At 64.1% G+C, this 223721-nt stretch carries 198 protein-coding genes and 1 pseudogene; 121 read left to right on the top strand and 78 right to left on the bottom strand.

The genetic code is table 11. From position 1 onward, the window contains the following. Positions 1–46 precede the first annotated feature (46 nt). Positions 47–3523 carry an indolepyruvate ferredoxin oxidoreductase family protein gene (locus FXB41_RS18750; RefSeq protein WP_219682784.1) on the bottom strand — a complete coding sequence of 1159 codons (3477 nt, stop codon included), beginning with the start codon at positions 3521–3523 and terminating at the stop codon, positions 47–49. Between the two features lie 758 nt (positions 3524–4281). Between FXB41_RS18750 and FXB41_RS18745 the strand changes: the two genes are divergently transcribed. Continuing rightward, positions 4282–4983, top strand: coding sequence for a cysteine hydrolase family protein (locus FXB41_RS18745; RefSeq protein ID WP_007594065.1), 702 nt, complete (start codon positions 4282–4284; stop codon positions 4981–4983). A 10-nt stretch (positions 4984–4993) separates the two neighbouring features. Beyond that, positions 4994–6649 carry a regulator gene (locus tag FXB41_RS18740; RefSeq protein ID WP_219682783.1) on the top strand — a complete coding sequence of 552 codons (1656 nt, stop codon included), beginning with the start codon at positions 4994–4996 and terminating at the stop codon, positions 6647–6649. On the opposite strand, the gene FXB41_RS18735 is transcribed toward FXB41_RS18740, so the two are convergent. The 10 genes from FXB41_RS18735 to FXB41_RS18690 all read right to left on the bottom strand — a co-directional run bounded on the left by FXB41_RS18735 (position 6650) and on the right by FXB41_RS18690 (position 15788). Beyond that, positions 6650–7474 (bottom strand): carbohydrate ABC transporter permease, encoded by an 825-nt coding sequence (locus tag FXB41_RS18735; RefSeq protein ID WP_219682782.1) that lies wholly within the window; start codon positions 7472–7474, stop codon positions 6650–6652. Continuing rightward, positions 7471–8409 (bottom strand): carbohydrate ABC transporter permease, encoded by a 939-nt coding sequence (locus FXB41_RS18730; protein ID WP_007594059.1) that lies wholly within the window; start codon positions 8407–8409, stop codon positions 7471–7473. Before FXB41_RS18730 ends, FXB41_RS18735 begins: the two co-directional genes overlap by 4 nt. Continuing rightward, positions 8406–9728: an ABC transporter substrate-binding protein gene (locus FXB41_RS18725; protein ID WP_219682781.1), complete on the bottom strand. Its 1323-nt coding sequence runs from the start codon at positions 9726–9728 to the stop codon at positions 8406–8408. Before FXB41_RS18725 ends, FXB41_RS18730 begins: the two co-directional genes overlap by 4 nt. A 78-nt stretch (positions 9729–9806) precedes the next feature. Continuing rightward, positions 9807–10586: a sulfur oxidation c-type cytochrome SoxA gene (gene soxA, locus FXB41_RS18720; protein WP_219682780.1), complete on the bottom strand. Its 780-nt coding sequence runs from the start codon at positions 10584–10586 to the stop codon at positions 9807–9809. Next, complete coding sequence (gene soxZ / locus FXB41_RS18715) at positions 10583–10900, bottom strand: thiosulfate oxidation carrier complex protein SoxZ (protein ID WP_219682779.1); 318 nt, start codon at positions 10898–10900, stop codon at positions 10583–10585. Before soxZ ends, soxA begins: the two co-directional genes overlap by 4 nt. Next, positions 10900–11367, bottom strand: coding sequence for a SoxY-related AACIE arm protein (locus FXB41_RS18710; RefSeq protein WP_219682778.1), 468 nt, complete (start codon positions 11365–11367; stop codon positions 10900–10902). The genes soxZ and FXB41_RS18710 overlap by 1 nt, the downstream gene beginning before the upstream one ends. A gap of 8 nt (positions 11368–11375) precedes the next feature. Then, on the bottom strand, positions 11376–11822 hold the full coding sequence (gene soxX, locus FXB41_RS18705) for a sulfur oxidation c-type cytochrome SoxX (RefSeq protein WP_219682777.1): 447 nt from the start codon (positions 11820–11822) through the stop codon (positions 11376–11378). Then, complete coding sequence (locus FXB41_RS18700) at positions 11815–13086, bottom strand: NAD(P)/FAD-dependent oxidoreductase (RefSeq protein WP_219682776.1); 1272 nt, start codon at positions 13084–13086, stop codon at positions 11815–11817. The genes soxX and FXB41_RS18700 overlap by 8 nt, the downstream gene beginning before the upstream one ends. A 54-nt stretch (positions 13087–13140) precedes the next feature. Further along, the gene (locus FXB41_RS18695) at positions 13141–15327 is read right to left on the bottom strand and encodes a xanthine dehydrogenase family protein molybdopterin-binding subunit (RefSeq protein ID WP_219682775.1); all 2187 of its coding nucleotides are present in this window, start codon (positions 15325–15327) and stop codon (positions 13141–13143) included. Positions 15328–15338: 11 nt separating this feature from the next. Further along, complete coding sequence (locus FXB41_RS18690) at positions 15339–15788, bottom strand: (2Fe-2S)-binding protein (RefSeq protein ID WP_219682774.1); 450 nt, start codon at positions 15786–15788, stop codon at positions 15339–15341. A gap of 259 nt (positions 15789–16047) precedes the next feature. Between FXB41_RS18690 and FXB41_RS18685 the strand changes: the two genes are divergently transcribed. Further along, complete coding sequence (locus FXB41_RS18685; RefSeq protein WP_219682773.1) at positions 16048–17667, top strand: B12-binding domain-containing radical SAM protein; 1620 nt, start codon at positions 16048–16050, stop codon at positions 17665–17667. Positions 17668–17671: 4 nt separating this feature from the next. Here FXB41_RS18685 and FXB41_RS18680 read toward each other — a convergent pair whose 3' ends face one another. Further along, positions 17672–19060 carry an MFS transporter gene (locus tag FXB41_RS18680; RefSeq protein WP_007594048.1) on the bottom strand — a complete coding sequence of 463 codons (1389 nt, stop codon included), beginning with the start codon at positions 19058–19060 and terminating at the stop codon, positions 17672–17674. Between the two features lie 169 nt (positions 19061–19229). On the opposite strand from FXB41_RS18680, the gene FXB41_RS18675 reads away from it, so the two are divergent. The 3 genes from FXB41_RS18675 (at position 19230) to FXB41_RS18665 (ending at position 22100) form a co-directional block, all read left to right on the top strand. Beyond that, positions 19230–20291, top strand: coding sequence for an isocitrate/isopropylmalate dehydrogenase family protein (locus FXB41_RS18675; protein ID WP_219682772.1), 1062 nt, complete (start codon positions 19230–19232; stop codon positions 20289–20291). Between the two features lie 366 nt (positions 20292–20657). After that, positions 20658–20936, top strand: coding sequence for a hypothetical protein (locus FXB41_RS18670; RefSeq protein ID WP_219682771.1), 279 nt, complete (start codon positions 20658–20660; stop codon positions 20934–20936). Between the two features lie 192 nt (positions 20937–21128). Continuing rightward, positions 21129–22100 (top strand): ABC transporter substrate-binding protein, encoded by a 972-nt coding sequence (locus tag FXB41_RS18665; protein WP_219682770.1) that lies wholly within the window; start codon positions 21129–21131, stop codon positions 22098–22100. Between the two features lie 40 nt (positions 22101–22140). Here FXB41_RS18665 and FXB41_RS18660 read toward each other — a convergent pair whose 3' ends face one another. After that, entirely contained in the window at positions 22141–22884 is a 744-nt protein-coding gene (locus FXB41_RS18660; protein ID WP_007594043.1) for an SDR family NAD(P)-dependent oxidoreductase, read from the bottom strand. Positions 22885–23052: 168 nt separating this feature from the next. On the opposite strand from FXB41_RS18660, the gene FXB41_RS18655 reads away from it, so the two are divergent. The 6 genes and pseudogenes from FXB41_RS18655 (at position 23053) to FXB41_RS18635 (ending at position 30436) form a co-directional block, all read left to right on the top strand. Next, complete coding sequence (locus FXB41_RS18655) at positions 23053–23823, top strand: methyltransferase domain-containing protein (RefSeq protein WP_219682769.1); 771 nt, start codon at positions 23053–23055, stop codon at positions 23821–23823. A 184-nt stretch (positions 23824–24007) separates the two neighbouring features. Next, positions 24008–25021: a DctP family TRAP transporter solute-binding subunit gene (locus FXB41_RS18650; RefSeq protein WP_219682768.1), complete on the top strand. Its 1014-nt coding sequence runs from the start codon at positions 24008–24010 to the stop codon at positions 25019–25021. Positions 25022–25088: 67 nt separating this feature from the next. After that, positions 25089–25646, top strand: a pseudogene (locus FXB41_RS41750) (TRAP transporter small permease); the annotation flags it as partial. A 210-nt stretch (positions 25647–25856) separates the two neighbouring features. Then, positions 25857–27149 (top strand): TRAP transporter large permease, encoded by a 1293-nt coding sequence (locus FXB41_RS41745; protein ID WP_311985860.1) that lies wholly within the window; start codon positions 25857–25859, stop codon positions 27147–27149. Positions 27150–27268: 119 nt separating this feature from the next. Then, positions 27269–28435, top strand: a complete 1167-nt coding sequence (locus tag FXB41_RS18640) for a GGDEF domain-containing protein (protein WP_219682766.1) — start codon at positions 27269–27271, stop codon at positions 28433–28435. A gap of 66 nt (positions 28436–28501) precedes the next feature. Beyond that, a complete protein-coding gene (locus FXB41_RS18635; protein ID WP_219682765.1) occupies positions 28502–30436 on the top strand; it encodes an alkyl/aryl-sulfatase in 1935 nt (644 codons plus the stop codon). Positions 30437–30569: 133 nt separating this feature from the next. Here the strand turns inward: FXB41_RS18635 and FXB41_RS18630 are convergent, their stop codons facing one another. Together FXB41_RS18630 and FXB41_RS18625 are read right to left on the bottom strand one after the other, a co-directional pair. Next, complete coding sequence (locus FXB41_RS18630; RefSeq protein ID WP_219682764.1) at positions 30570–31640, bottom strand: glycosyltransferase family 4 protein; 1071 nt, start codon at positions 31638–31640, stop codon at positions 30570–30572. 110 nt (positions 31641–31750) lie between these two features. Next, on the bottom strand, positions 31751–31996 hold the full coding sequence (locus tag FXB41_RS18625) for a hypothetical protein (RefSeq protein WP_219682789.1): 246 nt from the start codon (positions 31994–31996) through the stop codon (positions 31751–31753). Here FXB41_RS18625 and FXB41_RS18620 point away from each other — a divergent pair. From FXB41_RS18620 to FXB41_RS18605, 4 genes are read left to right on the top strand one after another with little or no spacing between them, the layout of a single operon-like run. After that, positions 31919–33682, top strand: a complete 1764-nt coding sequence (locus FXB41_RS18620) for an ABC transporter ATP-binding protein (RefSeq protein WP_219682763.1) — start codon at positions 31919–31921, stop codon at positions 33680–33682. The genes FXB41_RS18625 and FXB41_RS18620 overlap by 78 nt on opposite strands. A 56-nt stretch (positions 33683–33738) precedes the next feature. Beyond that, positions 33739–35943, top strand: coding sequence for an amylo-alpha-1,6-glucosidase (locus tag FXB41_RS18615; protein ID WP_219682762.1), 2205 nt, complete (start codon positions 33739–33741; stop codon positions 35941–35943). A gap of 22 nt (positions 35944–35965) precedes the next feature. After that, a complete protein-coding gene (locus tag FXB41_RS18610; protein ID WP_219682761.1) occupies positions 35966–36487 on the top strand; it encodes a PRC-barrel domain-containing protein in 522 nt (173 codons plus the stop codon). Between the two features lie 23 nt (positions 36488–36510). After that, positions 36511–37824 (top strand): MFS transporter, encoded by a 1314-nt coding sequence (locus FXB41_RS18605; protein ID WP_219682760.1) that lies wholly within the window; start codon positions 36511–36513, stop codon positions 37822–37824. A 39-nt stretch (positions 37825–37863) separates the two neighbouring features. Here FXB41_RS18605 and FXB41_RS18600 read toward each other — a convergent pair whose 3' ends face one another. The 4 genes from FXB41_RS18600 to fixL all read right to left on the bottom strand — a co-directional run bounded on the left by FXB41_RS18600 (position 37864) and on the right by fixL (position 41288). After that, positions 37864–38565, bottom strand: coding sequence for a helix-turn-helix domain-containing protein (locus tag FXB41_RS18600; RefSeq protein ID WP_219682759.1), 702 nt, complete (start codon positions 38563–38565; stop codon positions 37864–37866). Positions 38566–38668: 103 nt separating this feature from the next. Further along, positions 38669–39091, bottom strand: a complete 423-nt coding sequence (locus FXB41_RS18595; RefSeq protein ID WP_219682758.1) for a response regulator — start codon at positions 39089–39091, stop codon at positions 38669–38671. Positions 39092–39149: 58 nt separating this feature from the next. Next, positions 39150–39767 (bottom strand): response regulator FixJ, encoded by a 618-nt coding sequence (fixJ, locus tag FXB41_RS18590; protein WP_007594024.1) that lies wholly within the window; start codon positions 39765–39767, stop codon positions 39150–39152. Between the two features lie 3 nt (positions 39768–39770). Further along, complete coding sequence (gene fixL / locus FXB41_RS18585) at positions 39771–41288, bottom strand: sensor protein FixL (RefSeq protein WP_007594022.1); 1518 nt, start codon at positions 41286–41288, stop codon at positions 39771–39773. Between the two features lie 205 nt (positions 41289–41493). Between fixL and FXB41_RS18580 the strand changes: the two genes are divergently transcribed. The 10 genes from FXB41_RS18580 (at position 41494) to ccoS (ending at position 51039) form a co-directional block, all read left to right on the top strand. After that, positions 41494–42327, top strand: coding sequence for a universal stress protein (locus FXB41_RS18580; RefSeq protein WP_219682757.1), 834 nt, complete (start codon positions 41494–41496; stop codon positions 42325–42327). A gap of 38 nt (positions 42328–42365) precedes the next feature. Continuing rightward, entirely contained in the window at positions 42366–42791 is a 426-nt protein-coding gene (locus FXB41_RS18575; protein ID WP_007594019.1) for a CBS domain-containing protein, read from the top strand. A gap of 344 nt (positions 42792–43135) precedes the next feature. After that, a complete protein-coding gene (ccoN, locus tag FXB41_RS18570; protein WP_007607681.1) occupies positions 43136–44785 on the top strand; it encodes a cytochrome-c oxidase, cbb3-type subunit I in 1650 nt (549 codons plus the stop codon). A gap of 10 nt (positions 44786–44795) precedes the next feature. Further along, on the top strand, positions 44796–45530 hold the full coding sequence (gene ccoO / locus FXB41_RS18565; protein ID WP_007594017.1) for a cytochrome-c oxidase, cbb3-type subunit II: 735 nt from the start codon (positions 44796–44798) through the stop codon (positions 45528–45530). A 12-nt stretch (positions 45531–45542) separates the two neighbouring features. Further along, a complete protein-coding gene (locus tag FXB41_RS18560; protein ID WP_007594016.1) occupies positions 45543–45707 on the top strand; it encodes a CcoQ/FixQ family Cbb3-type cytochrome c oxidase assembly chaperone in 165 nt (54 codons plus the stop codon). A 6-nt stretch (positions 45708–45713) separates the two neighbouring features. Next, complete coding sequence (ccoP, locus tag FXB41_RS18555) at positions 45714–46589, top strand: cytochrome-c oxidase, cbb3-type subunit III (protein WP_007594015.1); 876 nt, start codon at positions 45714–45716, stop codon at positions 46587–46589. A gap of 111 nt (positions 46590–46700) precedes the next feature. Continuing rightward, the gene (gene ccoG / locus FXB41_RS18550) at positions 46701–48167 is read left to right on the top strand and encodes a cytochrome c oxidase accessory protein CcoG (RefSeq protein ID WP_219682756.1); all 1467 of its coding nucleotides are present in this window, start codon (positions 46701–46703) and stop codon (positions 48165–48167) included. 15 nt (positions 48168–48182) lie between these two features. Further along, complete coding sequence (locus FXB41_RS18545) at positions 48183–48668, top strand: FixH family protein (protein WP_219682755.1); 486 nt, start codon at positions 48183–48185, stop codon at positions 48666–48668. 11 nt (positions 48669–48679) lie between these two features. After that, positions 48680–50872 carry a cation-translocating P-type ATPase gene (locus FXB41_RS18540; RefSeq protein ID WP_219682754.1) on the top strand — a complete coding sequence of 731 codons (2193 nt, stop codon included), beginning with the start codon at positions 48680–48682 and terminating at the stop codon, positions 50870–50872. After that, positions 50872–51039 carry a cbb3-type cytochrome oxidase assembly protein CcoS gene (ccoS, locus tag FXB41_RS18535; RefSeq protein ID WP_007594007.1) on the top strand — a complete coding sequence of 56 codons (168 nt, stop codon included), beginning with the start codon at positions 50872–50874 and terminating at the stop codon, positions 51037–51039. Before FXB41_RS18540 ends, ccoS begins: the two co-directional genes overlap by 1 nt. Here the strand turns inward: ccoS and FXB41_RS18530 are convergent. Together FXB41_RS18530 and FXB41_RS18525 are read right to left on the bottom strand one after the other, a co-directional pair. Further along, positions 51036–52238 (bottom strand): MFS transporter, encoded by a 1203-nt coding sequence (locus tag FXB41_RS18530; protein WP_219682753.1) that lies wholly within the window; start codon positions 52236–52238, stop codon positions 51036–51038. The two genes, ccoS and FXB41_RS18530, sit on opposite strands and share 4 nt — an antisense overlap. A gap of 100 nt (positions 52239–52338) precedes the next feature. After that, positions 52339–52821, bottom strand: coding sequence for a cupin domain-containing protein (locus tag FXB41_RS18525; protein WP_007594004.1), 483 nt, complete (start codon positions 52819–52821; stop codon positions 52339–52341). A 242-nt stretch (positions 52822–53063) separates the two neighbouring features. Between FXB41_RS18525 and FXB41_RS18520 the strand changes: the two genes are divergently transcribed. Both FXB41_RS18520 and FXB41_RS18515 read left to right on the top strand, forming a co-directional pair. Continuing rightward, complete coding sequence (locus FXB41_RS18520) at positions 53064–53348, top strand: hypothetical protein (RefSeq protein WP_007594003.1); 285 nt, start codon at positions 53064–53066, stop codon at positions 53346–53348. A gap of 80 nt (positions 53349–53428) precedes the next feature. Continuing rightward, the gene (locus FXB41_RS18515; protein ID WP_219682752.1) at positions 53429–54145 is read left to right on the top strand and encodes a peroxiredoxin-like family protein; all 717 of its coding nucleotides are present in this window, start codon (positions 53429–53431) and stop codon (positions 54143–54145) included. A 24-nt stretch (positions 54146–54169) separates the two neighbouring features. Here FXB41_RS18515 and FXB41_RS18510 read toward each other — a convergent pair whose 3' ends face one another. Next, positions 54170–55057 carry a LysR family transcriptional regulator gene (locus FXB41_RS18510; protein WP_219682751.1) on the bottom strand — a complete coding sequence of 296 codons (888 nt, stop codon included), beginning with the start codon at positions 55055–55057 and terminating at the stop codon, positions 54170–54172. Between the two features lie 173 nt (positions 55058–55230). On the opposite strand from FXB41_RS18510, the gene FXB41_RS18505 reads away from it, so the two are divergent. From FXB41_RS18505 to FXB41_RS18495, 3 genes are all read left to right on the top strand, one after another. Then, positions 55231–56046 (top strand): 3-hydroxybutyrate dehydrogenase, encoded by an 816-nt coding sequence (locus tag FXB41_RS18505; protein ID WP_219682788.1) that lies wholly within the window; start codon positions 55231–55233, stop codon positions 56044–56046. Between the two features lie 69 nt (positions 56047–56115). Then, on the top strand, positions 56116–57261 hold the full coding sequence (locus tag FXB41_RS18500) for a patatin-like phospholipase family protein (protein ID WP_219682750.1): 1146 nt from the start codon (positions 56116–56118) through the stop codon (positions 57259–57261). A gap of 94 nt (positions 57262–57355) precedes the next feature. Then, positions 57356–58306, top strand: a complete 951-nt coding sequence (locus FXB41_RS18495; protein WP_219682749.1) for an oxygenase MpaB family protein — start codon at positions 57356–57358, stop codon at positions 58304–58306. Positions 58307–58435: 129 nt separating this feature from the next. On the opposite strand, the gene glgA is transcribed toward FXB41_RS18495, so the two are convergent. Continuing rightward, entirely contained in the window at positions 58436–59851 is a 1416-nt protein-coding gene (gene glgA / locus FXB41_RS18490) for a glycogen synthase GlgA (protein WP_219682748.1), read from the bottom strand. A 194-nt stretch (positions 59852–60045) separates the two neighbouring features. Between glgA and FXB41_RS18485 the strand changes: the two genes are divergently transcribed. The 3 genes from FXB41_RS18485 to FXB41_RS18475 all read left to right on the top strand — a co-directional run bounded on the left by FXB41_RS18485 (position 60046) and on the right by FXB41_RS18475 (position 63691). Then, the gene (locus tag FXB41_RS18485; RefSeq protein ID WP_219682747.1) at positions 60046–61242 is read left to right on the top strand and encodes a CaiB/BaiF CoA transferase family protein; all 1197 of its coding nucleotides are present in this window, start codon (positions 60046–60048) and stop codon (positions 61240–61242) included. A gap of 171 nt (positions 61243–61413) precedes the next feature. Then, the gene (locus FXB41_RS18480; RefSeq protein WP_007593991.1) at positions 61414–62481 is read left to right on the top strand and encodes an alcohol dehydrogenase; all 1068 of its coding nucleotides are present in this window, start codon (positions 61414–61416) and stop codon (positions 62479–62481) included. A gap of 130 nt (positions 62482–62611) precedes the next feature. Next, positions 62612–63691 carry an isocitrate/isopropylmalate dehydrogenase family protein gene (locus FXB41_RS18475; RefSeq protein WP_219682746.1) on the top strand — a complete coding sequence of 360 codons (1080 nt, stop codon included), beginning with the start codon at positions 62612–62614 and terminating at the stop codon, positions 63689–63691. Positions 63692–63719: 28 nt separating this feature from the next. Here FXB41_RS18475 and FXB41_RS18470 read toward each other — a convergent pair whose 3' ends face one another. The 5 genes from FXB41_RS18470 to FXB41_RS18450 form a co-directional block, all read right to left on the bottom strand. Then, positions 63720–64001: a hypothetical protein gene (locus FXB41_RS18470; RefSeq protein ID WP_007593987.1), complete on the bottom strand. Its 282-nt coding sequence runs from the start codon at positions 63999–64001 to the stop codon at positions 63720–63722. A 188-nt stretch (positions 64002–64189) separates the two neighbouring features. Then, positions 64190–65011 carry an enoyl-CoA hydratase gene (locus FXB41_RS18465; protein ID WP_219682745.1) on the bottom strand — a complete coding sequence of 274 codons (822 nt, stop codon included), beginning with the start codon at positions 65009–65011 and terminating at the stop codon, positions 64190–64192. A 111-nt stretch (positions 65012–65122) separates the two neighbouring features. Continuing rightward, positions 65123–66472, bottom strand: coding sequence for a L,D-transpeptidase family protein (locus FXB41_RS18460; RefSeq protein ID WP_219682744.1), 1350 nt, complete (start codon positions 66470–66472; stop codon positions 65123–65125). Positions 66473–66846: 374 nt separating this feature from the next. After that, complete coding sequence (locus tag FXB41_RS18455) at positions 66847–67218, bottom strand: helix-turn-helix domain-containing protein (protein ID WP_026233304.1); 372 nt, start codon at positions 67216–67218, stop codon at positions 66847–66849. A 29-nt stretch (positions 67219–67247) separates the two neighbouring features. Then, positions 67248–68294 (bottom strand): LysR family transcriptional regulator, encoded by a 1047-nt coding sequence (locus FXB41_RS18450; protein ID WP_219682743.1) that lies wholly within the window; start codon positions 68292–68294, stop codon positions 67248–67250. A 490-nt stretch (positions 68295–68784) separates the two neighbouring features. Here FXB41_RS18450 and FXB41_RS18445 point away from each other — a divergent pair, with 490 nt between their 5' ends. Further along, positions 68785–69051 (top strand): hypothetical protein, encoded by a 267-nt coding sequence (locus tag FXB41_RS18445; protein ID WP_007593979.1) that lies wholly within the window; start codon positions 68785–68787, stop codon positions 69049–69051. A 206-nt stretch (positions 69052–69257) separates the two neighbouring features. Continuing rightward, positions 69258–69989: a cytochrome c biogenesis CcdA family protein gene (locus FXB41_RS18440; protein WP_219682742.1), complete on the top strand. Its 732-nt coding sequence runs from the start codon at positions 69258–69260 to the stop codon at positions 69987–69989. Here FXB41_RS18440 and FXB41_RS18435 read toward each other — a convergent pair. The 3 genes from FXB41_RS18435 to FXB41_RS18425 form a co-directional block, all read right to left on the bottom strand. After that, positions 69986–71122 carry a mandelate racemase/muconate lactonizing enzyme family protein gene (locus FXB41_RS18435; protein ID WP_219682741.1) on the bottom strand — a complete coding sequence of 379 codons (1137 nt, stop codon included), beginning with the start codon at positions 71120–71122 and terminating at the stop codon, positions 69986–69988. The genes FXB41_RS18440 and FXB41_RS18435 overlap by 4 nt on opposite strands. Positions 71123–71135: 13 nt before the next feature. After that, positions 71136–72593: a sensor histidine kinase gene (locus FXB41_RS18430; RefSeq protein WP_007593972.1), complete on the bottom strand. Its 1458-nt coding sequence runs from the start codon at positions 72591–72593 to the stop codon at positions 71136–71138. A gap of 342 nt (positions 72594–72935) precedes the next feature. Beyond that, entirely contained in the window at positions 72936–73280 is a 345-nt protein-coding gene (locus FXB41_RS18425) for a DUF1236 domain-containing protein (protein WP_219682740.1), read from the bottom strand. 138 nt (positions 73281–73418) lie between these two features. Here FXB41_RS18425 and FXB41_RS18420 point away from each other — a divergent pair, with 138 nt between their 5' ends. The 4 genes from FXB41_RS18420 to FXB41_RS18405 all read left to right on the top strand — a co-directional run bounded on the left by FXB41_RS18420 (position 73419) and on the right by FXB41_RS18405 (position 76921). Then, a complete protein-coding gene (locus FXB41_RS18420; protein ID WP_219682739.1) occupies positions 73419–73652 on the top strand; it encodes a hypothetical protein in 234 nt (77 codons plus the stop codon). Positions 73653–74011: 359 nt separating this feature from the next. Continuing rightward, positions 74012–75010, top strand: a complete 999-nt coding sequence (locus FXB41_RS18415) for a TRAP transporter substrate-binding protein (protein ID WP_219682738.1) — start codon at positions 74012–74014, stop codon at positions 75008–75010. 79 nt (positions 75011–75089) lie between these two features. Further along, positions 75090–75605 (top strand): TRAP transporter small permease, encoded by a 516-nt coding sequence (locus FXB41_RS18410; protein ID WP_007593965.1) that lies wholly within the window; start codon positions 75090–75092, stop codon positions 75603–75605. Then, entirely contained in the window at positions 75602–76921 is a 1320-nt protein-coding gene (locus FXB41_RS18405; protein ID WP_007593964.1) for a TRAP transporter large permease, read from the top strand. The genes FXB41_RS18410 and FXB41_RS18405 overlap by 4 nt, the downstream gene beginning before the upstream one ends. A gap of 48 nt (positions 76922–76969) precedes the next feature. Here the strand turns inward: FXB41_RS18405 and FXB41_RS18400 are convergent, their stop codons facing one another. Continuing rightward, the gene (locus FXB41_RS18400) at positions 76970–78244 is read right to left on the bottom strand and encodes a serine hydrolase domain-containing protein (RefSeq protein ID WP_007593963.1); all 1275 of its coding nucleotides are present in this window, start codon (positions 78242–78244) and stop codon (positions 76970–76972) included. A 162-nt stretch (positions 78245–78406) separates the two neighbouring features. Between FXB41_RS18400 and FXB41_RS18395 the strand changes: the two genes are divergently transcribed. Continuing rightward, the gene (locus FXB41_RS18395) at positions 78407–79324 is read left to right on the top strand and encodes an intradiol ring-cleavage dioxygenase (RefSeq protein ID WP_007593962.1); all 918 of its coding nucleotides are present in this window, start codon (positions 78407–78409) and stop codon (positions 79322–79324) included. Between the two features lie 30 nt (positions 79325–79354). Here FXB41_RS18395 and FXB41_RS18390 read toward each other — a convergent pair whose 3' ends face one another. Further along, positions 79355–80248, bottom strand: a complete 894-nt coding sequence (locus FXB41_RS18390) for a LysR family transcriptional regulator (RefSeq protein ID WP_219682737.1) — start codon at positions 80246–80248, stop codon at positions 79355–79357. Positions 80249–80352: 104 nt separating this feature from the next. On the opposite strand from FXB41_RS18390, the gene FXB41_RS18385 reads away from it, so the two are divergent. Both FXB41_RS18385 and FXB41_RS18380 read left to right on the top strand, forming a co-directional pair. After that, positions 80353–81222 carry an SDR family oxidoreductase gene (locus FXB41_RS18385; protein ID WP_219682736.1) on the top strand — a complete coding sequence of 290 codons (870 nt, stop codon included), beginning with the start codon at positions 80353–80355 and terminating at the stop codon, positions 81220–81222. A 42-nt stretch (positions 81223–81264) separates the two neighbouring features. Next, the gene (locus FXB41_RS18380) at positions 81265–81939 is read left to right on the top strand and encodes an NAD(P)-dependent oxidoreductase (protein ID WP_219682735.1); all 675 of its coding nucleotides are present in this window, start codon (positions 81265–81267) and stop codon (positions 81937–81939) included. A 24-nt stretch (positions 81940–81963) separates the two neighbouring features. Here the strand turns inward: FXB41_RS18380 and FXB41_RS18375 are convergent, their stop codons facing one another. Beyond that, positions 81964–83700, bottom strand: coding sequence for a bifunctional protein-serine/threonine kinase/phosphatase (locus FXB41_RS18375; RefSeq protein WP_219682734.1), 1737 nt, complete (start codon positions 83698–83700; stop codon positions 81964–81966). Between the two features lie 61 nt (positions 83701–83761). Then, the gene (locus FXB41_RS18370) at positions 83762–84601 is read right to left on the bottom strand and encodes a formate/nitrite transporter family protein (RefSeq protein WP_007593957.1); all 840 of its coding nucleotides are present in this window, start codon (positions 84599–84601) and stop codon (positions 83762–83764) included. A gap of 669 nt (positions 84602–85270) precedes the next feature. On the opposite strand from FXB41_RS18370, the gene FXB41_RS18365 reads away from it, so the two are divergent. The 11 genes from FXB41_RS18365 to FXB41_RS18315 all read left to right on the top strand — a co-directional run bounded on the left by FXB41_RS18365 (position 85271) and on the right by FXB41_RS18315 (position 98859). Then, entirely contained in the window at positions 85271–86590 is a 1320-nt protein-coding gene (locus FXB41_RS18365) for a CmpA/NrtA family ABC transporter substrate-binding protein (protein WP_007593955.1), read from the top strand. Between the two features lie 60 nt (positions 86591–86650). After that, on the top strand, positions 86651–87547 hold the full coding sequence (gene ntrB, locus FXB41_RS18360; protein ID WP_219682733.1) for a nitrate ABC transporter permease: 897 nt from the start codon (positions 86651–86653) through the stop codon (positions 87545–87547). 11 nt (positions 87548–87558) lie between these two features. Then, entirely contained in the window at positions 87559–88353 is a 795-nt protein-coding gene (locus FXB41_RS18355; protein WP_007593952.1) for an ABC transporter ATP-binding protein, read from the top strand. A gap of 337 nt (positions 88354–88690) precedes the next feature. Then, positions 88691–90082 (top strand): MFS transporter, encoded by a 1392-nt coding sequence (locus FXB41_RS18350; protein ID WP_219682732.1) that lies wholly within the window; start codon positions 88691–88693, stop codon positions 90080–90082. Between the two features lie 119 nt (positions 90083–90201). Beyond that, positions 90202–90630 carry a globin family protein gene (locus FXB41_RS18345; protein WP_219682731.1) on the top strand — a complete coding sequence of 143 codons (429 nt, stop codon included), beginning with the start codon at positions 90202–90204 and terminating at the stop codon, positions 90628–90630. A 10-nt stretch (positions 90631–90640) separates the two neighbouring features. Further along, the gene (locus FXB41_RS18340) at positions 90641–91858 is read left to right on the top strand and encodes an NAD(P)/FAD-dependent oxidoreductase (RefSeq protein ID WP_219682730.1); all 1218 of its coding nucleotides are present in this window, start codon (positions 90641–90643) and stop codon (positions 91856–91858) included. Between the two features lie 15 nt (positions 91859–91873). Beyond that, on the top strand, positions 91874–94579 hold the full coding sequence (locus tag FXB41_RS18335; RefSeq protein WP_219682729.1) for a nitrate reductase: 2706 nt from the start codon (positions 91874–91876) through the stop codon (positions 94577–94579). Between the two features lie 225 nt (positions 94580–94804). Further along, positions 94805–95707 carry an SMP-30/gluconolactonase/LRE family protein gene (locus tag FXB41_RS18330; protein ID WP_219682787.1) on the top strand — a complete coding sequence of 301 codons (903 nt, stop codon included), beginning with the start codon at positions 94805–94807 and terminating at the stop codon, positions 95705–95707. Positions 95708–95752: 45 nt separating this feature from the next. Beyond that, entirely contained in the window at positions 95753–96592 is an 840-nt protein-coding gene (locus tag FXB41_RS18325) for an aldo/keto reductase (RefSeq protein WP_219682728.1), read from the top strand. 186 nt (positions 96593–96778) lie between these two features. Beyond that, entirely contained in the window at positions 96779–97720 is a 942-nt protein-coding gene (locus FXB41_RS18320; RefSeq protein WP_219682786.1) for a DMT family transporter, read from the top strand. A gap of 59 nt (positions 97721–97779) precedes the next feature. After that, entirely contained in the window at positions 97780–98859 is a 1080-nt protein-coding gene (locus FXB41_RS18315; RefSeq protein WP_007593937.1) for a zinc-binding dehydrogenase, read from the top strand. A 4-nt stretch (positions 98860–98863) separates the two neighbouring features. Here FXB41_RS18315 and FXB41_RS18310 read toward each other — a convergent pair whose 3' ends face one another. After that, on the bottom strand, positions 98864–99325 hold the full coding sequence (locus tag FXB41_RS18310; RefSeq protein ID WP_007593935.1) for an Lrp/AsnC family transcriptional regulator: 462 nt from the start codon (positions 99323–99325) through the stop codon (positions 98864–98866). Between the two features lie 132 nt (positions 99326–99457). Between FXB41_RS18310 and FXB41_RS18305 the strand changes: the two genes are divergently transcribed. Both FXB41_RS18305 and FXB41_RS18300 read left to right on the top strand, forming a co-directional pair. Further along, entirely contained in the window at positions 99458–101821 is a 2364-nt protein-coding gene (locus FXB41_RS18305; RefSeq protein WP_219682727.1) for a thiamine pyrophosphate-binding protein, read from the top strand. Between the two features lie 207 nt (positions 101822–102028). Continuing rightward, a complete protein-coding gene (locus tag FXB41_RS18300) occupies positions 102029–103459 on the top strand; it encodes an aldehyde dehydrogenase family protein (protein WP_007593931.1) in 1431 nt (476 codons plus the stop codon). Between the two features lie 153 nt (positions 103460–103612). Here the strand turns inward: FXB41_RS18300 and FXB41_RS18295 are convergent, their stop codons facing one another. Further along, positions 103613–104590, bottom strand: a complete 978-nt coding sequence (locus FXB41_RS18295; RefSeq protein WP_219682726.1) for an SMP-30/gluconolactonase/LRE family protein — start codon at positions 104588–104590, stop codon at positions 103613–103615. 89 nt (positions 104591–104679) lie between these two features. Here FXB41_RS18295 and FXB41_RS18290 point away from each other — a divergent pair, with 89 nt between their 5' ends. Continuing rightward, positions 104680–105504, top strand: coding sequence for an NAD-dependent epimerase/dehydratase family protein (locus FXB41_RS18290; protein WP_219682725.1), 825 nt, complete (start codon positions 104680–104682; stop codon positions 105502–105504). A gap of 38 nt (positions 105505–105542) precedes the next feature. Here the strand turns inward: FXB41_RS18290 and FXB41_RS18285 are convergent, their stop codons facing one another. Then, a complete protein-coding gene (locus tag FXB41_RS18285; RefSeq protein ID WP_219682724.1) occupies positions 105543–106814 on the bottom strand; it encodes an MFS transporter in 1272 nt (423 codons plus the stop codon). A gap of 302 nt (positions 106815–107116) precedes the next feature. Between FXB41_RS18285 and FXB41_RS18280 the strand changes: the two genes are divergently transcribed. Next, complete coding sequence (locus FXB41_RS18280) at positions 107117–107530, top strand: hypothetical protein (RefSeq protein WP_007593923.1); 414 nt, start codon at positions 107117–107119, stop codon at positions 107528–107530. 40 nt (positions 107531–107570) lie between these two features. Here FXB41_RS18280 and FXB41_RS18275 read toward each other — a convergent pair whose 3' ends face one another. Beyond that, a complete protein-coding gene (locus FXB41_RS18275; RefSeq protein ID WP_219682723.1) occupies positions 107571–108254 on the bottom strand; it encodes a GntR family transcriptional regulator in 684 nt (227 codons plus the stop codon). Between the two features lie 175 nt (positions 108255–108429). Here FXB41_RS18275 and FXB41_RS18270 point away from each other — a divergent pair, with 175 nt between their 5' ends. From FXB41_RS18270 to FXB41_RS18255, 4 genes are all read left to right on the top strand, one after another. Further along, on the top strand, positions 108430–110136 hold the full coding sequence (locus FXB41_RS18270) for an IlvD/Edd family dehydratase (protein ID WP_219682722.1): 1707 nt from the start codon (positions 108430–108432) through the stop codon (positions 110134–110136). Positions 110137–110198: 62 nt separating this feature from the next. After that, entirely contained in the window at positions 110199–111194 is a 996-nt protein-coding gene (locus FXB41_RS18265; RefSeq protein ID WP_219682721.1) for a TRAP transporter substrate-binding protein, read from the top strand. A gap of 168 nt (positions 111195–111362) precedes the next feature. Beyond that, positions 111363–111944, top strand: a complete 582-nt coding sequence (locus FXB41_RS18260) for a TRAP transporter small permease (protein WP_219682720.1) — start codon at positions 111363–111365, stop codon at positions 111942–111944. After that, complete coding sequence (locus FXB41_RS18255) at positions 111941–113281, top strand: TRAP transporter large permease (RefSeq protein WP_219682719.1); 1341 nt, start codon at positions 111941–111943, stop codon at positions 113279–113281. The genes FXB41_RS18260 and FXB41_RS18255 overlap by 4 nt, the downstream gene beginning before the upstream one ends. Before the next feature lie 17 nt (positions 113282–113298). Here FXB41_RS18255 and FXB41_RS18250 read toward each other — a convergent pair whose 3' ends face one another. Further along, on the bottom strand, positions 113299–114093 hold the full coding sequence (locus FXB41_RS18250) for an enoyl-CoA hydratase/isomerase family protein (RefSeq protein WP_219682718.1): 795 nt from the start codon (positions 114091–114093) through the stop codon (positions 113299–113301). Positions 114094–114316: 223 nt separating this feature from the next. Here FXB41_RS18250 and FXB41_RS18245 point away from each other — a divergent pair, with 223 nt between their 5' ends. Further along, positions 114317–115537 (top strand): NAD(P)/FAD-dependent oxidoreductase, encoded by a 1221-nt coding sequence (locus FXB41_RS18245; protein WP_219682717.1) that lies wholly within the window; start codon positions 114317–114319, stop codon positions 115535–115537. Between the two features lie 168 nt (positions 115538–115705). Here the strand turns inward: FXB41_RS18245 and FXB41_RS18240 are convergent, their stop codons facing one another. Beyond that, positions 115706–116623 (bottom strand): ribokinase, encoded by a 918-nt coding sequence (locus FXB41_RS18240; RefSeq protein WP_219682716.1) that lies wholly within the window; start codon positions 116621–116623, stop codon positions 115706–115708. Between the two features lie 18 nt (positions 116624–116641). Next, positions 116642–117535: a sugar kinase gene (locus tag FXB41_RS18235; RefSeq protein WP_007593904.1), complete on the bottom strand. Its 894-nt coding sequence runs from the start codon at positions 117533–117535 to the stop codon at positions 116642–116644. Between the two features lie 210 nt (positions 117536–117745). Between FXB41_RS18235 and FXB41_RS18230 the strand changes: the two genes are divergently transcribed. From FXB41_RS18230 to FXB41_RS18190, 9 genes are all read left to right on the top strand, one after another. Then, positions 117746–118594: a VOC family protein gene (locus FXB41_RS18230; RefSeq protein ID WP_219682715.1), complete on the top strand. Its 849-nt coding sequence runs from the start codon at positions 117746–117748 to the stop codon at positions 118592–118594. Positions 118595–118865: 271 nt separating this feature from the next. After that, the gene (locus FXB41_RS18225) at positions 118866–119525 is read left to right on the top strand and encodes a TetR/AcrR family transcriptional regulator (protein ID WP_007593902.1); all 660 of its coding nucleotides are present in this window, start codon (positions 118866–118868) and stop codon (positions 119523–119525) included. A gap of 341 nt (positions 119526–119866) precedes the next feature. Beyond that, positions 119867–120676, top strand: a complete 810-nt coding sequence (locus tag FXB41_RS18220; protein ID WP_007593901.1) for an ABC transporter permease — start codon at positions 119867–119869, stop codon at positions 120674–120676. A gap of 63 nt (positions 120677–120739) precedes the next feature. Further along, a complete protein-coding gene (locus tag FXB41_RS18215) occupies positions 120740–121732 on the top strand; it encodes an ABC transporter substrate-binding protein (protein ID WP_026233291.1) in 993 nt (330 codons plus the stop codon). 14 nt (positions 121733–121746) lie between these two features. Further along, a complete protein-coding gene (locus tag FXB41_RS18210) occupies positions 121747–122577 on the top strand; it encodes an ABC transporter ATP-binding protein (RefSeq protein WP_246648965.1) in 831 nt (276 codons plus the stop codon). 4 nt (positions 122578–122581) lie between these two features. Then, positions 122582–123979, top strand: coding sequence for an enolase-like domain-containing protein (locus FXB41_RS18205; RefSeq protein WP_219682713.1), 1398 nt, complete (start codon positions 122582–122584; stop codon positions 123977–123979). Next, positions 123976–125127, top strand: coding sequence for a Gfo/Idh/MocA family protein (locus FXB41_RS18200; protein WP_219682712.1), 1152 nt, complete (start codon positions 123976–123978; stop codon positions 125125–125127). Before FXB41_RS18205 ends, FXB41_RS18200 begins: the two co-directional genes overlap by 4 nt. Positions 125128–125262: 135 nt before the next feature. Then, positions 125263–126453 (top strand): dihydrodipicolinate synthase family protein, encoded by a 1191-nt coding sequence (locus FXB41_RS18195; RefSeq protein ID WP_219682711.1) that lies wholly within the window; start codon positions 125263–125265, stop codon positions 126451–126453. After that, positions 126453–127316, top strand: a complete 864-nt coding sequence (locus tag FXB41_RS18190; protein ID WP_219682710.1) for a sugar phosphate isomerase/epimerase family protein — start codon at positions 126453–126455, stop codon at positions 127314–127316. The genes FXB41_RS18195 and FXB41_RS18190 overlap by 1 nt, the downstream gene beginning before the upstream one ends. 1197 nt (positions 127317–128513) lie before the next feature. Here FXB41_RS18190 and FXB41_RS18185 read toward each other — a convergent pair. From FXB41_RS18185 to FXB41_RS18175, 3 genes are all read right to left on the bottom strand, one after another. Then, complete coding sequence (locus FXB41_RS18185; protein ID WP_219682709.1) at positions 128514–129983, bottom strand: Spy/CpxP family protein refolding chaperone; 1470 nt, start codon at positions 129981–129983, stop codon at positions 128514–128516. Positions 129984–130469: 486 nt separating this feature from the next. Continuing rightward, entirely contained in the window at positions 130470–131684 is a 1215-nt protein-coding gene (rocD, locus tag FXB41_RS18180) for an ornithine--oxo-acid transaminase (protein ID WP_007593888.1), read from the bottom strand. Positions 131685–131846: 162 nt separating this feature from the next. Continuing rightward, on the bottom strand, positions 131847–133067 hold the full coding sequence (locus tag FXB41_RS18175; protein ID WP_219682708.1) for a cytochrome P450: 1221 nt from the start codon (positions 133065–133067) through the stop codon (positions 131847–131849). Between the two features lie 107 nt (positions 133068–133174). Here FXB41_RS18175 and FXB41_RS18170 point away from each other — a divergent pair, with 107 nt between their 5' ends. The 9 genes from FXB41_RS18170 (at position 133175) to cnbZ (ending at position 144628) form a co-directional block, all read left to right on the top strand. Then, entirely contained in the window at positions 133175–133729 is a 555-nt protein-coding gene (locus FXB41_RS18170) for a phosphonopyruvate decarboxylase (protein WP_219682707.1), read from the top strand. Then, on the top strand, positions 133726–134316 hold the full coding sequence (locus FXB41_RS18165) for a thiamine pyrophosphate-dependent enzyme (protein ID WP_219682706.1): 591 nt from the start codon (positions 133726–133728) through the stop codon (positions 134314–134316). The genes FXB41_RS18170 and FXB41_RS18165 overlap by 4 nt, the downstream gene beginning before the upstream one ends. Positions 134317–134438: 122 nt before the next feature. Then, positions 134439–135140, top strand: coding sequence for a TetR/AcrR family transcriptional regulator (locus FXB41_RS18160; RefSeq protein ID WP_007593882.1), 702 nt, complete (start codon positions 134439–134441; stop codon positions 135138–135140). A 1-nt stretch (position 135141) separates the two neighbouring features. After that, positions 135142–136335 carry an efflux RND transporter periplasmic adaptor subunit gene (locus FXB41_RS18155; protein WP_007593881.1) on the top strand — a complete coding sequence of 398 codons (1194 nt, stop codon included), beginning with the start codon at positions 135142–135144 and terminating at the stop codon, positions 136333–136335. A gap of 76 nt (positions 136336–136411) precedes the next feature. Further along, positions 136412–139507 carry a MexW/MexI family multidrug efflux RND transporter permease subunit gene (locus FXB41_RS18150; RefSeq protein ID WP_007593878.1) on the top strand — a complete coding sequence of 1032 codons (3096 nt, stop codon included), beginning with the start codon at positions 136412–136414 and terminating at the stop codon, positions 139505–139507. Positions 139508–139641: 134 nt separating this feature from the next. Continuing rightward, positions 139642–142239 carry an ATP-binding protein gene (locus tag FXB41_RS18145; protein ID WP_219682705.1) on the top strand — a complete coding sequence of 866 codons (2598 nt, stop codon included), beginning with the start codon at positions 139642–139644 and terminating at the stop codon, positions 142237–142239. Beyond that, entirely contained in the window at positions 142236–142625 is a 390-nt protein-coding gene (locus tag FXB41_RS18140; RefSeq protein WP_219682704.1) for a response regulator, read from the top strand. Before FXB41_RS18145 ends, FXB41_RS18140 begins: the two co-directional genes overlap by 4 nt. Beyond that, the gene (locus FXB41_RS18135; RefSeq protein ID WP_007593875.1) at positions 142622–143872 is read left to right on the top strand and encodes an adenylate/guanylate cyclase domain-containing protein; all 1251 of its coding nucleotides are present in this window, start codon (positions 142622–142624) and stop codon (positions 143870–143872) included. Before FXB41_RS18140 ends, FXB41_RS18135 begins: the two co-directional genes overlap by 4 nt. 9 nt (positions 143873–143881) lie before the next feature. Next, on the top strand, positions 143882–144628 hold the full coding sequence (gene cnbZ, locus FXB41_RS18130) for a 2-amino-5-chloromuconate deaminase CnbZ (protein WP_219682703.1): 747 nt from the start codon (positions 143882–143884) through the stop codon (positions 144626–144628). 218 nt (positions 144629–144846) lie between these two features. Here the strand turns inward: cnbZ and FXB41_RS18125 are convergent, their stop codons facing one another. The 12 genes from FXB41_RS18125 to FXB41_RS18070 form a co-directional block, all read right to left on the bottom strand. Next, positions 144847–145737 (bottom strand): ABC transporter permease, encoded by an 891-nt coding sequence (locus FXB41_RS18125; protein ID WP_007593864.1) that lies wholly within the window; start codon positions 145735–145737, stop codon positions 144847–144849. A gap of 4 nt (positions 145738–145741) precedes the next feature. Then, positions 145742–146683, bottom strand: coding sequence for an ABC transporter permease (locus tag FXB41_RS18120; protein ID WP_007593862.1), 942 nt, complete (start codon positions 146681–146683; stop codon positions 145742–145744). A gap of 31 nt (positions 146684–146714) precedes the next feature. Further along, positions 146715–148238, bottom strand: a complete 1524-nt coding sequence (locus FXB41_RS18115; protein ID WP_219682702.1) for an ABC transporter substrate-binding protein — start codon at positions 148236–148238, stop codon at positions 146715–146717. Positions 148239–148261: 23 nt separating this feature from the next. Further along, positions 148262–149362, bottom strand: coding sequence for an ABC transporter ATP-binding protein (locus FXB41_RS18110; RefSeq protein WP_219682701.1), 1101 nt, complete (start codon positions 149360–149362; stop codon positions 148262–148264). Then, on the bottom strand, positions 149362–150351 hold the full coding sequence (locus tag FXB41_RS18105; protein WP_219682700.1) for an ABC transporter ATP-binding protein: 990 nt from the start codon (positions 150349–150351) through the stop codon (positions 149362–149364). Before FXB41_RS18105 ends, FXB41_RS18110 begins: the two co-directional genes overlap by 1 nt. Then, the gene (locus tag FXB41_RS18100; RefSeq protein ID WP_007593858.1) at positions 150348–151058 is read right to left on the bottom strand and encodes a DUF1028 domain-containing protein; all 711 of its coding nucleotides are present in this window, start codon (positions 151056–151058) and stop codon (positions 150348–150350) included. Before FXB41_RS18100 ends, FXB41_RS18105 begins: the two co-directional genes overlap by 4 nt. Positions 151059–151067: 9 nt before the next feature. Further along, complete coding sequence (locus FXB41_RS18095; protein ID WP_219682699.1) at positions 151068–152873, bottom strand: gamma-glutamyltransferase family protein; 1806 nt, start codon at positions 152871–152873, stop codon at positions 151068–151070. A gap of 81 nt (positions 152874–152954) precedes the next feature. After that, entirely contained in the window at positions 152955–153944 is a 990-nt protein-coding gene (locus FXB41_RS18090; RefSeq protein WP_219682698.1) for an ABC transporter ATP-binding protein, read from the bottom strand. Next, on the bottom strand, positions 153941–154927 hold the full coding sequence (locus FXB41_RS18085; RefSeq protein WP_219682697.1) for an ABC transporter ATP-binding protein: 987 nt from the start codon (positions 154925–154927) through the stop codon (positions 153941–153943). The genes FXB41_RS18090 and FXB41_RS18085 overlap by 4 nt, the downstream gene beginning before the upstream one ends. 13 nt (positions 154928–154940) lie before the next feature. Beyond that, positions 154941–155909 (bottom strand): ABC transporter permease, encoded by a 969-nt coding sequence (locus tag FXB41_RS18080; RefSeq protein ID WP_007593845.1) that lies wholly within the window; start codon positions 155907–155909, stop codon positions 154941–154943. After that, positions 155910–156890 carry an ABC transporter permease gene (locus FXB41_RS18075; RefSeq protein WP_219682696.1) on the bottom strand — a complete coding sequence of 327 codons (981 nt, stop codon included), beginning with the start codon at positions 156888–156890 and terminating at the stop codon, positions 155910–155912. It abuts the gene before it with no gap. Positions 156891–156991: 101 nt separating this feature from the next. After that, positions 156992–158593, bottom strand: a complete 1602-nt coding sequence (locus FXB41_RS18070) for an ABC transporter substrate-binding protein (RefSeq protein ID WP_219682695.1) — start codon at positions 158591–158593, stop codon at positions 156992–156994. Positions 158594–158897: 304 nt separating this feature from the next. Between FXB41_RS18070 and FXB41_RS18065 the strand changes: the two genes are divergently transcribed. The 6 genes from FXB41_RS18065 to FXB41_RS18040 all read left to right on the top strand — a co-directional run bounded on the left by FXB41_RS18065 (position 158898) and on the right by FXB41_RS18040 (position 166727). Further along, positions 158898–159155 (top strand): DUF6489 family protein, encoded by a 258-nt coding sequence (locus FXB41_RS18065; RefSeq protein ID WP_007593837.1) that lies wholly within the window; start codon positions 158898–158900, stop codon positions 159153–159155. Further along, positions 159155–159955 carry an esterase/lipase family protein gene (locus FXB41_RS18060; protein ID WP_219682694.1) on the top strand — a complete coding sequence of 267 codons (801 nt, stop codon included), beginning with the start codon at positions 159155–159157 and terminating at the stop codon, positions 159953–159955. Before FXB41_RS18065 ends, FXB41_RS18060 begins: the two co-directional genes overlap by 1 nt. A 46-nt stretch (positions 159956–160001) precedes the next feature. After that, the gene (locus FXB41_RS18055; RefSeq protein WP_219682693.1) at positions 160002–161552 is read left to right on the top strand and encodes a WS/DGAT/MGAT family O-acyltransferase; all 1551 of its coding nucleotides are present in this window, start codon (positions 160002–160004) and stop codon (positions 161550–161552) included. Positions 161553–161562: 10 nt separating this feature from the next. Beyond that, positions 161563–162558: an alpha/beta fold hydrolase gene (locus FXB41_RS18050; protein ID WP_219682692.1), complete on the top strand. Its 996-nt coding sequence runs from the start codon at positions 161563–161565 to the stop codon at positions 162556–162558. 131 nt (positions 162559–162689) lie between these two features. Further along, entirely contained in the window at positions 162690–165923 is a 3234-nt protein-coding gene (locus FXB41_RS18045) for a bifunctional cytochrome P450/NADPH--P450 reductase (protein WP_219682691.1), read from the top strand. Positions 165924–166052: 129 nt separating this feature from the next. Next, entirely contained in the window at positions 166053–166727 is a 675-nt protein-coding gene (locus FXB41_RS18040) for a spermidine synthase (RefSeq protein ID WP_219682690.1), read from the top strand. Positions 166728–166827: 100 nt separating this feature from the next. Here FXB41_RS18040 and FXB41_RS18035 read toward each other — a convergent pair whose 3' ends face one another. Together FXB41_RS18035 and FXB41_RS18030 are read right to left on the bottom strand one after the other, a co-directional pair. Beyond that, positions 166828–167292, bottom strand: a complete 465-nt coding sequence (locus FXB41_RS18035; RefSeq protein ID WP_219682689.1) for a nuclear transport factor 2 family protein — start codon at positions 167290–167292, stop codon at positions 166828–166830. A 149-nt stretch (positions 167293–167441) separates the two neighbouring features. After that, a complete protein-coding gene (locus FXB41_RS18030; protein WP_219682688.1) occupies positions 167442–168356 on the bottom strand; it encodes an alpha/beta fold hydrolase in 915 nt (304 codons plus the stop codon). 169 nt (positions 168357–168525) lie between these two features. Between FXB41_RS18030 and FXB41_RS18025 the strand changes: the two genes are divergently transcribed. The 16 genes from FXB41_RS18025 to FXB41_RS17950 all read left to right on the top strand — a co-directional run bounded on the left by FXB41_RS18025 (position 168526) and on the right by FXB41_RS17950 (position 182460). Then, entirely contained in the window at positions 168526–168909 is a 384-nt protein-coding gene (locus FXB41_RS18025) for a hypothetical protein (protein ID WP_219682687.1), read from the top strand. Beyond that, the gene (locus FXB41_RS18020) at positions 168906–169988 is read left to right on the top strand and encodes a PHA/PHB synthase family protein (RefSeq protein ID WP_219682686.1); all 1083 of its coding nucleotides are present in this window, start codon (positions 168906–168908) and stop codon (positions 169986–169988) included. Before FXB41_RS18025 ends, FXB41_RS18020 begins: the two co-directional genes overlap by 4 nt. Beyond that, a complete protein-coding gene (locus tag FXB41_RS18015) occupies positions 169985–170578 on the top strand; it encodes a GNAT family N-acetyltransferase (RefSeq protein WP_219682685.1) in 594 nt (197 codons plus the stop codon). The genes FXB41_RS18020 and FXB41_RS18015 overlap by 4 nt, the downstream gene beginning before the upstream one ends. A 203-nt stretch (positions 170579–170781) precedes the next feature. Then, positions 170782–171237, top strand: a complete 456-nt coding sequence (locus tag FXB41_RS18010; protein WP_007593819.1) for a phasin — start codon at positions 170782–170784, stop codon at positions 171235–171237. Positions 171238–171406: 169 nt separating this feature from the next. Further along, positions 171407–172693, top strand: a complete 1287-nt coding sequence (locus tag FXB41_RS18005) for a DUF445 domain-containing protein (protein ID WP_219682684.1) — start codon at positions 171407–171409, stop codon at positions 172691–172693. Positions 172694–172893: 200 nt separating this feature from the next. Continuing rightward, positions 172894–173664 (top strand): esterase/lipase family protein, encoded by a 771-nt coding sequence (locus tag FXB41_RS18000; protein WP_007593815.1) that lies wholly within the window; start codon positions 172894–172896, stop codon positions 173662–173664. A gap of 92 nt (positions 173665–173756) precedes the next feature. Next, positions 173757–174623: a phenylacetic acid degradation operon negative regulatory protein PaaX gene (paaX, locus tag FXB41_RS17995; RefSeq protein WP_219682683.1), complete on the top strand. Its 867-nt coding sequence runs from the start codon at positions 173757–173759 to the stop codon at positions 174621–174623. A gap of 76 nt (positions 174624–174699) precedes the next feature. Beyond that, a complete protein-coding gene (paaA, locus tag FXB41_RS17990; RefSeq protein WP_219682682.1) occupies positions 174700–175692 on the top strand; it encodes a 1,2-phenylacetyl-CoA epoxidase subunit PaaA in 993 nt (330 codons plus the stop codon). A 10-nt stretch (positions 175693–175702) separates the two neighbouring features. Then, positions 175703–175990 carry a 1,2-phenylacetyl-CoA epoxidase subunit PaaB gene (gene paaB / locus FXB41_RS17985; protein ID WP_008136594.1) on the top strand — a complete coding sequence of 96 codons (288 nt, stop codon included), beginning with the start codon at positions 175703–175705 and terminating at the stop codon, positions 175988–175990. Further along, a complete protein-coding gene (gene paaC, locus FXB41_RS17980) occupies positions 175990–176766 on the top strand; it encodes a 1,2-phenylacetyl-CoA epoxidase subunit PaaC (protein WP_219682681.1) in 777 nt (258 codons plus the stop codon). Before paaB ends, paaC begins: the two co-directional genes overlap by 1 nt. Next, positions 176760–177263: a 1,2-phenylacetyl-CoA epoxidase subunit PaaD gene (gene paaD, locus FXB41_RS17975; RefSeq protein WP_219682680.1), complete on the top strand. Its 504-nt coding sequence runs from the start codon at positions 176760–176762 to the stop codon at positions 177261–177263. The genes paaC and paaD overlap by 7 nt, the downstream gene beginning before the upstream one ends. Before the next feature lie 2 nt (positions 177264–177265). Further along, positions 177266–178348: a 1,2-phenylacetyl-CoA epoxidase subunit PaaE gene (paaE, locus tag FXB41_RS17970; RefSeq protein WP_219682679.1), complete on the top strand. Its 1083-nt coding sequence runs from the start codon at positions 177266–177268 to the stop codon at positions 178346–178348. Positions 178349–178403: 55 nt separating this feature from the next. Beyond that, the gene (paaI, locus tag FXB41_RS17965) at positions 178404–178853 is read left to right on the top strand and encodes a hydroxyphenylacetyl-CoA thioesterase PaaI (protein WP_219682678.1); all 450 of its coding nucleotides are present in this window, start codon (positions 178404–178406) and stop codon (positions 178851–178853) included. A gap of 28 nt (positions 178854–178881) precedes the next feature. Continuing rightward, a complete protein-coding gene (paaK, locus tag FXB41_RS17960) occupies positions 178882–180213 on the top strand; it encodes a phenylacetate--CoA ligase PaaK (RefSeq protein ID WP_219682677.1) in 1332 nt (443 codons plus the stop codon). Positions 180214–180394: 181 nt separating this feature from the next. Then, positions 180395–181399 (top strand): quinone oxidoreductase family protein, encoded by a 1005-nt coding sequence (locus FXB41_RS17955; protein WP_007593798.1) that lies wholly within the window; start codon positions 180395–180397, stop codon positions 181397–181399. 2 nt (positions 181400–181401) lie between these two features. Next, complete coding sequence (locus tag FXB41_RS17950; RefSeq protein WP_219682785.1) at positions 181402–182460, top strand: YeeE/YedE family protein; 1059 nt, start codon at positions 181402–181404, stop codon at positions 182458–182460. On the opposite strand, the gene FXB41_RS17945 is transcribed toward FXB41_RS17950, so the two are convergent. Then, on the bottom strand, positions 182439–183353 hold the full coding sequence (locus FXB41_RS17945; protein ID WP_219682676.1) for a DMT family transporter: 915 nt from the start codon (positions 183351–183353) through the stop codon (positions 182439–182441). The two genes, FXB41_RS17950 and FXB41_RS17945, sit on opposite strands and share 22 nt — an antisense overlap. A 101-nt stretch (positions 183354–183454) precedes the next feature. Here FXB41_RS17945 and pdxR point away from each other — a divergent pair, with 101 nt between their 5' ends. Further along, on the top strand, positions 183455–184885 hold the full coding sequence (gene pdxR, locus FXB41_RS17940; RefSeq protein WP_219682675.1) for a MocR-like pyridoxine biosynthesis transcription factor PdxR: 1431 nt from the start codon (positions 183455–183457) through the stop codon (positions 184883–184885). Positions 184886–184895: 10 nt separating this feature from the next. On the opposite strand, the gene FXB41_RS17935 is transcribed toward pdxR, so the two are convergent. From FXB41_RS17935 to FXB41_RS17915, 5 genes are read right to left on the bottom strand one after another with little or no spacing between them, the layout of a single operon-like run. Continuing rightward, a complete protein-coding gene (locus FXB41_RS17935; protein WP_219682674.1) occupies positions 184896–186119 on the bottom strand; it encodes a bifunctional alpha/beta hydrolase/OsmC family protein in 1224 nt (407 codons plus the stop codon). A gap of 26 nt (positions 186120–186145) precedes the next feature. Continuing rightward, positions 186146–186808, bottom strand: a complete 663-nt coding sequence (locus FXB41_RS17930) for a sulfite oxidase-like oxidoreductase (protein ID WP_219682673.1) — start codon at positions 186806–186808, stop codon at positions 186146–186148. A gap of 3 nt (positions 186809–186811) precedes the next feature. Further along, on the bottom strand, positions 186812–188134 hold the full coding sequence (locus tag FXB41_RS17925) for an MFS transporter (RefSeq protein WP_219682672.1): 1323 nt from the start codon (positions 188132–188134) through the stop codon (positions 186812–186814). A gap of 33 nt (positions 188135–188167) precedes the next feature. After that, positions 188168–189391 carry a cytochrome P450 gene (locus FXB41_RS17920; protein WP_007593782.1) on the bottom strand — a complete coding sequence of 408 codons (1224 nt, stop codon included), beginning with the start codon at positions 189389–189391 and terminating at the stop codon, positions 188168–188170. A 57-nt stretch (positions 189392–189448) separates the two neighbouring features. After that, the gene (locus FXB41_RS17915; RefSeq protein WP_219682671.1) at positions 189449–189658 is read right to left on the bottom strand and encodes a ferredoxin; all 210 of its coding nucleotides are present in this window, start codon (positions 189656–189658) and stop codon (positions 189449–189451) included. Between the two features lie 135 nt (positions 189659–189793). Here FXB41_RS17915 and FXB41_RS17910 point away from each other — a divergent pair, with 135 nt between their 5' ends. Further along, positions 189794–190441 (top strand): TetR/AcrR family transcriptional regulator, encoded by a 648-nt coding sequence (locus FXB41_RS17910; RefSeq protein WP_219682670.1) that lies wholly within the window; start codon positions 189794–189796, stop codon positions 190439–190441. Here FXB41_RS17910 and FXB41_RS17905 read toward each other — a convergent pair. The 4 genes from FXB41_RS17905 to FXB41_RS17890 all read right to left on the bottom strand — a co-directional run bounded on the left by FXB41_RS17905 (position 190438) and on the right by FXB41_RS17890 (position 194488). Continuing rightward, positions 190438–191088 (bottom strand): aspartate/glutamate racemase family protein, encoded by a 651-nt coding sequence (locus FXB41_RS17905; RefSeq protein ID WP_219682669.1) that lies wholly within the window; start codon positions 191086–191088, stop codon positions 190438–190440. The two genes, FXB41_RS17910 and FXB41_RS17905, sit on opposite strands and share 4 nt — an antisense overlap. A 148-nt stretch (positions 191089–191236) precedes the next feature. Further along, the gene (locus tag FXB41_RS17900; protein WP_007593774.1) at positions 191237–192250 is read right to left on the bottom strand and encodes an amino acid ABC transporter substrate-binding protein; all 1014 of its coding nucleotides are present in this window, start codon (positions 192248–192250) and stop codon (positions 191237–191239) included. A gap of 12 nt (positions 192251–192262) precedes the next feature. Further along, the gene (locus FXB41_RS17895; protein ID WP_219682668.1) at positions 192263–193612 is read right to left on the bottom strand and encodes an aspartate aminotransferase family protein; all 1350 of its coding nucleotides are present in this window, start codon (positions 193610–193612) and stop codon (positions 192263–192265) included. Between the two features lie 3 nt (positions 193613–193615). After that, the gene (locus FXB41_RS17890) at positions 193616–194488 is read right to left on the bottom strand and encodes a MurR/RpiR family transcriptional regulator (protein ID WP_007593762.1); all 873 of its coding nucleotides are present in this window, start codon (positions 194486–194488) and stop codon (positions 193616–193618) included. 86 nt (positions 194489–194574) lie between these two features. Here FXB41_RS17890 and FXB41_RS17885 point away from each other — a divergent pair, with 86 nt between their 5' ends. Both FXB41_RS17885 and FXB41_RS17880 read left to right on the top strand, forming a co-directional pair. Further along, complete coding sequence (locus tag FXB41_RS17885; protein ID WP_219682667.1) at positions 194575–195762, top strand: amino acid ABC transporter permease; 1188 nt, start codon at positions 194575–194577, stop codon at positions 195760–195762. 2 nt (positions 195763–195764) lie between these two features. After that, positions 195765–196871: an amino acid ABC transporter permease gene (locus FXB41_RS17880; protein WP_219682666.1), complete on the top strand. Its 1107-nt coding sequence runs from the start codon at positions 195765–195767 to the stop codon at positions 196869–196871. A 70-nt stretch (positions 196872–196941) separates the two neighbouring features. Here FXB41_RS17880 and FXB41_RS17875 read toward each other — a convergent pair whose 3' ends face one another. The 3 genes from FXB41_RS17875 to FXB41_RS17865 all read right to left on the bottom strand — a co-directional run bounded on the left by FXB41_RS17875 (position 196942) and on the right by FXB41_RS17865 (position 199396). Further along, positions 196942–198360 carry an amidase gene (locus FXB41_RS17875; protein WP_219682665.1) on the bottom strand — a complete coding sequence of 473 codons (1419 nt, stop codon included), beginning with the start codon at positions 198358–198360 and terminating at the stop codon, positions 196942–196944. 113 nt (positions 198361–198473) lie between these two features. Next, positions 198474–199250, bottom strand: a complete 777-nt coding sequence (locus tag FXB41_RS17870) for an SDR family oxidoreductase (protein ID WP_027568933.1) — start codon at positions 199248–199250, stop codon at positions 198474–198476. 5 nt (positions 199251–199255) lie between these two features. Beyond that, a complete protein-coding gene (locus FXB41_RS17865) occupies positions 199256–199396 on the bottom strand; it encodes a hypothetical protein (protein ID WP_198288235.1) in 141 nt (46 codons plus the stop codon). 11 nt (positions 199397–199407) lie between these two features. Between FXB41_RS17865 and FXB41_RS17860 the strand changes: the two genes are divergently transcribed. Continuing rightward, positions 199408–200481, top strand: coding sequence for a tartrate dehydrogenase (locus FXB41_RS17860; protein WP_219682664.1), 1074 nt, complete (start codon positions 199408–199410; stop codon positions 200479–200481). A gap of 193 nt (positions 200482–200674) precedes the next feature. Here the strand turns inward: FXB41_RS17860 and FXB41_RS17855 are convergent, their stop codons facing one another. The 4 genes from FXB41_RS17855 to FXB41_RS17840 form a co-directional block, all read right to left on the bottom strand. Then, positions 200675–201748, bottom strand: a complete 1074-nt coding sequence (locus FXB41_RS17855) for a malate/lactate/ureidoglycolate dehydrogenase (protein ID WP_219682663.1) — start codon at positions 201746–201748, stop codon at positions 200675–200677. 121 nt (positions 201749–201869) lie between these two features. Further along, the gene (locus FXB41_RS17850; RefSeq protein ID WP_219682662.1) at positions 201870–202781 is read right to left on the bottom strand and encodes an NAD(P)-dependent oxidoreductase; all 912 of its coding nucleotides are present in this window, start codon (positions 202779–202781) and stop codon (positions 201870–201872) included. Between the two features lie 12 nt (positions 202782–202793). Continuing rightward, the gene (locus FXB41_RS17845; RefSeq protein WP_219682661.1) at positions 202794–204044 is read right to left on the bottom strand and encodes a Zn-dependent hydrolase; all 1251 of its coding nucleotides are present in this window, start codon (positions 204042–204044) and stop codon (positions 202794–202796) included. 32 nt (positions 204045–204076) lie between these two features. Beyond that, the gene (locus tag FXB41_RS17840; RefSeq protein ID WP_007593745.1) at positions 204077–204994 is read right to left on the bottom strand and encodes a LysR family transcriptional regulator; all 918 of its coding nucleotides are present in this window, start codon (positions 204992–204994) and stop codon (positions 204077–204079) included. 120 nt (positions 204995–205114) lie between these two features. Here FXB41_RS17840 and FXB41_RS17835 point away from each other — a divergent pair, with 120 nt between their 5' ends. From FXB41_RS17835 to FXB41_RS17810, 6 genes are all read left to right on the top strand, one after another. After that, a complete protein-coding gene (locus tag FXB41_RS17835; protein ID WP_007593743.1) occupies positions 205115–205930 on the top strand; it encodes a putative hydro-lyase in 816 nt (271 codons plus the stop codon). 89 nt (positions 205931–206019) lie between these two features. Then, a complete protein-coding gene (locus FXB41_RS17830; protein ID WP_007593741.1) occupies positions 206020–207264 on the top strand; it encodes an ABC transporter substrate-binding protein in 1245 nt (414 codons plus the stop codon). A gap of 151 nt (positions 207265–207415) precedes the next feature. Beyond that, positions 207416–208294, top strand: a complete 879-nt coding sequence (locus FXB41_RS17825) for a branched-chain amino acid ABC transporter permease (RefSeq protein WP_007593739.1) — start codon at positions 207416–207418, stop codon at positions 208292–208294. Next, positions 208294–209277, top strand: coding sequence for a branched-chain amino acid ABC transporter permease (locus FXB41_RS17820; protein ID WP_007593738.1), 984 nt, complete (start codon positions 208294–208296; stop codon positions 209275–209277). The genes FXB41_RS17825 and FXB41_RS17820 overlap by 1 nt, the downstream gene beginning before the upstream one ends. Continuing rightward, on the top strand, positions 209274–210005 hold the full coding sequence (locus tag FXB41_RS17815; RefSeq protein WP_007593737.1) for an ABC transporter ATP-binding protein: 732 nt from the start codon (positions 209274–209276) through the stop codon (positions 210003–210005). The genes FXB41_RS17820 and FXB41_RS17815 overlap by 4 nt, the downstream gene beginning before the upstream one ends. Beyond that, on the top strand, positions 209989–210693 hold the full coding sequence (locus FXB41_RS17810) for an ABC transporter ATP-binding protein (protein ID WP_007593731.1): 705 nt from the start codon (positions 209989–209991) through the stop codon (positions 210691–210693). Before FXB41_RS17815 ends, FXB41_RS17810 begins: the two co-directional genes overlap by 17 nt. 204 nt (positions 210694–210897) lie before the next feature. Here FXB41_RS17810 and otnC read toward each other — a convergent pair whose 3' ends face one another. Continuing rightward, positions 210898–211566, bottom strand: coding sequence for a 3-oxo-tetronate 4-phosphate decarboxylase (gene otnC / locus FXB41_RS17805; RefSeq protein ID WP_219682660.1), 669 nt, complete (start codon positions 211564–211566; stop codon positions 210898–210900). A gap of 103 nt (positions 211567–211669) precedes the next feature. Between otnC and ltnD the strand changes: the two genes are divergently transcribed. From ltnD to FXB41_RS17770, 7 genes are all read left to right on the top strand, one after another. Continuing rightward, complete coding sequence (gene ltnD, locus FXB41_RS17800) at positions 211670–212587, top strand: L-threonate dehydrogenase (RefSeq protein ID WP_007593728.1); 918 nt, start codon at positions 211670–211672, stop codon at positions 212585–212587. A gap of 14 nt (positions 212588–212601) precedes the next feature. Next, positions 212602–213384 carry a 2-oxo-tetronate isomerase gene (gene otnI, locus FXB41_RS17795; RefSeq protein WP_219682659.1) on the top strand — a complete coding sequence of 261 codons (783 nt, stop codon included), beginning with the start codon at positions 212602–212604 and terminating at the stop codon, positions 213382–213384. After that, complete coding sequence (otnK, locus tag FXB41_RS17790; RefSeq protein ID WP_219682658.1) at positions 213381–214670, top strand: 3-oxo-tetronate kinase; 1290 nt, start codon at positions 213381–213383, stop codon at positions 214668–214670. The genes otnI and otnK overlap by 4 nt, the downstream gene beginning before the upstream one ends. A 169-nt stretch (positions 214671–214839) precedes the next feature. Next, the gene (locus FXB41_RS17785; protein ID WP_219682657.1) at positions 214840–216531 is read left to right on the top strand and encodes a methyl-accepting chemotaxis protein; all 1692 of its coding nucleotides are present in this window, start codon (positions 214840–214842) and stop codon (positions 216529–216531) included. A gap of 271 nt (positions 216532–216802) precedes the next feature. Continuing rightward, a complete protein-coding gene (locus FXB41_RS17780; protein WP_219682656.1) occupies positions 216803–218494 on the top strand; it encodes a methyl-accepting chemotaxis protein in 1692 nt (563 codons plus the stop codon). Positions 218495–218659: 165 nt separating this feature from the next. Continuing rightward, on the top strand, positions 218660–221839 hold the full coding sequence (locus tag FXB41_RS17775; RefSeq protein ID WP_219682655.1) for an efflux RND transporter permease subunit: 3180 nt from the start codon (positions 218660–218662) through the stop codon (positions 221837–221839). After that, positions 221826–223028 (top strand): efflux RND transporter periplasmic adaptor subunit, encoded by a 1203-nt coding sequence (locus tag FXB41_RS17770; protein WP_219682654.1) that lies wholly within the window; start codon positions 221826–221828, stop codon positions 223026–223028. The genes FXB41_RS17775 and FXB41_RS17770 overlap by 14 nt, the downstream gene beginning before the upstream one ends. 104 nt (positions 223029–223132) lie before the next feature. Here FXB41_RS17770 and FXB41_RS17765 read toward each other — a convergent pair. Further along, positions 223133–223721 (bottom strand): TLP1 C-terminal extension domain-containing protein (locus FXB41_RS17765; RefSeq protein WP_512699620.1); only part of this gene is annotated, 589 nt, incomplete at its 5' end.

Genomic DNA, 223721 nt, shown 5'->3' with positions numbered 1-223721 from the left:
AACACTTCGCGGGCGATGACGGCAGAGAATGCGGAGCGCGCATCTACTACTCCGCAGCCGCCGCAAAGCGGCTGTTCTCCAGTTCCGCTTCCAGCCGCGACTTCTCCGCCGCCGCCAGCTTGATGTTGGCTTCCTTGACATGCCCGAAGCCGCGGATCGTCTCCGGCAGCCGCGCGAGCCTCGCCAATAGCGGGATCTGCTCCGCTTTCAGCCCGGCGATCCGCTGATCGATCATGTCGAGATAATCCGCGACCAGCTTCCGCTCGGTCCGGCGCTCCTCGGTGCGGCCGAATGGATCGAACGCGCCGCCGCGGAGGAATTTCAGTTTGGCCAGCACGCGGAAGGCGTGGATCATCCAGCCGCCGAATTCCTTCTTCTGGAGATGTCCGGTGGTCTTGTCGCGCTGTGCGAAGATCGGCGGCGCCAGATAGAACTTCAGCTTGAAGTCCCCGTCGAATTTCTCCGAGACTTTCTTGGAGAAGCTGCCGTCGGTGTAGAGCCGCGCGACCTCGTACTCGTCCTTGTAGGACATCAGCTTGAACAGGTTTTTCGCGACAGCGTCGGTCAGCTCGGTGGACGCTGGGGAGGCAGCAGCTTCCGCCTTGCGCACCTTGGCAACGGCGGTGCGGTAGCGGTCCGCGTAGGCCTTGCCCTGATAGCCGGTCAAAAACTCGGCGCGCGTCGCGATGATGTCGTCGAGCGACTTCGCCGGCGTGGAGGCCCGGCTCCTGAACTGCAGAACGCTGCGCACCCGCGACATGTCGTGGGCGGCGAGACGTCCCCAGGTGAAGGCGAGCTTGTTCATCTCGATCGCGGCGCCGTTGATCTCGATGGCGCGGAGCAGCGCTTCCAGCGACAGCGGGATCGCGCCTTTCTGGAAGGCGAAGCCGAGCATGAAGGGATTGGTCGCGATCGAATCGCCCATCAGCGCGGAGGCAATACCTGTGGCGTCGATGATGTCGAGGTTGTTGTCGCCGACGGCGTCGCGCAGCACCGTCTGCATCGTGCCCATCTCGAAATCGAGATCGGGGTTTTGCACGAAGCTCGCGGTCGGCTGGAGATCGGCATTGATATACGCTTTCGTGGTTCCGCGTTCGGCGCGGCTGAGCGCCGAGGGACCTGCCGAGACGATCATGTCGCAGCCGAGGATGACGTCCGCGCCGCCGGTGGTGATCCGGACCGCGGAGATGTCTTCCGGCTTCGCGGCGATGCGCACATGGCTCATCACCGCGCCGTTCTTCTGCGACAGACCGGTGAAATCCAGCGCCGAGCAGCCGCGGCCGTCAACATGGGCGGCCATGCCGAGCAGCGCGCCGATGGTGATGACACCGGTGCCGCCGATGCCGGTGACAAGGATGTTGTAGGGGGCGTCCAGCTCACGCGCGGGTGGCAGCGGCAGGTCGACAAACAGCTGGCCTGAGTCGACTGTCGATGTCTTGATCCGCTTGAGCGTGCCGCCATGCACGGTGACAAAACTCGGACAAAAGCCCTCGACGCAGGAAAAGTCCTTGTTGCAGTTCGACTGGTCGATCTGCCGCTTGCGGCCGAACTCGGTCTCCAGCGGCTGCACCGAGACACAGTTCGAGGCTTGCGAGCAGTCGCCGCAGCCTTCGCAGACCAGCTCGTTGATGAAGGCGCGCTTGGCGGGATCCGGATACAGCCCGCGCTTGCGGCGGCGGCGCTTTTCCGCGGCGCAGGTCTGGTCGTAGACGATGACCGTAAGGCCCTTGATGTCGCGCAGCTCGCGCTGAACGGCGTCAAGCTCGCGGCGATGATGGATGGTCGCGCCTTGCGGGAAGTAATTGCCGTCAGGGTACTTGGTGGGATCGTCGGAGACGATCGCGAGGCGCTTGACGCCCTCGGCCCAGACCTGTTGAGCGATCTGGGCAACGTTGAAGCCGCCCTCGGCCGGCTGGCCGCCGGTCATCGCGACGGCGTCGTTGTAGAGGATCTTGTAGGTGATGCTGATGCCGGCGGCCGATGCCGCGCGAAGGGCAAGCAGTCCGGAATGGGTGTAGGTGCCGTCGCCGAGGTTCTGGAAGATGTGCTGCTCGGTGGTGAAGGGCGCTTGTCCGATCCAGTTCACGCCCTCGGCGCCCATATGCGAGATCAGATCGGTGCGGCGGGTCGGCATGCTCAGGGCCATGCCGTGGCAGCCGATGCCGGCCATGGCGCGGCTTCCCTCGGGCACGCGCGTCGAGGTGTTGTGCGGGCAGCCCGAGCAGAAGAATGGCGTGCGCGCCAGTTTGATTTGCTGGGAGGCCGGAACAGGAGTGTCGAAGGCCTCGAGCCGGGCGAGGCGCTGCTCAAGGACCGGGCTGTGGTGGCCGAGCTTGCGCAGCCGCGCCACCAGTGCGGCTGCAACGACGGTCGGCGTCAGTTCGCCCTCGCTCGGCAATAGCGGCGCGCCTCGCTCGTCGCGTTTTCCCGTCACGGTCGGGCGCCGGGACGCATCGATGTTGTAGAGGATGCGCATCAGCTGGTCTTCGATGAAACCGCGCTTCTCCTCGACGACCAGCACGTCCTGAAGCCCTTCGGCGAAGCGCTTGGCGCCGGTTTCCTCGAGCGGCCAGGTCAGTGCGACCTTGTAGATGCGCAGGCCCAAATCCTGCGCATCCTTGTCGGTGATGCCCAGATCGGCCAGCGCCTGCCGCAGATCGAGATAAGCCTTGCCGGTCGCGACGATGCCGAGCCGTGCCGGCCTGGAGTCGAGCACGATGCGATCGAGCTGGTTGGCACGCGCAAAGGCCTGCACCGCCGCCATCTTCGGGCCGAACAGGCGCCTCTCGGCGTCCAGCGGCGGATCGGGCCAGCGGATGTTGAGGCCGCCGGGCGGCATCTCGAAATCGTTGGGGAGCTTGATCTGGATGCGTTCGGGATCGCTGTCAATCGAGGCCGAACTCTCCACGGTCTCGCTGATCGCCTTGAAGCCGACCCAGCAGCCGGAGAAGCGCGACAGCGCAAAGCCGTAGAGGCCGAGGTCAAGATAGTCCTGCAGTGTCGCTGGGTTGATCACAGGGATCAGCGCCGCTGCGAAGACCTGCTCGCTCTGGTGCGCCAGTGTCGAGGACTGGCAGCCGTGGTCGTCGCCGGCGAGCGCGAGCACGCCGCCGTTGAGCGAGGTGCCGGCGGCATTCGCATGCTTGAGCGCGTCGACCGAGCGATCAACGCCCGGCCCCTTGCCGTACCAAATGCCGAACACGCCATCGACCTTCGCGCCGGGAAACAGGCCGACCTGCTGGCTGCCCCAGACGGCGGTCGCCGCGAGGTCCTCGTTCAAGCCGGGAACGAAGGCGATGTCGTGCTGCTGGAGGTGTGACTTCGCGCGCCACAATGCGTGGTCGTACATGCCGAGCGGGGAACCGCGATAGCCCGAGATGAAGCCGCCGGTGTTGAGGCCCTGAAGCCGGTCGCGTTCGCGCTGCAACATGGGCAGGCGGACCAGCGCCTGCGTGCCAGACAGGAAGATCCGCTTCGATTCGAGCCGGTATTTGTCGTCCAGCTCGACCTGCATCAGCGTCATTCGGAAGTCCTCGTCTCTTGTTTGGCTTTTCTTCGACTTGGGGTTTGCGCTGCGGGAGGGAGGAGCGGCTGCGCGACGCGAATTGTGACAGTCAAAGGCATGCACAGGCGAAGTCAATATCGCTGGCCGCATCCGTGGCGCTCCTGCTGGTCATGGCTTGCTTGCGGAGGACATCGTGACTGCAAGCGCGCTCGACACTGAGATCACGGAGACAGCTGAGGCTCCGATCGGGCCATGGCGCCACCCGCGCCAGATGCTCCAAGCAGAGGTATTGCGCGGTACGGCCGATATCGTTGCTGCGCCGACAGCCCTCGACGTCTTCGCGAACTCATGCAGCTGGCGACCCCATGATCCTCAAGACCTGAAGGTCGCTCTACATGACGACGCTGAAGGCCTCTTGCGCGCACCATGGGGAGGAGCATCGGGGGCTGTATGGAGCGGGTCGCTAGCGCCACCTTCGTCGTTCCGGGGCGCGCGTCGCGCGAGCCCGGATCGATTTCAGCGCGTGTTTAGCCGCCCGATGGATTCCGGGTTCGACGCTTACGCATCGCCCCGGAATAACGACGGAGAGCGCTCATCCTTTGGGCAAATGCACGCCGCAAAGCCGCCGCACAGCGAATAAGCAGACCCCGGCTTTCCTAATAACATTCTGACAGCGCAGTAAATTTTCCTGCGCCGTCGGCTTAATCGCAATTGTACACAATGGCATGGCGCTTGCAGAACTCCTGCAGAGAGAGTTCTCGCGGGGGCCTTGAGTCATGTTGAACTCAACCAAGCCGACACTGGGTGTCATCAGCGCCGAACCGGAGCCGGTCAAGCTCGACTGGCCGGCCACCGCGCTTCTCATCATCGACATGCAGCGCGACTTCATGGAGCCCGGCGGTTTCGGCGAGACGCTGGGCAACGACGTCAGCCAGCTCGCGCGTGCGGTGAAGCCGATCGGTGCCGTGCTGAAGGCCGCGCGGGATACCGGCATGCTGGTGATCCACACGCGCGAGGGCCATCTGCCCGATCTCTCCGACGCGCCGCCGGCGAAAGTCGAGCGCGGCGCGCCATCCCTTCGCATCGGCGACCCCGGTCCCATGGGACGCATTCTCATTCGCGGCGAGGCCGGCCACGACATCATCCCGGAGCTCTATCCGCTCGACAGCGAGATCGTGATCGACAAGCCCGGCAAGGGCGCATTCTACGCCACCGAGCTCACCGACGTGCTGGAGAAATACGGCATCGAAAATCTGCTGGTGTGCGGCGTCACCACCGAAGTGTGTGTCAACACCACCGTGCGCGAGGCCAACGACCGCGGCTATCGCTGCGTCGTCATCTCGGACGGCTGCGCGTCCTACTTCCCCGAATTTCACGAGATGGGCCTGAAGATGATCAAGGCCCAGGGCGGCATCTTCGGCTGGGTCGCAAGCTCAGCCGCGGTTCTGGAGGCGATGAAGATTTCCACATCAGCGTAGGGGCATCACGATGAGCACAGGCACGACAGGGACGGCCGGCACCTCCGAGTTCAAGCCGGCACTATGGACACCGGGCGACTGGAACGCGTTTTTTGGCTTCGGCACCAACATCCTCGTCAACATGCTGGTGCTCACGGGCCTGTTGCGCTTCGTGTTGAAGATGCCCGACTCACTCGTGTTCGGCCGCATCCTTCCCGCACTCGGGTTGATGATGTGCCTTTCCACCTTCTACTACGCGTTCCTCGCTTATCGCCTGGCGCAGAAGACCGGCCGCAACGACGTCTGTGCCCTACCATCAGGCGTCAGCGTGCCGCACATGTTCATCGTCACCTTCGTGATCATGCTGCCGATCACGATCAAGACCGGCGATCCGCTCAAAGGCTGGTCGGCTGGCCTGGTCTGGGTGTTCTTCCAGAGCTTCATCCTGATGATCGGCGGCTTCATCGCGCCGTTCATTCGAAAGATCACGCCGCGCGCGGCGCTGCTCGGTACGCTCGCCGGCGTCTCCGTCACCTTCATCTCGATGCGACCGGCGCTCGAAATGTACATGACGCCACAGATCGGCCTGGTCTGCTTCGCCATCATCCTGGTGAGCTGGTTCGGCGGCGTGAAATATTGGCGCGGCATTCCCGCCGGTCTCGTTGCGATCGCGGTGGGCATGGTTATCGCCTGGGGCTCGAACCTGTTCGGCCTTGGTCTCGGCGGGCTCAGCGTCAAGGGCGTCAGTGATGCCTTCGCGAATTTCGGCTTCTCGGTGCCGATCCCGGCGGTGGGCTACGTCTTCTCCGGATTCGAATTCCTTGGCGTCATCCTGGTCACTGCCATTCCGTTCGGCATCTATGATCTCGTCGAGGCCATGGACAATGTCGAGAGCGCGGAAGCCGCCGGCGACGAATATCCGACCACGCGCGTGCTCACCGCCGACGGAATCGTCAGCCTGATCGGCTGCCTGATGGGCAACCCCTTTATCAACGCCGTCTATATCGGCCATCCCGGCTGGAAGGCGATGGGCGGCCGCATCGGCTATTCGGCCGCGACCGGCATCATGGTGGTGGTGCTGGCCTGGTTCGGCATCATCTCGGTGCTGCTGGCGCTGGTCCCGGTCGTCGCGATCTCGCCGATCCTGCTCTATATCGGCATGCTCATTGGCGCGCAGGCGTTCCAGACCACGCCGATCAAGCACGCGCCCGCGATCGTGCTGGCGCTGACGCCGCATTTGGCCGCCTGGGCCAAGCTCCAGATCGACACCATGCTGGGCTCGACCATGAACGCGGCTGCGACCGTCGGCGGAATGGCCGCCGACAAGGCCGACGCGGTCAAGGCGGCCGCGATTGCAGCGCTACCGCAGCAGGGCGTGTTCTATCACGGACTCGAAGTGATGGGCGGCGGCTCCATCCTCGGCGGCCTGATCCTGGGTGCGATCGGCGTCTTCATCATCGAGCGCGACTTCGAGAAAGCCTCGGCATTCGCGCTGGTTGGTGCGGTCCTGACTTACTTCGGCTTCATGCACGGCGAAGCCGTCGGCATCGGCGGCGGATTTGGCGTCACGCCCGCGGTCGCGTTCGCCTATGCCGTGATGGCCGCCGGTCTGTTCGCGGCCAGCAGGCTCGGCGCGAGCGAGCCTTACATGCCGCACGCGGACATGCACGCGGCACCGGCGGAGTAGCTACCCGCCCTTGACGGCACCAGCGGTGAGCCCGGCGACGATCTGTCGCTGGGCGAACACCGTCAGCAGCAGCACCGGGAGGGTGACGATCAGCGCGGCGGCCGCGAGCGGCCCCCAGCTCAACTGGTCGAACGAAATCATGTTGTAGACGGCGACCGGCAGGGTGCGGGTCTCGCGTCCGGCCAGCACGATGCCGAACACAAAGTTGTTCCAGGAGAAGATCACAGCCAGGATGAAGGCAACGGCGATGCCGGGCTTGGCGATTGGCAGGGCAACGTGCCGAAAGACCTGCCAGCGCGTGGCGCCGTCGATGAGGGCTGCTTCTTCCAGCTCCATCGGCGTCGTCTCGAAATAGCCGATCATAATCCAGATCACGATCGGCACCGTGACCACGAGGTGGATGATGATCTGCGGCACCAGCGTGCCCAGCAATCCCAGCCATTGAAACATGAGAAACAGCGGGATCAGATAGGACAATCCCGGCGTGATACGGGCGATCAGGATCACGATCGCAGATTTGTGCGCGGCCATCCGCGCGATGCCGTAGCCGGCGGGAACGCCGACGAGCAGCGCAAGCAACGTCGCGCTGCCGGTCACGATCAGGCTGTTGATGAAATAGGTCAGGAAGCGGTTGGAGGCGAGCACGTCGGCATAGTTCTTCCAGGCGACATGCTCGGGGAAGAACACCGGCGGGTAGGCGGCGTTGTCGATCTCGAATTTGAGCGACAGCGACAGCATCCAGAGAAAGAACAGGATCGCCGGCGACACGATGACGAACACCGAGAACCACAGGCCGATCTTGCCGACGATTTGCCTTGGAGTCATGTGCCGCTCGCGATCTCGGTCCACAGCATGCGCTGGCGCGCGTAGAGCATCACCGCCGCAAGCAGGACGATCAGCAGGAAGAACACGACAGCAATCGCCGAGCCGTAGCCGAGGTCGTAGTAGGAGAAGGCGACGCTGTAGAGATAGATGTTGATCGTCTCCGACGCCGATCCCGGTCCGCCCTGGGTGATTGCGAAAATGATGTCGAAGCTCTTCACGGCGTCGATCATGCGGATCATGCCCGCGATGAACAGGAACGGCATGATCAGCGGCAGGGTGATGAAGCGGAACACCTGCCAGATGCTGGCGCCGTCGATCTGTGCGCTTTCATAAGGCTCGGTCGGGATCGCGGCGAGGCCGCCGAGCACGATCAGCATGACCAGCGGCGTCCATTGCCAGGTCTCGACCAGCACCAGCGAAGGAATGACGGTCGCGGGATGGAATACCCAGAGCTGCGCGGGGATTCCGACCAGTGACAGCAGATAGTTCAGCACGCCGAGCTGCGGGTGGAACATCATGGTCCAGACCAGCGCGATCGCCACCGGCGTCGCCATCATCGGCATGATGAAGACGCCGCGCAGAAAGCCGCGGCCGGGAAATTTCTGGTGAAACACCACGGCCGCAAACGTGCCGAGCACGAGCGGCAGCAGCACGGACAATATGGTGTAGACCAGTGTATGTCCGACGGCCTCGATGAAGCGGGGATCGCTCGTCAGCCGCAGATAATTGGACAACCCGACGAAGGTGGTCGAGGAGCCGACCTTCCACTCGTTCAGGCTCATCCAGATCGTGAAGACCCACGGGAAGATGATGATCGCGATCACGACGACCAGCGCCGGCACCACGAACGGCCAGTACGACGGCGGCCGCAACGCTTTCTCCGGCGCGACATCAGACTGTGCCGCGCCCGGAGTCGATTGTGTCAACGCACTCACGCCTTCTCGCTACGCTCCAGGATCGGCCGGTACTGATCGTTGGCCTTCTTCAGCTCGGCGGCAGGATCGGCGCCGGACAAGGTCGCAGTGACGGCCGCGCCGACGATGTCGCGGAATTCGGCGACCGGGATCACGACGGGCAGGCCCAGCTTGCTGATCTTGCCGGAATCGATCACCGATTGCAGCCACTCCTTGGTCTTGACGCCCTTCTGGACCTCGGCATCGCCAAGGATCGAGTTGCGGAACGGGACGCCGCCGCCGGCCTGCAGCAGCCGCGCTCCTTGCGTTTTCGAGACCACCCATTGGCAGAGCAGATAGGCGGCTTCCTTGTTCTTGCTCGCAGCGGCAACGCCGATGCCGTCGCCATAGGTCGAGGAATATTGTCCCTTGGGGCCGGCGGGCACGACGGTGTAGCCGACTTTGCCGACAACGCGCGAGGCAGCCGGATCTTCCAGCGGCGGCGCCCAGCCGACGCCGTCGATCCACATCGCGGATCGGCCTTGCGTGAACGAGGCCATCGACTCCATCCAGTTAAAGCCGGCGACGCCTGGAGGTGCCGATTTGGTCAGGAGCGTCTGATACAGCTTGGTCGCGGCAATGGCTTCCGGACCGTCGGTCAGGATGTTGCCCTTGGCGTCGAGGAATTCTCCGCCATAGTTGAGGAAGAAGTTGCTCCACATCGCCATGTTGGCGTTGCGCAAGCCGCGCCCGACAAAGCCGTAGATGCCTTCCTTGGTATCGGTGAGCTTCTCGGCCGCCGCAGCCATCTCATCGAGGGTCTTGGGAACGGCGACGCCCTTCTTCTCGAACAGCTCCTTGTTGTAATAGAGGATGAAATAATCGACCGACCACGGCAGCGACAGCATCTGGCCCTTGTCGTTCCTGGCGTATTGCAGGCCCGCGGCCGAGAAGTCGCTCTCGACGAGATCGGGGGCGGTCAGCGCCGGGTCCTTCATGAAGGGGGTCAAGTCGGCGAGCCAGCCGGCCTTCTCGAACTGCCGCTTCTGCACGTGGTAGCTGAGATGGACGACGTCGAAGCTCGGACGGCCCGAGGTGAACTCGATCACCACCTTCTGGCGCTGCTGCTGCTCGGGAATCTGCTCCGCTTCGACCTGGATGCCGGTGAGCTCGGTGAACTCCTTGACGTATTTTTGCAGGTTGTCGCCGCGGGGCCCCTTGGCGAGGATCACCTCAAGCTTGGTCCCTGCGTATTTCTTCCAGTTCACCTCGGCGCGCGCCGGCATTCCCGTCAGGCCGAGCGCTCCAGCTGCGGCCGTGCCGGTCAAGAGCGTACGACGCGAGATTTTGTGGTTGACCACTTTAGGTCCCTCCCTGTGACTCAATTTGGGCGGATACTAGCGGCCGTTCTGCGTCTGCCTAGCCCTAATCTGTGGAATTCAGGGCCGCACGGCCGGCGTCTCCATCGGCAAGCCATGCGCCCGCGACATCAGATAGAGTTCGAGCGCGACCAGCTCGGGCGCGCCGAAATCATAGGCCTGGGCGCGGACGCCCGTCATGCAACTGCGTAGCCGGCGCTCCAGCGATCCCAGCGTCTGCCATTCCAGGCGATAAAGCGGATAGCCGGTCGGCTGTCCCTGCGTGATCGGCGCGCCGGCAAGTCGCTTGTTGAAGTTGTCATCGTGGCAATTGGTGCAGGCAAGGTTGAGTTGGCCCTCGCGCTGCATGAAGAGGTCGCGGCCCTGGTCGACGAATGGCTTCAGTTGCGGATCGTCGCCGGCCGTGATCGCGACCCCGCGCGATTGATGCGCGACGAAGGCGGACAGCGCCAGCAGGTCGCGGCTCTCGTAGGGCAGCGCCGGTGCCTGCTGATGATTGCTGCGGCAGAGATTGATGCGCTGGTCGAGCGTGACGGGGCGCGCCAGCGCCTTGTCGAAGGCCGGATAGCGCGCCGCGACGCCTTTCATGCTGCCGCGTGCATCGCCATGGCAATCCGCACAGGCCTTGTCGGCGCTGCCGGTCCTCTTCGTCCACAACGCCTCACCATCGAGCACGAACAGCATCCCGGGATTTGAGGTGTCGTCATCCTGCATCGCGCGGGTGTCGGGCCCCATGAACGAATAGCCGGAGCGGCGCGCGTCCGGCAGAATCTCGCCGGCGAGCAGGGCAGGGCCGGTGGCGAGGAGCGCCGCGGCCGCTATCGCGCGCCAGAAACTCATTCGACCGTGATCGACGCCGATGCGCTGGACGAATAGCCGTTATCGCCGATCCACTCGAACTCGAACTTGCCGCTCTCCTTCGCGACCGTGAAGAACGACAGATAGGGATTGGCCGCAATCGCCGGAAAGAGATCGGCGCGAAAAATCTCGGTGCCGTTATAGCGGCACGTAAAGCTCGTGATGATGTCGCGCGGTACCAGCGCCCCATCCGCGGTGTGGCGGAAGCCGGTCTCCATGATGTGCGAGGTCAACGTGCGGATCTCGATGATTTCGCCGCGTCTGGCTTTCGTGGGAACGTTGATGAGCGCAGCCATCAATTTATCTCCTCGGTGCAGGCGGCCAGCGTCACGACGATTTCGGTCGTGACCTGCCAGAACGTGTCGTCGGAAAGGCGCGCGATCGCCACCACCTTCTGGGTGTCGGCGAGCCGGATCCGGGTCGAGATTTGGGCGCGGCCGGAGGAGGGGCCGAGATGGAAGTTGCCGATGTTCGGCTGCGGATTCTTTTCATTGAACACGTGGATGCTCTTGACGTAGTCGTCCGCCGTCATCGGGCTCGCGACGCTCACGGTCATCGGCACCGTGTTGCCGTTCTCGACCAGCGGCGGAATGTCGAGCTTCACCTTGCCGGTGCGGACCGGTGCTTCGCCGACCACGTTGCGGATCGCGGCATTGAGCATCGCCGGTGTCGCCTCGAGCGGCCGCAGCGTGACGATCGGGATCGTTCCGGCGACCGTCACGCTTCCGGCAAGAGTCAGGAATTGTCGTCGCGTGGTCGGCATGAACAGTCCTAGTCCCGAAGCGTTGCAAGAAAAGCCACGATGTCCTCGATCTCGGCGGCGGACAAGATCGGTTTGCCGGCGAAATTTCGCCCGACCCGCACGAGGTGGTCGGTGCGATAATAGGACGGCATGATGGTCTCCGGGTTGAAGCGCGCCGCATCGACCAGTCGAAGCCGCAACTGGCTCACCGTCCAGCGGTTCCCCGCACCCGAGAGGTCTGGCGCGAGATCGCCCTGGAACCGGGTTTCGGGGAAGGGACCGGAATGGCACAGGATGCAGGTCGTCGTGCGCGCCAGCACCAGCGCGCGCCCGCGCGCGGCATCGCCGGGCGCGCCGGTGAGCGATTCCGCGATGCCGTCGCTGACGATGTTGTAGGGCACAAGCTCGTCCGCGTTAGCAGCGCCGGCAACACTTGCGGCGATCAGCGCTGCGATATGGACCAATGCTCTAGCCAAAGATGTCCGCCGTGATGGTCTGAAACCAGCGCTCGGCTTCAGTCGCCTCGCGGGCGCGCAATTCGCGCGGCGCATCGACCGGGCTGGTCGCTCCGCCCTCGACCTCGGCGAAGATGTCGCCCCTGGGCTGGTAATTGCCCGCGAGTGAAAAGCCGTAGCCGGGTGCGACGATGTTGTAGCAGACGCCTGTCAGTCGCGGCGTCTCCGGTGCGCGGCCGGCAAGGAGGTTCACGATCGCGGCAGCGCAGGCCTTGCCCTGTGCGCTTGCCGCGGACGCCGATTTGGGAATGCCCCCGCCGAGGCAGGCATCGCCGACGACGTGGATATTCTGGACAAGTTTCGATTCGAAGGTCACGGGATCGATCGGGCACCAGCCGGTGGCATCCGCAGCGCCCGCGATCTCGGCGATGCGTCCCGCTCGCTGCGGCGGGACGACGTTGGCGACGTCAGGCGTGTAATTGCCGAACTCGGTGACGATGGTCTTTGTCGCGGGATCGATCGAGGTCACGCGGCCGCCTTGCGACAGCCCGATGCGTTCGATCATATCGCCGTACAGCTCTTTCCACGCCCTCTCGAACAGTCGCTGCTGGGAGAAGCTGTCCTTGGCGTCGAGGATCAAGACCTTTGAGCGTGGCTTCTTCGTTTTCAGGTAATGCGCGATCAGGCTGGCGCGCTCGTAAGGCGCCGGCGGACAGCGCGAGGGATTGGCGGGGATCGCGATGGCGACGGTGCCGCCGTCCGGCATTGCCTCCAATTGGCGACGCAGCAGCAGCGTCTGTGCGCCGGCCTTCCAGGCGTGCGGCATTTTTTCTGATGCCGCGTCGTCGTAGCCGGGCAGGGCTTCGAAATGGAAGTCGATGCCAGGAGAAAGGACGAGACGGTCATAGGGTAGCGCTACGCCATCGGCCGTCACGACGCTGCGCAGTTGCGGCTCGATTGTGGTTACGGCCTGGCTGATCACCGTGACGCCCTCGGCGGCGACCTTGTCATAGCCAAATTGCTGAGATTCGATGTCGCGCAGGCCGGCAATCACCTCGTTGCTGAAGGGGCAGGAGGTGAAGACCGCATTGGGTTCGATCAGGATGATTTGCAAGTTTGCCTGCGCGCGCTTCAGCGCGCGGGCGCACGCGGCGCCGCCAAAACCGCCGCCGACCACGACGACGCGGCCCGCCGATTGCGCGCGCAGGATCGAAGGGACGGCGAATGATGTGGCCGCGGCGGCGATGCCGAGGATGGCATCCCGCCGTGTCACCGGCGCATTCATGGGTCTTGTCCGGAAAGTGTGCCGCGGCGGCCGTTACGGCCGCCGCGGCGTGTCTCAGGCGAAGGTGATGTTCTGGTCGCGCAACGGCACCGAACGGATGCGTTTGCCCGTCGCCGCGAAGTACGCATTGAGCACCGCTGGCGCTGCGACGCCGATGGTCGGCTCGCCGACTCCGCCCCAGAACCCGCCGCTCGGCACCATCACCGATTCGACCTTCGGCATCTCGTTGATGCGCATCGAATTGTAGGTGTCGAAGTTGGTCTGCTCGATTTTGCCGTCCTTGACGGTGCAGCCGCCGTAGAACAGCGCGGAGAGGCCATAGACGAAGGAGCCCGCGATCTGCCGCTCCACCTGGGCCGGATTGACGACGTAGCCGGGATCAGTTGAAGCGACGATACGATGCACCTTGATCTTGTTGCCGTCGGTCACCGAGATTTCGGCGGCGCCGGCGACATAGCTGCCATAGCCCATGACCTGCGCGATGCCGCGATAGATGCCCTGCGGCGCCGGGGTGCTCCAGCCGATCTTCTCGGCCACGGCATTGAGCACCGCCAGATGCTTGGGGTGATTGCCCATCAGCTTGCGGCGGAATTCGAGCGGATCCTGGCCTGCGGCCTGGGCCAGCTCGTCCATGAAGCATTCCATGTAGATCGCGTTGTGATTGACGTTGACGCCGCGCCAGAAGCCCGGCGGAACGTGCGGGTTGCGCATCGCATGCTCGACCAGGAGGTTTGGCACCGAGTAACCGAACGCGGCTTCGCCGGACTGGGCGACGCCCTGGAATGCGGCCGGATCCATGCCGTTCTGCAGCGCTTCGGGGCGGAGCGAGAACAGGATCGATTGCCCGGACAGGCGGTAGTGCAGCGCGACCAGATTGTTGTCCGCATCGAACGCGCCGGTCATTTTGCACTGGGTGATCGGGTGATATCTGCCGTGCGCCATGTCCTCTTCGCGCGACCACAACAGCTTGATCGGCGTGCCCGGCATCTGCTTGGCGATCAAGACGGCCTGACGGACATAGTCGGTCTGGCCGCGCCGGCCGAAGCCGCCGCCGGGCATCACCTTGTGCACGTCGCACTTCTCCGCCGGCAGGCCCGACGCTTCCAACGTGGCGGCGAAGGCCGCCTCGCCATTCTGCGTGCCGCACCAGACCTCGCACTTGTCGGCCGTGTAAAGCGCCGTGGCGTTCATCGGCTCCATCGTGGCGTGGTTCTGGTAGGGATAGCTGTAGACGGCCTCGATCTTCTTGGCGGCACCGGCGATCGCCGCCTTGGCGTCGCCGTTCTTGTTGCCGACATAGGCCGGCTGCGCGTTGTCGAGACCCTCGGCCAACCACTTTGCAATCGATTCGCTCGAGACCTTGGCGTTGTCGCCCTCGTCCCAGACGATCGGCAGCGCCTCCAACGCGGTCTTGGCCTGCCACCAGGTATCGGCAACAACCGCGACCGCGGTGTCGCCGACCTTGACGACCTTCTTGACGCCTTTCATGTCGGTGATCTTGGCTTCGTCATAGCTCTTCAACTTGCCGCCGAACACCGGGCAGTCCTTGATCGCGGCGTTCAGCATGCCCGGCAGCTTGACGTCGATGCCGTAGACCATGGTGCCGGTGGTCTTCTCGGCGGTGTCCAGCCGCTTCACGCCCTTGCCGATCAGCTTCCAATCCTTGGGATCCTTCAGCTTGACGTCGGCCGGCGGCGTCAGCTTGGCTGCGGCCTCGGCGACCTTGCCGTAGGTCGTGGTCTTGCCGGACGGCGTGTGGGTGATGACGCTGTTGGCGGCCGTGCATTCGGACGCCGGCACGTTCCACGCCTCGGCGGCGGCCTGGATCAGCATCACGCGTGCGGTGGCGCCGCCCTTGCGGACATAGTCTTGCGAGGAGCGGATGCCGCGGCTGCCGCCGGTCGAGAAATCGCCCCAGACGCGCTTGCGGGCGACGCTCTGGCCCGGTGTCGGATATTCGGTGGAGACCTTCGACCAGTCGCATTCGAGTTCCTCGGCGACGAGCTGGGCGAGGCCGGTGAGCGAGCCCTGGCCCATTTCGGAGCGGGCGATGCGGATGACGACGGTGTCGTCGGGCCTGACCACGACCCAGGCGCCGATCTCGGGGGAGCCGTCGGCCGCGCGGACTACGGCGGGGCCGCCGAAGGGGATATCGAGGCCGATTGCGAGACCTGCGCCGACCGCGGCGGTGCCGACGACGAAGGCGCGGCGGTTCATCCTGGGAGAGACATGCTTGTTCATGTGACGGCTCCTTATGCGCTTGCGATCGTGTGGATCGCTTCGCGCACCTGCTGGAAGGTGCCGCAGCGGCAGATATTGGTGATGGCCTCGTCGATGTCGGCGTCGGTCGGCTTCGGCTTCTCGTTCAGCAGCGCCGCCACCGCCATGATCATGCCGCTCTGGCAATAGCCGCATTGCGGCACATCCTGGGCGATCCAGGCTTCCTGCACCTTGTGCAGTGCGTTGCCGGAGGCGAGCCCTTCGATGGTCGTGATCTTCTTGCCTGCGGCCTCGCCGACCGAAACGCCGCAGGAGCGGGTGGCGACGCCGTCGATGTGAACGGTGCAGGCGCCGCATTGTGCAATGCCGCAGCCATATTTCGTGCCGGTCAGGCCGGCATTCTCGCGGATCGCCCAGAGCAGGGGCGTATCCGGCTCGACGTCGAGCGTGAAGGTTTTTCCGTTGATTGTTAGGTTTGCCATCGCAGTCCCCTGATTGGCCCAATCCACCGATTGGACTCAGGGGCGCAATGTGTCCGGCAAATTGGAAACGTTCAAATCAACAGTCCGGGGGGTAGCCGCCAGAGATTTGCTCCCTGGGCGGCCCGCGGCACGGCTTGGGGCGACGTCTACCGGCTTCCGTGCGCAGACGCCCTTGGAACCGGAGCGACAGTTTGTCTCTTTTGCCGGGGTGCAAGTCGACAATGCTCTGCTACAGTGGAATCAGCCAAAAAGAGGTTCCATGAACGTACCGCAGCCTTGCAAAGTCCTGATGCTCTATCCGCTGTTCTCGGCAGAGTCCTTCTGGAGCTTTGGCGAATCCTGCAAAGTGTTGGGCGTGAAGCGCCCTGCGGCCCCTTTGGGGCTGATCACCGTTGCCGCGATGTTGCCCGAGCACTGGACGGTCCGGCTGATCGATTGCAACACGGAAGCCTTCAGCGACGAGGATCTTTCCTGGGCCGACGTCGTCTTCACGGGCGGAATGATGCCGCAGCAGGCCGACACGCTGCGCCTGATCGAAATTTGCCGTGCCGCGGGCAAGCCGGTGGTCGTCGGCGGTCCCGATCCCACCTCAAGCCCCCATATCTATGAGAGGGCCGACTTCCAGGTGCTCGGAGAGGCCGAGAGCGTTCTCCACGAATTCGTCGCGGCCTGGGACAGTGGCGCCCGCTCCGGCGTCTTCATCGCGCCAAAATTCCAGGCCGACGTCACCAAGACGCCGGTGCCGCGCTTCGACCTGCTGAAGTTCGAGGACTACCTTTATCTCGGTGTGCAGTATTCCCGCGGCTGCCCGTTCACCTGCGAGTTCTGCGACATCATCGAGCTCTATGGCCGGGTGCCGCGAACCAAGACGAATGAGCAAATGCTGAACGAGCTCGACAGGCTCTACGCCATGGGTTACCGCGGCCATCTCGACTTCGTCGACGACAACTTCATCGGCAACAAGAAGTCGCTGCGGCTGTTCCTGCCCCAGCTCGCCGAATGGCAGCGTGCTCACGGCTATCCGTTCGAGTTGTCGACTGAAGCCTCGGTCAATCTGGCCGACGATCCCGAGCTGTTGGAGCTGATGGGTCAGGCGAATTTCTTCGCCATCTTCGTCGGCATCGAAAGTCCGGATCCGGCGACGCTGGTCGCGATGCGGAAGAAGCAGAACACGCGGCGCAACATCGCCGAGAGCATCCACAAGATCTACGCCGCAGGCATGCTCGTCACCGCGGGTTTCATCGTCGGCTTCGACAATGAGAAGCTCTCGATGGCGGATGCCATGATCGACTTCATCGAAGAGGCGGCGATCCCGGTCAGCATGGTCGGCCTGCTCTATGCCTTGCCGAACACGCAGCTGACGCGCCGCCTCGAGCGCGAAGGCCGGCTGCACCCCGGCCACGATTTGGCGCCGACCATCGGCGCCGATCAGTGTACCGCCGGGATCAACTTCGATCCGGTGCGCCCGTTGCGCGACATCCTGACGGACTACAAGCGCGTGCTGGAGCACATCTACAGCCCAGAGGCCTATGCAAGGCGCGTTGATCGCCTGATGACGCTGCTCGACCGGTCCAGGCAGCGCCAAGAGCTCGCCGAGGGCGATATCCGCGCCGGGCTCGGGGCGATGGAAACGGTGCACAAGGTGGTCACAGCCCTTCCCGAGGCGCGAGGGCCGCTGTGGCAGACCTTCATGAACTGCGCCAAGCGCGACACCTCATCGGCGCGGATCGCCGTGCAGATGATCGCGGCCTATGCGCATCTCGGGCCGTTCTCGCGCAAGGTCATCGCTGCCATCGATGAGCGCCTCGCTGCGCTCGACGAGGAAACGGTCGTTCCGGTGGCGACTGTCGAGGTAACGGCGGCCCGGCATCTGGCCTGACGGACTACTTCACCGCCAGCCGCAAAAAGCTCATCACGCTGCCGAGCGCGGCGAAGCCGGCGCCAAGTGCCAATGCCACGACTGCGCCGTCGTGACCGGCCAGCGAGAAGCAGGCTGCGGCGAGCGCGGCCCCCGTCGTCTGCCCGGTCAGGCGCGCGGTGGCGACGATGCCGGAGGCGCTGCCGCTGCGATGTGGCGGCGCGCTCGACATCACCGCCTTCATGTTCGGCGCCTGGAAGAAGCCGAACCCCATGCCGCAGATCACCATCCGCCAGATGATGTCGGGGATCGCAGGATTGGCCGGCAGCATCGCCAGCAGCGCCATGCCGAGGCCGAGCATCACGAGCCCAATGCCGCCGAGCAGTCCGACCGCGTGCCGGTCGGAGAGGCGCCCCGCGATCGGCGCCATGATGCCGACCACCAGCGGCCACGGCGTCATGAAGAAGCCGGTCTCGACCTGCGAACGCCCCAGCACGTCCTCGAAATAGAACGGCAGCGAGACAAAGGCGAGGCCCTGCACCGCGAACGAGCATACCGCGGTCGCCGCCGACAGCGCGAACATCGGCCGACTGAACAGATCGATCGGCAGCATCGGCGCGGGATGGTCGGCATGGCGGCGCGTCAGGATGAAGCCGAGCACCAGGGCCGTGAGCAGTTCGATGCCCACGACCACTGGTGACAGATTGTGCGCAGCACTGCCGATGCCCGTGATGAACAACCCGAGACAGGCCGACGCCAGGATCGCGCCGAGGAAGTCAAAGCCGTGATCGGCGCGCGGCGTTTTCGGCAGCATCGCAAAGCCGATGCCGATCGCGACGAGGCCGAACGGGATGTTGACGGCGAACAGCCATGGCCACGGGCCGAGCGCGAGGATGGCGGAGGCGATCGAGGGACCGAAGGTGAAGGCGGTCGCGACCACCAGCGCGTTGTGGCCGAAGCCGCGGCCGAGCATCCGGCCGGGATAGACGAAGCGCACCAGCGCCGTGTTGACGCTCATGATGCCGCTCGCACCTAACCCTTGCAGCGTGCGCGCAACCAGCAGGCTCTCCAGCGACCAGGCCACCGCGCAGAACAGCGAGGCGATGGTGAACAGGATCAGGCCGCCGAGATAGATGCGCTGGTGCCCGACGATCTCGCCGAGTGCTCCCAACGGCAGCAGCGTCGCCACCAGCGCGATCTGGTAGACGTTGACCACCCAGACCGATTGCTCAGGGCTGACATGCAGGTCGCCGGCAATGGCGGGCAGCGCGATGTTCGCGATCGCGGTGTCGAGCGAGGCCATGGCCAGCGCGGTGAAGATCGCGGCAATGGCCCAGCGCCGCTGTGCGGGCGGAAGGCCGTCGGAAATGGTGTGGTCGGGCTTGCGCGCGGCGGCGGGTAACGTGATTGTCATTGCGTTAGCGCGTTGCTCCGGCGGCCGGCTCCAGGGGACTTGGCATGTACTACGGCGCGGCCGCCTTCCACAGGCATATGCTTGCATGCAGTGTATGCGCGAAGGCTGGGCGATGATTCCTGGCGCCGGCGTATGATCGCATGAGCTGCTGCAATGTCAGGGGAGCGCCATGCACATCGTCGTTTTGCCCGGTGACGGCATCGGGCCCGAGATCACGACCGCGACATCAGGCGTGTTGCGTGCCGCCTCCGAGCGCTTCCAGCTCAATCTGCGGCTGGAGGAGCACGCAGTTGGCCATGCGAGCCTCAAACAATTCGGTACGACGGTGCGCCCCGAGCTGCTCGACATCGTCCGTGCCGCCGACGGGCTGATCCTCGGGCCGACCGCGACTTTCGACTTCAAGGACGAGGCCCATGGCGAGATCAACCCGTCGCGGTATTTCCGCAAGAACCTCGACCTCTACGCCAATGTCCGGCCCGCACGCACCTATGCGGGGCTGTCCGGCCGGGTCGGTGATTTCGACCTTGTCGTGGTGCGCGAGAACACGGAAGGGTTTTACGCCGACCGCAACATGGAGCAGGGCAATGGCGAGATGCTGGTCACATCGGATGTCGTGATCTCGCTGCGCCGGATCACGCGCCATTGCTGCGAACGCATCGCGCATGCGGCGTGCCGGCTGGCGATGAAGCGGCGCAAGCATCTCACCATCGTGCACAAGGCCAATGTGCTCAAGCTCGGCGACGGCATGTTCCTCGACATCTGCCGCGAGGCGGCGAATGCCTATCCCGGCCTCGCCGTCGACGACATCCTCGTCGACGCCATGATGGCGCATGTTGTACGCAACCCCGACCGCTTCGACGTCATCGTCGCCACCAACATGTTCGGCGACATCCTGTCCGATCTCACCGCAGAGCTTTCCGGCAGCCTCGGCCTCGGCGGCTCGCTCAATGTCGGTCACAGCCACGCCATGGCGCAGGCCGCGCACGGTTCGGCGCCTGACATTGCAGGCCAGGACGTCGCAAATCCGGTCTCGCTGGTCCTGTCGACGGCCCTGCTGCTGGCCTGGCACGGCGAGAACAGCGGCGCGGTACGGTACGAGGAAGCCGCTCGTGCGATCGAGGTGGCGGTGGCAAAAGCGATCGGCGAAGGCAGGGCAACGCGCGATGTCGGCGGCAAGCTCGGCACCATCGCGGCGGGGGCCGCGATCGCAGAGATCTTGCAGGCGGAGTGAGGTGGTCCTGCGGGTCTTGCGTGTTTTTTTAAAGGCTCAAAACAAAAAACGCGAAAACAACCCCATGCACAGTAGAAGGCCCCTTGATTAATAAGGGATTTCCGAACCGCGCAGCGACGACATTCACCGCGGCCATGACGTTGACCTGTCGGGCAAAACACTGGCAGGATGCCAGGATTGCACCGGTCCGCAAAAGACCATGTGTGCTTCCCGTGAAGGAGCGATGCCCGCTCCTGTGCTGAAGCAGATCTACGCGGGCAGCTCCGGCATTCACCTTTTGGACCCGTTGCAGACGTTAGGCTGGATATGTTGCCTTTTCCACCGCACGTTGAGGTATCATAAATTCTGAACTGCTAGCTGGGTTGTATGGCCTGGATTGTTGCCTTCGCAGTCTTAGTGTTTGTTTACCGTCGCGCGACGCGTGCTGGCGACCGGCTTGCGGAACTGAAACCGACGGGAATGCTGCGCTCGCCGCTGTTCTACGCACAAACGGCGCTCCTTTGCGTTCTAGTGGTGCTTATGTTGGCTCCGGGTTACCTGCCACACGAGCGGTGGGCTGTTGCCGCCTATCTTGTCGTCCTGGTGATCGTGGTAGCAGCGCTCTTGTTCGTGCGGCGCGCATTGAAATGGCGCTACCCCGTTTAATGTGATCACTTCCGCTTATGGCCCTTATCGTCGCTTGGCATACGGCATCGGCAGGTCCGGAGTCTGGCTAGAGCAGAAGTCATCGCCTCCGGTGCAGACTGCCGCCTTTGACCTGACCCGGTCATCAGTGCAGCTTGGACCAACGTAGAACAATGGCTGTTCTCAGCCGGGGTGTATGAGATCGGATTGATAATGAAACGACGAGAATTCCTGACTTTGGTTGGTGTGGCGTCTGCGTTGCCTCTGGCAGCGCGAGCACAGCAAGTGAAGCGAATGCCCCGAATTGGCCTTCTCCTCCCCCCACCGCGGAATTTGGAAGTAGACTCATTCCTCAAGGGGCTCAGCGATCTCGGTTGGGTTAACGGCGCGAACATTCATGTCGAATATCGCGACGCCGGTGGCGACGACGCCAGGCTGCCGGCGCTTGCGAATGAACTTGTCGCTCTTGATATTGACGTTCTCGTCACAGCCACATTCCCCGGGATTCTTGCCGCTCATAACGCGACGGCAAAAATTCCGACCGTAATGATCGTGGGCCCCGATCTGGTGACCATAGGCCTTGCAGCCAGCATGGCTCATCCTGGCGGCAACATCACAGGGCAAACCTTTTTCCTCACAGAACTGGCTGCAAAGCGCCTGGAGATTCTCGCAGGCTTGGCTCCCTCGACCAGACGCGTGGGGGTGCTCATGCAGCGAGGAAATCCACTGAACAACGCTACAATGAGCACCATGAGGAACGCGGCGCAGGCATTGAAGATGGAGCTACTACCTATCGAGGTCGACGTTCCCGGCGATCTCGAAAGCGCGCTGTCACTCGTCGGCTCTAACCCGATGGACGGCCTCGTGATCACGGACGCAAACGCGTTTGTCACCAACACGTCCATGGTGGCCGCGATTGTGGACAAGTGCCGGGTGCCATCGGTTGCCGCACCCATTGTCGCCGCCCGGGGGGCGGCCCTGATGGGATACGGTGTGGACTTCACCGCAATGTTCCGCCACGCCGCTGTTTTCGTCGACAAGATATTGAAGGGTGCCAACCCCGCCGAGATTCCCATCGAGCAGCCGACGCAGTTCAAGACCGTCATCAACCACAAGACCGCAAAGGCACTCGGCGTGGAGATACCTCCGTCGTTGCTGGTGCGCGCGGACGACGTGATCGAATAACAGCGGCGGCCTCTTCGGCAAGCGGGCGAGCCAATTCGCTCTAGAACTGATATCTCCTCAGCCCCCCATCCACCGGGATCACCGTGCCCGTGATGTACCGCGCTACAGGGGACGCCAGAAACACCGCCAACGCCGCAAGGTCTTCCGGCTCGCCCCAATAGCCGACAGGAATCTCCTCCTCCGCGAACCGCTCGCGATAATCGGGCGCGTAGTTGCGGCGGATCTGTTCGCTCATGATGCGGCCGGGCGGGATGCAGTTGATGGTGATGCCGTGCTCGCCGATCTCGCGCGACAGGCCCTTGGCCCAGGCGTGCACGGCGGCTTTGGCGGCGAACGCGGCGTTGAGCCCTTCCGGCTCGGACTTGCCGGTGATGTTGACGATGCGGCCCCATTTGCGTTCGATCATCTGCGGCAGCAGCGCATGCGCGATGCGGCGGTAGCTGGTGAAATTCAGCGCGATCGCTTCGTCCCATTGGCTGTCGGGCGCATCGACGGGGAGGGGGCGGCTGCCGCCGGCATTGTTGATGAGGATGTCGACATGGCCGAGCTCGCTCACGGCGAAGGCCGAAATCCTCTCCGCCGCGTCCTTGGCCATCACGTCCTGCTCGAATGGCGTGATCAGACCGGAGCCGACTTCGCTCACCAGCTCGGCGAGCAGATCGGTTCGCCGTGCCACGCCGACGACGCGCACGCCTTCGGCAGCCAAACCCTTGGCGATGGCGCGGCCGATGCCGACGCTCGCTCCGGTGACGACGGCGGTTTTCGATTTGAGCCCGAGATCCATGGTGACACGCCCTCTTGTTTGCTTTTCTGCTTGTCGCTGTTGGTTTGGCTGTTCGTTTTTCTGTTCGTTTCCTGCCCTGTCCCGTCAGCCTGATTTGCCCGACCGGGACGAGCAGTGGTAACCAAGAGCCGCGTTGAAGGAAACACGAAAAAGAAAAGGCGCCGAGCGATGGTCTGGGATCCGCAGCAATATCTGAAATTCTCCGGGCACCGCCTCCGGCCCGCCGTCGACCTCTTGATGCGGATTCCGGATTCTGGCCCGCGTGCGGTTGCCGATCTCGGTGCCGGCGCCGGCAACGTCACCAGGCTGATCAAGGAGCGTTGGCCGGACGCGACGGTGACCGGTGTCGAGGGATCAGCCGAGATGGTTGCCGCCGGCCGCAAGGCGGCGCCGGACGTGGAATGGTCGCACGAGGATCTCGGCCATTGGCGCCCGACGAAGCAATATGACGTGATCTATTCCAATGCCGCGCTGCACTGGCTGGCCAATCATGCGGCACTGTTTCCGTCGATCATGGAGAAAGTGACGCCCGGCGGAATGCTCGCTGTGCAGATGCCGCGCAACTTTCTGGCGCCCTCGCATGTGCTGATTGGCGAGACGGCGCTGAACGGTCCCTGGCGGTCCAAGGTCGAGCATCTCGTCACGCCGCCGCCGGTCGAAGCGCCGGCCTATTATCACGGTCTTCTTGCTCCGATGTCGGCCAATATCGACATCTGGGAGACCGAATATCTGCAGGTGCTGGAAGGCGAGAATCCCGTGAAAGAGTGGACCAAGGGGACTTGGCTGACGCGCTATCTCGACATCTTGCAGGGCGACGAGAAGGCAGCGTTCGAAGCCGCCTATGGGATGCGGGTCGCGAAAGCCTATCCGAAGAACGCCGCGGGACAGACGCTGTTTCCCTTCCGGCGTCTGTTCATGGTCGCCCAGCGCAACGGCTGATCGTACTGCCGCAATGCGACATAAGCGCTCGCTTCCGGGAACGCAGCAGGTGCCGGGTTGCGCAAGACAGCTTGGCTGCGGCAAATTGGGCTTAGGTCTAGTTGTTCGGGTGGCGGATTGCTGTCAGTACTGAAATCGGAAAACAAAAAAGACCCGGTTTTAGAGGTTGTTGGGAGGTTCGTTCATGCGCAAGCTGCTTCTTGCGGTCGCCGCCGCAGCTGTTCTCGTGAGTCCCGTCTTGTCTCCGGTCTTGGCCCAGGCCCAGAGCCCGATCGTCATCAAATTCAGCCACGTCGTTGCCAACGACACTCCCAAGGGCAAGGGCGCCCTGAAGTTCAAGGAACTCGCGGAGAAGTACACCGACGGCAAGGTCAAGGTCGAAATCTACCCGAACTCCACGCTGTACAAGGACAAGGAGGAGATCGAGGCGCTGCAGCTCGGCTCGGTGCAGATGCTTGCCCCCTCGACCGCGAAGTTCGCCCCGCTCGGTATCAAGGAGTTCGAGGCGCTCGACCTGCCATGGTTGTTCAAGGACGATCAAACCTATTCCAACGCGATGAAGGGCACGATCGGCAAGTGGCTGTTCGATAAGCTCGAGACCAAGGGCATTACCGGGCTCGCGTATTGGGACAACGGCTTCCACATGCTCTCCGCCAACCGTGCCCTGATGAAGCCGACCGATTTCCAGGGTCTCAAATTCCGCATCTCCGGATCGAAGGTCGCCGACCAATATCTCCGGATCATGGGCTCGATCCCCCAGATCATGGCGTTTTCCGAAGTCTACCAGGCTTTGCAGACAGGCGTGGTCGACGGCTGCGAGAACACCGCCTCCAATTACCTGACGCAGAAATTCTACGAGGTGCAGAAGGACATCACCGTGTCCTATCACGCGCACCTGCAATATGCTGTGATCGTCAATTCGAAATTCTGGTCCGGCCTGCCGCCCGATATCCGCGCCCAGCTCGAGAAGGCGATGAACGAGGCGACCGACTACACCAACTCGATCGCGCGCCAGGAAAACGAGGATGCGCTGGCCGAGATCAAGAAGACGGGCAAGACCACGCTGCATTATCTGACTGACGCCGATCGCAAGGCGTGGCAGGAAGCGATGCAGCCGACCTACAAATGGGCGAAGGGGCGGGTCGGGCAGGAGGTGCTCGATCTCCTCGCCAAGGAACTCGACGTCAAGATGAACTGACGCCGGCGCGCTATAAGAACAACCATGAACGGTCGGGGGTGATCGCACTCCCGGCCGTTGCTCTTGAATGATGAGCCAAGCTGAGGGGACCAAGTTGCTGCGTGCATTGAATCGTGTGCTCGATCATCTCGAGGAATGGCTGATCGCGACGATGATCGCGGCCGCGACATTGCTCATCTTCGTTGCCGTGCTGCACCGATATGGCGCCGGGCTGTCGATCGACATCGCCAAATGGGCGGAGGCGCGCAACCTGGCCTTGCTGGCCGTCCCCGCGCGAGCCGCGTTCGTCTGGCTTGCCGCTCTCGATTTGTCCTGGGCGCAGGAACTCTGCATCTACATGTTCATCTGGATGGCGAAGTTCGGTGCGGCCTACGGGGTGCGCACCGGCATCCATGTCGGCGTCGACGTCCTGGTCAATGTCCTTCCCGGCGGATCGCGCCGCCGCGTCATCACGTTCGGCCTGATGTGCGGCGCCCTTTTCACGGCCATCGTGTGCTATTTCGGGGCCGCGTTCGTCGGCCAGATGTGGCAGACCGGCCAGCAATCCAACGACCTCGAAGCGCCGATGTGGCTGGTGTATCTCACCATCCCGCTCGGCTCCGGGCTGATGTGCTTCCGCTTCCTGCAGGTCGCCTGGTCGTTCTATCACACCGGCGAGCTGCCGCATCACGACATGGCCGGCGTCGAGGGCGTCGAAATAGACCCGGTCCATCCGGCCCCGGTCACGCGCAGTCAGGTCGTCCGCGACGAACGCAGCCCGCTCGGCTGGGTCCTGATGTTGTTGCCGGTCCTGATCGTCGCCGTGTGCTTCGCCCATTCGGCGCACGTGATCACGCTGCCGCAGGGCCTCCGTGTCGCCGTGGTTTTCGGCCTTCTGCTGTCGTTGATGCTCACGGGCATGCCGATCTCGATCGCGCTCGGTCTGACCGTGCTCAGCTTCATGTTCACGCTGACCGACGTGCGAACGGAATCGGTGGCGCTGAAGCTGTTCACCGGCATCGAGAGCTTCGAGATCATGGCGATCCCGTTCTTCATCCTTGCCGGCAACTTCCTGACCCATGGCGGCGTGGCGCGCCGGATGATCACGTTCGCGACGTCGCTGGTCGGCCATTGGTATGGCGGCCTTGCGCTCTCGGGCGTGGTCGCCTGCGCGCTGTTCGCCGCGATTTCCGGCTCGTCGCCGGCCACCGTGGTGGCGATCGGATCGGTGATCCTGCCCGCGATGGTCGCGCAGGGATTCCCGAAGAGGTTCGGGGCGGGCGTGATCACGACCTCGGGCTCATTGGGAATTCTCATTCCCCCATCGATTCCGATGGTTCTTTTCGCCGTCTCCACCAACACCTCCGTCGGCAAGCTGTTCATCGCCGGCATTGTGCCGGGAATGGTGCTCGCCATGCTGCTCGGCGCCACGACGTTCTATCGAGCCTGGCGTAACGACTATCCGAGGATGCCGAAAGCAACCCTCTACGAGCGCTTCGATGCGCTCCGCAAGTCGATCTGGGGTATCCTGCTGATCGTGATCGTGATCGGCGGCATCTACAGCGGCCTGTTCACACCGACCGAAGCTGCCGCCGTCAGCGCGGTGTACGCCTTCATCGTCGCAGTGTTCATCTACAAGGATTTGAAGCTGCGAGACGTGCCGCGGGTGCTGCTGTCATCGGCGAATCTTTCGGCGATGCTGCTCTACATCATCACCAACGCCGTCTTGTTCTCGTTCCTGATGACTTACGAGAACGTGCCGCAAGCGCTTGCGCAATGGATGATCGACCAGGGCCTCGGCTGGATCGGCTTCCTGCTCGTCGTCAATCTCCTGCTGCTATTGGCCGGCAACGTGATGGAGCCGTCCTCGATCATCCTGATCATGGCGCCGATCCTGTTTCCGGTTGCGATCAAGCTCGGCATCGATCCGATCCATTTCGGCATCCTGATGACGGTCAACATGGAAGTCGGGCTGTGCCATCCGCCGGTCGGCCTCAATCTCTACGTCGCCTCAGGCATCGCCAAGATGGGCATCACCGAGCTCACGGTTGCGGTGTGGCCATGGCTGCTGACAATGCTGGGATTCCTGGTGGTCGTGACATACTGGCCCGGTCTGTCGCTGTGGCTGCCGAGGCTGCTCGGCATGTAGCCGAGCTCAGGCGATGCATGGCTAACGCGCGGTAAATCCGCTCGTTCAAATGCCACCGCTGTGCGATGCACACATTTTTACAGATGTGCGGTAGGACCATGCGAGCGGATGAGGCTGGCATGTTGTTCAATAGAATGGAATCCGGACGGGCGTCGATTTCCGATGCCGTCTACATGGAAGTGATCACGGGCCTGCACGGCACGACGATCCCTACTATTCTCGCCGCCGTCTGCCAGGTGATGGTCGGCGCGATCACAACCTACGAGACCGGTGACGCGGTCACGGCAGCCCTTACGGTCGCCGGTGTCGTCGTGGCCATGATCCGTCTGTCCGAAATCGCTGCGTTCCGCCGTCGCCTCACGCAGCCGTCGCGGCTGGATCGGGCCGAGGCCGCGCGCTGGGAACGGCGGTACATTGCCGGCACCGTCATCACCGCCTTGGTACTGGGCGTGTTTGCCGCGCGCAGCATCGTGCTCGGCGACGCGCTCTGCTGCGTGATGGCGGTCGGCATCGGTTTCGGCTTCGGTGCCGGCGTGGTGGCGCGGCTGGCACTGCGCCCGGTCGCAGCACTGCTCGATCTGGTCGCGATCGCCGCGCCCGCCGCGATCGTGACGTTCATGCAGCCCGATCTGCGCCATGTCGGGCTCGGGCTCCTCATCCTGATGTATGTGGCCGCCAGCTTCGAGATGGTGCGGCTGAGCTTCAATGCCTCGATCAGCCAGATCACGCTCAAGCGACAGTTCGAGCGGCTCGCGCGCTCGGACTCGATGACCGGCGTCTTTAACCGCTCGGTGCTGGCGGAGGATCTGCCGCGAATGCTGGCGGACGGAAATTCCAGCATGATCGCCGTCCACGCGCTCGATCTCGACCGCTTCAAGGAGGCCAATGACCGGTTCGGCCATCCAGTCGGCGACGCGCTGCTCAAGCAGGTGGCCGGGCGGCTCAAGGCGCTTGCCGCAGCTCATGATCTCGTGGTCCGGATGGGCGGCGACGAGTTCATCCTGGTGCAGCGCGCGGCGACCGATGCGGAAGCGATGGCACGGCGGATCGTGCAATCGCTCAGCGCGCCCTATCATGTCGACGGGCAGGTGATCGGGCTCGGCGTCAGCGTCGGCGTTGCCGTCGCGCCGCAGGATGGGCGCACGGTGGAGGGGCTGTTGTCGCGCTCCGACCGGGCGATGTACCGCGCCAAGCAGGACGGCGGCGGCTACGTGCTGGCGCGGGAGCTGCGGACGGCGGACATGCGCGCCTCCGGTAAGCCGGTGGCCGCAGGTTTGGCTGCGTAAGGACTTGTTGGAACCGCAATCGAGATGCGGTTAGATGCCTCCCAAGGGACGAGCCGGGAGGGCAGTATGAGCAGCATCGACGCCAGCAACGGGCCGAAGGGCGCAACGCCATCCGTCATCGCGCAGCAAACAGCGATGCTGAACGCGCTGCCGTTCTCCGACACGCGAGATTTCGACGACGCCGCGCGCGGCTTCCTCGGCACGATCGAGAACGCGGAGATCACCAATCCGCAAGGGCGGACGGTCTGGAGCCTCGAGCCTTACGGCTTCCTGTCGACTGAAGAGGCGCCAGCCACGGTCAATCCGAGCCTGTGGCGGCAGTCGCGGCTCAACATGCAACACGGCCTGTTCGAGGTCGTGCCCGGAATCTACCAGGTGCGCGGGCTCGACATCGCCAACATGACGCTGATCGAAGGCGACAGCGGCGTCATCGTCGTCGACACCCTGACCTCGATCGAGGGCGCGCGCGCCGCGCTCGATCTCTACTACAAGCATCGCGGCCAGCGACCGGTCGCGGCCGTGATCTTCACCCACACCCACACCGACCATTGGGGCGGCGCGCGCGGCGTGCTCGAGGAGGATGCACTCGCGACCGGCCGCGTGCCGATCATCGCGCCGAACTTGTTCATGGAGCATGCCGTCTCCGAGAACATCATCGCGGGACCTGCAATGCTGCGCCGGGCGCAGTACCAGTTCGGGCCACTCCTGGCCAAGGGCGCGCGCGGGCAGGTCGATTGCGGCCTCGGCAAGTCGATGGCGGCAGGTTCGGTGGCGCTGCTGCGGCCGACCGATTTGATCATGGCGACCGGCGACCGTCGCGTGATCGACGGTGTCGAATTCGAATTCCAGATGGCGCCGAACAGCGAAGCGCCGGCGGAGATGCATTTCTTCATCCCGCGTTACAAGCTGTTGAACCTCGCCGAGAACTGCACCCACAATTTCCACAATCTGCTGCCGTTTCGCGGCGCCGACGTGCGCGACGCGCTGGCCTGGTCGAAATATCTGGGCGAGGCCTTGCAGCTCTGGGACGGCAAGGCGGAAGCGATGTGCGGCCAGCATCACTGGCCGGTGTGGGGGCACGAACGCATCGGCACGATGATCCGGCAGCAGCGCGACCTCTATAAGTTCGCGCATGACCAGACCATCCGCCTGATGAACCACGGCCTCACCGCGGCCGAGATTGCCGAAACGATCCAGCTGCCCAACAGCCTGGAGGGCGCCTGGCACGGCCGCGGCTATTACGGCCACATCCGGCATAATGTGAAGGCGATCTATCAAAAATACCTGGGCTGGTACGACGCCAATCCGGTCAATCTCGATCCGTTGCCCCCGGTTGAGTCGGGCAGGAAATATGTCGAGTACATGGGCGGCGCCGACGCCATCCTCGCGCGGGCGCGTGTCGATTTCGACAAGGGCGAATTCCGCTTCGTGGCGCAGGCGCTCGGCCATCTCGTCTTTGCCGAGCCGGACAATCAGGCTGCGCGTGCGTTGCTGGCGGATACGCTGGAGCAGCTCGGCTATGCCGCCGAAAGCGCGACCTGGCGCAATGCCTATCTGTTCGGCGCGCAGGAATTGCGCCAGGGCATGCCGAAGGTGCCGCCGCGCCCGCCGATGCCGCGCGAGACGCTGGCGGCGCTGCGTACCTCACAGCTCTGGGACGTGCTCGGCATCCGCCTCAACGGACTCAAGGCGGAAGGAAAGCACATCGTGCTGAACTGGAGCTTCTCCGACACCGGCGAGACCTTCGTGCTCAATCTGGAGAACTGCGCGCTCACCTACACAGAGGGCATGCAGGCGGACAATGCCGATGCCAGCTTCACGCTCGCGCGGTCGACGCTCGATGAGGTGATCGCAAAACTGACCAGCTTCCCGGAGGCCGTGACCGCCGGCAAGGTCAAATTCGCCGGCAACCCGATGCGCCTGGCCGAGCTGATGGGCCTGATGGACGAATTCCCGCGCATGTTCGAGATCGTCGAGCCGAGGCGGGCGGTGGTGAGGTAGCGCAGCCGTCACCGCGTTCCCACTGTCATCGTCCGGCTTGACCGGACGATCCAGTACTCCGCGGCGGGAGTTGCGTGAGCAAACTGCTGCCGCGGCGTACTGGATGCCCCGCCAGCGCGGGGCATGACAGCGGCTACTCCGCGCTGCTCACCAGCTTGATCCGCGGCGCCTGTTCCTCGCCAAGGCTCCGATAGGCCGCGAGATAATCCAGCGCCATCCGCCGCGCCGTGAAGCGCGTCTCGAATTGCTTGCGGATGACGGAGCGGTCGAGTTGCGACAGGCGACCGACGACGCCGGCTGCGCTGAGGACGTCCTCGACGACGAAGCCGGTGAGGCCCTCGTCGATGATCTCCGGCACCGAGCCGCGGTTGAAGGCGATGACCGGCGTTCCGCAGGCCATGGCTTCGATCATCACCAGGCCGAACGGCTCCGGCCAGTCGATCGGCAACAAGAGGCCGAGCGCGCCGCTCAAAAAGTCCGACTTCTCGTGATCGCTGATCTCGCCGATGAATTCCACCAGCGGATTGTTCTCGATCATCGGCCGGATCAGCTCGTCATAGTAATCCTGGTCGGCTCGATCGACTTTGGCGGCGATCCTGAGCGGAATGCCGCAATGCGTCGCGATCTTGATGGCGCGGTCGACGCCCTTTTCCGGCGCGATGCGGCCGAGCACGGCGAGGTATTCCTGTTTCGCCGGCTTCGGCGTCAGCAGGTTCTCGGGCAGGCCGTGGTGGATCGTCCTCACCCAATTGGCCTGCGGCACCGGCCGGCGCTGCGCGTTCGAGATCGAGATGACGGGGACCTTCGAGAAGGTGTTGAAGACCGGCTGATGCTCCGGCAGGTCGAGCCGGCCGTGCAGCGTGGTCAGGAACGGCGTCGGCTGCCGGTAGAACAGCGACCACGGATAATAATCGAGATGGAAGTGGAGGAAGTCGAACTCCTCGTCGTCACATTTCTGCCGCACCCGCTCCAGCATCACCATGTGCAGCGCATTGGGATCGCGCACGGAACCGTCGAGGCGGAGCGCCCGCGGCCACAGCGCATCCAGCTTTGCCGAGGTTTGCGAGTCGCCGCTGGCGAACAGCGTCACATCGTGCCCAAGGGCCACCAGCTCTTCCGTCAACCAATGCACCACCCGCTCGGTGCCGCCATACAGCTTGGGTGGAACAGCCTCCGTCAACGGAGCTACCTGCGCGATGCGCATCTCACCATCTCCTCTGTGCGATCATGATTGTAGAAAGCCCCCGCCTGTTCAGCACCGGCACGCCAAACAAGGGAACGTTCCCGCACTTGCGAAGTTCCTCCTTCCGAACGTTACTTATTCGACACGTCGGATGCCCGTCGCGATGCTGCCATCACATCTTCGCAGAACGCCCGCATCCGCATGTCGTGATGAGTGTGCCCGGGAACCGAGGCGAGGTGGTCGATGTTCAGTCGGCTAACAACAAAAGTTTGAATCATCACGACGGGGTCAATAGTCACATGGATCATCTTTCTGGGTATGCGCACCGGCCGTTTGCCTTTGTTTTGCGCTATCTTCGGCGTCGGCTCGCGTCGCATCTCGTGATCCTGACGGCTGTGGTGGCGGCCGTTGCCTGCTCCGTAGGCACGCAGTACGGCGTCAAATCCCTCGTCGACAGTCTGTCGGCGGGCGCTTCTCATGGTGGGAGCGTATGGCTGGCATTCATTTTCCTCATGACGCTGATCGCCGCCGACAATTTCCTTTGGCGGATCGCGAGCTGGACCGCCAGCTTCACCTTCGTTCGTGTCACGGGTGATTTACGCCGTGACATATTTCGTCATCTGACCGGCCATGCGCCGAGCTACTTCTCCGACCGCATGCCCGGCATGCTGACCAGCCGCATCACGGCGACGTCGAATGCGGTGTTCACGGTCGAAAACATGTTCGTCTGGAATGTGTTGCCGCCGTGCATCGCGACGGTTGCGGCCATCGCTCTGATTGGAACCGTCAGCCCTTACATGGCACTCGGCCTGATGGTGATTGCCGGCGGGATGGTGCTTGCGATGTTCCGTCTCGCTGCCGCGGGAAAGCCGCTGCATGACGACTTCGCCGACAAGGCCGCCGTCGTCGACGGCGAGATGATCGACGTCATCAGCAACATGCCGCTGGTGCGCGCCTTCTGCGGCATCGGGCACGAGCATGAGCGGTTCGACGCGACTGTGAACCGGGAGCTCACCGCCCGCGGCCGCAGCCTGCGCTATCTGGAGAAGCTGCGGCTTATCCATGCCGGCGTCACTGTCGTGCTCACGATCGCCCTGATGGCCTGGGCGATCATGCTCTGGCAGGATGGCCGGGCGACCACCGGCGACGTGGTGCTGGTCTGCACCCTCGGTCTCTCCATTCTGAACGCGACGCGCGATCTTGCGGTGGCGTTGGTCGACGTCACCCAGCACGTTGCGCGGCTGACCGAGGCGATCGCCACGCTGCTGGTGCCGCATGAATTGCGCGACCACCCCGAGGCCGAGCCGCTGGTGAAGAGCGGCGCCGCGATCGCGTTCAACAATGTCACCTTCGGCTATCCCGGCGGCGAAAAGATCTTCGAGCGCTTCAGCCTGCGCCTGCAACCCGGCCAGCGCGTCGGCCTGGTCGGCCAGTCCGGCGGCGGCAAGTCGACGCTGTTCACGCTGCTCCAGCGCTTCTACGACACCGACGAGGGCAGCATCACCGTCGACGGCCAGGACATTTCCAAGGTGACGCAGCAGAGTCTGCGCGAGGCGATCTCCGTCGTGCCGCAGGACATCTCGCTGTTCCACCGCTCGATTCGCGAGAACATCCGCTATGGCCGCCCGAACGCGACCGACGACGAGGTGCTGCGTGCCGCGATTGCGGCGCGCTGCGATTTCGTCGAAAGCCTGCCTGGCGGTCTCGACACCATGGTCGGCGACCGCGGTGTCAAGATGTCCGGCGGTCAGCGCCAGCGCATCGCGATCGCGCGCGCCTTCCTGAAGGACGCGCCGATCCTGCTGCTGGACGAGGCGACCGCCGCGCTCGACAGCGAATCCGAGGAGGCGATCCGTGAGGCGTTGTCGCGGCTGATGCGCGGCCGCACCGTCATCGCGATCGCCCACCGCCTCGCGACCCTGCGCAATTTCGATCGCGTGGTCGTGTTGAGGGGTGGTAAGATCATCGAGGACGGGTCGCCCGAGCGTCTGATGCAGGGCCACGGTCCCTATCGTGAGCTGGTCACGCAGGAAATGAGCCGGCTCGCCCAAGCCGCCGCGTAAACCAACAGTCGCGTTCGAGTCGGTTGCGTGTCGAAACAAGCGCAGGGGAGCTGCTGATGTCGGCTGAAGCCGTTACCCAATTCGTCTCCGTGACGCGGACCGTGGACCAGGTCGCGGAGCAGCCGTTCTATATTCCGATGACAGGACCGTCGGCGCGGCCGCGGCGTTCGCTCAAGCACGACGACACCTTTATCGTGCTCGACAGCCATGGCGACATCGGCGCTTCGGCTGGCGGGCCCGATGGCCTGTTCCACCACGACACGCGCTATCTTGCGAGGCTCGAGCTCGTGCTCGACGATCTCCAGCCGTTGCTGCTGGGCTCGAACCTGCGCGACGACAATTCAGCCCTGACCGTCGATCTCACCAATCCGGACATCTACCGGCAGGGCAGCCTCGTGCTGCAAAAGGACCTGCTGCACATCGTGCGCACGATCTTCCTGTGGCGCGGCACCGCCTATCAGCGCATCGGCGTGCAGAACCACGGCGACCGCCCGGCCGGCTTCGCGCTGACGCTGCTGTTCGATAACGACTTCGCCGATCTGTTCGAAGTCCGCGGCGAGCGGCGCGCGCGCCGCGGCATCGGCTCGAGCCGGCTGTTGGGACCGACCGACGTGCTGTTCGACTACCGCGGTCTTGACGATGCCGAGCGCACCACGGGCTTGCATTTCGATCCGCGCCCAACGAAACTGTCCGTGAATGCCGCGACCTGGCAGCTCGAACTCGACCCGCATGAGTCGAAATCCCTGTTCGTGGCCGTGTCCTGCAACCGGCCGGTCGCCGAGAAGCCGGCGCGCTTTTTCAGAAGCCTGCTCGCCCACCGCCGCGAGATGCGCCGATCGACGATCGGCGCCGCCAGCATCGAGACCTCCAACAACATCTTCAACGAGGTGCTGTGCCAGGCCATGGCCGACCTCAACATGCTGATGACGGAGACGCCGCAGGGCCGCTATCCCTATGCGGGGATTCCCTGGTACTCGACGACGTTCGGCCGCGACGGGCTGATCACCGCGCTACAGATGCTGTGGGTCGATCCGCGGATCGCCAAGGGCGTGCTGCGGCGGCTCGCCCATTTCCAGGCCAAGGCGGTCGATCCGCTCGCCGATGCCGCGCCGGGCAAGATCCTGCATGAGATGCGCGGCGGCGAGATGGCGGCGCTGCGGGAGGTACCGTTCGCGCAATATTACGGTAGCGTCGATTCCACGGCCTTGTTCGTCCTGCTGGCAGGAAGCTATTTCGAACGCACCGGCGACGAGAAGACATTGACCGAGCTGTGGCCGGCCATCGAAGCGGGGTTGGCCTGGATCGACGGCCCCGGTGACCCCGACAAGGACGGCTTCGTCGAATATCAGCGCGCCACGGAAAAGGGCCTCGCCAACCAGGGCTGGAAGGATTCCTACGACGCGATCTTCCATGCCGATGGCCAGCTTGCGGAAGGCAATCTCGCGCTGGCCGAAGTGCAAGGTTACGTCTTTGCCGCCAAGCGGCTCGCCGCGCGCTGCGCGCTCCGGCTCGGCAAGCCTGATCTCGCCAGGAAGCTCGAGGCCGAAGCCAAGGCGCTGGCCGAGCGTTTCGAGACCGCGTTCTGGTGCGAGGAGCTCGGCACCTATGCGCTTGCGCTCGACGGCAAGAAGCGGCCCTGCAAGGTGCGGACCTCGAACGCCGGCCAGATCCTGTTCAGCGGCATGATCCGCGAGGACCGCGCGCGCCTCGTCGCCGCCGATTTGATGCGGCCGCATTTCTTCTCGGGCTGGGGCATCCGCACCGTCGCTGTCGGCGAGGTGCGATACAACCCGATGTCCTATCATGACGGGTCGATCTGGCCGCACGACAATGCGCTGATCGCGCTCGGGCTCGCGCGCTACGGGCTCAAGCATTCGGTCGCGCATGTCTTCAAGGGACTGTTCGACGCCGCGACCTACATGGACCTGCGCCGCTTGCCCGAATTGTTCTGCGGCTTCCGGCGCGAAAAGCGGCGCGGCCCGACGCTCTATCCGGTCGCCTGCGCGCCGCAGGCCTGGGCCAGCGCAACGGCGTTCACGCTATTGGAGGCGGCGCTGGGCATGGAGTTCGACGTGGACCGCGGCGAGATCCGGCTGCGCAATCCGCATCTGCCGGCGTTTCTGCACGAGGTGATTTTGCGCGATCTGCGTCTGGGCGAGTCCAGCGTGGACCTGCGCGTCAGCCGCCATGGCGATGACGTGGCGCTGGAAGTGTTGCGCACGCGTGGCCAGATCCAGGTCTCGATCGTGCTGGCGCGCTAGCGGCGCGCCGGGAGGAGGGTGCATGCGTACCGCCGGATGGTTGGCCCTGGGCGTCGTGATCGTCTGCGGGATGACGCTCGCCGTGTCACGTGCCGCGGAGGAGTCGCCCGCACCCGCGACTGAAGCGAATGCACCGCCGACGGCGCAGCCGCCGGCGTCATCGGTCCCCGTCACGCCCAAGAATGCCGCGCCACCACCGTCGGTCACGATCATCGGCGCGAGCGATGCGCACGGTGTGCTTGGCCGTGACGTGCTCAGCGCGGCGAACGAGGACATGGGCCGCATCGTCGACGTCATCGTCGATCGGAGCGGGCACGTGCGCGCCGCCGTGATCGATTTCGGCGGCTTCCTCGGCGTCGGCAGCCGCAAGATCGTGGTGGACTGGAACGCGATGCGGTTCGGCAAGATCGTCAACAAGAAGGACAGCATCACGCTGGAATTGACCAAGGCACAGGTCGCAGCCGCGCCGGAATACAAGGAGGACACGCCGATGGTGGTGCTCGGCGCGTCCGGCAGCCTGCAGCCGCTGCAAGCTGTTCAGTGAGGCGCGGGGAGGGATGGCCGCCGGTGCTGTTGTCGAGGAAGCCGAATCATGCGGATCGCGAGGGCCGCGTTGAGCAGGACAACGTTTCCACGCCGTCGCCTGCCGGCATTCCGGCGCCGTCGCGCCAGAGTCTGCGCGGCCTCGACTGGTTCATCTTCTTCCTCGCCGACGTGCAGACCGGATTCGGGCCGTTCATCGCGGTTTATCTGACGACCCAGAAATGGACCCAGGTCGAGATCGGCCTCGTGCTGTCGATCGGCGGCATCGTTGCCTTGATCGGCCAGATGCCGGGCGGCGCCATCATCGATGCCGCGAAATCCGAGCGACTGGTCGCAGGCCTCGCCATCGCCACCATCGGCTGCTGCGCGCTCGCCTATGCGGCGATGCCGATCTTCCCCGTGGTGGTGGCTGCGGCCACCTTGCACGCCGCCGCGAGCTGCGTGCTCGGACCGGCGATCGCGGCAATCAGTCTCGGTCTGGTCGGCCCGCTCGCGATCGGCGAGCGTCTCGGCCGCAACGCGCGCTTTGCCTCGCTTGGCAACGGTGTTGCGGCCGCGGTGATGGGAACGGCCGGCTATCTGCTGTCGAGCCGCTCGGTGTTCCTGGTCACCTTCCTGCTCGCAATCCCCACCTTGATCGCCCTCTCTCGCATCCGCGAGCACGAGGTCGACATCGCACGCTGTCACGGCGAGATGCCGCGCGAGGCGGAGGATCGCGGCGACACCAATATCTGGCACTTGATCCGGCAGCGGCCGCTCATTGTCTTCGCGCTCAGCGTGCTCTTGTTGCAGCTCGCGAACGCCTCGATGATGCCGCTGATGGCAAGCGCGGTGACGGCGCGATCGAGCGAGTGGGCGACGGTGCTCGTCGCGTTTTGCATCGTCGTGCCGCAGGCGATCGTGGCGCTGCTGTCGCCGAGCGTAGGGCGCAAGGCGCAAGCATGGGGCCGCAGGCCGCTGCTGCTGATCGGATTCGCGGCGCTGACGATTCGCGGTCTGCTGTTCGCGACCGTGCGCGATCCGTATCTGCTGGTGCTGGTGCAGGTGTTCGACGGCCTCACCGCGGCGGTGTTCGCGGTGATGATCCCGCTGATCGTGGCCGACGTCGCCTTCGGCAGCGGCCATTTCAACCTCGCGCAGGGCATCGTCGGCACGGCGATGGGCATCGGCGCGTCGATGAGCACCGCGCTTGGCGGCTATGTCAGCGATAAATTCGGCAATGCCATGGCGTTCACCGGATTGTCCGGCGTCGCGGCGACGGGACTTCTGCTTATTCTGCTTGTGATGCCGGAGACGCGGCGCAAGGGCATGATCGCAGCAAAAGAAATGGCCGGCTGAACCAATTCAGCCGGCCATGAGCGGGTGGGAGAGAGGAGATCAGGCGTCGAGATTGTGCAGGCGTGCGCGGTTGCGCAACACGATCTGGCGTGCACCGGAGAAGCCGAGAATGCCTTGGGCGTGAAGCAGTGACAGCGCGCGCGAGACGGTCTCGAGCGTGAGACCGAGATAGTCGCCGATGTCGCGGCGGCACATCGGCAGCGCCATCATGCCGGCAACCGCGAGGCGGCGGTCCATTTCGAGCAGGAAGGTTGCGACGCGCTCCATCGCGGTCTTGCGGCCCAGCAGCAGCATGTGGTCTTCGGCGTGGCGAAGCTCACCGGCGGTCATGGCCCAGAGCTTGCGGGCGACCTGGACGTCGGTGGCTGCGGCCTTCTCGAGGCTCGCGCGCTTCACGAGGCGCACCGTGGTGTCGATGATAGCTTCAGCAGCAAGGCGGTGAGTGGTGCCGGATTCGAGGCCGAATACGTCGCCGGAAAGGTGGAAGGAGCCGATCTGGCGGCGGCCGTCGGAGAGGAGCTTGTAGCTGCGCACGGCGCCGGTGACGACCTGATAGACATACTCGGCCGGCTCGTCCTCGCCATAGATCTCCTCTTCCTTGCGATAGGAGAACTCGGTGGCAACGAGGCCAACATGGCCGGCAATCGCGCCGAACTGGTCGGAGACGGGATGGCCCGGGGCGATCTTGCTGCCGTTGATCTGGGTCTTGATCGCCTGGGTGTTGATCGTCTGGGTCAGCATCTGCGCCATCTCCGTTGTGATGACGCTTTGGTACGCGGTATCGGATGCCTCGAAAATTTCGCGAGATATCTTAAGGGGGGTGCCTTACGTAGAATCCCGTAGGTCAGCTATGGACCCGGTTCTGGATGGCGTGGCGAATGCGTTTGGCCAGGTTTTCGTCCAGAAGCGGCTTCAGAATTACCTCGTTCACGCCTGCGGCCGCCGCCCGGGCCGAGATATTCGGGTCGGGATAGCCGGTGATCAGGATCACCGGGGTACCGCCCTCGGAGAGGCGCAGCCGCCCGGCCAGCTCGATGCCGTTGATGTCGGGCATTTTGTAGTCGATCACGTAACAGTCTGCACCGGACGGGCTCGCCGCATTGAGCAGCGCCGTGGCATTTCGAAAGGTCCGCACGGCAAAGCCGTCGGTTTCCAACAGGAAGCGCAGGGAGCCCAGCACGGCGGCGTCGTCGTCCACCACATAGACGGTTGGTTTCGCGGGTGACGACATCGGGAGCCGCTCAGGATGGGAGCTGATCGCAATCATTCCGATCTGGTAGCACAGGGCGAGCGACCGGTTTTGACTTGCCTCAATCCTGGTGACTTCAATCGTTGAGCATTCCGGCGCGCATCGCCAGCCGGACCAGCTCCGACAGGCTGTTGGCCTGCATCTTGGTCATCACGTTGGCCCGGTAGACCTCGATGGTACGCGGGCTGATGTCGTACTCGCGGGCGATCAGCTTGTTGGAGAGGCCCGCGATCAGCCCCTCCATGACCTGGCGCTCCCTGGGGCTCAGGGAAGCGACGCGAGCGGCGAGGTCCTGGGCCACGGCCTCGTTCCTGGCCGCCGGCTCGCCCTCGCGGATCGCGGATTCGATCATGGCGACGAGGCGGTCATCTTCGAACGGCTTTTCCAGGAAATCCATGGCACCGAGTTTCATCGCCTCGACCGCGAGCGGCACGTCGCCATGGCCGGTCATGATCAGGATTGGAAACCGGCTGCGCTGCGCCTTCAGGCGCTTGAGAAGCTCGATCCCGTCGATACCGGGCATCCGCACGTCGGAGACGACGCAGCCGAAGGCGAGGCCGGGCAGGGCGTCGAGAAAACTCTGCGCGTTGTCGAACAGTGTGACGCCGAAGCCAGCTGAATCCAGCAGGAAATTCAGCGAATCCCGCATCGCCTCGTCGTCGTCAATGACGTAGATGATTCCCTTGGTCGTCATGGATCAGTTCTCGTCGGCTGCCGGCAACGTGAAGCGGAATGTCGCTCCACCCGATGCGTTGCTCTCGGCCCACATCCGGCCGCCGTGAGCCTCGATGATCGAGCGGCTGATGGACAGTCCTACGCCCATGCCGGTGTCCTTGGTGGTGAAGAAAGTCTGAAACAGGTTTGGCATGACGTCGTCCTGGAAGCCGGAGCCGGTGTCGGAGACCTCGATCTCGATCATGTCGTCGGCGGCGCGGGTGTTGGTGACGACGAGCTCGCGCCGTGGCGACTGCGCCATCGCTTCCAGCGCGTTGCGGAACAGGTTGACCAGCACCTGCTGGATTTGCACCCGGTCGGCGAGCACGAGATCGGCATTTGGATTGAGGCCGAAACGGAGCTGCACATCCTGCTCGCGCGCGCCTGCCAGCCCGAGGGCGCCGGCCTCTTCGATCAGTCTGGACAGACTCTCGACCCGTTTCTCCGATTCGCCGCGGGAGACGAAGTCGCGCAAGCGCCGGATGATCTGGCCGGCGCGCAGCGCCTGTTCGGCGGCGCGGTCCAGCGCGCTCTCGATCTTCGGCGCATTCGGATCCTGGCTTCCGGCGAGCAACCGCCGCGACCCCTTCATGTAGTTGCTGATCGCTGCCAGCGGCTGGTTCAGCTCGTGGGCGAGCGCGGACGCCATTTCGCCCATCGCGCTCAATCGCGAGACATGGACGAGCTCGGATTGCAATTCCTGGAGCCGCGTCTGGGTTTTCTGATGCTCGGTCAGATCGCGGACGAAGCCGGTAAAATAGGGCTCGCCGCCCGACTGCATCTCGCCGATCGACAGGTGCATCGGAAAGGTCGTGCCGTCGCGGCGCTTGCCGGTCACGATGCGACCGATGCCGATGATGTGTGGGTCGCTGGTGGTCCGGTAGCGCGCGATGTAGCCGTCGTGACGTGAGCTGTCGGGCTCCGGCATCAGGATGCGCACGTTCTGCCCGATCGCCTCCGACTCGACCCAGCCGAACAGGCGCTCCGCCGCCGTGCTGAAGAGCTGGATGATGCCATGGCCGTCGATGACGATCATGGCATCGGGAATCGTCTGGAGGATCGAGCGGAGGTGACTCTCGCGGGTGCGCAGGGTTTCCTCGACCTGCTTCTCCTCATCGACGTCAAGAAAGATGCCGCTGAGATGTCGAGCGGCGCCGGCGTCGTCTCGAATCAGCCCCGCGCGGGCGCGAATCCACTGCGCTCTGCCCGACGCCCCCGCGACCCTGAACGACACGTCGAAGCTGCCGCCCCGTTCGGAGACGCGCCGGATCGCGATCTCGATCCGCTCGCGGTCGTTCGGCTCCAGCCGGGACAGGAACAGCGCGTAACTCACCGATTGGCCAGATTCGATTCCGAACAGGCTTCTGGCCGTCTCCGACCACTCCAATTCCAGTGTCGTGAGATCGAGATCCCAGGTCCCGACGCCAAATCCTTCGATTCGAACGCGGAAATGTTCGCCCCGGCCGTCATCTTGCGGATGAATCACACGGGTCGGCGCCAAACGATCACTCCCATTCTGATGCGGGGAACCGCACAGCGTTACCGTCGGCAATGTACCCAAGGAGGGGCCAGAGGCAAGTTCCGATGTCTTATACCATTGGCAGATTTCCGGCCGGCGCGGTGATCCAAGGTTTTGATCTATCTCATCCTGCCAGGCAGCGGCCGGCTTACGATCGGATCAAAGCCCATTGCTTCGGAGAATCTCGATGACATACGCGACCGTGATGGTCAGCCTGGCGCTCGATCAGCCCAACGAGGCGCGGCTTCAGGTCGCGGGCGAGCTTGCCGAACGATTTGAGGCGTCGATCATCGGCCTTGCTTCGGCGCAGTTCGCCCCGCCGCTCTATTTCAGCGATGGCACTGCAGCGCAGGCACTGATCGATGAGGGAGAAGCCTCGGTCAAGCGACGCCTGGGCGAGCTCGAGGCGCAATTCCGCGCCGCGATCCGGAATCGCGGCGGACATGTGGAATGGCGCAGCGCCATGGATTTCCCGGCGCGCTTTACGTTCACTCAGGCGCGTTGCGCCGACATCGTCGTCACCGGCGGCCAGAGCCCGGCCTTCTCCGACGCCTTCGCGCTCGCGAGCCCCAAGGATCTGGTGATGCAAGCCGGCCGGCCGATCCTGGTCGTGCCTGACGGGGTCAACTGGCTCGATCTGCGCAGCGTCCTGGTCGCGTGGAAGGATACGCCGGAAGCGCGGCGGGCGCTCGCCGATGCGCTGCCGATACTACGCAAGGCCAGAGATGTCACCGTCCTCGCAATTCCCGAAGGCGACGACGACCGCCCTGCCGCGGTCGCTGGCGTAACCGACGTGACGGCGTGGCTTGCCCGCCACGGCGTGACCGCGATCGCGCGCGTTTCCGAAGCGGCCCGGAACGAAACCGTCGCCGGGCAACTGGAGAAAATTGCCGGCGATGTCGGCGCCAGTCTGATTGTCGCCGGTGCCTACGGTCATTCGCGCTTCCGCGAACTGATCCTCGGCGGCGTCACCCAATATCTGGTCACTCAATCTGCCCGCTGCGTGCTGCTGTCGCACTGACGCGGGAGCGATGCAAGACGAATCAAAGAGGACGCGCCGTGTACAGATTCCTTGAACAGACCGTCGACGGCTACATGACGCACGACGTCAGGACGGTGAGGCGCGACCTCGACCTGCTCGCGCTCAGCGAGATGTTCGAACGCGATGATTTCAATTCCTATCCCGTCGAGGACGACGGGCAGGTCGTCGGCATCGTCACCAAGTTCGACATCCTGAAGTGCTTCGCCTTCACGCCGAGCCAGATGCTGCCGCGCTACCACGACCTGATGAGCCGCAAAATCGGCGACGTCATGACGCCCGACTTCATCTATGTCAGCCCCGACACGCGGCTGACGCGCGTGCTCCAGATCATGGTCGAGCACCGCATCAGGAGCATCATCGTGCTCGACGGCGCGCAGAAGCTGGTCGGTATCGTCGCGCGCGAGGACGTCATCACGGCACTCAAGGCGACGGCGCGGGAGTGAGAATTGTCGGCTCCATAATTACGGGAGAGTCTTTTTCTTCCCTTCTCCCCTTGTGGGAGAAGGTAGCATAGGCGGCCTTCGGCCGCCGTTCTTAAGAACGCCGAAGCGAAGCTTCGGCTATGGCGCCGGATGAGGGGTTTTCTCCACCGAAAGAGTCTTCGTGCGGGACCAACCCCTCACCCAAGTGAGTGCGCGGCATGGTCCTCGCTGCCCTCTCCCACAAGGGGATAGGGCACTTTAACAACCGCCTCACATTAACAGAAATCCACATAGCTTGATTTCAATCAATTCCCCGCGAGGGCGAATGTGGTTTCTGGCCCTGTGTTCTTTCAGAGAGAATCCGCATGAGCCAGCCCTCCATCTCCAAGTCCATGACGTCAGGTGAAAGCGGCCTGGCTGTCGTGTTCGCGGTCACCGCCTTCCTCTGCGTGATTGCCTCGGCCAAGGCGCTCGATGCGCCCTTCGCCTTCCATGCCGCGCTGAGCGCGGCGGCGAGCCTGGCCGCCGTCTTCTGCATCATCAACCGTTACCTCGATCGGCCGGCGGCGCTGCCGCCTGCGGAGATCAACGGCCGGCCCAATTACAACATGGGCCCCATCAAGTTCTCCTCCGTCATGGCGATGTTCTGGGGCATTGCCGGCTTTCTCGTCGGCCTCATCATCGCCTCGCAACTGGCGTGGCCGGCGCTGAACTTCGATCTGCCCTGGACCAGCTTCGGCCGCCTGCGTCCGCTGCACACGTCCGCAGTGATCTTTGCCTTCGGCGGCAACGTCCTGATCGCGACCTCCTTCTACGTCGTCCAGAAGAGCTGCCGCGTTCGGCTTGCAGGCGATCTCGCGCCATGGTTCGTCGTCGTAGGCTACAATTTCTTCATCCTGATCGCCGGCACCGGCTATCTGCTCGGCGTCACCCAGTCGAAGGAATATGCCGAGCCGGAATGGTACGCCGATCTGTGGCTGACCATCGTCTGGGTCACCTATCTGCTGGTCTTCCTTGCCACGATCATCAAGCGCAAGGAACCGCACATCTTCGTCGCGAACTGGTTCTATCTCGCTTTCATCGTGACGATTGCGGTCTTGCATCTCGGTAACAACCCGGCTCTGCCAGTTTCGGTGTTCGGCTCGAAATCCTACATCGCCTGGGGCGGCATCCAGGACGCCATGTTCCAGTGGTGGTACGGCCACAACGCGGTCGGCTTCTTCCTGACCGCCGGCTTCCTCGCCATCATGTACTACTTCATCCCCAAGCGGGCCGAGCGGCCGATCTATTCGTACCGCCTCTCGATCATCCACTTCTGGGCGCTGATCTTCCTCTACATCTGGGCCGGCCCGCACCATCTGCATTACACGGCGTTGCCGGACTGGACCCAGACGCTCGGCATGACCTTCTCCATCATGCTGTGGATGCCGTCCTGGGGCGGCATGATCAACGGCCTGATGACGCTGTCGGGCGCCTGGGACAAGCTGCGCACCGATCCCGTGCTGCGCATGCTCGTGGTCTCCGTCGCCTTCTACGGCATGTCGACCTTCGAAGGACCGATGATGTCGATCAAGGTGGTCAACTCGCTCAGCCACTACACCGACTGGACCATCGGCCACGTGCATTCCGGCGCCCTCGGCTGGGTCGGTTTCGTCTCCTTCGGCGCGCTCTACTGCCTGGTGCCCTGGATCTGGAATCGCAAGGGCCTCTACAGCCTTAAGCTCGTCAACTGGCACTTCTGGATCGCGACGCTTGGCATCGTCCTCTACATCTCGGCGATGTGGGTGTCCGGCATCCTCCAGGGCCTGATGTGGCGCGCCTACACCTCGCTCGGCTTCCTCGAATATTCCTTCATCGAGACCGTCGAAGCGATGCATCCCTTCTACATCATCCGCGCTGCCGGCGGCGGGCTGTTCCTGATCGGCGCGTTGATCATGGCCTACAATCTCTGGATGACCGTTCGCGTCGGCGAACAGGAAGTCCAGATGCCCGTCGCTCTTCAGCCGGCGGAATGAGGAGTTTTCCATGTCGTTCTGGACACGCCACCAAATCTTCGAAAAGAACTCGATCATCCTGATCGTCGGCATCCTGCTGGTGATCGCGATCGGCGGTCTCGTCGAGATCACCCCGCTGTTCTACCTCAAGAGCACGATCGAGGCGGTCGACGGGATCAGGCCGTATACGCCGCTGGAGCTCGCCGGGCGCAACGTCTACATCCGCGAAGGCTGTTATCTCTGCCATTCGCAGATGATCCGGCCCTTGCGCGACGAGGTCGAGCGCTACGGCCATTTCTCGCTGGCCGCCGAGAGCATGTACGACCATCCGTTCCAGTGGGGCTCGAAGCGCACCGGTCCCGATCTTGCCCGCGTCGGCGCCAAATATTCCGACGACTGGCACGTCACCCATCTGACCAACCCGCGCGCAATCGTGCCGCAATCGGTGATGCCCGGCTACCCGTTCCTGAGCCAGACCGAGGTCGATCCGGACACGATCGCCGACCACATGCGCACGCTGCGGACCGTCGGCACGCCCTACACCGACGACCAGATCGCCAATGCGGGCGCCGACATGAAGGCCCAGGCCGATCCTGACAATGCCGGCTCCGACGCTTTCACCAAGCGCTACGCCAAGGCCGTGGTGCGCAACTTCGACGGCAAGGCCGGCACGCCGACCGAGATGGACGCGCTGATCGCCTATCTCCAGATGCTCGGCACGCTGGTCGACTTCAAGATCTACAACGAGAAAGCCAATCTTCGCTGAGAAGGCACAACGATGAAAGCCATCCTGACCCTCGACAATCTCGCGTCCGGTCTCGTGACCACGATCTGGACGCCGGTGTTCGTCGCGATCTTTGTCGCGATCATCGCCTACGCATTCTGGCCCCGTAACAAGGCAGCTTTCGACGAAGCGGCACACCTGCCGTTGCGGGAGGAGTAAGAGATCATGACCGATCATCATAGCGACATCGATCCCGTCTCCGGCAGGTCCACGACCGGACATGAGTGGGACGGCATCAAGGAGCTCAACACGCCGCTGCCGCGCTGGTGGGTAATCACCTTCTACCTTACCATCGTCTGGGCGGTCGGCTACTGGATCGTGTATCCGGCCTGGCCGCTGATCTCGGGCAATACCACGGGCCTGTTCGGCTACTCGACACGCGCCGACGTCGCGGTCGAGCTCGCCAACCTCGAGAAGATCCGCGGAGCCAAGATGGTTGCCTTGGGCGCGGCCTCGCTCGTCGAGATCGAGAAGGACCCGGCGCTGCTCGCGCTCGCCCGCGCCAAGGGCAAGACCGTGTTCGGCGACAATTGCGCGCCGTGTCACGGCTCAGGCGGCGCGGGTGCCAAGGGCTATCCGAACCTGAACGACGACGACTGGCTGTGGGGCGGATCGCTCGACCAGATCATGCAGACCATCCAGTTCGGCGCACGTTCCGGCCACGCCAAGACGCATGAAGGCCAGATGCTCGCATTCGGCAAGGACGGCGTGCTGAAGCCGGAGGAGATCGTCACGGCCGCCAACTATGTCCGGGCACTGTCGGGCCTTCCGACCCGCAAGGGCTATGACGCGGCCAAGGGCGAGAAGATCTTCGCGGAGAATTGCGTCGCCTGCCATGGCGACGGCGGCAAGGGCAACCCGGAGATGGGCGCCCCCAATTTGACCGACAAGATCTGGCTCTATGGTTCGGACGAGGCGACGCTGATCGAGACCATCAGCCAGGGCCGCGCGGGCGTGATGCCGGCCTGGGAAGGGCGGCTCGATCCCGCCACCATCAAGGCGATGGCAGTTTACGTCCACTCGCTGGGCGGCGGAAAATAGCCAATTGGGAACAAGCGGGGGCGAACAAAAAACGCTCCCGCTTGCGCTGGATCAACTGACGCGGCGGCGTCGGGTCTAGGTTTTATCGCACCTCCCGAAAAGCTGCAGGCGATGAACAGGACCGTGAACCCAAAAGAGCTCCCATTAGACGATGACAACGGGCCGCTCTATGTGGCCCAGAAGAAAGTCTATCCCCAGAGCATCTCCGGCACCTTCCGCCGGATCAAATGGGGCCTGATGGCGTTCTGCCTCGGCGTCTACTACTTCCTGCCGTTCGTGCGCTGGAACCGCGGCCTCGGTGCTCCGAACCAGGCGGTGCTGATCGATCTTCCCAACAGCCGCTTCTATTTCTTCTTCATCGAGCTATGGCCGCAGGAGGTCTACTACTTCACCGGCCTGCTGATCGTCGCCGCGGTGGCGCTATTCCTGATGAACTCGGTCGGCGGCCGCATCTGGTGCGGCTATCTCTGTCCGCAGACAGTGTGGACCGACCTGTTCTATGCGGTCGAGCGTCTGATCGAGGGCGACCGGCGCGAGCGGATGAAGAAGGACAAATCGTCCGACCCGATGAAGCTGGAGCGCATCTCCGAGATCGTGCTCAAGCATTCGATCTGGCTCTTGATCGGGTGGTGGACCGGCGGCGCCTGGGTGCTCTATTTTAACGACGCACCGACGCTGGTTAGGGAACTCGTCACCTTCCAGGCGCCGATGATCGCCTACATCTGGATCGGCATTCTCACCGCGACGACCTACGTGCTCGCCGGCTTCATGCGCGAGCAGGTCTGCACCTACATGTGCCCGTGGCCGCGGATCCAGGCCGCGCTCACCGACGAATGGGCGCTCAACGTGACCTATCGTTACGATCGCGGCGAGAAGCGTACGTCGGTCAAGAAGGCGGCCGAGCTGCGCGCGCTCGGCGAGCAAGTCGGCGACTGCGTCGACTGTTATCAATGCGTCGCCGTGTGTCCGACCGGCATCGACATCCGTAATGGACCGCAGCTCGAATGCATCCAGTGCGGGCTCTGCATCGACGCCTGCGACAACGTGATGACCAAGATCGGCCGGCCGAAGCGGCTGATCGGCTACGACAACGACGTCAACATCCAGCGCCGCCAGGAAGGCAAGGCGCCGGTCTACCGCATTGTCCGGGCTCGCACCGTCGCCTACAGCGCGATCATCGCGGCGGTCGGTGGCATCATGATCTATACGCTGGCGACCCGCAGCCTGCTCGACGTCAACGTGCTGCACGACCGCAACCCGGTCGCGGTCAGGCTCAGCGACGGCTCGATCCGCAACGCCTACACGGTGCGGTTGCTCAACAAGAGCGGCTACGACCGCGTCATTGCGATCGACGCGAGCGGTCCGGTTAATGCGACGATCCATGTCATCGGGATCGATTCCGTGACGCAGGACCGGCCGATGATCGTGGTTCCGCGCGACTCCACCAGCGAGCTGCGGGTGCTCGTGACTGCGCCGCTGGAGGGCAATCCGGAAAAGTCGATCCCGGTTCGCTTTCACGTCACCGATATCGGTCTCGGCGAAGTCGCCAGCGCCACCGACAATTTCGTCGCGCCCTAGGATCAGGAGTTCGCCATGGCAACCAAGCCGCTGACCGGAACCAAGGTGTTTCTGATGCTGGTCGCCTTCTTCGGCGTCGTGATCGGCGTCAACGTGACCATGATGAAGCTCGCGATCGCGACGCTGCCAGGCACGGACGTCGACAGTCCCTATGCCGCGGGCCTGACCTATGATCGCGAAATCTCGGCGGCGCAGGACCAGGCCGCGCGCAAATGGAAGGTCAATGCCCATGTCGAGCGCCGCGCCGATGGTGGCGCCGTGCTTCAGGTCGAGGCGCGCGACGCGAGCGGCCAGCCGATCGCCGGACTGAAATTCGGCGGCCGCCTGGAGCGGCCGACCGACAAGCGCGCCGATCTCGCAATCGAGCTCTCGGAGGCCGGCATCGGGCTCTATCGCGGCAATGCCGCATCGGTCGCACCGGGCCAGTGGGACCTGGTGATCGAGGGCGAGACGCGGGGAGCGCGCGTGTTCATGTCGCGCAACCGCGTGATCCTGAACTGAAGGATTTTGCCATGCACGTCTCGCGCGACTTTTCGCATTACGTCCGGACTGCGGGCGAGGGCGTCCAGCACATCGATCTCGCGGTCGAGGGCGTTCACTGCGCCGGCTGCATGGCCAAGATCGAGCGCGGGCTGTCCGCGATTCCCGACGTCACGCTGGCGCGCGTGAACCTCACCGACCGGCGCGTTGCGCTGGAATGGAAGGCGGGCACGCTCGATCCGGCACGCTTCATCGATCGCCTCGAAGAGCTCGGCTACAAGGCCTATCCTTACGAGACCGAGAGCGCGGAGGCGACCGAGGTCGCCGAATCGCGCTTCCTGCTGCGTTGCCTCGGCGTCGCCGCGTTCGCCACCATGAACGTGATGATGCTGTCGATCCCGGTGTGGTCCGGCAACGTCTCGGACATGCTGCCGGAGCAGCGCGATTTCTTCCACTGGCTGTCGGCGCTGATCGCGCTGCCGGCGGCGGCCTATGCCGGCCAGCCGTTCTTCCGCTCGGCCTGGCGCGCGCTGTCGGCCAAGACCACCAACATGGACGTGCCGATCTCGATCGGCGTGACACTGGCGCTCGGCATGTCCGTGGTTGAGACCATCAACCACGCCGAGCACGCCTATTTCGACGCGGCGATCATGCTGCTCACTTTCCTCCTGGTCGGCCGCTTTCTCGACCAGAATATGCGGCGGCGGACCCGCGCGGTCGCAGGCAATCTCGCCGCGCTCAAGGCGGAGACCGCGGCCAAGTTCGTCGGGCCTGGCGAGATATCTCAAGTGCCGGTGGCCGCGATCTATCCCGGCGACATCGTGCTGCTGCGACCCGGCGAGCGCTGCGCGGTCGACGGCACCGTGATCGAGGGCCGTTCCGAAATCGACCAGAGCCTGATTACGGGCGAGACGCTCTACGTCACGGCAGGCCAGGGCACGCCGGTCTATGCGGGATCGATGAACATCTCGGGCAGCTTGCGGGTGCGAGTCTCGGCGGCCTCCGAGGCGACGCTGCTCGCCGAGATCACGCGGCTGCTCGACAATGCGCTGCAGGCGCGCTCGCGCTACATGCGGCTCGCAGACCGCGCCTCGCGACTCTATGCGCCCGTGGTGCATGCCACCGCGCTCGTCACCATCCTCGGCTGGGTCATCGCGGGCGCCGGCTGGCATGATGCGATCGTGACCGGCGTCGCGGTGCTGATCATCACCTGTCCCTGCGCGCTCGGGCTCGCCATTCCGACGGTGCAGACGATCGCCTCGGGCGCAATGTTCAGATCGGGCGTACTGCTCAATTCGGGCGATGCCATCGAGCGTCTCGCAGAAGCCGATCACGTCATCTTCGACAAGACCGGGACGCTGACGCTGCCCGATCTCGACGTGATGAACGCCGCCGATATCCCCGCTGATGTCTTCGAGCTTGCCGGACGGCTCGCGCTGTCGAGCCATCATCCGGTCGCCGCCGCCGTCGCGCAGGCCTCCGACGCCAGATCGCCGATCGTCAGCGCGGTAGAGGAAGCCGGCCAGGGCGTGCGCGCTGTGGTCGATGGCATCGAGATTCGCCTCGGCCGTCCGTCCTTCTGCGGCGCCGAGACGCTGGTTTCCGACGTGACAAATCTCGATCCCGAAGCCTCCGTCGTGGCTTTCAGCAAGGGGAGCGAAAAATTCATCCTCTCTGTGCGCCAGGGCCTCCGTCCCGATGCGCAGGCTGTGATCGCAGCGCTGAAGGCGCGCAATATCGGCATCGAGATTCTCTCCGGCGACCGTGAACCGGCGGTGATCGCGGCGGCCCACGCGCTGGGCATTTCCGAATGGCGCGCCGGGGTGACCCCAGCCGACAAGATCGCGCGGATCGAGGTCTTGAAGCAGAGGGGCATGAAGGTCCTGATGGTCGGCGACGGCATGAACGATGCGCCGTCGCTGGCGGCAGCGCACGTCTCGATGTCGCCGATCTCGGCCGCGCATTTGAGCCAGGCGACCGCCGATCTCATCTTTCTCGGCCGGCCGCTGGCCCCGGTCGTTGCCGCCATCGACGCTTCACGCAAGGCGCTGCACTTGATGCGGCAGAATCTCTGGCTAGCGATCGGCTACAATGTCCTCGCGGTGCCGGTGGCGATCAGCGGCGTCGTGACGCCCCTGATCGCGGCTGCCGCCATGAGCGGATCGTCGATCCTGGTGATGGTGAATTCGCTGCGCGCGCGCGGCGCCTCGCGGGAGATCGCGTGATGGAAATCCTGGTCATCCTGGTGCCGCTAGCGCTGATGCTCGGTCTCGCCGGTCTCGCCGCCTTCCTCTGGTCGCTCCGGAGCGGCCAGTACGACGATCTCGACGGCGCCGCCTGGCGCGCCATCGCCGACGACGAGCCGCCGCAGGAAGCGCCGGCCAAGCGCTAGCGCTTCAAGGCGAGCGTCAGCAGGGCCGCGACCGCGAGCGCCAGGCCCACCCCGGCCACGCAGGCATGCCAGCCATACGCGTCGAACAGCCGGCCGAGGACGGCGGTGCCGATGAGCCCGCCGCAGAAATAGCAGGCGAGATAGGTGCCGCTGGCGATGCCGCGGTTTTCAGCCGCAGCCTGTCCGACGAATCCTGTCGCAGCCGCTTGCGCGGAAAAGGTGCCGATTCCGACCAGAACCATCCCGGCGAGGACCGCGCCCAGGTGTGGGGCCAGCATCAGCGGCAAGCCGATCCCGGCGGTCGCGAGCGAGCCCCAGATCGTCGGACGCGTTCCGAGGCGCGACGCCACTTTGCCGGCCAGCAACGTCGTGACCACCGAAGGCAGGAAGACGAAGTAAACGAAGCCGAGGTCCATCATGCCCAGCGACAGCGGTGGCCGAACCAGAACGAAATTGACGAATGTGAAAGTGCCGATGAATGCGAACAGGATGCAGAAGCCGATGCCGTAGGCGGCACGCAGCCGTGAATCCCGCCACTGCGCGATCGTCGCGCCAAGCGCCGACGCCTTCGGCGTCGTTGCACGCGTCGGCTGTACGCGCGCAATGGTGAAATAGACCAGTGCGGCGCCGGCCAGATTAAGGGCTGCAAGGAAATAGAAATTCCATGCCAGGCCAAGGCTATCGGCGATCGCGGCCGAGACCAGCCGGCCGACGAGATTGCTGGCGACGTTTCCCGTGATGTAGGCGGCAAAGGCGCCGCCGGAATCCATTGCGCTGCATTGCTCGCCGAGATGAGCCAATGTCAATGCGAAGGCGGATGCCATGCAGAGGCCCTGTGCCACCCGCAGGCCGGTGAAGACGGCAAGATTGGGCGCAGTCGCCAGCAGGCTCGTCGGAATCGCGAGCAGGGTCAGGCTGAGCAGGATGCCGATCCGCCTGTCGATGTGCGGGCTGAGAAAGCCGACGACGAGGCCTGCGACGGCCATGCCGAACGTGCTGGCGTTGACCGCCAAGCTCATCGCCGCTGGTGCGACACCGTAGTGACGTGTCAGCGAAGGCAGGATCGCCTGGGTCGCGAACAGGTCGACGACGGTGAGGAAGGCAGTGAGGCCGATCACGAGGGAGCGAAGCGCGAGACCTGGTGAATGCGCGTCCATCGTCATCGCGGTCGGTTTGATCGGCGCGGAAAGATCGGTCATGGCAGGCCTTCCTTGTGATGAATGTGGCGCCCGCATGCGGGGCAGCATGGGGATCCCGGGCGCCACATTCCGTCACGCGTGCGCTGGGGTCGCGCACCCGTTACATGTTGTGGTCGTGCGGGTCCTTGCGGACGTCGCCGACATAGAGGATGACCGTTTCCTTGCCGAGGTTCTTCCACCAGTGCGAGGTGCCGGACACCTCGGGGCGGATGTCGCCGGCCTTGTGCACGATCGGATCGACGCAGTTGGACGCGTGTTCGACGATCTCGCCCTGCTGCACGAAGATCAGGGCAGGGCGGTCGTCATGGCTGTGCCAGGGCACGATGCCGCCGGGCTCGATGGTCAGCTTGCGGAAGCGCAGCTCGCGGCCTTCGATATGCGCCGGCTGTTTGCCGAGGTCGATGGCGCCGAGCGTGACGTCGGTGACGCCGACCGGCTTGTAGTCGACCATCTGCTGCGCGTTCGGCTTGATCTTGTCGGCCGGGCATTCGCCGGCGGAGACTGGCTGCGCCGAGAGTGTCAATACGCCGAGGATGGCAAGGCCGGGCCAGACCGCGCGCGACAAGGTGTGATGCTTGAACATCGGGACGTCTCCTGTGTTGGCCGCAACCGCAATGGTCGCCGGCTATGTCGGGACTTTCGTCGAAAGAGTGCTCGTTCTGAAATGCTCTTTCGCTCTCGCTGCGATAGACCGGCGCTATCGGGCCCGATACGCGCTCGCTATCGAACCGATTGGGGATCGGCATTTCCGCTTTCCCAGCGATTGGCGTTCGATGGCAGGGCGCCCGATTGGCGGGCGTTCACGTCAATCCGGAGAAGCATCTCATGACGACATTGTCCAAGACCTTGATTGCCACGGCTGCGTTCGCGGTCATCGCCACATCGGCCTTCTCGGAGGCCACATGGGACTTCAAGGCCGGCATGGCCTACATGTATGGCGGACCCGGCAAGATGTCGGCGATGGCCATGGCCCCGGCGGAGAAGAACCACGAGGCCATGATGAAGAGCGCCAAGAAGGTTCCCGACAACACCGTCTTCTTCATGGACAACGGATCGCTGTATTCCACCTCGGGGCGGTTGGACCCGACCGGCAATTTCTACGTGAACTGATCGCGTGCGCATGACGGCCGCCCCTTGCGGGCGGCCGGATCGGGCACCTAATATTCGTCCCCTGAACGCTGGAGCGCAAGATGACCTCTCTCTCGCCGGCCGATGCCGAGCGGCTCAAACTCGCCTTCCAGCGCTGCCGTGACATGGATGGCACGCTGAACGAGCAGCTCCGCGCCTATGCCGACGCCAGCCGCGACGTGTTCCCGGCCTATGGCGAGGCAGTCGATCATCTGGTGACCAGGTTGAATGGAAACGGCGGCGGCGACACCGCGCCGCGTCCGGGCGAGGCGATGCCGCCGTTCATGTTGCCGGACGAAAGCGGGCGTCTCGTCGCGCTGTCCTCGCTGCTGGAGAGCGGCCCGGTCGCCGTGATGTTCTTCCGCGGCCATTGGTGCCCCTATTGCCGGCTCAATGTTCGCGCGGTGGTCCAGGCGCTTGATCGCATCGAGTCCATGGGTGCGCGAATCGTCGCGGTCATGCCGGAGACGCAGGAATATACCCAGCAGCTCAAAGCGGAAGCTGGTGCGCCATTTCCGATCCTGACCGACCTCGACAACGGCTATGCGCTGTCGCTCAATCTCGCGATCTGGCTAGGTGCCGAGATCCAGAGCCTGTTGTCCTACCAGGACATGGCGAAATTCCACGGCAATGATGGCTGGATGCTGCCGATCCCGGCCGTGTTTGTCGTTGGTCGCGACGGTCTCGTGAAAGCCCGCTTCGTCGATCCGGACTTCCGCAAGCGGATGGAGATCGATGATCTGCTTGAGGCGTTGGAAGGCGCGAGCAGGGAAGCCTAAAAGGGTCGGCAGCGAGCGTCGCCGCTAACCCGCAATCTCCCGCCAATCCGCACCGCGCAGCATGCGCATCACGGCGTTGGCCACCGCCGTACGCTGCCGGCCGGCCACCCCGTAGAGGCTGACGGTGCGACGGGCGTCCAGCCCGGCGACCGCAGCGCGCGTCAGCGTCTCCGGAACGGGCGAGGTGTGCGGCACCATGGCGATGCCGATGTCGGCCTCGACCAGCTCGATCAGGTCGCGCTCGTTCGAGATTTCGTGACCCTGTTCGACCGCGATGCCGTGCTCGCGCAGGCTCGCCGAGATACGGGCGGAATGCTCGCAAAACGTCCGGCTCAGCAGCTGCTCCGCGCGCAAATCGTCCAGTTCGATGCTGCTGCGGCCTGCGAGCCGGTGTCCGTCGCTGACCACGAGCTCGAAGCTCTCGGTGAACAGCGGCCAGACATCGAGCCGCTCCCAGGCCTCGTCGATTTCGGCGGCAATCCCGAGCTCGGCCTCGCCCTTCTTCAGCAAGTCGGCCACTTCACGACTCGAGCCGCGCAGGAAGCGGAATTCGAGCCGGTTGAACTGCCGTTTGATCTGGTTGAGATGCGGGATGAGGAGCGAAAGATCGATCGAATGCGTCAGCGCGACGCGAAGCGCGCCGATCTCGCCGCTGCGGAAAGAGGAGGCCAGCGAGCGTGCGCCGGTGGCCGCATCAAAACACTGCTTCAGCAGCGGATGCATGCGTTGGCCGAGCTCGGTCAATTGCGCTGCGGGCCGTTCGCGGCGAAACAGATCGCCGCCGAGCTCGGCCTCGAGCTGCTTGATCGCGCGCGTCAGCGAAGGCTGCGTCACGTTGCAGTCCTCGGCGGCACGCGTGAAGTTCAAGAGCTGCGCCACCGCGAGGAAATAGCGGACCTGATGCATTTCCATTGGATCGGCTCTCCAGCAAGACCAGGCGGAGGCTAGCCGATCGGGGCGGGGAATGACATCCCGGCCGCAATAGCGCCCGGGCATGGTTTCGGAAGCCAACGGGCATTTCCGTCAAACCGGGCGATGCTTCACAGTCGGCTCAACACCAGTCGTCGGAGGATTTGCCAGTGAATATGTCCGTCAAGCCGCAGACGTCCGCCGCCCGGGCGCTCGCGGGCAAGGTTGCGCTGGTCACGGGGTCAACCAGTGGCATCGGCCTCGGTATCGCGCGGGCACTTGCCGCGGCCGGCGCCGACATCGTGCTGAACGGCCTTGGTGTGGCGGCCGAGCTCGACCGGACGCGCGAGCAGATCGCGACCGAGTTCGGCGTCAAGGCAAGTTTTTCGCCGGCCGACATGACCAGGCCGAATTCGATCGCCGAGATGATCGCGGCGACGGTCGCGCAGGCCGGCCGGCTGGATATCCTGATCAACAATGCCGGCATCCAGCACGTTGCGCCGCTGGAGCAGTTTCCGGTCGAGAAATGGGACCAGATCCTCGCGATCAATCTGTCGTCGGCCTTCCACACCACGCGGCTCGCGCTGCCCGCAATGCGACAGAACGGGTTCGGGCGGATCATCAACATCGCCTCCGCGCACGGCCTGGTCGGCTCACCGTTCAAGGCGGCCTATGTCGCGGCCAAGCACGGCATCGTCGGGCTCACCAAGGTGACTGCGCTGGAGACGGCAGAAGAGGGCATCACCTGCAACGCGATCTGTCCCGGGTATGTCTATACGCCGCTGGTCGAGGCGCAGATCGACGGACAGGCCAAGGCGCACGGGATCTCGCGCGACCAGGTGATCCGCGACGTGCTGCTGGCGCAACAGCCGAACAAGCGCTTCTCGACCGTCGAGGAGCTCGGTGCGCTCAGCGTATTCCTGTCGACCGACGCGGCGGCCACGATCACCGGGATTGCGTTGCCCGTCGACGGAGGCTGGACCGCGCATTGAAGGCGGGCGCGTAACAAAACATCGCGAGGAACGAACATGGCAAGGATACGGGCTCTCAGGGAGCAGGATATGAACGGCGTAAAGCGCGATACCAGCGTGTCGAAGGATCTGCCCGGCCAGGTGGTGCTGGTGCTTCAGGGCGGCGGTGCGCTCGGGTCCTATCAGGCCGGGGTGTACCAGGCGCTGCACGAGGCCGGCATCGAGCCGGACTGGATCATCGGCACCTCGATCGGCGCCATCAATGCCTGCCTCATTGCGGGCAACGCGCCCGACCAGCGGCTGCAGCGCCTGAAGGAGTTCTGGAAACGAATGGAGCAGAATCCGGTCTGGAATCTGCGCACCGCGTTTCCCGACTTCAACGAAAAGCTCGCCTATTGGTCGACCGTGACCCACGGCATTCCCGGCTTCTTCCGTCCCAATCCATTGGCGCATGCGGGCGATTCCTATCCCCTCGGAGCCGATCACGCCGGCTTCTATTCGACGGCCCCGCTGGAGCGGACGCTGCTCGAGCTCGTCGATTTCGGCCGGATCAATCGCTGCGCGCCACGGTTGACGGTCGGCGCCGCTCACGTCCGCAGCAGCCAGATGCGCTATTTCGACAGCCGCGACGGTGAGCTGACGGTGAAGCATGTCATGGCGTCAGGCGCGCTGCCGCCGGCGTTTCCGGCCGTGCGGATCGATGGCGAGCTCTATTGGGACGGCGGTATTCTGTCGAACACGCCGACCGAGGCGGTCTTTGATGATAATCCGCGTAAAAATTCGCTGATCTTCGCCGTGCATTTGTGGAATCCCGTCGGCGCCGAGCCAACCACGATGGCGGAGGTCTTGAACCGGCACAAGGACGTGCAGTATTCCAGCCGGATCGCGAGCCAGATCACGCGCCAGCAGCAAGCCCATCGCCTGCGCCATGTCATCAACCAGCTCGCCGCGCGACTGCCCGAGAGCGAGCGCAGCGATCCGGCGGTTCGTGAATTGGCGAGCTATGGTTGTCCGACACGCATGCATGTCGTGCGCCTGCTTGCGCCGCAGCTCGATCGCGAGAACCACACCAAGGATATCGACTTCAGTCCGTCCGGCATCATGCGGCGCTGGGATGCCGGCTATTCGCACACAAAGTCCGTGCTGGAGCGAAGGCCCTGGGTTGGCGAGTTCGACCCGCTTGCGGGCGTGGTGCTGCACGAACATGTGGACGTCATGCCGATTGCGGCGGAGTGAGGGCTTGGCCCGTCATTGTTTCTCGCAGTGACGATTTCACGGGAAGGCCGTCCGGGTTATTGTCGCCCGCTGTCTTCGTCGCGAGGCCTTGCAATTGGTCGCTGAGAGAGATCTGGAATCTGCCCTCGATCAGGTTCGTGCTGATATGGCGGGACCGGTTGCTGGTGTGTTCGGCCCTGACACGATGACCTGGCAGATCGACCGCGAGGCCGTGATCTTTCTCGGCGCCGGTCGTGCGCTGTTGCTGCAGCTGGCGCATCCCTGGGTCGCCGCCGCCATCGCCGAGCACTCGCGGACCTTGGCCGATCCGATCGGACGATTTCATCGCACCTTCGACATCGTCTTTGCCATGGTGTTCGGCTCGCTTGACCGCGCGCTGTTGTCGTCGCGGCAACTGCACCGGCGCCACAGCATGATCGTCGGCGAGATGCCGGAGACCGTCGGTCCGTTCGCGGCAGGCTCGCGCTACTGTGCCAACGACGTCCCATCGCTGCGCTGGGTTCATGCCACGCTGGTCGAGACCGCGCTGATGGCGCATGACCTCGTTCTGCGGCCGCTCTCGGCGGACGAGCGCGAGCGCTACTGGGCCGAGAGTCGGTTGTTCGGTGCCCTGTTCGGGTTGACGGCGCACGATCTGCCCACGGACTGGTCGGGCTTTGCGGCCTACACCGCGGCAATGACGCAATCGGATACGCTGACTGTCAGTCCGGCGGCGCGCGAGATCGCCGCGCAGATCTTTGGTGGCGCGCGCCCGTGGTTGCGTCCGCCGCGCTGGTATCGCGCACTCACGGCAAGCCTGCTGCCGGAACGCCTGCGTGTGGAGTTTGGGTTCGAGCTTGATGAGCGCGATAAGAGGGCAGCCGAAAATGCGCTCCGATGGATCCGACGCGTCTACCCGAAGTTGCCGGATCGCTTGCGCTATGTCGGTCCCTACCAGGAAGCGCAGGCGAGGCTGCGCGGCGAGCCGCAGCCGGACTGGATGACGCGGTGCCTTAACCGTGCCTGGATCGGACGGTCGCAGATGGATCAGCGCGGGAAGGGGTGAAGTCCTCCGCCGTTGCCACAAACCACCGTCATTGCGAGGAGCCCTTGCGACGAAGCAATCCAGGCTGCTGCCACGGAAACAGTCCGGATTGCTTCGCTACGCTCGCAAGGACGAGGAAACGCGCAGGCCTCACACCGCCGCCAGCTTCCGGTACAGCGCGTTGTAGCTGCCGGCCGGGATGCTCCAGGAGAACGACCGTCCCATCGCACTGCGCCGCATGGTGTCGAGCTGGTCCTGTGCCACGAAGGCGGAGAACGCACGGCGGACGCCGCCGAGGAAGGATTCATGCGAAGGTTTTGAGAACAGGAAGCCGGTTTCGCCGTCGGTAATGGTCTCGGCGAGGCCGCCGGTCTGGTGGCCGATCGGCAGCGAGCCGAAGCGCTGGGCGTACATCTGGCTGAGCCCGCAGGGCTCGAAGCGTGACGGCATCAATGTGAAATCGCTGCCGGCGAAGATGCGGCGCGCCTGGGCCTCGTTGAAGCCGATCACGACCCCGATCGCGTCAGGCCGCCGGCGATGCGCGTCGATCAGCGCCTGCTCGAGCGCCGGCTCGCCGGAGCCGGTGACCACGATCTGCCCGCCGGCATCGACGATCTCGTCGGCCGCCGCCAGCACGAGGTCGATGCCCTTCTGGTGCACCAGCCGGGCGACGATGCCGAACATCGGGCCGCGCGACACCGCAAGCCCGAACTGCTTGCGCACATAGTCCGCATTGGCCTTCTTGCCGATCCAGTCGCCGGCGCCGAACTGCTGAGCAAGCTGGGCGCAGGAACGCGGGTCCCAGCTCTCGTCGATGCCGTTGAGGATGCCGGTGAGCTCGGCCGCGTCGGAGCGGACTCGAAGCAGGCCTTCGAGACCGCAGCCGAATTCATCCGTGGTGATCTCCCGCGCATAGGTGCCGCTGACTGTCGTGAGATGCGAGGCGTAGACCAGCCCGGCCTTGAGGAAGGAGAGCTGGTCGTAGAATTCGACGCCGTCGATATGGAAGGAGCTCTCCGGTGCGCCGATCCGCCGCAGCGAGTCCTTCGGGAAGAGGCCCTGATAGGCGAGGTTATGAATGGTCAGGATCGACGGCAGCTTGGAGCCGCGCCAGGCGAGGTAGGCCGGCACGAGCGAAGCCTGCCAGTCATTGGCATGGATCAGGTCTGCTGCCCAATCCTTGTCCAGCGTGCCCATCGCGAGCTCAGCGGCGGCCGAGGCAAAGCGAGCGAAACGGATGTCGTTGTCGGGCCAGTCGCGCCCGGACTCGTCGCCATAGGGGTTGCCGGGCCGGTCGTAGAGTTGCGAACACAACAACACATAGACCGGCAGACCGTCCTTGGTCGCGGCGCGGCCGAGCGAGCAGGCCGGCATCTCCGCGAACGCCGGACAGCGGCCAACGATCTGAATATGCGTGAGTTGTTCGATGATGTCGCGATAGCCAGGCAACATGACCCGGATGTCGGCGAAAGGACGGAGGGCTCGGGGGAGTGCAGCGGAAACGGCTCCAAGTCCGCCGACGCGGACAAAGTCGTCCATTTCTGTCGTAACGAACAAGACCCTCAAGAACTGCTGCCCTCTGCCGGAGCCCGATTGCTGCTATGCAAGAACGGGTCCAGTTGCCCGGAATTCCCAAAGCCGCCCGCGAGACGTGTCTGTTCGGTAAAGACTTTCCTACTCAGCCGCCGCCCTCTAGGGTCGGCGCACCAACAACAGAGAACTTCGATAAGTTCCTAAGTGACTCAAGGACGCAAGCAGGCATGCAGCTATCAGATAAGCATGAGGGGACCACGACAAAGGCCTTCGCCGGCCTCCGTGTCCTGGATTTTTCGACCACCATCGCCGGTCCCCATTGTGCGCGGATGCTCGCCGACATGGGCGCCGAGGTCATCAAGATCGAGACCGACGGCGGCGAGACGATGCGGACCCGGCCGCCGCTGCGCAAGGGCTGCAGCACCGTGTTCGGCCAGCTCAATGTCGGCAAGAAGAGCGTCGTGCTCGACCTCAAGTCCGAGGACGGCAAGGAGGCGGTCCGCCGGCTGGCCGCGACTGCTGACATCCTGGTCGAGAACTTTCGCCCCGGCGTAATGCATCGGCTGCGGCTCGACTATGACAGAATACGCACCGTCAATCCGAAGCTGATCTACTGCTCGATCTCCGGCTACGGCCAGAGCGGCCCGTCGGCCGAGCTGCCGGCCTATGCGCCGGTGATCCATGCAGCCTCCGGTTACGACATGGCGCATCTCGCCTACCAGCCCGGCCGCAGCCGCCCGGATTATTGCGGCATCTACCATGCCGACGTCGTCACCGGCACCTACGGGTTTGGCGCGATCGCGTCGGCGCTCTACCAGCGCACCTTGACTGGGCTCGGCCAGCACATCGACGTTTCCATGCTGGAATCGATGCTGACGCTGACGCTGACGGAGTTGCAGAGTTCGCAATTCGCGGTGAAGCCGCCGCCGCGCCCGATGTTCGGGCCGACCGAGACGGCCAATGGCTATGTCATGATCACGGTCGCGAGCGAGAAGACGTTTCAGGGACTGATGGGCGTGATCGGCCGCCCCGACTGGATTTCCGATCCGCGCTTCGCCGCCTACGCGGCGCGCCGCGATCATTGGGCCGACTTGATGGACGGTGTCGAGGCCTGGTCGCGGCAGCTCTCGACCGATGTCTGTCTTGTCGCGCTAGGTGCGGCCGGCGTGCCGGCCTCGGCCTACCGCACTGTGTCCGAAGCACTGGCCGATCCGCAGCTCGCGCACCGTGAGGCGCTCTCGTCTGTTGAGGATGAAGGCGGTTCGTTCCAGGTCCTCAATCTGCCGTTCCGGATGACCGGTGCCGATACGACACCGGGCAAGACGATGGCCGTTCTTGGCGAGCACACGGACGGACTGCGCGCGGAGATCGGGCTCACCGACGGTGGACCAATTCCGTCGGGCAAAACAGCCGTGCAAGGCTGACGATAAGGCTGACGGCAGTCTGACAGGCAGCATCCTGCAGCAAGCAATCCGGCTTTGCGCGTGGCCGGCTTGCCATCATCCGTCAGCCTCAACTAGACAGGTCCGAGTTTGTCTCGTCCTGTCGCCCATGCCATGGTGGCGGCGACAAGAAAAGTATCCGGGAGGACACCGATGAAAAGTTTCAAGGTCGCCGACTTCAAGGCGCCGCTGCAGGAGTTCGACGAGGCGACGCCGCAGCCGTCCGGCACGCAGGTGCTGATCAAGGTAAAGGCCGCCGGCGTCTGCCATAGCGACCTTCACATCTGGGAAGGCGGCTACGATCTCGGCCACGGCCGCAAGCCGCTCTCGCTGAAGGACCGCGGCATCAATTTGCCGCTGACCATGGGGCACGAGACGGTCGGCGAGGTCCTCGCCTTCGGCCCGAACGTGAAGTCGTCGGACCAGGGCGACGTGAAGATCGGCGATGTCGGGCTGGTCTATCCCTGGATCGGTTGCGGCAAATGCGCGACCTGTCTCGCCGGCGATGAGAACATGTGCCTGACGCCGCGCTCGCTCGGCGTCTACTGCGACGGTGGCTATTCCGACCACATGCTGGTGCCGCATCCGCGCTATTTGCTCAATCTGAGAGGCCTCGATCCCGCGTCGGCCGCACCCTACGCCTGCTCGGGCGTCACGACCTATAGCGCGCTGAAGAAGCTCGAGCAGCACTTCGACACGCCGATCGTGATGTTCGGTGCCGGCGGACTTGGCCTGATGGCACTGTCGCTGCTGAAGGCGATGGGCGGCAAGGGCGCGATCATGGTCGACATCGACGCGAAGAAGCGCGAAGCCGCGGAGCAAGCCGGCGCGCTCGCGACCGTCGATCCCAAGACGCCCGACGCGCTGGAGCAGCTTGCCAAGAAAGCCGGTGGTCCCATCCGCGCCGTGCTCGATCTCGTCGGCAACGCCGCCACCACCCAACTCGGCTTCGACTGCCTGACGAAGGGCGGCAAGCTCGTGCTCGTCGGCCTGTTCGGCGGCGGCGCGACCTGGGCGCTGCCGCTGATTCCGATCAAGGCGGTGACGATCCAGGGCAGCTATGTCGGCAATTTGCGCGAGACGCAGGAGTTGCTCGACCTCGTGCGAGCGAAGAACATAGCGCCGATCCCCGTGACGCGGCAGCCGCTCGCCAAGGCCAACGACGCGCTGGTGCAGCTGCAGCAGGGCGCGGTGGTTGGCCGCACGGTGCTGACGCCGTAGCCTCGGTCTATCCTCCGTCATTGCGAGCGCAGCGAAGCAGTCCAGAATCCCTCCGCGGAACAGTCTGGATTGCTTCGTCGCAAGAGCTCCTCGCAATGACGAGTCTCTCTCTCCTTCATTCGGAAGCCCCATGTCCGCAAATAACGCCTTCCACATTGCCGTGCTCGCCGGTGACGGCATCGGTCCCGAAGTCATGGCGCCGGCCATCGAAGTCCTGCGCAAGATCGAGACGAAATCCGGCCTGAGCTTCCGCTTCACCGAGGCGCCGGCGGGCGCCAATCATTATCTCGCCACCGGCAAGTCGATGCCCGATACCACCATCAAGCTGTGCGAGGATGCGGACGCGATCCTGCTCGGCGCCTGCGGTCTGCCGTCGGTGCGCTACCCTGACAACACCGAGATCGCGCCGCAGATCGAGCTGCGCTTCATCTTCGATCTCTATGCCGGTGTGCGCCCGGCGCGGCTCATTCCGGGCGTACCGAGCCCGATCGTCGGCGCCGACCAGCGCGGCATCGATCTCGTCGTGATCAGGGAGTCTACCGAAGGCCTGTTCGCCTCGATGGGCAAGGGCGTCGTCACCCATGAGGAGGCGCGCGAGACCATGGTGATCACGCGCAAGACGTCCGAGCGCCTGTTCGAGTTCTCGTTTCGCCTCGCCGAACGGCGCAAGGCGCGCGGCAAGCCCGGCGCGCTCGCCTGCGTCGACAAGGCGAACGTGTTCAAGGCCTTTGCGTTCTTCCGCGGCATCTTCGACGACATCGCCAAGCGTCATCCGGAGGTGAAGACCGACCGGCTCTATGTCGATGCCTGCTCGGCGATGCTGGTGAAGCGTCCCTGGGATTTCGACGTGATGGTGATGGAGAACATGTTCGGCGACATCGTCTCCGACATCACCGCGAGCCTGATCGGCGGCCTCGGCATGGCGCCGTCGGCAGACATCGGCGACAAATACGCCGTGTTCCAGCCGTGCCACGGCACCGCGCCCGACATCATGGGGCAGGGCAAGGCCAATCCCACCGGGATGATCCTGTCGGCCGCGATGATGCTGGACTGGCTCGCCGACAAGCACGGCGTCGAGGGCGCGGCTGAGGCCGGCGAACAAATTGAGCGCGCCGTGGACAAGGTCTATGCCGGCGGCCTGAAGCCGATGGAATTCGGCGGCAGCAACGGCACCGCCGACATCACGAAGGCGGTGCTCGCGGCTTTGTAGGAAGAGAGGCCTCGCGGCCCCTTGCAGTTCACCAGCGACGCCAGTGGCGATGGCCCCAGCCCCACGGACGGCCGCCGTAGAAGCGTCGCGGGCCGCCGTAAAAGCCGTAGGCGCCATAATAGTTCGGACGCCAGAAGCAGCGACCCCAGGGGTTGCAGACCCAGCGCACCTGATCGACGTCGGCTGCCGGGCCGCTCGCGATACGGTCGGCCTGCGGAATGCCGTTCGGCATCGCTGCGAGCGCCTGTCCTGATGCGAGCGTTGCGCCGCCCAGGGCAGCCAGACCAACAACAGCAAATTTGAGTTTCATCGCAATCTCCCTCGTTTGATGGCGAGAGAACTTCCAGCAAATCAGCTGGTTGCTATGGTGTTGCAGCGGCGTGGGAATTTAATCTTCGTGAATGCATGTTCACGTTGGCGGCCGTCATCGCGAAGAGCCAAGCGACGAAGAGGCAGAGGCACTCTGGATTGTTTTCATTTTGCTCGCTGACGACGGAATCACCGTCCCTGGAACTGCGGCTTGCGCTTCTCCATGAAGGCCTGCCGGCCCTCGCGAAAATCCGCGCTGTCCATGCAGGCCGTGCCGGCCGCCTTGATCGCGTCCATGTCGCGCCCGCTTTCGTCCTTCAACACTTGCGCGATGGTGAGCTTGGCAGCCTTGATCGCGAGCGGCGCATTTTGCGAGATCGTCTCGGCGATGGCCATGGTCTCGCCCCAGAGCTGATCCTCCGGAACCACGCGCTCGACCAACCCGATGCGCAGCGCTTCCGACGCATCGATGCGCATGCCCGTATACATCAGGAGCCGGGCCCAGGACGGGCCAACCAGCGACACCAGGTGCTTCAAGCCGTCATAGCCATAGACGATGCCGAGCTTCGCCGCGGGAATGCCGAACTGGCTGCCATGGGAGGCAATGCGGATGTCCGCGAGCATCGCCACTTGCATGCCGCCGCCGAGACAAAAGCCCTGGATGCAGGCAATGGTCGGCTTGGGATAATCGGCGAGCAGCGCGCGCTGGGCGGCGCTGCGTTTGCCATATTCCTCGGAAGCGGCGGCGTTATGGCGTGCCTTCTCGAACTGGCTGATGTCGGCGCCCGACACGAACGCCTTGCCGCCGCCGCCGCGCAGGATCACGACGCGCACGGCAGCGTCATCGCGTAAGGCTGTCAGCGCCTCGCCAAATCCCTCCCACATCTCCAGCGACATCGCATTGCGCTTGTCGGGATTGTTGAAGGTGATCGCGCCGACGCCACCGGCTATGTGCTTGAGGATCTTGCCGTCGGCGTAAGGAATTTCGGTCGTGCTGGACATGTCGGACATCGCGCTCGCTTTCGTTGGCGAAGCGCAATGTTCGGCCGGGGCGAGGCCAGGGTCAACCGCGGCAACGGAGGTGGCTTTGCAGCCGCCTGTGCCGCGATTGCATGGCGCGATCTATCTCGTCATATGCGCGGTCAGCGGATGGCTGCCGGCATTGCTGAAGAAGGCCGCCTCTTCGGCGGTCGCCTCCAGCAGCTGCTCGTCCTGGCTATAGACGTCGTTGCGGAACTGGACGGTCTGGTCCTTGGTCATCCACGCCGTGAGATAGATCCAGGCCACCGGCACTTTCTTCACCATGGCGACGTCGAGATGCTGGCCGCTGGCGATTTCCGCGTCGATTGCGGCGCGGCTCCATTTCGGCTGGTCCTTCAACAGCCACGCGGCGAGATCGCGCACATTGTCGACGCGCGAGCAGCCATGGGAATCGAAGCGGTAATCATCGCTGAACAGATTGCGCTGGTTGGTGTCGTGCATGTAGACCGAATAGGAATTCGGCATGTCGATCTTGACCGCGCCGAGCGCGTTGAACGTGCCGTTGTGCTGGCGCACGGTGAAATTCGGCGTATGCGTGCCCGACCAGTCAACCGAATTCGGATCGATCGGATTGTCGTGGGCGTCGAGCACCTCCATGTGCATGCGCGACAGATAGGTAGGATCCTTGCGCATATGCGCGGAGATCTCGGTCTTGGCGATCGAGGAAGGCACCGTCCAGGTCGGATTGAGGACGACGCTGCTGATCTGGGCCGTCAGCGTCGGCGAGGGCTTTTCGGTCTTGCCGACGATCACGCGATAGCGCCTCACCACGACGTCGTTCTCGATGGCTTCGGCGAAGGCGGCGGGGATGTTGACCACGACATAGCGCTGGCCGAAGCCGAAATTCATGTTCTCGAGCCGCTGCAGCGAAGCCTCCAGCTGCCGGATGCGCGTCTGCACCGGCACGTTCATCGCCGCGATCGTGCGTGGTGTCATCGTTCCGGTCGGTGCAAGGCCGTGGCGGGCCTGGAAGCGTTTCACGGCGTCGGCGAGATCCTGGTCGAAGGCGCCGCTCGCCCTGTCGGCGGCAAGATCGCCGGAGACGATCAGCCGCTTGCGCAGGAGATCGTCATTGGCGCCCTGGGCGCCGGGCGCGAATTTGGCGTCTGCCGGGATGGCCGGCCAGCCGCCGCGCACGGCCAGATCGGAATAGCTCAGTGCCGCATCCTTGATGCGCTGGGCGGATCCTTCGTCATAGGTCGGCTCATGCGTCAGCGCGAGCGCCGCGGCCGAGCGGCTTTCTGCCGTCGAAGCGGATGCCGGCGCGGCGGTTTTCGGGGCGGCTGCGTGGGCCGGATTGGCGGCGGCCGGCACGGTGCCAGCCGTAGTCGCCGGCTTAGGCCCGGCCTGCCCAATGGTCTCGGTCTGCGCAAGCGCGGAGGCGCTCGCAAGCATGCCGACGGCAATGATCATCGCATGGCGTTTCGACATGTGTCCCATATTCCCCATGAGAGCGAGGCCCGGACGGGCGATCGCGTCGGAAATTCCGGTGGTCGTGCTGATTCGAGAAATCGGCGAGAGGCTAGCGCCTCCCGGTTGCGGCTCCCTTAAGCACGGCGCATCACGAGCCCCGCACGTCGGACGGCGGTCTCTGGATTGGGTCGCGACAGGGCCGGAATCGGTTCGCGAAAACCGCGGGCGACGGCGGGAAAAATGGTCAACAAAAAGGGGCGGTGATGCCGCCCCGAGAAGTCTGCGCGAGCGCGCGGGCCGGATAGATCTCGTCCGGGTCTCGTCCAATCCAGCCGCGTCCCCGTGACGCGGCGGATTGAACATCGGGCGGAAAGGCGCGAACGCCGATCGGCTCAGGCTTCGTTCGCCGCGATCGATTCCATCAGAGAGACGAGCTGACGCTGCACCGTCTGGTCCTTGATCTTGCTGTAGGCGCGCAGCAGGCGGAGGCTGAAGGCCGAGTCCAGGAAGAGCAGGCTCTCGACTTCGCGCGCCTTGTTGTCGCCGTCATAGAAGAAGGTCACCGGCACATCGAGGGCGGTGGCGATCTGCTGAAGCCGGGCCGCGCCGACGCGATTGACGCCCTTCTCGTACTTCTGGACCTGCTGGAAACTGACGCCGAGCTTCTCGCCGAGCTCCGCCTGCGAGACCTTCATCTCGACGCGCCGCAGACGGATTCGCTTGCCCAACTCAATGTCCGGCTTGCCGGCACTGCGCTGCTTCATTCTCTTCGCCGCTGTCTTCATCTTTTTTCTCATCGGTCTTCGGTTGAAAACCCCCCGAAGAGGTGGGTCAGGGGTTCGCCCATATACTCGTCCTTGAATTCATGCGGGTGCACGAACTCTTCCTTAAACCACGGGAAACGCGCCGGATTGAAGGCTTCGATCAGCCAGTCAATCATGTGCCGCACTCGCGGAATCCGGCCGCTACCAGCGTGGTAGGACAACCAGATATCCAGCGATCTGTTCAGCTCGACCTCCAGTGGAATCAACTTCCCGCCAAGCGCAACGGCGTAGCTCGGGAATACGCCAATTCCGGCACCATTCGCGACCGCCCAGTAATTGGCGCTTGAGACGTTGGTCTTCATGACCAGAAGGTCACGCTCCGGAACGCCGGGGAAGAAGCTCTCGAAAGTTTGCTTGGCGTCGAGCTGGTCGGCGAACTGCAGCACCAGGCGGTGCTTGATCAACTCCATCGCCGAACGCGGCGCGCCATGTTTTGAAATGTATTTCTCGGAGGCCCAGAACATCAGATGCATGCGGCCGAGGCGCACCAGCTTGACGTCGAGCGCGGAGGGCCGCGACAGGTGAATGGCGACATCGGCCTCATGGCGAGAGACGTCGGCCGAGCGCATCGCGCAGTGCAGGTCGACCAGGATCTTCGGAAAGGCCTGCTGGAATTCGACCAGTCGCGGGGCGAGCCAGAATGTGCCCAGTCCCTCGGTGACGGCGACGCGGACCTCGCCGGACAGGGCGTTCGCCGTCGAATCGCTGGTGCGCAGCACGTCGAATGCGGCCGCCTCCATTTGCTCGACGGCGGAGACCACCAGCGCGCCTTCGTCGGTCAGATGAGTGCCGTGGACGTCGCGGGTGAACAGGGTGGTGCCGGTCTGGCGTTCGAAATCATCGATCCGGCGGCGGACGGCATTGATCGACAGCGACAGGCGCTCGGCCGCCGAACGGAAACTTCCGCATCGGACGACTTCCAGGAAAATGCGCGCTGCATCCCAGTCCGAGAGGCCGCTGATGTTTGTCTTTGGGCGTTCCTGCAGTGGAACGCCCCTTTCCGCCAAGGAGTGCATACAAGTCCCTTCGGGTCGCTAAACTGGCAGAATCTGGCGCAAACCACAACCACTGCGGGTTGGGGAACGACGAGTTTTGAACGTCATCCTTACTACGCCGCAGGTGGTATTCGGGTGCTGCCAGGGTTGGGAACAAGGGCTGGGAATCGGGCAAACCATCGCCCGTATGAGGGGTGTGGCGTGAGTTCCGTTGTGAGCCGTGACATGGCTGCGGGATCGTCGGCGCTGTCCGCGATGAACGTCCATGGGCGAGAGCCGGCGCCGCGTTCCGCGATGGATCAATTGCAGCACGCCAGGCGTTTTACGACTGAGCGTTTCGACGACGGTCGGCGGGGCGACGCGATACGCGCGGGAACCGCGGTTTCAAGGCAGAAACACACTGAAATCCTGTTCGGGGGCGCAGCGGCCTCGTGTTATCCTCAACGCTCCATGGGGGCCAAAAGGGTCGTCACAACCACGTCTCACAGGCCGAACTAGCGGAAAGAACGCCGTGTCGCATTCAGACGAACAGTTGCAGTCGGTGCTGGAAACGCTCGAAGAGTGCCGCAGGGTGCTCAACGAGAGCAACAGCCGCGAGTCGGCCGAGCTGCTGTCCATTGTCATCCTGGACGTGCGGATGAAACTCAAAGGAATTGACAGTGCCGATCTCAAGGCACTGTGCGACGAAATGCTGCGGACGGCCACGAACGAACCGCAGCCCCCCTCCAAGCAGACGCAGGACCAGCCCCGGCGTCCGCTGCTCCGCGTGGTGAAGTAGCCGCGCCGCCGAGTTTCGCTTTTTGGCGAGATTTGTGCGTGTCCCGATGCCGCATCTGTGATCACAGACGGCATCGGGAGGAGCCCTGGTTTTGTGCGCCTCTGTTGCGCATTCGCTGGCATCGGCTACATCAGAGCCGGTTCGGCTCCGGGCCGCGCGCATTCCCCGCGCGCCGCACCGGGGCCTGAGATGGCTCCGACTGCATCATGCAAAATGTTTCGATCCCGGCGGCGCTGATTGCCGGCCTCGTCAGCTTCCTCTCCCCTTGCGTCCTGCCGCTGGTTCCGCCCTACCTGATCTATCTGACGGGCGCGACGATCGAGCATGTCGAAAGCAACGAGCCCGCTTCGACCTCCAAGCGCGCCATCATGATGTCGGCGCTCCTGTTCGTGCTCGGCTTCTCCACGGTGTTCGTGGCGCTCGGCGCCAGCGCCTCTCTGATCGGCGGACTGATCCGCGCCTGGTCGACCGAACTCTCGATCCTCGCCGGCATCGTTATCATCGTCATGGGCCTGCACTTCCTCGGCCTGACGCGCATCGGCCTGTTGATGCGCGAGGGACGCTTGACCGCGCCCAAGCCCGTTGGCCTCTGGGGCGCTTATGTGATGGGGCTGGCCTTTGCCTTTGGCTGGACGCCCTGCATCGGCCCGATCCTCGCCGCGATCCTCTCGGTCGCCGCGGCCGAAGCCACGGTGACGAAGGGTGCCGGCCTGCTCGCGGTCTATTCGGCCGGCCTCGGCATTCCCTTCCTGATCGCTGCCCTGATGATCGAGCAGTTTTCCACCCTGTTCGCGCGCATGAAGGGCCATCTCGTCAATGTCGAGCGCGCCATGGGCGTCCTGATGGTGATTACCGGCATTGGATTCCTCACCGGCGCGGTCTCGAACGTGAGCATCTGGCTGCTGGAGACGTTTCCGGCGTTGCAGACGATCGGCTAGGCCTCCGCCGCAAAGCGCGCCAGCGCCTCGCGGTCGATCTCGATGCCGAGGCCAGGCCCCTCGGGCACCCGCGCGACGCCTCTCTCATGCTCGATCGGTTCCTTCAAAATCGCCTGCCGGATCGGATGTTCGGTGCGGTCGAATTCAAGCATCGGCTCGAGCGAGGACAGCGAAGTCGGCGTGTGCGACGGCAGCACGGCGAGGAGCTGAAGCGAGGCCGCGATCGCGATGCCGGTGCCCCAGACATGCGGATTGTAGCGGATGCCGAACGCCTCGCTCATGTCGGCGATCTTCTTGCATTCACTCAAACCACCTGCCGCGCAGCTGTCGGGCTGGGCGATGTCAAGTGCGTGCGAGACGAACAGCTCGCGAAAGCCGAAGCGCGTGAATTCGCACTCGCCGCCGGCGACCGGAATCGTGAGCGCGGATTTCACGGCGCGATAGCCCGCGACATCCTCCGGCGGCACCGGCTCCTCGAACCATCCGATGTCATGGCGCTCGATCAGGCGGCCGAGCCGGATCGCCGCGACCGCGTCATAGGCGTGGTTCGCATCGACCATCAGCGCGACATCGGCGCCGATCGCCTCGCGCACCGCGCGGGTGACTGCGGCATCCTCGGCGATGCCGAAACCGACCTTCAGCTTCACGGCGCGGAATCCTTCGGCGGCATAACCGGCCGCTTGCTCCGGCAGATAGGTCAGCGGATCGCCTGACTTGCGCCGGTAGAGACCGGTCGCATAGGCCACAACCTGCTTGCGCGCGGCACCGCCGAGAAGCTGATGCACGGGTACGCCAAAATGCTTGCCCTTGATGTCCCATAGCGCGATGTCGATGCCGCTCATCCCCTGGATCACGACGCCCTTCTGGCCATGATCGCGCAAGCGCGCATAGACCATCTGCCACAGCACGTCGGTGCGCAACGGATCTTCGCCGATCAGCCATGGCTCGATGCTGCGAACCACCGCCGCCGTCATTCGTGCCGGGCCGTAGCATTCACCCCAGCCGACAAGGCCGTCGTCAGTCTCGATTTCGACCAGCATCGCGGTGCGCGTGTCGTACCAGGCGCGCGAATAGGCGAAGGGCTGCGACAGCTTTGCTTCGAGGATGTGCGTGCGAACGCTTGTGATCTTCATTGCCGGCCTCCGTTCATCGCGCCTCATCCAGCGCGCAAATCACCGTGCAGACCACGCCGCGCGGCAGGAAGTCGACCGTTGCCTCGCCGCCGAGCTGGTCGCGCGCGCTGCGTTCGATCAGGCGTGAGCCGAAGCCGCGTTGCACCGGCGCCGTCACCGGCGGTCCGCCGATCTCGGTCCAGATCAGGCGGAGCCGCGGCTTCGGCGCCTCGGCAACGACCTCCCACTCCAGCGTCACCCGGCCGGTCTCATTGGACAGCGCGCCGTACTTTGCAGCGTTGGTGGCGATCTCGTGCACGATCATCGACAGCACCACGGCGAGCCGCGGCGACAGCGGCACTGCGGGTCCGGCCATGCGGATGCGCTCTGGATTGTTCAGCAGGAACGGCTGGAGCGCGCGGGTGATCACGTCCCGCAGCTCGGAGCCCGCCCATTTTTCCTGGCTCAACAAATTATGCGCTTCGGCCAGCGCGCCGAGCCGCCCCTCGAACTTCGTCCGCTCGTCCCGGCTGGCGCTGCGGAAGGTCTGCACCGCGATCGCCTGCATCAAGGCGAGCGTGTTCTTGACGCGATGGTTGAGCTCGTCGATCAGGAGATCGTGCAGCATCTCGCCGCGCGCGATCGTGGTCGCCATCCTGACCGCGAAGGTCAGGCCGGTCAGCAGCAGGATGCCGCCGATAAAACTGGTGATCGCGATGTTGCGCCAGAGCGGAGCGATCAGCGAGCTCTCGGCGACGCCGGCCACGATGGTCCAGCCAGTGAGCCGCGACCTCGTATAGACGGTGGACAACGCAACACCATCGAGCGAAACGGTCGAGAGTGCGGCCTCCGGTGTGCGCAATATACTCTCATACAGCGTGCCGGTAGCCCGTTTGCCGAACGTCTCCGTAGGGTTCGGCGTGCGCGCGAACACGAAAGCCTTGGTGTCGAGCAAGGAAACCGTCCAGTTCTGGTCGGGCCGTTGCTTCTCGACCAGGTCCTGAAAGGTGCTGACCGGCGGACTGAAGCAGAGGTCGTAGATCACTTCGCCATCGCGGAGCACCGGAACCTCGACCGTAAGCACCTGTCGGCCGTTGATCGCGCCGGTGAACAGGTCGGAATATTGCGGCGACCTGGTCGCAAACACCTTCTCGATGATCTCGAGATGACCGCGCGGCGGCAGGCTTGCGGTGTCCTCGGTCGCGGAGGAAAACAATAGCCGGCCTTTGCGATCGGAGATCAGCACCAGGCCGCCCTTGCCATATTGGTCGACGAAGCCGAGGGCCATGCGGCGGAAGCTCTGGAAGTCGTCATTGCGCAGCGAATTGGTCAGCGCAAGCACTTGCAGGCCGCCGGTCATCCGCTGCACCTCGGAGTCCAGCACGAGGCGCATGCTGCGCACGTTCTCCAGCACGCGGCGGGTCGCGTCGTTGCGGTCCTGCTTGTAATTGTAGACGGCAATACCGACCGCGAAGACGATCAGCGGCAACATCGTTCCCGTGACCAGAAGAGCGAGCCGGACCGGCAAAGTGAGCTTTGACAAACGCGGGCGTCCCGGTTCCAGCGCAAGGGAGCGCCGGATTTATGATTTTGGGAGACCATAGGGGCGGGATTTGCGCCGCGCCATAATTTTCGCGTCCGGACGAGCCGCCCAGAAGATTTTGCATCGCAGTCGGCGGCTGTGCCTCAGCTCATGCTGATTGCGGTTAGTAGCAGGCACATGGCGTACACGGCCGCCAGGCTGAGCCCGGCGATCCGGGCCTCTCGATGCGATCTCATAACGTCAACTCCCAGAGAGGGAGGCCGCCTTCAAGGCGGCCCCCTTACACCTGGATCAATCAATTTCCTGAACGACCGTACGCGAGCCGGGATCGACGAGCATCACGCGATCGCCGGAGTAGACGTAGCGATACTTCGTGAGGGACGGGCCCCAGTCGGCCGGAACGGCCTCGAGCTCGACGTCGCTCGGCACCTTCGCGCCGACGATAATCTTCTCCTTCGTCGTGACCGGGCGAATGCGATGCTCGGTGACGTAGGATTTGATCCTGGTCCGGTATTGCGGCTCGATCTGAACGGCCGCCGCGTTACCGGTTCCGGTCGTCGTTACGACGGTCGATTGCGCGAAAGCACCGGTCGAAATCAGGACCGCGGCGGCGGAAAGCAGGAACAACTTCTTCATCTCGTTCTCCTCATTCGAATATGCGCCGCAACAACCCCTCATCGCCGACAGCGTTCCCGGCTCTGGGAACCAATTACCATTTTTTCCCGTTTGTAGATGACCGGGCTGAACGGCTCGGGTTCTGGAGGAGGACGACCAATGAAGTTGAAGATAGTAACTGCAGCACTGATGCTTGCCGCGTTTTCCCTGCCGGCGTTCGCTGCCGACGAGTTCTATGTCGTGCAGGACGTCAAGACCAAGAAGTGCACGATCGTCGACAAGAAGCCGACGGACACGTCCATGACCGTCGTCAGCCCGTCGGGCACGATCTACAAGTCGCGCACCGAGGCTGAAAGCGGCATGAAGACCGTCAAGGTCTGCACGTCGAACTGAGGAGGATGACAAATGCCAGTTCTGATTCTCTGGGCCGTTCCTGCCGTGCTGGTGATCGGCGGCGGCATCTATCTGATCGGCCATTTGCATTAAAGCACAGTAGAAGGCGAGCGGATCTGTGCGTGCAGCGCACAGGTCCGCAAGCCTGTCTCCCCTCAGCCTGCCACGCGTCGCCAGGAGCGCAAGTTGCAGTGCAACAGTTCGCGCGAAGAGTGGCCCTGCGACGAAGAGGACCTCCCGCGCACGCGAAATGACTTCCGTCCCGCCGACGTTTTCCATACGCTTCCCACTCGCAAGCCGCATACCGGCTGCGCTCACGGCCCGGCGACGGGGCCGGAGCATCAAAGGGAGGGGAGACGATGAAGCGAAGATCATTTCTTGCTGGGCTCGGTGCGACCACTGCGGCGGCCGCGATTGGCATGCCGTCAATCGTCAGGGCACAGTCGCCGATCACGCTGAACGGCGCGGTCCAGTTCAACGACGACCACGCCTTCAACCGGGCCCTGCTCCGGTTCGAAGAGCTGGTGAAGAAGTATTACGGCAAGCCAGTCAACTTCACGCTGCACAGGAATTCCTCGCTTGGCCTCGAAAAGCAGTATTTCGAGTACATGTCGCAGGGCAAAGCCGTCGATTACGGCATCGTCTCGCCGGCTCACATGTCGACCTTCGCCAAGGCGGCTCCGTTCATCGACGCGCCCTTCGTGTTCAAGGGCATCGAACACATGAACAAGGTCGTCGAAGCCAATATCCTGGCGCCGATCGCTGACGAAGTCGCGGCCAAGGCCGAGGTCGTTCTGATCGGCTATTCCGGCGGTGGCATCCGCAATATCTTCGCCAACAAGCCGCTCAAGACTCTTGCCGATCTTAGGGGACTCAAGGTGCGCGTACAGGGCGCGCCGATCTGGTCCAAGACCTTTGCGGCCGTGGGCATGAGCCCGACGGTGATCGCCTATAACGAAATCTACAACGCGATCCAGAACGGCGTGATAGCGGCCGGCGAGAACGAGGCGGCCGGCGTCGAGGCGATGAAGTTCTACGAAGTGGCCCCACATCTCAACCTGACCCAGCACGCCGTGTCGATCCGGCCGATCTGCTTCTCGGTGAAGACGCTGAAGACCCTGCCGAAGGATTTGCAGGACGCGATCATGAAGGCCGGCAAGGAGGCCGGCGACTACGGCCGTCAGCTGGAGTCGAGCGAAGAGGTCGTCAAGCTCGACACGCTGGAAAAGGCTGGCAAGCTCAAGCGCGTTCCCTTCGAAGAGCGCGACGCCATGAAGAAGCTCGCCGATCCCGTGATGGCCACCTACGCCAAGGAAATCGGCGCGGAAGGCATTTTCGAGAAGATCAACGTCGTCTGAGAACTGTCGCCGCCCACGCGACAGCGGGGCAAGCCAGACGGCTTGCCCCATTGCGTGATTGTGATCCCCCGGAGTCGTAATGACCGAAATATCGATGCCGCCGAACCCGTCGCCATGGCGCCGAGCAACGGCGGCCTATGCAAAACTGCTGGAAATCCTGCTCGCCGCCTCTGTCGGCCTTCTGGTCATTCCAGTCACGTTGCAGATCATCTCGCGCTACACGCCTTTGATTCCGTCCTACATCTGGACCGAGGAGATGGCGCGGTTCATGTTCATCTGGACGATCATGATCGGTGCCATGGTCGGCATCAGAGAGTCGCAGCATTTTGAAGTCGACGTCTGGCCTGACCTGTCACGCCGAAGCGAAGCCTTGGTGCGGATTCTTGCGCGGCTCGGCGTGCTGGTGCTGGCGCTGGTGTTCGTATCCGCCGGCATCGAGTTCACCCGCTTTGCCTGGAACAGAACTTCGGAGCTGGCCGATCTGCCGCTTTGGCTGATCCACGTCGCCTGGCCGGTTGCCGGCGTGACCTGGATCGTGTTCGCCGGTGAACAGATTGTCGACGAGATCCGGATTCTGGTTGGGGCAAATCAATGAGCGGCAATGTTCTTTCTGCCGGGCAGGCCGCGATGGTCCTGTTCGGTACTTTCGTTGGCCTGCTCATCATACGCGTGCCGGTCGCCTTCGCGCTTGGTCTGGCCTGCGTGCCGATCCTGCTGATCGAACCGCATCTGTCGCTGATGACGCTCGCGCAGGAAACCTTCAACGCCTACAATTCGTTCATCCTGCTGGCGGTGCCGTTCTTCCTGCTCACCGCCAATTTGATGAGCATTGGCGGCATCACCGATCGCCTGGTGGCGTTGTCGCGCTCGATGGTCGGGCACTGGCCGGGGTCGCTGGCGCAAATCAACGTCGTGCTGTCGGTGTTCTTTGCCGGCATCTCCGGCTCCTCCACCGCGGACGCGGCGAGCCAGTCCAAGATATTCATCGATGCCCAGACCAAAGAGGGTTACGACCTCTCGTTCTCCATCGCCATTACAGCGGTGTCGGCCGTGCTCGCCGTCATTATCCCGCCCTCGATCCTGATGATCGTGTGGGGCGGACTGATCTCGACTTCGATCGCCGCGATGTATCTCGCGGGCATCGTGCCGGGCTTGCTGATCGCCGGCGCGCAGATGGCAACAGTGCATGTCTATGCCGTGCGGCGTGGTTATCCGACCTATCCGAAGGACACCTGGAGGGAGATGTGCTGCGCCATCTGGCGCTCGATACCGGCGCTGCTGACGCCGTTCATCATCGTCGGCGGCATCCTGCTGGGGTGGTTCACCGCGACCGAATCCGCCTGCGTCGCGGTGCTTTATTCCGTGGCGCTATCGACATTCTTTTACCGTGAAACCGGCGCGCGCGAACTCTACAAGGCTTTGCTCGACACCGGCCGTCTCGCGGGTGTCGCGCTGTTCTGCGTGGGCACCGCCAGCGCGTTCGGCTGGCTGCTGGCCTACTACAGGATTCCGCAGGAATTGCTGGCCAACGTCTCGACCTGGGGCATGGGTGCGATCGGGGCCGGCTTCTTCATCGCGTTCTGCTTTCTGGTGGTGGGCTGCTTCCTCGACGCCATTCCGGCGATCATCATCGTCGGCACCGTTCTCGAACCGCTGGCGAAATCGGTGGACCTTCATCCGGTGCAGTTTGCGATCATATCGATCGTCTCGCTGGCCTTCGGGCTGGTGACGCCGCCCTATGGCCTGTGCCTGATGATCGCCTGCTCGATCGCCGGGGTGCGGTTGCGCTATGCGCTCAAGGACACGGTGATCATGCTGATTCCGATGCTGCTCGTGCTGGCGGCGGTCATCATCTGGCCGAGCGTTTCGCTGTTCCTGCCGCGCCTGATCGTGCCGGAGATGTTGAAATGAACGGGGCTTGATCCCGCGGTTCTGATGCCGCGGGATCGGTGATTTTGTCTAGAGATTGCTCTCGGTGATCGCGGCGTAGACCATGCTGCGCAGCTCGCGCCGGAGCGGGTAGGCGCTGGATGGCAGCACCTGCGTCATGAAGATGGTGATCAGCTCCTCCGCCGGGTCGATCCAGAACGACGTCGTGGCCGCGCCGCCCCAATTGTATTCACCGGGGCTGCCGGCGACCAGTGTCTCGGCCGGGCGCATGGTCACGGCGAAGCCGAGGCCGAAACCGATGCCGTTGTAGGTCGCTTCGGAGAACAGCGAGCGCGACACCTCGGGGAGAAAGCGCCCGCCGGGAATGTGGTTGGTCGTCATCAATGCCAGCGTCTTCGGCCCGATCAGCCTGACGCCGCCGAGCTCGCCGCCATTGAGCAGCGCACGGCAGAAGGTGAGATAGTCGGCCGTCGTCGAGCACAGCCCGCCGCCGCCCGAGATGAAGGACGGCGGTGACAGGAACGAGCTCTTGGTTGGATCGTCCTGTAATGTCAGTCCCTCGCGCCGCTGGCCGGCATGGAAGGTCATGCCGCCGCCCGGGTCGGCCGAGTAACAGGCGGCGAACCGGTGGGCCTTGGAAGCAGGCACGTGGAAATCAGTGTCGGTCATGCCGAGTGGATCGAGGATGCGTTGTTTCAGGAACTGCTCGAAGGGGATCCCGGAGATCTTGCCGACGAGGTAACCGATCACGTCGGTCGAAACCGAGTAGTTCCAGGCCTCGCCCGGCGAGAACTCCAGCGGGATTTTCGCGAGGCTCTCGATCATGGTCTGCAGCGTGCCTGATTTCTCGACCTCGCCGATCTTTTCAGCGCGGTAGGCGGCATCGACATTCGAGCGCTGCTGGAAGCCATAGGTGAGGCCGGAGGTGTGGCGCAGGAGGTCGACGATCAGCATCGGGCGCGACGGCGGCCGGGTCAGGAAGGACGGCGCGGTGCCGGCGACGAACACGCCGAGATCCTTCCATTCCGGAATGTACTTGGCGACCGGCTCATCGATCGCGACGAGGCCTTGCTCGACCAGCATCATGAAGGCGACGCTGGTGAGCGGCTTGGTCATGGAATAGATGCGGTAGATGGTGTCGTCCTTGACCGGCGCCTTGCGCTCGATATCGGCAAAGCCCTGCAGAGAGCTGTGGGCGACCTTGCCACGGCGATAGACCAGGAGATGCGTGCCCGGGAAGCGACCGGCATCGATGTACCGGCTCTTCAGATGCGCATCGATACGGTCGAGCGCGGACTTGGACATACCGACGGATTCGGGCGAGGCGGGGGTAGGGGCGAGCATCAGTTCCTCCGGGGCATTTTATCGGAAAGGTGATAGCCGAAATGGCGACCTCTTTCCAAGCCGGCTGCGCTTAACGCAGCCGGCCCGACTGGTGTAGGCTGCGCCCTGGAACGCCTCCAAGGAGCCCACCCGGGCCAACGAAAAAACCAGGGCAAACGCACCATGACCCAGTTCAACGAGACCGAACTCACTGAAGCCGTCGTCCGGAGCTTTGACCAGACACCCGACCCGCGCGCGAAATTCCTGCTCCAGGAATTGGTGAAGTCGCTGCACGATTACGTGAGCAAGACCGGCCTCACCTTTGAGGAGTGGGAATACGCCATCGATTTCCTGACCCGCACCGGCCAGAAATGCACGGACACCCGGCAGGAATTCATCCTCCTGTCCGACGTGCTCGGCGTCTCCATGTTGGTCGACGCGGTCAACCATCGCGAGCGCGAGGGCGCTACCCAGACCACCGTGCTCGGGCCGTTCTATGTCGGCGAGCACAAGGTGACGGCGCACGGCACCGACATCTCTCCGAACAATCAGACCGGCGAACGGATGTTCGTGCAGAGCCGTGTCACCGATCTCAAGGGCAAGCCGCTCGCGAATGTCCCAGTTGACGTCTGGCACGCCGACGATGACGGCTTCTACGACTCGCAGAAGCCGAACTATGATGAGGTCGGCGCCTCGGCGCGGGCGCGCTTCATCACCGATAGCGATGGCCGCTTTTTCTTCCGCACCATCCTGCCTTGCAGCTACCCGATCCCGACTGACGGCCCGGTCGGCGAGATGATCGTGCAGACCAACCGCCACCCGATGCGCCCGGCGCATGTGCACTTCCTGGTCAATGCCAAGGGCTACGAGCCGCTGATCACCCACGTCTTTATGGACGGCGACAAATATCTGGATTCCGACGTGGTGTTCGGCGTGAAGGACGACCTCGTCGCCAAGGTCGAGCCGCGCAGCGACCCGGAGATGCCCGACGGCTCCAGGGCAAGCGGGCAGTGGCACCTGATGACCTACGAATTCCACCTCAAGCCCGGCGGCGGCATGGCGCCCAAGCCGCTGGGGATGAAGGCGGAGGAGCCGGCCTGACCGTCAGGCGCGAGAGCACGCGCCGCCCTCTCATCTCCCGATAAAGGCCGCCAGCTCGTCAGGCGTCCCCATCGGAAAGGCTTCTTTCATGAAGTCGAGGAAGGCGGATACGCGCGCACTCAGGAGCCGGCGTGATGGATAAAGCGTCCACAGCGCGATCTCCGGTCCCTCGATATCGCCCCAAAGCACCAGCGTGCCCGCAGCGAGGTCGTGACTGACCAGTGACACTGGCAGGCGCGTAGCGCCGACGCCGGCCCGGACCGCATCGCGGACCATGATGAGCGACGACAGGCGGAGGACTGGATCAATCGCAATGCGCGATTGTCCGCCTGGCGTTGTCACGTCCCAGCTTGTTAGCTGATCGCCCGCGCCGCGCATGACGGCCGGCACGGCGATTCCGTCCCGCGGTCGTTCGAGGTCAGGGCTCGCCACCACCACCAGCCGATCGCGCAAGAAGATTCGTCCGACCAGGTTTTCATCCGGATCGGGATTGACCCGGATCACCAGATCATACCCTTCCTCCACCATGTCGACGGAGCGATCTTCCGTCGTGACCTCAAGACGGATGTCCGGATATCTGAGCGCGAACCCGGCCGCGAGATTTCCCATTGCAGTCTGCGAGAACAGCATAGGCGCGCTGATCCGCAAGCTGCCGCGCGGCCTGTCTCCACCCGAGGCGATCGCTGTCGCCGTCTCGTCGAGCTCGGTGAGCAAGGCCCCCGTCCGCTCGTAAAGGGCGCGTCCTTCCTGCGTGAGTTTCAGGGTGCGCGCTCCCCGTTCGAACAGGCGCAGGTCGAGCGCGGCTTCCAGCTCCGCGACCCGCCGGGACAGGGTGGCTTTCGGGCGTCCGGCGGCGCGTGCGGCCCGGCCGAACCCGCCGTGCCGGGCAACGAGATTGAAATCGGCGAGTGCGAGCAGGTCCATTGTTCCACCAGTGAGACAGTCTGTCCAGATATAGCGGCTATCGGTCCGAATGTGGATCAGTAATTTCCGGGATGTCTTCTGACCCCAACCCCGGAGTGATCCCCATGACCATCCTCGTTACCGGCGCAACCGGCACCGTCGGCCGCCATGTCGTCGAACAGCTCGTCAAGCGCGGCGCCGATGTCCGCGCTCTTGCGCGCGATCCTGCCAAGGCAAACCTCCCGGCAGGCGTCACCGTCGTGCAGGGCGATCTGCTCGACGTCGACTCGATCCGCAGCGCATTCAAGGGCGTCTCGACCCTGTTCCTGCTCAATGCAGTGGTGCCGGATGAATTCACGCAGGCACTGATCGCGCTCAACGTCGCCCGCGAGGCTGGCGTCGAGCGGGTCGTCTACCTCTCGGTGATCCACAGCGATCGCTACGTGAACGTCCCGCACTTTGCCGGCAAGTTCGGCGTCGAGCGGATGATCGAGCAGATGGGCTTCAACGCCACCATCCTGCGCCCGGCGTACTTCATGAACAACGACGTCACGATCAAGGACGTGGTGACCGGATACGGCATCTATCCGATGCCGATCGGGAGCAGGGGGCTCGCCATGATCGATGTACGCGACATCGGCGAGATCGCGGCCCTTGAGCTCATCCGTCGTGAGCGCGCCGCAACACCGCTTCCGCTCGCGCGCATCAATCTCGTCGGTCCTGATACGCTGACCGGCGCGAAAGCCGCCGCCGTCTGGTCGGAGGTGCTGGGCCGCACGATCGCCTATCCCGGTGACGATACCGCCGGCTTCGAGAAGAACCTCAGGCAGTTCATGCCGAGCTGGATGGCTTATGACATGCGGCTGATGAGCGAGCGTTTCCTCACCGAGGGAATGGTCCCCGAGGCCGGCGACGTCGAGCGTCTGACCGCGCTGTTGGGCCGTCCCCTGCGCTCCTATCGCGACTTCGTCTCCGAGATCACGGCCACTGCCTGACGGCAGGGGCACGTCCCCATCACGACAACGAGGACTCCTATCATGACCTCTTCAATCGCCACTGTTCCGGTGAATCCGGAAGGCGCAACGAAGATATTGGTGCTTGGAGCGACCGGTGCCACCGGTCGCCTGATCGTCAACCAGGCGGCGGCGCGGGGCTACGACGTCACCGTGCTGGTGCGCTCCGCCGGCAAGGCAAGTGACATCACGGGGGCGAAGCTCATCGTCGGAGATGCCCGCGATGAAACAGCCCTGCGCGAAGCCCTCAAAGGCCGTGAGGCCGTAGTCAGCGCGCTGGGTACACCGGTAAGCCTGTTCCGCGAGGTGACGCTGCTCTCGACCGCGACGCGCGCGCTCGTGAGCGCGATGAAGGCCGAGCAGGTCTCGCGGCTGGTTTGCATCACGGGAATGGGCGCCGGCGACAGTGCCGGGCACGCCGGCTTTGTCGCCGACAATGTGATTTTTCCGCTTCTCCTGAAGAAGGTGTACGCCGACAAGAACCGGCAGGAAGCGATCGTCAGAGACAGCGGGCTGGACTGGATTTTGGTTCGCCCCTCGATTCTCAATAACAAGCCCGGCCGCGGCTCGGTCCGGGCGCTGACGGATCTTTCGGGCTTCCATGGTGGCAGCATCGCGCGCGAGGACGTTGCGACATTCGTGCTGGATCAAGTGCGCGCCGATACCTGGCTGCATCGGTCTCCGCTGATCACGTGGTGATGCTTTGCGTGGCTACACCCCTGATCAGCGCGCGTGCAACATCGCAAGCAGGACCACGACGACGCAGGCGAGCGCCGCCGTGGTCAATTTCCAGAACATCAGCGGGCTGCGCTCCAAAAGCGGCGTGATCCGCGTGTCGAGATAGGCCGGATTGGGCGTGCGAAGCTCGAACACGAATTCGGACAGATCCTCGTGCCGCTTGTAGGGATCCGGATGCAGCGCACGTCGGAGCGCGCCGTCGACCCACGCGGGCACGTTGCTGTCGTCGTCGGCCGGGCGATATTTGAGCCTCCGCACGTCCGCCTTGCGCCGGAGCCTGGCGATTTGGGTGCCGTAGGGAAGCTTTCCCGTCAGCATCTGGTAGCAGATCACGGCGAGTGAAAACATGTCGGAGCGCGGCGAGCCGCCTTGCCCGAGAAAATATTCCGGCGCCGTGTACTGGACCGTTCCGAGAATTTCGTCGGTCTCGTCCTGCGCCGCTGCCTCGGCGACGCCTGCCACCTTCACCGATCCGAAGTCGATGATCTTCGCGGTGCCGGTCTTGTCGATCAGGATGTTGTCGGGCCGGAGGTCCTGATGCAGCATCTCCATGCGGTGGAAGGCGCGCAGGCCCGCGGCGATCTGCTCGACCAGTCCGCGGACGGTTTCGAGATCGGGGCGCGGATTGTCTGTCATCCATTGCCGCAAGGTCTGACCTTCGACGAATTCGGTCGCGACATAGAGATAGCCACGCCGTTTCGACTGCGACAACGGCTTCAGCACATGCGGGCTGTCGATCCGGCGCGCGATCCACTCTTCCATCAGGAAGCGCTTCAGGTAGGCGGCATTGTCGCGCAGATCGATCGACGGAAGCTTCAGCGCGACCGGCTCCTCGGTCACCGCGTCGACAGCAAGGTAAATATGGCTGCGGCTGCTGGCGTGGATTTCGCGGACGATCCTGTAGCCGTCGAAGATCGCCCGCGGCTCCGGCAGCGGGGGAAGCGGCAGCTGGGAGGTCTGGTTGAAGATGCCGGCCGGCTCGCGCTGCGGCACTGCATCGATGCGGAGGATCTGGACCGTGATGTTGTCGTCGCTTCCGCGCCGGTAGGCTTCCTCGACGATCGCCTTCGCCGCTCCGTCGAGCTCGGCTGCATGCTCGCTGAGCGCGTTCGTGATGAAACGCGCGTCGACGAATTCATAGGCGCCGTCGGTCGCCAGCAGGAAGGTGTCGCCAGTCTCGATCTCGAAACTCTGGTAGTCGATTTCGAGTTGCGGATTGATGCCGAGCGCACGGCCGAGATAGGTCTGCTCCGAGGACACAATGATCCGGTGATCGTCGGTCAGCTGCTCGAGCGCCTTGCCCGCCACGCGGTAGACGCGACAGTCGCCGACGTGGAAGATGTGCGCGGTGGTCGCCTTGATGACCATGGCGCTCAGCGTGCAGACATAACCCTTGTCGCGGTCATAGGCATATTGGCTCTTGCGCGTCTGCGCGTGCAGCCAGGAATTGGTCGCATCCAGCACGCGGCGGGCGGAGGTCTTCACCGTCCAGGATTCCGACGTGCAGTAATAGTCCATCAGGAAGCTCTTGACCGCCGACTCGCTGGCGATCTGGCTCACCGTGCTGCTGGAGATGCCGTCGGCGAGGACGGCCGCAATGCCCTTCAGGCTGAGCATCGGCTCGTCCGGGACGAGGACGCCGTGAAAATCCTGGTTGATGGGCTTGCGACCCTTGTCGGAATGCTGGCCGACCGAGATCTGAAGTCCGCGGGTCATCGTCATCACCGGCAAAGGGGAGCCTCACCCTGATCGGGCGAGGCTCTCCTGTCGAGACGTTGTTTGCTCAGGCCGCGACGCGGGGCGACGAGGCCTTGCCCGCCTGGCGCTTCGGCTGGGTCAAGACGTGCGTGGCGTAGAGGGTCATGCCGGTGAAGGCGAGGCCGCCGACGAGATTGCCGAGCACGGTCGGGATCTCGTTCCAGATCAGATAGTCCATGATCGAGAATTTCGCGTGCAGCATCAGGCCGGAGGGGAACAGGAACATGTTCACGACGGAATGCTCGAACACCATGTAGAAGAACACCAGGATCGGCATCCACATCGCGATGACCTTGCCGGGGACCGAGGTGGAGATCATGGCGCCGACGACGCCGGTCGAGACCATCCAGTTGCAGAGCATTCCGCGGATGAACAGCGTCGCCATGCCGGCCGCGCCGTGCGCGGCGTAGCCGAGCGTGCGGCCTTCGCCGATATTGCCGATCGCCGTGCCGACCTTGTCCGGATCCTGCGTGAAGCCGAAAGTCGTGACGAAGGCCATCATGAAGGCCACCGTCAGGGCGCCTGCGAAATTGCCGACGAAGACGAGGCCCCAGTTCCGCAGCACGCCGCCGAAGGTGACGCCCGGGCGCTTGTCGATCAGGGCGAGCGGGGAGAGCACAAACACACCGGTCAGGAGGTCGAAGCCCAGCAGATAGAGCATGACGAAGCCGACCGGGAACAGCAGCGCGCCGATCAGCGGCTGCCCCGTGTTCACGTTGATCGTGACGGCGAACCATGCCGCGAGCGCCAGGATAGCGCCGGCCATGTAGGCCCGGATGATGGTATCCCGGGTGGACATGAAGACTTTGGACTCGCCCGCATCCACCATCTTGGTGACGAATTCCGAAGGCGCGAGATACGACATCAATGGTTCCTTTGCTGCCTGGTGAGATCGACACACTCTGCGTGAGCGCGACTGAACATCATTGGCCGTGCGGGCTGGTTGCCGCGCGTAAGCCGGAGAGATTTGGAAGCTCTGGGAATCGCGTCACGAGGATGAAGCCGGGAGGGCCGCGAAGCAGGTGAGCTTCCGTGCTGCAGCCGCCTGAGGCTGCAGCATTGCGGTCGAGCCGCAGTCTTCGTTGACGCGAACTCAAATGCAAATTGCGTGCCGTGCGCATGGCCTATAGGAACCCAGCGATATCAAGGAGATACGACTTTTCCTGACCCGGCTTTTGCGGGCCGAGTGGCCTGTTGCTTAAGCGGCTGCACAAGACTTGTGCGCCGCACAAATGTTGGGCAGGTCGCAAATTTCACGAGCGGAGCAGACCTGCGACAGACTGGCGCGGCGTACATAAGCTATTGATATCGATTTGTTTTCGGCTGCCTCACGCTTGGCATGAAGCTTGAATAGTTCCACGCCGACGCCATTGAAGCCGTCCCGCGAGACTTCTCATCCGAATTGCCGACGCCACCAGACGGGGGTCTCCCCGTCGCGCGTTCGCATGCGCTGCTTCAGGCGTCGCCGGACGGACGGGCTGCTCGTGTGCACTGACACAATCATTCTGCAACGACGCAAAGGACGATACCGCCTATGACCAAGCGCACCCGCCGGCCGTCGGACACTGGCCTCAGCCGCCGTCAATTGTTGAAGGCCGCCGGCTCGACCGCCGCACTCCTGGCCGCCGTGAAGCTGAATTTCCCAGCGGGCGCTTTCGCGCAGGACGCCGGTCCGGAGGTCAAGGGCGCAAAGCTTGGCTTCATCGCGCTGAGCGATGCCGGTCCCTTGTTCGTCGCCAAGGACAAGGGCCTGTTCGCCAAATACGGCATGCCCGACACCGACGTGCAGAAGCAGGCCTCCTGGGGCACCACGCGGGACAATCTCGTGCTCGGCTCGGAAGGCAACGGCATCGACGGTGCACATATCCTGACCCCGATGCCGTATCTGATCTCGGCCGGCAAGGTGACGCAGAACAACCAGCCGACGCCGATGTACATCCTGGCGCGGCTCAATCTCGACAGCCAGTGCATCTCCGTCGCCAGTGAATATGCCGACCTGAAGCTCGGCGTCGATGCGTCCACCTTCAAGGCGGCCCTGGAGAAGAAGAAGGCTTCCGGCAAGCCCGTGAAGGCGGCGATGACCTTCCCCGGCGGCACGCACGACCTCTGGCTCCGCTATTGGCTTGCCGCCGGCGGCATCGATCCGGACAAGGACATCGAGACCATCGTGGTGCCGCCTGCGCAGATGGTGGCCAACATGAAGGTCGGCACGATGGACTGCTTCTGCGTCGGCGAGCCCTGGAATCTGCAGCTGATCCACCAGAACATCGGCTATACCGCGATCACGACCGGCGAGCTCTGGAACAAGCACCCGGAAAAATCCTTCGGCATGCGCGCCGCCTTCGTCGATAAATACCCGAAGGCCGCGAAGGCGCTGCTGATGGCGGTGATGGAAGCGCAGCAGTGGTCGGACAAGGCCGAGAACAAGGCCGAGCTTGCCGCCATCATGGGGAAGCGGCAGTGGATGAACTGCCCTGTCGAAGACGTACTCGACCGCACCGCCGGCAAGTTCGACTACGGCCTTCCGGGAAAGGTGGTCGAGAATTCGCCGCACATCATGAAGTATTGGCGCGACTTCGCCTCCTATCCGTTCCAGAGCCACGACCTCTGGTTCCTCACCGAGGACATTCGCTGGGGCAAATACGAGGCGAATTTCGACACCAAGGCGCTGATTGCCAAGGTCAACCGCGAAGACATGTGGCGCGACGCGGCCAAGACGCTCGGCATCGCAAGCGCAGAGATCCCGACCTCCACCTCGCGCGGCAAGGAGACCTTCTTCGACGGCAAGGTGTTCGATCCGGAAAATCCGGCTGCCTATCTGAAGTCGCTCGCGATCAAGCGCGTCGAAGTCTGATGGAGCCAGCGGCCGCCTCCGGGCGGCCGCATCGCCTTTTGCAGCCGGAGAAATATTGCGATGAACATGCCCGCCACCAAGATCGAGGTTGAGACCGCGAAGCCCGCGAGCGCTGCCGCGCCGGTCGTCGCGATGACACCGAAGCGGCCGCCGCGTTCGGAGACTTACGCGCGGATGGCGCGGGAGACCGCCGTGCGCATCATCCCGCCGCTGGTCGTGATCGCGCTCTTGCTTCTGGTGTGGGAGCTGGTCTGCCGCCGCGCCGGCTCGGCACTGCCGCCGCCGTCGAAGGTGTTCAAGGACACGAAGGAGCTGATCCTCGATCCGTTCTTCGATCACGGCGGCATCGATAAGGGGCTGTTCTGGCACCTCTCCGCTAGCCTCCAACGCGTCGCCTTCGGCTATTCGCTCTCGGCGATTGCCGGCATCGCGCTCGGCGTGCTGGTCGGGCAATCGGTCTGGGCGATGCGTGGGCTCGATCCGCTGTTCCAGGTCTTGCGCACGATCCCGCCGCTGGCCTGGCTGCCGCTGTCGCTCGCCGCGTTCCGCGACGGCCAGCCCTCGGCGATCTTCGTCATCTTCATCACCTCGATCTGGCCGATCATCATCAACACTGCGGTCGGCATCCGCAACATCCCGCAGGATTATCGCAACGTCGCCGCGGTGGTGCAGCTTAACCCGCTCGAATTCTTCGCCAAGATCATGATTCCGGCCGCCGCGCCCTACATCTTCACGGGGCTTCGCATCGGCATCGGTTTGTCCTGGCTCGCGATCGTCGCCGCGGAAATGCTGATCGGCGGCGTCGGCATCGGCTTCTTCATCTGGGATGCCTGGAATTCCTCACATATCAGCGAGATCATCCTGGCGCTGTTCTATGTCGGCATCATCGGCTTCGTGCTCGACCGCCTGATCGCGGGCGCCGGCAAGATTGTCACCCGCGGCACCGCGCTGAACTGAAGGGGAAGCACATGACCGCTTATCTGAAGCTCGACCACATCGACAAGATTTTTACCCGCGGCGCGGCCTCCACCGAGGTGCTGAAGGATATCAATCTCACCATCGAGAAGGGCGAATACGTCTCGATCATCGGCCATTCCGGTTGCGGCAAGTCGACCCTGCTCAACATCATCGCAGGCCTGACCAACGCCACCACCGGCGGCGTGCTGCTCGAAAACCGCGAGGTGAACTCGCCGGGGCCGGATCGCGCGGTGGTGTTCCAGAACCACAGCCTGTTGCCGTGGCTGACCGTGTACGAGAACGTCCGGCTCGGCGTCGACAAGGTCTTCGCCAAGACCAAGAAGCGCGCCGAACGCGACGCCTGGGTCATGCACAATCTCAACCTCGTGCAGATGGCCCATGCCAAGGACAAACGGCCCTCGGAAATCTCCGGCGGCATGAAGCAGCGCGTCGGCATTGCCCGCGCGCTGGCCATGGAGCCGAAAGTGTTGCTGCTCGACGAGCCTTTCGGCGCACTCGACGCACTGACCCGCGCGCATTTGCAGGATTCGGTGATGGCGCTGCATCAGAAGCTCGGCAACACCATTTTGATGATCACCCACGACGTCGACGAGGCGGTGCTGCTGTCCGATCGCATCGTCATGATGACGAACGGGCCGAGCGCGCGCATCGGCGAGGTGCTGGAGGTGCCGCTGGCGCGCCCGCGCAAGCGGCTCGAGCTCGCGACCAACACCACTTACCTGAAGTGCCGGCAGCGCGTGCTCGAATTCCTCTATGAGCGTCATCGCTTCGTCGAGGCCGCGTAAACCCGTCACCAACAGGTGCTGACGCAACGCCTAATTTTGAATCATCAAGCTCAATCCTTGTGCGCCGCACAGGGATTGAGCGAATCGCAAAATTTGCGTGCGAAATAGTCCTGCAAAAATTCGGAGCACTCCGAACAAGCTCCTGAATTTCCTGCGTTTCCGGAATGCGCGCGGTTGGCACGGAAATTGAAACACCAACCGCGACGCCAACGACGACGTCCTCAACATCATCAATCAGCATCGTAACTCGCCACCGGGGTGAAGCCTCGGAGCGCGCCTCCGTGGCCGGAGGCTGAGCCTGCAACGACGCAGCGGTGAGCCTGGAAGGGATTTTGCAATGACGAAGAGTCCGACTGGTAATCAGACTTGGATTTCAGACTGGCGCCCCGAAGATGAGGCGTTCTGGAATGCGACTGGCAAGACTATCGCGCGACGCAACCTGATCTGGTCGATCGTGGCCGAACATATCGGATTTTCGGTCTGGCTGATCTGGAGCATCGTCACCACCAAATTGCCGCAGGCGGGCTTCCACTACACCACCGACCAGCTGTTCCAGCTCGTCGCGGTGCCCGGACTGATCGGCGCGTTGATGCGCTTTCCCTACACCTTCGCGGTGACGACGTTCGGCGGCCGCAACTGGACCATCTTCAGTGCGGCGATCCTGTTCATTCCGACGCTCTCGCTGGCCTATTTCGTCGGCCAGCCCGACACGCCGTTCTGGCTGATGCTGCTGATTGCCTCGACCGCCGGTCTCGGCGGCGGCAATTTTGCCTCCAGCATGACCAACATTTCGTTCTTCTTCCCCGACCGGATGAAGGGCTGGGCGCTGGGACTGAATGCAGCCGGCGGCAATATCGGCGTCTCCAGCGTGCAGCTGCTGACTCCGATCCTGATGACGCTCGCCGTCATCAACCTGTTCCAGGCAACGCCAGTCGATGGTGTCTTTCTTCAGAACGCCGGCCTGATGTGGGTGCTGCCGATCGCGATCGCGGTCTTCGGTGCGGTGTTCTTCATGAACAACCTGACCACGGCCAAGTCGTCGATCAAGAACCAGCTCGCCGTGGTCAAGCGCAAGCATACCTGGATCATGGCGTACCTCTATATCGGCACGTTCGGCTCCTTCATCGGCTACTCGGCTGCATTTCCGCTGTTGATCAAGACCCAGTTCCCGCAAGTCACAATTGCGATCGCGTTCCTGGGACCGCTGGTCGGTTCGTTGTCGCGGCCGCTCGGCGGCTGGCTTGCCGACAGGATCGGCGGCTCGGTGATCACGTTCTGGAATTTCATCGTGATGGCAGGCGCCACGATCGGCGTGCTCTATTTCGTCGGGCACAAGGATTTCATCGGCTTCCTGTCGATGTTCCTGGTCCTGTTCGTGACGACGGGAATCGGTAACGGTTCGACCTACCGCATGATCCCCTCGATCTTCCGCGAGCAGAATTTGTTCAGGGTGCGCGGCAAGGGCGATGCGGAGCGCGCGGTCGCCTTGAAGACGGCGAGCATCGAGAGCGGTGCCGCGGTCGGCTTCATCGGCGCGGTCGGCGCAGTCGGCGGCTATCTGATCCCGACCGGATTCGGCAAGTCGATCGCGCTGACCGGCGGGCCGCAGCTCGCGCTCGCGATCTATCTCGGCTTCTACGCCTCCTGCCTCGCGCTGACCTGGTGGTTCTATCTGCGTCGCAGCCCGCAAGGTGAGGGCGCCTCAAGCCTTGCCGGCGCGCGAGTTTAACACTTGGTACGAATCTCGCTTCTCCCCGTACGCGGGGAGAAGCATTGCCCGACAGTTTGACAATGAACCTGGTTCGCAATGGCGCGCACCAAGGCAAACCCAACAGGCAGGAGAACATCATGACGCCAGAACAGATCACCCTCGTCCAGCAGAGCTTTGCCAAGGTCGCGCCGATTTCCGAGACCGCCGCGGTGCTGTTCTACGATCGCCTGTTCGAGGTCGCGCCGTCCGTGCGCGCGATGTTTCCCGAGGACATGACTGAGCAGCGTAAAAAGCTGATGGGCATGCTCGCCGCCGTCGTCGGCGGTCTGTCGAACCTGGATTCGATTCTTCCCGCGGCCTCCGCGCTTGCGAAGCGTCACGTCGGCTACGGCGCCAAGGCCGAGCACTACCCCGTGGTCGGTGCGACCTTGCTGTGGACCCTGGAGAAGGGGCTCGGCGAGGCCTGGACGCCCGAACTCGCTACCGCCTGGACTGACGCCTACGGCGTGTTGTCCGGCTACATGATTTCCGAGGCCGACGGCGCACAGTCGCAGGCCGCTGAATAGGAGATGCGTTGTGAGTGAACCGCTGGTCATCGTTGGTAACGGTATGGCGGCCGCGCGTCTGGTCGACGAGCTCGCCAAGACCTCGCTCGGCCGCTACGCGGTCGCTGTGATCGGCGAAGAGCCGCGGCTCGCTTACAACCGCGTTCTGCTCTCCTCGGTGCTGGCCGGCGAAACCGGCTCGCACGAGATCGAGCTCCGGCCTGCCGACTGGTGGCGCCATCGCGGCGTCACGGTGCGCTACGGCTATCGCGTCAGCGAGATCGACACCGGCCGACGCGAGCTCAAGATCGAAGGCGAAGAGAGTATGGAATACTCCAAGCTCGTGCTCGCCGTCGGCTCGACGCCGCTGCGGCTCAACGTGCCCGGCGCCGACCTTTCCGGCGTGCACACCTTTCGCGACACCCGCGACGTCGATCTGCTGCTGACGCTCGCTGCCGCCAGGAAGCGCGTCGTCGTGGTCGGCGGCGGTCTGCTCGGACTCGAAGCGGCTTACGGCCTCGCCAAGGCCGGAGCGCCCGTGACACTGCTGCATCTGATGGATCGGCTGATGGAGCGCCAGCTCGATGCGCCTGCTGCCGACCTGCTCAAGACGTTGGTCGAGCGCAAGGGCATTCGCATCCTGCTCAATGCATCCACAGCCCGCATCCATGGCGAGGGCCATGTCGAAGCGGTCGAGCTTGCCGACGGCAGCCGCATCGAGGCCGATGCCGTGATCTTCGCCGCCGGCATCAGGCCCAACATTGCGCTGGCAAAGGACGCCGGCATCGCAGTCAACCGCGGCATCGTCGTCAACGACGAGATGCAGACGGCGTCACCCGATATCTACGCGCTCGGCGAATGCGCCGAGCATCGCGGCACCTGCTACGGCCTCGTCGAGCCTGCCTATGAGCAGGCGCGCGTGCTGGCGCGGCATCTCTCCGGCCGTCCCGCGGCCTATCAAGGCAGCGTGGTCTCGACCAACCTGAAAGTGTCGGGCGTCAGCGTATTTTCCGCCGGCGACTTCATGGGCGGGGAGGGCAGCGAGAGCCTCGTGTTGTCAGACCGCAGGCGCGGCACCTACAAGAAGCTCGTCATCGCCGAGGGCCGGCTCACTGGCGCTCTGTTGATCGGCGATACCGTCGATGCGCTCTGGTATCTCGAACTGATCCGCAATCGCGAAAAGGTGGCGGCCATCCGCGCCGACATGATATTCGGCCGCGCGCTCGCGCGTCCCTCCAAAGCGGCTTGATAGAGGCGGCTTGATATGACGGCGATCGATCCCACGCTCCGCGCCACCAAGACGACCTGTCCGTATTGCGGCGTCGGCTGCGGCGTGCTGGCGACGCCAGACGGCAAGGGCGGCGCGGCGATCGCAGGCGATCCCGATCATCCTGCCAATTTCGGCCGGCTGTGCTCCAAGGGCTCGGCGCTCGGCGAGACCGTCGGGCTCGAAAGCCGGCTGCTCTATCCGATGATCCGCTGCAAGGGCGTGCTCGAACGCGTCGCCTGGAGCGATGCGCTCGATCACGTCGCCCACCGCATGAAGCACATCGTCGCGCGCGACGGCGCCGACGCGGTCGCATTCTATCTCTCGGGCCAACTGCTGACCGAGGACTATTACGTCGCCAACAAGCTGATGAAGGGCTTTGTCGGCACGGCCAACGTCGACACCAATTCGCGGCTCTGCATGTCGTCCTCGGTCGCCGGTCACCGCCGCGCCTTCGGCGCCGACACCGTACCCGGCTGCTACGAGGATCTCGACCAGGCCGATCTGCTGGTGTTCGTCGGCTCGAATGCCGCCTGGTGCCACCCCGTGCTGTTCCAGCGCATGTTGAAGAACCGTGGGGAGCGCGGCGCCCGCATGATCGTGATCGATCCGCGCCGCACCGACACCGCGACCGACGTCGATCTGTTCCTGGGTCTGAAGCCCGGCACCGACACGGCGCTGTTTTCCGGCCTGTTCGTTCACCTCGCCGACAATGGTGCGCTCGATCAGGACTACATCGCGCAAAACACGTCGGGCTTTGACGACGCTCTGGCGCGCGCCCGCAGCATTGCCGGCAGCGTCACCGCGACCGCACTGGCGACCGGCCTTTCCGAGCAGGACGTTGCCACCTTCTTCAAGATGTTCCGCGACACGCCCCGCGTCGTCACGCTGTACTCGCAAGGTGTCAACCAGTCGGCGCAGGGCACCGACAAGGTCAACGCGATCTTGAACTGCCATCTCGCAACGGGGCGCATCGGCAAGCCAGGTGCCTCGCCGTTTTCGCTCACCGGCCAGCCCAACGCGATGGGCGGCCGCGAGGTCGGCGGCCTCGCCAACCAGCTCGCCGCACACATGAACTTCACGCCGCCCGACATCGATCGCGTGCGGCGGTTCTGGAAGGCGCCGCGCATCGCCACTCATGAAGGGTTGAAGGCGGTGCAGCTGTTCGAAGCCATCAACCGCGGCGAGGTCAAGGCCCTGTGGGTGATGGGCACCAACCCCGCGGTCTCGCTGCCCGATGCCGACTTCGTGCGCGAGGCGCTGAAGAAGCTCGAGCTGTTCGTGGTCTCCGAGAACGTGCTCTCCAACGACACCGTCGAGGCCGGACCGCACGTGCTGCTGCCCGCGCTCGCCTGGGGCGAGAAGTCGGGCACCGTGACCAATTCCGAGCGCCGGATCTCGCGCCAGCGCTCGTTCCTGCCGGCGCCCGGCGAGGCGCGGCCGGACTGGTGGATCCTGAGCGAAACCGCAAAACGCCTCGGCTTCGGCGACAGTTTCAATTACAAATCCGCAGCCGACATCTTTCGCGAGCACGCCGCGCTCTCCGCGTTCGAGAACGACGGCAGCCGCGACTTCGACATCGGTGCGCTGACCACGCTGTCGGATGAAGCCTTCGATGCCTTGAAGCCCGTGCAGTGGCCCGCACGCGAAGGCGAGGCGCCCGGCGAGCGCTTCTTCGCGGCGGGCGGGTTCTTCACCAATGACGGCAAGGGCCGCTTCGTCGCGCCGGAGATGCCGGCGCTGCGTGGCGAGACCGGACCGTCGCGACCGCTGCGGCTCAACACCGGCCGCATCCGCGACCAGTGGCACACCATGACGCGCACGGGCCTCAGCCAGCGGCTCGGCGCGCATCTGCCCGAGCCGTTCGTCGAGATTCATCCCGATGACGCCAACAAATACAACGTCGTCCACGACGGCTATGCCCGCATCACTACCGACTACGGCCAGTGCACCCTCAAGGTCGTCGTCAGCGACCGGCAGCAGCGCGGCACGCTATTCGCGCCGATCCACTGGAGTGCGATGAACGCCTCGCACGGTCGCGTGGGGGCGCTGGTCGCACCGTTCACCGATCCGTTCTCGGGACAGCCGGAGTCCAAGGCGACACCGGCCGCGATCTCGCCCTATGAATACGTCTTCCGCGGCTTTGCGTTGTCGCGCAAGCAGCTGGAGCTGCCGCCGAACCTGATGTGGACCCGCGTCACTGTTGCCGGCGGCTTCGGCTATCTCTTCGCCGACAATGCGGATCTGTCGCGCTGGCCGGCCTGGCTCGAAGGCGTTGCCGGCGAGGACGTCGCCGACTATCGCGACTTCGGCGGCGGCATTTATCGCGCAGCGTCGTTTGCGGGCGACCGCATCGAAACCTGCCTGTTCGTCGGCCCCGCGCATGACGCCGGCGACTGGGAGGTGGTGAAGAGCCTGTTCGTGGCCGACAATGTCACCGACGAGCAGCGGCGCATGCTGCTGTCCGGCAAGTCGAGCGAGGGCGCGGCTTCGACCGGCCCCGTCGTCTGCGCCTGCTTCGGCGTCGGCCGCGGCACCATCTGCGACACCATCGCCGCAGGCGCGCGCACAGCGGCCGAGATCGGCACAAAGCTCAAGGCCGGCACCAATTGCGGCTCCTGCATTCCTGAACTGAAGCGCCTGATCGCGACGACCGAGGTGGCTCCAGTGAAGCAGGCGAAGGTCGCGGGCGCCGCGGGGTAGGGGCGCTTTCTCGGTCGTCGCCGAATACTCCGCCGTCATCGCCCGGCTTGACCGGGCGATCCAGTACGCCGGTGATCAAGCGGAGAGGCCACGGCGTACTGGATTCCCCGCCTTCGCGGGGAATGACAGCGAGGGCGGGGCGCTATGCCTCGGCCCAATCGACGTCCCCGCGATTGTGCCCTATGGTGCCGCGCTCTCCCATCAACAACGACAAAAACAACAATGATGTACCTGGAAACGCCGCCGCGCCTGATCGAAACCAGGCTCTTTTCCGCCATGCCCGACAAATTCCGCCGCAAAGGCGAGCGGACGGATTGGGCCGATGCCAACCGGCCGGGTGTGCCGACGGACTCCTTCATCGAAGGGCCATCGTTCGACAGGGATGGCAATCTCTACATCGTCGACATTCCGTTCGGCCGGATCTTCCGCATTGCGCCCGACGGCGAGTGGTCGTTGGCGATTGAATATGAAGGCTGGCCGAACGGGCTGAAAATCGCGGCCGACGGCCGCATCCTGGTCGCCGACTACAGGCACGGCATCATGGAGTTCGACGCCAACGCGGGGCGCGTGGCGCCGGTGCTGACCTCGCGCAATTCGGAATCCTTCCGCGGCTGCAACGACCTGCATCTCGCGTCCAACGGCGATATCTATTTCACCGACCAGGGGCAGACCGGCCTGCATGACCCCAGCGGCCGTGTCTATCGCCTGACGCCAGGCGGCCGCCTGGATTGCCTTGTTAACACCGGCATCAGTCCGAATGGTCTGGTGCTGGATCCAACCGAGACCGTGCTGTTCGTCGCGATGACGCGCGACAACGCGGTGTGGCGGCTGCCGTTCATGAAGGACGGCAGCGTGTCGAAGGTCGGTCGCTTCTGCTCGCTGTTCGGTACCAGTGGCCCCGATGGCTTGACCATGGATGCCAAGGGCCGTCTGTTCGTCGGCCACGCATCGCTCGGCCATGTCTTCGTGTTCGCGCCCAACGGCGAATTGATCGCGCGGGTGAAGTCGTGTGCCGGGCCGAACTGCACCAATGTCGCGATTGGTGGCGCGAACAAAGATCAGCTCTACATCACGGAATCTGCGACCGGTAGCGTACTGGTCGCTGACATCGGCGGATTGAACTCTTGAGCTCGATGGCGGTTGCCTGAGCGAACGAGTGGTATCGGAGCAAATATGAACACGAACCCCTTCGGCAAAACCGGCGCCAGCGTCTCTGTCATCGGGCAGGGCACCTGGTATCTCGACCACGGCGATCGCAAGCGCGCGATCGCGGCGCTTCAGCGCGGGCTCGATCTCGGCATGACCCACATCGACACTGCCGAGATGTATGGCGACGCCGAGCTCGTCATTGCCGATGCGATCGCGGGGCGACGCGACGAGGTGTTCCTCGTGTCAAAGGTGCTGCCGAGCAACGCCTCGCGCCGCGGAACCATCACCGCCTGTGAGCGCTCGCTGAAGCGGCTGAAGACGGATCGGCTCGACTGCTATCTGCTGCATTGGCGCGGCTCGTATCCGCTGGAGGACACTGTGGCCGCGTTCGAGGAACTGGTGAAGGCCGGCAAGATCAAATCCTGGGGTGTCTCCAATTTCGATGCCGATGATCTCGACGAGATGCTCGACGCTGCCGGCGAAGGCCGCATCGCCTGCAATCAGGTGCTCTATCATCTGAGGGAACGCGCGATCGAGCACGCGGTGATCCCGTGGTGCGAACAGCATGGTGTCGCCGTGGTCGCCTATTCGCCGTTCGGCCACGACGATTTCCCTGCGAGCAACAGCAAGGGCGGTGCAGTGCTGGCGCGCATCGCGGAGGCGCGTCGCGCAACGCCGCGCCAGATCGCGCTGAGCTTCCTCACCCGTGCGACTACGGTGTTCGCCATCCCGAAGGCGTCGTTCGCGGAACACGCCGGCGAAAATGCCGCGGCCGGCGATCTCGTGCTGACGAAAGACGAGATCGCGGCGCTCGATGCGGCGTTTCCGCGCGGTCCGAAGCCGCGCGGCCTGCCCATGCTGTAGTGCACAAACGCCCATTGTTAATGGAGTCTTGACGCGCGCGGACGTGAGCGCATATCGGCATCCTGTTTTCGGAAGTTGTGAAAGCGGCGCAATTATCGTTTTTTACGATCATTCCCGATTCGCATCTCCTAGGTTCCAGCCGTGACCCCGCCGCCCGCCGCAGCCGCAAGGCTCGACAGTATTCCCATGCCCATGCCGGAAAAGAAGCCGCAGGCGCGCCGCGCGCCGGCGCGCGTCGATCATCCCTTCAAGGGCATCGCGCTGGTGCTGCTGTCGACGATCTTTCTCGGCTGCTCCGATGTCACCGCGAAATATCTGTCGTCGAGCCTGCCGTCGATCGAGATCACCTGGATCCGCTTCGTAACGTTCGCGCTGATGTTCACGCCGGTAATGCTGCCGGGCTCGCCGCTTCATGCCATGCGCACCGAGCGCCTCGGCCTGCAGCTGATGCGCGGCGCGGCATTGCTCGGCTCTTCGCTGTTCTTCATCACCGGCCTGAGCTTCCTGCCGATCGCGGAAGCGTCCGCGACCGGGTTCGTCTCGCCACTGTTCGTCACCGCGCTCTCGATCGTGTTCCTGAGCGAGAAGGTGGGCATGCGCCGCTGGATCGCCACCGCGATCGGCTTGACGGGCGTGATGATCATCCTGCGCCCGGGCTCCAGCGCGTTTCACGCCGCCGCGTTCTTCCCGATCGTCTCGGCGTTCTGCTGGGCTGCGGCGCTGATCCTGACGCGCATGATGAGCGGGCGCGAAGCCGTCCTCACCACCATGGCCTATTCGGCGCTGACGGGCGTTGCGATCCTCTCCCTGATGGTACCATTCGTCTGGGTCACGCCGACCTGGACCGCGATCGGGCTTGGCATCGTGATCGGCGTCGCCTCCACCGTCGGCCAGTGGATCATCGTCCTGGCCTATCGCTACGGCGATGCCTCGGTGCTGGCGCCGTTCTCCTACACTCAGTTGCTCTGGGTCAGCATTCTCGGCTTCTTCCTGTTCGGCGAAGTGCCTGATGTCTGGACCGTCACCGGTGCAGCCTTCATCGTCGCCAGCGGCCTCTACATCGCCCATCGGGAGCGCATCCGTCGCGCCCAGCTCCTGATCATGGAAGAGCGTTCCCCGAACCCCTGACGCAAGTTCACGCGTCCGCTTCGTGCTATCAATGGCTCCAACAAGCCGGGAGGAGCCCAATGCGCGCTGCGATTTTCAGGAACGGTGAGATTGTCGTCGATCGGATGGCGGAGCCAAAGCCCGGCCCCGGCCAGGTGCTGGTCAAGACGCTCGCCTGCGGCATCTGCGGCTCTGACCTGCACGCGCGCCAGCACGCCCATCGCATGGTGGAGATGGCGCGAAAGAGCGGCCGCAAGCCGATGGACCTCGCCCGCGACGTCGTGTTCGGCCATGAGTTCTGCTGCGAGATCGTCGATTTCGGCCCGGGCACTGTGCGCAAGCTCAAGCCGGGCACGCGCGTGTGCTCGCTGCCGGCCCTCGTGACGCCGCAGGGCATCGAGGGCATCGGCTATTCCAACGAAAATATTGGCGGCTATGCCGAGGCGATGCTACTGAGCGAAGCGCTGCTGCTCGAGGTACCCAACGGTCTCGCGCCGGAGCATGCCGCGCTCACCGAACCGCTCGCGGTCGGTGTTCACGCCGTCGCCAAGGCCAATATCCGAGGCGGCGAAGTGCCGCTCGTGATCGGCTGCGGCCCGGTCGGGCTCGCGGTGATTGCGGCGCTGAAGCTCAAGGGCCTGCATCCGATCGTCGCGGCCGACTATTCGCCGGCGCGGCGCGCGCTTGCGGCAAAACTCGGCGCCGATATCGTCGTGGATCCAAGGGTGTCGCAGCCCTATGCGATCTGGGCCGAGCATGCGCAAATGTCGGACGCGGAAAAGGCGGCGCGCCCGCCGTTCCAGGCGATGCTGCCCGCGCTGAAGCCCGCGATCATCTTCGAATGCGTCGGCGTGCCTGGTCTGTTGCAGCAGGTGTTCGAAGGCGCGCCGCGCGATGCCAGGATCGTCGTGGTCGGCGTCTGCATGGAGACCGACAGGAGCGAGCCCATGCTCGGCATCATGAAGGAGCTCAACGTTCAGTACGTGCTCGGCTACACGCCGGACGAATTCGCAGCTTCGCTGCGCCTGATCGCGGAAGGGAAGGTGGATGCGGCTGCGATGGTGACGGCCGAGATCGGCATCGATGGCGTCGCAAAGGCTTTCGCCGATCTCGCCAATCCTGAAGCGCACACCAAGATCATCGTGCAGCCGTGGCGATGATGCCTCACACCGGTAGCGCGATCGAATATTTCACCTGGCTGAGCGCGAAGCTCGACTCGATCGAGGCGATGCCGTCGAGCCGGGTCAGCTTGGTCTTGAGGAAGGTCTCGTAGGAGGCGAGGTCGGCTGCGACGACGCGCAAAAGATAGTCGCGGTTGCCGGTCATCAGGTAGCATTCCAGCACCTCGTCCCATTTCGAGATCGCGCGCGCGAAGCGGTTGAGGTCCTCCTCCTTCTGCCGCGCCAGCTTGATCGAGATGAAGACGCTGACATGCAGCCCCAGCGCCTTCTGGTCGACGGTCGCGATGTAGCGCGAGATGACGCCGCGTTCCTCGAGCAGTTTGACCCGGCGATGGCAGGGCGACACCGACAGCCCGACCTTATCGGCCAGCTCCTGCATGGTCAGCCGGCTGTCGTTCTGGAGGTAGCTGAGGATTTTTCGGTCAATGGCGTCGAGGGCGGGCATTGGGATGAACCTGTCGTTTTTACCGATCGATTGGTAAGATATCCCAATATGGGCTGGTACTGCGCGAAAAATTGAGAAGTTTGGCGCTTCCGGCAGGGGTATCATCGGCACCTGTTTTCCGGGAGCATTGCCATGCCCGTTGATATCGCCCGCCTCGACACATTGACCGCGCTCGCCCGCAAGGCGCTGTGGCTGTCGTCATGGACCATCCATCACGCCAACCACGTCCGCGCGAACGCGGACGGCCTCAAGGTTGGGGGACATCAGGCCTCGTCGGCCTCGCTCGCAACCATCATGTCGGCGCTGTATTTCCACGTGCTGAAGCCCGAAGATCGCGTCGCGGTGAAGCCGCATGCGAGCCCGGTGTTCCACGCCATCCAGTATCTGTTCGGCCGGCAGAGCCGCGAGAAGCTGGAGAATTTTCGTGGCTTCAAGGGCGCGCAGTCCTATCCCTCGCGCACCAAGGACGTCGACGACGTCGATTTCTCCACGGGCTCGGTCGGCCTCGGCGTCGCGCAGACGCTGTTCGCCTCGCTGGTGCAGGACTACGTCAAGGCACATGGCTGGATGAAGGATCGCCGCGAAGGGCGGATGATTGCGCTGGTCGGCGACGCCGAGATGGACGAGGGCAACATCTTCGAGGCGCTGGCGGAAGGCTGGAAGCACGGCCTGCGCAACACCTGGTGGGTGGTCGACTACAACAGGCAGTCGCTGGACGCCGTCGTCCGCGAAGGCCTCTGGGAAAAGTTCGAGACCGTATTCCGCAATTTCGGCTGGGACGTGGTGATCGTGAAATACGGCCGCCTGATGCGCGAGGCCTTTGCCGAAGCTGGCGGCGAGGCGTTGAAGCGCTGGATCGACAATTGCCCGAACGCGCTCTACGCCGCCTTGTGTTTTCAGGGCGGCGCGGCGTTCCGCAAACATCTTCACGATGAGATCGGCGATCAGGGCCCCATCACCAAACTGATCGACAAGCGCAGCGACGACGAATTGCTGGCGCTGATGTCGAACCTCGGCGGCCATGATATGGCGAGCATGCTGGATGCGTTCGAATCCATCGATCACGATCGCCCGGTCTGCTTTATCGCCTACACCATCAAGGGCGTCGGCCTGCCGTTCCAGGGCCACAAGGACAACCACGCCGGCCTGATGACAGTCGCGCAGATGGAGAAATATCGCGACAGCCAGAACATCCGGCCCGGACACGAATGGGACAGATACGAGGGTCTCGCGCAAAGTCCTGCCGAGTTCGACGCCTTCCTCGCGGGCGTGCCGTTCAACCAGGACGGCCGCCGGCTCACCGCGCCTGTGATCGAGGTGCCGTCGCAGCTCGCCTTCAAGCCGGCGCCGCAGATGTCGACCCAGCAAGGTTTTGGGCTGGTGCTGAACGAGATCGCGCGCGGCGACAGCGAGCTTGCCAGGCGCATCGTGACGACTTCGCCTGACGTCACCGTCTCGACCAATCTCGGTCCGTGGGTGAACCGGCGCGGCCTGTTTGCGCGCGGCGAGAAGGCGGACTTATTCCGCAGCGAGAAAATTCCATCCACCTTCAACTGGGACTTCTCGCCCAAGGGCCAGCATCTCGAACTCGGCATCGCCGAGATGAACCTGTTCATCATGCTCTCGGCGCTCGGCCTGTCGCACCAGATCAACGGCGAGCGGTTGCTGCCGGTCGGCACGCTCTACGATCCCTTCATCGAGCGCGGTCTCGATGCGCTGAACTATGCATGCTACCAGGATGCCCGCTTCATGGTGGCGGCAACGCCGTCGGGCATCACGCTGGCACCCGAAGGCGGCGCGCACCAGTCGATCGCAACGCCTTTGATCGGCATGGCGCAGGACGGCCTTTCCTCGTTCGAGCCGGCCTTCGTCGACGAACTCGCCGTGATCATGGGTTGGGGTTTCAACCACATGCAGCGCGATCCGGGCGAGGGCGGCTCGGTCTATTTGCGGCTGTCGACGCGCAGCATCGAGCAGGTGCAGCGGATCATGACACCGGAGCTTGCGCAGGGCATCACCGACGGCGCCTATTGGCTGCGCAAGCCGGGCCCCAATGCCGAAGCCGTCATCGCCTATACCGGCGCCGTTGCGCCGGAAGCGATCGAAGCGACCGGCTTCATCGGCGAGAGCCGGCGCGACATCGGCCTGCTCGCGATCACGTCCGCAGATCGTCTGCATGCGGGGTGGACCGCCGCACGGAAATTGCGCCGGGATCGGCGCGGCGTGCAGCATCTCAGCCACATCGAAAAACTGCTCGCGCCGCTGCCGCGCGACTGCGGCATCGTGACCGTGATCGACGGACATCCGGCGGCGCTCGGCTGGCTCGGCAGCGTCCGCGGCCATCGCGTCGAGGCACTCGGCGTCGAGCAGTTCGGCCAGACCGGCACCATCGCCGACCTCTACCGCCACTACGGCATCGACGCCAACGCCATCATCGATGCGGCCGAAAGCCTCACCACCGGCGCGCCGGTGTTGCATCGGAAGATGGCTGTGTAGTTCGTCATCCCGGCCTAGCGCGCAATGGGCACTAGGCCGGGATGACATCGTGAGTGAGGCGAGACCTTGCCACCCCTCCGCCATCGGCTCATATAACCTCCGTCCGCCGCAATGCTGGCCCCGCACATGGCGGGTTCAATTGCCGGCGCTTTCGTGCAAGGATGCCTGCCGAAACGCCCCCTCCAAGCCCCCAAGAAGAGGTTCACTATGGTCAATCGCATGCAGTTCTACATCGACGGCGCCTGGGTCGATCCCGCCGTCAAGAAGTCCACCGCCGTGGTCAATCCGGCGACGGAAGAGGCGATGTACGAGGTTGCGCTGGGCTCCAAGGCCGACGTTGATAAAGCCGTTGCCGCCGCCAAGCGCGCGTTCGTGACGTTCTCCCAGACCAGCCGTGACGAGCGCGTCGCGCTGCTCACCAAGGTCATCGAGATCTACAAGGGCCGCCTCAAGGAGATCGGTGCTGCCGTCTCCGACGAAATGGGTGCGCCGCTGCCGATGGCGGAGAAGCTGCAGGCCGGCGCTGGTCTCGGCCACCTCATGACCACGCTCGACGTGCTCAAGAACTATCATTTCGAGGAACCGGTCGGCACCGCCATGGTGCTGCGCGAGCCGGTCGGCGTGGTCGGCATGATCACGCCCTGGAACTGGCCGCTCAACCAGATCGCCTGCAAGGTCGCGCCCGCGCTTGCCGCCGGCTGCACCATGATCCTGAAGCCGTCGGAGTTCACCCCGACCTCGGCGCTGATCTTCGCGCAAATCCTCCATGAAGCCGGCGTGCCGAAGGGCGTATTCAATCTCGTCAACGGTCTCGGCCCCGAGGTCGGCGCCGCCATGAGCGAGCATCCCGATATCGACATGATCTCCTTCACCGGCTCGACCCGCGCCGGCATCGACGTTGCCAAGCGCGCGGCACCGACCGTCAAGCGCGTCAGCCAGGAGCTCGGCGGCAAGTCGCCGAACGTCATCCTCGAAGGCGCCGACCTCACCAAGGCGGTGACCGGCGGCGTGATGCACATGTTCAACAACTCCGGCCAGTCCTGCAACGCGCCCTCGCGCATGATCGTGCCGGCCTCGAAGATGAAGGAAGTCGCCGCGATTGCGAAGGCGGTCGCCGACAAGACCAAGGCCGGCGATCCCCGCGCCGAAGGCACCACCATCGGTCCCGTGGTCAACCGCGGCCAGTGGGACAAGATCCAGGGCCTGATCAAGAAGGGCATCGACGAGGGCGCAACGCTCGTCGCCGGCGGCCCGGGCCTGCCCGAAGGCGTCAACAAGGGCTTCTATGTCCGTCCCACCATCTTTGCCGACGTCACCCCCGACATGACGATTGCGCGTGAAGAGATCTTCGGACCGGTGCTCACCATCATCGGCGCCAAGGACGAAGCCGAGGCCGTGCACATCGCCAACGACACGCCCTATGGGCTTGCCGGCTACGTCACGGGTGCTTCCGTCGAGGACGCCAAGCGCGTCGGCCGGCAGATCCGCGCCGGCAACGTCAATCTGCAGGGCGTGCCCAACGATCGCAGCGCACCGTTCGGCGGCTACAAGCAGTCCGGCAACGGCCGCGAGTGGGGCAAGTACGGCCTCGAGGACTTCCTCGAAGTGAAGGCGGTTGCGGGCTTCAACGCGGCGTAGGCTTCGTCGCCTGAACAACAAAACGCCGGAGCGGCCACCGCTCCGGCGTTTTTATTTTTTCGTAGCCCGCATGGAGCGAAGCGGAATGCGGGGACTGTCCCGGATTGCGCTTCGCTCCATGCGGGCTACGGGCTCGCAACGACGGAGGAAAAACTATCCCCCCACCGCGCCCTGCGTGTTCACATACAACGCGTAGATCGACTGGCTCGCCGCCATGAACAGGCGGTTGCGCTTGACGCCGCCGAAGCAGAGATTGGCGCAGCGCTCGGGCAGTGCGATACGGCCGATCATGACGCCGTCGGGCGCGAACACCACGACGCCGTCGAGCTCGGGATCGCCCATGCCCCAGCCGCACCAGAGATTGCCGTCAATGTCACAGCGCATGCCGTCCGGCGTGCCTGGACCTGCGTCGATGAAGACTCGCTTATTGGAGATCGTGGTGCCGTCCGCCGAGACGTCATAGGCGAGGATTTTGCGGTTCGGCACGCCGCGCGATTCCACCACATAAAGAATTTTCTCGTCCGGCGAGAAGCACAGCCCGTTCGGACCCAGCACGCCTTCGGCGACGATGGTCGCATTACCGGTTGTGGGATCGAGCCGGTAGACATTCGGATCAATGTCCGGCTCGGCCTTGTAGCCCTCGTAATTGCCTAGCAGGCCGAAGGTTGGATCGGTGAACCAGATCGAGCCGTCCGATTTAACAATGACATCGTTCGGTGAGTTTAACCGCTTGCCGTTGAATTGATCCATCAGCACGGTGATCTCGCCGTCATATTCGGTGCGGGTGACGCGTCGCCCACCATGCTCGCAGGTGACGAGCCGGCCCTGGCGATCCCTGGTGTTGCCGTTGGCAAAATTGGAGGGCCTGCGGAACACCGAGACCGCGCCGGTCTCCTCCTCCCATTTGAGGATACGCTGGTTCGGAATGTCGCTGCACAAGAGGTAACGCCCGTCGCCGAACCACACCGGACCCTCGGCCCAGCGCAGGCCGGTCGTCAGCCGCTCCACCGCCGAGAGTTTTAGCCAGTATTTTTCGAAGCGGGGATCGAGTGCCTTTATCGCCGGATCGGGATAGTAGCTCGCCGGCCGCCAGCCTGGCCGCTCCTGGGGATGGGACGATGCCTCATTCATGTCGGTTCTCTCGTTTCGTTCCCTCTGGACAATCCTGCTATCATTAGAGACATGTGACCGCAAATTGGTTGCCAAAGGCGAGGAAAGACATGCCGCGTATCTTGATGACGGGAGCTTCGGGCGGGATCGGAACGCGCCTGCGGAAACTGCTGCCGCCGATCTATCCGGACCTGCTGCTCTCTGATATCCGCCCGCCGAAGGACCTCGGCGCGAACGAGCAATTCAAGGCGGCGGATCTCTCTGACCTGGCGCAGTGCGAGGCGATCTGCGAGGGCGTCGACGGCATCATCCATTTCGGCGGCTATTCGGTCGAAGGTCCCTGGAACGACATCCTCCAGGCCAACATCATCGGCGGCTACAATCTGTTCGAGGCAGCGTATCGCAAGGGCGTCAAGCGCGTGGTGTTTGCCTCCTCGAACCATGCCGTCGGATTCTATCCGCGCCACCACAAGATCGGCACCGATGTGACCCCGCGCCCCGACGGCCGCTATGGCGTCAGCAAGGTGTTCGGCGAAGCGGTCGGCGCGCTCTATGCCGACAAGCATGGCCTGAAGGTGACTTGCCTTCGCATTGGCAATTTCGGCGACGTGCCGCTGGATCATCGCCGGATCTCGATCTGGCTGAAGCCGGAAGATCTGGTGCAGCTCTGCCAGATCGGGCTCGAGCATCCCGACATTCATTTCGAGATCTTCTACGGCGTGTCCCTGAACGAGCGTGCCTGGTGGGACAACCACCGCGCCTACGAGTTCGGCTACCGTCCGACGGGGCGCTCCGAGGACCACGTGGCGCATGCGATGGCCGAGCAGGCCAAGCTGAAGCCCGATCCGATCGGCGATCACTATCAGGGCGGCGCGTTCTGCAGCAACGAGTTCGACGGCGACACAAGCCGCATCATCGATTGGAATAAGCGGTAGGAGCGCATTCGCAAATCCAGGGCGTCGGAAACGACGCCCTAGACAACGCGTTTGCCGGCCTGGGCCGCGATGGGCCGCTGCACAAAGTACATCAGGATCAGAGAAATCACCGCCGTCGTCACGACGACGTATCCCAGCCGGTCGAAATGCCGGAGCGTACCGTCGGCGTCCTGCGCGATGAGTGCGGCGGCGAGCACGGAGCCGAGCCCGCCGGAGAGCTGCTGCAGCGACGCGCCGACCGCGCTGAAGGAGCCGCGTTGCGCCGGCTCGGGGATTGCGGAAATCAGCGCCTGCGACGGAATCATGCGGGAGAAGATGCCGACGAACATCAGGACGTTGACCAGGATCGCGACCGTCAGGCTCACCTCGCCGAGATGGGTGTAGATCAGCACCATGACGATGGACATCGCGCTGCCGAAGACGAAGGTCGGGTATTTGCCGAAGGCATCGCTCGCGCGTCCCACCAGCGGGCCGATGACAATGCTGAACAGCCCGGAGACGAGATAGATCGTCGGCAGATGCACGATGTCGATGCCGAGATTGTGCACGGTGTAGGCGCTGCCGAACGGCATCAGCATGTAGCCGCCGGTCGCCAGCAGGGTCGTCACCGAGAACGCCATCCAATAACGCGGCTGAGAGACCGTTGCGATCAGATGCCGGAACGGGTTTCGATCCTGCTTCAGCCCGAGATGGCCGTTCACCGGCTTCATCAGGAGCATCACGGCGATCATCCCGATCACCGACAGGCCGACCAGCGCGCCGAACGCGACGTGCCAGTTCCACTGGTTGGCGAGGAAAAGGCCGGCTGGGATGCCCAGCACCTGGCTTGCAGCGAAGGCGGTTTGCACGAAGCCCATGACGCGGCCGCGCAATTGCAGCGTGAACAGATCGGTGACGATGGCGAGCACGACCGAGCCGATCACGCCGCCGAACAGGCCGGTCACGATCCGCCCCAGCAGCAACAGATGATAGTTGGGCGCGATCGCGCACAGCGCCGTGCCGAGGGTGAAGCCGGCGTAGAAGAACAACAGCAGCCGTTTGCGGTCGAACCGGTCGGCAAAGCCGGCCGCCAGGATGCCGGAAATTCCCGCGCTGAACGCATAGGCCGAGACCGCCACGCCGAACTGAGCGGCCGAAATATCGAGCGCCGGCATCATGATGGCGCCGAGCGGCGACATGATCATGAAATCGATGATGATCGTGAACTGGACCAGCGCCAGCAGCGCAACGAGGATCGTCTGGTAGCGCGTAAAACCGCGGGATCGCTCCTGCGACTCGACGATCGGCTCGGTCAGGGTTTGTTCGGTCATGGCATTTCATTCGGGAGGGAATACGGGGAAGAACGTGCGATTCGCGGCTGGACGCCGGTCCTATCTATTTCCGACGGCGCCCTATTTCGATGGGTTGACAAAAGGTTTTGATGTCCATCACGACGCGGTGGCCCCCGGTTCATTGAGGACGAGCGCATGCGGGGGCCGAGCTTTGGCTTGGCCGCCCTGCCCATTGATCCAGGTCAACCTTGCCTTCGGCATTTGGTTCTCGATCTGCGCGATCGCATTTCGGCAACCGGTGCCGCGATCACGGTTCGATTGCGGCGGCGAGAGTCAGAACAATGAAAATCAAATTGCCAGCCGTCGTACTGCTAGCGCTGATCATGTCGGCCCCGGCGCGAGCCGCGATGCTCAGCGACGCCGAGGCGACGTTTCTCGACCAGCTCGTCACCGCGTCCGCGGTGCTCGAACAACGATGCGTCGGCTACGAGGTCAATGGTGCCGGCAGTGTCCAGCTCGGCGCCCGACTTCTCGGCAGCACGGATGCCGCGATGGCGATGATCGACGCCTATGCGGCAGCCATCAAGGCCCGCGACGGCGAAAACTACGATGCCGGTAAATTCCGCATCGAGGTGTCCGACGCGGCCGCCAAAACGTTCAGGCGCATCCGAGCGCAGTTGATCAACGACCCGAAAGCGGCCTGCGCCGACTATGGTGATACCAGCGTGGAGCGCGGCCTGCTAAGACGGTACTGAACCTGCGACTTGGCTTGCCATGGCCTAACGGGCGCACGCGCTAGCGCTCGGCCTCACCCGCAATCCGCGCCAGATAATCCTTCTTGCTGAACTGCATATGATCGACGCAGAGCTGGGCCAGCGCCCAGCTGTCGCGGCCTTTCAACAGCTCGATCATCAGCTCGTGCTGGCGCCGTGATTGCGCCAGGCCGTCTCGGTCGGCGAGATTCTTGGCGCGCATCGGCAGCGTCAGGTTCATGTAGTCCTGCAGCGAGCGCACCAGATACGGATTTCCGCAGGCCGAGAACAGCGCGAGGTGGAAGGCGTCATTGGCTTCATGGATGCCGCGCAGGTCCTGCAAATCCGCTCGCGCGCAATATTGCCGCTGCAATGCGGAGAGCTCGTCGATCAGGCCTTGCTGTGCGGGCAGGGGGATCATCAGCGCCGCCTGCCGGGTCAGCATCTCCCGGACCTCGTAGATCTGCCGGACCTCTTCGGCCGAATAGAACCGCACGGTGGCGCCGACATTCTTCTCGCGGCGGACGATGCCGCGGCGCTCGGCATCCACCAGCGCCTGGCGCACGAAGTGCCGCGAGGTGCCGTAAGCCGACATCAGCGCGTCTTCGGTCAGACGCGCGCCGGGCGCGAGGCGGCCGAAGATGATGTCCTCCTCGAGCCGCGCGACGATGTCGTCCGGATCGTCGCGCCGGACTGTCATGGCGTCTGCGGTGTGAGTGTCGGACATGCCCTCGGCCTCCCGGCGCTTGGCCGGTCCGTCCTGTGGAGCAGGGAAGGCTCGGATTGTCAATAATCTGGTCGTCACCATGGCGTCGACGGCGAAAATAGCAGGTTTGACGTCTGTCTTATTGACAATCAAGGGGCAGGCTGTACGACAATGACCCGGTAATGGGAGTGGCATGATGACGAGTGGGTTGCGGAAAGGGCTGACGAGCTATGGCGATGCCGGCTTCTCGCTGTTCCTGCGCAAGGCGTTCATCAAGGCCATGGGCTATTCCGACGACGCGCTCGAGCGCCCGATCGTCGGCATCACCAACACCTATAGCGACTACAATCCCTGCCACGGCAACGTCCCGCAGATCATCGAGGCCGCCAAGCGCGGCGTGATGCTGTCGGGCGCGATGCCGTTCGTTTTCCCGACCATCTCGATCGCCGAAAGCTTTGCGCATCCGACCTCGATGTATCTGCGTAATCTGATGGCGATGGATACCGAGGAGATGATCCGCGCGCAGCCGATGGATTCGGTGATCGTGATCGGCGGCTGCGACAAGACACTGCCGGCGCAGGTGATGGCCGCAATCAGCGCCGATCTGCCGACGGTGGTCATCCCGGTCGGGCCGATGGTCGTCGGCCACCATAAGGGCGAGGTGCTGGGCGCCTGCACCGATTGCCGCCGTCTCTGGGGCAAGTATCGCGCCGGCGAAATGGACGATGTCGAGATCGAGGCGGTCAACGGCCGCCTCGCACCGTCGGTCGGCACCTGCATGGTGATGGGCACGGCCTCCACCATGGCCTGCATGATCGAGGCCATGGGTCTGTCGCTGCCGATGAGCGCGACGATTCCCGCCCCGCATGCGGAGCGCTTTCGGCTCGCCGAAGCGAGCGGCAGGGTGGCCGCCGAGATGGCCAAGACCAAGGGTCCAAAGCCGAGCGAGGTGCTGACGCCTGCATCTTTCAAGAACGCGCAGGTCGTGCTCCAGGCGATCGGCGGCTCGACCAACGGCCTGATTCATTTGACCGCGATGGCGCATCGTTCGCCACACCGACTCGACCTCGAGGTGTTCGATCAAATCGGCCGCGAGGTTCCGGTGCTGATCGATCTCAAGCCGTCCGGCGAGCATTATATGGAGCATTTCCATCACGCCGGCGGCGTGCCGAAACTGCTGGCGCAGCTTGGTGACCTCGTCGATCTCGACGCGAAGACCATCACGGGCGAGAGCCTGCGCGATGTCGCCGCCAACGCGGAACACGTACCCGGCCAGGACGTGATCCGCGCGCGCGACAATCCGATCAAGAAGGAAGGCGGCCTCGCCGTCCTGCACGGTAACCTCGCCCCGCGCGGCGCGGTGATCAAGCAGTCAGCTGCAAGCCCGAAACTGTTGCAGCACACCGGACGTGCCGTGGTGTTCGAATCCGTCGAGGATATGACGCTGCGGGTTGACGATCCCGATCTCGACGTCACCGCCGATGATGTGCTGGTGCTGCGCAATGCCGGGCCCAAGGGCGCGCCCGGCATGCCCGAGGCGGGCTATCTGCCGATCCCGAAGAAGCTCGCGCGTGGCGGCACCAAGGACATGGTGCGCATTTCCGACGCGCGTATGAGCGGCACCGCGTTCGGCACCATCGTGCTGCACATCACGCCGGAATCCGCCGTCGGCGGGCCGCTGGCGCTGGTGAAGAACGGCGATATGATCCAGCTGGATGTTGCGAAACGCAGCATTGAGCTGCTGGTCGATGCTGCCGAGCTGGAGCGCCGCCGTGCCGCATTGAAGCCGGCGGCTGCGCCGGAGGAGGCGCGGCGCGGCTACGCCTGGCTGTTCAATGAGACCATTATGCAAGCCGACGAGGGCTGTGACTTCGATTTTATGCAGAGGACTGGCAAAGGCTGATCAACCACTCGAACGAGCGCTCAGACCGCACAAGCGGCGGGCGATAAAACAAGGGGGAAACGATGATTGCACGATCCATGCGTGGGTTGGTGGCCATGGCCGCCATGCTGTTCATCACGGGAGCCGGGGCACAGGAGGTGAAGCATTATCGCTTTGCCTACGACCAGCCGCGCAATACCGGCTACTCCATCGCGGGCGACCTCTTTGCCGAAAAGCTCAAGGAATTGAGCAAAGGCACCATGATCATCGACCAGTATCCGGGCGCGCAGCTCGGGCAGGAGCCGCAGGTGCTCCAGCTCGTGAAAGCGGGCGACGTCGAATTTGCGATCATCTCCTCGGCGAACACCGCGACGATCTCGCCGCAAGCGGGCGTGATGTCGTTGCACTTCCTCTTCCGCGACGAGAACCACGTGGTCAAGGGCCTGGCCGATCCAAAAGTGTTCGCGGCGCTCAAGACCATGATCGACGAGACCACGCAGGGTTTGCATGTGATCGCGACCGGTTCGCAGGGCGTGCGCCACATGTACTCCAAGAAGGAGATCCATAACGTCGGTGACATCAAGGGCCTGAAGATCCGGGTGCAGGCGACCGCGACCGAGGACACCATGTTCCCGGCCTACGGCGCCCAAACCGTGCACATGCCGTTCGGGAGCGTCTACACGAGCTTGCAGACCGGCGTCGTCGACGTCGCCGAGAACAGCATCAACGTCTACCTCGTTAACAAGCACTACGAGGTCGCGCCGGTCCTGAACATCACCGAGCACGAGGCCAACAACGCGCTGGTGTTCATCTCCGACAAGCTCTGGCAGAGCCTGTCGGCGGAGCAGAAGGGCTGGGTGCAGGCGGCGGGGAACGAGGTCAGCTCCAAGGAGCCGCAGAAGGCCTTCGACCTCGAACGCACCGCGGCGGAGAAGCTCAAGAAGATGGGCGTGAAGATCGTCGACAACGTCGACAAGAAGAGCTTCACGGCGGTCGCCGATCCCTATCTCGACAAGCTCGCCAAGGAGCTCGGCCCGCACGCCGAGAAGATCAAGGATTTGATCCGCTCGATCAATTGACGTGATGCCGAAAGACGGTGCGCTCCCTCTCCCGCCTGCGGGAGAGGGTAGGGGAGAGGGTGTCTCCGCGGAGAGACTCCCGATGAGGAGAGAGCCCTCACCCGGCGCTTCGCGCCGACCTCTCCCGCAAGCGGGAGAGGTTCAGAAAACCCGCAGCCGGGAGCAACAATGCCCATCGCCGAAAAACTGCTGGTGCAACGCCAACGCCACCTCAAATGGCGCGGGCTCGACTGGCTCGAACTCGCGCTGATGATCCTCTGCGGCGTGCTCTGCTTCGGCTTCTCGCTGTCGGTGACCGCCGACATCGTCACCCGCACCATCGGCCATCCCTGGCTCTGGCTCCAGGAAGTGACCTCGACGTTGTTCATCTACGCCATCTTCGTCGGCACAGCGGCTGCGACGCGGCGCAACGACCACCTCTATCTCACCGCGATCTCCGAGGCGATGCACGGCACGCCGCGTCTGATCGTCGAGATCATCATCCGGATCGTGGTGCTTGGCGTCGCCTTCTGCCTGATCGTGTACGGCTATCAGAACTATCTTCGCGGCTTCGGCAGTTTTCGCCTGCCGTCGGGCACGCCGATCGCCTCGCTCTACGCGATCATTCCGCTGTCGGGCATGCTGATCGGCCTGTTCACCATCGAGCAGCTCGTCAACGGCGTGCGCAACGGCTTTGACCACCCCGAGCCGCCCGAAGAGGATGACGGGGCGCCTGTCATCACCGACGCGCAGATGAGGGCGCAGCCGTGAGCGCACCCATCGTTCTGGCGTTGATGACGGTCTGCTTCCTGTCCTTCGGCTATCTCGGCGTGCCCGTGCCGTTCTCGCTGATGGCCGGCGTCTTCATCGGCGCGCTGCTGTCGGACGTCTCGCTCGCCGCGATCATCCAGAAGATCTTCGACGGCGTCGATTCCGAGGCGCTGCTGGCGATCCCCTTCTTCCTGCTGGTCGGCGAGCTCATGAGCTCGGCCAATGTGGTGGTCCGGATAGCCAACCTCTCGGTGTCCCTGGTGGGGCATATCAGAGGCGGCCTCTCGCAGGTCGTGGTCGTCTTCAGCATGTTCTTCTCGGAAATGTCGGGCTCGACCACCGCTGACGTCGCCGTGATGAGCCGCGCGCTGGGGGGCCCGATGAAACGCGAGGGCTATGAGCCCGCCTTCATCGCCGCGATCATCGCGTCGGCCTCGACCATCGCCGCGCTGGTGCCGCCGAGCATCACGGCCGTGGTCTATGGCGCCGTCGGCAACGTCTCGATCGCCGGCCTGTTCATGGCAGGCGTCGTGCCGGGCCTGATGATCGGCTTCGGGTTGATGATCTATTGCTATTTCTTCGGCCCGTCCGGCCTGCGCAAGCCGCGCGCGCCGCTGCGGCAGGTGGTGTTCGCGGCCGGCGATGCGGCGCTACCGCTGATGATCCCAGTGATCCTGTTAGGAGGCATTCTGACCGGCTGGTTCACGCCGACGGAAGCCGGCGTCGTTGCGGTGGTCTGGATTGTCGCGGTCGTGATCCCCGCGCTCAACCGCGGCCATATCAGGAAGATTCCGTACGATTTCTGCCTTGCGGGCCTGATCTTCTCGCTGCCGCTGATCACGATCGGCGCCGCCAATGCGTTCGGCTGGATGCTCGCCTATTTGCGCGGTGCAAGCTACATCGCCGAAGTCATCACCTCGATCGCCGGCAACGATCCGCATTTGATCATGCTGCTGATGGTGCTGCTGTTCACGATCGTGGGCGATTTCATCGAGCCGGTGCCGACCATCATCATCTTCATGCCGCTGGTCAACACGCTGACGGAAGCCGGCGACATCAACGCCGTGCATATGGGCGTGGTGCTGATCGCCACGCTCGCCTTCGGCCTGATCACGCCGCCTTATGGCCTGGTGCTGCTGATGGCCTCGAAATTCGTCGGCGTCAGTTTCGCAAAGGCGCTACGCGCCGCGTTGCCGATCTATCTGGTGTTCCTCGGGACGATCGCGTTTGCGATCTATTTCCCGAGCGTGGTGCTGTGGCTGCCGCGGCAAGTGCTGCCGGAATCGGTCGGCTGCTTCAAGTCGCCGGCGGGCACGGGCTATATCTGTCCCAAGTAAGCCCGCTTGAATGAACGCTACTTGCTCTTGCTGGTGAATTTCTTGACGGCGGCCCTAAACTCCTCCGTGTTCATTGCCATGATGATTTTGTGCTCCTCGGCGTCGAGCTGCTGCTTCACCGGCGTCGTGGCGGCCTGGTAGACCAGCGATTTGGTGCCGGCAATCGCGGCGATCGGGTTCTGCGCCAGCCGCTCGGCGAGAGTTCGCGTTGCCGCCTTCAGCTCGGCGGCGGGAACGACCTTCGCAACCAGGCCCCATGCATGGGCCTGCTGCGCGGTAAAATTATCCTCAGCCAGGAAAATCTGCAGCGCGCGACGCGGGCCGACCGTGTTGACGATGCCGACCGTAGATCCGCCGTCCGGCGAGACGCCGATCTTGGCATAGGCCGGCGTGAACTTGGCATCGTCCGCGGCGATGCAGAGATCGGTGACGAAGGCGAGACCCATGCCGGCGCCGGCCGCGGAGCCGTGCACGCTGGACAGCGAGATCTTCGGCATGCGCCGGACGATCTCGATGAAGGCGTGATAGTGCTTCAGCAGCTCGCCGACGACAGGCGTCACCGTGCCCGCTTCGGCGGCTGCACCGATCGTCTGCAGATCGCCGCCGGCCGAGAAGGCGCGGCCTTCGCCCTCGAGGACCACGACCCTGATATCGTCGGCGCCCTCAATGTAAGTCGCGAGCCGTTTGAGCTTTTGTGCAATCGCCAGATTGATCGCGTTGAACGCGGCGGGCCGGTTCAGCGTGATGGTGGCGATCGGGCCATCGATTCGCAGCAAGGCTGGATCGTCGGGTCGTGAGACGGGAGCGGTCATCGGAAATCCCCGGCATGAGGTCGAAGCTCGAACTAAATCGCAGAAGGCGAGGGGTGACAATCCCCGCCTGGTGCTCTTGCGCAAGCCGGAACGATAGGCTCAAATGGGCACGCCTTCGTTTAGGGACGGACACGAGCGCCGGCTCCTCCTAGGCTAGCAAGCCAAAATCAGAGAGAGGAGACGACATGGGTGACGCTCGTGTCTTGCGGAAATGGGCTGTCCAATGACCGATGGCCCGGTGATCATTGTCGGTGCCGGCCATGGCGGCTACCAGGTCGCGGCATCCCTGCGCCAGGCGGGCTTTTCCGCTGCTATCTGCCTGATCAATGACGAGGCGCATCTGCCCTATCAGCGGCCGCCGCTGTCCAAGGCCTACATCAAGGGCGCGGCCGGGCCGGAGAGCCTGATGTTCCGGCCGGAGAAATTCTACCAGGACCAGACCATCGAGCTGGTGGCGGACCGCGCCGTGTCGATCGACCGCGCGGGGCGCAAGGTGCTGCTCGCCTCGGGTAGGACGCTGCCCTATGGCCACCTCGTGCTGGCGACCGGCGCGCGCAACCGGCTGCTCGATCTGCCCAATGCGAACCTTCCCGACGTGAAATATTTGCGCATCCTCGACGACAGCGAGGCGCTGCGGAAGATCATGCCCTCGAAGACGCGGGTGGTCGTGATCGGCGCGGGATTCATCGGCCTCGAATTCGCGTCCACCGCGCGCATCAAGGGCCTCGAGGTCGACGTGCTCGAACTCGCCCCGCGCGTGATGGCGCGCGCGGTGACGGCGGAGGTCTCGGAGTATTTTCAGGCGCGGCATCGCGAGGCCGGCATCCGCATTCACCTCGGCGTGCAGGCAACATCCATCGAAGCTGAGGGCGGCAAGGTCACCGGCGTCTCCTTGAGCGACGGAAGGCACCTGCCGGCCGACCTCGTCGTGGTCGGCGTCGGCGTGCTGCCGAATATCGAGCTCGCGGCGGAGGCGGGGCTGCCGGTCGCGGCCGGTATCATCGTCGACGAATATCTCGCGACGGCTGATCCCGATATCTCGGCGATCGGCGATTGCGCGCTGTTCAACAGCCCGCGCTTCGGCGGATCGCAGCGGCTGGAATCGGTGCAGAATGCCACTGATCAGGCGCGCTGCCTCGCGGCGCGGCTGACTGGCGACCGTAAGGCCTATGACAGCCATCCCTGGTTCTGGAGCGACCAGGGCGATGACAAGCTCCAGATCGCTGGCCTCACCACCGGCTACGACCGCGTCGTGCTGCGCGGCGATCCCGCCAGGAAGGCGTTCTCGGCGTTCTGCTACAAGGGGGACAGTCTGCTCGGCATCGAATCGATCAACCGTGCCGGCGACCACATGTTCGGCCGCCGCCTGTTCGGCCTGGATCGCTCGATCACGCCGGAGCAGGCCGCCGACGAAAGTTTTGACCTGAAGGGCGCGCTGGCGTGAGCTCTTCTCCCTCCTCTCCCTCTCCCCGTTCTTACGGGGAGAGGGCGGGTGAGGGGCTGTCTCGGCAAGTTCGATGACAGTCGGATTCGCAGAGACTCCCCCTCACCCGGATTGCATCTTCGATGCAATCCGACCTCTCCCCGCAAGCGGGGCGAGGTAAGAAAGATATCAGCCTGCGTCTATCACCGCGCCGACTTCCGCGGCTGTCGGCATCGACGGCCCCGCGCCCATGCGCTGCACGGAGATCGAGGCGGCGGCATTGGCGAAGGCGAGTGCCGCGCGCAAGTCGACGCCGTCGGCAAGTTGCGCCGCGAGTGCTCCCACAAAACAATCGCCTGCGCCTGTGGTGTCGATCGCCTTCACCACGCGGCCGGACACCGAAATCTCCTCGCGTCCGGCGAGCGCGAGCACGCCACGCTTGCCGAGCGTGACGCAGATGGTCTGGTCCCTGCGCGCCTGAAGTTTTCGCGCGACGTCGAGGATCCGCGCGGCCTCGTCACTGTCGGACAACTCCACGCCGGCGAGGAGGCCGAGCTCGGTCTCGTTCAGCACGAGGATGTCGACCAGCGCGAGCAATTCGCTCGACATGGTTTGTGCCGGGGCCGGATTGAGCAGTGTCGTAGCGCCGGTGTCGCGAGCCCGCCGGAAGAACGCGGCGATCGTCGGCAGCGGGATCTCGAATTGGCTGACCGCGACATCGCCCTTTGCCAGCGGGACGGCCGCGACGTCGTCGACGCCGACCAGCGCATTGCTGCCGGGAATGACGACGATGGTATTGTCGGCCTCCGCCACCGTGATGATGGCCGTGCCGGTGTGCGCCTCGGCCCTCTCCTGGAGGTGGCCGAGATCGATGCCCTGATCGCCCAGGAAAGCCCTCAGCTCACCGCCGAATGAATCCTTGCCCAGCCGGCCGATCAGCGTGGTCCGCGCGCCAAGTCGCGACGCCGCCACCGCCTGGTTGGCGCCCTTGCCGCCCGGAAAATAGAGCACCTGCTTGCCGGCGACGGTCTCGCCGACTTTCGGATGGCGATCGGCCGTCGCCACCACATCCATGTTGATGCTGCCGGCGACGAAGACCCGCCCCATGAGAGACCTCTGCGAACGCTAGACCCTGACCTCGAACTCGTGCCTGACCTTGGCGATGTCGACAAGGGTCGGCAGGCCGGCTTCGTTGCCGAGACGCTGGATCTTGAAGGTCGAGGCTGCCCGGGCAAAATCGAAATGCTCGCGCCAGCTTTTGCCGGGATGGGCGAGATAAGAATAGACATAGGCGCCGTGAAAGACGTCGCCGGCGCCGTTGGTGTCGATCACGCGCTCGCGCGGAATCGGCATCGCCGGCATCACCTGCACCGTTCCGGTCTCGTCGTACCAGAGCAGGCCCTTCTCGCCCATGGTGATGCCGCCAATCTTGCAGCCGCGGCTCTTGAGGTAATCCAGCATCTTCTCCGGCGTCAGATCCATCTGCTCGCACAGGCGCTCGGCAACGATGGCGACGTCGATGAATTCCAATAGCTCATGCGTGTTGGTGCGAAGGCCGCCACCGTCGAGCGAGGTCAGAATGCCGGCCTCGCGGCAGACTTTTGCGTAGTGGATCGCGGCATCGGGCTGATGGCCGTCGACATGCAGCGCGCGGCAGCCGCCGAGATTGAGCATCGGGAACGGATGGATGTGGTCGTCGTCGCGGCAGCGGACGATGGCGCGCTTGCCGTCCTTTGGCATGATGAAGGACAGCGAGGACTGGTTGACCTTCCGCCCATGCAGCGAGATCGCGTATTTCGCGCACATGTCCATGAACATGCGGCCGAGCCAGTCATTGGCCGCGGTCGCGATCAGATCGGGCACGATGCCGAGCTTGGCGCAGCAGAACGCCGCGGTCACCGCATTGCCGCCGAAGGAAACCGCGTAGTCGGAGGCCACGTGCTTCTCGTCGCCGGTCGGCATGTGGTCGGTGATGAAGACGACGTCGATATAGGTCTGTCCGATGAAGAGAGCCTGCATTGCTTGTCCGTGATGCGCTTTGTGGTCCCGGCCGGCGCGCTTACTGTAACACCGGTTCCGCCGCGGGACCGCTGAAATTATTCGCAAAACCGCCGCCCGGAGTGCTTGAGGTCGGCATGCGGCCGGAATACGACCATCACCGGACAATGCCAAGCCCGGACAAACGCCGTCTCTCGGTCCACGGTTCCGGGCCGTTCAACAGGGGGTAGCATGATCACCGGCCTCGATCACGTCGTCGCACTGGTCAGGGATATCGGTGCGGCCAGGGCGGCCTATCAGACGCTGCTCGGGCGCGCGCCGGCCTGGCAGAATTCGGGCGAGGGCGCAGATCGGGTGCTGTTCACTCTCGCCAACATGACGATCGAATTGATGGCGCCGAACGGCTTCAGCGTGACCGCCGACCGCATGCGCGCGTTGCTCGGCGACCAGGAAGGCGTGCTCGCCAGCCTGTGCTTTCGTGTCGCGGACATGAGCAAAATGCACCGGCGGCTGGAGCGGGTGGCGCTCAAGCCGGATCCGGTTGCCGAGGTCGAAAGCAGCGACGCGGAGAGCGGCGCGGCCCTGCACTGGAAGCGGACGCGCGCCGCCACGGAGCTCACGCGCGGCGTGCGCATGTTCTTCCTCGAACTGGCTGATGAGCGTCCGCTTTCGCCGGCGACCGATATCGGGCCGATCGATGCGCTCGACCACGTCGTGATCACGACCGAGGATTCCGATGGCGCCGCCGCGCTTTATGGCGCGCGGCTCGGGCTCGATCTGGCGCTCGACCGCTCGCACCAGGATTGGGGCCAGCTGATGTTCTTCCGCTGCGGCGATCTCGTCGTCGAGCTGGTGCGCCGCCCCGTCGCGGGCGGCGATCCCCTGCATGACCGCCTCTGGGGCCTGAGCTGGCGGGTGACCGACATCGACGCCACGCGCGCCCGCCTGATTGGCGCCGGCCTCGACGTCAGCGACGTGCGCAACGGCCGCAAGCCGGGCACGCGGGTGATGACGGTGCGGACCGGCACCTGCGGCATCCAGACGGTCCTGCTGGAGCGCTCGCCGAAGCCGGTGGAGTGAGGGGCCTAACGCTCGGTCGTGTCCCGGACGCGCAGCAACGCCCTTGGCGTTGCTGCGCGGAGCCGGGACTCAGAAGGCGGCGACCTCTCATTGATATGGGCCCCGGCTCTGCAGCGCACCGCTGAAGAAGCGCTGCGCTGCGTCCGGGGCACGAGATCGTTCTCAAACCGCCGCGCGCGTGTTACATGCGTCTTGAAGCATCCAGCGAGCACCCGGTTTGGCGAAAGCAGCGGCAAAGCGAACTCTGAAATGGCAGCGCGATCCCGAGGGGATGCGGCTGCGCATTCTCGAAGCCGCCAAGCAGGAATTCTCGGCGCACGGGCTCGCCGGTGCGCGCGTCGACCGCATCGCGGCCAACGCCGGCGCCAACAAGCGGATGCTCTACTATCACGTCGGCAACAAGGACGAGCTCTATCTCGCGGTGCTCGAAGGCGCCTACGACAAGATCCGCAGCGAGGAGCGCGGGCTCGATCTCGAGCATCTCGATCCGCCCGAGGCGATCCGCCGCCTGATCGAGTTCACCTGGAATTATTTCCTGCGCAATCCTGAATTCCTGTCGCTGCTCCAGACCGAAAATCTCGCCCGTGCAAAGCACCTGAAGCGCTCGACCAAGGTCAAGTCGATGCACTCGCCCTTCGTCGAAATGATCGGCACCGTGGTGCGGCGCGGTGTGTCCGGCGGCGACTTCAAGGTCGCGGTCGATCCTGTCCAGCTCTACATCTCGATCGCGGGGCTGTGCTTCTTCTATCTCTCGAACTCGGCGACGCTCAGCGTGATCTTCGGTCGCGATCTGCTGGCCAAGGACGCCAAGGACGAGCGGCTAGACCACATGGTCGGCCTCGTGCTGGCAGCGCTGACCGGACAGTCGGCCGCACTGTTAGCTATGACCAAGACGCCGAAATCGCGCGCCGCGGTGGTGCAGACGGTTTAGCGCGACTTCGTCGTATCGCTGCTTGCGATAATGGAAATTGTGGAGTCGGACTGCACCCCCAACGTCGTCCTGGCGAAGGCCAGGACCCATACCGCGTGATCCATCGATCGCGCGTGGTGCCAATCCCGAACGACCAGCCTCGCCAAACTTCACCCTGTGGTTATGGGTCCTGGCCTTCGCCAGGACGACACCGAATGTTTGGAGGGACGGCACGTTCCGCCGCGATCCCCCGCCCAAACCTTGCGGAACCCCCGCCCAAAACGTCGCAGGAAAACCGCTGGACAGTATTTACCCAACGGGTTAATTTCTCGCCCAACGAACAAGACGACCGGGAGTGAGACGTGGCTGAGCTGAAGCCGCAGAGTGCGGTGTCCAAGATGCTGAATGCGGCCTGGATCCGGCCGTTTTTGTTCCTGGTGTTCATCGTCGTGGCCTGGGATCTCGCGATCCGGCTGTTCAAGATTCCCGCCTATCAGATCCCGTCGCCGGGCGATGTCATTGCGGTGCTGCGCACCGATTGGCCGGAACTGCTGCGCCAGTCCTGGCCGACGACTTATGCGACCGTCTGCGGCTTCGCGCTCTCGGCGCTGTTCGGTATCCCCATCGCGATGCTGATCGCGGGATCCAAGACCGTGGAGAGCTACGTCTATCCCCTGCTGGTGTTTTCTCAGTCCGTGCCGAAGATCGCGATCGCGCCGCTGTTCGTGGTCTGGTTCGGCTTCGGCATCATTCCGAAAGTGATCTCGGCGTTCCTGCTCGGCTTCTTTCCGGTGGTGGTCTCCGCCGTGCAGGGCTTCAAATCGGTCGATCCAGATATGGTCGATCTCGCCCGCGCCATGCAGGGCAGCCGCTTCCAGGTGTTTTGCGCGGTGAACCTGCCGCATGCGCTACCGGCGATCTTCTCCGGCCTCAAAGTGTCGGTGACGCTGGCCGTGGTCGGCGCCGTCGTCGGCGAGTTCGTCGGCTCCAATTCCGGCATCGGCTATGTGATGCAGCGCTCGATCGGCACCTTCGACCTGCCGACGATGTTCGCAGCGCTCGTGATCCTCGCGCTGCTCGGCGTCATCCTGTTCTGGATCGTGGACCGGATCGAGAAGCTGGTTATTCCCTGGCATGTCAGCCAGCGCGAGGACGTGATTTTCGCCTCTTAACAACAACCAAAGCAACGAACGGCCGCCAACGGCTGACGCAAACAACGGCAAGGGAGAGTGACGATGAAGCGGTGGATAGGAGCTGTCTCGGCGGCGCTGATGGTGTTCGCGGCCATGCCGGCGCAAGCAGCCGACAAGGTCGTGCTGATGCTGAACTGGTACGTCTATGGCGAGCACGCACCGTTCTATTACGGCAAGGCCAAGGGCATCTACGCCGCCGAAGGCATCGACCTCGAGATTCAGGAAGGCCGCGGCTCGGCGGCGACCACGCAGGCCGTCGCGGCCAAGACTGCCGATTTCGGCTATGTCGATGTGCCCACCATGATGCGCGCCGCGATCAAGGGTGCGCCAGTGGTTGCGACCGGCGTGCTGCTCCAGACCAGCCCGATGTCCGCGATGGGCTTCGTCGACAAGAACATCAGGAAGCCCGAGGATATCAAGGGCAAGACGGTCGCGATCACGCCGGCCGATTCCATGACCCAGATCTGGCCGCTGTTCCTGAAGAAGACCGGCCTCAAGGAAAGCGACTTCCAGACGGTGGCGGGTGATGGCCAGACCAAGCTCAACGCGGTCATCAACGGCCAGGCCGATCTCCTGCTTGGCTACGTGATGGATCAATCGATGAAGATCAAGGACGCCACCGGCAAGGACGTCTACCCGATCAAGTTCGCCGACTACGGCATCAACATGGTCTCGTCGGGCATCATCGCCAACACTGATTATGTGAAGGCCAATGCCGACCTCGTCCGCCGCTTCATGTCGGCGACGACCAAGGCGGTCGAAGCCGCCGAGAAGGAGCCGAAGGCCGCGGCGCAATCGATCCTCGATGCCAACCCCAAGGGCGGCAAGATCGACACGCTGACGCAGGGCTTTGAGCTGACCATTCCGCTGTACCGGACGCCTGAGACCAAGAGCAAGCGCCCGTTCCAAGTCACCGACCAGAACATGACGGATTCGGTCAATCTGATGGTCGAATATGGCGGGCTCGATGCCAAGGCCAAGGAGAACCCGAAGGCGTTCTACACCAACGACTATCTGCCGAAGAGCGGTTCGTGAAACCTGCGACGAACATGAGTGAAACCCTGCAACCGGCCGCGCATCTGAGACTGGTGAGCGACCGCGCCGCCGGCGATGCGTCGGGCATCAAGCTATCAGGCGTGTCGAAGACCTATCGGACGCGCGACGGCGATGTGCCGTCGTTGCGGCCGCTGGATTTTCACATCAACGACGGCGAGTTCTTCGTCGTGGTCGGCCCGTCCGGCTGCGGCAAGTCCACGCTGCTCAAGCTGATCTCGGGACTGCTGCCGCCGACGACGGGCGAGATCCTGGTCGAGGGTGAGAAGGTGACGGCGCCGCACGGCAATGTCGGCATCGTGTTCCAGAACGCGCTGTTGCTGCCATGGCGCAACATCCTGTCCAACGTGATGCTGCCGATCGACATGAAGCGGCTGCCGCGGCAGACATATCTCGACCGGGCCAAGGCGCTGTTGAAGCTGGTCGGGCTCGAAGGCTTCGAGAAAAAGCTGCCGTGGCAGCTCTCTGGCGGCATGCAGCAGCGCGCCTCGATCTGCCGCGCCCTGGTGCATGATCCCCGGATCATGCTGATGGACGAGCCGTTCGGCGCGCTCGATGCGCTGACGCGCGAGCGCATGAATGTCGAGCTGATGCGGATCCAGCGCGAGACCAGGAAGACGGTGCTGTTGATCACGCACTCGATCCCCGAGGCCGTGTTCCTCGCCGATCGCGTGCTGGTGATGACCGAGCGGCCCGGCGCGATCGCCGCGATCTACGACGTGCCGCTGCCGCGCCCGCGCTCGCTCGACGTGATGGCCGACCCTGTGTTCACCGAACTCGTACAGCGCATCCGCAAGCATTTCTTCTCGCAAGGGGCGTTGGACTGAAGCCATGTCACCGCGCCTGAAGCTGCGAGACATCGCGTTCTTCGAACGTCCCGTGCGTTTCGCGCGGCCGTTCCGCTTCGGCGCGATCACGATCAACGCGACGCCGCAGCTGTTCGTGCGGGTCGAGATCGAGGTCGAGGGCAGGGGATCGGCGGTCGGCGCCAGCGCCGAGCTGCTGGTGCCAAAATGGTTCGACAAGCGGCCGGAGCTTTCGCCGGCCCAGACCGTCGATGACTTGCGCCGCTCGCTGGAGATCGCGCGGGGGCTTTATCTCGCGCGAACCGGATTTTTGACGGCATTCGATCTGCATGCATCGTGCATCGGTGCCCAGGTCGCGACCTGTGCGAAAAAGAACATTCCGGCGCTTGCCGCGGCTTGCGGACCCGCCGAAATCGACAAAGCGATCCTCGATGCGCTGCTCCGCGCTGCCGAGACCAATTTCTTCGACGGCATGGCCGGCAACATTGCCGGCATCGACGCGCGGCTTTCGCCCGACCTGAAGGAAACGGATATCACGACGTTTCTATCCGGCCGTAAGCCGCTGTCGCGTGTTGCCATCAGGCATACCGTCGGCCTCGATGACACCGTTGAAGGCGAGGGCGGGGTTGCCGACGCCCGCGAGAACTCCGGTGCGAGTTATTTCAAGCTGAAGCTGTCGGGGGACCCCGTCGGCGATGCAGCGCGGCTGGCGCGCATTGGCAAGGAGCTCGATGCGCTGGACCGTGACTACAAAGTGACGCTCGATGCCAACGAGCAATATGCCGATCTCGCAGCCTTGCATGAACTCATCGGCCGGCTCGACCATGACACTGCGCTGCGATCGATTTCATCCAGGCTGCTCTATGTCGAGCAGCCGATGCCGCGCGATGTCACGAGGCAGTCGCCGCTCGGCTCGCTCGCGGCGCGCGGCTTCATCATCGACGAAGCCGACGATTCCTACGACGCGTTTCCCGCGGCACGGGCGCTCGGCTATCACGGCATCTCCTCGAAGTCCTGCAAAGGGCTTTACAAGTCCATCGTCAACGCGACGCGCGCGGCGAAATGGAGCTTGGCCGGCGAAAGATTCTTCGTGACCGGCGAGGACCTCACCTGCCAGGCGGGCCTCGCCGTGCAGCAGGACCTTGCGCTCGGGGCCTTCATCGGCATCACCCATGCCGAACGTAACGGCCACCATTACGTCGATGGCTTCGGTGATACGCCCGCCGCGGAGGCCCAGGCTTTCGCCGTCGCGCATCCCGATCTCTACGCGGATGCCGGGCAGGGCATCCGCCTCTCCATTCACAACGGCGATCTCCTCACGGGATCGCTCAATGCAACGGGCTTTGCGACGTGGGTTCATCCGGACTGGTCGGCGCTACGCCCGCTCGAACAGCCAAAATCTCTGCAGGAGCAATCGGCATGACCACCCAACGCCTCGGCCTCATCATGAACGGCGTCACCGGCCGCATGGGACTCAACCAGCATCTGATCCGCTCGATCGTCGCGATCCGCGAGCAGGGCGGCGTCCGCTTGAAGAACGGCGACCGCGTGATGCCCGACCCGATCCTGGTCGGCCGCAGCGCCGAGAAGGTCGAGGGGCTCGCCAAGCGCTACAACATCGCGCGCTGGACCACCGATCTCGACGCCGCCCTCGCCGACAAGAATGACGCCATGTTCTTCGATGCCGCGACCACACAGGCGCGGCCGGGGCTTCTGACCCAGGCCATCAATGCCGGCAAGCACGTCTATTGCGAGAAGCCGATCGCGACCAATTTCGAGGAGGCGCTCGAGGTCGTCAAGCTCGCCAATTCCAAGGGCGTCAAGCACGGCACGGTGCAGGACAAGCTGTTCCTGCCCGGCCTGAAGAAGATCGCCTTCCTGCGCGACTCCGGCTTCTTCGGCCGCATCCTCTCGGTGCGCGGCGAGTTCGGCTATTGGGTGTTCGAAGGCGGCTGGCAGGAGGCGCAGCGGCCGTCATGGAATTACCGCGACGAGGACGGCGGCGGTATCATCCTCGACATGGTTTGCCACTGGCGCTACGTGCTCGACAATCTTTTCGGCGAGGTCGAGAGCGTGAGCTGCATCGGCAACACCGACATTCCCGAGCGTTTCGACGAGCAGGGCAAGAAGTACAAGGCGACCGCCGACGACTCCGCTTATGCCACGTTCCAGCTCAAGGGCGGCGCCATCGCCCACATCAACATGTCCTGGGTGACGCGCGTCTATCGCGATGATCTCGTCACCTTCCAGGTCGACGGCACGCTCGGCTCGGCCGTCGCCGGCCTTTCCGACTGCATGATCCAGGCGCGGCAGGCGACGCCCCGACCGGTGTGGAATCCCGACGAGAAGCGGCTGCACGATTTCTACAGCGACTGGCAGAAGCTGCCTGACAACGTCACTTACGACAACGGCTTCAAAGAGCAGTGGGAGATGTTCATCCGCCATGTCTACGAGGATGCGCCCTACAAGTTCACGCTGCTCGAAGGCGTCAAGGGCGTGCAGCTCGCCGAATGCGCGCTGAAGAGCTGGAAGGAGCGGCGATGGATCGACGTCGCCCCGATCAAGGTCTGAGGTCTATCGGATAATCATCGATGTTGTTGAGCCGTCATTGCGAGCGAAGCGAAGCAATCCAGAAACCCTCCGCGGACACAGTCTGGATTGCTTCGTCGCTTCGCTCCTCGCAATGACGGGGAGAGGTCTGAAATCATGAACAAGCCCGTCCAGCCGATGTTGTCGTTGTCGCTCAAACTGCCGAAGGCCGATCGCTCGATCGAGACCTACCGGCTCGCGGCCTCGCGAACGTTTCCCGCAAAGCTCGAGGGTCCGCTGAACCGCATTGCGTTCTCCGCCGTCCATACCGTGATCGATCCCTTTGCCGACAACGACCCGTGGCTCTCCGCTGCCGTCGACTGGGACAAGACCATCGCCTTTCGCGAGCACATCTGGGATCTCGGTCTCGGCGTGGCGGAAGCCATGGATACCGCGCAGCGCGGCATGGGGCTGGACTGGCCGACCTCGCTGGAGCTGATCACGCGCTCGGTGTCCGCCGCCAAGCGCCGCAACGCGCTGGTGTTTTCCGGAGCGGGCACGGACCATCTTGCGGTCGAGGACGCCAAGAATCTCGACGACGTGATCCGCGCCTATGAGGAGCAGATATCGGCAGTCGAGAAGGTCGGCGGCCGCATCATATTGATGGCGTCGCGCGCGCTGGCGAAGCTGGGCCGCAACGCCGACGATTATGCCAAGGTCTATGACCGTGTGCTGTCGCAGGTTCGCGAGCCCGTGATCATCCACTGGCTCGGCGACATGTTCGATCCGGCGCTGACGGGATATTGGGGCACCAACGATCTCGACAAGGCAATGGATATTGCGGTCGCCATCATCAACGGCAACGCCGCCAAGGTGGACGGTGTCAAGGTTTCGCTGCTCGACAAGCAGCGCGAGATCGACATGCGCCGTCGTCTCGACAAGCGCATCAAGATGTACACCGGCGACGATTTTAATTATGCGGAGCTGATTGCCGGCGACGAACAGGGCTTTTCGCACGCGCTGCTCGGGATCTTCGATGCGATCGCGCCGGCGGCGTCCTACGCCTTGTCGCGGCTGGCTGCTGGTGATGAGGCGGGCTTCCACGACGTGCTGGGGCCGACGGTGCCGCTGTCGCGCCACATCTTCAAGGCGCCGACGCGGTTCTACAAGACAGGCGTGGTGTTCATGGCATACCTCAATGGTCACCAGGACCACTTCACCATGGTCGGCGGGCAGGAGAGCACGCGCTCGACGCTGCATCTGGCCGAGTTGTTCCGGCTGGCCGACAAGGCCGGGCTGCTCGCCGATCCGGAGTTGGCGACGCGGCGGATGAAGGCGGTGCTCTCAACGCGCGGAATCGAATCCTGATGCGTGATTTTTCGTCCGACCATCGCTGGCTGTCGCTCAACACGGCGACAATCCGCAAGCAGGCTGATCTCGTCGAGATCATCGACGCCTGTGCCAGGCACGGCATCCGCGCCATCGATCCCTGGCGTGACCAGGTCGCAGCCGTCGGCCTCGAGCGCGCCGCGCGTGCGGTGCGCGATGCCGGTCTCGACCTGTCGGGCTATTGCCGTGGCGGCATGTTCACCTCCGACGCATCGCGCCGGAGCGAGGTGCGCGACGACAACCGGCGCTGCGTCGACGAAGCCAAGGCGCTGGGAGCCCCCTGCATCGTTCTCGTCGTCGGCGGCCTGCCGCAATATTCGCGGCCGGGCAGCGAGGCGTCGAAGGACATCGCCGGCGCGCGGACGCAGGTCGAGGAAGCGCTCGCCGAAATGCTCGATTACGCCAAACAGGCCAAGCTGCCGCTGGCGATCGAGCCGCTGCATCCGGCCTATGCCGCGGACCGCGCCTGCGTCAACACCACGAAGCAGGCGCTCGACATCTGCGACCGGCTCGACCCTGATCGCAGCGGCATGCTCGGCGTCGCGCTCGACGTCTATCACATCTGGTGGGATCCGGAGCTGATGGGGCAGATCGCGCGCGCCGGCCGAGATCGCCTGCTTGCCTTCCATGTCTGCGACTGGCTGGTGCCGACCAGGGACATTCTCAACGACCGCGGCATGATGGGCGACGGCGTGATCGACATCAAATCGGTGCGCGAAGCGGTCGAAGCGCAGGGCTTTGCCGGCTATTCGGAGATCGAAATCTTCTCCAACGACTGGTGGAGGAAACCGATGGATGAGGTGCTGCAAACCTGCATCGCGCGGCACAAGACGGTGGTGTAGCTTTAACGAACGCTGGTCTCACGGGCTTGCTACCTGCTGCAGCCTGTTGAAGCGCGCCTTCTGCTCGGTGCTCCGCACAAACTCCTGCAGAGCAGCGAACTAGTTGGGAGTAGTACCAACGAGAGGTGGACAGCCTTCAGCTTTCAGGCAGAATATCACCACCCCGATGCCGCAGCCGCGCCACAGTCTGCGCCAGATCGGATGAGGTAATTGGTGGCATCAACGATCGGCAGGCACGACGGATGTACCCTGCCTGACGATCTTGAATGGCCCCGACGTGCAATCGTCGGGGCCATTGTGCGTGGTAAGGCTGGCCACTTTTGCCAAAGGCCTCGGCGTGGTCGGACGCGGCTGATTTTATTGCGGTTGTAAGGAAAGACCGCACGAACGCGGTCTTGCAGTCCAATGGGCCGGGACCAAATAGTTTTGGGATCAAATTTTTTGTCCGGTCCGGTCTGGTCACGAGCTAACCACATCCAGGAAGGGCCGCTCACTATTAAAATTTCAGTCCTAAATAATTTCAGTCCTAAATGGAACGCGCCGGCGACCTATCGTCCGATGCGCGCTTTGCTGATGTGTGCCTAGAGCGCAGACCGAAGGGCTGTCATTCTTCGCAGCCCTTGTTGCTGCCCCGCATCGTTCGCCTTGCTATTCGGTGAAAAGTCAAACGATTGCGCTATCATCGATGACCGTCAAACACCGGGATGTCACTCGTCAATTCAATCTGCGAAGCTGTGACAACCCAAATGCGCTTGTAAGCAAACAAGCGTGAAGGGAGGGTTCGCAATGGAGAAGGTGCGACGCTTGCGTGCGATAAGTTCGCTGTGCCGGCAACAGGCCGCGTACAACAGCATAAATGCAAGCTGCTCGCAGAAGCAGAATACTGGGATCACCTGGCCCATCTTGAGCTGTCTTCCTACTTCCAACAATGCAACGCCATTAGCTCGAATGAGATAGAGCGGCCTCGATCAATCACAAACACGAATGACGCTGGACCGAAGGCGATTTCGGCCACGTGAGGACGGAGCAAGGCTGTCGTTTGCATTCCGCCACCGCACGTCTCACAGAGAGAAGTGGCCTGGACACGCATGCTCTCGTCGAGCTGTGAAGCAGGGCAGGGCGATTGCGGTCACACCACGTCGTTCGGCTGCTGCGCAAATGGCCACGAGAGAATGCCGAGAGAACGCGACCTCGTCCTCACGGGCTTGCGACCTGTTCCAGCGCGTTGAAGCGTGCCTTCTGCTCGCTGCTCAGCGTGGCATAGAACTCGTCAAGAGTCGGTTCGACCAGCTTGGCGGCCGTCAGCATGGCTTCGAGCCGGTGCTGCATCGCTTCCAGCCGTCCGACCGGCGTCAGCGGTACATCGTTCGGGCAGGCCGCCTGCAGGTGATCGACGCCCTTGGCCGTCGCTTCGCTGAGGCGGTCGAGCGCTTCCTTCTGCTTGCCTGCGGGGTGCAGCACTGCCTCGATCCTTTGGATCGGTAACTGGGTCAAGCCGGACTTCGGATCGCCGCAGCCGTCGGCAGTGGTTTGGGCACTGGCTTGCTGCGGCAGGGAGCGCTCGCCGACATTGGGGCCGAGCGCGTTGAAGCGCGCCTGCTGCTCGTCACTGAGTGAGTTGTAAAAATTCTCCAGTGCCGGCCGCACGATCTTGACGGCTTCCAGCGTCGCGCTGATGCGGTTCATCATTGCGCGCAGGCGGCTGGGTGGAGTCAGTGCATACGTCTCTGCGCAGGAATCCTTGAACACACCGGCAGCGTTGGCCGCCGCGGTCTTCAGCTCGTCGAGCAGCGTGCGTTGCTCCGGTGTCGGCCGTACCGCCCGCGCGATATCGGCAAGCGGCCAGGCGGTGACGCCCTTGTCCGGTGTGCCGCACAATTGCCGCAGCGTCTGGGGGCTCACGCTGGCGCCTCGAGGAGCGCGGGAACCTCCGCCGGCTTGCGGATAGTCATACGGGTTGGTGGTGCTGGCATAGGCGGAATAGGGGCTGTCACCACCCCAGAACACGGTGTCGACGAAGTCGTCATACGCGTACGCCCAATAGCCGGGCTCGTAGGCATAGGACCAGAAGGTGTAGTCAAAAATGTCGGAATAGGCGTAGGGCCAGAACACCGGCCCAAGCCATGCCACGAAGGCCGCGGGGTGGCGGTGGCGCCAGGCCTGCCGGGGCGCCCAGCCGCTCTGGCGGGTGATGAGAGCCGCCTGGGTTTGCGAAGTGGCCTGCTCGCGGAAACGCTCGGCAAATCGCCCGCGCCCGGCGGCTCGCCCTGCGGCAGCCGCTGCAGCAGTTGCCGCGGGAGCCTGTCCCAGCCGCTGCTGGCGCGCCAGATCGGTTTGCTGCACACGCTGCTCACGCTGGAGCAAGCGGTTTTGCGTCTGGAGCATTCGTTGTTGCTGGCGTTGCGCCCGCGCACCTTCAGGCTTTTGCGACTGCAATTGCTGCACGCGCTGCTGCAGCCGATCGATTCGGGTCTGGCGCTCCGCGGTCTGGCGCGACAGCACCTCGCGCTGCCGCTGCTGCACCACCTGCTGGCGCTGCTGGATCTGCAGGTGATGCTGTTGCGCGCGTTGATCGATCTGCTCCCGTCGCGACAGCCGCTCGCGCGCGGCTGGCGGTCCGCTGGGGCGCAAGGGGGCGGCGATGTGCGGCGTCGGCCGCGGCCCCATGGCCGGACGTTGCGGTGCAGGCGGCGCCCGATGGAATTCAGGTCGCGGCGCCGCCACGTGCGGGGCAGCCCGCGGCGGTGCAGCGAAGTGGGGGGCCGGACGCTGGGGCGGTGAGGCGAGGTGCGGCGCCGGATGCGGCGCCATGGCCGGTCGCTGCGGCATGGAAGGTGGATGGAATGCGGGGGCGGCGGGGCGCACCATGGCCGGCGGCGCCGGCGGACGGGCCATGGCAGGTGGTGCGGCTGGCCGAACTGCCGGCGCTGCGGCCGGCCCGGGTGGTCCACCCCTTCCGTGTCCCTGAGCGGACGCGCTGACGCTCGCCGCCAGCATCGAGGCACCAACCAAAAAGGCCGTCAGGCAAACGCCATGCGGAAGCATGCTCGTCGCTCCCAGCTCGATATCGCCCACAATTCTCAACGCACAGGTGGCGGAATCGTTCGTCGTTGGTCGCAGCCGGCAATTGCGATCTTCCGACGCAGGCAGGCTCTAGGAGAAATCCTGCGTCAGGATCGTCGCGAACTGCTCCAGTGCCCCGTCGACCTGAGCGCTGGTGATCACCAGCGGCGGGGCGATGCGGATGGTGTGCTCATGGGTGTCCTTGGCGAGGATGCCCTTGCCCTGGAGCGCCTCGCAGTAGCGGCGCGCGCGGCCGGCTTCGGGATGCAGCTCGACCGCCAGCATCAGGCCGCGGCCGCGCACGTCGCGGATCGTGTTGGCGCGGATGGCTTTCAAGCCTTCGAGAAAGCGCGCGCCTTGCGTGGCTGCGTTCTCGATCATGCCTTCTTCCACCAGCACGCGCAGTGCCGCGCGCGCGACCGCGCAGGCGAGCGGGTTGCCGCCGAAGGTTGAGCCGTGTTGCCCGGGTCGCAAAGTCCCGAGCACGTCGTTGTTCGAGAGCACAGCCGACACCGGATAGAAGCCGCCGGACAAGGCCTTGCCGAGCAGCGTCACGTCAGCCTCGACGCCTTCGTGCTGTTCGGCAAGCAGCTTGCCAGTGCGGCCGAGCCCGGTCTGGATCTCGTCGAGCACCAGCATGACGTTGTTGGCCGTGCAGAGCTTGCGCACCCCCGTGAAATAGCCGGGTGGAGGAATGATGACACCGGCTTCGCCCTGGATCGGCTCGACCAGAAAGGCGACGGTGTTTTGCGTGATCGCTTCTTCCAGCGCCGCGGCGTCGCCGAACGGGATAATCTTGAAGCCCGGCGCGAACGGCCCAAAATGGGCGCGGGTCTCGGGCTCGGTTGAAAAACCGACGATGCCCAGCGTGCGCCCGTGGAAATTGTTGGTGCAGACGATGATCTCGGCCTGGCCGTCCGGCACGCCTTTCACCTCGTAGCCCCATTTCCGCACCGACTTGATCGCGCTTTCGACCGCCTCGGCGCCGCTGTTCATCGGCAGCACCTTGTGCGAGCCGGTCAACGCCGCGATCTCTTCGTAGAACGGGGCGAGCTGGTCGTTGTGAAAGGCGCGCGAGGTCAATGTAAGCCGGCTCGCCTGTTCGACCATCGCGGCCAGGATTTTCGGGTGGCAGTGGCCCTGGTTGAGAGCCGAATAAGCCGAGAGGCAATCGAGATAACGGTTGCCCTCGGTATCCCACACCCAGACACCTTCGCCGCGCGACAGGACGACCCCGATCGGCTCGTAGTTGCGAGCGCCAAAGCGTGCTTCGGTTGCGAGGAAATCGATGACCGAGGAGCTCATCTTCGTCACTCCATTGCTGCTTCGGCATTGGCCGTTGGCGAGGCGCGCGCTCCCGTCGATTTGCCTCCCCTTGTCAAATGGTTATGCGGATCCATAAGGCAATCTTCCGCCGACGGCCCTCTACTGTGCATGGGGTTGTTTTCGACATCTTTGTTTCCGGCCTCAGTCGATCGCGCACGGCACGCTCAAAAAGCCGCGGAACCGCACCCGTCCACCCCTAACCGGCTGTCCGCTCACGGCATAGTTCGGGAAGCGCGCCAAGAAGCGTGAGACCGCGATGGCGCCTTCCAGCCGCGCCAGCGCCATGCCGGCGCATTGATGCGCACCGGTGGCGAAGGCGAGATGCCGGTTCGGCGTGCGCGCGATGTCGAATCTCTCGGGGTCGGGAAACTGCGCCGGATCGCGGTTGGCAGCTCCGATGCACAGCGTGATCGACGTGCCGGCATCGAGCATGACGCCGCCAAGCTCGACCCGCTCCGTGGTCATGCGGTTGCCGAGCTGGTTCGAGCTCTCGTAGCGCAGCGTCTCTTCGACCGCAGTTTTGATGAGGTCGGGGTGGTCGATCAGCCGCCGCTTCTGATCCGGATTGCGGTCGAGCGCCACGAGGCCGTTGCCGATCAAATTGGTGGTGGTCTCGTGGCCGGCATTGAGCAGGAAGATGCAGTTGTGCAGCAGCTCCTTCTCGGTCAGCCGCTCGCCGTTGTCTTCACCCTGTATCAGGCGCGTCAGCACGTCGCGCTCGGGATTGCCGGGCCTTTCGCGCCGGCGCGCGACCAGCGTTCGGAGGTAGCCGAGGAAATCCGTCACCGCGTTGTTGCCGCGGGCAGCGACTTTAGGTGACACCACTGGTTCGAGGGCACCGAGGATTGCCAGCGACCAGTCGCGCAGCGGCGCGCGCTCGTCATGGGGCACGTCGAGCAGATTGCCGATCACCTCGATGGGGATCGAGGCGGCGAAGTCCTCGATCAGCTCGCAGCTGCCCTTGGTGGCGATGGCATCGAGCAGACCGTCGACCAGCTTGATGATATCAGGCTCCATCCCGGCGATTGCGCGCGGCGACAGCGCGCCCATGATCAGGCGCCGCACGCGGGTATGCGCCGGCGGATCGTTGAAGACGAGGCTCGTGGTGTGGTGTTCGTAGAGCGGGGTGTCGCCGTATTTCGGTGCGAACTCGCGCTTCTTGTCCGAGCTGAACGATTTTGTGTTCTTGTAGCTCGTGACGAGATCGTCATAGCGGGTCAGGAACACGGTGCCGTTGCGTAGGCGCTTGACCGGCTCGTTCTCCCGCAGTGCACGATAGGTCGGGTAGGGATCGTCGTAGAATTCCGGCGTCAGCTTCTCCAGATCGAAACTGGCCGCCAGTTCATTCGCACTTGCGTTCATGCCGCCATACTCGCCGGTTGAATCCGATATGCTGTATTCGCTCTTTTGAGCGGCTCGGTTCACCGTCTACAGTCGAACCGTGATTTGCAAGCCGACCGGACAGGAAAATGCACGCCCGCGCTGACGCTGCCGACACCGCCGCCGACTCCGGCACTCATTGGCCCGACGATATTTTCGCGACCTTGCAACGCTTCGACGTCCGGCAGGTGCCCTACGTGCCCGACGCCGGCCATTCAAAGCTGATCCAGCGCGTGCTGGCATCGTCCACGATGCGCGGCATTCCGCTGACGACGGAGGAGGAGGGCGTGGCGCTTCTCGCCGGCGCCTGGACCGGCGGACAGCGCGGCGTGCTGCTGATGCAGTCGAGCGGGGTCGGTAATTGCATCAACATGCTGTCGCTGATCCCGATCCTGCGCTTTCCCTTCCTCACCCTGGTGACCATGCGTGGCGAGTGGGGCGAGTTCAATCCGTGGCAGGTGCCGATGGGATCGACCACGCAGGGCGTGTTCGAGCTCTCGGGTGTCAAGGTGCTGCGGGCTTCGACCGCAGCTGAGGTGCCGGCCGTGCTCGAGGCGGCGGCCGCGCAGGCCTATAACGCCCTCACGCCCACCGCCGTCCTGCTGTCGCAGCGCCTGATCGGCGCCAAGGTTTTCACCAAATGAGCAAGGCCAATCTCCTCGACCGCCGTCAAGTGGTGTCCGCGCTTCTCGCGGACCGCAAGGATGTGGTTGCGATCGGCGGCCTCGGCGCCTCCACCAACGACATGTTCGCGGCCGGCGACCATGCCCGGAATTTCTACCTCTGGGGCGGCATGGGCGGGGCGGCGATGATCGGGTTGGGCCTCGCTCTGGCGCAGCCAAAGTTGCCGGTGCTGGTCATCACGGGCGACGGCGAGATGCTGATGGGCATGGGCAGCCTTGCCACCATCGGCCTCCAGAAGCCGTCCAACCTCTCGATCGCGGTGCTCGACAATGAAGCCTATGGCGAGACCGGCGGTCAGACCAGCCACACCGCCGCGGCCGCCGACCTCGTCGGCGTCGCCAAGGCCTGCGGCATCGGGGATAGCCGGTCCGTGACGACCATGGTCGGGGTCGAGGCCTTCGCCAAAGCCGTCCACGACGTCTCCGCCGGGCCGCGCTTTGCCAGCGTGAAGATCGACAGCGCCAATCTGGAGCGGATTTTGCCGAGCCGGGATGGGACTTACATTCTCAACCGGATTCGCGGCGACCTCGGCTTCCAGCCAATCTAGGCGCTCCCGTCCTGCACGGAGACCGTGTGGGCGAGGTCAATTTCCGCTGGAATTACAACGCACTCAGGTTGCGATGCAGCATAGTGCTTGACTTTTGCGTGGGTGAGTGCTTACTCACTAGCATGAGCTCATTGCGTATGACGAGCGACCTGAGGCGTCAATTGATCCTCGGCGCCGCAAAGCGTTGCTTTGCCCGACACGGCTATACCGGCACCACGACCAAGAGCGTGGCGGCCGCCGCTGCCATTTCCGAGGCGCTGCTGTTCAAGCATTTCCCGTCCAAGGCCGCGCTTTACGCCGAAATCCTCAGCGACGAATGCGAGGCGGACCCGGCGCTCATGGAGCTGCTCGAACGTGAGCCGTCGACGGCCACGTTGGTCGAAGTGATCCGCGGCATGGTCGGGCATTTCATGCACATCGCCGATGGGCCCGACCAGGAAGAGGCCCAGCGCCTGCGATTGATGGCCACGAGTCATTTGGATGATGGCGAATTCGCTCGTTTGCTATATGCCAAGATCGAGACGCTGATCGGGGCGGCCTTCGTCGCCTCGCTCAAGCGTGCGGTTGCCGCGAGGGACGCGCGGCCATACAACGGCGAACCGCTCAACCTGTTCTGGTTTGCGCATCACACCGTGATGACGGCTGCGCTGACCAGGCTGCCGGCCACGCCGTGTCTCGCTTACGGCAAGGCGAACGACCTTGAGCGGCAGCTGTGTGAGTTTCTCCTGAGGGGTATCGGACTTAACGACGCCGCAATTGTTTCGCATTTGGGCCGCGATCAGGCCGGTTGTGTGGGCAAGACGGCGATTGCAGAGAGTGCATGACATGAACATCGTCACCGAACACAAGATTTCGGGCGAACCGATCGACAACAAGGCTCCCAAGCGTCCGGTCCGGCCGGTGCTCTGGTTCATCATCGTCGGCGCGCTTCTGGCGGTGCTCGTCGGTGGCCTCGTCTGGTTCAATTATTTCCGCGGCCAGATGATCAAGCAGTTCTTCGCCAACAACAAGCCGCCGCCGGTCGCGGTCAGCGCCGCCGAGGCGAAGTCCGAGGTGGTGCCGAACCTGCTGACCGCGGTCGGTGGGTTGTCCGCCGTGCACCAGGTCGACGTCAGCGCCGACGTCAACGGCCGCGTCACCGAGATCAAGTTCGAGCCAGGCACGCATGTCGAGGCCGGCACGCCGCTGGTGCAGATGTTCGACGCGCCGGAGCAGGGCGACCTCGCCAACTACAAGGCGCAGTCCACCGTCGCGCAGCTGTCGCTCGACCGCGCCAAGCAACTGGCGTCGCGCCAGTTCGGCCCGCAGGCAACCGTCGACACCGCGCAGGCCGCGTACGATCAGGCGCTGGCGGGTATTGCCAAGACCGAAGCGTTGATCTCGCAGAAGCTGGTCCGCGCGCCGTTCGCCGGCGATCTCGGCGTTCGCAAGGTCGAGGTCGGCCAGTATCTGACCGCCGGCACGGCCATCGTTTCGCTGACGGATCTGTCGGAGCTGTGGGCCAACTTCACGGTGACGGAAAAGGACTCGGGCAATCTCAAGGTCGGTCAGCCGGTTCGGCTGAAGGTCGACGCCTATCCGGGCCGCACCTTCGACGCCAAGATCACGACGATCGAACCGCAGATATCGAGTGACACCCGCAACATCCGCGTGCAGGCGACCATCTCCAATCCGGAGAAGATCCTGAAGCCCGGCATGTTCGTGACCACCACCGTGGTGCTGCCGGACAAGCCGGCCGTGGTCACCGTGCCGGAGACGGCGGTCGACTACACGCTGTACGGTGACTCGGTGTTCGTGATCACCGAGAAGAAGGAAGCCGACGGCAAGACCAGCCTGAGCGCGGTGCGCACTTTCGTGCAGACCGGCAGCCGGGTCGAAGGCCGCGTCGAAATCGTCAAGGGCGTGAAGCCGGGCGACAAGGTCGTCGCCGTCGGCCAACTCAAGCTGCAATCGGGCGCGGCGGTGTCGATTTCGACCGACCCGGCTCCGCAGATCCCGGCGCAGCCACCGCGCTACTGACATCGTACACGTTGCAGCATGATCCGGCACGGCCGGGTCATGCGTTTTGCAAGTCAAAGAAATCGAGATCGCCGCGATGCGCTTTACTGATATTTTCATCAAACGCCCGGTCCTGTCGGTCGTCGTCAGCCTGCTGATCCTGCTGATCGGTTTGCGCGCGGCGACGACGCTGCCGATCCGGCAATATCCGAAGCTGTCGAACACGGTCATCAACATCACGACCGTCTATCCGGGCGCGTCCGCGGACCTGATCCAGGGCTTCATCACCACGCCGATCGAGCAGGCGGTCGCTTCCGCCGAAGGTGTCGACTACATCACCTCGTCCTCGGTGCTCGGCACCTCGACGATCCAGGTCTACATCAAGCTGAATTTTGATCCGAACCAGGCGCTGACCGAGGTTCTGGCCAAGACGAACTCGGTCAAATATTTGATCCCGAAGGAATCCAACGACCCGATCGTCACCAAGACCACGGGCCAGACCACGGCCGTGATGTATCTCGGGTTCTCGTCCGAAGAGCTGTCGGGCTCGGCGATCTCCGACTATCTGACGCGCGTTGTGCAACCGGTGCTGTCGACCGTCGATGGCGTGGCCTCCGCCGACATTCTCGGCGGCCAGACCTTTGCGATGCGGCTGTGGCTTGATCCCCTGAAGATGGCGGGCCGCAACGTGTCGCCCGCAGATGTCGCGACCGCGATCACCGCCAACAACTTCCAGTCAGCGGCGGGGCAAACCAAGGGCTATCTCATCGTCTCGAACGTATCGACGAATACGGGCCTGACCGACGTCAACCAGTTCAAGAAGATGATCGTCAAGGCCAAGGACGGCGGCTTCGTGCGGATGGAGGACATCGCCACCGTCGAACTTGCGGCCCAGAGCACGGACGCGAGCGTCGCCTTCAACGGCGAGCACGCCATCTTCATCGGTGTGCAGGCAACGCCGCAGGGCAACCCGTTGACGCTGGTCAAAGGCGTGCGGGCGCTGTTCCCCGAGCTGGAGCGCAATCTGCCGCCCTCGATGAAGATGAAGGTCGCCTACGATTCGACCAAGTTCATCCAATCCTCGATTGACGAGGTCGAGAAGACGCTGGGTGAAGCCGTGATCATCGTGATCGTGGTGATCTTCCTGTTCCTGGCGTCGTTCCGTTCGGTGATCATTCCAGTCGTCACCATCCCGCTGTCGATGATCGGCGTCTGCACGCTGATGCTGGCGCTGGGCTTCAGCTTCAACCTGTTGACCCTGCTTGCGATGGTGCTCGCGATCGGACTCGTGGTCGACGACGCCATCGTCGTGGTCGAAAACATCCATCGCCATCTGGAGGAAGGGAAAACGCCAGTCCAGGCATCGCTGGAAGGCGCGCGCGAAATCGTGGGTCCCGTCGTCTCGATGACCATCACGCTCGCCGCCGTGTACGCGCCGATCGGTTTCCTCGGCGGCCTGACCGGCTCGCTATTCCGCGAATTCGCCTTCACGCTTGCGGGCTCGGTGATCGTATCCGGCGTGATCGCGCTGACGCTGTCGCCGATGATGTGCTCGGTGCTGCTGAAGAACACCGAAGAGGGTCGCTTCGCCAAGGCGGTTAACAAGGTGTTTGGCGCGCTGACGCGGTGGTATGGGCGCAGGCTCGACCGCTCGCTCGACTACAAGGCCATCACCGGCCTGTTTGCGGTGACCATCCTCGGGCTCGTCGGCTTCCTCTACATGCACACGTCGAAGGAGCTGGCGCCCGAAGAAGACCAGGGCATCGTGTTCGCGGTGACCAAGGCGCCGAAATACGCCAACATCGACTACGTCGACTTTTACGGCGAGAAGCTCGACAAGGAATTCCAGAAATTCCCCGAGACCGATCTGCGCTTCGTGCTGAACGGCATCAACGGCCCGCAGGGCGGTATCGCCGGCATGCTGCTGAAGCCGTGGGAGGACCGCAAGCGTTCGTCGATCCAGCTGAAGTCGCTGGTGCAGGCCGAGCTTTCCAAGATTGAGGGCGTGCAGGCGTTCGCGTTCAACCTGCCGCCGCTGCCGGGCGGCCCCGGCGGCCTGCCGGTGCAGATGGTGATCAACTCCACCGCCAGCTTCCAGACTGTCTACGAACAGATGGAGAAGCTGAAGGCTGCCGCCCGCAAGAGCGGAATGTTCATCGTTTCCGACAGCGATCTTGCCTACAACCAGCCGAACGTGAAGGTGACGATCAACCGCACCAAGGCGCAGGATCTCGGCGTCAACATGCAGAACCTCGGCAGCACGCTCGCCGTGCTGCTCGGCGGCAACTACATCAATCGCTTCAACCTCGAGGGCCGTTCCTATCAAGTCATCCCGCAGGTGCCGCGCGGTCAGCGGCTCTCGCCGGAATCGCTCGCCGGCTACTACGTGACGACCAACACCGGCCAGCAGCTTCCGCTGTCGACGGTGGTGTCGATCGAGACCAAGACCGAGCCGAATTCGCTGACACATTACAATCAGCTCAATTCGGCGACCTTCTCAGCGGTACCGATGCCCGGCGTGACCGTCGGTGCGGCGGTGGACTTCCTCGAGAGCGAGGCCAAAAACCTGCCGCAAGGTTTCAGCCATGATTATCTCGCGGACAGCAGGCAATATGTGCAGGAAGGCAACCAGCTCGCGATCACCTTCGGCTTCGCGCTGATCATCATCTTCCTGGTGCTAGCGGCGCAGTTCGAGAGCTTGCGCGATCCGCTGGTCATCATGATTTCGGTGCCAATGGCGATCGTTGGCGCGCTGATCCCGCTGTTCTTCGGCGTGGCGACCATGAACATCTACACCCAAGTCGGCCTTCTGACCTTGGTGGGCCTGATCACCAAGCATGGCATCCTGATGGTGGAGTTCGCCAACGAGCTCCAGATCAACGAACGGCTCGATCGCCGCTCCGCCATCGAAATGTCGGCCCGCATTCGTCTGAGGCCGATCCTGATGACCACGGCCGCGATGGTGACGGGCCTTATCCCGCTCCTGACCGCGACCGGCGCAGGCGCGGCGAGCCGCTTCTCGATCGGTCTGGTGGTCGTCGCCGGAATGTCGATCGGCACGCTGTTCACGCTGTTCGTGCTGCCGGCGGTCTACGTGGTGCTGGCGACCGACCATCGCGCGGCGGCCGATTCCGAGCGGAACAAACAAGTCAACGATCTCGACCTTGGCTCCAAGGCGCTACGGCCGACCTGAGGCCGCAGGTAAGCCAACCCGAGGGCGGCAGCGGCTAATCCGTTGCCGCCCTTTTTCTATTGCCCCGGTTGCTTCGGCTAGCTTTTCCCCGCTCGCGAGAGACAAGGTCCCGTCTTCTTGCTAGGTTCGGCGGGATGAGCCTTTCCCTCCACCCTGACACCCCGCAAGCCAGGACGCTGCCAAGCGCGGCGCCGGTTGCCGTCGCGTCGGGCACGACGCCAGGGCAGGGGATCAGGAGCCGGCTCTTCACGAAATATGTGGCGCTGTTCGTGGCTGTCGTCGCGATCGCGCTGCTGGCCAACGGACTGTTCGAGGTCCTCTTCTATTATCGCGAGCACAAGGCCGCGCTGATCCGGGTCCAGCATGAACAGGCCGAGGCAGCCGCGGCCAAGATTGGTCAGTTCGTCAAGGAGATCGAGAGCCAGCTCGGCTGGACCACGCAGCTGCCCTGGTCGGCGGGTTCGATCGAGCAGCGCCGCTTCGATGCGCTGCGGCTGCTGCGCCAGGTCCCCGCGGTTACCGAGCTCGCCCAGGTCGATGCGACCGGCAGGGAGCGGCTGCGGGTCTCGCGGCTCGCCATGGACGCGATCGACAGCGGCATCGACCTGTCGGACGATCCGAAGTTCACCGAGGCGGTCGCGCACAAGGTTTTTTACGGTCCGGTCTATTTCCGCAGGGAATCCGAGCCGTACATGACCCTGGCGCAGGCCGGGTCGCGCAAGGATGCCGGCGTCAGTATCGCGGAGGTCAATCTCAAGCTGATCTGGGACGTGGTATCCCAGATCAAGGTCGGCGAGCACGGACACGCCTACGTGGTCGGTCCGGAGGGACGCCTGATCGCGCACCCCGATATCAGCCTGGTCCTGCGCAACACCGACATGTCAGGTCTCACCCAGGTGCGTGCCGCGCTTCTCGGAGGCAGCGCCGCATTCGACGCGCTTTCCGAAGCGCGCAATCTCCAAGGACAGAAGGTGCTGACCGCGTCGGCGCCGATTGCGCCGCTGCACTGGACCATGTTCGTCGAGCTCCCGGTCGAGGAAGCCTATGCGGCGCTCTATGCCGCGTTGGAACGGCTTGCATTCGTGCTGCTCGCGGCGTCGATCTTCGCGGTGCTTGCCGGGATATTCCTGGCGCGCCGCATGGTCGGGCCGATCCAGGCGCTGCGGCGCGGCGCCGAGCGCATCGGCAGCGGCGATTTCTCCCAGCGCATCTCGATCCGAACCGGAGACGAGCTGGAGGGGCTCGCGGACCAGTTCAACGACATGGGCGAGCGTCTGCAGGAATCCTATGCGGACCTGGAGAAGAAGGTCGAGGTGAGAACGGCCGAGTTGACCGAGTCGCTCGAGCAACAAACGGCTACGTCGGAAGTGTTGCAGGTCATCAGCTCGTCTCCGGGCGAACTCGCGCCGGTGTTCCACAAGATGCTCGAGAATGCCACACGCGTCTGTGGCGCGAGTTTCGGCGTGATGAATTTGTGGGACGGCGAGAGTTTCACGATTGCTGCGGATTACAATGTGCCGCCCGCGTTCGCGGCTTCGCGAAAAGATATGGCAATCCGTCCGCATCCGGAGAGCGCGCTTGCTGAGGTCGTCAGGACACGTCAGGTTGTTCACGTGCACGATGTGCAACAAACTCCGGCGTATCTTGCCGGGGGGCCGACCATTCGTGGAATCTCCGACGTCGCCGGCGCCCGCACGATCGTCATCGTGCCCATGATGAGGGACAGCGAGCTGATCGGAACCGTCGCGGTCTATCGCAAAGAGGTCCGGCCGTTCACCGACAAGCAAATCGCGTTGGTTGAGAACTTCACGAAGCAAGCCGTCATCGCAATCGAGAATACGCGGCTTCTGAACGAGTTGCGCAAGCGTACGACGGAGCTGTCGCAATCCCTCGACGATCTTCGTACCGCGCAGGACCGCCTGATCCAGACCGAGAAGCTCGCGTCCCTCGGCCAGCTCACGGCGGGGATCGCGCACGAGATCAAGAATCCGCTCAATTTCGTCAACAATTTCTCGGCGGTGTCGACCGAGCTGATCGACGAGCTCAACGAGGCCTTGCAAGCGGCCTCGCTCGACGGCAAGACGAAGGAGGAGGTCGAGGAGCTGACCGGCATGCTCAAGAGCAACCTCGAAAAAGTGGTGCAGCATGGCAAGCGCGCCGATTCCATCGTCAGGAACATGCTGCTGCATTCGCGCGAGGGCTCCGGCGAGCATCGCCCCAGCGATATCAATGCGATCCTGGAGGAGAGCCTTAATCTCGCCTATCACGGCGCACGTGCCGAACGGCCCGGCTTCAATGTCACGATCGAGCGCGGCTTCGACCCCGCCGCAGGCATGGTCGATATCTATCCGCAGGAAATCACGCGCGTCTTCCTCAATCTGATCTCGAACGGCTTCTACGCCACCGCCAAGCGCAAGGAGAGCGACGCAGGCGCCTTCGAGCCCACGCTACGCGCGGCTACCAAAACTCTCGGCGAGAGGGTCGAGATCCGCATTCGCGACAACGGCACCGGGATCCCTTCCGATGTGAAGGAGAAGATGTTCAATCCCTTCTTCACCACCAAGCCGGCCGGCGAGGGCACCGGCCTTGGCCTTTCCATGAGCCATGACATCGTCGTGAATCAGCACGGCGGCACGATCGACGTGAACACCGAGCCCGGCGTATTCACCGAGTTCATCATCACCCTGCCGCGCATGATGGCGGCGGGCGACACTTCCGGAGGCAAGACTTGAACGTTTACATCCTGGTCGTCGATGACGAGCCCGACGTCGAGGCGCTGTTCCGGCAGCAGTTCCGGCGCGATTTGCGCGCCGGCCGCTTCCAGATGGAATTCGCGCCGTCCGCGCCCGATGCGCTGAAGCTCGCTGCCGAGGTTCGCGATCCGTCGTTGATCCTGATCCTGTCCGACATCAACATGCCCGGCATGAGCGGACTCGACATGCTGCCGAAGGTGCGTCTTGCGCATCCGGACGTTCCCGTCATCATGATCACCGCCTATGGCGACGCCGAGACGCGCCGGAAGGCTATCGAGCGCGGCGCAGTCGGACTTCTCACCAAGCCGGTCGATTTCGCGCTGCTGCGGCAGGAAATCGACACGAGGCTCGGGCAAGCCGCATGACCGCGACCATCCTCTTCGTCGACGACGAGCCGGATCTCGAGGCGTTGGTCCTGCAAAAATTCCGCAGGCAGATTCGCGATGGGTCGGTGACCATCATGTTCGCGCGCGACGGCCTCGAAGCGCTGCAGTCGCTCGAGCAGAACCCCCATGTCGACATGGTGGTCTCCGACATCAACATGCCCAGGATGGACGGGCTGTCGCTGCTGGCGAAACTCCAGGAAGCCGAAGACAAGAAGTCCACCATCATCGTGTCGGCCTATGGCGACATGAGCAATATCCGCACTGCGATGAACCGCGGTGCGTTCGACTTCCTGACCAAACCGATCGACTTCGCCGACCTCGAGATGACGATCCAGAAGACCATCCGCCACATCGAAATGCTGCGTGAGGTGCGAGGCCGCCAGGCGGAGGCGGAGCGCGCCCATGCCGCGCTCTCGCGTCATTTCTCGCCCGAGCTCGCCAAGCGTCTGGCGGCCAGCGGTGAGAGCGAGGGAATCGAAGTGCAGTGGCGCGATGTCGCGACCATCTTCACGGACATTACCGGCTTCACCTCGCTGGTCGAGAGTGCGCCTCCGGAGACGCTGGGCGCGCTTCTCAACGAGTATGTCGGCGGCATGACCGAGGTCGTCTTCGCGCACGAGGGGACTGTCGCCAAGATCATCGGCGATGCGATCCAGGTGCTCTTCAACGCACCCGGCGATCAGCCCGATTATGCGACCCGCGCGGTCGCCTGCGCACATGATCTCGACGCCTGGGCCGAGGATTTTTCCGCGCGCTGGAAGGTGAGAGGCGTGAATTTCGGCACCACCCGTATCGGCATCCACGCCGGGCCGGCACTGGTCGGAAATTTTGGCGGCAACCGGTTTTTCGACTACACCGCGTATGGAGATTCCATCAACATCGCGGCACGGCTGGAAGCCGCGAACAAGCATCTGGGCACGCGGATTTGCGTCAGTGACGGCATCGCCGAGACGGCTGAGAATTTTCGAGGTCGTCCCGTCGGCGAGCTGATGCTGCGTGGACGCAGCGAACCGTTGCGCGCGTTCGAGCCGCTGGCTCCGGCCCAATTCGCTGCGCCGGAAACGGCGCTGTATTCCAAGGCTTTTGCCAAGATGGAGGCCGGTGATGCCGCCGCCATGCCGGCCTTCGCCGCACTCGTCGGCATGCATGCCGACGATTCCCTGGCCGGCTTTCACCTGAAGCGCCTGCTTAACGGCGACAAGGGCATTCGCATGCAACTGGAATAGGAGTCCGACATGGTTGGTGAATTTAGCGCCGGAAACTACCGTTTCATTCCGTCCGTATTCCAGTACTCGGCCGGTGCGGCCGCTGACGATGGCTATGAGATCGAGCGCGTCCGCTTCGACCGGCTGGTGCCGCTCGCGGAAGGGTTTGCGCTTGCCGCGAAGTATATTCAGGCGGCGGGGCGGCCGCTGACGGCGTTCTGCGCCTGCGAACTGCGCTCGCCCGCGGCCTTCAGCGAGGAAGGCTTTCGCGCGTTCAACCTGCACTATGTGAAGACGCTGTCCGAATGGGGCATCTTCGACGGCACCACCAATCCGGTCGCGCGCAGCAATGTCTGTCCCGAGATCGATCCACCGGCCAAGCCGTCGTTCTATGCGTTCTCCTTCACGCGGCCGACAGGCTCGAAGACGCCGAGCTTCGTGATTTCCGGCGGCGCCGAGGCGCGCGAGGGCAGTGGGACCTATGTCGAGCGCACCGTGCGCTACCGCGACCTCAGCTTGGAAGGCCTTCGCGAGAAGGTGCGCTTCACGACGACGTCCCAGATGGAGAACAGGATGACGGCCTTCGGCTTCGGTTGGAAGGACACGACCGGTGTGCAGGCCTATTCCGTGCACGACTTCCACCACACGCTGGTCGACGAGCTCGTCCGCCGCGGGGCGTTGCGGTCCGGCCTGACCTGGCACTATGCCCGGCCGCCGGTGGTCGATCTCGAATACGAGATGGATTGCCGCCGTGTGATGCGCGAGGTCGTGATCTAGCTAGACTAAGGACCGGTGAGATCAGGCTCGTTTGCTGCAACGGGGGAGGTGTGCTCCCTCCCCCGCTTGCGGGGGAGGGTTGGGGAGAGGGTATTTCCGCAATCGAGAACCCCCAAGAGGAGAGAGCCCTCACCCGGCGCATTGCGCCGGCCTCTCCCGCAAGCGGGAGAGGTGCACCAAGCCCGGGGCCGCTTAATTCAACCTATTCTCATTCCGCTCTAACGCTGCCTTGGATCGAGCGCGTCACGTAGGCCGTCGCCGAGCAGGTTCAGCGACAGCACCACGAGGAAGATCGCAAGCCCCGGCCAGATCGCCATCCAGGGCGCCTGGGTCAGGAAACGCTGCGCTGCGTTGAGCATGCTGCCCCAGGACGGCGCCGGCGGCTGCTGGCCGAGGCCAAGGAAGGACAGCGCGGCTTCGGCGATGATGGCGGCGGCAATCGATAGCGTAGCCTGCACCAGCAGCGCCGGCAGGATGTTCGGCAGGATGTGCGAAAACGCGATCCGCCACGGCGGGTTGCCGAGCGCGCGCGCCGCCTCGACATAGTCCTCGGCCTTGACGTTCAACACCTGGCCGCGGGTCAGGCGGATGAAGATCGGGGTTGCCGAGATGCCGATCGCGATCATGGCATTGCCGAGGCTCGGACCGAGGAATGCGGCGAGCGCGATCGCCAGGATCAGGAATGGGCAGGCCAGCATCGCGTCGGTCATCCGGCTGATCAGCGCATCGACGAAGCCGCCGCGATAGCCGGCGAGCAGGCCGAGCGGAACGCCGACGCCCAGCGCGATCGCGACCGAGATGAGGCCCGCGAGCAGGGACGCGCGCGCGCCGTAGACGACGCGGCTCAGGATGTCGCGACCGAGCTCGTCGGTGCCGAACCAGTGTGCCGCGGTGGGCGGCTTGCGGACGAGGCCCCAGCTCGTCGCGATCGGATCGTAGGGCACGACGAACGGCGCGAGCAGCGCGAAGCCGACGAACAAGGTGATCATGACAAGTCCGAATACTGCGGCCTTGCGTTTGAACAAGCGCCGCCGGGCGCGACGCGCCGGGCTGTCCAGCTCGTCAGCTTGCGCGATAGGAGCGGCGGCGGGCAGGGCGGCATCGGTCATGAGTCTAGCCCCGCAGCCGCGGATTGACGAGGATGTAGGCGACATCGGCAACGAGATTGAGGGTAATGTAGACCGTCGCCGTCACCAGCACGACGCCCTGTACGACCGCGTAGTCGCGGTTGAATACGGCGTCCACGATCAGTTTGCCGAAGCCGGGAATGGAGAAGATCTGCTCGGTCAGAACCGCCCCCGACAACAGCGTGCCGAGCTCGAGCGCGCCGAGTGTGATGATCGGCGTGAGTGCGTTGCGCATGGCGTGCTTGAGGATGACCGAGCGTTCGGACAATCCCTTGGCGCGCGCGGTGCGGACATAGTCGCTTTCCAGCACCTGCAGCATGGCGCTCCGGGTGTGCCGCATCAGGACCGCGGAAATCGCGTTGCCGAGCACGAAGGCCGGCATGATGGTGGCGGCGAGGCTCGCGCGCCAGTTCTCGGTCAGCGGCACGTAGCCGGACGCCGGCAGCCAGCCGAGCTCGATCGAGAACAGGAAGATCAGCATGATGCCGAGCCAGAAATTCGGCGTCGAGATGCCCCACAGCGCGAACAAATTGGCGCCATAGTCCCAGACGGTGCCCCTTTTCACGGCGGAGACGATGCCGGCGGGAATGCCGATCAGGAGCGCGATCAACATTGCCATCGAGCCGAGCTGGAGCGTCACCGGCAGCTTCTGCGCGATCAGCTCGCGTACCGGCATCTTGTTGCGCAGCGATTCACCGAAATTGCCTGATAGAACGCCCTTAAGCCAATAGACGTACTGTACGGGGATCGGCTGATCGAGCCGGTATTGATGGCGGATCTGTTCGATTGCCGCGGGATCGCGCTCCTCGCCGGCCATCACCAGCGCGGGATCCCCCGGCAGCAATTGCTGGAGCGAGAAGATCAGCAGCGACACGAAGAACAGTGTCGGCACGATCTGCACAATGCGGCGGGCGAGGAAGTTCAGCATGGCGCCGGCCGGTTGTCGGGCGATGCCACGCTCACTTGAACTTCAGCCCGACCACGCGCACCAGCCCGTCGGGCATCTGCCTGTATCCCTGGAGCTTGGTCGTGTGCGCAATCAGAAGCGTGCGGTGGTAGATGTAGATGATCGGCAAATCGTCGAGCAGGATCTTGGTCATCTTCTCGTAGATCGCTTTGCGCTCCGCGACATTGGCGGTCAGCCTTCCTTCTTCCATCAGCTTGTCGGCCTCCGGATTCGAATAGACGCCATCGTTCTGCGGTGCCTTGCTGCGCATGAAGATATAGGAGTTGCCGTCGGGATCGATGCGACCGCTCCAGTTGATCTGGAAGATCTGGAACTCGCCGGCCTGGGCCTGCTTGAAGGTGGTCGCGAATTCGACGACGCGGACCTTGATGTCGAAACCTGCTTCGGCCGCCATGGACTGCACGACCTGAGCGACGGCCTCGTACTCGGTCCCCTTCGGCACCATGTAGTCGACCGTGACGGGCAGGCTGACGCCAGCCTCCTTCAACAGCGCCTTCGCTTTAGCGATGTCGCGACCATGAAGGGGGAATGCCTTCTGGTAATAGGGATGCGTCGGGCTGACCCATTGATTGCCGGGGGTGAACTCGCCGTTGAACACGACCTGGTTGATCGCCTGGCGATCGATCGACAGATCGAGCGCCTGACGGACTTTCGCCGATTGGCTCAGGGGCCCCTTGGCCTTGTCATTGCCAATATTGATGGTCAGGCCGAGATAGCCCAGCTCAGGCGCCGTTGACAGCACGAGCTTGGGGTCGGCGCGGACGTCCTTGATGTCGGTGGCGAGCACGCGCTCGATCAGATCGAGCCCGCCGGACTTCAGGTTGGCAAGGCGCACCGTGGCATCCACGATCGGCAGGAACACCACGCGGTCGATATGGATGTTGTCCTTGTTCCAGTAATCGGCGAATCTCTCGAACACCATGCGGTCCTGCTGCACGCGGTCGACGAATTTGTAGGGACCGGCGCAGACCGGATGCAGGCCGAACTTGTCGCCGGCCTCCTTGGCGGCCTTCGGCGACACCATCATGCCGGAGCGGTCGGTCAGCTGGGCGATCAACGGGGAGTAAGGCGTCTTGAGCACCAGCTTGATGGTCAGGGGATCGACCACCTCGACATGGTCGACGCTGGCGAGCTCGGACTTGCGGAACGAACCCGGCAGCGTCATGTGACGCTCGATCGAGAATTTTGCCGCTTCCGCGTCGAGCGGTTCGCCGTCGTGGAATTTCACGTTCGGCCGGAGCTTGATGGTCATCTCCTTGCCGTCGGCCGAGGTCTCATGGGACAACGCGAGCTGCGGCACGATGTTGAGCTTCTCGTCGATGTCGAACAGCTTGTCGCAGAAGGCGGAGAATACGATGCGCCCGACATAGGTACGGCCGATGCTGGGGTCGAGGATATCAGGGTCTTCGCCGATGCCGATGCGAAGCGTGGTCTGGGCTTGAGCCTGGATTTGGGCCGCGCCTACGAGCGACGTCAGCAATGCCGACGCCAGGAGTGCCAAACGCATAGGACTCATCGCTCTCAACCTCTGTTTTACGGCTATGCCGGGTTCGTCCCCGATGAACTAACCCCGCTGCCGCGGACTGCTTCCGGGCCGCCGCTAAAGGCGGCGACCAATTTTTCGAGAACCGGGGAGAAGCCGCCGTCCGTTGGGACGATTGCTTCGGACGACGGCAGTTCCGACGTTCGGTGGCATGCCGTTGCATGTCCGATGCCATCCGGCATGAGCTGAGGCATTTCGCTGCGGCAACGGTCGACCACGTAGGGGCAGCGGGTGTGGAAGCGGCATCCCGGCGGCGGATTGAGCGCGCTAGGGATCTCTCCCTGCAGCACAATCCGGCTGCGCTTTGCCCGCGGTTTAGGCACGGGAATCGCGGACATTAGGGCCCGGCTATAGGGATGACGCGGTGCGGCAAACAGTGCGTCCGCCGCCGCCGTCTCGACGATCTGGCCGAGATTCATCACCGCCACGTGGTCGGCGATGTGCTTGACCACGGCGAGGTCATGCGAGACGAAAATGTAGGCCAGCCCAAGCCGGTCCTGGAGCTCGCGCAGCAGATTGAGAATCTGCGAGCGGATCGAGACGTCGAGCGCCGAAACCGGCTCATCGCAGATGATCAGTTTCGGCTCGACCGCGAGCGCGCGGGCGATGGCGATGCGCTGGCGCTGGCCGCCGGAGAATTCGTGCGGGTAACGCCGCGCCAGCCGCGGCTCCAGCCCGACCAGCCGCAGGATCTCCTCGACGCGTTCGCGGCGCCGGGCGGGCGGCACCAGGTTGTGCAGCGCCAGCGGCTCGGTCAGGATCTGGCCGACGGTCATGCGCGGATTGAGCGAGGCGTAGGGATCCTGGAAGATGATCTGCGCCTCGCGGCGAAAGGCGCGCAGCGCGCCGGCGTCGAGCGAGAGCAGATCGCGGCCTTCGAAATGGATCGTGCCTGCATCCGGCTCGATCAGCCGCAGCACCAGGCGGCTGACGGTGGATTTGCCGCAGCCGGACTCACCCACCAGCGCCAGCGTCTTGCCGGCATCGAGCGAGAAGGAAACGGCATCAACGGCTTTGACATGCGCCAGCGCCCTTCCGAACAGCGAACGCTCGGCGACGAAATGCTTGACCAGGCCATCGACCTTGAGCAGCGCCATCACGACACCAGACGTTCGAGCGGCGCGCGGATGCAGCGCGAGAGGTGGCCGGGACTGATTTCGACCAGCCGCGGCGGCGCCTTGGTGCAGGCGTCCAGCACGAAGGGGCAGCGTGCGGCGAAGCGGCATCCCGCAGGCGGCTGCATCATGTTCGGAACCATGCCCTCGATCGTGGCGAGCTGTTCGGCGCGATGGTCGAGCCGCGGGATCGAGCCGAGCAGGCCGACGGTGTAGGGATGCTGCGGCGCTGAGAACAGCTCGTCCACCGGCGCGCGCTCGACGATCTCGCCGGCATACATCACCGCGACCTCGTCGCAGACTTCGGCGACGACGCCCAGATCGTGGGTGATCAGGATGATGGCCGCGCCGCTCGCCGCCTTCAACTCGCGCATCAGCTCCAGGATCTGCGCCTGCAGCGTGACATCGAGCGCGGTGGTTGGCTCGTCCGCGATCAGCAGCCGCGGGTCGCAGGCGAGTGCCATCGCGATCATGACGCGCTGACGCATGCCGCCGGAGAGCTTGTGCGGATATTCGTCGATCCGCCGCTCGGGCGAGGGGATGTGGACGCGACGCAGCAGATCGATCGCCCGCTCGCGCGCACTCCTGCGCGAACCGCCGCGGTGGCGCAGAATCGTCTCGACGATCTGGTCGCCGATGGTGAAGCTCGGATTGAGCGAAGTCATCGGCTCCTGAAAGATCATCGCGAGCCGGTTGCCGCGGAGGTCGCGCAGCGTCTGGTCCGATGTCTTAAGCAGGTCGAAGCCGTCGAAGCGGATCGCGCCGGAGATATCCGCGCTCTGCTTTGGCAGCAGGCCCATGATCGCCAGCGACGTCACGCTCTTGCCGCAGCCGGATTCGCCGACGAGGCCGAGCGTCGCGCCATGGGCGACGCTGAGATCGACGCCGTCGACCGCGTAGGTGAGGCGGCCGTCGTCGTCGTGAAAACGAATGCGCAGATCGCTGATCTCGATGAGCGGGCTCGGGTTCATGATCGTTTTGCGCGCGCTGCGGCGATGCTCGCGTCGATGACACTGCGATCGGTGTTGCCGGCTGGGTTCTGCCGCGTCGGCATGGAGGCGCGGAAGTGTACCCAGAGCTCGTGGCTGACCCGTTCGAGCCGCTCGAGCTCACCGAGCGGATCGGGATGATCGTCGGCGCGCAGGTCCAATGCCGGCCATTCCTCCTCGCCGTGGATCAGGAGCGCAGCGGATTGCTTGCCGCGCTTGTCGCCGCCGGCGGCCTCGCCCGCGCGCATCGCGGCGAGCAGGCGGCGCGGGAAGGGCAGGCTGTCATTGGCGATATAGGTTTTTGCGGTCTCGTCGAGCACGTCGGCGCCGGCAAGCATGTTGCCGGCGATGGAGAAGCCGCTGCCGGCTATGTGGCCGCACCAGTCGACGCAATCGCGCCCGGTATGCGCGGCGATCGCGCCGCTGGCGTCCATGATGTGGATCTGGCGGCTCTCGCGGCCGTCATCGGTTGCGAGCAGGCTGGCGAGAACATCATGTGCGTTGAGGCCTTCGCGCAAAAGCTTGACGCCGTCGATGCCGTAATAGGGATTGACGAAGGCCTGCGTCGCGATGGCGCCGAGGCCGGCGGCGATATAAGGCACGCGCGCGCCGACGGCGAAGAAGCGCGTGGCAACGGCGATGCCGAACTGGCCGGTAGCAGAATCGCGCGCGATGATCGACCAGGTCATGTGCTGCCTCTAGCGCCCTGCGGCGTAGCCCTGCATGCCGCGCGGATTGGCGGCAGCCCGGCGGCGCGGACCGACGCGCGAAGCCGCGGTGAGGCGGCCTTCCGACCAGTCGGGACCGACCTCGACGATATGTCCGCGTTCGCGAAGATTCTCGATCGTCGCCTTCGGCACGCGGTTCTCGACCACGAGCACGCCGGGGCGCGCGGTGCGGGGCCAGAACGAGATCGGGAAATGTTCGGAATGCCAGGCCGGGGCGTCGATCGCCTCCTGGAGATTGAGGTTGCAATGGACGTGCCGCAGGAAAAACTGCGTGATCCACTGATCCTGCTGGTCGCCGCCCGGCGAGCCCCAGGCGAGATATGGCTCGCCGTCCCGCAACGCCATGCTCGGCGACAGCGTCGTGCGCGGCCGCTTGCCCGGCGCGAGCGAGCTCGGTTGATTCTCTTCCAAATCAAACATTTGTGCGCGGCTGCCGAGGCAGAAACCCAGCTCGGGAATGACAGGTGAGGATTGCAGCCAGCCTCCCGACGGAGTCGACGACACCATGTTGCCGGCCTTGTCGATAATGTCGAAATGCACGGTGTCGCCGCGCACCTCGCCGAAGCGGCCCACCGTCGGTTCACCGGCGCCGAGCGCGCCGACAGCCTCGCGCTGGCCCTCGGCGCGGCGCAGCTTGACCACGCCGCCAAAGCCCTCGATCGCACCGGGCCGGAGATCGAGCGAGGCCTCGTCGGTGACGAGCTTGCGGCGCTCGTTGTTGTAGGCATCCGACAGCAGCGTTCCGATCGGGATCTCGCTGAACTTGGGATCGCCGTAGAATTTTTCGCGGTCGGCGAAGGCGAGCTTGGCGCATTCGATCTGGAGATGGATGAATTCCGGCCCTGTCGGGTCGAGCCCATCGAGCGCAAAGCCCTTCAGCAGCGCGAGCTGTTGCAGCGTCACCGGGCCCTGGCTCCAAACGCCGGCCTTGCAGACGGTGTAGCGGCCATAATCGTAGGTGAGCGGGGCCTCGACCGTCGGCTGCCACCGCGCCATGTCATCGGCCGACAGCACACCGCGATGCGGCGAGCCGCTAACGTCCATCACCTCCTGCGTCCGGCAGAATTTGTCGATGGCTTCCGCGACAAAGCCTTGCGACCAGGCCTTGCGTGCACGCTCGATCTCGGCGTCCCGACCGCCGCCGCCGCTTTCGGCTTCGCTCAGGATCCGTGCGTAGGTCGCCGCAAGTGTCTTGTTGGTGAAGAGCGTTCCCGGTGTTGGCACTTCGCCGTTTGGGAGATAGACGGCGGCTGATGTCGGCCAGTGCGTGCGGAATAATTGCTCGACGGTCTGGATCGTGGCGCAGGCGCGCTCAACCAGCGGATAGCCGTCGCGCGCATAGGAGATCGCGGGCTCCAGCACGTCGCGCACGCGCATCGTGCCGTAGTCACGCAGCAGCATCATCCAGGATTCGAAGGTGCCGGGGACGCAGGCCGCGAGCAGGCCGGTGCCGGGCACCATGTCGAGGCCTTCGCTCTTGTAATGCGCGATGGTGGCGCGGGCCGGTGCCGGACCTTGGCCGCAGATCACCTCGGTGCGGCCGCGTTTCACGTCGTGCACGATGATCGGAACGTCGCCGCCGGGGCCGTTCAGATGCGGCTCGACCACCTGGAGCGTGAAAGCGGTGGCGACGCCGGCGTCAAAGGCATTGCCGCCCTTTTCCAGGATGGCCATGCCGATAGCGGTCGCGATCCAGTGCGTGGTCGCGACGACCCCGAAGGTGCCTTCGATCTCGGGGCGTGTCGTGAACGGATCGGGATTGACGATGCTGGCCATGGACTACCTCATTTGCGGCGCGCGCAATTGATCACAGGGCCAGGCCGCCGCCAAATGCGCAGGCTGCATGGCTAGCGCGCGTCACGCCGGTACCGGCGCGGTGTTGACCGCGTGGCAGGCGACGCCGTTGATCAGGCTCGGCGTCTCCTTGCGGCAGAGGTCGAACGCCAGCGGGCAGCGCGGATTGAAAGCGCACCCGGACGGCGGATTGATCGGGTTCGGGATCTCGCCCTTCACGGGAATGCGCTGGCGGCCGCTCATGGCAAGATCGGGCACGGCGCCGAGCAGCATCTTGGTGTAGGGCATGCGCGGACGGGCAAACAGCTCGCGCCCTTCCGCGATCTCGACGATGCGGCCGAGATACATCACGCCGACGCGGCTCGCCATGTGGCGGACCACGGCGAGGTTGTGGCTGATGAACATGTAGGTCAGGCCGAACTTGTCCTGGAGGTCGCGCATCAGGTTCAGGATCTGCGCCTGCACGGAGACATCAAGCGCGGAGGTTGGCTCGTCGCAGACAATGAACTCGGCGTCGGAGGCGAGCGCGCGAGCGATCGCGATGCGCTGACGCTGGCCGCCTGAGAATTCGTGCGGAAATTTCAACCTGTCGTCGGGATGCAGGCCGACGAGGGTGAGAAGCTCTCCGACGCGCGCCTGGATGTCGCGCTCGCCCTCGATCAGGTCGAAAGCGCGGATCGGCTCGGAGATGATGGCGTCGACCCGGAAGCGCGGGTTCAGGCTCGCATAAGGATCCTGGAAGATCATTTGGATGCGGCGGCGCAGTTTCCGCCGCGCCTGGGCCTGCCGCGGATCGGTCATCGAGATGCCGTCGATCAAGACGTTGCCGGAGCTCGGCGGCAGCAAGCCGACGACCATCCGCGCCACCGTTGTCTTGCCCGAGCCGGATTCGCCGACCAGTGCAAAGGTCTCGCCCTTCCTGATGTCGAAGGTGACGCCGTCGACGGCCTTGAGATATTCGAGCTGCCCGCCTTCGAGCATGCGGTTGAGCCAGGGCTTCGAGACGTCGAAGACGCGGCGCAGATTCGTGGCCTGGACGAAGGGAGTGCTCATGCCGCGCTCTCCGCCGGCACGCTGTCATAGAGGTGGCAGGCGACCGATTGCGCGCCGCGCGGCAGCGGCTCCGGCCTCTCCACGCGACATCGGTCGAATGCGAATGCGCAGCGCGGATTGAACGAACAGCCGCGCGGGATCGCCGACAGGCGCGGCATGGAGCCGGGGATCTGCACCAGACGCTTGTCGTCGCCGGCAAGGGTCGGGATCGCGCCCATCAGGCCCTTGGCGTAGGGGTGCAGCGGGTTCCTGACCACGTCCTGCACCGGACCGATCTCGGCGACTCGGCCGGCATACATCACCGCGACCCGGTCGGAGGTCTCGGCGATCACGCCCATGTCGTGGGTCACCAGCATCACCGCGGTGCCGTGGTCGCGGCCGAGACGCTTGATCAGCGAGATGATCTGCGCCTGTACGGAGACGTCGAGCGCGGTGGTCGGCTCGTCGGCGATGATCAGCTCCGGTTCGGCGCAGATCGCGAGCGCAATCACAACGCGCTGGCGCATGCCGCCGGAGAATTCGTGCGGATAGCCGTCGATGCGCTTTTCCGGAGCCGGAATGCCGACTTCGGCGAGCAGGTCGATGGCTCGCCGGCGGGCGGCGGTCTCGGACAGGTTCAGATGGGTTCTGATCGTCTCGATGAGCTGGTCGCCGATCTTGTACAGCGGATTGAGCGAGGTGAGGGGGTCCTGGAAGATCATGCCGATACGTTTTCCGCGCACGCGGCGCATCTCTTCCGGCGGCAGATTGTCGATGCGCAGGCCGGAGAGGCGGATCTCGCCGCCCGAGATGCGGCCAGGGGAATCGATCAGGCCAATGACCGCGAGTCCGGTGACCGATTTGCCGGCGCCGGACTCGCCGACAACACCGAGCACCTCGCCTTTGGCGATGTCGAAGGAGACACTATCGATCGCGCGCAGCGTGCCCCGGCGGGAGGCGAACTCGACCTGAAGATTACGAACGGAGAGAACGGGCTCGGTCATGAACGCTGCATACTCATCGGAGTTTCGGGTTAAGCGCGTCACGCAGCCAGTCGCCGAGCAGATTGATCGACAGGATCAGCGCCGCGAGTGCGATTCCAGGGAAGGCGACGATCCACCATTCGCCCGCGAACAGATAGTTGTTGCCGATGCGGATCAGCGTGCCCAGCGATGGCATGGTCTCGGGCATCCCCGAGCCGAGGAACGACAGCGTCGCCTCGGTGATGATAGCGAGCGCGAGATTGATGGTGGCGATGACGAGAATCGGCCCCATCGTGTTCGGCAGCACGTGGCGCAACATGATCACCGGGGCGGGCAGGCCAATGAGCTGGGCGGCGGCGACATAGTCCTTGTTCTTCTCGACCATGACGGAGCCGCGCACGGTGCGGGCATATTGCACCCAAAAGCTCAACCCGATCGCGAAGACCAGGACAGCCAGCATGCTCATCTCGTCGAGCTTGTTGCCGAAGACCGATTTGGCGATGCCGTTGATCAGCAGCGCGATCAGGATCGCCGGAAATGAAAGCTGCACGTCGGCGATGCGCATGATCAGCCCGTCGACGGCACCGCCGAAATAGCCGGCCGTCAGCCCGAGCAGGATGCCGATCGCGCCGGAGAAGACGACGCCGAGCACGCCGACGAGAAGCGAGATGCGCATGCCGTAAAGGATCGCGGACAATACATCCCGGCCTTGTTCGTCGGTGCCGAGCAGGAACGGGCTCTGGCCGTCGGAGGTCCATAATGGCGAAATGCGCGAGTTCATCAGCTGGAGCTGCGCCGGGTCGAAGGGATTCTGGACCGACAGCACCGAGGCGAGGATCGCGACCAGGAAGAACAGCAGCGTCACCGCCGCTGCAACCATGGTGATCTTGGAGCGGCGAAATGAATAGAACAGATCGCTGTCGAGCGCGCGTTTGAACCAACCCGGCGCGTCGGCGCGCGGGCCGCGTTCTTCGACCTTGTGCGGGACGACGGCTTCGCTCATTCAATGTGCCCGGCTGATCGTCGAGCGCAGCCGCGGATCGACGATGGTGTAGAGGATATCAACCACGAGATTGATGGTGACGAAGATCAGGGACACCATCATCAGATAGGCGGCCATGATCGGGATATCGACATTCTGCACGGCCTGCACGAACAGCAACCCCATGCCGGGCCACTGGAACACGGTCTCGGTGATGATCGCAAATGCAATTACCGAGCCAAATTGCAGGCCGGCCACCGTGATGACGGGGATCAGCGTGTTGCGCAGCGCATGTCCGTAATGGATGGCGCGGGTGGTGAGGCCGCGGGCACGGGCGAAGCGGATGTAGTCGGTGCGCATGACTTCGAGCATCTCGGTGCGGACCAGGCGCATGATCAGCGTCATCTGGAACAAGCCCAGCGTGATCGAGGGCATGATCAGCGCCTTCAGTCCGGACAGCGTCAGCAGACCCGTCGTCCACCAGCCGATATGCACGACGTCGCCGCGCCCGAACGAGGGCAGCCAGCCGAGCGTCACCGAGAACAGGTAGATCATGAGAATGCCGATCAGGAAGGTCGGCAGCGAGATGCCGATCAGCGAGATCGCCTGGAACGCGTGTGTGAGCCAGCTGTCGCGGCGAAGCGCCGAATAGACGCCCATCAGGATGCCACAGAGCATCGCGAAGATGGTGGCGCAGATCGCGAGCTCCAGGGTCGCGGGCATCCGCTCCATCAGAAGATTGCTGACAGGCAGGCGGAATTGGTAGGAGACGCCGAACTTGAACTGCGCAGCGTTGCCGATATAGCGGCCGAACTGCACGATCACGGGATCGTCGAGGCCGAGCGATTTGCGGATCGCGGCACGTTCGGCGCTCGACGTGTCCATCCCGACCATCTGGTTCACGGGATCGCCGGCGAAACGAAACATCGAGAAGGAGATGATCCCGACGGCGATCATGACACCAATGGCCTGAATGGCCCGGCGCAGTGTGAAAGCGAGCATCTGTTCCTTTCACATTTCTTCAGTGGCACGCATCATTGCGTTAGCCCGAAATAGCAAGTCCCGGAAGCCAGGGCTTCCGGGACTTCACAACTTGTCGACACCTACTCGTCCTGCTTGGTCGCCCAGTAGAGCATGACCATGTTGTCCGCACGCTGGGTCAACTTCACCTTCTTCGAGACGCCCCAGGCGAGCGCCTGCTGGTGCAGCGGGACGTAGGCCCAGTCCTTCATCGAGACCTCGAAGGCCTGCTTGATCAGGAGATCGCGCTTGCCCGTATCGGGTTCCACGAGAACCTTGTCGGCGAGCTCGTCGAACTGCTTGTTGCAATAGCCGGCGAGATTGGCTTCGCCGCGGTTCGGATCCTTGGGATCGTCCCGGCAGCCCATGATGTCGTGCAGTACGTTATGGGAGTCGAGCGTATCCGGGGTCCAGCCCAGCATGAACAGCGAAGTCTTGTAGCCGCCGGGCTTCAGCACCTTGGCGAAATACTGGGCCTTCGGCTGCGCCAGCAGGTCTACCTTGATGTTGATGCGGGCGAGCATGCCGACGACCGCCTGACATATCGCGGCGTCATTGACGTAGCGATCGTTCGGGCAGTCCATCGTCACCTCGAAACCATCAGGATAGCCGGCATCCGCCAGGAGCTTCTTGGCGGCGTCAGGATCGAGCTTCGGCCGGGTGAAGTCCTTCGACAGCGAAAAGATCTCCGGCGCAACCATCAGCGCGGACGGTGTGGAGAGCCCGCGCATGACGCGATTCTTGATCAAATCGATATCGATTGCCCGGTAGACAGCTTCGCGGACGCGAACGTCCTTGAACGGGTTCTTGCCCTTGACGTTGGAGTACAACAGCTCGTCGCGCGCCTGATCCATGCCAACGAAGATGGTGCGGAGCTCGGGCCCCGTCAGCACGGTGGCGTTCGGACTCGCTTTCACGCGCTCGATATCCTGGACCGGAACCGGCTCGATCACGTCGACCTCGCCGGACAACAGCGCTGCGACACGCGTGGCCGGGTTGGCGATCGGCGTGAAGACGATCTCCTTCAGATTATGTTCCGGCTTGCGCCACCAGTTCGGATTGGCCTTGAAGACGGTCTTCACGCCCGGCTGATGGCTTTCGATCGTGAAGGCGCCGGTGCCGTTCTCATGGAGCGAGGCGTAGCTCGGGGTCGTCGCGGCGGCAGGCGTCGGTGCCGTCGCATCGTTCGCCTCTGCCCATTTCTTGTCCATGATGTACCAGGTCGCCCACAGCGCCGTCAGGATGGGATTGGGCGAGGTCAGGACGAAATCGACGGTGTAATCGTCGATCTTGACCACCTTGGCATCGGCGGGAACGCGGCTCTGGAAATTCGAACCTTTCGCCCGCACGCGCTCGGCCGAGAACACCACGTCGTCCGCGGTGAACGGGTCGCCGTTGTGGAATTTGACGTCCTTGCGGAGGTGAAAGCGCCAGCGTGTCGGCTCCGGCGTCTCCCAGCTTTCGGCGAGTGCCGGGACGATCTTCAGGTCCTTGCCGCGGGCAACCAGGCCCTCATAGACATGACCGAGATGCGCACTGGTGGTCGACTCGTTCAGCGTGTACGGGTCGAGCGACTTGAGCTCACCCTGGTTGGCGTAGCGCAGCGTCTGGCTCGACGCCGGCGAGACCGCCCACGCAAGCATACTGGCGAGCGTCGCCGCAAACAGACTTCGTCCGACTGACATTCTTGACCTCTCCACTCGCCCGCACCGTCATTTTTGATTGTTCGGCGGGGCTGATCGAACCATGTTGCCCAGAGTTCTCGACCCGTGCAAGCGCCATTCCAGCAAGGAACGCGCCAAGTTGCACCGCTGTGCAGCAATGCTGACCGGCATTGACGGGTGGATGGGCGCTGACGCGGCTGATTTTGATTGACCATATCCGCCGATCGGGGAAGCCGGTGGCTGCCACCGCCCTCAGGTCGCTTGCGTTGCACACCTTCTCGCGGCGATACTACGGACGGCCGCTCGAATCTCATCTGGAGGGGACATGAAAGTTAACATCGAAATCGACTGCACCCCCCTCGAGGCCCGACAGTTCATCGGATTGCCGGATCTGGCACCGATGCAGACGGCGGTGATGGACAAGCTGCAGCAGCAGGTTCTGAGCAACATCGACAAGGTCTCGCCGGAGTCGCTGATCCAGAGCTGGTTCACCTTCGATCCAAAGCTCGCCGAGCGGTTTCAGGACATGTTCGTCACCATGGCCGGCCTCGGCGGCACGCGCAGCGGCGACAAGAAGAAATAATGCCGCCCGGTCCAGACGGGCCGCAGACCCCGGGCCGGCTTCGTCCGCCCAGCCTTGCTTTGCTGCTCGCCGAAGCCCGTGGGTTGCTCGAACTCAACGCCAGCCTGCTGCTGTCGCCGGTCCTGATGCGGGCGCCCAAAGGCGATGGCCATCCGGTGCTGGCGCTGCCGGGCTTCCTCGCCAGCGACCTCTCGATGGCGCCGATGCGGCGCTATCTCAGCGAACTCGGCTATGAGGCACGTGCCTGGCAGATGGGCCGTAATTTCGGCGGGTTCGGACGGATGCGGGATTCGTTGCGCGCCCGTCTCGCCGAAATCCATGCTGCGAGCGGACGCAAGGTCAGCCTGGTCGGATGGAGTCTGGGCGGCGTCCATGCGCGCGATCTCGCGCTGCAGGCGCCCGACATGGTCCGCAATGTCATCACGCTCGGCAGCCCTTTTGCCAATGACATACGAGCGACCAATGCGACGCGGCTCTACGAGATGATGTCCGGCGAGCGTGTCGAGGATTTCGCCGAGCTGCGGGAGGCGATCGCGGGCGATCTTCCGGTGCCGGCGACGTCGATCTATTCGCGCGCCGACGGCATCGTGAACTGGCGGACCTGCCTGCTGCGTCCCTCCGACCGCGCCGAGAACATCGAGGTGCATCTGGCGAGCCATATCGGGCTTGGGGTGAACCCCGCGGCGCTGTGGGCCGTGGCAGACCGCCTTGCGCAACCGGAGGGAGAGTTCTGGCCATTTGACAGGGCAGGGCCGTTTGCCATTGCATATGCCCCGCCGGAACAGGCAGTATCGGCCTGACGAGAAGCGCCGCCTAAGGCGCCCGTCAAATACTCGGGAGGGAACCATGGCTGACGGTAAGAAACTGTCGTCGCTGGACGCGTCGTTTCTCTATCTGGAAACGCCGGAAATGCCGATGCATGTCGGGAGCATGGCGATCTTTCGCCTGCCGGACGACTACAAGGGCGACTTCTTCGAAGATTTCAAGGCGATGATCGTCTCGCGCCTGCACGTCGCGCCGATCCTCAAGGCGCGCCTGGAGAAGGCGCCGCTCGACATCGATCATCCCTCCTGGGTCGAGGACGAACAGTTCGACATCGATCGTCACATCTTTCGCGCCAGCCTGCCGCAGCCGCGCGACCGCGCCACGCTTGAGCGCATCGTGGGCTGGATGCACGCCAAGCTCTTGAACCGCGCCCGCCCGCTCTGGGAGTTCTACGTGTTCGAGGGCATGAAGGACAACGAGGTCGGACTTTATTCGAAGATGCATCATGCTGCCATCGACGGCGGCGCCGGTGCGGCGCTGACCAACATGATCTACGATATCTCGCCGATCCCGCGGAAGGTCGATCCGCCGACCGCGGGAGCGAAGCCCGGGCAAGAGCCGCGCGACATCGCGGCGAACCTGGTCGATTCCTACCAGCAGCTCTTCACCCAGCCGCTCGATGCATCTGCGGCCGCGAAGAACCTGCAACTGCCGCGCACCGGCAAGAGTGACATCGGTTCGATCCTGTTCGACAATGCGATGTACCAGATCGAGAGTGCGGTACGCTTCGCCGGCAACATCCCGACCATGGTCAAGAGCGTCTCGGACGTGCTCGGCAAGATATCCGATCCAAAATCGCGCGAGAGCCTCGCCAGCATGGTGTCGCCACCGACCATGCTCAACAAATCGATCTCGTCCGAGCGTAGCTTCGCCGGCGTCTCGATCTCGCTGTCGCGATCCAAGGCGCTGGCCAAGCAGGCCGGCGGCAAGCTCAACGATGTCGTGCTGGCGCTCGCCTCCGGCGTGGTCCGGCGCTACCTGCAGCGACACGGAACGCTGCCGGCAAAGTCCTTGACCGCTGCCGTGCCGATCTCGCTGCGCGAGGAAGGCAACACCGAAGCCAACAACCAGGTGTTCGGCATGATCTGCTCGATCGCGACCAACATCGACGATCCCAAGGCGCGGCTGGAAACCATCATCGCGCAATCGACCAAGTCCAAGGAGATGTCGCATCCGCTGCGGGCACTGATGCCGCAGGTCTCCAATATCTCGATGCTGGGCGCGCCGATCATCGTTCAGATCATGGCGCTGCTCTACAGCCGCTCCGATTTGTCGAATGTGCTGCCGCCGGCTGCGAACATCACGGTGTCCAACGTGCCGGGGCCGAGGCAGACGCTCTACGCCGCGGGCGCGGAGCTGTTGCACATCTTCCCGGTGTCGATCTCGACGCACGGGCAGGCGCTCAACATCACCGTGCAGAGCTATCGCGACCAGCTCGATTTCGGCTTCATCGTCGGCGCCAACATCATTCCGCACGTGCAGGTGATGTGCGACATGCTGCCGGAGGAGTTTGCCGCGCTGGAGGCTGCCTATGCCTTGCCCGCGGCGGACATCAAGGGCGCCGCCGAGTAGGAATGTTCCGATGATTGAAATGCCACCGCTCAAGTTCGTGCAGACGAACGGAATCCGCATGGGCTATTACGAGGCGGGCCCGGTCACAGACAAGCCGCCGATCGTGCTGTGCCATGGCTGGCCCGAACTCGCATTTTCCTGGCGCCACCAGATCAAGGCGCTGAGCGAGGCCGGCATCCGCGTGATCGCGCCGGACCAGCGCGGCTACGGCGCGACCGACCGGCCAGAGCCGGTCGAGGACTACGACATCGAGCACCTGACCGGCGATCTGATCGGGTTGCTCGACCATCTTCAGATCGACAAGGCGATCTTCGTCGGCCATGACTGGGGTGGCTTCATCGTCTGGCAGATGCCGCTCCGGCACATCGACCGGGTCGCCGGCGTGGTCGGCATCAATACGCCTCATACCAACCGCGCCTGGGCTGATCCGATCGAGCTCCTGCGCGCGCGCTTCGGCGAAAAGATGTATATCGTGCAGTTCCAGGACCCGGCGCGTGAGCCTGACAGGATCTTTGGCAGCCGCGTCGAGCAGACCTTCGATGCCTTCATGCGCAAGCCCGTACCGCGCCCGGCAGATGCTCCGGCGGAGGAAGTCGTCGCGGGTGTCGGTGCTTCGCCGCGACTGAACCTGGCATTCCCGCAGATGATCGCAGGCTACGATGCGAAGCACGATCCGCGCACGCCGATCCTGTCGCCGGAAGAGAAAAAGGTGTTCGTCGACAATTTCACCAGGACAGGCTTCACCGGCGGCATCAACTGGTACCGCAATATGTCCCGCAACTGGACGCGCGCCGAAGGGCTCGATCATACGGTGCGCGTGCCGTCGCTGATGATCATGGCCGAGAACGACGCGGTGTTGCCACCGTCTTCTGCCGATGGCATGGACAAGCTGATCCCCGATCTGGAAAAATATCTGGTCCGCGACAGCGGCCATTGGACGCAGCAGGAGAAGCCGGAAGAGGTCAGTGCGAAGCTGATCGAATGGCGTAGAAGGCGGTTTGGCTAGCTGATCATTGCGAACTCGTCATTGCGAGGAGCGAAGCGACGAAGCCAATTCAGTCTGCCTCCGCGGACATATTTCTGGATTGCTTCGCTTCGCTCGCAATGACGACATTGAAGCAGGGGGACTACATTTCGATGTCATCCAAGAACCGTCTGGACCCGATCCCGCAGCCGCCGACCAAACCGGTGGTCGGCAACATGCTGTCACTGGATTCGGCCGCGCCGGTGCAGCATCTGACCCGGCTTGCCAAGGAGCTGGGGCCGATCTTCTGGCTCGACATGATGGGTTCGCCGATCGTGGTCGTCTCCGGCCACGATCTCGTCGACGAGCTCTCGGACGAGAAGCGCTTCGACAAGACAGTGCGCGGTGCATTGCGGCGGGTGCGCGCGGTCGGCGGCGACGGCCTGTTCACCGCCGACACCAAGGAGCCAAACTGGAGCAAGGCGCACAACATCCTGCTCCAGCCCTTCGGCAACCGCGCCATGCAATCCTATCACCCGAGCATGGTCGACATCGCCGAGCAGCTCGTGGGCAAGTGGGAACGGCTCAATGCCGACGACGAGATCGACGTCGTCCATGACATGACGGCGCTGACGCTGGATACGATCGGCCTGTGCGGCTTCGACTACCGCTTCAATTCGTTCTACCGGCGCGACTACCATCCCTTCGTCGAGTCGCTGGTGCGCTCGCTCGAAACCATCATGATGACGCGCGGCCTGCCGTTCGAGCAGCTCTGGATGCAGAAGCGGCGCAAGACCATGGCCGAAGACGTCGACTTCATGAACAAGATGGTCGACGAGATCATTGCGGAGCGCCGCAAGGGAGGCGAGGCGACCGACGATAAGAAGGATATGCTTGCGGCGATGATGACCGGGGTCGATCGCTCGACCGGCGAGCAGCTCGACGACGTCAACATCCGCTATCAGATCAACACGTTCCTGATCGCGGGCCACGAGACCACCAGCGGCCTGTTGTCCTGCACGCTGTATGCGCTGCTCAAGCACCCCGACATTCTCAAGAAAGCCTATGACGAGGTCGATCGCGTCTTCGGTCCCGACGCCAACGCGAAGCCGACTTATCAGCAGGTGACGCAGCTGACCTACATCACCCAGATATTGAAGGAGGCGCTGCGGCTGTGGCCGCCGGCGCCGGCCTATGGCATCTCGCCGCTGAACGACGAGACCATCGGCGGCGGGAAGTACAAGCTCCGGAAAGGCACGTTCACCACCATCCTGGTGACCGCTCTGCATCGCGATCCCTCGGTCTGGGGTCCGAACCCCGACGCGTTCGATCCGGAGAATTTCAGCCGGGAGGCGGAAGCCAAGCGGCCGATCAATGCCTGGAAGCCGTTCGGCAATGGCCAGCGCGCCTGCATCGGCCGCGGCTTCGCCATGCACGAGGCCGCGCTCGCGCTCGGCATGATCCTCCAGCGTTTCAAGCTGATCGACCACCAGCGCTACCAGATGCATCTGAAGGAAACGCTGACGATGAAGCCGGAAGGCTTCAAGATCAAGGTCCGTCCGCGCGCCGATCGCGAGCGCGGTGCCTATGGCGGACCTGTGGCGGTGTCGTCGGCACCGAAGGCACCGCGCCAGCCCACCGCGCGGCCCGGCCACAACACGCCGATGCTGGTACTCTACGGCTCCAATCTTGGGACCGCCGAGGAGCTGGCGACGCGGATGGCCGACCTGGCCGAGATCAACGGCTTTGCCGTGCATCTGGGGCCGCTCGACGATTACGTGGGCAAGCTGCCGCGGGAAGGTGGCGTGCTGATCATCTGCGCCTCCTATAACGGCGCGCCGCCAGACAATGCGACGCAATTCGTCAAATGGCTCGGCGACGAGCTGCCGAAGGATGCGTTTGCCAATGTGCGATACGCCGTGTTCGGCTGCGGCAACAGCGACTGGGCCGCGACCTATCAGTCGGTGCCGCGCTTCATCGATGAGCAATTGTCGGCGCATGGTGCGCGCGCGGTCTATCCGCGCGGCGAGGGCGATGCGCGCAGCGATCTCGACGGCCAGTTCCAGAAATGGTTCCCGGCGGCCGCCCAGGTCGCGACCAAGGAATTCGGCATCGACTGGAATTTCACCCGGACCGCGGAGGACGATCCGCTCTACGCGATCGAGCCGGTCGCGGTGACCGCCGTCAACACCATCGTCGCCCAGGGCGGCGCGGTGGCCATGAAGGTGCTGGGCAATGACGAGCTTCAGAACAAGGCCGGTTCCAATCCGTCAGAGCGTTCGACGCGTCACATCGAGGTGCAGCTGCCTTCCAACATCAATTACCGCGTCGGTGATCATCTGAGTGTGGTTCCGCGCAACGATCCGACGCTGGTGGATTCGGTTGCCCGTCGCTTCGGCTTCCTGCCGGCCGACCAGATCAGGCTTCAGGTCGCCGAAGGCCGCCGCGCGCAATTGCCGGTCGGCGATGCCGTGTCGGTCGGCCGTCTGCTCAGCGAGTTCGTCGAGTTCCAGCAAGTGGCGACGCGGAACCAGATCAAGATCATGGCCGAACACACCCGCTGCCCGGTAACCAGGCCGAAGCTGCTGGGCTTTGTCGGGGAGGAGGCTGGGCCGCTGGAGCGCTATCGCAGCGAGATTCTGACCAGGCGGAAATCGGTGTTCGATCTGCTGCTCGAATATCCGGCTTGCGAATTGCCGTTCCACGTCTATCTGGAAATGCTCTCGCTGCTGGCGCCGCGTTATTATTCGATCTCGTCTTCGCCGTCGGTCGATCCGGTTCGTTGCAGCGTCACGGTCGGCGTGGTCGAAGGGCAGGCCGCCTCCGGCCGCGGCACCTACAAGGGCATCTGCTCGAACTATCTCGCCAATCGACGTGCGGGCGACGTGATCCATGCAACCGTGCGTGAGACCAAGGCCGGCTTCCGGCTCCCGGACGATCCGTCCGTGCCGATTGTCATGATCGGCCCGGGCACGGGATTGGCGCCGTTCCGCGGCTTCCTCCAGGAGCGCGCCGCGCGCAGGGCCAAGGGCGCCGCGCTCGGTCCGGCCATGCTGTTTTTCGGCTGCCGTCATCCCGAGCAGGATTTTCTCTACGCGGACGAGCTTAAGGCGCTGGCGGCAAGCGGCATCACCGAGCTGTTCACCGCGTTCTCGCGTGCGGAAGGACCGAAGACCTATGTGCAGCACGTCCTCGCCGCGCAGAAAGACAAGGTCTGGCCGCTAATCGAGCAGGGCGCGATGGTCTATGTCTGTGGCGACGGCAGCAAGATGGAGCCCGACGTGAAGGCGGCGCTGGTCGCGATCCATCGCGAGAAGAGCGGCAGCGATGCCGCCACGGCCGCGCGCTGGATCGAGGAGATGGGCGCGAAGAACCGGTATGTGCTGGACGTGTGGGCGGGAGGGTAGGCCGGTTCGTAGCCCGGATGGAGCGCAGCGAAATCCGGGGCGATTTTTCCTCACGCGCGCGCTTCCCGGATTGCGCTTCGCTCCATCCGGGCTACGAAGCTACGAAGGAAATCGTGCTAAAGCTTCCGCATGATTCCCTGGGAAAAGATCGACACCGCCAAGATCCCCGGCTCCGATGAAGAGCTTCGCCTGATGCGGCGAGGCAAGGAGTTTTCCATCAAGCTCGGCACCAACGAACTGATGAACAACCGCCTGTCAGGCTCGGAGGCCGCGCTCGCCACACTCGCGGCGAAGCAGATCGAGACGGTCGCAAAACCCGTCGTCCTCATCGGCGGCCTGGGCATGGGCTTTACGTTGCGTGCGGCCCTGACCGTGCTCGGAAGCAAGGCGAAGATTGTGGTCTCCGAGCTCGTGCCGGCGGTGGTCGCCTGGGCGCGGGGCCCGATGGCGGCGGTGTTTGGTGACAGTCTCGATGATGCCAGGGTGAGCATACGGGAAACCGACGTTGGCGAAATCATCCGGGCGCAGCGGTCGGCATTCGATGCCATCCTCCTCGACGTCGACAACGGGCCGGAAGGGCTGACCCGGAAGGGCAACGATGCGCTCTACAATGCGAGCGGATTGAAGGCGGCGAAGACGGCGCTGCGGCCGGGAGGCGTGCTCGCGGTCTGGTCCTCGGGACCCAACCCGGCCTTCACCAAGCGGCTCGGGAGCGCCGGCTTCGACGTCAACGAAGTCAATATCCGCGCCACCGGAAGAGGCGGTGGCGCTCGTCACGTGATCTGGATGGCGAAGAAGAGCTAGGCGGCTATTTGTAGCCCGGATGAGCGCAGCGAAATCCGGGACGGTCGATCCGCGCAAGAACCCGGATTGCGCAGCGCTCCATCCGGGCTACGGCTCCGAGCTAAAACATCGTGTTGTTGTTCGCCGGATTTTCCGGGATCGGTTGCACGACGTCCCAGTGTTCGACGACCTTGCCGTTCTCCCGCTTGAAGATGTCGACGATCGCGTTGCCCCTGCTGCCGGGCTCGCGAACCGCGTGAACGTGCAGGATCACGTAGTCGCCATCCACGAAGCTGCGCTTGATCTCGCTGTGCGAGTTCGGGAATTTCTCCCGGAGGAAGCCGATGAATTTTCGGAAGCCGTCCGGACCATCTGCCGCGTTTGGGTTGTGCTGGACGTAGCGGTCGCCGACATAGGCGAGGGCTGCATCGGCATCCTTTTCGTTGAGCCCCTTCTCGTAGAACGCAAGGACAGTTTTGCGATTGGCTTCTTCTTGCGCGCTACCCGCCATCGCGACGCCACCGGCGAGGAACAGCGTGAGGACTGAAGCGGCGACGATTGCGGCTGACCGGACGACGAGATGCATGTAAACTCCGAGAGGCCGCAGCCTCCTTGTTGGCGAGTGAGGTTCTCGGCGATTGAAGGAGGCCTGTATAGCTTTCGTGCCGGCTCGCGTTAAGAGAGTAACCGGCAGCTCACATGGTCACCGTGAGGAGACCCGCTGCGCCAGTCAATCTACGCCGCCTGCGCCGCTGCGCCATGTGCGTGCTTGGCGATGGCGCCGATGATCTCCGGCCAGAACCGCATCGGCAGCGCGTGGCCCATGCCGTCGATCATCAGCAGCTTGGCCCCGGGAATTGACTCTGCCGTGTCCCTGCCGCCCTCGGGGCGGACCAGCGGATCGACGGTGCCGTGGATCACGAGCGTCGGCGTCTTGACGCCGTGCAGCCGCTCCTTGCGGCTGCCGGAGGCGAGCACCGCGCGGAGCTGCCGGCCGACGCCGGCCGGATTGAGCCCGCGCGCGAACACGCGTTCGGCACGACCGGGATCAAGCGCCTCTTCTTCCGGAAAGGACCCGGCGCGCAACACGTTCCAGGTCTGGCCGTAGCGGACGATGAACTCCTCCTTGCTGCGCGGCGGCGGCGCCATCAGCATCGCGGCGGCCTCACGTGTCGGCGGCGGCACGCGCGGATTGCCGGTCGTCGACATGATCGAGGTCAGCGAGCGCGCGCGCTCGGGAAACGACAACGTCACTTCCTGCGCAATCATGCCGCCCATGGACGCCCCGACCAGATGCGCCGACTTGATGCCGAGTGCGTCCATCAGCCCGACCGTGTCTTTCGCCATGTCGATCAGCTTGTAGGTTGCGGCCACGGGAATCTTGAGGAACCGCAGCTTCAACAGCTCGAGCGGTGTCAGACGCTTGCCGCCTGTGAGATGGCTCGACTTGCCGATGTCGCGATTGTCGAACCGGATGACGCGAAAGCCCTGCGCGGCGAGCTGCTCGCAGAACGCATCGTCCCAGTGGATCATCTGGGCGCCCAACCCCATGATCAGCAGCAGCGGCTCGGCACTGTCGTTGCCGAAAGTCTCGTAACAAATGTCGATGCCGTTGGCGTGGACGGTTTGCGGTGGCTGATAGGCGTTCACGGCTGCGTTCCCTCGGCTTTGATCAATACTGTATCGCACGCTTTCCCCTCGCAATGAAGTCGCGTCCGCGACACCGGACGCGCTGCTTGCCGGTTGACCGGCACCGCGCAACGGTGTGGTATGGCGAAAAAGGAAGGGCATCGAAGCTCTCGATTTCAGGAGGACGCCGATGACCGACAAGAGCAATGACCCCATTGCCATGTGGCAGAAGATGGTTGGCGAGATGGAGAAGGGGTTCAACTCCTTCGCCAATCAGGCCATGTCATCGCCCGAGTTTTCGCAAGCCGTGAACCGAGCCGGCGGCGTTGCTGCAGGTGCTCAGAAGCAGCTCGGCGACCTCATGGAGAAATATCTGGTCTCCGTGAATCTGCCGAGCCGGGAGCAGGTCACCAGCCTTGCGGAACGGCTGCAGTCCATCGAAGGACAGATCGGTGAGATCAAGTCGATGCTGAGCCAGATGGCGGCAAGTTCCGGCATTTCTCAGGGCTCCGATACTGCATTGCGCCCGCCGCGCACCAAGCGGCCGCCATCAGAAGGCGGAGAGCAGACATGAATGCACCCGCCGGATTAGACTTCGCAGGGATCCCGGAGCGCATCCAGTCCGAGGTGCAACGCGCCATCCAGCGCAGCATCAAGGGCGTCGAATATTTCTCGACGTCCGGTCCCACGCTCGGCTCGACGCCGAAGGACGTGCTGCATTCGCGCGGGACGATGAGCCTCTACCATTATCGGCCGACGTCCGACGAGATCTATCGAATTCCGATCTTGATCGTGATGGCGACCACCAATCGCGGTTACATTCTCGACCTCGTGCCCGGCCAGAGTTTCATCGAGTTCATGTTGAAGCGCGGCTACGACGTTTACATGCTCGACTGGAGCGCGCCACGGCCGGAGGAGAAGAGCCTCCGCATGGAGGACTATGTCCTCGACTTCATCCCGGACTGCATCCGCCGCGTGCAACAGGATTCCGGCGAACAGGACGTCTCCGTCATCGGCTATTGCTTCGGCGGCGTGCTGTCGCTGCTCTACGGCTCGATCCACAGAGACGGGCCGATGAAGAATTTGATCTGCTTCACCACGCCGATCGACTTTCGCGAGATGAAGCTGTTCTCGAACTTCTCCGACCGTCGCTATTTCGATGTCGATCGCCTCGTCGACAGCGTCGGCAACGTGCCGCCCGAGATGATCCTGTCGTCGTTCGAGATGCTGCGCCCAGCCTCGCGTACCGTCAGCCAGATCCAGCTCTGGGAAAACATCTGGAACGACGAGTTCGTCAAATCCTACCGGATGTTCGACCGCTGGGCGACCGACACGCTGCCGCTGGCCGGCGAATATTTCCGCACCATCACCAAGGACCTGATGTGGGACAACAAGCTGTTCAACGACACCATGTCGGTCGGCGGCCGTGCGGCGAAGCTCGAGGACATCAAGGTGCCGTTCCTGCATGCGGTGGCGGAACACGACCACATCGTGCCGTATGAGGCGGCAAAGCACCTGATCGCCAAGATCGGATCCGAGGACAAGGAGGAGGTGATGCTGAAAGGCGGTCACGTCTCGCTCGTCGCCGGCGCCAATGCGGTGAAGCGGCTATGGCCGAAACTGGATTCCTGGCTGGGGAAGAGATCGACATGAGTGAGCAGCGTTCCTATCCGCGTCATGTGAAGACGGACGCTGGCGATATCGAGATCCGCCTGATGTCGCCTGCGGACGAAGCAGCAGTGCTCGCCTTCGGCAAGGGCCTGCCGACCCACGACCTGTTGTTCCTGCCGCGCAACATCAGTGAGCCGAAGGTGCTCTCCGCATGGGTGAAGGAGATAGCGCGCGGCGCGATCACGAGCCTGCTCGCCATCAGGGGCGGCGCGGTGGTCGGCTGCGGCACGCTGGTGCGCGACCCGCATTCCTGGTCGCCCCATGTCGGCGAGATACGGATGGTGGTTTCGCTCGATGTGCGCGGAAAGGGGGTGGGACGGACGCTGTCGCAGGAGACGTTCGCACTTGCGCTCGGCGCCGGCCTCGAGAAGCTCTCGGTCCAGATGACGGTCGATCAGCAGGCGGCGATCACGCTGTTCGAGAGCCTCGGCTTCAAGGCCGAGGCACTGCTGCGCGATCATGTCCGCGACGTCGACGGCAAGACCCACGATATCGTCGTGCTCGGGCACAACATCGCGCAGGTCCAGGCCCAGATGGAGGCCTATGGGCTGCCTGGCGCCGTCCAGCACTGAGAACCTCTGAGCGGGTCCCCGGGAACCCGGATGGTCAGGGAGGCGCCAGATTGCCTCTCATTAAGGCCGTTCACAGTTTCGTGATATCGCAGTGCAATATGGATATTGCATCGCACAATTAACTATGCCATATAAGCCGTGCCCCGGGCCACAACCGGACGGGGTGAGCCCATAGCTCAACCAATGAGGATGGAGAGACCCCAATGACCACCGAAACCAACACCGCTTTCGAAGGCTTCAAGGACGCGTTCAAGAACATCCAGAACCTGGAAGTTCCCGAGGCCGCCCGCGAGTTCGTCAAGAAGTCCGCCAATACCGCCAAGGACCGTGCTGCCGAGGTGTTCGCGGGCTCCGAGCGCGTGACTGCCGCCGTCGAAAACGCGGTGACCGAGTCCGTCACCGAAGCCGGCAAGATCAGCCGCAACATCCAGCAGGCGATCTACGAGGACGCCGACGCGTTCTTCGCGGGCATCGACAAGCTCGCGTCCGCCAAGTCGTTCAGCGAAGCTATCGAGATCCAGTCCGGCCTGCTCCGCGCCCGCGGCGAAGCGTTCGTCTCGCGCGCCAAGGCGACCACCGACTATTTCGGCAAGCTCGCCGCCAACGGTGCGAAGTCCGCTCAGGACAATTTCGCCAAGGTCTACAACAAGACCGCCTGATCTGCCTGAGACGAAAAACTGAATTTGAGGCCCGCTTCGGCGGGCCTTGTTTTTTGCGCCGCGTCATCATCGGTCGTCATTCCGGGGCGCCCAAAGGGCGAACCCGGAATCTCGAGATTCCGGGTCCGGTCCTGCGGACCGTCCCGGAATGACGTAACCTTGGTGAATCATGACTCCACCCGCCACCTTCTCCTTCGATTCCCCCGGCGACGCAGAACGCGCGGCCGAATTGCGCCGCGTGAAAGCGCTGGCGACGCTGGTGCTGGGCTCGACGCTTGTCCTGTTCGTCGTCGCGAAATGGCTGCTGCCCGTGCATCCCGTGTTCGGATTCATCGCAGCCTTCGCCGAAGCCGCCACCATCGGCGGGCTCGCCGATTGGTATGCCGTCGTCGCGCTGTTCAAGCGGCCGCTGGGCCTGCCGATCCCGCACACCGCGATCATCCAGAGCAATCAGGCCCGCATCGCCGACAAGCTCGGCGAATTCATCCAGGTGCATTTCTTCGAGGCTGCTCCCGTTGAGGCCAAGCTGAACGAGATCGATTTCGGCTCCTTCGTCGCCGACTGGCTGCGCGATCGCAAGCGTAGCGATGACCTCGCGCGCTTTGCGCTGCGCCTGCTGCCGGAGGCGGTTTCTGCGACGGAAAGCTCGGGCCTGATGACCTTCATCCTTCGCCGCATGTCATCGCAGCTCCAGGCGATCGACCTCGCGCCGCTCGCGGCCGGCACGTTGCGCGGCTTCGTTGCCGAGGGACGCCACCAAATCCTGTTCGACGATCTCCTGCGCGTGATGCACGAGACGCTGAACCAGACCGAGACGATGGCGATGATCCGCGAGAAGGTGCGCGCGGAATTGCCGACCCTGCTCAGGCTCTACCGGGCCGACAAATTTCTGGTGAACAAGATCGTGGCCTCCGCCACCGCGTTCTTCAATGAAGTGCGCAGCGATCCCAAACATCCGTTCCGCGGCGAGTTCGACCGCATGGTGCTGAGCTTCGTCGATCGGCTTGGCACCGACCAGGCCTATATCGACCGCATCGACGGTTTGAAGCGCGATCTGCTCGCGCGTCCCGAGCTCGCCGATCTCGCCCGCACCGTCTGGGCCAACACGCGGTCCTTCATCGAGCGTAGTGCAAGCGGCGAGACGCAGGTGCTGCAGCATCATCTCGCCGGCATGTGTGTCGCGGCGGGCGAAGCGCTCGCCGGCGATGCCGAGCTTCGCGGCGAGATCAACAAGGGTCTGGTCGCGGTGCTGCGCAGTTTCGTCGTGGACCAGAAGAGCGGCGTTTCGACCTTCATCTCCGACCAGGTGAAATCGTGGGACATGGCGCAGCTGATTTCGCTGATCGAAATCAACATTGGCCGCGACCTGCAATACATCCGCTTCAACGGCTCGCTGATCGGCGGGCTCGCGGGCCTTGGGCTTTACTCCGTAGAATTCCTGCTTCGATTGTTGTGACTTTTGCGTCACGGACGCCAGCATTAACGCGCAGGCCTATTGTGGCCCCGGGTTTCACCCGCTTGAATGTCGGGAACCCGCTGCCTAGCTGATTCATGGTGCGCTGCGGAACGTTCGAAAAGCTGGCGTGTTGGAATTCATACCCATTTGCCGGCCTCGCAGCCGGTGATCTTTTCAGCATTTCTTCCGAGGGACCATTGATGACCGCTACCGCCCAGACGCTGAGCCCGCCGTCTCGTACCCTGATGTTCCTGGAAGGGCGAGCGATCCACGAGTTCGGCGCATTCCTCGGCGCGCTGCCGCTGCTGAGCCTTGCGCCGCGCGGCGATGGCCATCCGGTGCTGGTGCTACCGGGCCTCGTGGCCTCCGACGGGTCCACGCGCGCGTTGCGCACGTTTCTGTCGGGCAAGGGCTATGCGGTGAGCGGCTGGCGCCAGGGCCGCAATTACGGCCTGCGCGAGGGCGTGCAGCACGCGATGGTGGATCTGGTTCAGGAGCTGAGCGACAGGCATGGCCGCAAGATCAGCTTGGTCGGCTGGAGCCTCGGCGGTCTCTATGCGCGCCAGCTCGCCAAGATGATGCCCGACCGCGTACGCCAGGTGATCACGCTCGGCAGCCCCTTTGCCGGCGATCCGCATTCGACCAATGCCTGGCGCGTCTATGAATGGGCGAGCGGGCGGAAGTCCGACGAGGTCGATCCCCAGTTCGGCGGCGATCTCGCCGTTCCGCCGCCGGTGCCGACCACGGCGATCTTCAGCCGCACCGACGGCGTCTGCGCCTGGCAGGGCTGCATGGAGAAGACGGGCGCGCAGACCGAGAGCATCGAGATCGAGAGCAGCCATTGCGGCATGGGCCATCATCCCGCCGCTGTCTTCGCGGTGGCTGATCGCCTTGCGCAGAGGGAGGGCAGCTGGCGTCCCTTCGACCGCAGCGGCTGGCGCAGCGTGGTCTATCCCGATCCGCATCGGTAGTTCTTTGCCTCTCCCCGTAAGAACGGGGCGAGGGAGAAGGCCGTCGCACCGGTCCATTGTCGCGCCCGCACCAAACGCGCTATGCCTCGCGCATGGCGCATCCGTTGTCCCGCATCATCGAGCAGCTCAAGCGCGAGCCGTCGCGCACCGGCTCTATCGTCATCACCGTGTTCGGCGATGCCATCGTGCCGCGTGGCGGCTCGGTATGGCTCGGCACGCTGCTGGAATTCTTCGAGAGCTTGGACATCGACAGCGGCGTGGTGCGTACCGCGATGTCGCGGCTTGCCGCCGATGGCTGGCTGACGCGCGAAAAGGTCGGCCGCAATAGCTTCTACCGCTTGGCTGACAAGGGCCGCCAGATCTTCGGGGCTGCGACACGCCATATCTACGATCCGCCGCCATCCGACTGGACCGGGCGCTTCGAGCTGCTTCTGATCGGCAATGGCGAGGATCGCGACGCTTCGCGCGAGGCGCTCCGCAATGCCGGCTTCGGCAGCCCGCTGCCGGGTGTGTGGGTCGCCCCGTCAGGCGTGGCAGTGCCGGATGAGGCCGCGGGCGCCATCCGTCTGGAAGTCTCGGCCGAGGATGACAGTGGTCGCCGGCTACTCAGTGCGAGCTGGCCGCTGGATCGCACCGCGGACGCCTATCTCAAGTTCATGAAGACGTTCGAGCCGCTGCGCGCCGCGATCGCGCGCGGCACGGGCTTGTCCGAGACCGACGCCTTCACGGCGCGCATCCTCCTGATCCACCATTACCGCCGGGTCGTGCTGCGCGATCCGCTCCTGCCCGAAAGCCTGCTTCCGGCGGACTGGCCGGGCAGGGCTGCCCGCGCGCTGTGCGGCGACATCTATCGCGCGCTGCTTGCCCCATCGGAACAATGGCTTGATGGTCATGGAACCAATGAAAAGGGGCCATTGCCGCCGGCGCGAAAACTGCTGGAACGAAGATTTGAGGTTTGATCGTTATGTTACAGAAATATCTTGCATGAGATAATTCTTGTTATATATTGCCTCTCAATAAAACGGGAGGATGCGCATGTATACCCAGGCGCTGAACACGGCCGAGACCGATGATCGCGGCCTCGAGGATGCGGCCAAGGCTGCGCAGTTCCAGACGCGCATCGATGCCGAGGAGCGCATCGAGCCGAACGACTGGATGCCGGCGGCCTATCGCAAGACGCTGACGCGCCAGATCTCCCAGCACGCTCATTCCGAAATCGTCGGCATGCTGCCCGAAGGCAACTGGATCACGCGCGCGCCGTCCTTGCGTCGCAAGGCCGCGCTGCTCGCCAAGGTGCAGGACGAGTGCGGCCACGGGCTTTATCTCTATGCTGCGGCCGAGACGCTCGGCACGTCGCGCGAAGAGCTGGTCGACGCCATGCTCGCGGGCAAAGCCAAATATTCCTCGATCTTCAACTATCCGACGCTGACCTGGGCCGACATCGGCACCATCGGCTGGCTGGTCGACGGCGCCGCGATCATGAACCAGATCCCGCTGTGCCGCTGCTCTTATGGTCCTTATGCGCGCGCCATGATCCGCGTCTGCAAGGAGGAGTCGTTCCATCAGCGCCAGGGCTACGAGATCATGCTGACGCTGTGCCGCGGCTCGGACGAGCAGAAGGCGATGGCGCAGGATGCCTTGAATAGGTGGTGGTGGCCGGTGCTGATGATGTTCGGCCCGCCCGATGCCACGAGCCAGCACAGCGACACCTCGACGAAATGGAAGATCAAGCGCTTCTCCAATGACGAGCTGCGGCAGAAGTTCGTCGATGCCACCGTGCCGCAGGCGCAATATCTCGGCCTGACCATTCCCGATCCCGGCATGATTCAGGACGCCGACGGGCACTGGCGCTACAGCGAAATCGACTGGACCGAGTTCAAGCAGGTGCTTGCCGGCAACGGCCCATGCAACCGTGACCGGATGGCTGCGCGCCGTAAGGCGCATGACGAGGGCGCCTGGGTCCGCGAGGCGGCAGCTAGCTATGCCGCCAAGCGCGCGCAACGTCGAACTGCACAAGCGGCAGAGTAGGGAGATCGCGATGGCCACGCCGAACACGCCGCTGTGGGAAGTCTTCATTCGCAGCCGCAACGGGCTCGCGCACAAGCATGTCGGCTCGCTGCATGCGAGCGACGCCACGATGGCCCTGCAGGCCGCCCGCGATATCTACACCCGTCGCGGCGAGGGCCTTTCGATCTGGGTCGTGCCGTCGACGGCGATCACTGCGAGCGATCCCGCCGAGAAGGGCATGATGTTCGAGCCGGCGGAATCGAAGATCTACCGGCACCCGACGTTTTACGAAGTGCCCGAGGAAGTGGGGCACATGTGATGCCCGTCGTGAACATCGAGGTCTCAGAAACACCACTGGTGCTCTACGCGCTGCGCCGGGCCGACGACGCGCTGATCCTTGGGCACAGGCTGTCGGAATGGTGCGGACATGCGCCGATGCTGGAAGAGGACATGGCGCTCTCCAACATCGCGCTCGACCTCATCGGCCAGGCCCGCGAGCTCTACACCTACGCAGCCAAAGCCGAAGGCAAGGACAACGACGAAGACAAGCTCGCCTACCTTCGCGATGTCAGGCAGTATCGCAATCTGCTGCTCCTCGAGCAGCCGAACGGCGACTTTGCCCAGACCCTGGTGCGGCAGTTCTTCTATTCCGCCTTCGCCGATCTCTACTGGCGCGCCATGATGACCTCGCGCGATACGACACTCGCTGCGATTGCCGCGAAATCGGAGAAGGAGAGTGCCTATCATTTGCGGCATTCCTCGGAGTGGATCATCCGGCTCGGTGACGGCACCGACGAGAGCCATGCCCGCGCGCAGGCCGCGATCGATCATCTCTGGGCGTTCACCGGCGAGATGTTTGCCGTCGACGATGGCGAGCGGGCCCTGATCCATGCCGATATCGCCGTAGACCCAGGGACCTTGCGGGGGCGCTGGCTGACGACACTCTCGGAGGTGATCGGCGAAGCAATGCTCAAGCTGCCGCAGAACGACTGGATGCAGCAGGGCGGCCGCGTGGGCCGGCACAGCGAGCATCTCGGCCATCTTCTCTCCGAGCTGCAATCGATACAGCGCACTTTCCCGGGGCAGACATGGTGACGGTGCTGGAGCCCCATAACGAACTGCGCCAACGGGCCTGGGACGCCGCGGCGAGCGTGGTCGATCCCGAAATTCCGGTTTTGACCATCGCCGATCTCGGCGTGCTCCGCGATGTCGTTGTCGACGGCGATCACGTCGAGATCGCGATCACCCCGACCTATTCGGGCTGCCCGGCCATGAATATGATTGCGCTCGAAATCGAGGTCGCGCTGGAGCGCGCTGGTTTCCATCGTCCAAAGGTCCGCACCGTGCTGTCCCCGGCCTGGACCACGGACTGGATGAGCGCAGAGGGCCGCCGCAAGCTTCACGCCTACGGGATCGCGCCGCCGCAGGCTTCGAATTCACGCCGCGCGCTGTTCGGCGAGCAAGCCGTTGTGTGCCCGCAATGCAGCTCGGCGGATACCGAGCTGCTGTCCGAATTCGGCTCCACCTCCTGCAAGGCGCTCTGGCGCTGCAGAGCCTGCCGCGAACCCTTCGATTATTTCAAGTGTCACTGATCATGTCAGCAGCCGCACCACGCTTCCATCGCCTGGCCGTCAACGACCTCCGCCGCGAGGCGTCGGACGCCATATCGCTGACATTCGCCATCCCGGCGGAGCTTGCGACCGACTACGCCTTCACACCCGGCCAATACCTCACACTCCGCACCATGCTGGATGGCGAAGAAGTGCGCCGCTCCTATTCGATCTGCTCCGGGCCCGACGACGGCGAGATACGCATCGCGGTCAAGAAGGTTGATGGTGGCGCGTTTTCGAGCTGGGCAGCGGACGATTTGAAGTGCGGCGACGCGCTGGACGTGATGACGCCCACGGGACGTTTCGGCGTGATCCCGCCGACGGGCGCTAGCCGCATCCATGTCGGCTTTGCCGCAGGCTCCGGCATCACGCCGATCCTTTCGATCGTCAAGGGCACGCTTGCGCGCGAGCCGGGCAGCCAATTCTTCCTGTTCTACGGCAATCGCACGACGGACAACATCATGTTCCTCGAGGCGCTCGAAGAGCTCAAGGATCGCTTCATCGACCGGCTCTCGATCTTCCACGTCATCTCCGGCGAGGAACAGGACATTCCGATCCTGCACGGCCGGCTCGACGGCGACAAGGTGAGGGTGCTGCTGCGCTCGCTGGTACCAGCGGAAAGCGTCGACCACGTCTTCATCTGCGGTCCGTCCGGCATGAGCGAGGACATCGAGGCGACCTGCCGAGGGCTCGGCATCGCGGACGAGCGCATCCACGTCGAGCGCTTCGTATCGGAGTTCGGCGGCAAGCCGCGGCCGAAGAAGATCGTTGCGCCGGACGCGCCGCCGAAAGCGATCGCGTCGCTGATCATCGACGGCAAGCGCCGCGACGTGCCGGTCGCCGAGGACGAGGCGATCCTCGATGCCGCACTGCGCGCCGGAATCGATCTGCCCTTCGCCTGCAAGGGCGGCATGTGCTCGACCTGCCGTGCCAAACTGGTGGAGGGCGAGGCGCCGATGGACATCAACTACTCGCTGGAACCCTGGGAGCTGAAGGCCGGCTTTGTCCTGACCTGTCAGGCCAAGCCATCGTCGGAGCGGGTCGTGGTCGATTACGACCACGTTTGACAGTTTTAGCCAGGCAGCAGAACATCGTGTCCAAACAATCGGACGGGAGAAGCGCGTGAACGTCAAAGCCGCCTTGTCGCCCGAGGATGTTGCCCGCGCCTGCGCCAATGCGATGTGGGCGGAGGACGATGCCTCCAAAGGACTCGGCATGGAGATCGTCGAGATCGGACCAGGTTATGCGACGCTCGCCATGACTGTACGACCGGACATGGTCAACGGCCAGCGCATCGCCCACGGTGGCTTCATCTTCACGCTCGCCGATTCGGCCTTCGCTTTCGCGTGCAACTCGCACAACGAGCGCGTCGTGGCGGCGCAGGGCCAGATCACCTTCATCAAGCCGGGCAAGCTCGGCGATCGCCTCATCGCGAAGGCGCGCGAGGTTACGCGCGGCGGTCGCTCCGGCATCTATGACGTGCGCGTCACCGCCGGCGATACAGTCATCGCCGAATTCCGCGGGCATTCGCGGGTCATTCCCGGCAATTGGCTGCCGGCGCAGGATCAATAAAGAAAAGCAATGATACGGGGAAACGAGGATGGCTCCGACGAGGCTCAAGGAAGGTGGCAACACCTATAAGGCCGAGCTGGATGCGCAAGAGCGCGCATCGCGCGACGAGATCATGGCGCTGCAGACGGAGCGGCTGGCCTGGTCGCTGAAGCACGCCTACGACAACGTCGCGCATTATCGCAAGGCCTTCGACGCGGCCGGCGTGCATCCGTCGGACTTTCGAGAGCTCTCGGACCTTGCGAAATTTCCGTTCACGGTGAAGACGGATCTGCGCGACAATTATCCCTTCAACATGTTTGCCGTGCCCCGTGAGAAGCTGGTGCGCGTGCATGCGTCCTCCGGCACGACGGGCAAACCGATCGTGGTGGGTTACACGCAACGCGATATCGACACATGGTCGGACGTGATGGCGCGCTCGATCCGCGCCGCCGGTGGCCGCACCGGCATGATCATCCACAATGCCTATGGCTACGGCCTCTTCACCGGCGGGTTAGGGGTGCACTATGGCGCCGAAAAGCTCGGCTGCACCGTGGTGCCGATCTCCGGCGGGATGACAGAACGACAGGTGCAGCTCATCAACGACTTCAGGCCCGACATCATCACGGTGACGCCGAGCTACATGCTTGCGATCCTCGACGAGTTCAAGCGCCAAAAGCTCGATCCGCGCCAGTGCTCGCTCAAGGTCGGCATCTTCGGCGCGGAGCCCTGGACCAATGCCATGCGCGGCGAGATCGAAGACGCCTTCGACATGGACGCGACCGACATCTACGGTCTTTCCGAGGTGATCGGGCCCGGCGTTGCGCAGGAATGTATCGAGACCAAGGACGGACTGCACATCTGGGAGGATCATTTCTATCCCGAAGTGATCGACCCCGACACCGGTGCGGTGCTGCCCGACGGGGAGAAGGGCGAACTGGTCTTTACTTCGCTCACCAAGGAAGCTTTTCCAGTGATCCGCTATCGCACCCGCGACCTGACGCGGCTGTTGCCGGGCACGGCGCGACCGGGCATGCGGCGGATGGAGAAGGTCACGGGACGTTCCGACGACATGATCATCCTGCGCGGGGTCAATCTGTTCCCGACCCAGATCGAGGAGGTTCTCCTCGCCACCGACTGGTGCGGCGGACATTTCATTCTGGAGCTGACCCGGGAAGGCCGCATGGACGAGCTGACCATCATTGCCGAGGCGCGGCCGGAGAGTTGGGACGGCCGGGGTCTCCTCGACCATGCGAGTCGGATCTCGACGCACATCAAGAACACCATCGGCATCAGCTCCAGGGTGAGCGTGGTTGCGCCGGCCACGCTGGAGCGCTCGCTCGGCAAGGCCAAGCGCCTCTACGACAAGCGGCCGAAGGATTAGGTCTTACCCCTCATGGTGAGGAGGCGCGTAGCGTCGTCTCGAACCATGCAGGCCAGGATGCTGCAATGCGGGCCTTCATCCTTCGAGACGCCGCTGGCGCGGCTCCTCAGGATGAGGGGAGGCAGGTTGACTTGGGTCTCTTCAAGGGCGACAAGGCCCGCGAGAAATCGCGGGTCTTTCCATGTCAACAGCCGTTCCCAAAGCCGTCGACGCGCGCTGCGTGCGCCTCAATGCCAAGGCCGAAAGCGCGGCTATGATCGCGCCGGCGGTCGAGCGTGAGACGCTTGCTCGCGGTCCGAATGATCTGCTGATCGAGATCAAGGCCGCTGCCGTCAATCCCTCCGACGTCAAGGCCGCGACCGGGCTGATGCCCTATGCCGTGTTTCCGCGCACGCCCGGCCGCGATTACGCCGGGGTAGTGATGGACGGGCCGGCCGGTACGATCGGCCGCGAGGTGTTCGGCTCCTCCGGTGATCTCGGCATTCGTCGCGACGGCACTCACGCCAGCCATCTCGTCGTTGAATCCGACGCGGTGGTGGAGAAGCCGAAGACCGTGTCCTGGGAGGAGGCCGCCGGCATCGGCGTGCCCTTTGTCACCGCGATGGAGGGTTTTCGCCGCGTCGGCATTCCAAAGCCCGGCGAAACGGTGCTGGTGTTCGGCGTCAACGGCAAGGTCGGGCAAGCTGCGGTGCAGATCGCGACCTGGCAGGGCGCGCGTGTCATCGGCGTGGTGCGCAAGGCGGAACCTTATGAGGGCCACACCAACGCATCCGTCGAGGTGATCGACGCTTCCGCGACCGACGTCGCGCCACGCGTGCGCGAGTTGACCGACGGTAGAGGCGCCGACATCGTCTTCAACACGGTCGGCGATCCCTATTTCCAGGCGGCGCACAAATCGCTCGCGCTTCGCGGCCGCCAGATCCTGATCGCCGCGATCGACCGCATCGTGCAGTTCAACATCCTCGAATTCTACCGCGGGCAACACACCTATGTCGGCATCGACACGCTCGGCCTGTCGTCGATCGCGACGGGCGCTGTGCTGCGTGACCTCGGCCAGGGCTTCGCGAGCGGGCACCTGAAACCGTTCCCCATCAAGGCGAACGCCGTCTATCCGCTCGAACGCGCGAAGGAGGCCTATGTCGCCGTTGCCGGCTCGTCGCGGGATCGCGTGATCCTGAAGCCTTGATGATGGAATCGTCCACCCAGCTCGTCATCCTCGCCGGCCTCGTCATTGGCCTGGTTTACGGCGCCGTCGGCCTGCTCAGCGGCTTCTGCCTGATGAGCAGCATGCGCGGCTGGCTATCGGACGGGGATGGGCGGTTGGTACGAACCTATGCGCTGGCGATCGCGGTCGCGACCGCAGCGAGCCAATTCCTCGCCGGCAACGGCATGGTAGATCTCGGCAAATCGATCTACCTGCAACAGTCCTTTTCGGTGCCGGTGCTGTTTCTCGGCGGACTTCTGTTTGGCTACGGCATGGTGCTGTCGAACGGCTGCGGTTCGCGCGCGCTGGTGCTGCTCGGTCGCGGCAATCTCCGCTCCTTCGTCGTGGTGGTCGTGCTCGCCATCGCCGCGCAGATGACGCTCAAGGGCCTGATCGCGCCGGCGCGCATCGCGCTGGTCCAGGCCTCGCAAACCACGGTCAACGTGAATTCGCTGCCGTCATTGTTGGCCGTGTTCGGTCCGGCTGAAGCGGTTTCGCGCGCGATGGCTGCTGCTGTCATCGTCGTTGCGCTGATCCTGTTTGCTTTCGCGCACCCAGCGCTCCGGCGTTCCCCCGGCCAGATTGCGGCCGGCGTCATCGTCGGTCTCCTCGTCGCCGGCGGCTGGTTCGTCACCGGCTATCTCGGCGCGGATGATTTCAACCCCGTCCCCGTGACCTCGCTCACCTTCATCGCGCCGATCGCGGACAGCCTGCAATATGCCATGCTCTCGACCGGCCTGACGCTGAACTTCGGCATCGCGACAGTTGCCGGCGTCTTCGCCGGCAGTCTGGTCACCGCGCTTGCGACGGGCCGTTTCCATCTCGAAGGCTATTCCTCGCCGCGCCACATGCTGCGATCGGCCGGCGGCGCCGCGCTGATGGGCGTCGGCGGTGTGATGGCGTTCGGCTGTTCGATCGGGCAAGGGCTCACCGGCGTGTCGACGCTGGCGCTGGGCTCGTTCGTCGCGGTCGCCGGCATCCTGCTGGGCACGACGGCTGGCCTGCGCGGAAGCTTGCGTGTTCAGCCTCTCGCGGTGGCCTGACCGCGCAGCAGACGATCGCCGAGCGTTGCGAGACCGATGCCGGTAACGATCAGCGCGGCCGCAATCACAAGACTCATGTCGATCGGCTCACCCAGCAGGATTGCAGCGCTGGCGATGCCGACGAGTGGCGCCCCGGTGGTGCCGAGCGACGTCGTCAGCGCCGAGATGCTCTTGTTGACCATCGACATCGCCCAATAGGCCAGCGCCGTCCCGATCAAGCCGGAATACAGGAACAGCAGCACGAGCCTCCACGACCATTCCGCGTGCGGCAGGCCGTGCGTGACGGCCGCCGATCCCGTCAGCACGATCGTCGCCACGAGCACCTGCCAGATCAAAAGCTGGAGCGGGGACGCGATCCAGCGATGCGCACGGATGTAGATGATGTTCGCGGCCCATGAAATCGCGGCCAGGATGATCATGCCGGCGCCGAGTACGACGTTTGTGTTGGTCCAGTCGATCGATGCCGGATTCAGGATCACGGCAAGGCCGATCAGCCCGAGCAAGGCGCCGGCCAGCTTTGGCGCGGTCAGCGTGTCCTTCCCGAGCAGCGGCGCGGCGATCGCGACCCAGAGCGGCGTGGTGTAGCCCAGCACGATGGCCTTGCTCGCCGGCAGGAAGCGCACACCAGTCGCAACCAGCACCGAGAACACCGTCATGTGCAGCAGTGCGACGCTGAGGATTACCGGAATGTCGCGCCGCTCCGGGATCACCAGATTGTTGCTCAATCCGAGGATCGCGAACAATCCGGCCAGCGCGATCCAGCTCCGGATTGCCGACGTCCACAGGGGCGGGAGGAACTGGACGAGCTGCTTCGTCACCGACCAGTTCACGCCCCAGGCCAGCACGACGATGAGGAACAGGCCGACGGCCGCGCGGGGGGAAAGGGAGTTCATCTCGGAGGTCCTTGAAGCAGTCCAGTCCAGCGAATAGCATCCCGCTTGGCACCTGAATAAGTGCCAGATCGGAAAGGATTAAGGTGCCAGTTCCGGAAAGCATGATCTCCGCTCTGATCGACCTGAACCGGTCCGACGACGAGGGGCTGGTGGCTCAACTGACGAGCCAGCTCCGAAGCTTGATCGCGACGGGCCGTCTCGGCAAAGGCCGCACGCTGCCGTCGAGCCGCCGGCTTGCGAGCGATCTCGGCGTCTCGCGCAACACCGTCAGCTATGCGTTCGAGCAGCTCGCCGCCGAGGGATATCTCGAAGCCTCGCGCGGCCGCCGTCCGATGGTCACGGTCGACGGGGGCGAGCGCGTCGCAGAGGCGGGCGCCGGCGCATCTCGCATGCGCCCTGGCAAGCCGCGGCTTTCGCCCTGGGCGTCGAGCCTCACGCAGACCGACTGGCCGATGTCTTATCAGGCGCGACTAAGACCCTTGCGTCCCGGGCACGGCGATTTCAGGGAGTTTCCAAACGAGGTCTGGGCGCGTTGCCTGCGCCGCAGCGCCGTGCGCGCGGCGAAGCGCGAGCTCGGACCGGTCAACCGGACGCGCCTGCGCGAGGCGCTGGCGCATTATCTCGCGACCAGCAGGGGCGTGCGCGCGACGGCGGATCAGATCCTGATTCTGCCGAGCGCACAGGCTGCGCTGACCTTGATTGCGGCTGCCCTCATCACGCCCGGTGACGAGGTCTGGGTCGAGGATCCCGGCTATCCCGGCGCCGCCGCCGCCTTCCGCGCGTCCGGTGCGCGCGTGACCGGGATAGGATTGGACGAGCAGGGCATGCAGCGGATTCCGGGGATGGCGACCCCGACATTGATCTTCATGACGCCGTCGCACCAGCACCCGACCGGTCGCCTGATGTCGCTCTCGCGCCGCACGGAATTTCTTGGCCTGAGCAGGCCCGGCAAGACCTGGATCGTGGAGGACGATTACGACGGCGAATTCCACTACGACAGCCGGCCGGTGCCGGCCTTGCAAGGACTCGATGCCCATGGCCGCGTGTTCTATGTCGGCACGTTCTCCAAAGTCATGACCGCGGACATCCGGCTCGGCTATCTCGTCGTACCGCGGGCCCTGGTCGGTACTCTCGAGATCGTACGGCGGCACATCGGACTGATCGCCGCGAGCCACATCCAGGAGGCGCTGGCCGAGTTCATTGCCGACGGGCATTTCCTGGCGCATCTGCGCCGGATGCGCCGGCTCTATCACGCCCGCCGCGATCACCTCGTGGAGGGACTAGACGGCCATTTGGGCGACGTGCTCTCTGCCGAAGTGCCCCCGGGCGGCATTCAGCTCGTTGCGCGCCTCAAGCGCGGTCGCGCCGATCAGACGGCGATCAAGCGGCTGGTCGAAGCGGGCGTTGAAACGCGTGCCCTGTCCGGCTTGGCACTGGGCAGGCCGCGCGATCACGGTCTGTTGCTCGGCTTCGCGGCCTGGCGCGAAAGCGAGATCACCGCGGCATTGCGGACGATGGCGTCGTGCTTCTAGCGCAATCGCGCTAGTCCACAGCCTTGGTCACGATGCGGATTTCCGAGGTCAGCGTCCGGTGCACCGGGCACTTGTCGGCGATCTCCATCAATTTCTTGCGCTGCTCGGGATCGAGCGCGCCGTCCATCGCGATGTCGCGCTCGATCTGGTCGAGCATGCCATCGCGCGTCTCGCACTCCGCGCAGTCTTTTGCATAGATCTTGGAATGCTTCAGCGAGACGGTGACACGATCGAGCGGCAGCGACTTGCGGTCGGCATAGAGACGCATGGTCATTGAAGTACAGGCCCCGAGGCCAGCGAGCAGGAGATCGTAGGGACCAGGGCCGGCATCCTCGCCGCCGGCGGCGACCGGCTCGTCCGCGATGAGTTGATGCGGTCCGACGGTGACGACCTGGTTGAACTTGCTCTTGCGGGTCTCCTGCACCACGACCCGGCGCGGTGCCTCGGGGAGATCCATCGCCTTCGCAGGCTTCGCCGTGTCGATGTACCGGCTCGCCCAGGCCGCGATCACGTCGGCTGCGTAGAGCGCGTCGGCCGGCTTGCTCAGCAGATGATCGGCGTGGTCGAGCGAGACGAAGCTCTTGGGATGCCGGGCGGAGACGAAGAGCTTCGTCGCATTGTCGATGCCGACGGTATCGTCGAGCGGAGAATGCATGACCAACAGCGCCTTGTGCAGGCCGGTGACGTCCTTCATCAGCTCGTGCTCGGCGATATCGTCGAGGAATTCGCGCTTGATCCGGAACGGGCGTCCCGCAAGCGAGACTTCGACCTCACCTTGCATGCGAATGTCGTCGAGATGCTCTTTGAACAGGCCGGTGACGTGGGCGGGATCGGATGGTGCCGCAATGGTCACAACCGCCTTGGCTGCCGGGATTTGTCCTGCTGCCGCAAGGATCGCGGCGCCGCCGAGGCTGTGACCGATCAGGATTGACGGCGCCTTGCGGACGCTACGCAGATGATCGGCCGCGCGCACGAGATCGGCCACGTTGGAGGAAAACGTCGAATTGGCGAAATCCCCTTCACTGGAGCCGAGCCCGGTGAAGTCGAAGCGCAGCACCGCGATACCCTTGGCTGCGAGTGCGACCGAGATGCGTTTGGCGGCCAGCGTGTCCTTGCCGCAGGTGAAGCAATGCGCGAACAGCGCGAAGGCCCCGGGCTCGCCGTCCGGCAATTCGAGCGTGGCCGAAAGCTGATGGCCGCCTTCGCCCGTGAACTGAAAGCGTTCCGTCGACATGGGCTTTCCCCCGTCCTTGCTTGAACCTAATCGTCCGAATAGCGCTGCTCTGCCCAGGGATCGCCGCGATTATGATAGCCGCGGACCTCCCAGAAGCCCGGAGCGTCCTCGGTCAGGAATTCAATCGACTGAACCCATTTGGCGCTTTTCCAGAAATACAGATGCGGCACGACCAGCCGCACCGGGCCGCCATGTTCGTCCGACAATGGCTCACCGGACCAGCTATGGGCGAGCAATGCATCCTCGGCGGCAAAGTCGTCCAGCGCGAGGTTGGTGGTGTAGCCGTCGTGAGAATGCAACACGACGAAGCGCGCGTCCTCGCGCGGCCGGCAGGCCGCGAGCAGCTCGCGCGTGGCGAGCCCCTCCCACTCATTGTCGTAGCGCGACCAGGTGGTGACGCAGTGGATGTCGGAGGTGAACTGCGCCTGGTTCTGGGCGACGAACTCGGCAAAGGTCCAGAACACGGGGTTCTCGACCGCGCCAAAGACATCGAGCCGCCAGCGCTCGCGCGAAACCGGCGGCACGACGCCGAGATCGAGCACCGGCCAGTCTTTTGTCAGATGCTGGCCGGGCGGCAGGCGCTGATCTTCCGGTCGCGCGATCTTGCCGGTCAAAAAACGGCCTTCGCGCGCCCATTTCTCCTTGGTGCGCGTCAGCTTGCTGTCGGGCGGCTCGTTGTCTTCGGCCATCGGCTACTCGTGGCGATGCATCGCGGAGGCGTGCTTGGTGTCGCGCATGGTGGAATAGATGATCAGTGACAGGCAGATGACGCCGGCGAGATAGTAGTAGAACCACTCCTCATGCCCGATGCTCTTGAAATAGAGCGCGATCGCGGGCGCCGTGCCGCCGAACATCGAGACGGTGATCGCATAGGGCAGGCCGACGCCGAGGGCGCGGACATTGGTCGGGAACAGCTCGGCCTTCACTACGGCGTTGATCGAGGTGTATCCGGCGACGAACAGCCAGGCCCCGCAGATCAGGATGAACGCGATGAAGGGCGACTTGGTCTCCTTCAGCGTCATCAGCAGCGGCACGGTTGCGAGCGTGCCGGCGACGCCGAAGAAGATCAGCAGCGGTTTGCGGCCGATCTTGTCGGAGATGGCGCCATAGATCGGCTGTAGGATGGTTGCGAAGATCAGCGTGCCGAAGATCACGAAAGTGGTCTGGTCCTCGGTCAGCCCCACCGAAAGCTTGACGAAGGTCTGCATGTAAGTGGTGAAGGTGTAGAACGCGGCGGTGCCGCCGGCGGTCAGGCCGACCACGAGCAAAAGCTCGCGCGGATACTTCAGCAGGTTCGTGATCGAGCCGGTCGGCTTCACCACCTTCTTGGCCTCTTCAAACGCTTCAGTCTCGTGCAGATTGCGCCGCATCACTGCAGCAAAGATCGCGAGCGCAGCACCGATCGCGAACGGGATGCGCCAGCCCCAGGCTCTCAGTTCCTCCGGCGTGAGGAAGATTTTTTGCAGAAGCAGCAGCACGATGATCGCGGTGAGCTGGCCGCCGATCAGGGTGACGTATTGAAAGCTCGAATAGAAGCCGCGGTGCTTGGGGGCGGCGACCTCGCTGAGATAGGTGGCGCTGGCGCCGTATTCGCCGCCGAGACTCAAGCCTTCGATGACGCGGGCGAGCGCCAGGATCACCGGCGCGGCGAAGCCGATCGTGGCGTAGGTCGGCGTCAACGCGATGATCAGGGAGCCGAAGCACATGAAGACGACCGACAGCGTCAGCGAGATGCGCCGCCCGTAATGATCGGCGATATAGCCGAACAGCCAGCCGCCCAACGGCCGCATCAGGAATGTCGCCGCGAATACGACGGCGACATTCAATTGTTGGACGACAGGATCGTTGCCGGGAAAGAAGGCGGGAGCGAAATAGAGCGCGAACGCGGTATAGGCGTAGAAGTCGTACCACTCGACGAGATTGCCGATCGAGCCGATGAAGATCGCCTTGATCCGGCGCTTGGCGTCGGCGACGTCAATATGGTCGGAAGCCGGTCGGGTTATTTGCTCAGTCACGTCCGGCCTCTCGGTATTGCTCTTTGGAGAGGTCTACATCGCCTTTCCAAGCAAAAATGGCAACTGGCGGGGGCCTCTGACGGTTCCCTGTGACCAGGTCACCGTGCCTGCCGGATCGAGGGCGAAGTCCGGAATTCGCTTCAGCCATTCCTCCAGCGCAACCTGCATCTCCATGCGCGCAAGGTTCGAGCCGACGCAGCGGTGGATGCCGAGGCCGAACGCGGCGTGGCGGTTCTCGCGGCGATCAATCACGACCTTGTCAGCATCCGGAAACATTTTCGGGTCACGGTTGGCGGCCGGGAAGGACAGCAGCACCATGTTGCCCGGCTTGACCGGGCAGCCTGAGACCGTTGTCTCCTTGACCACTTCGCGCGCCATCGTCACCGGCGAATAGGCCCGCAGCAGCTCTTCCACCGCGGTCGGGACCAGCCCGGGCTCGGCGACCAGGCGCTCGCGGTCGGCGGGCGTCCGGGCGAGGTGCCAGAGCGAGGAGCCGATCGCGCTCCAGGTGGTGTCGATGCCGGCAATCAGGAGCAGGCGCAACGAGCCCAGCACATGCGAATCCTCGAGCGGATTGCCGTCCTTGTCCCTGGCATTCATCAGGTAGGAAATAAGATCGTCGGTCGGCTTGGTCTTGCGCGCCTCGATGTGGGCGCTGAAATAGACGGTCATCTCCTGCACGGCCTGGAGCAGCGTGTTTTCATCCTTGATGCCAAGTTCCAGGATCATGTGGATCCAGCGGATGAAGAGATCGCTGTCTGTCTCGGGGATGCCGAGCATGTGTGCGATCGCGCGAACCGGAATGTGCTTGGTGTAGCGCTCTGCCGCGTCCAGTCGGTCTTCCGTGATGAAACCGTCGATCAACTCGTTGCAGATCGCGCGCACCCGCGGCTCCAGCTTCTTCATCGCGTCCGGCGTGAACGGCGGCAGCAGCAATTGCTTGGCTGGCTTGTGCACCGGCGGATCGGACGTGATCGGCGGGGCGGAGTTTCTGCTGGTGATCTCCGGTCGAACGTCACGGACGATGATGCGGCGTGAGGAGAAATGCTCACTGTCATTGGCGATCTCGCGCACCGCTTCATAGGTCGTCGGCAGGTAGCAGCCGAGGAAGCGCTCGGTATGCACGACCGGGCTTGCGGCGCGCAGCTCGTCCCAGATCGGGAAGGGATCTTCCGTCCATTGCGGATCGGTGTGGTCGAAATCATGGACCCAGTCGGTCACGGGCGGATGGGCGGCGGGCTGGCTGATGTCGGACATCTCGAAATCCCTTGGGGCTCGTGGTCGCGGAAGGCACGCGGGCAGAGGCGGGACGCGCTACTCCTCGATCACGTCGATCGCGATTTCCGGACAATTGGATTTGGCAAGCCAGGCCTTGTCTTCGAGGCCGGGTGGGACCGTGCCGTCGCCGGCCTCGTGGGCGTTGCCGTATTCGTCGAGCTCGAACAGCTCCGGCGCCAGCGCCTTGCAGCGCGCGTGCCCCTGACATCTGTCGGGATCGACGTGAACCCTCAGTCGCTCTGTCATGGCGGCTTCCTCGGTCGTGTGCGCTCCAGCCCGAAGGCGGCGCGCGCTCCCATTTGCGTTTTTGCTCAAGTTATAGGCTATTACATTCGCGGCAGGCTTCCCCTGTCAAGCGCAAACTTATAGGCTCTGCGCAACATGCGTTCACAACTTGCCCGCAAGCCCGAGAATACCTACCACCACGGCGATCTCCGCGACGCCTTGATCAAGGCCGCGCTGCGCGAAGCCGAGCAGGGCGGGACGGAGGCGATCAGCATCAAGGCGCTGGCAAAGCAGCTGGGTGTCTCGCAGCCGGCGCCCTACCGGCATTTCGCCGATCGCGAGGCGCTGCTTGCGGCGGTGACGGCGGAGGCGTTCCGGCAGCTCAGCGCGCTTCTGCGTGCGGCGATGGCAAAGCCGTCGAAGCGATCGAAGCTGTCGCTGCTGGCGCAGGCGACGCTGGATTTCGGCTTACGCCGCAATGGCATCTACCGCTTGATGTTCGCTTCGCGCACGGTGTCGTGTGCGGCGAAAGGCAGCGAGCTGCACGAAGCGACACGCGAAACGTTTGCGCTCGTGATCGAGGCACTGGAAGCTCCGGCAGTCGATTACCTGCGCGAGCGGCAGGCGCTCAAGATCTGGGCGGCGCTGCACGGCGTGGTGATGCTGGCCGAGCAGGGGCTGTTCACTGGCGAGGCGGCCCATGCCACGCGCGAGGACCTTGTCGAGGATTTTGTCAGCGAAACCAAGGCCGCGCTTGCGGCGGCGATCAAGGGCGCGCAACGCCGGAAAAAGGCTAGCGCTTAAGCCTTCGCCGCCAACAGCTTCATCAGCTTCTCGACGGCGCTGTCAGGCGTGGTCACGACAGGGCGACCGGTAGCTTCTGCAACGAGGGGCGCAGTTGCCGCGATGCTGAACTGCGCGAGCGCGACGACGTCGCAATCGCGCAAATCATGTGAGGATTCCACGATCAGCCGGTCGTGCGTAGCGCGGTCGCCACGGTCGAGCGCGGCCAGCGCGCCTTCGGCAAGCTTCGGCACGATCTGGACGGAGGTAGGAAATTCCGGCGGCATCGAGGCCAGCGTCGGCGCGAAGGTCGAGAGCAGGCCGATACGCCGGCCCATCGTCACTGCCCGCTCGATCATGGCTTCGTTCGGCTTGAGCACCGGCATCGGCGCATGCGCGCGCGCAACCGCCTCGATGCAGGGACCGAAGGCCGAGCAGGTGAACAGGATCGCATCCGCGCCTGTCGCCGCGGCGTAGCGACCGAGCACAAGAAAGCGTTCGGTCATGGCATCATTGAGCTTGCCCTCACGCGCGAGATCCGCCGACAGGCTGTCGTCGAGCAGGTTCATCAGCCGCGCTTCCGGCCACGCCTTCGCGAACGCAGCTTCGATCGGGGCGATGGAATGCTTGAGGGCGTGGATCAGGGCGATGCGAGGGGACGTCGGCATTGAACGTTACTACCTGGTAGATCTCGTGCCCCGGACGCGGCGCAATGCGGAGTATTGCGCCGCAGAGCCGGGGCCCATTGTGGCCGCTGGGTCCCGGCTCTGCGCAGCAGCGTTGCACGCTGCAGCGCGTCCGGGACACGAGAGGCGTTTACTTGAACGGCACCGCGTACATCAAGCCGCCCTTGCTCCAGAGGCCGTTGAGGCCGCGCTCGAGCTTGAGCGGGCTCGCCTTGCCGACATTGCGCTCGTAGATCTCGCCGTAATTGCCGGTGGCCTTGATGGCGGTGACCAGCCATTTGTTGTCGAGCCCGAGCCGGGAGCCGAGATCGCCGGAGGCACCGAGCAGGCGTTGGATCGCGGGCGTCTGCGACTTCGCCATCTCGTCGACATTGCCTTGTGTGACGCCAAGCTCTTCGGCCTCGATCAAGCCGTAATGCAGCCAGGTGATGATGTCACTCCAGACTTCATCGCCATTGCGGGTGAAGGGGCCGAGCGGCTCCTTGCTGATGGTCTGCGGCAGCACGACGTAGTCGGCCGGGTTCGGCGCCGCGGTCGTCACGGCGCCTGCGAGCGCGGAAGCGTCTTGGGTCATGGCATCGCAACGGCCGCCGAAGAAGGTCTGGTACATGGTGTCGACGCGGTCGAACACCAGCGGCTTCCAGTCGATGCCGTTGGCGCGGCCGTAATCGCCGAGCGTGACCTCATGCGTGGTGCCCTGCGCGACGCAGACGGTGGCGCCCTTGAGGTCCTTGATCTCCTTCACGCCGAGGTCTTTCTTCACCACAAAGCCCTGACCGTCGTAGAAGTTGATTGGGCCTTGCCGCAGGCCCAGCGTGACGCCGCGCAGATAGGTCTGCGTCGAGTTGCGGTAGAGCACGTCGATCTCGCCGGACTGGAGCGCGGTGAAGCGGTTCTGCGCGGTCAGCGAGACGTAACGCACCTTGCTGGCATCGCCGAGCACGCCGGCGGCGAGCGCGCGGCAATAATCGACATCGAGACCCTTGTAATTGCCTTGCGAGTCCGGCGCGGAGAAGCCGGCAAAACCGGCGCTGACGCCGCATATCAGCGTGCCGCGGCCCTTCACAGTGTCGAGCGTCGCCGCCGATGCGACCACGGTCGATGCCGCGAGCACGCCGGCTATGATAACCACTTTCCTCATCATGTTATTCTCCCCTCAGTGATTGACACGACGCAATACGTTGTCGACAGCCGTGCCGAGCTTGTCGACGATCAGATCGATCTCGTCAGCCGAAACGATATAGGGTGGCGCCAACAGCACGTGGTCGCCACGGACGCCGTCCACGGTGCCGCCGCCGGGATAGCAGCCGAGGCCGTCGGCGAGGGCCTCCGCCTTGATCTTCTGGTTCAGCTTCAGCGCGGGATCGAACGAGGTCCGGCTGCCGCGATCGGCGACAAGCTCGATCGCCCAGAACAGGCCGCGGCCCCTGATGTCGCCGATATGGCGGTGGTTACCGAAACGCTCGGTGAGCCGCTGCTCGAGCTGCTTGCCGCGCTCCTTGACCCGGTCGAGCAAGCCGTCCTCGCGGATCACGTCCTGCACCGCGAGCGCGGCAGCGCAGGCGAGGGGATGCGCCAGATAGGTGTGGCCGTGCAGGAAGGCGCCCGAGCCGGCGCGAATGGCGTCGATGATCTTGCCACTGGTGAGCATTGCACCGATCGGCTGGTAGCCGCCGCCGAGGCCCTTGGCGATCGCCTGGATGTCGGGTGCCACGCCTTCCTGCTCCCATGCATGCGTGGTGCCGGTGCGGCCCATGCCGCACATGACCTCGTCGAGGATGAGCAGGGCACCGTGTCGGTCGCAGATCTCGCGGACCGCCCTGTAATAACCGTCCGGCGCGGTCACGGCACCTGCGGTGGCGCCGACGACGGGCTCTGCGAGGAACGCGGCGACCGTATTGGGACCGAGGCGCTGAAACTCGGCTTCGAGTTCGGCCGCAAGCCGGGCGACGAATTGCGCATCGGATTCGCCATCGTGCTTCTCGTGATAGGCGAAGGCCGGGGTCACGTGGCTGAAGGCGTCGGAGAGCAGCGGCGCATAAGGCGCACGCCGCCAGGCATTGCCGCCGGCAGCCAGCGCGCCGAGCGTATTGCCGTGATAGCTCTGGCGCCGGGCGATGAAATGCTGCCGCTGCGGCTCGCCGCGCTCGATGAAATATTGCCGGGCGACCTTGATGCTGGCTTCGACCGCTTCCGACCCGCCGCTGACGAAATAGGCGTAGGCGAGGCCGCCGGGCTCATGGCCGACCAGCCTCTCGGCCAGCGCCTCGGCCGGCTCGGACGAGAAGAACGCCGTGTGGGCGTACGCCAGTGTCGAGGCCTGCTTCGTCAGCGCCGCGATGACGCGTGGATGCTGGTGGCCAAGGCAAGAGACCGCCGCGCCGCCGGAGGCATCGATCACGCGGCGTCCGTCCTCGGCAAAGAGATAGACGCCTTCGCCGCCGATTGCCTTGGGCGGCGTTTCGCGCAGCGAGCGATGCAGCACGCGGCTGGTGCGAGCGGCCATGGGTCAACCTTTCTCTGATACGTAAGTTGAAGCCGCGGCCAGCCGCGCCTCGGTATTCTCCAGGCGCTTCTTCGCGGCCGTGCCGCCGAGCGAGAACGTCACGGCCGCGAGCGATTGGGCGATCGCAATGGCGCCGGTCAGGCTCGGGAAAAAGCCGGGAGAGGAAGCCGCTTCGAACAGCAGCACGTGGTCGGCGCCTTCAGCCATCGGCGCCGAAGAGCTATCGGCGATCGCGATCAGGGCCGCGCCGGCACGATAGGCGGCCTGCGCGACCCGGACACTGGCATGTGTGTAGGGCATGAAGCCGATGACGATGACAGCTTCGCCGGGCCGGAATGCGCCGAGGTCGAGATCGTCGGGGCCGGACGCGCCGACGAGTTGCACCTGTTCGGGACGAAACAGCCGGAGCTCGTAATTCAGCAGTTCCGCGACGCTGCGGCAGCTTCGGTAGCCGGTGATCCAGATCCGCTTGGCGTCGTGGAGCGCGCGCGCCGCCTCGGCAATCGGCTGGGCCGGGATGCGCGGAAGGCCGGCGGCCTCGGCCTCGAGCTTGTCGGTGACGAGCGCGACATCGGCGTTCGGGCCGTGGCGGCGGCTCCTGGCGCGGCCGGAGAAGGGCGCGATCTGCGAGGGGCGCCGCGCCTCCGTCAACGCCGCGCGCAATTCATCCCAGCCCGAATAACCGATCGCTTTGGCAAGCCGCGTGAACGCGGCGGGATCGGCGCCGGCAACCGCCGCGAGATCGCGCATCGAACGCGTGGTGGCGTCGTAATCGTTGGCCGCGACGAAACGCCCGACCTCCTGCAACCGCATCGGAAGCGATGGCAATGCAATGCGCAGTTCGCTCAGCGGCGAGGATTTCGCGGGCTCGGCCATGAAACATTTGTTGCACAAAGTGGAGTTTGGTGCAACACTTGACGTACGCCGCCGGAAATCGTCGTCTTGAGAAGGATTTTTGTGCTGTGACGTCAGACGCTCCGAGACCGCCGCCGCGCCGCCGCTTCTTCGGCGCTTTCGGACGACGCGAGCTGAAAGGCCTGTTCTGGCAGGCCCTGGTGGTCGGGATCGCAGTCGCGGTCATCGCCTTTCTCTGGTCCAACACGGTCACCAATCTCTCCGCGCGCCGCATTACGACCGGTTTTGCCTTCCTCGGCCGTGAGGCCGGCATGCCCATCTCCGACAGCCTGCTCGCCTACAATCCGAGAGACTCATATCTCTGGGCCTTCGTCGTCGGCATCGCCAACACCCTGCGCGTTGCCGTGATCGGAATCGTGCTTGCAACCATCCTGGGCACGGTGATCGGCATCTCGCGGCTGTCGGCCAATTGGCTGCTGTCGCGGCTCGCCGCAGTGTATGTCGAAACGCTCCGCGACATCCCGCTGCTGCTCCAGCTCCTGTTCTGGTACGTGCTGATGCAGGCGCTGCCGGCAGCGCGCGCGGCATGGCGGCCGATCGAGGGAGTGTTCCTGTCCAATCGCGGGTTGATCCTGCCGGCGATTCCGATCGGGACGCCGCAGCTTTGCGTGCTCGGCGCGGCAGTGTTCGGGCTTGTCGTGTTCTACGTCATCCGGCGGCGGCTCATCGCGCAGCAAATGCGCGACGGCAAGCCGCGGCCGTCCTGGCCTTTTGGACTCGGCTTGCTTGTTGTGCTGCCTGCGGCGGTGTCCGTGCTTCTCGGCGTGTCCTGGACGATCGAATGGCCGGAGTTGCGCGGCTTCAACTTCGTCGGCGGGCTGACGCTCGCGCCGGAATATTTCGCGTTGCTGATCGCGCTCGTCACCTACACCTCGGCCTTCATCGCCGAGATCGTGCGCAGCGGCATCCAGTCGGTGCCGCGCGGCCAGTGGGATGCCGCCAATGCGCTGGGACTGCGCCGGAGCTTCATGCTGCGGCAGATCATCCTGCCACAGGCGCTACGCGTCATCGTGCCCCCAATGACGAGCCAGTACCTCAACCTGACCAAGAACTCCTCGCTCGCGGTGGCGATCGGCTATCAGGACGTGGTCTCGATCGCCAACACGACGTTGAACCAGACCGGGCAGGCGATCGAGGCCATTGCTTTGATCATGGCGGTGTTTCTCACCATCAGCCTCGGCATCAGCTTCTTCATGAACTGGTACAATTCGCGCATCGCGCTGGTGGAGCGCTGACCATGACGGCGATCGCCGACATTCCGGAAGTACCGCGCGCCGCCCGCCGCCCGCAGATCGGCAATCCGGTGCTGCGCTGGCTGCGCACCAATTTGTTCTCGTCTATCCCGAACGGCATTCTCTCGGTCGTGTTGCTGGCAGTGCTCGCAAAGGGCCTCTTTAGCTTCGCGCAGTGGGGCATCGCCAATGCGGTCTGGCTCACCCCGGCGAACGATTCCAGCGCCTGCCGCGCGGTACGCGGCGTCGGTGCATGCTGGGCGATCATCCCCGAGAAATACCGCTTCATCCTGTTTGGCACCTATCCGTTCGACGAGCAGTGGCGGCCGGCGCTGGCGGTGCTGCTGTTCATCGCCCTGTTCTATCTCTCCACCCGCCGCGCCTTATGGCGGCGCGAGCTGGCCTATCTCTGGATCGCCGCTCTCGCGCTGATCAGCATGCTGATGTGGGGCGGCATACTCGGCCTGTCGTTCGTCTCGCAGGACCGTTGGGGCGGCCTCCCGGTGACGCTGATCCTGGCGACCTTTGGTCTGGCTTTCGGCTTCCCGCTCGGCATCCTGGTCGCACTCGGCCGGCGCTCAAAACTGCCGGCGATCCGCTCGCTCAGCGTGCTCTATGTCGAGCTGATCCGCGGCGTGCCGCTGGTCAGTCTGCTGTTCATGGCGAGCGTGATGTTTCCGCTGTTCATGCCGAACGGATTCAACATCGACAAGCTCCTGCGCGCGCAGGTCGCGATCATCCTGTTCGCGGGCGCTTACCTGGCCGAAGTCATTCGCGGCGGCCTCCAGGCCGTGCCCCGCGGGCAATACGAGGCCGCCGATGCGCTCGGGTTGTCATACTGGCGCAAGAACCGGCTGATCGTCCTGCCGCAGGCGATCCGTCACGTCATCCCGCCGCTGGTCAACACCTTCATCGCGTTCTTCAAGGACACCAGCCTGGTCCTGATCATCGGTATCTTCGACCTGCTGACGACGGCCAAGACCGCGATCATCGATCCGGCGTGGCAGCAATTCTCCGTCGAAGTCTACATCTTCGTCGCCGGGATCTATTTTGTCTTCTGCTTCGCGATGTCGCGGTATAGCCGGAGCCTGGAGGCGGCAAGCGAAAGGTGAGTATCTCTCTTGTCCCGGACAAGGTGCTACGCGAAACGCTGCGCCGCATCCGGGGCACGAGAGCGGAGACCTAGTTCTTCACCCGCGGATCAATTGGCGTCGTGCCACGCACGCCCAAGATATCCTCCAGCGTCTTCGCGCCGGCGATCACCTGCGCATCAGCGCGCGGAGCCCCGACGACCTGCAGTCCGACCGGCAGGCCCGACGCCGTGAAGCCGCAGGGCAGCGAAAGCGCGGGACAGCAGGCGAGCGTGATCGCATAGACGATGCCGAGCCACTCGACGTAATTGTCGAACTTCTTGCCGGCGCATTCGGCGACATAGCGGTGCTCGATCGGGAAGGGCGGCACGATGGTGGTCGGTACCAGCAGCAGATCGTAGCTCTTGAAGAACTCGACCGCACGCGCGGTCATGCCGACGCGCTGCGCCTCGGCGCGTTCGAGTTGCTCGATCGTGAGCTTGAGGCCTTCCTCGATGTTCCAGATCACTTCGGGCTTGAGCAGGTCGCGCTTGGTGCGCAGCAGCTGTGCCTTGCTGATCGCGAAGTCGAACGCGCGCAGCACGTGGAAGCACTCATGCGCCTCGCGCCAGTCCGGATGTGCCTCCTCGACGATGACGCCGGCTTCGGCAAAGCGTTCCGCCGCCTTTCGCGTGATTGCTTTGACTTCGGGATCGACCGGCGTGATACCGAGGTCTGGCGAGTAGGCGATGCGCTTCGGTTTGCTGCCTGACTGCGCCGCCGAGAGAAACGAGGTCAACGGCGCCGGCAGCGACAGCGGATCGGCGGCATAGTCGCCGCTCATGGCGTCGAGCAGCAGCGCGAGATCCTCGACGTTGCGTGCCATCGGACCGACGACGCCGAGATTACGATCGATGGCTGATTTTGGAGTATGCGCGACCCGGCCGATGCTCGGCCGCATCCCCACGACGCCGCAGAAAGCTGCCGGACTGCGCAGACTGCCGCCCATGTCGGAGCCCTGCGCGAGCCAGGCCATGCCGGTGGCGAGCGCAACGGCCGCGCCGCCTGACGAGCCGGCTGCCGACTTGGACGTATCCCAGGGATTGAGCGTTGCGCCGAACACCTCGTTGAAGGTGTTGGCGCCCGCACCGAATTCCGGCGTGTTCGACTTGGCATAGACGACCGCGCCGTTACCTTCGAGGTTCTCCACCATGAGGTCGGACTGTTTGGGCACATTGTCCTTGAAGATCGGCGAGCCCTGGGTGTTCAGCACGCCAGCAACGTCGGTCAGATCCTTGATCGGCACCGGCAGGCCTGCGAGTAATCCGCGCGCACCGGCCGGCTTCCGCATCAGCGCCTTTGCGCTATCCCGCGCGCGATCGAAGCACAGCGTCGGCAGCGCGTTGACCTTGCCGTCGACTTCGCCGATACGCTTCTCCAGCACATCCAACAGTTCCAGCGGCGAGACGTCGCCGGACCGCAGCTTGTCGACCACGGCGCAAGCGGTTTCTCGGATCAGGTCTTGAGACAACTATTTTACTCCTGTACTTGTTCAAGCGTCATTGCGAGCGCAGCGAAGCAATCCAGTCTGTCAAGGCGGAAAGATTCTGGATTGCTTCGCTGCGCTCGCAATGACGAGATTAATCAACCCCAGCCCGCGCTGATGCCGCCGTCCACCGTGTAGATCACGCCGGACGTGTAGCCTGCGCGATCCGACGCCAGGAACGCCATGAGATCGCCGATCTCGCGCGCATGCGCAGGCCTGCCGAGTGGCAGGCTCTTCTGGAATTCCTTGTAGCGGCTCTCGTCGCCGAACTGGTGCTTTGCCCGCGTCTTCAGCAGGGTGACGTGACGATCGGTGCCGACAGGGCCGGGATTGATGCCGACCACGCGGATGTTGTCGGCGAGGCTCTTGCCCCCGAGCGCGCGGGTGAAGGCCATCAGGGCGGCATTGCCGGCGCTGCCGCAAATGTAGTTGGCGTCGAATTTCTCGCCGGCGGCGCCGATGTCGTTGACGATCACGCCGCCGCCCTTCGCCTTCATCTGCGCATAGATCATGCGCGTGAGGTTGATGTAGCCGAACACTTTCAATTCCCAGGCGTGCCGCCAGGTCGCCTCGTCGATCTTGTCGATGGAGCCGCCGGGAATGTCGCCGGCATTGTTGACGAGCACGTCGATGTCGGCGGCTTCCTTGGCGAGCCGCGTCAAATCCTCGCTCTTGCGCAAATCGACGATGCTCGTGGCGGCATCGATCTGGTGCGCCGAGCGCAAGCGCTCGGCCAGAGCCTTGAGCTGATCGCCGTTGCGGGCGGCGAGGAGGAGATGGCAGCCTTCCTCGGCAAAGGCCTCGGCGGCAGCTGCGCCGATGCCCTTGGACGCGCCCGTGATCAGGACGCGCTTGCCACGCAGATGCAGATCCATGGGAGTCACTCGCAGGAGAGGAACGGGAATAAAATCAGTAGGCGGTCGGCCGCGCCATGGTCAACATTGCAGTGCAGCGTTGCACTGCCGCCGCGTTTGGTCCATTGCAGTGCGGTCAAAAAGGCGGCGGCTGCCGGAGCAATCAAGGACGTTCTCGATGAGCAAGAAACAATACCGGATCGCGGTCATTCCTGGCGACGGCATCGGCAAGGAAGTGATGCCGGAGGGTCTGCGCGTTCTGGAGACCGCGGCGAAGAGGCACGGGGTGTCCCTTCATTTCGATCATTTCGACTTCTCGTCCTGGGACTATTACGAGAAGCACGGCCAGATGATGCCGGACGATTGGAAGGATAAGATCGGCAAGCACGACGCCATCTATTTCGGCGCGGTCGGCTGGCCGGCCAAGATTCCGGATCACGTCTCGCTGTGGGGCTCGCTGATCAAGTTTCGCCGCGAGTTCGACCAGTATGTGAATCTGCGCCCGGTACGCCTGATGCCGGGCGTTCCGTCCCCGCTGGCCAACCGCAAGCCCGGCGACATTGATTTCTGGGTGGTGCGCGAGAACACCGAAGGCGAATATTCTTCCGTCGGCGGCCGCATGTTCCCGGACACCGACCGCGAGTTTGTGACGCAGCAGACGGTGATGACCCGCATCGGCGTCGATCGCATCCTGAAGTTCGCCTTCGAGCTCGCGCAGTCGCGGCCGAAGAAGCACCTGACGTCGGCGACCAAGTCGAACGGCATCTCCATCACCATGCCCTATTGGGACGAGCGCGTGGAGGCGATGGCGAAGAAGTTTCCGGGCGTGAAGTGGGACAAGTACCACATCGATATTTTGACGGCGAACTTCGTGCTCCACCCGGATTGGTTCGACGTCGTGGTCGGCTCCAATTTGTTTGGCGACATCCTGTCCGATCTCGGCCCGGCCTGCACCGGCACCATCGGCATCGCGCCGTCAGGCAACATCAACCCCGAGGGCAATTTCCCGTCCGTGTTCGAGCCGGTGCACGGCTCGGCGCCCGACATCGCGGGGCAGGGCATCGCCAATCCGATCGGCGCAATCTGGTCCGGCGCGATGATGCTCGAGCATCTCGGCGAGAAGCAAGCCGGCAAGTCGATCGTCGATGCGATCGAGCGCACGCTGGCGGAGCGCACGCTCCGCACCAAGGATCTCGGCGGCAACGCCGACACCACGGCTTGCGGCAAGGCGGTCGCGGACATGGTGGATTAGAGCGCTCCTGTCCCTCCCCCTTGTGGGGGAGGGTGGCTTCGATGCGAAGCATCGAAGACGGGTGAGGGGTTGTCTCCGCGGAGACAGACCTCTCAATTGTGCATTTCTCTTCGTGGAGAGAGACCCCTCATCCGGCGCTTCGCGCCACCTTCTCCCACAAGGGGAGAAGGGAAGAGCCGCGTGCTCTGTCTCACTACCCCGCGATCTTCTCGATCGCCGCCTGATCCAGCCCAAACGTTTTCCCGGCCAGCAAAATATCCCGCCAGGTGGTCGGATCGACCGGGATGCCTTCCGCGAGCCGCTTCTTCTTCGTCTCGCGCTCGGGCTCGCCGGCGATCTTCACCTTGTCGACGCCGGGGGCCGGCGGTGAGCCCGTGTGCCACGCGACGAAGCTCTCGACTTCGCGCGCGAGATTCTCCGCGGTGCCGAGCTTGGCCGGATCGATGATGATCGAGAGCATGCCATTGAGGACGTTGTACTTGCCATCGGACGGGCCCTTGACCACCTCTCCGCCGGAGAGCGCGCCGCCGAGGATTTCGCACACCAGCGCGAGTCCCGAACCCTTGTGCTCGCCGAACGGCAGGATGGCGCCGTACGGCGGGATCACGGTGTAGCGCGGGTTGGTGGTCGGCTTGCCCTCGTTATCGATGATGGTGCCGGGCTCGAGCTCGACGCCCTTGTTGTGGGCGACGCGGGTCTTGCCCTGCGCGATCCTGCTGGTGGCGAAGTCGAGCACGATGGGGTCCTTGTCCGCGCGCGGGATGCCGACGCAGAACGGGTTGGTGCCGTGGCGCCCATCGCTGCCGCCCCAGGGCGCCACGATCGGGCGCGAGATCACGTTGACGAAGTGAATCGAGACCAGTCCGTGGTCGATGCACTGCTCGGCCCAGTGGCCGATGCGGCCGATGTGATGTGAATTCGAGAGGCCGACGAGACACACGCCGTTGCGCTTGGCGCGCTCGGCTGCGAGCTCCATCGCTTCATGGCCGATGACCTGCCCGTAGCCGGTGAGGCCGTCGAGCGTGAGCAGCGGACCGGTGTCGAGCACGACCTTGACGTGCCGGTTCACGGCGAGGCCGCCCGTGGTGACGCTCTGGACATAGCGCGGGATCATGCCGACGCCGTGCGAGTCGTGTCCCTTGAGGTTGGCCTCGACCAGATTGGTGGACACGAGCTCGGCCTCGCGGTCCGTGGAGCCGCCGGCCTTGACGATGGCACTGATGGCTTCGATGAGCGGCTGTGCCTTGATGGTGCGATAGTCGGCCATTGTTGGTGCTCTTATCCCTTTCCAAGATTGCGGTGCGTAGGGTGGGTTAGGCGAAGCCGTAACCCACCTCTTCTGTCTTCGCGAACGTCGAGGGTGGTGGGTTACGCTTCGCTAACCCACCCTACGTTTTCACGATCCGGCGGCAGTGCTCCCACGCCGCATAAATGAGGTTCTCGCTCGCTTCCGGGGTCCGGAACGCCGAATGCGCCGACAACGTTACGTTCGGCAGCTTGGTCAGCGGATGATCGCCGGGCAATGGCTCGATGTTGAAGACGTCGAGGCCGGCATGGCGGATGTGGCCCGACTTCAGCGCATCGATCATGGCGGCCTCGTCGACGACGGCGGCGCGGGCGGTGTTGATGAGGATGACGCCCGGCTTCATCTTCGCGATCATCTCGCGGGTGATCATGCCGCGCGTCTCGTCGTTGAGCAGCAGATGCAGCGATACGACGTCTGCTCTCGCCAACACCGAATCGAGATCGACAAATTCCACGCCCGGATAGCTCTTCGGCGAGCGGTTCCAGGCGATCACCTTCATGCCGCTGCCCGAGGCAATGCGCGCGACCTCCGCGGCAATACCGCCGAAGCCGATCAGGCCGAGCGTCTTGCCCGTGAGCTGCATGCCGTCTTCGCGCAGCCAGTTTCCGCCGCGCATCTCGCGGTCCATCATCGCGATGACGCGGGCCGAAGCCCACATCAGCGCGATCGCGCATTCCGCCACCGCCGTGTCGCCATAGCCCTTGATCAGGTGCACGGAGATGCCGAGCTCAGCGAGCTCCTCCGGGTTCATGTAGCTGCGCGCGCCGGTGCCGAGGAACACGACATGCTTCAGCCCCGCGCACTTCTTTGCGACATCGGTCGGCAGCGCGGTGTGGTCGACGATCGCGATCTCGGCGCCGTCGAGGATCTCGGGATATTGCTCGGGCTTGATGTCGGGATCCCTGTGGATCCGCACCTTGGGATCGCGCGGTTGCTCCAGCCGCTCCAAGATCACGGCGAGGGCTTCATTGGCGTCGACGAAAACTCCGCGCATGATTCTCTCCGGTCAGGATGCGACGCCGGCGATCGCCAGCACCGTGTGCATGAGGACGTTGGTGCCCGCGGCGCAATCGGGCTGCGTAGCGTCTTCCAGCTCGTTGTGGCTGATGCCGTCCTTGCAGGGCACGAACACCATTGCGGCGGGCATGATTGTGTTGAGATTGCAGGCGTCGTGGCCGGCGCCGGAGGTAATGCGGCGAGAGGAGTAGCCGAGCGTCTTCGCCGCGTTTTCCACCGCTGCAATGAGCTTCGGATCGAAATGCGTCGGCGGCTTGCGCCAGACCAGGTCGATCTTCACCTCGACCTTGCGGCGTGCGGCGATCTCGGCAATCGCGCTACGAAGATCGCGATCGAGCGCATCCATGATCGCGTCATCCGCGCTGCGGCAATCCATGGTGAAGGCGATCTCGCCGGGAATGACGTTGCGTGAAGGGTTTGCGATCACGGCCTCGCCGATGGTGCCGACTGCCTTCGGCCCGTGCTTCCTCGCAATGGCTTCCATCGCCAGCACGATCTCGGACAGCGTCGCCAGCGCATCGCGCCGCAGCGGCATCGGTGTCGATCCGGCATGACTCTCGAAGCCGGAAATCTTGCCGTCGTACCAGAGCACGCCCTGGCCGGAATCGACCACACCGATGGTCTTGCCTTCGGCCTCCAGGATCGGGCCCTGCTCGATGTGCAGCTCGACGAAGCAGCCGAGCTTCTGGAACCCGACCGGCTTGTCGCCGCGATAGCCGATGCCGTCGAGCGCCTGGCCGATGGTGGTGCCATCGGCGTCCTTGCGCGACAGGATGTCGTCGGTGGTGAAGTCGCCGACATAGGCGGCGGAGGCCATCATCGCGGGAGCGAAGCGTGAGCCCTCTTCGTTGGTCCAGTTGACGACGCAGATCGGCGCTTCGGTTTCGATTCCGGCATCGTTCAGCGTGCGGATCACTTCGAGCGCACCGAGCGTTCCCAGAATGCCGTCATATTTGCCGCCGGTGGGCTGGGTGTCGAGATGCGAGCCGATGCCGACGGGCAGCTTCGACATGTCGCGACCCTTGCGCAGGCCGAATTGCGAGCCGAGCGCATCGGTGTGCACCTCTAAGCCGGCGTCCTCGCAGGCCTTGCGGAACCAGTCGCGCACCAGCTTGTCCTCCGCGCTCAGCGTCAGCCGCCGCACGCCGCCCTTGGCCGTCGCGCCGAACTGCGCGGTCTCGTGGATGGAGCCCCAGAGGCGGGCGGAATCGATTTGCAAATTGGTGGCGGCTCGGCTCATGCGGTCAGTCTCTCAATTGTCCGGCGCCTGTTTCAATGACGCGCCGGCGCGGGCGCGTCAACTGCGAGGCTGCTCTGCGCAATCTGACATGCAAGCTCTGCGACCCGCTCCACCGCCACGACGTCGGGCGAGGCGAGCCAGCTCGCGGTGAATGTCAGCGGCGCGATTTTGAGATCGGTGTCGAGCAGTTGCAGTCGCCCGTCTGCGAGCTCGCTCTCGACGATGGCGTCGGGGATCACGGCGATGCCGAGACCCTCGACCGCCATGTGGATGACGGTCGCAAGCGAGGCGGAGGCGTGCAGCCGGATCGGCGGCAGCTCCGGCCGGTCGAACACTTCGCGCACGACTTCGTAGGGCCGCGTCTTCCGCGGAAACGTGATGATCGGAAACCGCGCGAGCTCGGCCCGCGTGACCGGTCCATGGCCGAGGCCGAGCGAGGGGCTGGCGAGAAAGCCGATCGGATAGTCGGCGAGGACGCGATTGTGCACCCCGGAGGCAGAGAGCGGCCCCACCACGAAAGCCAGCTCGATCTCCTGCGCAAGCAGGCGCGCGGTCAGGTTCGGCGTGATGTCGACCTCGATCTCCAGCGACAGGTTCGGATAGACCTCGTTCATGCTCTTCACCAGCCGCGGCAGCCAGGTGTGCACGATGGTCTCGGCGACGCCGAGCCGCATCACGCCGCGCATCGCCGAGCGGTCGCCGATCTCGGCGATCATCGCGGCGCGCAGGCCGATCAGCTTCTCCGCATAGACCATCATCTGCCGGCCGCTCGGCGTCGGCGAGGCCACGCGGTGGTCGCGGTTCAACAGCTTCACCCCCATCTCGCGCTCGAGCTGGGCGATGCGCTGCGAGATCGCCGGCTGGGTGGTGTTGAGGCGTGCTGCGGCGCCGCGAAAGCTGCCGAGCTTCACAACCCAAAGAAACGTCTCGATTGATCTGAAGTCCAGCATTGGAAGGATTTTCCCGTCCGATAAATGAAATTTATCGATATTGATTAGAAAGGAAGATTAGACTTTATAGCACGCGTGGTGTTGGCTTGTCTTTGTCGAGTTTATAGGCAGGTCGATCTCATGACTGTTTTGGTGGCAGTGCAGCAAACTGAAACGCCCGACACCCTCCCGAGCCGCAAGGCGCGGCTCGCCTACCGCGAGGGGCTGGTCGCCTCCACCGCCGGCGTTGCCCCCGGCTTCGTCCAGGGCAATCTGGCGATCCTGCCGGCGGAATATGCCGGCGCCTTCCACCGCTTCTGCCAGCTCAATCCCAAGCCGTGTCCGATCATCGGCATGTCCGACGTCGGCAGTCCGCACATCCCGGCGCTCGGCGCGGATCTCGACATCCGCACCGACGTGCCGCGCTATCGAGTCTGGCGCGACGGCGAGGTCGTGGACGAGCCGACCGATGTGACAAAGCACTGGCGCGACGATCTCGTGACCTTCGTGCTCGGCTGCTCCTTCTCGTTCGAAGAGGCGCTGCTCGACGAGGGCATGCCGATCCGCCACATCGAGCACAATGTGCGCGTGCCGATGTATCGCACCAACATCGCCTGCGGCGAGTCCGGTCCCTTCGCCGGTCCCATGGTGGTGTCGATGCGTCCGTTCAAGCCGGCGGATGCGATCCGCGCGGTGCAGATCACCTCGCGCTATCCGGCCGTGCACGGCGCGCCCGTGCATCTCGGCCATCCGCATCTGATCGGCATCAAGGACATCGCCAAGCCCGATTACGGCGATCCGGTCCCGGTTGCAGACGACGAGATCCCGGTGTTCTGGGCGTGCGGCGTGACGCCGCAATCGGTCATCAATGCTGCCAGGCTGCCGTTCGCGATCACGCATTCGCCGGGCCTGATGCTGGTGACGGATCTCAAGAACAGGACCATGGCCGTGATTTAGTGGGCAGCGTTTGCTGCTTCTTCGAGCTTTACCGCATCCATCAATCGCTTCATTCGATCAGCCGAAATTCAGTAACAGGGGACTTTGCCATGACGATCACTCGCCGCGACGTATTGTTGGGAGCCACCGCTACGGCCGCGCTCGTGCCGCTGGCAGCGCGCGCACAGACTTCGGAAGTCGTGATCGGCGTGATCTATCCGTTCTCCGGCGGCAGCGCGCAGCAGGGCGTCGATGCGCAGAAGGCCTATGAGACCGCGCTCGAGGTCATCAACAAGGCCACGGATTTCGACCTGCCCCTGGCCAAGGGCGAGGGCCTGCCGGGCCTCGGCGGCGCAAAAGTGCGCCTCGTGTTCGCCGACCATCAGGCCGATCCGCAGAAGGGCCGTGCCGAAGCTGAGCGCCTGATCACGCAGGAGAAGGTCTGCGCCATCATCGGCACCTATCAGAGCGCGGTCGCCGTCACCGTCAGCCAGATCTGCGAGCGCTACCAGATCCCGTTCGTCTCGGCCGACAATTCCTCACCCAGCCTGCATCGCCGCGGCCTGAAATATTACTTCCGCGCCTCCCCGCACGACGAGATGTACTCGGCCGCGATGTTCGACTTCTTCGATGCCTTGAAGAAGAAGGGCACCAAGATCGAGACGCTGTCGCTGTTCCACGAAGACACTATCTTCGGCACCGATTCCGCCAATGCCCAGGCCAAGATCGCCGGCGAGCGCGGCTACAAGATCGTCGCGGACATCAAGTATCGCGCCAACTCGCCCTCGCTTTCGGCCGAGGTGCAGCAGCTCAAGAGCGCCAACGCCGACGTGCTGATGCCGTCGAGCTACACCACCGACGGCATCCTGCTGGTGAAGACCATGGCCGAGCTCGGTTACAAGCCGAACGCGATCGTGGCGCAGGACGCCGGCTTCTCCGAGAAGGCGCTCTATGACGCCGTCGGCGACAAGCTCGAAGGCGTGATCTCGCGCGGCACCTTCTCGCTCGATCTCGCGCAGAAGCGCCCGATGGTCGGCAAGATCAACGAGATGTTCAAGACGCGGTCGGGCAAGGATTTCAACGATCTCACCTCGCGTCAGTTCATGGGCCTGATCATCCTCGCCGACGCCATCAGCCGCGCCAAGTCGACGGACGGCGAGAAGATCCGCGACGCGCTCGCCGCCACCGACATCCCGGGCGAGCAGACCATCATGCCCTGGAAGCGCGTCAAGTTCGACGAGATGGGCCAGAACAACGACGCCGACCCGGTGCTGCTGCAATATGTCGGCGGCAAGTTCGTCACCATCTTCCCGCCGCAGGCCGCGATCGCCGAGGCGATCTGGCCGATGAAGTAAGACACGGCGGGCGGGAGCACAGATCGTAGCTCCCGCCCTCATCCTGAGGAGCGGGCGCAGCCCGCGTCTCGAAGGACGAGGGCTGGGCCATCCTTCGAGACGCGCGCGGTGCGCGCTCCTCAGGATGAGGACGTAGTTGGGGGACAGACTTTTGACAGCCCAAACCATTATCCAAAGTCTCGCGAGCGGCCTCCTCATGGGCCTGCTCTACGGACTGATCGCCGTCGGCCTCGCGCTGATCTTCGGCCTGATGGACGTCGTGAACTTCGCCCACGGCGAGTTCTTGATGATCGCGATGTATGTGAGCTTCTTCCTGTTCACGTTTTTCGCCATCGACCCCTTGCTGTCGGCGCCGCTGGTGGCCGCTGCCCTGTTCGTATTCGGAGCGGTGGTCTATTTGTTGATCGTACGCTTCGCCATGCGGGCCAAGGCCAATGCGGGCATGGTGCAGATCTTCTCCACCTTCGGCCTCGCCATCGTGATGCGCGGCCTCGCGCAGTTCTTCTTCACGCCGGATTATCGCAGCGTTCCGCATTCCTGGCTCGGCGGCAAGACGATCTCGATCGCCGGCGTCTTCCTGCCGGAGCCGCAGCTCATGGGTGCGCTGGTTGCGATCCTGGCCTTCGCCGGGCTCTACTTCTTCATCCATCGCACCGATTTCGGGCGCGCGCTGGAGGCCACCCGTGAAGATCCCGGCGCGGTGGCCCTCGTCGGCATCGACAAGAACCGCGTGTTCGCGCTCGGCTGGGGGCTTGGTGCCGCGCTGGTCGGCCTCGCCGGAGCGATCATGGCAAGCTTCTTCTATATCTATCCCGACGTCGGCGCGTCCTTTGCGCTGATCGCCTACGTCACGGTCGCGCTCGGCGGCTTCGGCAGCGTGTTCGGCGCTTTCGCCGGCGGGATCATTGTCGGCCTCGTCGAGGCCACCACCGCGCTGGTGCTGCCGCCGTCGCTGAAATCGGTCGGCATCTACGCCGTCTACCTGCTGGTCGTCTTCATCCGGCCGCGCGGCCTGTTCGGATCGATGTGATGGACAAGGATTTTGCCGCGCGGCGCCGCCGCGACCTCATCATCGCCGCGGTGCTGACCGCCCTGGCGGCGCTCGCTCCCCTGTTTATCAAGGACGTCTACGTCCAGAACATCCTGATCCTGACTTTGATGTATGCGGCGCTGTCGCAGAGCTGGAATATTCTCTCCGGCTATTGCGGGCAGATCTCGCTGGGACACGCGCTCTATTTCGGCATCGGCGCCTACACCACCGAGCTGCTGTTCACCAAGTTCGGCGTGCTGCCATGGTTCGGCATGCTCGCCGGCGGCGCAGTCGCGGCCGCAATCGCGATGGGGCTTGGCTATCCCTTCTTCCGCCTGCGCGGCCATTATTTCGTGATCGCGACCATCGTCATCGCCGAGATCGGCTTGCTGCTGTTCCAGAATTGGGAATGGGCGGGGGCCGCGATGGGGATCACCATTCCGGTGCGCGGCGACAGCTGGTTGAAATTCCAGTTCATGCGCAGCAAGCTGCCATACTTCTATTTCGCACTTGTGCTGTGCAGCCTCGCCTGGTTCGTCACCTGGTGGCTGGAGGACTCCAAATGGGGCTTCTGGTGGCGCGCGGTGAAGGACAATCCGGAAGCGGCCGAGAGCCTCGGCGTCGTCGTGTTCAACTCCAAGATGGGCGCGGCTGCCGTCTCCGCTTTCCTCGTTGCCATCGGCGGCGCCTTCTATGCGCAGTTTCTCGCCTATATCGATCCTGAAAGCGTCATGGGGTTCCAGTTCTCGCTGCTGATGGCGCTGCCGGCCGTGCTTGGCGGCATCGGCACCCTCTGGGGGCCCGTGTTAGGGGCGGCGATCCTGATCCCGATGACGGAGCTGACACGCTCCTATATCGGCGGATCCGGCCGCGGCGTCGACCTCATCGTCTACGGCACGCTAATCGTGCTGATTTCGCTCGCCCTGCCGCAGGGTCTGGTGAGCCTGTTCTCTCGTGCGAAGCGGAAGGGAGCCACGCGATGACCCCACTGCTTGAAACCCGCGGCGTCTGGCAGCGTTTCGGCGGCCTCGTCGCCAACAGCGACGTTTCGATTTCGGTCGGCCGCGGCGAGATCGTCGGTCTGATCGGCCCGAATGGTGCCGGCAAGTCCACGCTATTCAATCTCATCGCCGGGGTGCTGCCGCCGACGCAAGGCTCGATCTGGTTCGACGGCGAGGATGTCACCAGCATGCCGGCCGCCGAGCGCTGCCAGCGCGGCGTCGGGCGCACCTTCCAGGTCGTCAAGAGCTTCGAGACCATGACCGTTATCGACAACGTCATCGTCGGCGCTCTCGTGCGCAACACCGTGATGCGCGAGGCACGCCGCAAGGCGCATGAGGTGCTCGAATTCACCGGCCTTGCCGCGCGCGCCAACGTGCTCGCGAGCGACCTCGTGCCGGCCGAAAAGCGCCGCCTCGAAGTCGCGCGCGCGCTTGCGACGGAACCAAAACTTCTGCTGCTGGACGAAGTCCTCACCGGCCTGACGCCGACTGAGGCGCAGACCGGTGTGGCGCTGGTGCGCAAGGTGCGTGACGCCGGCATCACCGTGCTGATGGTCGAGCACGTCATGGAGATCGTGATGCCGCTGGTCGACCGCGCCATCGTGCTCGACCTCGGCAAGGTGCTGGTCGAGGGCAAGCCCACTGAAATCGTCCGCGATCCCAAGGTGATCAGCGCATATCTGGGAGATCGTCATGCTGTCGGTGCGTGAAGTCACGACCGCCTATCAGGGCTTGGTCGCGATCTCCGCGGTCTCGATCGAGGTCCAGAAGGGCGAGATCGTCTGCGTCGCCGGCGCCAACGGCGCGGGCAAGTCGACACTGCTGAAATCCATCGCCGGTGCCGAGCGCCCGCGCTCGGGCACGGTGACGTTCGATGGCAAGCGCCTCGACGGCATGGCGCAGCACCACATCACCGCCACCGGCATCGCCTACGTGCCGGAGAACCGCCGACTGTTTCCGCGCCTCTCCGTGCGAGACAATCTGCGCCTCGGCAGCTATCTCTACCGCGGCGAGGCCGACCGCGAGAGTCCGCTCGATCTCGTGTTCCAACTGTTTCCGCGTCTCTCCGAGCGCCTGGAGCAGCGCGCCGAGACGCTCAGCGGCGGCGAGCAGCAGATGCTCGCCATCGGCCGCGCGCTGATGACGCGCCCGCGGCTGTTGATGCTGGACGAGCCCTCGCAGGGCATCATGCCGAAGCTGGTCGACGAGATCTTCCAGGCCGTGAAACGCATCCGCGACGCCGGCATGACCGTCTTGATCGTCGAGCAGCGCATGGCGGAATGCCTGGAAATCGCAGACCGCGCTTACATCCTGCAAACCGGCCGCGTGCTGATGCAGGGCGCGGCAAGCGAGATCAAAGGCAATCCCGACGTGCGCAAGGCGTATCTGGGGCTGTAGCTGCAAGCACACTGCCGTAGCCCGGATGAGCGAAGCGATATCCGGGGCAAGCGTTCCCGCATGTCGCTGCGCTCATCCGGGCTACGATTGCGGGGGCTGTAGCGCCAACCGTCATTGCGAGCGCAGCGAAGCAATCCAGAATCCCTCCGCGGAAAGACTCTGGATTGCTTCGCTGCGCTCGCAATGACGAGGTTAGAGCCGAGCCTAATGCCCGTGCTCCGGCAGCATCAGCCCAAACACCTTCCCCAGATCGTTCACCTGCTCCGGCGACAAATACCGCGGGTTCATCCCGCGCAGCATCAGATACAGCTTCGCCGTCTCCTCCAGCTCCTCCGTCGCGAACACGGCTGCCTCCAGCGTGTCGCCCGCGACGACCGGGCCGTGATTGGCGAGCAGCACGGATGAGTATTTCCCCGCCAGCCCTCTGATCGCATCGGCGACTGCGGGATCGCCGGGCCGGTAATAGGGCACGAGCGCGGTGGCGCCGCATTTCATCAGATAATAGGCCGTCATCGGCGGCAGCGCGGCGCGCGGGTCGATCTCCGGGAGCATCGACAGCGCGACCGAATGGGTGGAATGCAGGTGCACGATCGCCCTCGCGCTCCCGCGCGCGGCGTAGAGCGCATTGTGCAGCGGAACTTCCTTGGTCGGCGCATCGCCCGAAACCAGTCGGCCCTGATCGTCCAGCCGCGACAATTTTGCGGGATCGAGGAAGCCGAGCGAGGCATTGGTCGGCGTCACCAGCCAGCCGCCGCCGTCCAGCCTGACGCTGATATTGCCGGAGGAGCCGGGCGTCAGCCCACGTTCGAACAGGGACCGTCCGAAGCGGCAAATGTCTTCGCGCAGCAATGTCTCGTTGCTCATGGCCGTCATGTCCGTTTGTCTCACGCTTTGGCAGCGCGGCCAAGCCGTGTTATTCCGTTGCCAAGCTGCCGCAAAGGGCGGCCCTCCGGGAAACGTCGCAAGGATCAGTTGTATGTCCGCCTCCACGTCACAGAATCAGCGCATCGCCGTCATCGGGCTCGGCTCGATGGGGTTTGGCATGGCGACCTCGCTGAAGCGCGCCGGTCATGTCGTCACCGGCTGCGACGTCTCGGCTGATGCGGTCGCGCGTTTCGTGACGGAGGGCGGCGCCGGCGCCAAGACGCCGGCCGAAGCTGCCAAGGGCGCCGACATCGTTGTCAGCGTCGTCGTCAATGCGGCGCAGACCGAGACGATCCTGTTCGGCAAGGATGGCGTCGCCGAAACCATGGCCAAGGACAGCGTCTTCCTGTCGTCGGCGACCATGGATCCCGACGTGGCGCGGCGTCTCGCCAAGCAGTTGGAGGCGACCGGCCGGCACTATCTGGATGCGCCGATCTCCGGCGGGGCGCAGCGCGCAGCGCAGGGCGAGCTGACAATTCTCGCTTCCGGCAGTCCGGCTGCGTTTGAGAAGGCGCGGCCCGCGCTCGATGCCATGGCCGCAAAGCTCTACGAGCTCGGGGATGCCGCAGGCCAGGGCGCCGCCTTCAAGATGATCAACCAGTTGCTCGCCGGCGTTCATATCGCCGCCGCCAGCGAGGCGATCGCGTTCGCGGCCAAGCAGGGTCTCGATATCCGCAAGGTCTATGAGGTGATCACGGCGTCCGCCGGAAACTCCTGGATGTTCGAGAACCGCATGCCGCACGTGCTCGACGGCGATTACACGCCGCGCAGTGCGGTCGAGATCTTCGTCAAGGACCTCGGCATTATCCAGGACATGGCGCGCAGTGCCAGATTCCCGGTCCCGGTCTCCGCCGCAGCGCTCCAGATGTTCTTGATGACATCAGCCGCCGGCATGGGCCGCGACGATGATGCGTCGGTGGCGCGGATGTATGCGCAGGTCACCGGCGTCAAGCTGCCCGGCGACAAATAGACAAGAGGATTCCCATGCCCCGTTTTGCCGCCAATCTCTCGATGATGTTCACCGAGGTGCCGTTCCTCGACCGCTTCGATGCCGCCGCGGCAGCCGGCTTCACCGCCGTCGAGTTTCTCTTTCCCTATGAGCATCCGGCCGAGGCGGTCGGCGAGCGGCTCAAGCGCAACGGCTTGACCCAGGCGCTGTTCAACCTGCCGCCGGGCGACTGGAATGCCGGCGAGAAGGGTTTTGCGGCGCTCCCGTCGCGATTCCCCGAGCTCAAGGCGAGCCTGGAGACCGCGCTGCCTTACGCCAAAGCGACCGGCGTCAAGCGGCTGCATTTGATGGCGGGCATCGCCAACCGTGGCGAGCGCATCGCGATCGAGGCGTTCTACAAATCGGTGGCGTGGGCCGCCGAGTTCTTTGCGCCGCACGGCATCGACATCGTGCTCGAGCCGATCAATGCGCGCAACGTGCCCGGCTATTTCCTCAACGATTTCGGCTTCGCGCGCGACCTGATCCAGGAGCTGCGGCTTCCGAACCTGAAACTGCAGTTCGACATTTATCACTGCCAGATCATCCATGGCGACGTCACGATGCGGCTGCGCGAGATGATGCCGGTGATCGGCCACATCCAGATCGCCAGCATCCCCTCGCGCAACGAGCCTGATGGCGAGGAGCTGAACTATCCGTTCCTGTTCGACGAACTCGACCGGCTCGGCTATGCCGGCTTCGTCGGCTGCGAATATAATCCCCGCGGCAAGACCACCGACGGCCTTGCCTGGTTCAGGCCTTATGCGGGAGTGAAGCCGTGACACTTGCAGCGAAAATATCTCTTGGCTGCATCGCCGACGACTACACCGGCGCCTCCGACCTCGCCAACACGCTGACACGCGCCGGCCTGCGCACCGTGCAGACCATCGGCGTGCCCGCGGACGATCTCGCGCTGCCCGAGGTCGACGCCGTCGTGGTGTCCTTGAAGAGCCGTTCGATCGAGGCCGGCCTTGCCGTGTCGCGCTCGCGCGCGGCTGACAAATGGCTGCGCGGCCGTGGCGCCGGCCACGTGCTGTTCAAGATCTGCTCGACCTTCGATTCCACCGATGCCGGCAATATCGGCCCGGTGATGGACGCGCTGCGCGCCGATTGCGGCGAGGCCGCCGTTCTGGTGACGCCGGCCTTTCCGGAGACCGGCCGCACCGTCTACCAGGGCAATCTGTTCGTCGGCGCCGTGCCGCTGAACGAGAGCCCGCTGAAGGACCATCCGCTCAACCCGATGCACGATTCCAACCTGGTGCGCGTGCTGGCGCGCCAGAGCAAGACGCAAATCGGCCTCGTCGACCTCGCCACCGTCACGCGCGGCGCGGATGCGGTGCGGGCGCGGCTGGCCGAACTCGCGGGCAAGGGCATTGGCGCGGCGATCATCGACGCCGTGTTCGATCGCGACCTCGAAACCATCGGCCTTGTTGCTGTCCAGCAACGGCTGTCGGTCGGCGCCTCCGGCATGGGCCTTGGGCTGGCGCGGGCGCTGGTGTCGACGGGCAAGATCGCATCGACCGCGGTGAGCAGCGAGGCGGGGGTAGCGGTCGGCGGAGCGGCGGCTTGCCTGGCCGGAAGCTGCTCGCAGGCGACGCTTCAGCAGATTGCCAATGCCGAGCGTGTCATGCCGGTGCTGCATCTCGATCCGGGCCGTATTACTACGGGCGAGGACGAGGCGCAGCGCGCGCTGGCCTGGGCGAAACCGCGACTGGCGGACGGTCCGGTCCTGATCGCATCGAGCTCGACGCCCGATCAGGTCGCCGCGCTCCAGGCGCGCCATGGTCGCGACGCGGCCGGTCACGCCATCGAGCAGGCGATGGCCGACATTGCCGAGGGCTTGGTGCGGGCCGGCGTCAAGCGCCTGGTCGTTGCCGGCGGGGAGACATCCGGCGCCGTGGTCGATCGGTTGAAGATTCCCGGATTTCTCGTGGGAGTAGAGATCGCAGCCGGCGTCCCGGTGCTGCGTGCAGTCGGTGCTGAAAAAGGCGACATGTTGCTCGCCTTGAAGTCCGGCAATTTCGGCGGCCCGGAGTTTTTCTCCGACGCGCTTGGGCTCATGCGCTGAGCGCAGGGCATTTTTAGCGCCCTGTTCATTTGTTTCGGGCTTCGTGCTCGTACGGAGTCGTCGTTAACATCTGCTCAGGTGCTCTGGTGTTGGATGTCGGTGCTGCTCCCTTAGGTTGATTCGTAAAATTTCCGGACGCGCCGCCGCGCCAGCACAAAGAGACCCGATTATGCTCGCCACCATTTCCATTCGCGCCAAGATCATCAGTGTCGTGGCGTTCCTGCTGGTCGCGATGGCCGGCATGGGCCTGCTCGCCGTCATGAAGATGCGGTCGATGAACGCCAATACCACCGAGATCACCACGAGCTGGATGCCCAGCGTGCGGGTGCTGGGCGAGCTTCGGGCATCGGTCATCACCTATCGCAACGTGGTTCGTCAGCACATGCTGTCGGAAACCCTTGAAGACAAGCTCGCCAACGAGAAGACGGGCGCCACGGTGATCGAGGCGCTCGCCAAGGCCCGCAAGGCCTACGAGCCGATGATCACCTCGCCCGAAGAGCGGAAGCTCTACAACGATTGGGCCAAGCTCTGGGACGACTATAAGAAGGGCACCGAAGACGTCATGGCGCTCTCGCGCAAGGAGGCCGGCAAGGTCCCGCATGAGGCCCAGGAGCTGAACACCAAGACGGTCAACAAGATCGGCCTCGAGGCCGACGCGATCCTGACCAAGGACATCGAGCTCAATACCAAGGGCGGAGACCAGGCCGCGCAGGATGCCGCCGACAGCTACTACTATGCCTTCATGCTCGTCTCGATCATCCTCGGCGCGGCCGTCGTCGTCGGGATCGGCGTCGGCTTCTACCTGGTCCGGGACGTCTCCAGCGGCATCAACTCGATCATCGAGCCGATGCAGGCGCTGGGCAAGGGCGAGCTTTCCGCCGAAGTTCCTCATCGCGGTGAGAAGACCGAGATCGGCGCCATGGCCGATGTGCTCCAGATCTTCAAGGAAGCGCTGATCGCCAAGAAGGCCGCCGACGAGGCTGCCGCCGCCGATGCCGAAGCCAAGATCGAGCGCGGCCGCCGCGTCGACAACATCACCCGCGAATTCGAGACGATGATCGGCGAGATTGTCCAGACCGTGTCGTCGGCCTCGACTCAGTTAGAGGCCTCCGCCTCGACGCTGACCTCGACCGCCGACCGCTCCCAGCGGCTGGCGACCACCGTTGCCGGAGCGTCGGAGGAAGCCTCGACCAACGTGCAGTCGGTCGCTTCGGCGACCGAGGAGATGGCCTCGTCGGTGAGCGAGATCAGCCGCCAGGTCCAGGAATCGGCGCGAATGGCGGGCGACGCCGTCGGCCAGGCGCGCTCCACCACCGAGCGCGTCAGCGAGCTCTCCAAGGCGGCCTCGCGCATCGGCGACGTCGTCGAGCTCATCAACACCATCGCCGGCCAGACCAATTTGTTGGCGCTCAACGCGACCATCGAAGCCGCACGCGCCGGCGAAGCCGGCCGCGGCTTTGCGGTCGTCGCCTCCGAGGTGAAGGCGCTCGCCGAGCAGACCGCGAAGGCGACCGGTGAAATCGGCCAGCAGATCTCCGGCATCCAGGCGGCGACCAACGACTCGGTCGGCGCCATCAAGGAGATCTCGTCGACCATCGAGCGTCTGTCGGAGATTTCCTCGGCGATCGCGGCGGCCGTGGAAGAGCAGGGCGCCGCGACCCAGGAGATCGCCCGCAACGTCCAGCAGGCGGCGCAGGGCACCCAGCAGGTCTCATCCAACATCACCGACGTGCAGCGCGGCGCAACCGAGACCGGCACGGCCTCCTCGCAGGTTCTGTCGGCGGCACAGATGCTGTCCAACGACTCGGGCCGGCTCAAGACCGAGGTCAGCAAGTTCCTGACCAACGTTCGCGCGGCGTAGCTACGTCCGCGCGGCGTAACGACGGACGCGCGAGGTGTAAACTCCCGCGTCAACATCCATTGACGAACGAGCGGCGCCTCAAGCGCCGCTCTTTTTTTCGAGCGCCGGTAGCCTGATGTCGGTAGCAGGTACCATCATGGGGTTCCGCGGAAGATGGACGGGTGCCTTCTTCATCGATGGTTAAATTCGGCTTACGAGAATGGTCACAAGGACCGCCGGTAGCAGCCCTGATTGGAATCGCCGCTTATTTCATCCAACTTTTGGGGCTCGCATGCGCAAGAATTTACCCGTCACCGATGTCGAATATTCCGTCAGCGATGAGACGCTGATCGTCTCCCGGACTGACCTCAAGGGCAAGCTCACCTACTTCAACGACGACTTCCTTGCTGCAGCCGGCTTCACGTCCGCGGAGCTGATGGGCCAGCCGCACAACATCGTCCGTCACCCCGACATGCCGCCGGAGGCATTCGACAATCTCTGGGACACGCTGAAGGCCGGCAAGCCGTGGCTCGGCGCGGTGAAGAACCGCCGCAAGAACGGCGATTTCTACTGGGTGCTGGCGACGGCATCGCCCATTCGCGAGAACGGGCAGGTCACGGGCTTTACGTCGATCCGCACCAGATTGCCGGCCGATCAGCGCAAGCTGGCCGAAGAGGTCTACGCTGCAATCCGCGAGAAGAAGCCGCATGGTTATCGCGTTGACGCCGGCATCATCCGCCGCCGCTCGCTGCTCGACCATTTTGCGATCTTCACCAGAACGCTGAAGGCGCGCCTGGTCACCACGATGGCGCTGCAGCTGCTGTTCGTGCTTGGGCTTGGCATCGGCGGCGCGCTCTCGACCGGCGGCACGACCAGCCTGAGCCTGGCGCTGCTGGCCGCCGCCGGCGCTGCCGTCCTCGGCTTCGCCGGCCTTACGACCATGCGCGCCGTCCAGGGGCCAATGCAGCAGCTCAACGACACCTTGGTCAACCTCGTCCAGGACAAGCTGGACAACCGCATCGTGATCCAGCGCGACGACGAGATTGGCGAGGCGCTACGCAACCTGCAGACGGTGCAGACCATCATCCGTTTCAGCCGCGGCGAGGTCCAGGCCGTGCAGCTGCGCTCAGAGGCGCAGCGCAAGGCCGAGATGGCAAAGCTCGCGGACGCCGAGGCCGCTATCGGCGAGATCGTGGAAACGGTCTCGTCAGCCGCGACCGAGTTGGAAGCGTCTGCTTCGACGCTGTCCACCACGGCGGGTCGCGCGATGGAGCTCGCTACCGTGGTCGCGGCAGGCTCCGAAGAAGCCTCAGCCAACGTGGATTCTGTCGCCTCTGCCGCGGAGGAGATGGCGGCTTCGGTTCGCGAGATCAGCCGCCAGGTTCAGGACTCGGCGCGGATCGCAGGCGAGGCCGTCAGCCAGGCGCAGATCACCACCGAACGCGTCAGCGAGCTGTCGCGCGCCGCGTCACGCATCGGCGATGTGGTAGAACTCATCAACGCGATCGCCGGTCAGACCAATCTTCTGGCGCTCAATGCCACAATCGAGGCCGCGCGCGCCGGCGAAGCCGGTCGCGGCTTCGCGGTCGTTGCCTCCGAGGTCAAGGCACTCGCCGAGCAGACGGCAAAGGCAACCGGCGAGATTGGCCAGCAGGTTGGCGGCATTCAGACGGCAACGCAGGACTCGGTCGGCGCGATTGGCCAGATCAGCGGCACGATCGCGCAATTGTCCGAGATTTCCTCGGCGATCGCGGCCGCCGTGGAAGAGCAGGGCGCAGCCACCCGGGAGATCGCTCGCAACGTGCAGCACGCGGCGGAGGGCACGCAGCAGGTGTGCTCGAACGTCGCCGAGGTCGAGCGCGGCGCCACCGAAACCGGGTCGGCCTCCTCACAGGTACTGTCGGCGGCACAGATGCTCTCGCGCGATTCCAACCGGCTGAAGCTCGAAGTGGGCAAGTTCCTCGGGTCGGTCCGCGCCGCATGAGGCGGCCGCATGGCCGCAGTGCGTGTTCTGCAGTGCGGTAGCAGGGAATTGAATGCAGGAAACCCGCCGGAGATTAGCGTTTCCGGCGGTGCTCGGGTAAAGGGTAAAGAGGATCCCCGTGGGGGCGGATTCCGTATCCTCGCTTGACCTGGAATTTGCCGGCGAATGATTGCTCTGGTCCGTATTGCCCTGAGCCGGCCCTACACGTTTGTCGTGCTCGCGCTCCTGCTCCTGATCATCGGACCGCTGGCGGCGCTGCGGACGCCGACCGACATCTTCCCGGACATCCGCATTCCCGTGATCGGCGTGGTCTGGCAGTACACCGGCCTGCCGCCCGACCAGATGTCGGGCCGCATCACCACGCCGTTTCAGCGCGCGCTGACCACGACGGTCAACGACATCGAGCACATCACCGCCAATTCCTATAACGGCTTTGGCATCATCAAGATCTTCTTCCAGCCGAACGTCGACATCCGCACCGCCAATGCGCAGGTCACCGCGATCTCGCAGACGCTGATCAAGCAGATGCCGCCGGGCGCGACGCCGCCTCTGATCCTGAATTACTCCGCCTCCACCGTGCCGATCGTCCAGGTGGCGCTGTCGGGCGACGGGCTGACCGAGCAGAACCTCGCCGATATCGGCATCAACCAGCTCCGTACGCCGCTGGTCACCGTGCCGGGTGCTGCAATCCCGTATCCGTTCGGCGGCAAGCAGCGCCAGATCCAGATCGACCTCGACCCGACCGCGCTCCAGGCCCGCGGCCTGTCCGGCCAGGACGTCGCCAATGCGCTGGCTGCGCAGAACCTGATCACGCCTGTCGGCACCCAGAAGATCGGCACCTTCGAGTACAACATCCAGCTCAACAATTCGCCGCTGAAGATCGACGAGCTCGGCAATCTGCCGATCAAGACCGTCAACGGCGCGATGGTCTATGTGCGCGACGTCGCGACTGTGCGGGACGGCAACCCGCCGCAGACCAACATCGTCCATGTCGACGGCAACCGCTCGGTGCTGATGATGGTGCTGAAGGCGGGCGCGACCTCGACGCTCGACATCATCGCCGGCATCAAGCAGAAGGTGATCGACGTCAAGGACCAGCTGCCGGACGCGCTCAAGATCGGCTTCATCGGCGATCAGTCGGTATTCGTCCGCGGCGCCATCGAAGGCGTCGCGTTTGAAGGCGTGATCGCGGCGCTGCTCACCAGCGTCATGATCCTGCTGTTCCTCGGCAGCTGGCGCTCGACCGTCATCATCGCGGTCTCGATCCCGCTCTCCGTGCTCGGCGCCATCATCATGCTGTCGGCGATCGGCGAGACGCTGAACATCATGACGCTCGGCGGCCTGGCGCTCGCGGTCGGCATTCTCGTCGACGATGCCACCGTCACGATCGAGAACATCAACTACCATCTGGAGCAGGGCAAGCCGGTCGAGCAGTCGATCCTCGACGGCGCCAACCAGATCGTGACGCCGGCCTTCGTCTCGCTGCTCTGCATCTGCATCGTGTTCGTGCCGATGTTCTTCCTCACCGGCGTGGCGCGCTTCCTGTTCGTGCCGATGGCGGAAGCGGTGATGTTCGCGATGATCTGGTCATTCCTGCTGTCGCGTACCTTGGTGCCGACCATGGCCAACTATCTGTTGCAGGCACATGTCCATCACGAGGACGGCCCGCCGAAGTCGCGCAATCCCCTGGTCTGGTTCCAGCGCGGCTTCGAGGCTCGCTTCGAGCGCATTCGCGGCGGCTACCATAATTTCCTCGGGCTCGCGCTGGCGCACCGTCCGGTGTTCGTGATCGGCTTCCTTTGCGTGGTCGCCGCCTCCTTCGCGCTGGTGCCCTTCCTCGGGCGCAACTTCTTCCCCGCGGTCGATGCCGGCAACATCCTGATGCACGTCCGCACCCAGGTCGGCACCCGCGTGGAGGAGACCGCGAACCAGCTCGCCGACGTGCAGAAGGCGATCCGCAAGCTGATCCCGGGCGAGATCGAAACGCTGACCGACAACATCGGCATGCCGATCTCCGGCATCAACATGACCTACAACAACACCGGCGTGATCGGCCCGCAGGATGGCGACATCCAGATCAAGCTGAAGGAAGGCCACAAGCCGACCGAGGAGCATGTGCGCGTGCTGCGTGAGCAACTGCCGCGGCTGTTCCCCGGCGTCAGCTTCGCCTTCCTGCCGGCCGACATCGTCAGCCAGATCCTGAACTTCGGCGCGCCGGCGCCGATCGATCTGCAGATCCGCGGCGCCAATCTCAGCGCCAACTTCGCTTATGCCAACAATCTTCTGGCCAAGGTCCGCAGGATTCCCGGCGTTGCGGACGCGCGCATCCAGCAATCGCCAAACAACCCGACCTTCAACATCGATGTCGACCGCACCCGCGCGCAATATGTCGGCCTGACCGAGCGCGACGTCACCAACAGTCTCGTGGTCAACCTTGCCGGCTCCTCGCAGGTGGCGCCCACCTACTACCTCAACCCGGATAACGGCGTGTCCTATTCGATTGTGATGCAGACGCCGCAATACCAGATGGATTCGCTCAGCGCGCTGCAGACGCTGCCGATCACGGCTGCCGGAAATTCGCAGTCGCCGATCCTCGGCGGCATCGCCGACATCAAGCGCTCGACCTCGAGCGCGGTGGTCTCGCAATACGACATCCAGTCGATGGTGCAGATCTTCGCCACCACCTCGGGCCGCGATCTCGGTGCGGTCGCGACCGACATCCGCCAGGTGATCGCCGACACCGCCAAGGAGGTGCCGAAAGGCTCTTCGGTGGTGCTGCTCGGCCAGGTGCAGACCATGAACAGCGCCTTCACCGGCTTGTTGTTCGGCCTGCTCGGCGCGGTCGTCCTGATCTATTTCCTGATCGTCGTGAACTTCCAGTCCTGGTCCGATCCCTTCGTGATCATCACGGCGCTGCCGGCCGCGCTCGCCGGCATCGTCTGGATGCTGTTCGCCACTGAGACGACGCTGTCGGTGCCGGCGCTGACCGGCGCCATCATGTGCATGGGCGTTGCCACCGCCAACAGCGTGCTCGTGATCTCGTTCGCGCGCGAGCGCTACGAAGAGCTCGGCGATCCCATCGCCGCGGCGCTGGAAGCCGGCTTCGTCCGGTTCCGCCCGGTGCTGATGACCGCGCTCGCCATGATCATCGGCATGGCGCCCATGGCCCTGGGGCTCGGCGAGGGTGGCGAGCAGAATGCGCCGCTCGGCCGCGCCGTGATCGGCGGCCTGATCTTTGCAACCTTCGCCACGCTGATGTTCGTTCCCGTGGTGTTCAGTATGGTACACAAGAAGCAAGGCGGCAAAGCCGCCGCCCCTTTGGAGACTCCGCATGTCGCCCACTGAATCCCGCTCCCCGGTGTCGCACCGGAAACTGGGCATTTTCGGCGTGGTGGCGCTGATCGCGGCGGGCCTGGTCGTGGGCACCGGCATCCGCGCGCGCGAGGAGCAGGGCTCCAAACTGAAGGCATGGACCGATGATCAGGCTGTTCCGAGCGTCGCGGTGACGCTGCCTAATGCCAAGGCTCTCAATACGACCATCGACTTGCCGGGCCGTCTCGAAGCCTATTATCGCGCGCCGATCTTTGCCCGCGTTCCCGGCTATCTCAAGAGCTGGAGCGCCGACATCGGTGCGCGGGTGAAGGCCGGTCAGGTGATCGCCGAGATCGAGGCGCCCGACCTCGACCAGCAACTGCTTCAGGCCCGCGCCGACCTCGCCAGCCAGCAGTCCAGTGCCAGGCTGTCGGAAGCCACCCTCAACCGCCGCAAGACGCTGGTCGCCTCCAACTTCGTCTCCGCGCAGGAGATCGACGAGCGTACCGCCGATCTCTCCAACAAGAACGCGGCGGTTCGCTCGGGCCAGGCCAATGTCGAGCGCCTCGAAGCGCTGGCCGGTTACAAGAAGATCACCGCTCCGTTTGACGGTGTGGTCACGGCGCGCGACACCGACGTCGGTGCGCTGATCAATTCAGGCGGCGGCTCGGGCCCGGCGATGTTCGTGGTCTCCGACATCACCAAGCTGCGCGTCTACATCAACGTGCCCCAGAACTACGTGCCCGCGATCAAGATCGGCGCCAAGGCCGCCATTGTGCTGCCGGAGTATCCGAACCGGACCTTCCAGGCGACGGTGGAAGCCTCCTCGCAGGCGGTTGACGTCGCCTCCGGCACGACGCGCATGCAACTTGGTCTCGACAATTCCTCGGGCGAGCTGATGCCGGGCGGCTACGCCAGCGTGAAGCTCAACCTGCAGCGCGACTCCGCGCCGCTCAGCATTCCCGCCAGTGCGCTGATCTTCAACGGCAGCGGCCTGCGCGTCGCAACCGTCGGTCCGGACGACAAGGTCCTGTTCAAGGCCGTGACCATCGCCCGCGACCTCGGCCGCGAGATCGAGCTCGCCTCGGGAATTGCAGCGGACGACCGCGTCATCACGGCACCACCGGACGGCCTGTCCGACGGCGATCAGGTCCGCGTGACCGGCACTGGTGCCAAGGGCAAGCCGGCGACGGCGTCGGAGACGCAGGCGCCGAAGGGGTAGGGTGAGTTTGTAGGGTGGGTTAGCCGAAGGCGTAACTCACCACTGTTCGTCTCCGCGCAAGCAAAAGAGGTGGGTTACGCATTCGGCTAACCCACCCTACGAGACTACGCCACGCGCCACTCCGGAACGCCATCCGCGGCCATCGTGATCTCGCCAAGCGAACCCACCGGCGTGCGGTCCATGTTCAGCACTTGCGCCAACGTCGCCGTGTCGCCCGCGGGAATCCGCGCCAGCGTGCGCCTGTCGTCTTCCGTCCGCAGCATCACCACGCCATGCTCGACATCGCCGCTGCGGCCATAGAGCACCGTAAAGCTCTCGACCTTGCCCATGCCGCTCGGCTCCGTCACGAACTCCGGCACCGCGCGCTTGTTGCGGTCCGCCGCCGCCTGCACGCTCGTCTCCTGTGCCAATGCTTCACGCGGCGGCGCCTTCGACACCACCAGCGCATGATGCTTGGTGACGAAGCCGCCCTGGCCGTAGAGCAGGCCGAGCTTGGCGCCGTCGCGCAGGCGCCGCACCATCGCGCAGGCAGCATGGGTCATGTAGGTGTTGAGCGGCGCCCCGAAGAAGGTGAGGCCGCCTGTTACGGTCGGCTGCACGTCCGCACCCAGGCCCAGCGTCCGCCGCGCCATTTTGGGCACGCACGGGAAGCAGCTATAGAGCTCGATCGCGTCGAAATTCTTGCCGTCGCCG

The organism is Bradyrhizobium canariense, assembly GCF_019402665.1.
In the GTDB taxonomy this organism is placed as follows: Bacteria; Pseudomonadota; Alphaproteobacteria; order Rhizobiales; family Xanthobacteraceae; genus Bradyrhizobium; species Bradyrhizobium canariense.
This window is presented reverse-complemented; position numbering and strand designations above follow the sequence as displayed.

Bases quoted from the DNA above. Each gene is read 5' to 3' on its own strand.
- FXB41_RS18095 (WP_219682699.1), bottom strand. From the start codon at position 152,873: ATGGCCAGCATCGTCAATCCCGATCCGTTCACGACACGCCCCGAGATC.
- FXB41_RS18500 (WP_219682750.1), top strand. From the start codon at position 56,116: ATGAACGGCGTAAAGCGCGATACCAGCGTGTCGAAGGATCTGCCCGGC.
- FXB41_RS17920 (WP_007593782.1), bottom strand. From the start codon at position 189,391: ATGTCCGACATCAGCCAGCCCGCCGCCCATCCGCCCGTGACCGACTGG.
- FXB41_RS18080 (WP_007593845.1), bottom strand. From the start codon at position 155,909: ATGAGCGAAGCCGTCGTCCCGCACAAGGTCGAAGAACGCGGCCCGCGC.
- FXB41_RS18330 (WP_219682787.1), top strand. From the start codon at position 94,805: ATGTACCTGGAAACGCCGCCGCGCCTGATCGAAACCAGGCTCTTTTCC.
- FXB41_RS18395 (WP_007593962.1), top strand. From the start codon at position 78,407: ATGACCCAGTTCAACGAGACCGAACTCACTGAAGCCGTCGTCCGGAGC.
- FXB41_RS18525 (WP_007594004.1), bottom strand. From the start codon at position 52,821: ATGTTCAAGCATCACACCTTGTCGCGCGCGGTCTGGCCCGGCCTTGCC.
- rocD (WP_007593888.1), bottom strand. From the start codon at position 131,684: ATGAGCTCCTCGGTCATCGATTTCCTCGCAACCGAAGCACGCTTTGGC.
- FXB41_RS18000 (WP_007593815.1), top strand. From the start codon at position 172,894: ATGACCGCTACCGCCCAGACGCTGAGCCCGCCGTCTCGTACCCTGATG.
- FXB41_RS18055 (WP_219682693.1), top strand. From the start codon at position 160,002: ATGGCTGACGGTAAGAAACTGTCGTCGCTGGACGCGTCGTTTCTCTAT.
- FXB41_RS18195 (WP_219682711.1), top strand. From the start codon at position 125,263: ATGAACAAGCCCGTCCAGCCGATGTTGTCGTTGTCGCTCAAACTGCCG.
- FXB41_RS17845 (WP_219682661.1), bottom strand. From the start codon at position 204,044: ATGAGCCGAGCCGCCACCAATTTGCAAATCGATTCCGCCCGCCTCTGG.
- FXB41_RS17775 (WP_219682655.1), top strand. From the start codon at position 218,660: ATGATTGCTCTGGTCCGTATTGCCCTGAGCCGGCCCTACACGTTTGTC.
- soxA (WP_219682780.1), bottom strand. From the start codon at position 10,586: ATGAGTTTCTGGCGCGCGATAGCGGCCGCGGCGCTCCTCGCCACCGGC.
- FXB41_RS18075 (WP_219682696.1), bottom strand. From the start codon at position 156,890: ATGCTCGCTTTCACACTGCGCCGGGCCATTCAGGCCATTGGTGTCATG.
- FXB41_RS17860 (WP_219682664.1), top strand. From the start codon at position 199,408: ATGAGCAAGAAACAATACCGGATCGCGGTCATTCCTGGCGACGGCATC.
- FXB41_RS18455 (WP_026233304.1), bottom strand. From the start codon at position 67,218: ATGAAGCAGCGCAGTGCCGGCAAGCCGGACATTGAGTTGGGCAAGCGA.
- FXB41_RS18505 (WP_219682788.1), top strand. From the start codon at position 55,231: ATGTCCGTCAAGCCGCAGACGTCCGCCGCCCGGGCGCTCGCGGGCAAG.
- FXB41_RS18615 (WP_219682762.1), top strand. From the start codon at position 33,739: ATGTCGGCTGAAGCCGTTACCCAATTCGTCTCCGTGACGCGGACCGTG.
- ntrB (WP_219682733.1), top strand. From the start codon at position 86,651: ATGAACATGCCCGCCACCAAGATCGAGGTTGAGACCGCGAAGCCCGCG.
- ltnD (WP_007593728.1), top strand. From the start codon at position 211,670: ATGTCCGCCTCCACGTCACAGAATCAGCGCATCGCCGTCATCGGGCTC.
- FXB41_RS18310 (WP_007593935.1), bottom strand. From the start codon at position 99,325: ATGCCCGCCCTCGACGCCATTGACCGAAAAATCCTCAGCTACCTCCAG.
- FXB41_RS18200 (WP_219682712.1), top strand. From the start codon at position 123,976: ATGACCACCCAACGCCTCGGCCTCATCATGAACGGCGTCACCGGCCGC.
- FXB41_RS17945 (WP_219682676.1), bottom strand. From the start codon at position 183,353: ATGAACTCCCTTTCCCCCCGCGCGGCCGTCGGCCTGTTCCTCATCGTC.
- FXB41_RS18010 (WP_007593819.1), top strand. From the start codon at position 170,782: ATGACCACCGAAACCAACACCGCTTTCGAAGGCTTCAAGGACGCGTTC.
- FXB41_RS18540 (WP_219682754.1), top strand. From the start codon at position 48,680: ATGCACGTCTCGCGCGACTTTTCGCATTACGTCCGGACTGCGGGCGAG.
- FXB41_RS17890 (WP_007593762.1), bottom strand. From the start codon at position 194,488: ATGGCCGAGCCCGCGAAATCCTCGCCGCTGAGCGAACTGCGCATTGCA.
- FXB41_RS18650 (WP_219682768.1), top strand. From the start codon at position 24,008: ATGCGCAAGCTGCTTCTTGCGGTCGCCGCCGCAGCTGTTCTCGTGAGT.
- FXB41_RS18315 (WP_007593937.1), top strand. From the start codon at position 97,780: ATGCGCGCTGCGATTTTCAGGAACGGTGAGATTGTCGTCGATCGGATG.
- paaX (WP_219682683.1), top strand. From the start codon at position 173,757: ATGGCGCATCCGTTGTCCCGCATCATCGAGCAGCTCAAGCGCGAGCCG.
- fixJ (WP_007594024.1), bottom strand. From the start codon at position 39,767: ATGACGACCAAGGGAATCATCTACGTCATTGACGACGACGAGGCGATG.
- FXB41_RS18530 (WP_219682753.1), bottom strand. From the start codon at position 52,238: ATGACCGATCTTTCCGCGCCGATCAAACCGACCGCGATGACGATGGAC.
- FXB41_RS18190 (WP_219682710.1), top strand. From the start codon at position 126,453: ATGCGTGATTTTTCGTCCGACCATCGCTGGCTGTCGCTCAACACGGCG.
- FXB41_RS18105 (WP_219682700.1), bottom strand. From the start codon at position 150,351: ATGAACCCGAGCCCGCTCATCGAGATCAGCGATCTGCGCATTCGTTTT.
- paaE (WP_219682679.1), top strand. From the start codon at position 177,266: ATGTCAGCAGCCGCACCACGCTTCCATCGCCTGGCCGTCAACGACCTC.
- FXB41_RS18620 (WP_219682763.1), top strand. From the start codon at position 31,919: ATGGATCATCTTTCTGGGTATGCGCACCGGCCGTTTGCCTTTGTTTTG.
- FXB41_RS18185 (WP_219682709.1), bottom strand. From the start codon at position 129,983: ATGGGGCCGCGGCCGACGCCGCACATCGCCGCCCCCTTGCGCCCCAGC.
- FXB41_RS18160 (WP_007593882.1), top strand. From the start codon at position 134,439: ATGAGCTCATTGCGTATGACGAGCGACCTGAGGCGTCAATTGATCCTC.
- FXB41_RS18655 (WP_219682769.1), top strand. From the start codon at position 23,053: ATGGTCTGGGATCCGCAGCAATATCTGAAATTCTCCGGGCACCGCCTC.
- FXB41_RS18665 (WP_219682770.1), top strand. From the start codon at position 21,129: ATGAAACGACGAGAATTCCTGACTTTGGTTGGTGTGGCGTCTGCGTTG.
- FXB41_RS17930 (WP_219682673.1), bottom strand. From the start codon at position 186,808: ATGGCCGAAGACAACGAGCCGCCCGACAGCAAGCTGACGCGCACCAAG.
- FXB41_RS18335 (WP_219682729.1), top strand. From the start codon at position 91,874: ATGACGGCGATCGATCCCACGCTCCGCGCCACCAAGACGACCTGTCCG.
- FXB41_RS18700 (WP_219682776.1), bottom strand. From the start codon at position 13,086: ATGAATGCGCCGGTGACACGGCGGGATGCCATCCTCGGCATCGCCGCC.
- FXB41_RS18240 (WP_219682716.1), bottom strand. From the start codon at position 116,623: ATGGGGCGGGTCTTCGTCGCCGGCAGCATCAACATGGATGTGGTGGCG.
- ccoN (WP_007607681.1), top strand. From the start codon at position 43,136: ATGAGCCAGCCCTCCATCTCCAAGTCCATGACGTCAGGTGAAAGCGGC.
- FXB41_RS18115 (WP_219682702.1), bottom strand. From the start codon at position 148,238: ATGAGTCCTATGCGTTTGGCACTCCTGGCGTCGGCATTGCTGACGTCG.
- FXB41_RS18405 (WP_007593964.1), top strand. From the start codon at position 75,602: ATGAGCGGCAATGTTCTTTCTGCCGGGCAGGCCGCGATGGTCCTGTTC.
- FXB41_RS18045 (WP_219682691.1), top strand. From the start codon at position 162,690: ATGTCATCCAAGAACCGTCTGGACCCGATCCCGCAGCCGCCGACCAAA.
- FXB41_RS18165 (WP_219682706.1), top strand. From the start codon at position 133,726: ATGAGCAAGGCCAATCTCCTCGACCGCCGTCAAGTGGTGTCCGCGCTT.
- FXB41_RS18135 (WP_007593875.1), top strand. From the start codon at position 142,622: ATGACCGCGACCATCCTCTTCGTCGACGACGAGCCGGATCTCGAGGCG.
- FXB41_RS18710 (WP_219682778.1), bottom strand. From the start codon at position 11,367: ATGCCGACCACGCGACGACAATTCCTGACTCTTGCCGGAAGCGTGACG.
- otnC (WP_219682660.1), bottom strand. From the start codon at position 211,566: ATGACGGCCATGAGCAACGAGACATTGCTGCGCGAAGACATTTGCCGC.
- FXB41_RS18245 (WP_219682717.1), top strand. From the start codon at position 114,317: ATGACCGATGGCCCGGTGATCATTGTCGGTGCCGGCCATGGCGGCTAC.
- FXB41_RS18225 (WP_007593902.1), top strand. From the start codon at position 118,866: ATGCGGCTGCGCATTCTCGAAGCCGCCAAGCAGGAATTCTCGGCGCAC.
- FXB41_RS18170 (WP_219682707.1), top strand. From the start codon at position 133,175: ATGCACGCCCGCGCTGACGCTGCCGACACCGCCGCCGACTCCGGCACT.
- FXB41_RS18110 (WP_219682701.1), bottom strand. From the start codon at position 149,362: ATGGCGCTGCTCAAGGTCGATGGCCTGGTCAAGCATTTCGTCGCCGAG.
- FXB41_RS18740 (WP_219682783.1), top strand. From the start codon at position 4,994: ATGAGCACAGGCACGACAGGGACGGCCGGCACCTCCGAGTTCAAGCCG.
- FXB41_RS18260 (WP_219682720.1), top strand. From the start codon at position 111,363: ATGCCCATCGCCGAAAAACTGCTGGTGCAACGCCAACGCCACCTCAAA.
- FXB41_RS18065 (WP_007593837.1), top strand. From the start codon at position 158,898: ATGAAAGTTAACATCGAAATCGACTGCACCCCCCTCGAGGCCCGACAG.
- FXB41_RS18545 (WP_219682755.1), top strand. From the start codon at position 48,183: ATGGCAACCAAGCCGCTGACCGGAACCAAGGTGTTTCTGATGCTGGTC.
- FXB41_RS18750 (WP_219682784.1), bottom strand. From the start codon at position 3,523: ATGACGCTGATGCAGGTCGAGCTGGACGACAAATACCGGCTCGAATCG.
- paaC (WP_219682681.1), top strand. From the start codon at position 175,990: ATGCCCGTCGTGAACATCGAGGTCTCAGAAACACCACTGGTGCTCTAC.
- FXB41_RS18510 (WP_219682751.1), bottom strand. From the start codon at position 55,057: ATGGAAATGCATCAGGTCCGCTATTTCCTCGCGGTGGCGCAGCTCTTG.
- FXB41_RS18100 (WP_007593858.1), bottom strand. From the start codon at position 151,058: ATGACCTGGTCGATCATCGCGCGCGATTCTGCTACCGGCCAGTTCGGC.
- FXB41_RS18370 (WP_007593957.1), bottom strand. From the start codon at position 84,601: ATGTCGTATCTCGCGCCTTCGGAATTCGTCACCAAGATGGTGGATGCG.
- FXB41_RS18005 (WP_219682684.1), top strand. From the start codon at position 171,407: ATGACTCCACCCGCCACCTTCTCCTTCGATTCCCCCGGCGACGCAGAA.
- FXB41_RS18025 (WP_219682687.1), top strand. From the start codon at position 168,526: ATGACCGACAAGAGCAATGACCCCATTGCCATGTGGCAGAAGATGGTT.
- FXB41_RS18695 (WP_219682775.1), bottom strand. From the start codon at position 15,327: ATGAACAAGCATGTCTCTCCCAGGATGAACCGCCGCGCCTTCGTCGTC.
- paaB (WP_008136594.1), top strand. From the start codon at position 175,703: ATGGCCACGCCGAACACGCCGCTGTGGGAAGTCTTCATTCGCAGCCGC.
- FXB41_RS18350 (WP_219682732.1), top strand. From the start codon at position 88,691: ATGACGAAGAGTCCGACTGGTAATCAGACTTGGATTTCAGACTGGCGC.
- FXB41_RS18475 (WP_219682746.1), top strand. From the start codon at position 62,612: ATGTCCGCAAATAACGCCTTCCACATTGCCGTGCTCGCCGGTGACGGC.
- FXB41_RS18290 (WP_219682725.1), top strand. From the start codon at position 104,680: ATGCCGCGTATCTTGATGACGGGAGCTTCGGGCGGGATCGGAACGCGC.
- FXB41_RS17935 (WP_219682674.1), bottom strand. From the start codon at position 186,119: ATGTCGACGGAACGCTTTCAGTTCACGGGCGAAGGCGGCCATCAGCTT.
- FXB41_RS18175 (WP_219682708.1), bottom strand. From the start codon at position 133,067: ATGAACGCAAGTGCGAATGAACTGGCGGCCAGTTTCGATCTGGAGAAG.
- FXB41_RS17900 (WP_007593774.1), bottom strand. From the start codon at position 192,250: ATGATGAGGAAAGTGGTTATCATAGCCGGCGTGCTCGCGGCATCGACC.
- FXB41_RS18145 (WP_219682705.1), top strand. From the start codon at position 139,642: ATGAGCCTTTCCCTCCACCCTGACACCCCGCAAGCCAGGACGCTGCCA.
- FXB41_RS18070 (WP_219682695.1), bottom strand. From the start codon at position 158,593: ATGTCAGTCGGACGAAGTCTGTTTGCGGCGACGCTCGCCAGTATGCTT.
- FXB41_RS18275 (WP_219682723.1), bottom strand. From the start codon at position 108,254: ATGTCCGACACTCACACCGCAGACGCCATGACAGTCCGGCGCGACGAT.
- ccoO (WP_007594017.1), top strand. From the start codon at position 44,796: ATGTCGTTCTGGACACGCCACCAAATCTTCGAAAAGAACTCGATCATC.
- FXB41_RS18680 (WP_007594048.1), bottom strand. From the start codon at position 19,060: ATGACAATCACGTTACCCGCCGCCGCGCGCAAGCCCGACCACACCATT.
- FXB41_RS18320 (WP_219682786.1), top strand. From the start codon at position 96,779: ATGCCCATGCCGGAAAAGAAGCCGCAGGCGCGCCGCGCGCCGGCGCGC.
- otnI (WP_219682659.1), top strand. From the start codon at position 212,602: ATGCCCCGTTTTGCCGCCAATCTCTCGATGATGTTCACCGAGGTGCCG.
- FXB41_RS17950 (WP_219682785.1), top strand. From the start codon at position 181,402: ATGGAATCGTCCACCCAGCTCGTCATCCTCGCCGGCCTCGTCATTGGC.
- FXB41_RS18745 (WP_007594065.1), top strand. From the start codon at position 4,282: ATGTTGAACTCAACCAAGCCGACACTGGGTGTCATCAGCGCCGAACCG.
- FXB41_RS18375 (WP_219682734.1), bottom strand. From the start codon at position 83,700: ATGACGATGACCCGCGGACTTCAGATCTCGGTCGGCCAGCATTCCGAC.
- FXB41_RS18355 (WP_007593952.1), top strand. From the start codon at position 87,559: ATGACCGCTTATCTGAAGCTCGACCACATCGACAAGATTTTTACCCGC.
- FXB41_RS18625 (WP_219682789.1), bottom strand. From the start codon at position 31,996: ATGCGACGCGAGCCGACGCCGAAGATAGCGCAAAACAAAGGCAAACGG.
- FXB41_RS18385 (WP_219682736.1), top strand. From the start codon at position 80,353: ATGACCATCCTCGTTACCGGCGCAACCGGCACCGTCGGCCGCCATGTC.
- FXB41_RS18690 (WP_219682774.1), bottom strand. From the start codon at position 15,788: ATGGCAAACCTAACAATCAACGGAAAAACCTTCACGCTCGACGTCGAG.
- FXB41_RS18635 (WP_219682765.1), top strand. From the start codon at position 28,502: ATGAGCAGCATCGACGCCAGCAACGGGCCGAAGGGCGCAACGCCATCC.
- FXB41_RS18660 (WP_007594043.1), bottom strand. From the start codon at position 22,884: ATGGATCTCGGGCTCAAATCGAAAACCGCCGTCGTCACCGGAGCGAGC.
- FXB41_RS18270 (WP_219682722.1), top strand. From the start codon at position 108,430: ATGACGAGTGGGTTGCGGAAAGGGCTGACGAGCTATGGCGATGCCGGC.
- FXB41_RS18235 (WP_007593904.1), bottom strand. From the start codon at position 117,535: ATGCAGGCTCTCTTCATCGGACAGACCTATATCGACGTCGTCTTCATC.
- FXB41_RS17810 (WP_007593731.1), top strand. From the start codon at position 209,989: ATGCTGTCGGTGCGTGAAGTCACGACCGCCTATCAGGGCTTGGTCGCG.
- FXB41_RS18125 (WP_007593864.1), bottom strand. From the start codon at position 145,737: ATGACCGATGCCGCCCTGCCCGCCGCCGCTCCTATCGCGCAAGCTGAC.
- FXB41_RS17815 (WP_007593737.1), top strand. From the start codon at position 209,274: ATGACCCCACTGCTTGAAACCCGCGGCGTCTGGCAGCGTTTCGGCGGC.
- cnbZ (WP_219682703.1), top strand. From the start codon at position 143,882: ATGGTTGGTGAATTTAGCGCCGGAAACTACCGTTTCATTCCGTCCGTA.
- FXB41_RS18420 (WP_219682739.1), top strand. From the start codon at position 73,419: ATGAAGTTGAAGATAGTAACTGCAGCACTGATGCTTGCCGCGTTTTCC.
- FXB41_RS18480 (WP_007593991.1), top strand. From the start codon at position 61,414: ATGAAAAGTTTCAAGGTCGCCGACTTCAAGGCGCCGCTGCAGGAGTTC.
- FXB41_RS18345 (WP_219682731.1), top strand. From the start codon at position 90,202: ATGACGCCAGAACAGATCACCCTCGTCCAGCAGAGCTTTGCCAAGGTC.
- ccoP (WP_007594015.1), top strand. From the start codon at position 45,714: ATGACCGATCATCATAGCGACATCGATCCCGTCTCCGGCAGGTCCACG.
- FXB41_RS18325 (WP_219682728.1), top strand. From the start codon at position 95,753: ATGAACACGAACCCCTTCGGCAAAACCGGCGCCAGCGTCTCTGTCATC.
- paaK (WP_219682677.1), top strand. From the start codon at position 178,882: ATGGCTCCGACGAGGCTCAAGGAAGGTGGCAACACCTATAAGGCCGAG.
- FXB41_RS18560 (WP_007594016.1), top strand. From the start codon at position 45,543: ATGAAAGCCATCCTGACCCTCGACAATCTCGCGTCCGGTCTCGTGACC.
- FXB41_RS18485 (WP_219682747.1), top strand. From the start codon at position 60,046: ATGCAGCTATCAGATAAGCATGAGGGGACCACGACAAAGGCCTTCGCC.
- pdxR (WP_219682675.1), top strand. From the start codon at position 183,455: ATGATCTCCGCTCTGATCGACCTGAACCGGTCCGACGACGAGGGGCTG.
- paaA (WP_219682682.1), top strand. From the start codon at position 174,700: ATGTATACCCAGGCGCTGAACACGGCCGAGACCGATGATCGCGGCCTC.
- FXB41_RS18435 (WP_219682741.1), bottom strand. From the start codon at position 71,122: ATGAAGATCACAAGCGTTCGCACGCACATCCTCGAAGCAAAGCTGTCG.
- FXB41_RS18060 (WP_219682694.1), top strand. From the start codon at position 159,155: ATGCCGCCCGGTCCAGACGGGCCGCAGACCCCGGGCCGGCTTCGTCCG.
- FXB41_RS18205 (WP_219682713.1), top strand. From the start codon at position 122,582: ATGTCACCGCGCCTGAAGCTGCGAGACATCGCGTTCTTCGAACGTCCC.
- FXB41_RS18155 (WP_007593881.1), top strand. From the start codon at position 135,142: ATGAACATCGTCACCGAACACAAGATTTCGGGCGAACCGATCGACAAC.
- FXB41_RS18210 (WP_246648965.1), top strand. From the start codon at position 121,747: ATGAGTGAAACCCTGCAACCGGCCGCGCATCTGAGACTGGTGAGCGAC.
- FXB41_RS17850 (WP_219682662.1), bottom strand. From the start codon at position 202,781: ATGCGCGGAGTTTTCGTCGACGCCAATGAAGCCCTCGCCGTGATCTTG.
- paaD (WP_219682680.1), top strand. From the start codon at position 176,760: ATGGTGACGGTGCTGGAGCCCCATAACGAACTGCGCCAACGGGCCTGG.
- FXB41_RS17770 (WP_219682654.1), top strand. From the start codon at position 221,826: ATGTCGCCCACTGAATCCCGCTCCCCGGTGTCGCACCGGAAACTGGGC.
- FXB41_RS18150 (WP_007593878.1), top strand. From the start codon at position 136,412: ATGCGCTTTACTGATATTTTCATCAAACGCCCGGTCCTGTCGGTCGTC.
- FXB41_RS18675 (WP_219682772.1), top strand. From the start codon at position 19,230: ATGCACATCGTCGTTTTGCCCGGTGACGGCATCGGGCCCGAGATCACG.
- FXB41_RS18440 (WP_219682742.1), top strand. From the start codon at position 69,258: ATGCAAAATGTTTCGATCCCGGCGGCGCTGATTGCCGGCCTCGTCAGC.
- FXB41_RS17780 (WP_219682656.1), top strand. From the start codon at position 216,803: ATGCGCAAGAATTTACCCGTCACCGATGTCGAATATTCCGTCAGCGAT.
- FXB41_RS18630 (WP_219682764.1), bottom strand. From the start codon at position 31,640: ATGCGCATCGCGCAGGTAGCTCCGTTGACGGAGGCTGTTCCACCCAAG.
- FXB41_RS18380 (WP_219682735.1), top strand. From the start codon at position 81,265: ATGACCTCTTCAATCGCCACTGTTCCGGTGAATCCGGAAGGCGCAACG.
- FXB41_RS17830 (WP_007593741.1), top strand. From the start codon at position 206,020: ATGACGATCACTCGCCGCGACGTATTGTTGGGAGCCACCGCTACGGCC.
- FXB41_RS18085 (WP_219682697.1), bottom strand. From the start codon at position 154,927: ATGACCGAGCCCGTTCTCTCCGTTCGTAATCTTCAGGTCGAGTTCGCC.
- FXB41_RS18430 (WP_007593972.1), bottom strand. From the start codon at position 72,593: ATGTTGCCGCTGATCGTCTTCGCGGTCGGTATTGCCGTCTACAATTAC.
- FXB41_RS18365 (WP_007593955.1), top strand. From the start codon at position 85,271: ATGACCAAGCGCACCCGCCGGCCGTCGGACACTGGCCTCAGCCGCCGT.
- FXB41_RS17910 (WP_219682670.1), top strand. From the start codon at position 189,794: ATGCGTTCACAACTTGCCCGCAAGCCCGAGAATACCTACCACCACGGC.
- FXB41_RS17915 (WP_219682671.1), bottom strand. From the start codon at position 189,658: ATGACAGAGCGACTGAGGGTTCACGTCGATCCCGACAGATGTCAGGGG.
- FXB41_RS17785 (WP_219682657.1), top strand. From the start codon at position 214,840: ATGCTCGCCACCATTTCCATTCGCGCCAAGATCATCAGTGTCGTGGCG.
- FXB41_RS18515 (WP_219682752.1), top strand. From the start codon at position 53,429: ATGACCTCTCTCTCGCCGGCCGATGCCGAGCGGCTCAAACTCGCCTTC.
- FXB41_RS17905 (WP_219682669.1), bottom strand. From the start codon at position 191,088: ATGCCGACGTCCCCTCGCATCGCCCTGATCCACGCCCTCAAGCATTCC.
- FXB41_RS18295 (WP_219682726.1), bottom strand. From the start codon at position 104,590: ATGAATGAGGCATCGTCCCATCCCCAGGAGCGGCCAGGCTGGCGGCCG.
- FXB41_RS18400 (WP_007593963.1), bottom strand. From the start codon at position 78,244: ATGCTCGCCCCTACCCCCGCCTCGCCCGAATCCGTCGGTATGTCCAAG.
- FXB41_RS18600 (WP_219682759.1), bottom strand. From the start codon at position 38,565: ATGCTGACCCAGACGATCAACACCCAGGCGATCAAGACCCAGATCAAC.
- FXB41_RS18035 (WP_219682689.1), bottom strand. From the start codon at position 167,292: ATGCATCTCGTCGTCCGGTCAGCCGCAATCGTCGCCGCTTCAGTCCTC.
- FXB41_RS18280 (WP_007593923.1), top strand. From the start codon at position 107,117: ATGAAAATCAAATTGCCAGCCGTCGTACTGCTAGCGCTGATCATGTCG.
- FXB41_RS18120 (WP_007593862.1), bottom strand. From the start codon at position 146,683: ATGCTGAACTTCCTCGCCCGCCGCATTGTGCAGATCGTGCCGACACTG.
- FXB41_RS18685 (WP_219682773.1), top strand. From the start codon at position 16,048: ATGAACGTACCGCAGCCTTGCAAAGTCCTGATGCTCTATCCGCTGTTC.
- FXB41_RS18040 (WP_219682690.1), top strand. From the start codon at position 166,053: ATGATTCCCTGGGAAAAGATCGACACCGCCAAGATCCCCGGCTCCGAT.
- FXB41_RS17955 (WP_007593798.1), top strand. From the start codon at position 180,395: ATGTCAACAGCCGTTCCCAAAGCCGTCGACGCGCGCTGCGTGCGCCTC.
- FXB41_RS18415 (WP_219682738.1), top strand. From the start codon at position 74,012: ATGAAGCGAAGATCATTTCTTGCTGGGCTCGGTGCGACCACTGCGGCG.
- FXB41_RS18470 (WP_007593987.1), bottom strand. From the start codon at position 64,001: ATGAAACTCAAATTTGCTGTTGTTGGTCTGGCTGCCCTGGGCGGCGCA.
- FXB41_RS18735 (WP_219682782.1), bottom strand. From the start codon at position 7,474: ATGACTCCAAGGCAAATCGTCGGCAAGATCGGCCTGTGGTTCTCGGTG.
- FXB41_RS17855 (WP_219682663.1), bottom strand. From the start codon at position 201,748: ATGGCCGACTATCGCACCATCAAGGCACAGCCGCTCATCGAAGCCATC.
- FXB41_RS17820 (WP_007593738.1), top strand. From the start codon at position 208,294: ATGGACAAGGATTTTGCCGCGCGGCGCCGCCGCGACCTCATCATCGCC.
- FXB41_RS17870 (WP_027568933.1), bottom strand. From the start codon at position 199,250: ATGGATCTGCATCTGCGTGGCAAGCGCGTCCTGATCACGGGCGCGTCC.
- FXB41_RS18520 (WP_007594003.1), top strand. From the start codon at position 53,064: ATGACGACATTGTCCAAGACCTTGATTGCCACGGCTGCGTTCGCGGTC.
- FXB41_RS18020 (WP_219682686.1), top strand. From the start codon at position 168,906: ATGAATGCACCCGCCGGATTAGACTTCGCAGGGATCCCGGAGCGCATC.
- FXB41_RS18670 (WP_219682771.1), top strand. From the start codon at position 20,658: ATGGCCTGGATTGTTGCCTTCGCAGTCTTAGTGTTTGTTTACCGTCGC.
- FXB41_RS18265 (WP_219682721.1), top strand. From the start codon at position 110,199: ATGATTGCACGATCCATGCGTGGGTTGGTGGCCATGGCCGCCATGCTG.
- FXB41_RS18410 (WP_007593965.1), top strand. From the start codon at position 75,090: ATGACCGAAATATCGATGCCGCCGAACCCGTCGCCATGGCGCCGAGCA.
- FXB41_RS18640 (WP_219682766.1), top strand. From the start codon at position 27,269: ATGTTGTTCAATAGAATGGAATCCGGACGGGCGTCGATTTCCGATGCC.
- FXB41_RS18460 (WP_219682744.1), bottom strand. From the start codon at position 66,472: ATGTCGAAACGCCATGCGATGATCATTGCCGTCGGCATGCTTGCGAGC.
- FXB41_RS18305 (WP_219682727.1), top strand. From the start codon at position 99,458: ATGCCCGTTGATATCGCCCGCCTCGACACATTGACCGCGCTCGCCCGC.
- FXB41_RS18050 (WP_219682692.1), top strand. From the start codon at position 161,563: ATGATTGAAATGCCACCGCTCAAGTTCGTGCAGACGAACGGAATCCGC.
- FXB41_RS17895 (WP_219682668.1), bottom strand. From the start codon at position 193,612: ATGGCCGCTCGCACCAGCCGCGTGCTGCATCGCTCGCTGCGCGAAACG.
- FXB41_RS18230 (WP_219682715.1), top strand. From the start codon at position 117,746: ATGATCACCGGCCTCGATCACGTCGTCGCACTGGTCAGGGATATCGGT.
- FXB41_RS18090 (WP_219682698.1), bottom strand. From the start codon at position 153,944: ATGAGCACTCCCTTCGTCCAGGCCACGAATCTGCGCCGCGTCTTCGAC.
- FXB41_RS17835 (WP_007593743.1), top strand. From the start codon at position 205,115: ATGACTGTTTTGGTGGCAGTGCAGCAAACTGAAACGCCCGACACCCTC.
- FXB41_RS17840 (WP_007593745.1), bottom strand. From the start codon at position 204,994: ATGCTGGACTTCAGATCAATCGAGACGTTTCTTTGGGTTGTGAAGCTC.
- FXB41_RS18450 (WP_219682743.1), bottom strand. From the start codon at position 68,294: ATGCACTCCTTGGCGGAAAGGGGCGTTCCACTGCAGGAACGCCCAAAG.
- FXB41_RS18390 (WP_219682737.1), bottom strand. From the start codon at position 80,248: ATGGACCTGCTCGCACTCGCCGATTTCAATCTCGTTGCCCGGCACGGC.
- FXB41_RS18285 (WP_219682724.1), bottom strand. From the start codon at position 106,814: ATGACCGAACAAACCCTGACCGAGCCGATCGTCGAGTCGCAGGAGCGA.
- FXB41_RS17880 (WP_219682666.1), top strand. From the start codon at position 195,765: ATGACGGCGATCGCCGACATTCCGGAAGTACCGCGCGCCGCCCGCCGC.
- FXB41_RS18580 (WP_219682757.1), top strand. From the start codon at position 41,494: ATGACATACGCGACCGTGATGGTCAGCCTGGCGCTCGATCAGCCCAAC.
- FXB41_RS18595 (WP_219682758.1), bottom strand. From the start codon at position 39,091: ATGATTGCGATCAGCTCCCATCCTGAGCGGCTCCCGATGTCGTCACCC.
- FXB41_RS18300 (WP_007593931.1), top strand. From the start codon at position 102,029: ATGGTCAATCGCATGCAGTTCTACATCGACGGCGCCTGGGTCGATCCC.
- ccoG (WP_219682756.1), top strand. From the start codon at position 46,701: ATGAACAGGACCGTGAACCCAAAAGAGCTCCCATTAGACGATGACAAC.
- FXB41_RS18610 (WP_219682761.1), top strand. From the start codon at position 35,966: ATGCGTACCGCCGGATGGTTGGCCCTGGGCGTCGTGATCGTCTGCGGG.
- FXB41_RS18215 (WP_026233291.1), top strand. From the start codon at position 120,740: ATGAAGCGGTGGATAGGAGCTGTCTCGGCGGCGCTGATGGTGTTCGCG.
- soxZ (WP_219682779.1), bottom strand. From the start codon at position 10,900: ATGGCTGCGCTCATCAACGTTCCCACGAAAGCCAGACGCGGCGAAATC.
- FXB41_RS18015 (WP_219682685.1), top strand. From the start codon at position 169,985: ATGAGTGAGCAGCGTTCCTATCCGCGTCATGTGAAGACGGACGCTGGC.
- FXB41_RS18465 (WP_219682745.1), bottom strand. From the start codon at position 65,011: ATGTCCGACATGTCCAGCACGACCGAAATTCCTTACGCCGACGGCAAG.
- FXB41_RS18425 (WP_219682740.1), bottom strand. From the start codon at position 73,280: ATGAAGAAGTTGTTCCTGCTTTCCGCCGCCGCGGTCCTGATTTCGACC.
- ccoS (WP_007594007.1), top strand. From the start codon at position 50,872: ATGGAAATCCTGGTCATCCTGGTGCCGCTAGCGCTGATGCTCGGTCTC.
- FXB41_RS18250 (WP_219682718.1), bottom strand. From the start codon at position 114,093: ATGACCGCTCCCGTCTCACGACCCGACGATCCAGCCTTGCTGCGAATC.